This window comes from Frateuria edaphi (assembly GCF_021117405.1).
Lineage (GTDB): Bacteria > Pseudomonadota > Gammaproteobacteria > Xanthomonadales > Rhodanobacteraceae > Frateuria_A > Frateuria_A edaphi.
Map to the genome: position 1 here is coordinate 1,921,210 of NZ_CP088251.1, position 225,426 is coordinate 2,146,635.

The window sequence follows — 225,426 nt, forward strand, 5'->3', positions numbered from 1 at the left end:
GCCAGGAAGCGTTCGCTGCGATCGGTGATCTCATCCTCGCCAAACACGGGCGGGCGCACCGGCAGGCGTTTGAGGATCGCGCCCTCCAGTTCCTTCAGGCCCTTCTGCTTGAGGGCGCTGACGTAATGGATGTCCTCGAACTGGTGTCGGGCGGTCAGTTCGGCGACGAAGGGCAGCAGCGCGCCCTTGTCCTTGGCCAGGTCGACCTTGTTGATGGCGAGCACGCGCGGCACGTTCTGCTCGACCAGCGCGGCGTACAGCGCCTCGTCCTCGTCGGTCCAGCGACCGGCCTCTATCAACTGCACGGCCAGGTCGACCTCGGCCATCGCGGTGCGCGCGGCGCGGTTGAGGCTGCGGTTCATCGCGCGCTTGGCGCCGCGGTGCAGGCCGGGCGTGTCCACGTACATCACCTGCCCCGCCTCACTGGTAGCGATGCCCAGGATGCGGTGGCGGGTGGTCTGGGGGCGCGGGCTGACGATGGACAGGCGAAAGCCGATCAGGGCATTGAGCAGGGTCGACTTGCCTACGTTGGGGCGGCCGACCAGTGCTACCGCGCCGCAGCGATAGTTCTCGTGCGGCAGATCGCCGGCGGATTCGGTTTCGTCGTTCATGGCAGAAGGTTTTCCGGCGGGCAGAGGGCAAAGCATGGCGCCGCCGCGCCAACGGCGCCAGCGGCAAGGGATGAAGGATTCAGGCGGGCGGCAGCGGTGGGGTCAGCTGGCCGAGCACGGTCTCGGCCGCGTCCTGCTCGGCGGCCCGGCGGCTGGGCCCGCTTGCCGCGGCGCTCAGCGGCACCGGCTCGACGATGCTGCAGTTGACTTCGAATACCTTGGCGTGGTCTTCGCCGTGGCTGCCGGCCAGTTCGTAGGTCGGCAGCGGCAGGCCTCGCGCCTGCAACCATTCCTGCAAACGGGTCTTGGCGTCCTTGGACGATTTGGGCAGGTCGGCCACGCGCTGGGCAAACAACCCACGCACGACATCCCGGCAGGCATCGAATCCCCCATCGAGATAGACCGCCGCGACCAGCGCCTCGAATGCATCGGCGAGGATCGAATCGCGACGGAATCCGCCGCTTTTCAGTTCACCCGAACCCAGCTTGAGCCCATCGCCCAGGTCCAGTTCGCGCGCGACCACCGCAAGGGCCTGGCCGTTGACCAGCTGCGCGCGCAACCGCGAAAGCTCACCCTCGCTGGCGCGAGGGTGGGCATCGTAGAGCATTTCACCGACCACCGCGCCGAGCAGCGCATCACCCAGGAATTCCATCCGCTCGTTGTTCGGCCGGCCCACGCTGCGGTGGGTCAATGCCAGCTCGGCCAGCGCGGGGTCGCGGAAACGGTAATCCAACTTCACTGGGATCAGAGCGAGGACACGTTGCCCTGCAACGGCACGCTCTTCTCGAAATGCACGAGGAAATCGATGTTGTAAATGAACGGGATCTGCTTGTCGTAGGCCACGTGCAGCTGGTTTCCGTTGCTGCGGTCGATGGTGATGTCCTGTGGCTCGATGGTGGCGTCATCCACGTACTGGAAGTCCATCTTGAACAGCAGGTTGCGACGGATTTCGTCCAGCGACTTGCCTTCCACGCCCTCGGTCGAGACCTGCGTCATCGCCTTGGCGACGCCCATGTACTCGGTGTAGGCCGGCACCAGCTTCATCGCCATGTAGCCGAAGAAAGCCACGACGACCAGGACGACCAGGAACCCGATCATCGTGATACCTGCTTGCTTGCTTTTCATAGTCCCCTCGCTATGCCGCTGCGGCGGCTACCTCGTCTGTATTCTGCGCGCCGCCCTGGCCTTGGGTCACGGGTGCCACAGGTGGCGCCCGTCACGTCCTGCGTCAGTGGATGATCTTGCCAATCCGGCCGAAATCGATCCAGCCATCCTGCGTGCCCTTCCAGCTCAGCCAGATCAGGAACGCCTTGCCTGCCAGGTTCTTCTCCGGCAGGCAGCCCCACCAGCGGCTGTCGGTGCTGTTGTAGCGGTTGTCGCCCATCACGATATAGCAGCCGGGCGGCACCTTGGCGGGCACCTTGTCGTTGGGGATCGAAAGCGGGACCGAGTAGGCCGGCATGCGCGCGATCATGTGGTCGATATTGCCCTTGCCGTCAGAACGCGGCAGATGCTCGGTCCACATCGCGGCGCCGTAGTCGCGCATCAGCCGCGACTCGTCGCCGTTCGGGCGGCCCTGGAATGGCCCGATCAGGTCGGCCGGCACCGGCGTGCCGTTGATCACCAGCTGGTCGCCGTGCGATTCGATGGTGTCGCCGGGCAGTCCGATCACGCGTTTGATCCAGTTCTGGTTCGGCACCGGCGCATGCGGGTCGGAGCAGCTGATGTCGCCGCTGCGTACCCACTTGCCGGCCTCGTCCTGGCACAGATAGCCGGGAAACCGGAACACCACCACGTCGCCGCGCCTGGGCTCGCCCAGGTCCAGGAACTTGTTGTTGAAGGCCGGCATGCGCAGGCCGTAGGCGAACTTGTTGACCAGGATGAAATCGCCCACGTCCAGCGTGGGCATCATCGAGCCGGAAGGAATACGAAACGGCTCGGCCACGAACGAGCGCAGCACCAGCACCACCAGCACCACCGGGAACAGCGAGCGCGCCCAGTCCACCGGCACCGGGTCGTGGTACTCCTCGCCGGCCGCATCCAGGCGTGCCTTGCGCTTGTTGTACAGAAACAGCCGGTCCAGGCCCCACACCACGCCGAAAAGCACGGTGAGGGCGAGGAGGATGGCGGAGAAATCGAATTCCATGGTGGCTCCCTTTGGACGCGGCATCGGCTCCGGATCCAGGGATCGAAGCACAGGGCGCGCCTCGAATCCGGATCCCGATCCCGGCCCGACTATTTATCCACTTTCAGGACGGCAAGGAAGGCCTCTTGCGGGATTTCCACGCGGCCCACCTGCTTCATGCGCTTCTTGCCTTCCTTCTGCTTCTCCAGAAGCTTCTTCTTGCGGCTCACGTCACCGCCATAGCACTTGGCCAGCACGTTCTTGCGCAGCGCCTTCACCGTGGAACGGGCGATGACCTGCGCGCCGATGGCCGCCTGGATCGCCACGTCGAACTGCTGGCGCGGGATCAGGTCCTTCATGCGCTCGACCAGGTCGCGACCGCGACGGTCGGCGTGGCTGCGGTGCACGATCAGGCTGAGCGCGTCGACGCGATCGCCGTTGATCAGCACGTCCACGCGCACGAACGGACCGGCCTCGAAGCGCTCATGGTGGTAATCCATCGAGGCGTAGCCGCGCGAGACGGATTTCAGACGATCGAAGAAGTCGAGCACGACTTCGGCCAGCGGCATCTCGTAGCTGATCTGCACCTGCGTGGCCATGTACTGGATGGAGCGCTGCACACCGCGCTTTTCCTCGCACAGGGTGATGATGTTGCCGATGTAGTCGGGCGGCGTAAGGATGTTCGCGACGATGATGGGCTCGCGGATCTCCTGGATCTGCGGCACGGGCGGCAGTTTCGCGGGATTGTCCAGATCCATCACGGTGCCGTCGGTCTTGAGCACCTCGTACACCACGGTCGGCGCGGTGGTGATGAGGTCGAGGTCGTACTCGCGCTCAAGTCGCTCCTGCACGATTTCCATGTGCAGCATGCCAAGGAAACCGCAGCGGAAGCCGAAACCCATGGCCTCGGAGGACTCGGGCTCGAAGAACAGTGCGGCGTCGTTCAGGCGCAGCTTGTCCAGCGCCTCGCGCATCGCCGGATAGTCGTCCGCCGACACTGGAAACAGGCCCGCGAACACGCGCGGCTGCATGGTCTGGAAGCCCGGCAGCGGTTTGTCCGCCGGCTTGGCGGCCAGGGTCAGCGTGTCGCCCACCGGTGCGCCATGCACGTCCTTGATCGAAGCGTTGATCCAGCCCACCTCACCGGCGCCGAGCTTCTCCAGCTTTTTGCGCTTGGGCGTGAACACGCCGACGTCGTCGACCTCGTGCACGCGACCGGTGGACATCACCAGCAGCTTGTCACCGGGCTTGATCTCGCCCTGCATCACGCGCACCAGCGAGATCACACCCAGGTAGTTGTCGAACCAGGAGTCGATGATCAACGCCTGCAGCCTGTCGGTATCACGCGGCTTGGGCGGCGGGATGCGCGCGACGATGGCTTCCAGCACCTCGGCGACGTTCTGCCCGGTCTTGGCACTGATCGCCACGGCATCGTCGGCATGGATGCCGATCACGGCCTCGATCTCGCCCTTGACCTTTTCGGGGTCGGCGGTGGGCAGGTCGATCTTGTTGAGCACCGGCACGACTTCCAGCCCCTGCTCCACCGCGGTGTAGCAGTTTGCGACCGATTGCGCCTCCACGCCCTGGGCGGCGTCGACGACCAGCAGCGCACCCTCGCAGGCGGCAAGCGAACGCGACACCTCATAGGAGAAGTCGACGTGGCCTGGCGTGTCGATGAAATTGAGCTGGTAGGTCTTGCCGTCGCGCGCCGTGTACGGCAGGGATACGGATTGGGCCTTGATGGTGATGCCGCGCTCGCGCTCGATCGGGTTGTTGTCGAGCACCTGGGCTTCCATCTCGCGTTCGCTCAGGCCGCCGCAGATCTGGATGATCCGGTCGGCAAGCGTCGACTTGCCATGGTCGATGTGGGCAATGATGGAGAAGTTGCGGATCAGTTCCATGGAATACGCTGGTCGGGCTTCGCGGCCCGCAAAGGCCGCCCATCGCCGGGATGGCGATACGAACCCGGTATTGTCGCATGGAATCGGACGCCAGCCCTGCCTGGGCAGGAGCCCACGTGCGGGCGACGCGTTTCTCTCATCGAGGAAGAGCGTCGTCCCCAGGTGGGCTCCCTGCCGGGCAGGCGGGCGCCTACTTGTCCGAAGGCACCGTCAGCGCGATGAAGCGGGTGTCGTCACCCCGGCGCACCAGCAACAGTACGGTGTCGCCAGGCTTGACGCCCCGGGTCGCCGCACGGAAAGCCGACACGCTGCCGACGTTCTGCTGGCCCACGCGCAGTACTACGTCCCCCGGCTGCAGGCCGGCGCGCGCGGCCACCGGTCCGGTGATGTCCGCGACCAGCACGCCCTCGCCCTTCTTCAGGTCCATCTGCTGGCGGGCGTCCTCGTCCAGTTCGCGCACGCTCAGGCCGAGCGCCGCGGAACCGGACTGCACCGGCGACTGGTCGCTGCCGGTGGCACCGGCCTTGTCATGGGGCGCCTCGCCCACCGTCACCTGGACGGTCTGCTTCTTGCCGTTGCGCAGGATCTCTACCGGCACTTTGGTGCCCGGCTTGGTCATGCCCACCACGGGCGGCAGATCGCCGGCATCCATGATCGGCTGGCCGTTGTACCCGGTGATGATGTCGCCAACCTGGATGCCCGCCTTGTCGGCCGCGCTACCGTCCTGCACCACGCCGACGATGGCGCCGCGCGGGTTGTCCATGTTGAGCGCCTTGGCGATCTGGCTGTCCACGCCGCGCACCTGCACGCCGAGCTGGCCGCGGGTGACGTAGCCGTGCTCCTTGATTTGCTGCACGGCGTTCATCGCCACGTCGATCGGGATGGAGAACGACACGCCCAGGTAGCCGCCGGTGTTGGAATAGATCTGCGAATTGATGCCGACCACCTGCCCCTGCAGATTGAACAGCGGTCCACCGGAGTTGCCGCGGTTGATTGGCACGTCGGTCTGGATGAAGGAGGTGTAGGGCTGGTCGCCGCTGCCCAGGTTGCGGCCCACGGCGCTGACGATGCCCTGGGTGACGGTGTAGTCCAGGCCGAACGGCGAGCCGATCGCGAGCACCCATTGGCCCGGCTCGAGCGAGCGCGATTCGCCGATCGACACGGCGGGAAGGCCGTCCTGGTCCACCTTGAGCAGTGCGATGTCGTAACTCGGGTCGGTGCCGACCACCTTCGCGATGAGGGTTCGCCGGTCCTGCAGCCGCACGGTCACCGCGTCGGCGCCATCGACCACGTGGTTGTTGGTCAGGATGTAGCCGTCACTGGAAATGATGAAGCCCGAGCCCAGCGAGGTGTGCTCCTGCTCTTCCGGTGAAGGCATCATCGGCATGCCGAAGAAGCGACGGAACAGTTCCATCTGCGGATCGTCAGGCATGCCCGCCTGCGCGCGCGGCTCGCGGCGCTGACCGTTGTACTTGGCCTCCACGTGCACCACCGCCGGCGCATTCTTCTTCACGATCTGGGTGAAGTCCGGCAAGCTGGCCATCGCCGGCGCGGAAGCGCTTCTGGCCGTCGGCGCGTTCGCCTGTGCTGCCGGTGGTTCGGCCTGGGCGCAGCCGGCCGTCACAAGCCCCATCAGCACGCAGCAGGCCAGGGTGCGCAAGGGAATTCGATTCATGGACTCTCCTCCTTCAGGCAAAAACTAGGGACGCGACCGTGCAAGGCCCGCAAGGCGGGCCGGCCGATGGCTAGGGGGAAGACGACCGCGGCAAGGACACGCGGACGCTGATCACTGGGCGCCGGCAGCCGCCTGGCGCGGATAACGGGCGTTGGCCGCCCGCTGCGGGTCGATCAGCAGGTAGTAACCAGGTTGGTCGCTGGGAGCGCGCACCGGCTGCACGCGATAGGGCGACAGATTGCGCGCATAGGGCATCAACGCTTCGCCGTAGCTCTCCCCGAGGGTGGCGGCAGCCTGCTGGCTGTAGCGCGAAGCGGTATCGCCGCTCAGCCACGGCGGCACCGCGGCCGGGGCAGCCGGTCCCGTCGGTAGCGTGACTTCGGCGGTCGGCGCGCTCTGCGCCAGCCCGGTCGATGCGCGATCGTCGTCCGTCACCGGCCGGGCGATCATCAACGCCGCCACGGCGACGCTGGCCGCAATCGCGCCACCGGCCGACCAACGCAGCCAGTGCGGTGCGCGGCGCCCGGCTTTGGCCTCCGACTCCTGCGCGATCGCCTGTGCCACGCGTGCCGCGAACCCGGCCGATGCCACGGCCGGCAATTGCCGGCGCAGGCCGTCACGCGCCAGGTGGTAGCGCGTCCAGGCCTGTCCGAGTTCGGCATCGTGCTCGAACCGGCGGAGCAGGAAACGCAGCTCCTCGCGGGCGAGTTCGCCGTCGATGCCGGCCGAAAGGTGTTCACGTTGGTCTTGGGTCATGTCGGTTGATCCTCGCGGTCCGAGAGCAGTGGCCGCAGTTGCTGATCGATCGCTTCGCGCGCACGGAAGATTCGCGAACGCACGGTGCCGATGGGACAACCCATCGCCTCGGCGATTTCCTCGTAGCTCAGGCCATCCACCTCGCGCAGCGTGATGGCGGTCCGCAACTCCTCTGGCAGCGCTTGGACAGTGGCGAAGACGGTTTGTTCAATTTCCTGGCGAAGGAGTTCACGTTCGGGCGTGGCGCCCTCCTGCATCCGCTCGGCGCCGGTCAGGAAAACTGCGTCCTCGGCCGCGATGTCGTCCATCGGCGGGCGTCGCCCCATCGCCACCAGGTGGTTCTTGGCCGTGTTGACGGCGATCTTGTACATCCAGGTATAGAACTGGCTGTCGCCGCGGAACGAGCCGATCGCCCGCCAGGCGCGCACGAAGGCCTCCTGCGCCACGTCCTCGCACTCGGCGTAGTTGTTGACGTAGCGGGAGATCAGGCCGATCACCTTGTGCTGGTATTTGCGCACCAGCAGGTCGAAAGCGCGCCGGTCGCCGTTTTGAACACGCTCGACCAGCGCGCTATCCAGTTCGTTTTCGCCCATCCGGGCCGTCTCCTTCGATAACCGCTTTCGGTGGCGCCAGCCGGATGGTAACGCGCCGCCCTCAGACAAGCGGCAGGAGCGCAAGTTCACGCGGGTGTCACGATAGCCAGCCGGTCCAAAAAAAGCCGTCGACGGGCGACGGCACGTGTCCGAGATGCGGTTGGGATGGTGGGGATCAAGGGTGCCCCATGGGGGGGGTCAGCCCACCATGCCCGACGGCGCGAGAGCGGCGGGCCGACGCCCGCCCTGCACTCAAGCCACGTTCGCCTGCGGCTCGACCAGCAGCCGCTGGCGCTCGGCCAGCAGGCGATCGAAGCTGGCATGCGGCAGCGGGCGGCAGAACAGGTAGCCCTGCAACTCGTCGCAATGATTGGCGCGCAGGAACTTCAGGTGCTGCTCGATCTCCACACCCTCGGCGACCACGCCGCGCTTCAGGCGATGCGCCATTTCGATGGTCGCGCGCACGATCGCCTCGTCGTCCGGGTCGATGCCGATGTTGCGCACGAAGCTCTGGTCGATCTTGATGCGGTCGGCCGGCAACTTGCGCAGGTAGTCCAGCGACGCGGCACCGGTGCCGAAGTCGTCGATGGCGATGCGGCAGCCGAGCCGATGCAGGCCGTGCAGGTTTTCCACCAGGTTGGGCACCGCCTTGATGCTGATGCTCTCGGTGACTTCCAGTTCCAGCAAGCGCGGATCCAGCCCGGTTTCGGCCAGCGCGGCGGTCACGGTGTCCAGCAGGTCAGGCTCCATCAGCTGCACGGCCGAGAGGTTGACGCCCAGGCGCAGGCGCAGGCCGTACTTTTCCTCCCACTCGTGCGCCTGTCGGCAGGCGGTGCGCAGCACCCAGGCGCCGAGCGAAACGATCAGGCCTGTCTCCTCCGCCAGCGGGATGAACACGCCGGGACTGATCGGGCCCAGTTCCGGGTGTTCCCAGCGCACCAGCGCCTCCATGCCGACGATGTCCTCGCTCTCGGCATCTACCTGCGGCTGGTAGAACACGCGCAGTTCGCCGTTGCCTTCGGCATGGCGCAGGCGGGTCTTGAGCAGCACGTCGTGCTGCTGCGCCTGTTCCGGACTGATCTCGTAGAACTGGAAGTTGTTGCGGCCCTGGCGCTTGGCCGCATACATCGCCTCGTCGGCGTGCTTGAGCAGGGTTTCGGCATCGAGCGCATCGTCTGGGTAGAAGCTCACGCCGATCGAGGCGGTGACCTTCAGCGGCGCTTCCTCGCCGGCGATCCTCAGTGGCGCCTCCATCACCTGGACGATCTTCTCCGCAACGCGCAGCACGTCGTCGTTCTTGATGATGTGGCGAAGCACCACCACGAATTCGTCGCCGGCGTAGCGCGCCACCGTGTCGGACGCACGCACGCTCGAGCACAGGCGGTGGGTGACCGTCTTCAGCACATGGTCGCCGGCGGCGTGACCGAGCGTGTCGTTGATGTCCTTGAAGCGGTCCAGGTCGACGAACAGCACGGCGAAGGTCTCGCGGGTGCGGTGCGCCTCGCGGATGATGGTGTCCAGGCGGTCGTTGAACAGCAGGCGGTTGGGCAGGCCGGTGAGCGAGTCGATCAAGCCTTCCGCGCGGCCCTGTTCACGGGTCAGGCGCAATTCCTGCGCATGCGCGAAGCGCGCCGCCGCGCAACGCAGCACCGGCTCGACCAGGCCCATGTCACCGAACGGCGTGCGGCTGCCGACCAGCAGGGCGCCCAGGACCGAGCGCCGCTCGTCGAACAGCGGCAGGCCCGCGAAACCGGAGACGCCCAGCATCTCGATCAGCGGGTCGTTTGCGCCGAGCTTGCGCGCGTCGACCGGATGCAGGATCGCCTTGCCGTCGAGCACCTGGCGCAGCACGCCCTGCTGGGCGGGCGCGGGCCAGGGCTGGTCCTCGCCGCGCCACAGCTGGATCAACAGACCGGGGCCGGAAGCGCCCTCCGCCGGCCGGGACGACCACAGGGCCAGATAGTCCAGGCCCAATTCGTCCACTAGCAGACGGGCAGCCACTTTCTGCGTGTCGATGCCGCTGGCCGAGGCGAACATGCGTGAGAGCAGGCTGAGCGCCGCCTCGGCGCGGATGTCGGCCCGGTCGCTACGGAACAGCAGCGCGATCGCGTCCTGTCCGCCATGGCGGACCCGCCGCGCGCTGGCCTGGCCGGTGTCCGCGCCCCGGCTGGAGCGCCGCTGGCAGGCATACCAGCGCCGGTCGGCCTGCTGCAGCACGTGCTCGATCGCGATGCCCTCGAACGCCAGCAGCTCCCTCAGGCCGCGACCGACCAGTTGCTCGACCTCGAGGTGACTGTGCCGGACAACGGCCGAACTGGTTTCCAGAACGCGCTCGGTCTGCGGGTCGACGATCAACCATTCGCTCGCGTCCTCTTCGAATGCGAAGCGGTACTGGTCCGGCCCGGCCTGCATCGGCAGGGACGCCTGCGGACGGGTCCGGCGCCAGCGAGCAACCAGTTCCAGCTCCACCTGCGATGCGTACAACCAGTCAGAGACGCCAGGCGGAAGCTGACCGGGCTTGACCGTGGCGCCATCGGCCAGCACCGCGATCATGGGGGCCTCGGCACAGGCGGGAATGCGCCGCAGCTGCTCGCAGGCCGTTTGCGCATCGATTTCGTCGCCGTCGAAGGCCACCACTACCAGCGCCAGCGGGGGGCGACCGTCCAGCAGCAATTCGGCGTGCGGCACCCCGCGGGCGGTATGAATGGTCGGGTGGCCGGCGCCGTCCAGGGCGTCGAACACGTTCCGGCGCAAATCGCGCTGGGCAGCGACCACCAGGATGCCGGCGCTCACGTGGTCCTCAGGCAACCAGCCAGCGGCCGTCGCGCAGGCGCGGGCGCAGTGGCGCATCGGGCTGGCCTTTCATGCGCATGGCCATGTCGCCCAGGTGGTCGATGAGTGCGGGCGAGGCATCCAGCAATACGACCCGGCGCACGTGCCCGGTCGGGGGCTTGGCCAACTGGCGCAGCAAGGTGCTGTCCATCGCCGACAGCGGTGGCTCCAGGCCCATCAGAAGGTAGACGCCGAAATGCATGCTCTGCTGCATGTAGCGCAGGGCCGCCCCCAGCCGCTGGCTGCCCGGCACGCGTGCATGGGCGTCGATCAGATTGCCCAGGCCCAGGTCCGGCTGCCACAGGTACACCGTCTGCCCGCTCCGGCGCACGACCGCGCGGAACTGCTCGATCAACGCCTGGCTGTCGCAGCCCTCGAGCAGGATCAGTCCGGCCGGCGCGGCCAGGATGCGCTCGAAGATCTCGATGCCGGGAGGTGGCGGGGCGGAGGCCAGCAAGGGGTTCATCGAGCGTAAGTTACGGACTTGCGGGCGAAGCGCAATAGCGCCAGGTCACCGTTCCGGAAGATCGGCCCCGATCGCGACCGGCCCCTCAACTCGCATTCATCCGCACGCAGCGGTATGGTTCAGGGCTCCCCGGCCACCCCTCCCAACGCCATGTTCGAAGGATTGCGCTTCAATCACTGGAAGACGAGCGTGGACGAGGGCGGCATCGTCACCCTGACGCTCGATCGTGCCGACAGCAGCGTCAACGCCATTTCCCGCGAAGTGCTGGACGAACTGGCGCAGATCGTCGAGCGGCTGGCGATCGAGAAGCCGGCCGGCGTGATCGTCCATTCGGCCAAGGCTTCGGGCTTCGCCGTGGGTGCGGACATCAAGGAATTCGTGCGCTACGCCGAGCAGGACACCGTGCTGGAAAATATCCGGCACGGCCAGCAGGTGTTCGAATCGCTGGCCCGCCTGCCCTGCCCGACCGTGGCCGCGGTGCACGGCGCCTGCATGGGCGGCGGGACGGAACTGATCCTGGCGTGCCGCCAGCGCATCGCCGCCGACGACGACAAGACCAAGATCGGCCTGCCAGAGGTGATGCTGGGCATCCATCCCGGCTGGGGCGGCACCGCCCGCCTGCCGCGCCTGATAGGCGCCACCGAGGCGCTGCCGATCATGCTTACCGGCAGGCCGCTCTCGGCCCGGCGCGCGCTGGCGCTGGGCGTGGTCGACCGGGTGGCGCCACCGGCCGAACTGCTGGCCGAGGCACGCGCCCTGCTGCGCCGCCCGCATGCGCGGCCGTTCGCGCAGCGTGCCAAGGCCTGGGCGACCAACTGGTGGCCCGTACGCCAGATCCTGGCGCCGATGGTGGTCAAGCAGACTGCGGCCAAGGTGCGTAAGGAACACTACCCGGCGCCGTTCGCGCTGATCGACGTCTGGCAGAACGGCGGCGCCAGCATCCAGCAGCGGCTGAAGCTCGAAGCCCGCTCGGTGGCGAAGCTGGCGCAGACGCCCACGGCGCACAACCTGATCCGCGTGTTCCTGCTGCAGGAGCGACTGAAAGGGGCCGGCGGCGGGGTCGACCCGGGCGTCCGCCGCGTGCACGTGGTCGGTGCCGGCGTGATGGGCGGCGACATTGCCGCCTGGGCGGCCTACAAGGGCTTCGACGTGACCCTGCAGGACCGCGAGATGAAGTTCGTCCAGCCCGCGCTGGATCGCGCCCGCGGGTTCTACGAGAAGAAGCTCAAGACGCCGGAAAAGGTGGAAGCCGCGATGGGCCGTCTGCGGGCGGACGTCGAAGGCGCGGGCGTGGCGACGGCCGACCTCGCGATCGAGGCGATCTACGAGAACCCCGAGGCCAAGCGCGAGCTGTACGCGAAGATCGAGCCACAGTTCAAGACGCAGGAAATCCTCGCCACCAACACCTCCAGCATCCCGCTGGACGAACTGCGCCCGGGACTGGCCGCCCCGCAGCGGTTCCTGGGCCTGCACTTCTTCAATCCGGTGGCACAGATGCCGCTGATCGAGGTGGTGCGCCATGACCAGCTGGACCCGACCGTCGAAAAGCGCGCGCTGGCTTTCTGCAAGGCGTTGGGCAAGGTGCCCGTGGCCGTCAAGGGCACGCCTGGGTTCCTGGTCAACCGCATCCTGATGCCCTACCTGCTCGAAGCCCTGCGCCTTTACAGCGAAGGCGTCCCCGGACCGGTGCTCGACCGCGAGGCGAAGAAGTTCGGCATGCCGATGGGGCCGATCGAGCTGGCCGACACGGTCGGTCTGGACGTGTGCGCCTCGGTCGGCAAGGAACTGGCGCCGTTCCTGGGGCTGGAACTGCCGCCGGGCATCGAGGACAAGCTCGAAGCCGGCAAGCGCGGCAAGAAGGATGGCCAGGGCCTGTACGTGTGGCAGGACGGCAAGCCGGTCAAGCCGGAAGTCGACCCCGACTACACGCCGCCGCCGGACGTCCAGGACCGCATGATCCTGCCGATGGTCAACGAAGCGGTCGCCTGCCTGGCCGATGGCGTGGTGGATGATGCCGACCTCCTGGACGCCGGCGTGATCTTCGGCACGGGCTTCGCCCCGTTCCGCGGCGGCCCGATCCAGTACATCCGCAGCGAGGGTGCCGCCAATGTCCGCGGCCGTCTGGAGCAACTGGCGCATCGGCATGGCGAACGCTTCCTGCCCAAGCAGGGTTGGGACTCGCCGGCGCTCAGCCAGCCCATGACGCCGTAGCTCTCGCAGGGTTGGGCGTGGCCCACCCTGCTCACCACATCAGGTCGTCGGGCACGCCGTCATCGTCGGTCGCCGCCTGCGGATCGACCAATAGCGCCAGCTGGTGGGGGTCGATCCCGCGCACCTGCTCGGCGACCGCCTGGCTGACCAGCAGATAGCGGCCGTTCTGCTGCACGACGCCAAGCCGCCCGTCGTTGATCGCCGCCAGCTGGTCCGCGTCCACGTGTACGCGCCGGATCTTGCCGCCGTATTCGAAGTGACGCACCTGGTCGGCCTCGGCCTTGTTCAGCGCCTGGCCTTCCAGCAGTTTCTGGATCTTTGCCTTGCGCTCGCGCTTGATGCGCGCCTGCTCGGCGGCCTCCTGCTCGGCGCGCTTGCGCTCGGCAGCCTCCGTTTGCGCGCGGATGGCGTAAGCCTTGGCCAGGTCCACCTCGCCGTCATCGCGCCGCGGCTTCGGCACGTGCGCCTTGCCCTTGCCCTGCGGCGGACGTCCGCCCCGGGGTGCCGGGGACGGCGACTTCGCGCGCTGTTCCTCGCGCACCTGCTTGACGATGCCGCTCTTGAGCAGCTGATCACGAAGAGAGTCGGCCATGATCCGGCTCCAGTGTTGCGTTGGTCTTCCGGAAAACGCCACGCGCGTCCGGTGCTTGTCAATAGTGGGGCGGCGGTGGCTCGCTGTGCGGATCGCTGCCCTGGGAGGTGCGCATCGAGGCGAGTTCCGCACGCAGATCGTGCAGCACGCGCTCCAGCGCCACCAGTCGCATGGCCTGCTCGGCGTCGGCGGTGGCCAGCGCGGCCACCGTGTCATCGAGGAAGGTGAGGCGCACCTCGAGTTCTTCCAGGCGGCGCTCGATGTCAGACATTCGCCGGCCTCAGCGAACGCCCGCGCCCGATGCCGTAATAGGCCAGCCCCGCCTCCTCCACTTGCGCCGGGTCGTACAGGTTGCGTCCGTCGAAGATCGCCGGGTCCTTCAATGCGCCGCGGATGCGCGCGAAGTCCGGCGCGCGGAACGCCTTCCACTCGGTCACGATCGCCAGCACGTCGGCACCGTCCAGCGCCTCGTACGCGTCCTCGCACAGCGTGAGGTCCGCCCGCTCGCCGTAGATGCGCGTGGTCTCCGCGCGCGCCTCCGGATCGAACGCGCGCACCCTGGCGCCGGCCGCCCACAGCTGTTCCATCAGCCGCCGGCTGGACGCCTCGCGCATGTCGTCCGTGTTGGGCTTGAACGCCAGGCCCCACAACGCCACGGTCCGGCCCTTCAGCTGGCCGCCGCAGTGGCGCTCGATCAGCTCGAACAGCTTGCCCTTCTGCGCGTGGTTGACCGCCTCCACCGCACCCAGCAGCTTCGCCTCGTAGTCCACGGTGCGTGCGATGCGCTCCAGCGCCTGCACGTCCTTGGGAAAGCACGAGCCGCCGTAGCCGGCGCCCGGGTAGATGAAGTGGTAGCCGATGCGCGGGTCCGAACCGATGCCGCGGCGCACCTGCTCGATGTCCGCGCCGACGCGCTCGGCGATGTTGGCGATCTCGTTCATGAAACTGATCTTGGTCGCCAGCATCGCGTTGGCCGCGTACTTGGTCAGCTCGGCCGAACGCTCGTCCATCACCACCGTGCGGTCGTGGTTGCGGTTGAACGGCGCGTACAGCTTGCGCAGCACGCCGACGGCGCGCTCGCTGGAGCTGCCGATCACGATGCGGTCCGGCCGCAGGCAGTCCTCCACCGCGTCGCCTTCCTTGAGGAACTCGGGGTTGGAGACCACGTCGAACGGAATCACCGCGCCACGCTCGGCCAGCGCCTGGGCGATGGTCGCGCGCACCCTGTCGGCGGTGCCCACCGGCACGGTCGACTTGTTGACCACCACCGCGTAGCGGTTCAGGTGCTTGCCGATGCTGCGCGCCACTTCCAGCACGTAGCGCAGGTCCGCGCTGCCGTCCTCGTCCGGCGGCGTCCCCACGGCGATGAAGATCACGTCGCCGTGGTGCACCGCCGGCTCCGCCTCGGTGGTGAAGTCCAGCCGACCACCCTCGTGGTTGCGCTTGACCATCGGCGCGAGGCCCGGCTCGTAGATCGGCACCTCGCCGTTCTTCAGCCGCGCGACCTTGGCCGCGTCCACGTCCACGCACAGGACGTGGTTGCCCATTTCCGCCAGGCAGGTCCCGGTGACCAGGCCGACGTAGCCCGTGCCGAACAGGGTGACATTCATCATCCGGGTGATCGCTCCAACAAAACGATCGCGGATTCTAACAGGCGCCACCCGTGACGACCGCAAAAAGAAAGGGCGCGGATCGCTCCGCGCCCTTGGATTTGCCGATGCGGGAGGGCTTACTTGCCCGCCGCGTCCTGGCCGCCGCCGGCCGGGGTCGGGCCGGTCTTCACCAGGGTCACGTCGAAGATGATCGTGGCGTTCGGCGGAAAGCCGTTCTGCGGCTGCGCGCCGTAGGCCAGGTTCGACGGGATGTAGAGCATGTAGTGCGCGCCGGTCTTCATCAGCTCCAGGCCTTCGCGGAAGCCCGGGATCACGCCCTGCAGCGGGATCGAAGCCGGACCCTTCTCGTGATCGGCCGAGGCATCGAACTTCTCGCCGCTGACGAAGGTACCCACGTAGTTCACCTGCACGGTGTCGTTCGGGCCCGGGCGGGCGCCGGTGCCTTCGGTGACGACCTTGTACTGCAGGCCCGAGGCGGTGGTCTTCACGCCCGGCTGGCTCTTGTTCTTGGCAAGGAAGGCTTCGCCCTTGGACTTGTTCTCCGAGGCGACCTTCTCGTACTGGGCCTTGGCCTTGGCCTGGAGCTTGGCGACAAAGGCGTCGCGCACGGTCTTGGCTTCGGCCTCGCTCATCGTCGGCTTCTGGCCCGACAGCGCCGACTGCACGGCGCGGGCGACCGTCGCCGGATCGACTTCCTCGCGCACCAGCGGCGGCAGCTGGCTGGCCAGGTCCCAACCGACCACATAGCTGGCCTTGGTCTTGTCGACCGTGCCAGCGGCGCCCGACTTGGCGGACTGGGCGTGGACCCCCGCGGTCATGCCCAGCGCAACGGCCAGGGTGGCCGCCGTCAGCGTGGGACGCAGAAAATGCTTCATCGAAGAAACTCCCTCGTGTATGGATTTGCCGGCAATGCGGCCGGGCCTCCCCGATGGAGGCAGGCGGAGCATTGTGAGGCGCGTCGAGCGGTCTTGGCAACGACACCGGCTGTCGACCGTCATGGTTTGGAAAGGTTCCCCTCAGTCGTCGGCCGACGGCCGCTCCAGCGTGTCGCGCAGGGCCGCCTGCAACCTGGCGTGCATCTTCACCAGCGCACGCCACAGCACGGCCGACAGCAACACGCCCGCCACCAGCAGCAAAATCGCCACGCCTCGCGGCGGCAGGATCGCCGAACCGAGCACGCTTACCAGCAAACCGAGTGCCAGCAGCGTGCCCAACGGGATGAGCCGCGCCAGCAGGCTGCGGATGGCGTGTGTGTAGCCGCCGGCAAATTGCTCGCGGATGCCCAGTTCCGCCAACAGCATGCCCAGCGCCTCGGCCTTGCGGTAGATGGCGATCAGCATCGGCAGCGACAGGAACAGTGCCGCGGCGAAGATCAGCGAATGCCGCGTCTCGCGCCCGGCGCCCAAGGTGGAGAACCATGCCCAGTTGTGCGCATTGACGTACGCACCGATGACGAACAGCGTAATGACGAGCACCACGTTGACGCCGATGTGCCAGAGCAATCGGCGCAGCATGGCGGCGATCATCGCGTTCTGCTCCACCGGCCGAAGGCTTCCCAGCCAGCCCGCATAGCTGGTCAGCAACAGCCGCAGGGGGCCGGGAGTGACGCGCCGCATGCCATCGACGATGCCGTCGGCATGTCCAACCAGATAGGGCGACGCGGCCATGCACACCACGGATACCGCGACCGCGGTGGGATAGACGAAATCGCTGACCACGCCGAGCGAGGCACCCAGCGTGGCGATCACGAACGAGAACTCGCCGATCTGCGCCATGCTCAGGCCCGTGCGGATCGAGGAGCGGACCTCCTGCCCGACCGCGACCATGCCCATGCCGACCGTCAGCGTCTTGCCGACGATCACCACCACGGCGACGCCCAGCGCGGGCAGTGCGTACTGCCACAACAGGGCGGGATCGATCTTCAGGCCGATCGCCACGAAGAACAGCGCCGCGAACATGTCGCGCAGGGGTTCCACCAGCCGCATGACACGATGCGCATTGCGCGCCTCGGCGATGACCGCGCCCGCGAGGAATGCACCCAACGCCACGCTGAAGCCCAGCGATGCCGCGAACAGGCTCGCGCCGAAGCACACGCCCAACGCACACACCAGCAGTGTTTCGTCGCGGCCGAAACCGGCCACGTAGTCGATGAGTCTGGGCAACAGCAACAGGCCCAGGATCATGCCGGCCACGACGAACAGTCCCACCTGCCCCACTACCGTCAACGCGGTACCCGCCTCCATGGCGCCGCCGATGGCCACTGCGCTGAGCACCGTGAGGATCACGATCGCCAGAACGTCCTCGGCCACCAGGATGCCGACCACCCGTTGCGCGAACGGCAGGTGCCGCAGGCCACCTTCGGCCAGCGTGCGCGTGGCGACCATGGTCGAGGACAGCGAGATGAGCGCGCCGAGGAACAACGCATCCATCCGGTTCCAGCCGAGCGCCTCGCCCAGGCCCGTGCCAATCCACAGCATCAGGCCCACCTCGATCACCGCGACCATCAGCACGCCCATGCCGACCTCACGCAGCTTGCGCACGCTGAACTCCAGGCCCAGCGTGAACATCAGCAGCACGACGCCGAGATTGGAGATGTCGTCGATGGCGCGCGGGTCGCCCACCAACACGCCCGGCGTGTGAGGGCCGATCAAAATACCGGCGAGGATGTAGCCGAGCAGCACGGGCTGGCGAAGGCGCTGGAAGAGCACCGTAGTAGCGCCCGCGACGATCATCACCATGGCGAGGTCGCGGATGAAACCGATCTCGTGCATGCATGCTCCGGCGAGTGTGGCCGTCCAGCTTACGTCACAACGCGAGTGTGTCGATGCGGAGCAAACACGCGTGACGACAGGCGCAAAATTCTCCAAAAAAAGCTTGACGGATTCGCGAACCCTGCCTATTCTTCCGGGCTTCCAGCGGCGGGGCCATAGCTCAGCTGGGAGAGCGCCTGCATGGCATGCAGGAGGTCGGCGGTTCGATCCCGCCTGGCTCCACCAACCTAATACGTCCCCATCGTCTAGAGGCCTAGGACATCACCCTTTCACGGTGGCGACCGGGGTTCGAATCCCCGTGGGGACGCCAAGGTTGGCCTCGCACTTTGTGTAGCTGGAAGACAACGCGGAGCGGTAGTTCAGTCGGTTAGAATGCTGGCCTGTCACGCCGGAGGTCGCGGGTTCGAGTCCCGTCCGCTCCGCCACTAATGAGAAACCCGCCTTGTGCGGGTTTTTTGTTGTTTCGATTTCGCCATTCGCGAAGCGTCACTGCTTTCGACCGTGGCCGGAAACATCGGGTGGGCTTGGGCCCACCGCACGTTCGCCAAGGGCATGGTGGGCTGAGGCCCACCCTACGGAAATGCCGCTTCCTCGATCCGCTCGAGCGTTCCGGGCGAATGCCCCTGCTCGGCCAGGTACTCCAACCAGCGCGACAGGAACCCGTTCATGCGCAGCCGATGCTGCAGCACCGTGTGCGCTTCCGGGAACGGTCCCAGCACCTGCCACAGGTGCCGGCCTGGGTGGCAATGCAGCGCCTCGGCTACGTGCGCATCGGTGTACATCCGAAGCTGCGCCGACGGAGTCGGATGCCCCGTGTTCGCGTCGACGAACCCGTAGGTCAACTCCAGCTCCAGCGTGTAGGGATGCCGCTCCTGCACATGCATGTGCACGTCCAGGCCATCGTCCACGCTGGAACGATAGCGCCCCGGCGCAAGCGTCTGCGGCGCGAACAGGTGCGCCAGGCGGTGGTAGTTCTCCGCGTACAACCCCATCAGGAATTCGAAGCGTCCCGGGAGTAAGGCGGAGCGGTTGTCCAGTACGGCACTCATTGAGCCTGCATATACCTCAAAACATGGTTCGCTCGATACCGAAGCGCTCGAAGATCTTGCTGGCGATCTCTTCGATCGAGACGTGGGTGGTGTTGAGCGAGGATATCCCCGCCTGGCGCATGAGCCGGTCAGCTTGTTCCAGTTCCCAGCGACACTGCTGCACTGTGGCATAGCGACTGTCGGGCCGGCGTTGTTCACGGATCTGCGCCAGCCGCTGCGGGTCGATGGTGAGGCCGAACAGGCGATCCTTGTACGGCTTGAGCCGCTTGGGGAGTTCCAGCTTGTCCAGGTCGTCGTCGGTCAGGGGGTAGTTGGCGGCTTTGACGCCGTAATGCAAGGCCATGTAGAGGCAGGTGGGCGTCTTGCCCGAGCGCGACACGCCTATGAGGATCAGGTCGGCCTGCTCGTAATCCACGTCCACGCCATCGTCGTGCGCCAGCGCGTAGTTGGTGGCGTTGATGCGCGCCTCGTACTTGTCGAAGTCGACCAGGCCGTGCGAGCGGTTGACCATGCCCGAGCGCTTGGCGCCCAGCTCTTCCTCCAGCGGCCCGATGAACGGCGCGAACACGTCCAGCATTAGCGCACCGCTCGCCGCCACGACCTCGCACAGGCCCCGATCGGCCATCGTGTTGACGACAATCGGCCGCTCGCCGGTTTGCGCGTAACGGGTCTTGATGCGGAGCGCAGCAGCCTCGGCCTTATGCGCGTCGTCCACGAACGGCAGGCGATGCTTGTCGAACTGGATGCCCTCGAACTGCGCAAGGATGGAGTTGCCGATCGTCTCCGCCGTAATACCAGTGGAGTCGGAGATGAAGAAAACCGTACGTTGCATGCCTGTCTTCCATTTGTCCGCGGGGCTTGGCCAGGCACCTTAGCGCAAGCGCCAAAGCCTGTCCCTGCTTGACTCCGCGCTGACTGGTATGCAGTTGGCGCGGCATCGTGAACAAATGGTCTTCTTGTGCCATGCACCATCGAAAGCGGACAATACCAGTCCTTTGCGGCCCGGTTTCGGCGCGGCGCAGCGTATTACCCAAGCTTTACTAAGGAGATTCCCTTGAACGACCTGGTGCTTTGGCTGGACAACCTGCGCATGACCGACCTGGGCAAAGTCGGCGGCAAGAATGCCTCGCTCGGCGAGATGATCGGCAACCTCGCCAAGCTCGGCGTCTCGGTGCCCGGCGGCTTCGCCACCACGGCTGACGCGTTCCAGCAGTACCTGGACAAGAGCGGCGTGGCCAAGCGCATCCGGGCGCGGCTTGATGGTCTGGACGTGGAAGACGTCGAGGCGCTGACCACCGCCGGCAAGGAGATCCGCAGCTGGGTCACCGAAACGCCGCTGCCGCAGGAACTGGACCAGGCGATCCGCGACGCCTACATCAAGCTGTGCAAGGACGCCGGCGCTGACAACATCGCCGTCGCCGTGCGCTCTTCGGCCACCGCTGAAGACCTGCCGGATGCATCCTTCGCCGGCCAGCAGGAAACTTTCCTGAACGTGGTCGGCATCGACGACGTGCTGCACAAGGTCAAGGAAGTCTTCGCTTCGCTCTATAACGACCGTGCGATCGCCTACCGCGTGCACCAGGGTTTCAAGCACGAAGACGTGTTCCTTTCCGCAGGCGTGCAGCTGATGGTGCGCTCGGACATCGGCGCCTCCGGCGTGCTGTTCACCCTGGACACCGAGTCGGGCTTCCGCGACGTGGTGTTCGTCACCGGCTCTTACGGCCTAGGCGAGATGGTCGTGCAGGGCGCGGTCAACCCGGACGAGTTCTATGTCTTCAAGCCCACGCTCAAGGCAGGCAAGCCCGCCCTGCTCCGCCGCAGCCTCGGCGCCAAGCAGCAGCGCATGGTCTATTCGGACAAGCCCGGCGAACGCGTGCGCATCGAGGAAACCCCGGCCGAGCTGCGCAACCGGTTCTGCCTCTCCGACGAGGACGTGCAGGAACTGGCCAAGCAGGCCCTGGTGATCGAGCAGCACTACGGCCGCCCGATGGACATCGAGTGGGCGAAGGACGGCAACACCGGCAAGCTCTACATCGTCCAGGCGCGTCCGGAGACGGTGAAGTCGCGCGCCCACGCCACGCAGCTCGAACGCTTCCAGCTCAACGAGAAGGGCAAGGTGCTCGCCGAGGGCCGCGCCATCGGCCAGAAGATCGGCTCGGGCAAGGCACGCGTGGTCAAGTCGATCAGCCAGATGCATGAGTTCCAGAACGGCGATGTGCTGGTCGCCGACATGACCGACCCCGACTGGGAGCCGATCATGAAGCGCGCCGCCGCGATCGTGACCAACCGCGGCGGCCGCACCTGCCACGCCGCGATCATCGCGCGCGAACTGGGCGTGCCTGCGGTGGTCGGGACCGGCAATGCGCTGCAGCTGATTCCGGATGGCGCGGAAGTGACCGTGTCCTGCGCCGAGGGCGACACCGGCACGATCTACGAGGGCAAGCTCGCCTTCGACCGCATCACCGCCGACCTCGGCGCAATGCCCGAGGCGCCGCTCAAGATCATGATGAACGTCGCCAACCCCGAGCGCGCGTTCGACTTCGGCATGCTGCCCAACGCCGGCATCGGCCTGGCGCGCCTGGAAATGATCATCGCCAGCCACATCGGCGTGCACCCGAAGGCGTTGCTCGAATACAACCGCCAGGACGCCGAGACCAAGGCGAAGATCGACGAGCGCATGGCCGGGTATGCCGACCCTGTGAGCTTCTACGTCGACCGCCTCGCCGAAGGCATCGCCACCATCGCCGCCTCGGTGTACCCGAAGCCGGTGATCGTGCGCCTGTCCGACTTCAAGTCGAACGAATACGCCGGCCTGATCGGCGGCTCGCGCTACGAGCCGCACGAGGAGAACCCGATGATCGGCTACCGCGGCGCCAGCCGTTACGTCGATGCGGGCTTCGCCGAGTCCTTCGCGCTGGAATGCAAGGCGGTCAAGAAGGTCCGCGAGACCATGGGCCTCACCAACGTGTGGGTGATGATCCCGTTCGTGCGCACCCTTGGCGAAGGTCGCAAGGTGATCGAGGTACTGGAGAAGAACGGCGTCAAGAAGGGCGAGGGCGACCTCAAGGTCATCATGATGTGCGAGGTGCCATCCAACGCCCTGCTCGCCGACGAGTTCCTGGAGATCTTCGACGGCTTCTCCATCGGCTCCAACGACCTCACCCAGCTGACGCTCGGCCTGGACCGCGACTCGGGCATCGTCGCCAGCCTGTTCGACGAGCGCGACCCGGCGGTCAAGAAGCTGCTCGCCATGGCGATCAGGACCGCCCGCGAAAAGGGCAAGTACGTCGGCATCTGCGGCCAGGGCCCGAGCGACCATCCGGACCTGGCCGAATGGCTGATGGACCAGGGCATCGAATCGGTCTCGCTCAACCCCGACACGGTGGTCGACACCTGGCTGCGGCTGGCCAAGAAGAAGGCCGGTTGAGGTCGGAGCCCGGCGTGCCGGGAGCGCTTGTCAGGACTCTCGGCTCCACGTAAAATCGCCGGCTCGCGTCGACCCGCGAACCTTTTCGGAGAGGTGGCAGAGTGGTCGAATGTACCTGACTCGAAATCAGGCGTACGTGTAAGCGTACCGTGGGTTCGAATCCCACCCTCTCCGCCAGTAAAGACAAACGCCCCCTCGTGGGGCGTTTTGTTTTTCCGCCTTTCTTTTGCGAAGCCCGGCGCCATGGCATGCTGCGTGGCGCTCGCACCTTCAGGCACCCCATGATCGAGTTCGGACACGGTACCCACGTCGGCCTGCGCCGCGCGCGCAACGAGGACACCTATTACGCCGATCCGGCGCTGGGCCTGTTCCTCGTCGCCGATGGCATGGGCGGGCACCAGCATGGGGAAGTGGCCTCGGCGCTGGTGCGCGATGCGATCGTCGAGCAGGTCGCGCGCGGGCGCGGACTGGTGGAGGCAGTGCGCAGCGCGGGCGAGCGGCTGTTCCGGCATTCCAGCGCCGCGGCGGACCGGTTGCCGATGGGCACCACGGTCGCTGCGCTGAAGCTGGCCGGCGACCGCTACGAGGTGGCCTGGGTCGGCGACAGCCGCATCTATCTTTGGCAGGGCGGCGCGCTGCGCCAGGTAAGCCACGACCACTCACTGGTACAGGAACTGGTCGCCGCCGGCCAGCTCGACCCGGCGCTGGCCGATCGCCATCCGCAGCGCAACGTGCTGACGCAGGCGCTGGGCGTGACCTCGATCGATCAGTTGCATATCGGCATGGCGCGCGGACGCGCCGAACCGGGCAGCCGCTTCGTGTTGTGCAGCGACGGCCTGACCGAGGGCCTGTCCGACGCCGCGATCGCGCGGATCGTCGGGCGTACGGACCTGGCCGCGCAGGAATGCGTTGATCACCTGCTGCTGGCCGCACTCGACGGCAGCGCGGACGACAACATCACGGTGATCCTGGCGCGCGTGATTTAGCGCTCAACGAACCCCGACGCTCGCACCTGTAGGGGCGCCTCGGGCGACCGCCATGCCCCGCAGTCGCGCCCAATAATCTCTCTGCAAAAAACAATCCCATCTGGCGTCGCGCGTCGCTTCGCCAGCCTTCCCGGCAAACCGTAGCGTCCGTTGCGCCGCCGATGCCTAGGCTTCGGCCAACGCCGCTTCAGGCTGCTCCAGCCGACGCCACACACTAACTCCTTGGGAGGCCTTGTCCAGCGCATCCAGACGGCTTTCGTGCGCAGCGATTTCATTGGCATCCGCCCGCAGCACGCGCGGGCGGCGCAGCAGCGTGACCGGCGCCAGCACGGCCGCGCCGGCTTCGTCGGTGGCGCCTTCGAACGCCAGGTCCAGCGCGACCTGGCCGGAGGTCATGTACAGGTAGACGTCGGCCAGCAGCTGGGCGTCGATCAGGCCGCCGTGCAGGTCGCGCGCGGAGTTATCCACGCCCAGGCGCTTGCACAGCGCATCCAGGCTGTTGCGCTGGCCGGGATAGCGCTCGCGCGCCATCGCCAGGGTGTCGATCACGCGGCAGCGGTCGGCGATGCAGCCCATGTGCGCGCCCACGCGCGCCAGCTCCGCGTCGAGGAAGCCGACGTCGAAACTTGCGTTGTGGATGATCAGCTCGGCATCGCCGATGAACTCGAGGAACTCCGCGACGACCTCGGCGAAACGCGGCTTGTCGAGCAGAAATTCGTCCTCGATGCCGGTGACCTGCCGCGCGCCTTCGTCGATCGCACGCTCGGGGTTGAGATAGGTCTGCCAGTGCCGGCCGCTGGGACGTCGCTCGATAAGTTCCACGCAGGCGATTTCGATCAACCGGTGACCCTGGCGCACTTCCAGACCCGTGGTCTCGGTATCCAGAACGATCTGCCTCATGCCCTGCCCCTGTAACGCTCGGCCTGCTCGCGCGCGGCGGTATCGACGCGCTCGTTTTCCACGTGGCCCGTGTGGCCGCGCACCCACGCCCAGCGTACCTGATGCGGCGCCTTGGCCGCTGCCAACCGCTCCCACAGGTCCTGGTTCTTGACCGGCTTCTTGTCGGACGTGCGCCAGCCGTTGGCGACCCACTTCGGCAGCCATTGCTCGATGCCCTGCATGACGTAGCGCGAGTCGGTGGTCAGCACGACCTTGCACGGGCGCGTCAGTGCCTCCAGCGCACCGATGGCGGCCATCAGTTCCATGCGGTTGTTGGTGGTGTCTGGCTCTCCGCCGGAGAACACGCGCTCGACGCCCTTGGCGCGCAGCAATGCAGCCCAGCCACCGGGCCCGGGATTGCCCAGGCACGCGCCGTCGGTAAACGCTTCGACTTCGATCATCGTTCCTCGCGAAAAATCAGGCGGCGGCGCTGCGGCGCGCGCCGGGCGCCAAGCCGGCGACCGGCGCCGCGGCGATCGCACGCGGGCGCAGCCGAACCGGAGCGGCCGCTTGGCGGCGCTTGCGCGCAATCAGCAGGTAACCGCCGCCGAGCGGACCGCCATGGTGCGGCACCGCGGCCGAGCTCGGCCACATGGGGCCGACCCGTTGCACGCGCTCGACATTGAGTTCGGCACTGCGTAGCCAATGGCCGATGCGCAGCGGGGATTCCAGGTTCACGCCACGGCGGCCGCGCCAGAGCAGCCAAGGCAACCAGCCGCTGGCCGGATGCATGCCGGTGAGCGCAAGCATCCCACCCGGCATCAGGACGCGGGCGGCCTCACGCAGCAAGAATTGCGGATCGGGCGCCACTTCCAGCGCATGGCTCAGCAGCACCAGGCCGAAGGCATCGTCCAGGAACGGCAGCGGCTCGTCCATGCACGTGTGCAGGTCGCCCGCGCCATGGTTGCCATCCAGATGCAGGTGAACCCAGCGATCGAGCATCGGCAGGGCCGGCGGCAAGGCCCGCGCGACAGCGGACACCTGCAATGCATACGCGCCGACGCAGCGCTGCAGCTCCGGAGCAAGCGCCTGCGCCTCTGCGGCGAGCAGGCCGCGCATCGGCTTGCTGGCATAGATGTCTTGATCGCGCTCGGCCATGTCGCGCCCGTTATGCCGCAAAAGCGAAGTGTAGCCGTTGGCGGTCGCAAGCGCGTCACAGGTCGCGGAACCGGCCGCCTGCCTGAACAAAAATCACACGTTTAACGGCTCACTAACGAGCCTCCCGGATACGCCACTTATAGTCGGGCGGTTCGCGCAAGCCGGATGCCTGCGCCAGTCGATACGAAGACTGCGGAGACCGTTCTTGCACGTCGTACCGTTACCGGCGCTCGCCGACAATTACATCTGGCTGCTGCACGACGACGCCGGCCAGGCGATCGTGGTCGATCCCGGCGACGCCGCGCCCGTCGAGGCCGCCCTTGCCGGGCGTGCGCTGCAGTTGCGGGCGATCCTGTTGACCCATCACCACGGCGACCATGTCGCCGGGGCGAAGGTGCTGCGTGAGCGCCACGGCGCCACCGTTTATGCCCCGCGCGACGAGCGCATCGGCAGCGTCGACCACCGTGTGGGCGATGGCGAGGTCGTCATGCTGGACCGGCCGCAATCGCGCTTCGAAGTGATCGAAGTCCCCGGCCACACCCGCAGCCACATCGCATATGCCGGCGAAGGTCTGCTGTTTTGCGGCGACACGCTGTTCAGCCTCGGCTGCGGACGCCTGTTCGAAGGCACGCCAGCGCAGATGCTGGCGTCACTCGAACGGCTGGCCGCGCTGCCAGGGGACCTCGAGGTCTGCTGCGGCCACGAGTACACCCAGTCCAACGGCCGCTTCGCGCGTGAAGTCGACCCGTCCAATCCTTCGCTGGCGGCTCGCTGCGCCGAGGTCGCCGAGGCACGTGCGCTGGGCCGCCCCACCCTTCCCGTGCCGCTGGCCAGCGAGCTGGCCTGCAATCCCTTCCTGCGCATCGACAGCGAATCGCTGACCGAATGGGCGAGCCGGCACCACGTCTCCGGCAGCCGGGTCGAACGCTTCGCCGCGCTGCGCGCCGCCAAGGATGTCTTCCAAGGATGAAACACGTACTGCGCCCCTTGCCGCTTGTCCTGTCGCTGCTGGTCGCCGCCTGCGCCATTGCGCCCGTTCCGCGGTCCACGACACCACGCGCGGAGGCGCCGCAGGCCGAGGTACCCGATGTGACCGCCGCGCCCGCGATCCCGCAGGTGCCAGTGACCACCACCAACGTATGGGAGCGCCTGCGCGACAGCTTCGCGATGACCGATTGCGCGGCCGATCCGGCGATCGAAACCTGGGCCCGCCGCTACACGCGTTCCCCCAAGCGCTTCGAGGCGCAGATGCAGCGCATCCTGCCTCGGCTGGTCTACGTCGAGGAAAGCGCCGCGCGCCACGGGGTACCGGGCGAGTTCGCGCTGCTGCCGTGGGTGGAGAGTCACTTCAACCCGGTCGCGCCGAACCGGAACCGCGCCGCGGGCATGTGGCAGATCATGCCGAACACGGCGCGCCACATGGGCCTGAGCGTCGGGCCGAGCTACGACGGCCGCCTCGATCTGACCGAGTCGACCGACAAGGTGATGGCGCTGCTGAGCCACTATCACGACTACTTCCAGGACTGGCGCCTGGCTGACTACGCCTACAACGCTGGCCGCTACGGCATCGACCGCCTGGTCAATCGCGAAGGCGCGCCGCCAGCCGAACCGGCGGTGCCGACGTTGCCGGTGCGCGCGGGCACCCGCGCACACCTGGTCAAGCTGATGGCGCTCGCCTGCGTGGTGCGCGAGCCGGAGCGCTACCACGTCACCCTGCCGACGCTGGACGAAGACCAGCAACTGGTTGCGCTGGACGTGAACCGGCGCCTTCCCCTCAAACAAGTGGCCCGCCAGGCGGGCCTGCCGCTGGAGACCCTGAGCGTCATCAACGCCGGCTACCGCAACGGCGTCATCGACACCCGGCACGGTGGCCGGCTGCTGCTTCCGCGCCGGAATGCCGACCAGTTGCGCACGGCGCTACTGGCCCAGGCGGTCGCCGATCCAAACGAACGGGTCGCCGGCGTGGGCGCGAATCCCGCGCTGCCGGGCCTGGACGGCGACGATGCACCGGCCACCAGCACGGCCGAGCACATCCCGGGCGCGCCCGACGCCGAGGCCGCGGCCACGCCGGTCGTGCACGTGGTCCGCCGCGGCGACACGCTGTTCGACCTCGCCCGTCGGTACCACGTGCAGGTCGCGCAGCTGAAACGCTGGAACCACCTGGGCGGAAGCGACATCCGCATCGGGCAGAAACTCACCGTCAGCAAGTCCGACTGACGGCGCCGGCCAGGATTACCGACGCAGCGCGGCGCGGCTCTGCCGCCAGTAGTCCTGCCAGGCCTGGAACATCAACACGTTCCAGAGGTGTGTGTGCCATTTGCGCTCGCCCCCACCGAATCGCTGCCATACCTGCGCGATCGCCGCCGCGTCGAACACCCCTTCGGCGGCCAGGCGCCCGGGCGAAAGCAGGTCGCCCGCCCAGGGCTTCAGATCGCCGCGCAACCACTCCGTCACCGGCGCGCCGAAGCCGCGCTTGCCGCGATACACCATCGACGCCGGCAGGTAGCGCAGCAGCACCTTCTTGAGCAGGAACTTGCTCACGCCATCGCGCAGCTTCATGTCCAGCGGCAGCGACCAGGCGAACTCCGCCACGCGCCAGTCCAGCAGCGGCGCGCGCGCCTCCAGGCTCACGGCCATGCTGGTGCGGTCGACCTTGCACAGCAGGTCGTCCGGCAGGTAGGTAACGAAGTCGGCCAGCATCATTGCGTCGGCCGGCGTGCCGACGCCATCGAGCGGATCGGCCCGGTGATAGAACGAGTCGAGCGCCCGCGCACCCGGCACCACCGCGGCCGGGTCGCGCCAGCGCGCCACGCGGTTGCGGTAAACGTCACCGATACCACGTGCGCCCATCTCCGCCAGCAGCGCGGCCATGCCGCCGCTGCGCGAGGCTTCGCCCTGCCCTTGTGCGATGCGCGCCAGCGGGCGGCGCAGCGCCGAAGGTATGCGCGAGAGCATCCGCCAGTTGCGCAACGCACGCTGGTAGCGGCTGTAGCCGAAGAACAGCTCGTCGCCGCCGTCACCCGACAGCGCCACGGTGACGCCACCGCGCGCGAGCTTGGCGACCAGCGCGGTCGGCACCTGCGAGGCATCGGCGAATGGCTCGTCGAACATTGCCGGCAACTGCGGCACCACGGCCAACGCGTCGGCGCCGCTGACGTAGAGCTCGGTGTGGTCGGTACGCAGGTGTCCGGCCACCTCGCGCGCCAGCGGCGCCTCGTCGTGGTGCGAGCCCTCGAAGCCGATGCTAAAGGTGTGCACCGGGCGCGCGCTCTGCGCCTGCATCATCGAGGTGACGATCGACGAATCGGTGCCGCCTGAAAGGAACACGCCGACCGGCACGTCGGCGACCATGCGAAGCCCGACTGCGTCGCGCAGCAGCGTGTCCAGCCGCTCCTCGGCCTCGGCGGCGGTGCCGACGAAAGGGGTCGCCAGCGCGGCGCGCATTTGCTCGCGGGCATCCCAGAACGGGCGTTGCGCCACGTCCGGCCGGTGCGCGCCGGCGCCGGCGGCGACGGCTGCAGCGTCCAGGCGCAGCAGGCGGCCCGGCATCAACTTGAACGCGCGCTCGTGGATGCAGTGCGGCGCGGGGATGTAGTCCAGCCGCAGCAGCAGCGTCAGCGCGTCGCGGTCGACGCCATTGTCGAAATCCGGATGGCGCCAGAGCGCCTTCAGCTCCGAGCCGAACACCAAGGTGTCGCCGGCCCAGCCGTAGTAAAGCGGCTTCTTGCCCACGCGGTCGCGCGCCAGCCACAGGCAGCGCTCGCTGCGGTCCCACAGCGCCAGCGCGAACATGCCGTTGCAGCGGCGCAGGCTTTCCTCCACGCCCCAGGCGACGAACGCCGCCAGCAGCACCTCGGTGTCGGAGTGACCACGAAAGTGCGCTCCGCGCGACTCCAGTTCGCTGCGCAGCTCGCCGAAGTTATAGATCTCGCCGTTGTAGGCCAGCACATAGCGGCCATCGGCCGACGCCATCGGCTGGTGTCCCAGCGGCGACAGGTCGATGATGCTCAACCGCTGGTGCGCCAGCGCGATGCCGGCCGGCGCGTCCACCCAGGTGCCGCTGTCGTCCGGTCCGCGGTGCTGGAGTGCACCGCCCATCGCCCCGGCCAGCGCCGCGAGGTCTTGTTCCTGCCACGCCGGCGAAGGCAGCAGCAGGCCCGCCAATCCACACATGATTCCCGCTTCCCGACCGCAAACGGGTCTTATACCGCATCCATCCATCGGCCCTGTAGCCGGCGATGCCCAACATTCGAAAAACCGCCGGCTCTTCCGCAGGATCGCCCTCGGGCTCGACCGGATCGCAGTCGCGCCCAAGCGCGCTCCTGCAACTCCGGGCAGTTCGAGGTGCCCTGCGAAGGCAGGCGGGTCGGTGATACAAAAGACGACCAGGCCCCACCGGAAGGAACTCGCCCATGCCATTGCCGCGTCTTCACCGCGCCCTCGCCGCGCTGCTCGGCGGTCTGCTGCTCGCCGGCGCCGCCGGCGCCGCGACGCCCAAGCCCGCCGATCACCCCTGGCTGCTCAAGGCCGACCGTGTGTTCGATGCCCGCAGCGAGCAGGCGCACGCGGGCTGGGTGGTGTTGGTGCAAGGCGACAGGATCGCGGCGGTCGGCCCGGCCTCGCAGGTGAAGCTGCCGCCTGGCACGCAGACCATCGACCTGCCCGGCACCACCCTGCTGCCCGGGTTGATCGACGCGCACTCGCACATCTTCCTGCATCCGTACAACGAGACCCTGTGGAACGACCAGGTGCTCAAGGAATCCCTGCCCTACCGCACGATCGAAGCCGTGCAGCATGCGCACGACACGCTGATGGCCGGCTTCACCGTTCTGCGCGACCTGGGCACCGAGGGCGCCGGCTACGCGGACGTGGACGTCCAGCACGCCATCGACCAGGGACTTATCCCCGGCCCGCACCTGTTCGTCGCCACGCGCGCGACCATCGCCAGCCACTGCTACGGCCCCGGCCCGATGGGATTCCGCGGCGACCTGGACCTGCCGCAGGGCGGCATCCCGGTCAGTGGCGTCCCGCAGATGATCGACGCGGTGCGCGACCAGGCCGGCCACGGCGCCGACTGGATCAAGATCTACGCCGACTACCACTGCGGCAAGAGCCACGGCTCGGTACCCACCTTCAGCGAAGAGGAACTCAAGGCCGGCGTCGAGACCGCCCACTCGCTCGGCCTGCCGGTCTCGGTGCATTCGACCACGCCCGAGGGCATGCGCCGCGCGGTGCTTGCCGGCGTCGATACCATCGAACACGGCTATGGCGGCACCCGCGAGGTGTTCGAACTGATGAAGCAGCACGGCGTCGCCTACCTGCCCACGCTGGAAGCCGAAGCGGCCTACGCCCAGTACTTCCGCGGCTGGAAACCCGGCCAGCCGCTGGACGCCGACATGCAGCAATCGGCACGCGCCTTCAAGCTCGCGCTGGAGGCCGGCGTCACCATCGGCAACGGCAGCGACGTGGGCGTGTTCACCCACGGCGACAACTACAAGGAACTGGAGTGGATGGTCCGCGACGGCATGCGCCCGGCGCAGGCCCTGCTCGCCGCCACCGCCGTGGACGCGAAGATCCTGCGCCAGCAGGACGCGTTCGGTCAGCTCAAGGCGGGCCTCCACGCTGACATCATTGCGGTGCGCGGTGACCCGACAGCAGACATCGGCGCCCTGGCGCACGTGCCGTTCGTGATGAAAGACGGGGTTCTCTACAAGCGACCGGATTGACGCGCCACGCAGCGCCACGAAAAAAAGCCCCGGACATGCCGGGGCTTTTGGCTTTCTGCATCAGCGAACGGCTAGAACTCCTGGCTGAACCTCACGCCGATCGTCCTCGGCTGGTTGGTGACGGTGTACACCTGCCCGTTCGGATACTGCGGCACGACGTCGTGGGCGGCGCAGGTCGCCTCCGCGCACTCGGCGTACTTGTAGATCTGCGCGCGCTTGTCGAACAGGTTGTTGACGTAGACGTCGAACGTCCAGCTGTTCTTGTGGAAGCCGGCGGAGAGGTCGGCCGTGGTGTAGGCGGCAAGGTTGCCAAGCAGCCCGCCCTCGAACTGGCGCAGGTCCGCACGGCGCTCGCCCACGTGAACGATGGCGGCCTGCAGGAAGGCTTCGTTCTCGCCCACGTCGAAGGTATATCGGGCCTGCAGGTTGCCCTTGAAGCGCGGCGTGACGGGCAGGCGCGAGCCCTCCGGAGCCTGCGGTCCATCCACCGCCTCGCCGGTGAGCGGGTTGATGGTGCCGGCGGGACAGTCGGAGATCGGATTGCCGGCCAGGTCGGTGAAGCCGCAGTAGTTCGCGGTGAGCTTGGCGTTGTAGAGCGCAAAGCCGGCGCTCAGCTCCAGGTTGTAGGTAGCCGCCCAGTTGAGCTCCGATTCCAGGCCGGTGATGCGCGCCTGGTTGGCGTTCTTGATCTCGGTGAGACCGTTGGCGCCCAGGATGCTGAACTGGAAATCCTTCCAGTCCTGCCGGAACACCGAGCCGTTGAAGGACAGCCGGTTGTCGAACCAGGTGCTCTTCCAGCCGATCTCGTAGTTGGTGAGGTAGTCGGACATGTACGGCGGCAGGGTGCCGCGCCGGTTGATGCCGCCCGGCCGGAAGCCTTCGGACTTGGTCACGTAAACCATCTTGGTCGGCGTGATGTTCCAGGTCAGGTTGAACTTGAACAGCGAGCCGGTCTCCTTCACCCGCTTGTCGAAGTCCAGGCACGGCGCGCCGTGGTAGGGCTCGGGCGAGATGCAGCCGGCCTGGCCGTAACTCGAACCGGGGAAAAAGCCCGAGCTGAAGCCGAAGTAGCCGCCCAGGCTGTTGTTGGTGCGGAAGTAGCGCCCGCCGACCGTGCCGGTGAGGGTGTCGGGTATGAAGTCGTAGGAGAGCTCGCCGAACACCGCCTCGTCCTGGTCGACGCGGGTCTGCTTGGTCAGCCACAGCGTGTCGGGCCAGCCGGGGGTGTCCAGTGTGTCGGACAGGTTGTCGATCTTGTACTGCTGCTGGATGTCGTGATGCTGCTGCTCCCAGAACAGGCCCGCGACGAGCCGCAGGCGATCGTCCGACGGCGAGGCGATGCGCAGTTCGTGGCTGTCGCGGTTGTAGCGGTCGCGGGCGAAGATGTACTGCGACGGATTGATCAACGCGCCGCTGTTGTCGTAGATGTACGCGCCGTAGCCGGCCAGCGTGTCGTACCAGAACGAGTAATCGCTGTAGTCGCTTTCCTCCTCCTGGCTGCGCTTGAGGTGCGCGTAGGAGTAGGTCAGGTCGAAGTTGCCGATCTTGCCCTGCACCGTGAGGGCGGCTTGCCACCAGCGGTCGTCCGTGCGTTCGGGATACCAATGGCTGACCGCCAGGTCGCCGATCGCCGGATCGTAGGCGAAGTTGCCGTGGGCGATGGTCTGCTGGCCCATGACGGTGGGGCTGATCGACCAGTCATCGTCCAGGTCGACCTTGAGCGCCGCGCGGGCGCCGTTGGTGGTCGCATCGTTATAGGCGTTTTCGGCGCGGTAGGTGCAGTCGAGCGTCGGCGAGGGCGTGCAGTCCTTCGCGTTGCTGACGCTGATGCCTGAAACCGGATAGGTCCGCGTGCCCATCCTGTTGTCGATGTAGCCGGCATCGTGCTCATGCCAGCCGACCAGGCGGATGGCCGCGTTCTTCGCCAGCGGGATGTTGGCCATGCCTTCGCCGGTGTAACCGACGCCGCCGTTCTTCACCGTGCTCGTGCCCAGCGCGTAGCTGGCCGCGAAACCGCTGGGGTCGGGCTTGTTGGTGATGATGCGCAGGGCGCCCGCCTCGGCGCTGGCACCGTAGAGCGTGCCCTGTGGCCCGGCCAGCACCTCCACGCGCGCGATGTCGTACATGTGGATGTCGAGCGGGCCCTGGATGGTGGTGACCGGCTCCTCGTCCAGGTAGACGCCCACGCTGGGCAGCGAGCCGGAGTGGTTGCCGTCGCCGCCGCTGGCCACGCCTCGCATGTACACGTGCGCGAAGCCCGGCCCGAAGCTTTCGTACGAGACACTGGGCAGGTATTTGACGTAGTCGTCGAAGTCGCGCACGTGCAGTTGCTGCAGCTTTTCCTCGCCCAGCACCTGGATGCTGACGGGCACCTTCTGCAGGTCTTCGGTGCGCTTCTCGGCGGTGACGGTCACCTGCTTGAGCGTGGTGACCTTCCTGCTTTTCTGCGTGGCCGCGGGCGGCGAAGCCGGCTGCCCCGTGTCCTGGGCAAACGCCGGCACGGCGATGGCCAGGCAGATGGCCGCGGCCAGCGGCAGGCGTGCGGACGATGGAACTCCGGGCGATCTTCCCGGCTTCTTGCGGTTTGTTTGGCGGTACATCGACTCCCCTCCCTTGAAGATGACGATCAGGACAACAGCGTGTTTTCCCCCTGCAAACTTTCAGGTACGGCCGGATAGCTTTCGAGCACCGGCCCCAGCGCCTGCTCCAGCGGCCCCAGCCACCGTGCGTAATGGCGCCACTGGTCCATGCCCTCGCGATAGATGGGTCGGCGCACCTGTTCCGAGCTGGCCGTGCGGACGGGACGCGCGTTCTCGAAGAAGCGCAGGCAGCCCTCCTCGAACGGCAGGCCGCAGTGCGCGAGCAGCCGGCGCACCTCGCCTTCGGTGTCCTCGACCATGCGCTCGTAGACGACGCGGTGCACGCGCCCCGGCAGCACCGCATCGAAGTGCGCCATCAGCGCGACGTAGTCGCGGTAATACGCGCCCAGGTCCTCCAGGCTGTAGCTGAAACTCTGCCCCCGCGCGAAGTGCTGCTTGAAACCGGAGAAGCAGCAGGCCAGCGGATGCCGCCGCGCATCGATGACGATGGCATTGGGCAGGATCAGGTGGATCAACCCAAGATGCATGAAGTTGTTCGGCATCTTGTCGATGAACAGCGGCGCGCCGGTCTTGCGATGGATGCGCGTGCCGGCAAGGTACCGTTCGCCCAGTTCGCGCAGGCCCTCGCCGTCGAGCGCGGCCAGCGCGTCGTGGTACGGCATCGCGCTGTCCGCGTCCGCCTGTTCCCGCAGCAGGCGCGTGAGCGAGGTGATTTCCGGCAGCTCCATCGTGCCTTCGACCTGGCTGTGGCTGGACAGGATCTGCTCGATCAGCGTGGAACCGGAGCGCGGCAGTCCCACGATGAAAATCGGATCGCGCGCCGGGCAGCCGCCGCCCCGGCGCGCCTCGAAGAAGTCGCGGGTGTAGCGCCCACGGATGTGCGCCACACGGGCGCGGGTGTCCTCCGCCCGATAGTGCAGTTGCGCGCGACGGATCGCATTGCCGCGGGCGTAGTGTTCGAACGAGGCTGCGTAATCCGCTTCGTCCTCCAGCGCCTTGCCGAGCGCGAACTCCAGGTGCAGGCGGTCCTCTTCGGCGAGGTCGGCACGCGCCAGTTGTGTGCGCATGGTTGCCACGTCCGCCGGCCCGAAGCGGAAAGTCTTGAGGTTGGCCAGGCTCCACCAGACTTCGCCGAAGGACGGCTCGATGGCCAGGCTGCGCCGGTAGGCGTCGATCGCGCGCTCCAGCTGTCCTGCGGTCTTGAGCGCGTGGCCGTAGCTCATCCACACCCTTGCCTGGTCGGGATAACGCGCCAGCAGCTCGGCGTAGATCGCGATGGCCGGTGCGTAGTCGCCCACGCGGCACAGCACCACGGCCTTGAGGTTGCGGTAGCCCGGATGATCCGGATCGGTGGCGAGCAGTTGCTCGATCTCCGCCAGCGCCCGTTCGGGCTGGTTGCTGCGGTGGAGCACCAGCGCATAGTTGTGGCGCGCGGCGTGGAAGCCGGGCGCGAGCTCGAGGCACCGGGAAAGCAGGTTCAGCGCATCCTCGTTGCGGCCCAGGCGGGCGGCGACCTCGGCGAACATGCGGATTGCGGCGACGTCGGTCGGGACGGCCTTCAGGTGTGCACGCAGCAAGGCCTCGGCATCCGGCAGCCGGTCTTCGGCCAGGGCCGCGGCGGCGCCGAGCAGGCGCGGGTCGCTGGTGGCGTGGCGAACGTGCTGTGCATAGGCGGCATCGGCCGCTTCGGTGTCGCCCACGGCCGCCAGGTGATCGCCCAGCGCCCGCCAGGCCTGTGGCAGGTCGGGCTTGAGCGCGACCGCTCGCTGCAGCGCGGCGATCGCCTCCTGTCCGCGACCGGCACGCCACAGCGCCAGGCCCAGATCCAGCTGCACGATGGCCCAGTTCGGCTGGCCATCGGCAAGCGGCGCGAGGATGGCGAGCGCGGCCGCCTCCTCACCCAGTGCCCCGTGCGCGACCGCCAGCAACCGCAGCGCGCCGGGATGGCCGGGAACGGCCTTGAGGATTTCCCCCAGCTGCTCCCTGGCCAGCGTGGCATCGTGCTCCAGCAACCGTTGGGCGTGCGCCAGCGCCTGCTCCAGGGTGCCCGCGGCAGCTTCGCTCATGCCGCCACGTCCCGGGGCGCGCCGACGGGGCGGGCTGCGGGCAAGGGCCGGGACGCCGGCGGCAAGGTGCAGTACATGCGACAGCGCTCCACACGGGGTGTGCGCAGCCTACCGGCGAATCCAAGCGCCCGGTAGTGGATCGCCGCACAGGCCGCTCACTTGATGCCGATCACCATCGAATCGGGGCCGACCAGGTGCTCGGTGCGGGTCTGGCGGAAGCCCGCATCCTTCATCCATCCCGCGCAGTCGGCACCGGTGTAGTCGAACCCGCCGGGCGTCTCGATCAGCATGTTGAGGCTCATCAGCAGGCCGAAGGCGTTTTCCTTGCGCTCGTCGTCGATGATCGACTCGTACACCACCAGCGCGCCGCCCTCGGGCAGCGCGTCAAAGGCTTTGCCGATCAGCATGCGTTTGGTGGGTAGGTCCCAGTCGTGCAGGATGTGGCCCATCAGTACCACGTCGGCCTTGGGCAGCTCCTGTTCGAAGAAGCTGCCCGCCGCGAAATCCACGCGGTCGTTCACGCCGACCGCGCGCATGTAGTCCTCAAAGATCGGGCGCACCTGCGGCAGGTCGAAGCCGATGCCATGCAGGTGCGGGTTGGCGAGCGCGATCTGCGCGGCAAGGTCGCCCTGCGCGGTGCCGACGTCGACGAAGCTGCGGTAGTCCTTCCAGGGGAATTGCCGTGCGATCGCCAGGTTGGCGCCGCGGCTGATGCCGGTCATCGCCGCCAGGAACTGTGCGAGGCGCGCCGGATCGGCGTAGAGCGTGTCGAACAGGTCCGGCCCGCCGTGCGCGACCTCGTTCTGCGGCAGGCCGGTGCGCAGCGCCAGGGTCAGGCCGCGCCAGAACGGGTAGAGCCGCGCGTTGGCCATCTCCAGGATGCCGCCGACGTAGGACGGTTTGGCACGGTCGAGGAACAGGTCGGTTTCGGCGGTGTTCGCGTAGACGCCATCGGTACGCGCGAGGAAGCCCAGCGCGACCAGCGCGTCGAAGAAGTCGCGGGCCGAGCGCGCATGCAGGCCAAGCGCGTCGCGCAGAGCCGGCAACTCGGCCGGGCCGCGGGCGAGGCGGGTGAACACGCCGAGCTCGATCGCGCTCAGCAGCGTCTTGGAGGCCCAGAACGCAAGGCCGGTCTGCAGGATCGCATCGGGAGAAGGTTGCGCTTGCATGGGCTCGCTCCGTCCGTAACCGCGCTGGCGGTGGTGGGTGCGTCGGCCCGGGGCATGCGTAACCGGAAACGGGGGGCCGGCGAAGCACGTGTGTCCCCCGGGCGCGCGCCCGGGGCGGCACATCATGCCACCCGTTCCGTTGACTGGCCTTCACATGCGCCTCTGGCCGATCGCCCCATGGAGCGGCCGTGACCGGACAGCGCTTGGAACGCTTACGCGAGGCCTTATGTCGTTGTGACGCCCGGATCGTGGGTTTCCGCCCGCGGTTCGGCACGGAGGCGCCCATCGCCAGCCAGCCGGCGAAATACTGCACCCACACGAGGTAGCCAATGCCGACCTACAGCAAGACGCCCGAGGCGCTCGCCCGCCTTACACCCGAACAATTCCGCGTGACCCAGCAGAGCGGCACCGAGCGTCCGTTCGAGAACGCCTTCAACGATCACCGGGAGCCGGGTTTGTACGTGGACGTGGTGTCCGGCGAGCCGCTGTTCACCTCGCTGGACAAGTTCGACGGCCACTGCGGCTGGCCGAGCTTCAGCCGGCCGGTCGAGCCCGCCCATGTGGTCGAGAAGCGCGACGTGAGCCACGGCATGATCCGCACCGAGGTGCGCTCCAGCCACGGCGACAGCCACTTGGGCCACGTCTTCCCGGACGGCCCGCGCGAAACCGGTGGCCTGCGCTACTGCATCAACTCGGCCTCGCTGCGCTTCATTCCCCTCGACGCGCTCGAACGCGAGGGCTACGGCGAGTACCGCAAGCTGTTCGACACCACGAAGGAGGCCCAACGATGAGCACCGAACGCGCCGTTCTTGCCGGCGGCTGCTTCTGGGGCATGCAGGAACTGCTGCGCCACCAGCCGGGCGTGATCTCCACCCGCGTGGGCTACGCCGGCGGCGACGTGGCCAACGCCACCTACCGCAACCACGGCACCCATGCCGAGGCGGTCGAGATCATCTTCGACCCGCAGAAGATCAGCTACCGCCGCCTGCTGGAGTTCTTCTTCCAGATCCACGACCCGAGCACGCCCAACCGTCAGGGCAACGACCGCGGCAGCAGCTACCGCTCGGCGATCTACTACACCACCGGCGAACAGGAACGCGTGGCCGAGGAGACCATCGCCGACGTCGACGCCTCGGGTCTGTGGCCCGGCAAGGCGGTCACCGAGATCGAGCCTGCCGGCGACTTCTGGGAGGCCGAGCCGGAGCACCAGGACTACCTGCAGCACTACCCCACCGGCTACACCTGCCACTTCGTGCGGCCGGGATGGAAGCTGCCCCGGCGTGCCGAGGCTGGCTAGCGGACCGGACGTGGCGGTCGCGCACAGGCGCTCTCCGACAGGCGACCCCGTGCGCGATTGCCCCGCCGCCATCGCCTTGGCGCACAGGCCTGGCTCTCTGTAGGAGCGCGCAGCGCGCGACTGCGGCCTGCACCGCGAACTTTCACAACTCCTTGAGCTCGCGCCCGGTATGACGCGCAGGCCCTTCCCGCACGCAAGGGCAGCCAAGAATCCCGGAAGCGACCGGGCCCAGCCAGACGATCGAGGAAGCATCCACGCCGCGGACTGGCGCGTCACCAGCAAGCATCTGCCGCCTGCCCCCGTGCGCTCGGGCCGGCCAGGCCCACGACCCTTTCCGGCCCGCTGCAGCCCCGCTGCAGCGCCTTTAGTTGTTTTCCCCGCAGAGGAATCGAACGTCGATGTCCCTGTCCGCCAAGTCACTGAAGAAGACCAGCCTGGCTGCCGCCAAGCGCCTCTACACCGGGTTGCAGCAGACGCAGCGCCAGGCGCACTACAACCAGCAGGCGCAGGCCGTGCTGCACGCGGTGGAAAGCCAGCGCGGACCGACCGATCGCACGGCGGTCCGGCAAGCGGACGAGTACGCCCGCGAGGTGCTTGGCAGCGTCCGCTACGCGCCCTGGCTGCACGTCTACGCCGCGGTGAGCGGTGGCTTCCGCGAGGGCTGGATCCCCGACAACTACTATGGTTTGGTGGTCGACCCGCACAAGAGCGGCGAGGTGGCCAAGGTCGCGCTGATCAAGTCCTTCACCAACCGCATCCTCAACACCGAGGCGCTGCCGGACCTGGCCTACGTCATCGATGGCCTCTACTACTCGCGCGACTACCGCCCCGTGTCCCAGCGCGAACTGGTCGAGATCCTCTTCGCGCGCGAAGACCGCGCCGTGTTCAAGGCCGACAACTCCTACCAGGGCCGCAGCGTGACCTTCATGACGCGCGGGCACTTCCCGGCGGACGGCCGCCTGCCGTTGCCCGACGGCGTCTTCCAGGCGCCGATCCGCCAGCACGGTTTCTTTGCCGAACTGAGCCCCAGCGCCACCGCCACGCTGCGCATCACCACCGCGCGCGAGCTCGACGGCAGCATCGCGGTGAAGGCCGCCTACCTGCGCCTGGGCCGTGTCGACGACGACATCGTGCGCAGCCGCAGCCACGTGCGCGTGGCCGTCGACCCGGCCAACGGCGCGCTGGACGAGACCGGTTTCCTGCACGACTGGCGCACCATCGACGCGCACCCGGATACCGGCCTGGGCTTCGGCGGACGTGTCATCCCGCACTTCGCCGCGGCCACCCAGCTGTGCCGCTCGCTGCACCAGGGCTGCCCGCACATGCCGTGCCTGGGCTGGGACCTGTGCATCGACGAGGACGACCAGCCGCGGCTGATGGAGTGGAACGCGCGCTACAACGACATCAAGTTCTCCGAGGCTACCCGCGGCCCCTGCTTCCGCGGCCTGGGCTGGGAAGACCTGTGGCGGCAGGCAGCCGCCTGACCAACTCGCGCCGCCGGCCCGCAGCGGATGCGCATCGTCTCGTGGAATGTCGAGAACCTGGCGCACTGGCTGGAGAACGATGCCACCGGCCTGCCCGTCCTGCATGCGCGGCTGGGCTCGCCCGAGGTGCTGTGCCTGCAGGAAGTGCGCATCCGGCCCCAGGACCAGGCGCTGGTTGCGCGCATGCACACCGCCCTGCCCGGCTTCAGTTGCCACGCCTCGCTTAACCATGATCCGCACAATGGCCGCTTCCGCGGCGGTCGCGCGTACGGCGTGGCGACCTGGCTGCGCGCCGACCTCGACGCCACGCCACTGCGCTTCCCGTGGGACACCGAGGGGCGCGTGATCGTCTCGGGCCTGCCCTCGCTGGGCGTGGCCATCGCCAACGTTTATGCGGTCAACGGCACGGGTCGGCCGCACTGGGACGCCGAGCACGGCGGGCCGTACGGCAACCGGCACCAGTTCAAGCAGCGTTTCATCGAGCGGCTGGGTGACGAGGGGCGGGCGCTGCAGGCCGGCGGCCTCGACCTGGTGCTGATCGGCGACTGGAACGTTTCGCGCACGTACCTGGACACGACGCCGCGCCTGCGCACGGAAGAGCCGCACGCCACCGCGCGGCGCCGCTTCAACGAAGAGTTCGTCGCAGGCCTGGGGCTGACCGACGCCTTTCGCCACCTGTACCCGGATGCACGCGCGTACACCTGGTTCCACCCGCGCAGCCGCCATCGGCTGGACGCGGCGCGGGTGGATTTCGCGCTGGTGGGCGAGAGTCTGCTGCCGCGTGTTGTCGGGGCTGGCATCGAGGACGACCCGGCCATGCGCCCGGGCAGCGACCACGCGCCGCTATGGATCGAGCTCTCGTAGGGGCTTCAGTCCGGCCCCCTCGCCAGGGACGGTGGGCCGAAGCGCTTTGCGTTCGTCTGTCGATTTTCCACGCCCCGGATCGTCGACAAGAGGCAACCCCCGCCAAAGGAGCACATGCCATGTCCTACATCGACGGTTTCGTGATTGCCGTGCCCACGGCCAACCGGGAAAAGTTCATCGAGCACGCCAGCACGTTCGACGTCTACTTCCAGGAGTTCGGCGCCACGCGCGTGGTCGAGTGCTGGAGCGACGACGTGCCCGAAGGCAAGCTCACCGATTTCCGCCGCGCCGTGCAGGCCACGCCTGACGAAGCGGTGGTGTTCTCCTGGATCGAATGGCCCGACAAGGCCACGCGCGATGCCGGCATGGAAAAGATGATGAAGGACCCGCGCCTGAGCCCCGAGAAGACGCCCATGCCGTTCGACGGCAAACGGATGATCTTCGGCGGGTTCGCGCCGGTGGTGGAATTGGGCCGGTAAGTCGGGGCGCCCGCTCCGGGCGCCCATCCGCCTGGCATCATCCACGCCGAGCGGGGAAAGGACCACGCGCCGCTATCCCGATCCTTGCCCGTTCAGGGCCAACGCGACGTGCCCCGGACGTTCACCCCGCCCGGTAGTAATCCCGCTCCCGATACCGCCGCGCATACAGGCCAAACGCCAGTGCCGCCAGCAGCGCGAACGCGGCGAAGAAGAACATCTGGAACGCGATCGTGCCGAGCCCGGTGCGGGCGATCGAATCGGTCACCGCATCGTTGCGCACTGCCGCGTTCGCCAGCAGCACCCACAGGTTGCCGATCGTGGTGGTGAGGTTCCAGAAGCTCATCACCACGCCCTTCATCGACGCCGGCGCCTGGCTGTAGGCGAACTCCAGGCCGGTGGCCGAGACCAGTACTTCGCCGAAGGTCAGCAAGGCGTACGGCAGCACCTGCCACACGATCGAGAGCGCATCCCCGCCGTCGATCGCCAGCTGCAACGCACCCACGGCGATCCAGGCCAGGCCGCTGAAGGCGATGCCCGCGGTCATGCGGCGCAACGCGGTGGGCGCGTAGCCCAACCGCCGCATCAACGGGTAGAGGACCAGGTTGTTGAACGGGATCAGCAGCATGACCAGCAGCGGATTCAATGCCTGCATCTGCGCCGGATGGAACCAGTCCGGCATGCTCATGTGCCCGCCCTGCACCACCCAGGTCGACGCCTTCTGGTCGAACAGCGAGAAGAACGGCGTGGTCAGCGCGAAGATCACCAGCACGCGCAACACGTTGCGCGCACCGTCCACCGCTGCGTCCGGATGCACGCCGCGGGCACGGTCCATCTGCATCCAGGCGCCGCCGCCGATGCCGGCAATCACCGCCACCACGGCCAGGCAGGCGGCGATCACGAAACCGAGGCTGGGGATCAACGCCGCCGATGCGAGTCCCACCACGATGCCGGCCACGGCCACCCACAGGCCCGGCCGCGCCCGTCCCGGCCGGCGGCTGAGCAACGCCGTGCGCACCACCCGAGAGAACGCGTCGCGGTCCGGCGGCGCCGGCGGCACCATCACGTACTGGCGCCGCCCCAACCAGAACACCACCGTGGCGACGAACATCAGCGCGCCCGGAATGCCGAACGCCACCGCGGCACCGAACTGGCGCAGGAAAAGCGGCATCAGCAGCGAGGCGAAGAACGAGCCGAAGTTGATGATCCAGTAGAAGGCGTCGAACACCACCTTGGCCAGGTGCTTGTTGGACTGGTCGAACTGGTCGCCCACGAACGAAGCCACCAGCGGCTTGATGCCGCCGGCGCCCAGCGCGATCAGCCCCAGCCCGGCGAAGAAGCCCAGGCGGTGGTCCTCGAACAGCGCCAGGCACGCGTGGCCCAGGCAATAGACCAGGCTCATCCACAGCACCGTGTGGTACTTGCCGAAGAAGCGGTCGGCAATCCAGCCACCCAGCAGCGGGAAGAAGTACACGCCGATGACAAAGCTGTGGAACACGTCCTTGGCCGCGAGCGTGCGCTCGGCCTCGGGCATGTAGGCCAGCAGGCTGCTGATCAGGAAGGGCGTGAGGATGTTGCGCATCCCGTAGAAGGAAAAGCGCTCGCAACCCTCGTTGCCGATGATGTAACCGATCTGCCGCGGCAGGCGGCCGCCCTCGTGGGTGGTGGTGCTCATCCGGACTCCCGTGCATCGGGAGAACCAGAGGCGCCTCCCCAGCGCCCGACTGTAGCAAGAAGCCCCGGGTGGGGCGCCGTCTGTCGGGCGCACGGGCTGCCAACGCGTGCTTGCTTGCCGTGCCCATCACTACGAGATGTTGTCGTTGTCGGGTCGCGCGCGCGAGCCTTGCGCTACCCGTCCTGGTCGCTCCCGACGAGGCCCTCGATCCGTCGGTCGGGCACCAGCCACATCACGGCCACCGCCGCGTACAGCGCCTGTGCAATCCAGGCCGCCCACACGGTAGACGCAATGCCCAGCGCGTACAGCACCGGGGAAAGCTTGCCCTTCCAGTCGCTGCCGAGCGCCCGCATGAGCACCGAGTCATCGCCCTGCAGGCGCACGAGCGTCCGCTGCAGCAGCCAGTACGCGACCGCCGCCATCAGCAGCACCACGCCGTAGGCGGCCGTGGGCGCGGCCGCGAAGTGGTTCTCCCCCATCCACGCAGTGGCGAAGGGAAACAACGACAGCCAGAACAGCAAGTGCAGGTTCGCCCAGAGCACGCCGCCGGAAACGCGCCGGCACACTGCAAGCATGTGGTGGTGGTTGTTCCAGTAGATGCCCACGTACACGAAGCTGAGCACATAGCTGAGCAGCACCGGCAACAGCGGCGCCAGCGCGGCTGGCGAACTGCCGTGCGGCACCTTCAGCTCCAGCACCATGATCGTGATGATGATGGCGACCACGCCATCGCTGAAGGCCTCCAGCCGGCCCTTGCCCATGCCGGGCCGACGACCCTGGCGTTTACTCGCGTCCATCCGTTCCCTCCGTCCGGCGAGGCGACCGCAAGCGCGGCGCCCGGTGCGGGTGGACTCTATCAAGTTCGCCTTGCGGCCGATGGGCCGGGTGTTCCTCGCGCCACGTCATCCGCCACACACCGGACGCGCCGCCCCGCGGGCAATACACGGCACACGCCTGCCTGCCCTGCGCCTGCTTTCCCGCGGCGCGCGCCTTCATCCGCCGTGACGCAAGATGCAACCCTTTTAGACGGGCCTGTCATCGCGCTTGTTCCATGCTGCGCTTCCGTCGTGGCGCATGACGGAATAGACGGCCAAACCGCGGCGGCGCCACGCCCCGCCACCGGCCTGGCGGCGGAGACCGCCGCAGACAAACCCATGGACACCACCGACACCGCGAATTCGGCAGGGACGCAAGGCGGATTCGCGCGCGGGCGCCGCCCGTCCATACCGAGGACTCGCAGATGAATACACCCCAGGACAGCAGCTACCGCCCGTCCGCCGGCGGGAAGGTTACCGACCCTGGCGTCGCCGGAGGCGCCGAGGACATGGCAGAGAAGGTGCGCGCCGAAGGCCAGGAGCAGGTGCAGCACTACCGCAACGTCGCGGCCGACAAGGTCGACACGCTCGCCGACAGCGTCAAGGCCGCCGCGGCCGAAATGCGCGACGACGACGTGGCGCATCTGTCCCGGCACGTCTCGGACATGGCCAGCGGCCTGGGCCGCATGGCCGACGGGCTGCGCGAGAAAAGCGCCGACGAGATCCTGCATGACGTTCGCCGGATCGCGCGCGAGAACCCCACGTTGTTCATCGCCGGCAGCATCGCGATCGGCTTCGGCCTGACCCGCTTCGCGCGCGCCTCGGCCAGCAACGGCGCGGATCGCGGGCGATCGTCGAACCTCGCCACCAGCGAACGCACGAGTCGCGCCCGCTGGACCGATGCCGACGCGGCCGTCCCCGGGACCGCCGCCCACCCGGCGACCGGCAACGACACCATCGACACCACCGCGCCCGGCGGCCTGACCGGCTCCATTCCCGCGGTGCCGGGCCCCTCGGCTTCCACGGCCGATGCCATCTCGGCCCGCGCCGGCGCGGCCGCGAGCGACACGACGGACGACGGTCGAGACAGCCTGTCATCCACGGACACCCTGCGCGGGAGGAACCAACCATGAGCAAGTCTTTCGAACAGTCCCAATCCTTCGATACACCACCCGCGTTGCGCGCCGTACCCTCGCGCGAGGAAGACGTCTCCATCGGTGGCCTGCTCAAGCAGCTGGCGCGCGAAATCCCGATGCTGTTCACCAAGGAGCTGGCGCTGACCAAGGCCGAGATGCGCGAGAACCTGCGCGCGACCAAGGCGGGCGTGGCGGCGGTGGCCACCGGCGGCGCCGTGATGCTGGCGGGGCTGGTCATCCTGCTGATGGCCGGCGTGTACGGCCTGAGCACCGTGCTCGCGCCATGGTTGTCCGCACTGATCGTGGGCGCGGCCGCCTTGCTCGTCGGCTGGGTCATGATCAGCGCCGGCAAGAAGCAGTTCGAGCCCGGCTCGCTCAAGCCCGACCACACCATCCACTCGCTGCAGAAGGATGCCGATGCCATCCGCGGGAGGACGCCATGAGCACTGCCGAACGGATCGAAGCCGAATCGCACAAGGATCCGGCGCGCCTGGAGCAGGAGATCGACCAGCAGCGCGCGGACATCAACCACATCGTCGACGCGCTGGAGAACAAGCTTTCGCCGGGCCAGCTGTTCGACCGCATGGTGAACTTCGGCAAGGGCAACGGCCGCGAGTTCGCGCAGAACATCGGCAACGCGGTGAAGGCCAACCCGGTGCCCGCCCTGTTGACCTCCATCGGCCTGTTATGGCTTTACGCCAGCCGCGATGAGCCGGCACCGATGCGCAGCAGCTTTGCCGATACCGGCACCGAAGACGGTAGCGGCATGATGGATCGGGCGCGTGAGATGGGCAGCGAGGTTTCCGACACCGTTTCCAGCACCTGGAACCAGGCCAGGTCGCGCGTCGCCGACACCACCTCGCGCATGGCCGACACGGCCCAGGGCGCGCGTGAGTCCCTGCTGCACCAGAAGGACCGGGCCGTGCAGGGCTACAACAACCTGTTGCGCGACAACCCGTTGGCGCTTGGCGCCATCGGCATCGCCGTCGGTGCCCTGCTCGGTGCCGCGCTGCCCACCACCGAACCGGAAAACCGGTTGATGGGCGAGGCCAGCGACGATCTCGCCGACAAGGCGAAGGAAGCGGTCCGCACCGGCGCCGACAAGGCACGCGACGTCATGCACGACATGGGTGAGCCGCGGGACACCGTGCGCCATTGATGCGGCGGCGCACCCGCTCCGTCTGAAGCCCCGCCCGCCTGTCGGCCCTCTCTCCCGGAAGGGATGGGCGGCGGTTCAAGGGAGGCGCTTCGACGTCGGCACTGCGCGCCTACGCTCATTGCGAACGGTTTCCGGACACCGTTCACCTTGGGCGTAGGCGCAGGGTCGTAGGGCCGGCTGGCCCTCGTCCAAGGCGTGCCTCGAATCTTCTCCCGCGGAAGTGCACCGAGAGGCGCTTCGCCTTCGCCGCGTGCACTCAGCGCAAAGGTGGCTGGGCGGGCTTGTCGCGGGGCGGTTCCTGCTCCCGGTTCGAGGGCGCATCCTGCAGCCCCCGCCAGATCGCATCGACCAGTTCGCCCTCGGGATCGTGCTTCTGTTCCCAATACATCAGGCCGCCAAGCCTGTGTGCTTTCACGTAGACGGCCTTCGCGGCGATCGACCGCGGGTCGTCGTAGGTGATGAAGGCGTGCGTGCGCCGATTCCACAACCAGGCAGCCCTGGCCTGCGGATCCCAGTAGCGCACGAAGCCGTTGCGGCCGATGTAGTTCTTCTTCAGCTCCGGCCAGGGATGCTCTCCCTGGTAATCGCCATAGGATTGGTAAAGGCCATCGTGCTCGGGCTTCACCTGCGCGAACTCGCGGCCGTAGAAGGCCACGCCAAGCAGCAGTTTCTCCGACGGCGCCCCGGCGGCGAGAAACTGACGCACCGCGCCGTCGCCGGTGCGTGCATCGGCCGCAGCCAGGCGCGAGCGATACAGTCCCGTGTGATGCCCGGTGGTTGGCGTCATGCGATTGACGAAGTCGTAGGTCATCAAGTTGAACCAGTCGACCAGCGGCGCAACCGCCGCGATATCGACGCCATCGACGAACGGCCCATCCGCGACCGCAATGCTGAGCACGTAATGTCGGCCCTTGCCCTGCTGGTCGAGCGCCTGGCGAAGCGCCTCCAGCAGCAGCGTGAAGTGGGTCCGGTCGGCCGGGCTGGAAGCGATGCCCGATTCGCCATGGCCCGGATATTCCCAGTCCACGTCCAGCCCATCGGCGCCCTGCGCCGCGACGAGACTCGCCGCGCTCTGCGCGAAGACCCGCCGGCCTTCGGCCGTCGCGGCCGCCTCGGAGAAACCGCCGGCGCCCCAACCGCCCACCGCGATCGTCACCCTGAGCGAAGGCTTCGTGCGCTTGAGCGCCAGCAGCCGTCGCAGGCGGGCAGCCGCGTCGCCATCCAGCACCACGCGGCCCCGCTCGACGTGGACGAAGGCGAAGATCAACGTATCGATGCGCTCGAGCGTGTGCGCCCGCGTGGCATTCCAGTCGGTGGCATAGCCCACTACGCGATAACGAGTCGCTTGAGCCATGCCAGCGACCACGGCCAGCGCGCCGGCAATCAGGATGAGAACAAGCCTCTGCGGGCGTAGCGGCATGACCCGAATTCCTCTGCGGCAGGCCATCGAGCATGCCACGGCGGCGGCCCGACCGAAGCTCCGGAGGCATCCCGTGGCGGAACGCTTCCGGAAACTGTCAGCCCTGCGTGTTCTTGCGTCTTTGCCAAAATCCCAAGATCGCGGCTCACGCGGGAAGAAAGTGCGCGATCGCGAATCCGGTAGCAGACGGCGGTTTCTGCGCCTTGCCTTGCGCGAAGGTGCATCGGTGCGAATGCCGGCTCAGCTGGAATGATCCAGGATGATCTTCCAGCCTTGCGCCGTCTTCTCCCACAACAGCGAATAGACGCCGTCATCCTGGGCGGCTTCGCCATGTTCGCTGCGATCCAGGTGGAAGCGCCCGGTGACCACTGCGTAACGCACCGCACCCTGCGCGCAAGGCAGCATCCGCACGTCGACATCCGAGAACGTCAGCCGACCCATCTGCGCGTTGTTCGCATAGTGCTTGCGGTAGCTCGCCAGGATTGCCTGATAGCCCTTGCGCACCGAACTGCCGACGAAGGTGGTATCCGGCGCGTCCTTGTAGCCGTGCATGAAGGTTTCCACGTCGCCGCGGTTCCAGGCGGCCTGCTGGTCGGCCAGCACCTGGCGGATGGCGGCTGCATCGTCGGTCGCGGCCGCGGCAGGCAGGGCTGCGACCAGCGCCAGCAGCCCCATGAACACCCAGCGTGACAGTTTCATCGCGTACTCCTCGGTTGGGCCAACGGCGGCCGGTCGAGCTTAATCGCTTCCCTGCCCCACGCACCGGAACACGGCCACCCGGTCCGCCGTCGTCGGCCCATCCGTATGCAGCCAGGCCTCGTCGCCGACGATGCGGGTGCATGGACCGAAGGTGCACACCCTGATCGGCCGCCGCATCCCTTCGAGCCGCAGCGCGTCCAGCACCTCTCGCAGCACCGTCCCCAGGAATGGGGTGTAGAGGAAGAACACGGTGCCGCGTGACAGGTCCGCGTCGCGCGCGTCCTGCGCCAGGAACCCGACGCGCTCCAGCTTGAGTCGGCGGGCCGCGCGCCGCGCGGCCTCGACGTGGGACGGCTGCCATTCCACGCCGATGGCGCGCGCGCCAGTACAGATCGAGGCAAGCATCGGCACGTGCCCGAGTCCGGAGCCAAGATCGACGAGCACGTCGCGCGGACCCACGCGGCTGCGCACGAGCATGTCCAGCGCGTGGCGCGCCGGCGTCGGCTGGTAGAACACCATCTCCGGTTCCAGTGGTCGTGAGCCGGGACCCGGGTCCGCCAGTTGCAGCACGCCGGCGAGCAGTTCGTCGAGCGCGTCGTAGCCTTCGCCGTCGATGAGGCCCGTCTCCTGTTGCCAGCGCTGGAACACTGTCGGCCCGTACCCGGCCCGGACCACCGCGCGCAAGCGCCGGTGCAGCATGTCGTCGGCCCGTTCCAGCCGATGGCGCAGCGCTTGCGCGCGGACGGTGGCATCGGGCGCCTCATGCGCGAGGACATGCCACACGCGGTCGATCCAGTCCAACGCTTCGGCACGCGCGTGCCAGCGCTCCGCCGCCTCGAGCGTTGCATCGCGGGCCAGGCGATCAAGCCTGTCGAGCATGCGGTCGGCAGTCATCGGCCAAGCATGGCAGCGGACGCGACGGTCCGGAGGTGCGCGCGGGGCTCAGTCGGGGATCTCCGCCTCGACCAGCCTTGCCAGGAGCACCAGCGATTCCTGCCAGCCGAGGTAACAGGCCTCGGTCGGGATCGCGTCGGGGATGCCTTCCTGCACCACGGTCAGCTCGGTGCCGCAGGAAACCCGCGCGAGCGAAACGGTGGTGACCATCTCGCCCGCGAGATCCGGATCGTCGAAGCGGTCGGTGTAGCGCAGCCGCTCGCCCGGCTGCAGTTCGAGGTACGTGCCGCCGAACGTGTGGCTGCTGCCCGTCGAGAAGTTGGTGAACGACATGCGGTAGCTGCCCCCGACCCGGGCGTCCATGTGGTGGACCTTGCCGGTGAAACCGTTGGGCGGCAGCCACTTGGCCATGGCGTCGGGATCGACGAACGCGCGGTAGAGGCGCTCGGGTGTGGTGCGAAGGACACGGTGCAGTCGGACGGTACCCATGGTTGGCCTCCTGACATAAGGGCGCTCACTATCACGACGCGCACGGGCGCCCCGTTTCGACAGGCCGGCAGGTTACGTGGGGGCTTGCTTCCGCGCTAGTTCGCCAGCCGGACGAGCAGCACCCACCCTTCGCCCGCCAGGTACAGGCCCAGGCCGAACACCAGGTGGGTGACCAGGCTGCGCCGTCGCGCCACGCCGGGGCGCGGCGTCCGCGAGGCGGCCAGGCCTGCCCCGAGCGCCGGCTGCAGAACCAGGAACGGTGCGGCCACGCTGGCCAGTCCCACCGCCAGCGCGGGACAGGGCGACGGTGCGTGTGCCCACCCGACGCCGGTGGCGCCGAGCAGCGTGGCGGCGATGCCGATGCCGATCGCGTAATGCGCCATCCAGCCGATCGCGCGTTCCCCGGCCACCCGCGGTGCGTTCTTGATCGCTGCATGACGCAGGCGCCCATGCACCAGATGACCAAGCCAACGGCCGACCATCGCATAGTCGAGCACCGGCACGCCCAAGACGTGCTTCTGGCACAGCCACCAGGCATCCATGACGAGCGTGGCGCCGATACCGACCACGGCGGCGTGGAAAAGAAAGTGCGCAAGCTCAGCCATGGCCATGCTCCCGTGGTTGCTGTTTTGTCATCATCGGCTTGTCTCCCGATCGCGTTTGGGAGAGCCTACGAATTCAAGTCCACTTGAGGTCAAGCATGAAATTGCTCGATATCGCCGAAGTGGCCAGCCGCTCCGGCCTCCCGCCTTCCACGCTACGCTTCTACGAGGAAAAGGGACTGATCGCCTCGGTCGGTCGGCATGGCCTGCGGCGCCTGTTCGGGCCACAGGTGCTCGAGCGCCTGGCGCTGATCACGCTGGGACGCATCGCCGGTTTCGCGCTGGACGACCTGGCGGCGCTGTTCAAGACCGGCGACAAGCCGCGCATCGACCGCCGCCAGCTGGCGGCCAAGGCCGACGAGCTGGACCGGACCATCCGTCAGCTCGCCGCGGTGCGCGACGGCCTGCGCCATGCGGCCAGCTGTCCTGCCCCAAGCCATCTGGAGTGCCCGAAGTTCCAGCGCCTGCTGCGGGCCGCGACCGCCAGCCAGGCACGCCCCGCCGGCAAGCGGCCGCCACGTCGCAGGGCGCTGGCATGAAGACGACGGGCCGGCGTTGCTGACGCGCGCTTGATCGGCCGGTAACACGCGCGGGCACAGGATGCCGCCGGGAAACCCGGGCTGGCCTCGCTGTCCTGCGGGAGGCCTCTCATGCCTGCCTCGATCGCTCCCCTTGTCCTCGCCACCGCGCTGCTCGCCATGCCCGTGGCGCATGCCGACAATCCCAAACAGCCTTCCGATGCCCAGCTCATCGCCAGCGCCATGCGTGCGGCGCCCGCCGGCGTGGGTCGCCACGCCACCATCATGACGATGCAGCCGGACGGCACCATGCGCACGCTGCGCCAGGGCAGCAACGGCTTCACCTGCATCCCCGACGCCCCCGCCACGCCGGGACCGGATCCGATGTGCGCGGACAAGGCCGCGATGGGCTGGGTACACGCCTGGCTGACCCACGCCACGCCGCCGGCCGGCAAGGTCGGCCTGATGTACATGCTCGAAGGCGGGACCGACGCCAGCAACACCGATCCCTACGCGAGCAAGCCGCAGGGCCACCATTGGGTCAAGACCGGACCGCACGTGATGGTGGTCGGCGCCGATGCGGCGTTCTACGACCAGTACCCGAAGACGGCCGATCCGGTCACCGATGCGCCGTACGTGATGTGGGCGGACACGCCCTACCGGCACCTGATGGCGCCGATCCGCTGAGTGCGCGGATCCTGCGGGGTGGGCTTGGGCCCGCCATGGCGTGCGGGCACGGAGCCTGCGGGCGCGATTACAACTGGGAAGCGAATTCGGCCCAGAAGCGGTCGGTGACCTGCTGCGTCCATGGCCGGGCGCGCAGCCGGGCCATCGTGACCGGCTGCGACACGGCCAGGTCCCGGTCGAACACATCGGTCATGCGCCCCGCGAAGGGGCCGTCGTAGATCGCGATATTGGCCTCGTCGTTCAGGTGCAACGAGCGACTGTCGAAGTTTGCCGAGCCGGCAAGCGTCAGGTAGCCATCGACCACCATCAACTTGCTGTGGAAAAGCGACGGCGTGTAGCGGGCGATCTGCGCACCCGCGTCGAGGAATTGGGCCCAGTAGGTGCGCGAGGCGTCGCCGACCATGTGGCCATCGACGTGATCGCCTTCGACGATGATGCGCACCCGGACGCCGCGCGCCAGCGCGTCCAGCAGGGCTTGCCGCACAGGCTCGTCCGGCACGAAGTAGGAGGCTTCCAGGTCGATCGAGCGCCGCGCGCCGGCGATGGCCAGCAGGAACATGCGCTGGGAGTTGTACTCGCCCACGCGGTCGGTGCTGGCGATCACCTGCACGGGCAACCGGCCCGCCGGCGAACAGGTCGCCACGTCGGCTGGCGGCAGCGGTTTGCCACCGGTGGCCAGCCAGTGTTCCTCGAATACGCCGCGCATCTGCGCCACGGCGGGGCCCCGCATGCGGAACATCATGTCGCGCTTCTGCCTGCCGTTGCTGGCATTGCCCAGCCAGGCATCGTCGATGCCCATGCCGCCGGTCCAGGCCACGTGATCGTCCACCACCATCAATTTGCGGTGGGTGCGCTTGTTGAGGTTCGCCAGCTGGTCCAGCCGCACCGGCCGGTAGAAATGGAAATCGACGCCCGCCGCCCGCAGTCGCTCGGCGTCGGCCACGTTGCCGCGCGAACCCATCCAGTCGACCACCACGCGCACCTTCACGCCGGCGCGCGCGCGCTCGGACAGCGCGGCGACGAAGACATCGGCGACGTGCCCGCGCCGCAGGATGTAGCTCTCCAGCTCGATGCTTTTCCGCGCCGAGCGGATGTCGGCGAGCATGGCCGGGATATAGGCATCGCCGTTCTGCAGGTCGACCACAGCGTCGCCCTGGGTGACCGGACTTCCGAGCAGGGCTTCGGCCTGCTGCCGGAACGCCGGGCTATCGACCGGCGCCACGTTGGCCGGCGCCTGCGACAGCCCCGGGCCCGCAGGCAAGACGTTCGCCGCGGTCAGTCCGGCCAGGCCGACGGAGCACGCACCGGCAAGCACGAGGCCAACCGTACGCCAGATCTTGCGCAAACCCGCGCCGACCCGCCGCACTGCCGAGCGGCCGGACAGGTTGCCGGTCGGGTCGAGTACGCCGGGATGGCCGAAGCCATGACACGTGCGCGACTTGCGCACGTCGGAGGTTGCACCCACGGTGGACCGGCTTGCGGCTTCCGGCGTGCGAAGGAATGGCTGCATGGGCTCTATCTGGTCAAACTGTTATCGAATCATGGGGTTGCGCCACTGAACCCCAAGCAAGCACGACGATGGCATCGCCGTCCCGTGCGGCCTGTCGGAGAGAAGACATGTATGGCATTCCCACGCGCTGTTCGCTCGTCTCGGTAATTCCCGTCCGCGGCCAGGGCGAGGACGCCCGTACGCTGCTCCTGCACCGCGCCAAGGCCCACCTCCATGGCCTGTGGACCTACGCGGCCGGGCACCTCGAGCCCGGCGAAACGGCCTGGCAGGCGGCCGTGCGCGAACTGGCCGAAGCGACGGGCCTGCGGCCGACGGCGCTCTATTCGTCCGACCAATGCGAGACCTACTACGACGTGCGCGGGGAGTGCATCGCAGTGGTGCCGGCGTTCGTCGCCTTCGTGGCGCCCGATGCCGAGGTGCACCTTGACGCCGAACACGACGATCACGCCTGGCTGTCCTTCCCCGACGCGATCGCGCGGTTGCCGTTCGGTGGCCAGCGCACACTCTACGCGCACGTCCAGCGCGAGTTCGTCCTGCGTCCGCCGGCGCCGGCGCTGCGGATGCCGGCCTAGCGCCGGCGGGGCACGTCAGACCACGCCGCGAATGGCCGATCCTATGGGTCGTCCTCGGGGAAGGTGCGCTCCTGGGCAACGCCGTCGCGCCCCTCACTGCAGGCTAGTGCCGGCTCTCCCTCGCGGGCGGCAGCTGCGCCGCATCCAGGCGGTTGTCCACGCGCGCCACGCCCAGCATGTCCGAGACTGCCGCGACCAGTTCGTCCACTTCCGCGAGCCGTGCCGAACCGCTCAATGTCACCAGACCGTCCTCCACGTGGACCTCGACCTTGCCCGGCTGTGCCACCAGGTGCCCGAGCTTGGAGCGGATGCGGTCGTGCAGCTGCCGGTCGTCCGAGGGCGCCTGCGCGTGCAGGTGGGCCGATGCGCCGTGCAGGCGGTCGGCCGCGTGCCTGGCCGTGTCCTGGGCGAAATCCTGGATGTCCTGTCCCGCCGCAAGCACCTTGTCCCGCGCCATGGTTCGCCGGCGGCGTCCGGCCACCGGGTCGAGCAGATACATCGCCGCCGCGCCCGCCGCAAACGCGGCGGCAAGCTTCGCTAACTGTCCCACGGTCGCCTCCTGTGGTTGCCGATCCGAGGCGACCGATGCTGCGCGACGCTGCGGCAACGGCGCGCGAAAGTGTCGTTGCCGCGGCGAGTGCGCGGGCCGGTATTCAGCCCCCCGCGCCCGCTCCCGCCGGCTTGTCCGCGCCGAAAGGCCCGCGCATGAGCAGCGTGCCGTAGATCCCTGTCATCACCGCGAACAGGACGGTCAGGAAACCCATCGCGCGCGGTGCGCCGCCGGCCAGGACCGGGTGGCCAAGGCTGCACGCGCTGACGAGATAGAGCATGAGATTGGCAAGCGTCGTCGGGCGCCCATAGATGCCGCCGACGATCATCCGGCGCTGGTTCCAGTTGAGCCAGGCCAGCGCCAGCCATCCGGCCGAAATCAGCTGACCGAGCACCGTGGCACCGGCCGGCATCCCCGGCATCAGTCGCGGCAACAGCTCGTCGGACCCGAACAGCAGGGCCACCCCGCCGATACCGAGGACGGCGGCATTGAAGGTCGTGATGAAGGATGAGGTGCGCGCAGCGTTCATTCCGTGACTCCACTTCGCCGGTTGGGTGATCAGGTCCGCAGCTGCCCGATGGCGCGGGCCAGGTTGGCCCCGGTCTGTCCCTCGCGCAGCGCGAATGGAAGGTTGGCATAGATTCGCGCGCGCGCCAGGACCCGGTCCAGCAGGCGCCGATGCACGAAACGGTGCACGCAGCCCGCGGCGGCGCGATGATCGCCCGGCCGCGGGCGATCCGTCCGCACGTCCAGAGGAGTAGGCCCATGAACCGTACGCTCCTGTCCCTCGCGCTCGGCCTCGCCGCCGCCCCGGCCATCACGCATGCCGCCGACGCAAGCTGCACGGTATGGCAGCGCGAGCTCTCGTTCGCCCGTTCCGTGGAACAGCACGACGCGGCCGCCTTCGCCAGCCATATCGAAGCCGACGCCGTGTTCGCCGCCAACACGCTCCGACCCCAGCGCGGGAAGGAAGCCGTCCTGGCCCACTGGCGTGGGCTGATCGACGGCAAGGACATGCGCCTGGCCTGGTATCCCACGCAGGTCGTGACCGGCGGCATCGAGGATGTGGCCTACTCCAGCGGCCGCTGGTTGATGGAGGCGGTCGACCCCACCGCCAAGCCGCATTACATCGCCGGCCACTTCGCTACCGTCTGGCACCGCGGCAAGGATGGCGTCTGGCGCGTGCTGTTCGATGGCGGCGACGAAGGCACAGCCACCGACGACGCCGGCGCGTCCGCCTTCCGAAAAGCCCGGCAAGCCACGTGCCCTGCAGGGAGCTGAGCCCCGCAAGCACGGTTCGCGCGAGGTCGGCGTGGTGCGCGTGCGCCTGACGCAACCGGACCGGCGCCGCACGTATCTCTGCCAGGCAACAGTTGCCCGCGGAGCCATGCTCATGAAACCACTCGCGCCCCTCCTCGTGGCTATCGCCGTGGCGCTCGCCCATCCGGCGCGCGCCGACAGTCCCCCGGTCGACTTCGGTCCACTGGCGAAGCTCGTGGCGACGACCAACACGGCGATCGGCCACCCGACCGGCATGGCGATCGCGGTAGTGCACGATGGCAAGGTCGTCTACCAGGATTACGTCGGGCTGGCCGATATCGCTCGCCGTACGCCAGTCACCGCGCGCACCGACTTCTATATCGCCTCGGCCACCAAGCCGTTCACTGCACTGGAGGTGTTGCTCAAAGTGCAGCAGGGACAGGCGGACCTGGCGATGCCGGTGCAGGCGATGTTTCCCGGGCTGCATTTCGCTGGCATCGACGCGGGCGCCGTCACCCTGCGCGACCTGCTCGTCCACACATCCGGCATCGACAACGAGCCGCTGGTCTGGGCCACGGCGTTCAGCGGATTGCACGATCCGGACACGCTGCGCGCGCTGGTGGCGCGCTCAGGCACCAGCGCCGAGGACGCGCACGGCACGTTCGAGTACACGAACGTGGGCTACAACATCGCCAGCGTCTGGCTGGATGCGCGGTTCAAGCGTCCCTGGCAGGCACAGTTGCAGCAGGACGTCTTCGAGCCGCTGGACATGCGCCAGACCTCCGCCTACATCAGCCAGGCCCAGGCGCGGGGCTGGGCGATGGCCCTGCCCTATTCGCTGGCTTCCGATGACCCGCAGGCGCCGCTATATCTCACCAAGTCCGACGACACCATGCAGGCAGCCGGCGGCATGGTGTCCACCGCGCCGGACCTGGCGCGGTTTCTGATCGCGCAACTGGAGCCACCCGCCGGTAACCATCCCTCGCTGGCCGGCGCCATCGAGCGATCGCACGCGACCCAGGTAGACCTGAAAGCCCGGTACCTCGACTTCGAGCGCACCGGCTATGCATTGGGCTGGTACACGGGCGAGTACAAGGGTCATCGCCTGCTCCATCACTTCGGCGGCTTCGCCGGCTTCCACGCGCACCTGTCGCTCATGCCGGACGAGAACGCGGGTCTGGTGGTCCTGTGCAACGAAGACATGCTCTGTCCGCGCATGACCAATCTGGTCGCCGATTATGTGTATGGCGCGTTGCTCAGACAGACCGGCAACGAAGCGGCGGTGGCAAAGCGCTTCGCCGCGCTACCGGGCGAAGCTACCGGGTTGCGTCAGCAAGTGCGCAGGCAGCGTGCCGCGATCCGCGCCCGTCCCTGGCACCTCACGCTGCCGCGCGAGGCTTACGCCGGCACCTACGCGAACCCACTGCTCGGCACGATGCGGATCCACGTCGATCGGCACGGCGCGATGGCCATCCATTGGGGCCGCCTGCACGCCGTCGCCACCGGTTATCCCAAGGACGACCAGGTCCGTGTGGAACTGGTGCCCAACAGCGGCAACGTGATGGCGTTCCAGGTGGACCACGGCAAGGTGGTAGCGGTCCGGCTCGAGGACATGGTTTTCGCAAAACCGGCCGACAACACGGATCGACACTGATCAGCGGGCGTTGCGACCCATCGCATCCGGCGTGGCCGGTCCATCGGCAGCGACGCCGCGGTGATGGAGCACGCACCCACTGAAGGACTAGAAGTCCGACAAGCCGAAACGCGCAACGCCCTTGTTGCGTCCCGGCGGATCGAGCGTGTCCAGGTCCAGCGCCAACGGCGTGCCGATCCATTCGGCCAGTCGCGTGTGATCGGCGAGGTCGTCGTCGGTCAGCGGGTGGATCAGCGCGGTGAGCCCGGACGCCCGGATGATCTCGCGCACCACCGCCAGTCCGTCGGCGGTGAAGTGGATCTCGAACTGCGGCAAGGGATGCGGTCCGGCCTTGCCATCCCTCAGGCTGCCGACGAAGCGCAACGGCGCAAGTTCGCCAGCGGTCATTCGCTCGCTGAGCACGCAGCGCATGGTCTCGGCCAGCGGCCGGCTGGCCGCTTCGTAGTAGATGTGCGCGTGGTACGGCGCGTGCGCCTCGTTCATGGTTTTTGTCCTGCCCGAAAGGCCCATCGGCACGCCGGGACGCATCCGCGGCACGTCAATCGATGTCTCCCTTATATCCGCATCGATGCTGCTCCACCTCATGCCATGGCACCGGCGGGCCGGCCGGGCGGCAGGATCGGCTGCCGAACGTCACGCACCGGCCGGTTGCGCGGCTCTGCCGGCGTCGCTGGTAGCCGGACGCTTTCGGCGGGGCGGGCCTTGCCGCCACCGGGCTTTTCGCCGCGCACGGGGCGCGCGATCCAATCGATGCTGGGTATGTCCAGATGAAGGCTCGGCACGGCGACGCTCCTCGCTGCGGAAGGTATGCGCGGCATGTTGAGGCCACACCAGGGCGTAATAAACGTGCCAGACTTTGCTTCATAACCAACCCCATGGTTTTGAATCATGAATAAGCTGGCTGGCATGGAAATGTTCGTGCGCGTGGTGGACTGCGGCAGCTTCGCGGGCGCTGCCGAAGCGAGCGGCGTATCCGCGACCATGGTCGCCAAGCACGTCGCGGCGATCGAGCAACGGCTGGGCGCCCGACTGCTCCACCGCACCACGCGCAAACAGCAGCTCTCCGATGTGGGGCGGCTTTACTACGAGCGGTGCAAGCAGGCCCTGGCCGAAGTCGCGCTCGCCGAGGCGAGCGCGCTGGAACTGCAAGCCGCCCCCAGGGGACGGCTGCGGCTGGTGGCGCCGGTGGGCTTCGGCAGCCACATGGTGCCCGCGCTGGCCGAGTACATGGCGAGTCATCCCGAGGTCAGCGTCGAACTTACGCTGGACAACCGTCCACCGAATCTTGCCGATGGCGGCTTCGAGCTCGGCGTCCTGGTCGGCGACGTCACCGAACCGGGCGTGGTCGCGCGGCCGTTGCGCCACTACCGGCGCATCCTGGCCGCCTCGCCCGGGTACCTGGCCCGCCACGGTCATCCCATGCGACCGGACGACCTGGCCCGACACGAGTGCCTGGGCATGTCGTACTGGCGGCGATCGGACGTGTGGCGACTGGTCGGGCCGGACGGCACCACGTGCGTCGTCACCGTGGGTGGGCGTTTCACCGCCAACCAGGGCGATGCGCTTCGCATTGCAGCGCTCAGCGGCATCGGCATTGCGCTGCAACCGGAGCCGTTGTTGTCCGACGACCTGGCCGCGGGCCGGCTGCTGCGCGTCCTGCCTGACTGGTCGCTCACGCTTTCGCCGATGCATCTGATCTACGCGCAGGACCGCCACCCCACGGCCAAGCTGCGCAGCGCGATCGACTTCCTGCTCGCGCGCTACGGGCAAAATCCTGCGACCGAATCGCGGGACACCATCGTTCCGTCCGCGTCGAACGCAAGAACCACCCGCTGACGTTCGTCGCGAACTCCGATTGCCTGAACTGCTTGCAACGGGCGTCTTAACCGGCGCTGTCGTTTGGCGTGGGTTAGCCATAATCAGCCGCTCCGGAACGGCGTTTTGACGGCTGCTGGACCGGCTTGCAGGACTAATCACCCACTGTCTGAAAGTTCACGGGACACACCATGCTGGATAGCGCGGAACAACTCGGCCAGGCCCTGGGCGATTGGTCGAGTCACCCCAACAAGGCATACGTCGGGAAGATCGACAGGGTGCAGGCCTCCTCCACGCAAGCGTGGACGCCCGAGTACTACATCGATCACTACCTGCAATCGCACAACCGGCCGGTCACCCACTGGAATCGGGACGTCGTGTCTGCGGCCCTCGGCAAGTTCAAGGGACGGGCGCCGTTCAAGCGATGGGAGCTGGACGAGTTTCTCGACGGCACCTGGCGTTTCGCGCCGGATTGAACCTGCGGCCCGCGAACACGACACGGTGCGGCGTCACCCCCCGCTCCACGCCCGTGTCGCGCGCTTCTACCCGCTGTCATCCGAACTTCCCCTATAGAAGGCAGGCCCAGGGCCTTCGCCGATTGTCAGTCGACGGCGCAGGACTTTTCTCGACCCGCGTGTCGATCCGGCACCCCTTCAACCGTCGACAGACTAGGGCGGCCTCACCGCCCCAACCTGGAGAAGGGAAATGACCAGCAAGAACACCATCTGCCTCTGGTACGACGGCACCGCCCTGGACGCCGCGAAGTTCTACGCCCAGACCTTCCCCGACAGCGCCGTGGGAGCCGTCCACCGCGCGCCCGGCGACTATCCCTCCGGCAAGCAGGGCGACGTCCTGACGGTGGAGTTCACGGTCATGGGCATCCCCTGCCTGGGCTTGAACGGTGGACCGGCTTTCCCCCAGACCGAGGCCTTCTCGTTCCAGGTCGCGACCGACGACCAGGCCGAGACCGATCGCCTGTGGAACGCGATCATCGACAACGGCGGTAGCCCGAGCGCCTGCGGATGGTGCAAGGACAAGTGGGGATTGTCCTGGCAGATCACCCCGCGCGTGCTGACAGCTGCGGTCACCGACCCGGATCCTGCGGTGGCCAAGCGCGCATTCGACGCCATGATGACGATGACGAAGATCGACATTGCCGCGATCGAGGCAGCCCGCCGCGCGATGGCCTGAGCGGCGCGCGCGTCAGCGGCAAATCGCACGATGAGCTGATCAAGCGCAACGTCCCGCAGTACAACAGCGCGCATTACATGACCCGACCCGCACGGGCGGCGGCGGGCAGCGCGACCGGCAGATCGGCCGCCAGGCCACCCGCGTCACCCTGCAGAACAACAAGCTCTCCTGATCGCACGAAGGGCAAGGATGCCCTTGTCCGCCTGTCATGCTGCGGATGCCGGCATCTGCGCCGACCAGACCGCCCTTTTCCGGCCGGCTCCTTTTCGCCGGTCCGCGGCAAGTCGGGTTGTTGTGCCCGCTTTCCGGCGACGTCCCGTTCAGTCGTTCGGGCCACAGGGCCCGCCGCCAAACGGGCCAGGTGGCATCCGCGCGGACGTGGCGCCGGAGCACGCCTCGGGTGGGCCGATGCGCGCGGCGGCGACGATCGGGAACCGACTTCGCCGGCGGCTGTTGAACCTGTGTTCACAAAAACATTTGCTTCGGGACGCAACAGACACTACTGTGCCCGGGCTGGGTTTCAAGGGTCACGCGAACTGTGGCCCGATGCTGTAGAGAGCAGTTCCACTACACCGTTGCACCCGTTTCCTCCTTGTAACCAGCTACCCCGCCGCACTTCGCGGCTTTTTCATCCGTTCCAAGGAGATACAACGATGTCGCAGACCGAAACCGGTACCGTCAAGTGGTTCAACGATGCCAAGGGCTTTGGCTTCATCAGCCGCGCCAGCGGCGATGACGTGTTCGTGCACTTCCGCTCGATCACGTCCTCGGGCTTCAAGAGCCTGCAGGAAGGCCAGAAGGTGTCCTTCGTCGTGACCCAGGGCCCGAAGGGCCTGCAGGCCGACCAGGTGCAGCCGCTCTAAGGCTTTCGCCCGTTCCAGAAAAAGCCCGGCCTTGCGCCGGGCTTTTTTTTGCGTCTCTGTGGCGCTTTCAGGCGGCACCGCTCACTTCGGGGAAACGTTGTCCGACCGGTCGTCGGGCTTGTCACCCTCGCGTACGGGACGCTTCTTGGACTGCTTGGCGTCCTGCTGCTTCTTTTTGGCGAGTTCGCGCTGACGCTTTTCGAACGCATAGTTGATCTTGGCCAATCGGGGAGTCCTCTCGGGGCTGGGATGGAAATGACCGCCACCGTCGCGACGCGTGTGTCGCGGGCGATGTGCGCCGGGCGCTGAGCCGGCGCAAAAAGCGGAATCGTCGTTGCGGATGAGTAGGCTGGTACTTCTGCCAATTCCGCAGCCGTGGGGCGACGGAAGGAAACGCGGCGGAGGGCCGCCGGGCGGCCAGGACGAGCGTACACGGGTGCAGAGGGCGAACGGCCATCCTACACCCTCACGCCTGCCGCGATGTCTGGGCGGCCCGGCCCTGTCCCGTCCGCATCGCCGATTGATGCGATCATGGCGAATGACCGACTTCACCACGCTCCCCCTCAAGCCCGCCCTGCTCGCCAGCCTGGAAACGCACGGCTACGCCGAGATGACTCCCGTGCAGGCGCAGAGCCTTCCCCCGATCCTCGCCGGACGCGACGTGATCGCCCAGGCGCGCACTGGCAGTGGCAAGACCGCTGCGTTCGGCCTGGGGCTTTTGCAGGCGTTGGATGTGGACACCATCCGGCTGCAGGCACTGGTGCTATGCCCCACCCGCGAACTCGCCGACCAGGTAAGCAAGGCGATCCGCCGGCTCGCCGCCAGTCTCCCCAACGTCAAGCTGCTGACCCTGTGCGGCGGCATGCCGCTCGGGCCCCAGCTGGCCTCGCTCACCCACGATCCGCACATCGTGGTGGGCACGCCCGGCCGCGTGCAGGAACACCTCAAGCGCGGCAGCCTGCACGGTGGCGGCATCAAGACACTGGTGCTGGACGAGGCCGACCGCATGCTCGACATGGGTTTCGGGGAAGCCATCGACGACATCGTCGGCCGCATCGCGAAACATCACCAGACGCTGCTGTTCTCGGCCACGTATCCGGAAGCGATCCGCACCACCAGTCGGCGGCTGCAGAAGGAACCGGTGGAAGTCACCGTGGAGACGCCGGCCGAGGCCGCGCCGGCCATCGAGCAGCAGTTCGTGGAAGTCGAGCCCGCGCAGAAGCCCGACGCGCTCGCCCAACTGCTCGGCCGCGACCGCGACCAGCATGCGCTGGTCTTCTGCAACATGCGCCGCGACGTCGACACCGTGGCGCAGGAGCTGGACCGTCGCGGCTTCTCCGCACTGGCCCTGCACGGCGACATGGAGCAGCGCGACCGCGATGAAGTGCTCGTGCGCTTCGCCAACCGCAGTTGCAGCGTGCTGGTGGCCACGGACGTCGCAGCGCGCGGCCTGGACATCGTCGCGCTGCCGCTGGTGGTCAGTTACGACATCGCGCACGACCCGGACACACACACGCACCGTATCGGGCGCACCGGACGCGCGGGCCAGTCGGGCGTCGCGATCACCCTGTGCACGCCGCGCGAGCGACCCAAGGCCGAGAACATCGAACAGGCATTGGGCGAGTCCCTGCCCTGGCGAGCGCTCAAGCTGGCCCCGCCACGCGGCAAGACCTTGCACCTTGCGCCAATGAAGACCCTGGTCATCGATGCCGGTCGCCAGGACAAGCTGCGTCCCGGCGACATCCTTGGCGCGCTCACCGGCGACGCCGGCCTCAAGGCCGACGACATCGGCAAGATCGACGTCTTCGCCACCCGCGCGTACGTCGCCATCACCCGCGCGCTGGCCAACAAGGCGCTCGAGCACCTGCGCGCCGGCAAGATCAAGGGGCGCAACTTCCGCGTGCGCCCGCTGGGGTGAAAAACCTGGCAGCGCCAGCACGGCCGGTTCGAGGGTCGACCGCGGTCGCGGGCCTGCGCGGCGATGGTTCACGGCCACGCGCAGCGACGCAGCTCGCAGTCATGCCCGACCGTTCATAATGGACAGTTCCCACTGACCGCCCGCCCCTACGCATGAAAACTCCCACCGGCTTGCAGGAGCTGATCGACGACGGCGTCATCGACGAAGTCCTGCGCCCGCTCAAGAGCGGCAAGGAAGCTTCCGTCTATGTCGTGCGCTCGGGCGACCAGGTGCGTTGCGCCAAGGTCTACAAGGACATGGCCCAGCGCAGCTTCCAGCAGCGCGTGCAATACCAGGAAGGTCGCAAGGTGCGCGGCAGCCGGCAGGCGCGCGCGATCGGCAAGGCCAGCAAGTTCGGCCGCAAGGAAGCCGAAGCCGCCTGGAAGAATGCCGAAGTGGACGCGCTCTACCTGCTGGCCGACGCCGGCGTGCGCGTGCCGCAACCCTACGGTTACTTCAACGGCGTGCTGGTGATGGAGCTGGTCACCGACGCCGATGGCCAGTCGGCCCCGCGACTGGGCGAGGTTGAGCTCTCCGCCGACACCGCCCGCGACTACCACCGCATCCTTATCCGCCAGGTAGTGCGCATGCTTTGCGTCGGCCTGATCCACGGCGATCTTTCTCCGTACAACGTGCTGGTGGCGCCCGACGGCCCGGTGATCATCGACCTGCCCCAGGTGGTCAGCGCATCCGGCAACAACGCCGCGCGCACGATGCTGCGGCGGGACGTGAGCAACCTCACCATCAATCTGTCGCGCTTCGCACCCGACCTGCTCGACACGTACTACGCCGAGGAAATGTGGGCGCTGTTCGAACAGGGCGAACTGCAGCCCGAAAGCGAGCTGACCGGCCGCTTCGCGTTCGATGAGAGCGCGGTCGACGTGGACAGCGTGATGCAGTCCATCATCGACGCGCGCGAGGAAGCACTCATCCGCCAGCAAGGGCGAGAAGCTGCGATGGCCGAAGACTGATTTGGCTGGCAGCAGGCATCGCGAACATCGCTTGACCGGCTCCTCACCGCAACGTAAGGCCCGTTGAGGGATGGTGGCCCAGCACGGTGAACAGCCGTGCTGTCCCATCTATCCCGGAGATCGGAAATGCCCAATAGCAATGACAACCGTGGTGGTTCGCACGAGCAGCACGTCAAGGCAGGCGAACAGAGCCACAAGAACGACGACAGGTCGAAGTCGGCCAGCAGCAGCTCGTCCGGCGGCAATCGCGGCAACCAGAGCGGAAGCCAGAGCGGAAGCCAGGGCGGCAGCCACGAGCAGCATGTGAAAGCGGGCGAGCAGAGCCACAAGAACAGCTGACCCAACACTCCAGCAACGATGCATGGAGGGGCGCTACGGCGCCCCTCGGCATATCCGCGTTGCAACGGAGCGACCCAGCGCTCCTCTCCTTCCACTCGTGCCGTACTTCAGAAGTCGACCGTGCGACAAGCCGCGAGCGCTTTCATGGCGCCTTGTACGCGCACCTGCATAATGCTCATCGCAGTGAAGCCCCCTCCCGCGCGGCTGTCGCATAGGCCACGCGCCGTTAAGGCTAAGCTCGCGATTCCCACGAGCGGAGATGGCCCATGCGGATCCTCATCACCGGCGGAACCGGCCTGGTCGGTCAAGGCGTGCTTCGCGAGTGCCTGCGTGCCCCGGACGTGACGCAGGTGGTCGCGCTGGGCCGACACCCCACCGGCATCCACAATGCCCGGCTGGAGGAACTGTCCTGCCCGGATTTCGCGCAGGTGGAATCGCTCGGCGATCGGCTGGCAGGGTTCGACGCGTGCCTCTACTGCGCCGGCGCACCTCTGGTGGGGATCACCGCGGAGGCCTATCGCCATGTCACGCTGACGCTGACCTCGAAGGTGGCCGAGGCCTTCGCCAGGTACAACCCCCGTGGCCGCTTCCTGTACATCTCCGGGGCCTACTCGGACCCCGGTAGTCGCATGATGGTGGCAAGGGCCAAGGGCGAAACCGAGCGCGCCCTTGCCGCCTTGCCGATCACTACCGTGATGCTCCGGCCGGGTGGCATCCGCCCGGTGGAAGGCATCCGTTCCCCGCACAAGCAGCTGGACCTGTTGTACCGGCTCGGATCGCCTGCGCTGGCCCTGGCCGTGCGCCTGCTGCCTGGCCAGATGACCACGACCGCCCGCGTGGGCCGGGCCATGCTCGCCCTGGCGCGTGATCCGTCGCCGCCCCCGATAGTGGAGAACGACGCGATCAATCGCCTCGGGCGCGAGCCTTCGCCAACGGGAACGGCGCCCAAGCCCGTTCCCTGAAAAGCAACCCCGGTTCCATCACCAGATCCGCACGCGATCCTGCGGGGCACGCCACATGGGCTGGCCGGGCTTCACGTCGAACGCCTGGTAGAACGCGGGAATGTTCGACATCGGGCCGAGCACGCGCCACTTTGCCGGGGCATGCACATCCGACAGCAGGCGCTGGCGCAGTCGCTGCTCGCGCTGCTGGCTCATCCAGCCCAGCGCATAGCCGAGGAAATAGCGCTGGGTCGGCGTCAGGCCGCCGATCTTCCCGCTCTTCTTGAACTGCGCCGTCTTCTCGAAAGCTTCCAGCCCGAGCAGTACGCCGCCGTAGTCGGCGATGTTCTCGCCCAGGCTGGCCTTGCCGTTGATGTGCAGGCCGGGCAGCGGTTCGTAGGCATTGAACTGCTTGACCATCACTTCCGCCGCGGCGTTGAAGCGCGCCGCATCCTGCGCCGTCCACCAGCCGGACAGGTTGCCCTGTGCGTCGTACTGGCGGCCCTGGTCGTCGAACCCGTGGGTGATCTCGTGGCCGATGGTGCTGGCGGCGACATAGCCGTAGGCGACCGCATCGTCCACCTGGTCATCGGGCACGCCCGGCACCATGAAGATCGCCGCCGGCAGCACGATCTCGTTGTTCGACGGGTTGTAGTAGGCGTTGTAGGTCTGCGGGGTCATGTCCCATTCGGTGCGGTCGACCGGCTTGCCGAACTTCGCCAGGTTGTCCTGGAACTGCCAGCGCCGCGCCGCCATGACGTTCGCCGCATAGGAATCGCGTCCCACGACCAGCGCCGAATAGTCCTTCCACTTGTCCGGATAGCCGACCTTGGGCGTGACCGCGGCGAGCTTGGCCAGCGCCTTGGCCCGGGTTTGGGGACTCATCCAGTCGAGCCGTTCGATGCGGTCATGGAAGGTGCTGCGGATCGCCTCGACCATCGCCGTGTAGCGCTGCTTCGACGCCACCGGGAAATACTGCCTGACGAAGATGCGCCCGAGCACCATGCCCATGGCGTCGTTTTCTTCGTCCAGCGCCCGCTTCCAGCGCGGGCGCTGCTCCTGCTGGCCAGACATCGCACGGCCGTGGAAGTCGAAGTGCGCTTCATCCAATGCGGTGGACAGGAACGGCGCGTAGCCGTCGACCAGGTGGTAGCGCAGGTAATCCTTGATTACCGGCAGCGGCGTCTCGCGCAGCAGGCGGTCCTCGGCGGCGAAGAACTCCGGCTGGCCGACGATCACGTAGGTCGGGTGGATGCCCCAGGCCGCGAGCCGCTCGCTCCAGTCGATGGACGGCGTGACCTTGGCGGTGAAATCCGCCGGCGCCATCTTGTGGTAGTTCTTCTCCGGGTCGCGCAGGTCCTCGAGCTTGCGCGAGGCCTTGGCCAGCGCCGTCTCGAACGCCATCACCTGCGTCGCCGCCGCCCTGGCCGCGACCGGGTTGCGACCGAGCAACGTGAACGTGCGCGCGAGGTGCTCGACGTAGGCGGCGCGGATCTTCGCCACGCCCGCTTCGGGGTTGAAGTAGAAGTCGCGGTTGGGCAGGCCCAGCCCGCCCTGGTGGATCTGCACCGCCATCGTCGCGCTGTCCTTGTCGTCCTGCGCGATGCCGATGCGGAACAGCGCGCCGGCGCCGACCGGCTTGGACGCGAACACCGCATCGAGCACGCCAGCGGGCGAGGAAATCGCGTCGATGCGCGCCAGCTCGGCATCCAGCGGATGCAGGCCCAGGCGATCGGCCTTCGCCACGTCCATGGCGGTGGCCCAGAAATCACCGATCTTCTGCGTGTCGCTGCCGGGTTCGGCCGGCTGCTTCGCTGCCGATTCGCTGATGCCGCGCAGGCGCGCATACAGCTCGTCATCCACCTCGTTGCCGATGCCCCACGTCGCCTCGGAGGCCGGGATCGGATGCGCCTTCAGCCAGGCTCCGTTCGCGTACTGGAAGAAATCCACGCCCGGATCGACCGACGTGTCGATGTGCGCGGCGAGAAAATCCTGGTGGGGCGTGGCGTCGGCGGCCAAGGCGCCCGTGGAGGCGAAGGCCAGCGCTGCCGACAGCATCGTAGTGCGAAGGGAAATTGCCAGGCGGGTCATCGGACGTTTCCGAAAAGAGGTCGCGCGACTTTGCACGCAGCGGGGTCTTTTTGGAACCGCCGGAGGTCATATCGGGCCTCGCCGGTCGAGCGCAGGCGCACCCAGAGCCGCGTGCGCGTCCGTCAGGACCGGAACAGCGCCGGGCCGGCTTCGCGCATGAAGATGCCGACGGTCACCGGGCCGACTCCCTTGAACTCCCCCAATCGACGCTCGAAGTCTTCGCGGCTTCCGGCGGCTTCGAAGATGCCGAGCACGCGGCCCTGGTATTGCTCCAGCAGCATCCGGCACAGCAACGACAGGCGTGCGGCGGTGGATTCGTCGTAGCGCGCGTAGCCGCCTTCGCCGAGCATCCGGACCAGTTGAGCGTGCGTGCAACCGCACAGCTTTCGTGGCGTATCCAGGCCATGGACCTCCACCAGCACCCGCCAGGTGGCGGCGGCCACCTTCTGGCCGATCCGCTTGCCGAACAGAAAGCTTGCCAACAGCCACTTGAAGAGGCTTTGCTCGTCATCCGCCGTTACGCGGATACCCAGGTCAGCGGCGGAGATGTACGAGCTCATGGATATTCTCGAACGACATGGGGCCAGGTCAGCCCGTACCGGTCATTGGAGCGGGTCCCGTATCCGGTTGCCGTCAAAGCTGGCCCTGGCCTTCGAGGCGGGAAAAAAGAGGCCGGCATTGCCGACCCTTTTTTCCATCACCCGATCAATGGAGCTCTTTCAGGCGCCTGTTCAGCGCATCGCGCACTTCAGGATCCTTCTCGGTCGCCAGGAAGCCGGCCAGCAGGCGACGCTGCGCGACGGCGAGCGCGTCGTCCGAAGGTACAGCCAGGTCCGGAACGACACCGGTGCCTTCCCAGTCGGTATGGGTGACCGGACTGATGGAGCGACCGAACGGGATGAATACCGCGAAATGCCGGTCGAGCATGTGCGGCATGCCCGGATGCGCCCCGCCTCCGGTGGTCTCGCCAACCAGCGTTGCGCGCTTGAGATTCTTCAACGCGTAGCTGAAGTCCTCGCCGGCTGAAAACGTCTTGCCGCTGGTCAGCACGTAGACCTCGCGCGCAGCGCCATAGCGGGGCCCATCCAGCCGGGTGCGGGTCCACATCTCATGGTTGCGGTTGTCGGTGCGCGTGTAGATGTCGTTGAGATGGGTACGCCTGTCGAACAGGTAACTGGCAAGCAGTCCCACGGCGTCGGGATCGCCGCCGTCGTTCTTGCGCAGGTCGATGATCAGGGCGCGGGTATCGCCAAGCAGGGTCATCATGGCGGCATACCGGCTGCTCACCTGATCGGGCGGCATGAAGGCATGCAGGTCGACGTAGCCGATGTTGAAAGGCAGCCGGCCCACCGTCTCGATGCCGAAGTTGAGCCTGCGGCCGATGCCCAGGAGCTCGGCGTTTTCCTGCGCCGAAGGTTCGGTGTTCGCGCTTTCCGGCGGAAGCGGTTCCGCGCTGTACTGGACCTCCAGATGGCGGTCATGGCTGACGGCCTGCAGATCCCCGGTCAGCCGCCGGGCGAAGCCTTCCGCGCTCGACACTGCATCGTAGGCGCCTTGTTGCTGTTTGGCGTTCAGCATCGCGGCGTATTGCTTCGCCTTGTCGGGAAACACGTAATAGCGCTCCAGGTCGGCGACGAGCGTGTCGACCACCTGCTGGCGCGTGGCGGCGTCGATGACCATGTCCGGCTGCGGGGGTGGTCCGGGGGGCGATTGTGCGTTTACGACCGACGAAGCGCCGCACAGGGACGCGGCGCATGCCGCCAATGACAGGAACCTTTTCATCCGATGCTCCTCATGACTACTAATTGATTAGTACTTGTGCGCGAAAAAAAAAAAACGGGAGCCCTCAGTCGCGTCGCGCCACATCGACCGCATCACCGCGCTCCGGGAGCACTTCGAGTCGCGAGTACCGCCATTGCCCGGCACGGCGCTCGCCGTTCGCCTGCAACCTCGCGATGCCCTGCGGGCCACTGAGCATGATCGAGCAGTCGAACGCATCGCCGTTGAGCGCACACGGACCGGTGACCGCGCCGATCGGCGTTCCCAAGATGGCACTCACGCGTGCATCCCGTTGCACCATGGCAATGGCGGTCGTGTAGGCCTGCGTGGTCTCGATCCGGGGCGGAAGCGGCGGCGCCGGGGGCGCGGGCGGAGGCGGTGCCACGGGAGGCGGCGGAGGTGCTGGCGGCACCGGGGGTGCCGGCGGCTTCATCGCGACCGCCAGCCACTCGCGCACCTTGGCGTCGATGCGCGAGGGACGATCGTCGACGGTATAGGACTCGTGCGGGCGACCGTCCATATCGCTCCACTGGCGGTACTCGCGCAGATGCCCGTCGACCGTTGCGACGATGTGGACCGAATGGCCGACGGTGTTCCACCAGTGCGGAACCTCCTGCGCGGCAACGTCGCCCGCGGTGGTCGAATGGTTCGCCTGTGCGGCATACAACGCGCCGGAACATGCGACGGCGAGCAGGGCCAGGGGAACACCCAGGCGCAGCCGGTGCGGCGGTGAATCGGGGAACAACAGACGCTTGATGCGTTGCATAAGCACTCCTCCTTTGGCTGACAAGGCGAACATCGGGGCGGCGACACGCAAGCGCTCGAGGTTGTTGAGCGCTTCGGCAAGCACGATGGCGTCGCCACAGGCCGCCACCGCAAGATCGTCACAGGCGTTCTCGCGCTCCTGCCGGATGCGGCGGCTCAGCCACCACATGCCCGGGTGGTAGAACAGCAACGCTTCGGCCAGGCACTGCAGGCTGTTCCAGATCCAGTCCAGGCGGCGGATATGCGCCAGTTCGTGCGCGATCAGCGCCTCGATCTGATCGGGCGACAGCCGCGTCAGCATCGAAAGCGGCAACCAGATCACTGGCCGCCACGCATAAGCCGAACACGGCAATCCCGTGTCGCGCAGCAGCCGGATGGCGACCTGGCGCCGAATGTCCAGCGACTGGCGCAACGCCTCGGCACGCGCGTGCCAGTGCGCGGGCAACCGATCGCAGGCTTTCCGATCCAGCCTGCGGACCATCCACCAGCCGCCACACAGGCGCAGCAGCATCGTCGCCACGCCAAACGTCCAGACCCACGGCAACCACAGCGGTGCCAGGTTGGCGGGCGCATAGGCGATCGACGCGACCACGACCGGAACGCGCGCCAGTGGCCCCTGGACGACCGTCATGGCGTCGGCGACTTTGGCGTGGGTGGCGAGCAGGTTCACCAGCGTCAGCATCGGCAGCAGGACCATTGCCAGCAGGAACGCCATGCCCGTCGCATGCCGCGCCTTCGCGCTCGCCGTGGACTGGATCGCCAGGACCAAACCTGCGAGCAGCGCGAGCGCCGCGACCTGCCACACCGAATGCAGCAGGGTCAGCGCGAGCGCCGCCTTGAGCGCGTCTGGAAGGATGTGCATGGCGGCGGCGTCAGCGGTCGCGTTGCTTGCGGGCGCGAGCGATCAGCTGCGCGATGTCGTCGAGTTCCTCGCGGCTGGCGCCCTCCACGTCCAGCGCACGCTGCACGAGTTGCAGTGCCGAACCTGAAAACGCCCGCTGTACCAGGTCCTTCACCAGCGCCGACTGCACATTGGCCTGCGGATGGGCAGCGACGTAGCGGTGGCTACGCTCGGATTCGTCGCGGCGGACCAGGCCCTTCTCGGCCATGATCGTCATCATCTTCAGGACCGTCGTATAGGCGGTGTCCTTGTGGCGCGAGAGTGCCTCGTGGACCTCTCGAACGGTGCACGGCTCACGGCGGTCCCACAGGACCTGCAGGATGGCCAGCTCACCTTCGGTGGGGCGTACGTTCGTCATGCGGCCCTCCTTACTAAACATATAGTACTATTTTATTAGTAGATGTCAACGGCGCAACGAACGCGCCCTGCGCTAACCGCTGCACCCTCGGAAAAGTGACTGCAGGAATCGGGTCGCGGCCCGAGCCGGAACGCCGCGAGCGGGCCGGATGGCACGGGACGATGCGTAACCAGCGTGGGCAGACGCGTCCTCCGGAACCGTGCTGGCCAAGGTCAGCAAACTCGGCCGCCGAAGCACACAATCCGTCTACATGCCGTGGAGCAACTTCCGCCGCGAGTAAGGGGTGTTCGAGGCCATAGCGTTCGTTTCTCGATCCATCGGAAATCGAGCCAAGGAGACAGCCATGTCTTCTGTCCCGTCCAAAACGCGAGCCGTTCCCGGATCCGCAGCGATCGCGCTTCCTCCGGCGCTGCCTGGTGGATGCACCCCCGCCCGGCATGGCAGCCGTGTTTGCAGATGGACGACCGACCGGTCCGGCAAATACCGGTAAGGAGTTCGAGATGGCATCGATAGGCGCCCTGCTTGCCATCGCAGCGCTGCTGCTGATTCCCCTGGTTCCGGCCGCGGTGCTCTACAAGGCCCTTACCCCCAAGCGCCCGGCGGATGCGACCGGCAAAGCCACGCCCGAGGAAGGTGAAGCCCAAGGGGGCTGGAGCGCGGACGGCCGCATGTTCGGAAAGGCGAATCTCACGTTCAAGGTCGTCGGTTCCACCGCCACTTACGTCGTGCTGCTGGCGGTCTCGATATTCACCTATCTGTTCCTGATGAACGAAGCGGACAAGGACGCCCAGCGGATCGCCGATTCGCTGAAGGACAACCAGGCATGGACGGTACGGGTACCCATCCGGCTTCGCGACGCGAGCGGCAACGTATTGCCCGTCGATGGCGGAACGTTGCCCCAGGTTCGCGTCGAAACCCAGCCCGCGCTGATCCAGGCATCCGCCAGCGACGTCACCTTCCGCGTTATCCTCTCGGACGGCAAATTTCCCACGGCGCGCTTCCAGCTCCCCGCGCTGGATCCGGTCGTGCTGGATCTCAACGATTCGGAAAAGGTCCGGTTCGACTATCCGTCGCGCCAGATCATCGGGACCCAGCCGGTATGGATCGTGTTGAGGAACGCCTATGGCGCCACCAACGGGAGCCAGCTGGCGACCTATCCGGATCCGGCGGATGAGGCGCGTCCGCCATCCCCGACGACCTCGCCGGTGTCCCAGGGGAACGCCCAATGAAAAAGTGGCTTGTGTTGTTGCTGGCCTTCGTTTGCACGGATGCAGCCGCGGTCACGGTCGTTCGCGGTCGCGTCGACATCACGCTCCAGTACGGGGTCGTGCCGATGGCCGGCGCGAACGTCCGCCTGTGTGACAGCGGTGGCGGCTGCATGGACTACGTGACCGGATCCGACGGCATGTATTACTTCAATGCCGTGCCGGGTAACCAGGTCATCCTGATCAATGGCGTCCAGCGCCTGCAACTGGTCGTCCCCGACCAGCAGTACCTCGACGTTGCGCCCATCAAGGCCAACTGACATGCACCCGCTCCCCGCGCTTGCCGTGCTCCTGTCGTACGCCCTATCCGCCGCAGCCACGGGCTCGCCGGCGGGTAAAGCGGAAAGGACATGCAAGGTCCAGTTCCGTGGAGACGCATTCCTTGCGGCAGCGTCCCAGCGAGGACTCGAGCCGGAACGCAAGACGGCGTGCGACAGGGTGTCGATCTCGGACAACGCGTTCTACGCAATGCCGCTGTCGGCATGCGACATCGTCTTCAAGAACGCCACCTGGCTCATCAAGAGCGCAAGCTTCCAGAACCTGCGGGGCAACGGTGGCTTTACCGCACACGCCACCAGGGACGGGCTGGAAGTCCGGATAAAGCCGGCCGGCGGGTTCTACCTCAACCAGGTGACGGTGACCGTCACCGGCGCCTTCGCGTCGTGCAAGGAGGTGACGGTCGAGGACGTGCTCGGTGACGGATAGTGGTGCTGGCAAACGCCCGCCATGCGCGGGCTGACCGTATCCCTGGTAACGCGGCGATCGCATGGGGCCCCTCAAATGGGAAGGGAGCCCGACCGAGCGGGCGCGTCAACTCGGAAAATCGAGAGAAGCAAAAACACCAGCAGTAAAGCGACCAGCACGGACGCGCGAATCATCGTGGATCGCCAGTCGCTCAACCGGCCTTTCCATAGATCCGCTCCTTTGTCAGGGGCGACATGTGCAGGGCAGCGCGTCGCCGGTTCACGTGCTCCGGATCCGCGATAGGGCAATACCAATAACTCTTGGGATCTCTGCTGCCTTGCGTGCCGAACTGCTGAGGACGATGGTCCAGGACGCAATCAACCCTATCGGACAGCAATGCGTAGTCGATGCCGGGCAGCTGGCCTCTATTCGTTAGCTGTTTGGTTTGAGCGACTGCGCCGCGCATGAGTGCCGGATCGTTGATCGCATGCTGTATGAGAAGAAACGCGGCATGCGTGCCTGACCGGCCCACCTGCATCGGCGAGGGAATTCCATACTGGTCGAAGATCGCCCTGACTCTAGGCAACGTATACGCGTCGGTATCCGACATGCGCTTTATGAACGCCTTCTCGTCGCCGCCCTTGAAGCCGCCTGCCGGCTCGCGCCGCGCCTCCTGGTCCATGCTTCCCAGGCGCATGAGTTCCGCGCGCAAAGCCGGAAGCGTCGGATGCGAAGGCTTTGCCATGGCCAGCGTGGCTTTGCCACGGATAGGCGCTACGGCCGTACGTGGGTCCAGGCCGATCATGTCGCGCGCAGCGGCATAGATGCGCTGAGCGTCGGCGACGGGGTAGTCGCCCTTACCGCGCGCCAGCGTACCGAACTGCTGAGGCTCGCCTTGCTTGCGGGCGATCCGGTCTTCGAGGTTGGCGAAGCCCAGCGGATCCACGTCGATACCGACGCGCGACCAAAGCCCGTAGAACCCGTCCAAATACTCCGACTTCCGTTCGTCACCATTCGTACGCGCGATGATGTCACCGATGGCGTCGATGGTTCGCGGGCTCAGCTCGCTCCTTTGAAGGATGCGCGACTCAGCCAAAGTGTCGAAGAAGTTTTTGCTCTGGACTTCGTTCAACTCGCCGGACACCGCCTGAAAGTTGGCCAGCGCGGGTATTCCATCAGGCGTATCGGCAAAAGCGGTACCAGCGAGCGCCAACCCAACGGCTGCGATCAACAAGCCATAACGCAGATGCATTTTCCCCTCCCCTTGCGGTGTATACGGCTTCTTCCTCGCGGGGCCATGCAGCCACAACTGCCCTGGAGCAGTTTCGGAAGTCGGCCCTGAAAACCCATGTCGCCGCCCGCGTCGGCCGCCGGCAAGTTCGAAACACCACCAAACCTGGCATCGGCAAACAAGACGTCGCAGCGCAACGTCACTCTACGCAGCTGTCGATCTGCGTTCCACCAACGTGCTGGCGGCGGCCGGAGTGAAAGGGACGGATCGGGGAAGGAGTCGGGGATCCGGCTGAGGCAGGCGACCAGTTCAAACTGATCCGCCGGCCTGTTTCACCCCTCGACCTGACCGGGATCAAGACGACGTGCGCGCCGATCGGAAAGCATGTGATGCAGCAAAACGACATGCCTGTAACGAGGCCGCACGATGGAATTCCATATCGCACTCACCGATGCCAGCCCTCGACCCGAGGTGGTCCAGGACGCCATGTTCGATATCGACCCGAGCGCGCTGGTCGATCTCGATATGAGCGGTCTGGTCATGCGGATATCGTCCTGGGTGCCCGTGAAGGACCTGATCGGCGTCCTGCGGCAAACCGGCTGGACAGTGGAGCCAGAGCAGGTGGTGCAGTTGCCCAGCATATGTTGTGGCGGCTGCTCCGGCTGAAGGCGCCCAGGCTCGACGCTTTCACCGAACGCCATCGATCACCACCAGTTCGGAAGATTGCGGCGTCGGCAACCTTACCGCCAGGCCGGCATCCATCAGTTCCCTCCCGTCGACCACGCGATCGGGCGACGTGTGGTCGCGGAAGTGCACGCGGTACCGATGACCGGCGCGGAGTCCGCGTAGCCTGAAACGGAACACGCCGGGCGCCGGATCGCTGCCGTGGAACGCGAAAACCACGCCCTGGTCGCGTACGCCATCGAAATACTCGGTGCCATCCCAGCCCTTGCCGTCCGGGCGCGGACCCACGTGGTAGAGATCGGCGGCCCGGATGAGCGGTCGCAGGGTCGACTGGTAGAAGGCGATCTCGCTGCCCGCCGCCGCGTGTTGCGCGGGCGTCCAGCCGTTCGTGTCGATCATGACGGTGAACCAGCCCATCATGCCGCTGCGAAGCATGTAGCGAAAATTCTCGATCCGGGGCGTGGGCCACGCCTTGACGTAGGTTTCGAGCATGGCCGGCGGCAGCACGTGGCTGGCGTCGTAGAACGCCTGCCGGTTGGACAGCGGGTCGTAGGAATCGACGATGGAGAAGTAGTCGCCGTGGGCGGCGCTGCCGAAATCGACCATGCGCCCGCCGTCGTTGCAGACCTCGAGCAGCAGGCCGGGATGCCGGCGTTTGAGCGCGTGCTGGATGGCGTAGTACGCGCGCGTGGCGTGCAGGCTGACGTCGGTCGCATTGCTCCCGTCGACCCACAGAAAGTCGTCGTCGCGGTAACGCCGGATGCGGGTCGGGTCGGCCGGTGCGTGGGGATGATCGTCGCGGTCGCAACCCTGTGCGACGACGTAGCCATCGTGTTCGAGCATGTCGAGGTGGTACTCGCGCACGAGGCGATCGGTCTCGCCAACCGCCCAGGCCTGCGCCGCCGGCACGCCCAGGTCGATCGTCATGCCCTTGAACTCGGTGGGCTTCCAGCCGGGCGGCGGGTCGGTGGTCAGCCAGTCGCGCACCTCCGGATCGGCAACGTCCAGTGCACCTTTTCCTTTGCTGGTGCCCGCCTGGGCCCAGTCCGCCCAGAGCCCGAACTTCAGGCCACGGCGGTGCGCGTAATCCGACAACGCCGCCACGCCGCGGGGGAACTTCTTCCGATCCGCGTGCCAGTCGCCGACGGCGCGGAACCAGCCTGCGTCCAGGTGGAACATCTCGAAGCCCAGCCGCTTCGCATCATCGATCATGCGCCGCGCCTGTGCCTCGTCGATTGCCATCGCACTGCCCCAGCTGTTGTTCGTCACCAACGGATAGGCCGCGTCGGCCAGCGTCGACGGATCACCCAGCACCTCGCGCACCCAGCGCCGCAGCGCGTTGCCGGTGTCGTCGATATCGCCGTCGCTGGCGCCGACGAAGACCGTCGGGGTGGTGAAGGTTTCGCCGGGTGCGAGGCGGGTGCGGAATGGACCGGGCTCGGGATCGAGCCCGACCGTGCTTTCCAGCCTCGCGCCCTTCCGCTTCAGGGTCATTGCGACACGACCACTGAATTCCACGCCGACGTACCAGCCGCCGACGCCTGCGTCCTCGCTGCGGATGAGGAACCAGGGAATGATCTCGCGCGTCTCGCCCGGGCGCGGGTGCGCGAACGTGCTGGAGGTGCCGCGCCAATCGCGGCCATCGGCGATCGGCACCTGGTGCGTCCCCACCGGCGGCGGCTCGCCGGCGCCCTTGTCGATCCACACCTGCTGCAGCGGCTGGCCTGCCGCGATTTTCCACGCGACCTGCAGGCTGGGCTGCAGTGGAAGCCAGACAGGGTGCCCGCTGCGGTTCTCGATGCGGATCGCATGTTCGAGCGGACCGTGCGAAGCCCGCGCGCGCCATTCCCAACGCAACCGCAGTCCGACGGCGCGATCTTCGTAGACCAGGCTTGCGGCGTCCGTCCCGTGACGGCTGGCGTCGGGATCGAAGCGCCAGTGCAGCGGTACCTCCCTGCCCGCGACATCGGCGTGCCCGATCAGGGCCGCGGCCGCGGCGCCCTGCCAGGCGACGCCACCAGGGCGCGCCAGTTGCAGCAGCTCCGGCGCCGAATCCCCGGCCTGCACGGCAATCCGGTTGTCGAGGTTGCCGATCCGGATCGGCGACTGTGCCCAGGTCGCCAGCGGCCACGCCGCCAGGAAGCCAAGCACGAGGCAGGCCCATGCAGGACGAAGGGTCATGAGCGTTCCGGATAACGCGATCGCGATTGGCCGGATGGTCGCTCTTGTCGAGAGCCGATGCCAGCGCATGGCCGGCCGGAAGGGTCGCGCTCGCCCGGCGCCCGCAACGAGTGGAACGCCTACTGTCGTCCCCGGAAATTGCGGTCGAACCGCCACTCGGTGCGGCCAAGGTCGACAACAGCCGGTAGCCTTCGGCGGAGCGGCCGGCAAGGGATTGCTTCTCCGTCGGCTGCGCCAGGACCGCTCCCGCAGGGCCGAACTGGTTACTAGAAAAAACACCGCGACCGGATATTTACCCATGCTGCCGCCCTGACGAATCATCGTGCCGCGGCTGGCTGGACGCCGAGCGTGCGCTCCGCCGCCGTGACCGCCCGATTCGGGTAGACAGGGAGAACCGCCATTGATCATTCCAGACGACACCGGGGCGACGTCCCCGGCGACCCGGTGCGCTCGCTTTCGCCCCGTCCACGGCCTTGGGGGCCGATGCCTCGGCAGATCCCATGCGTCCGGCATGTCACTACTGAAGAAGGAGGCATCAGGATGAATTTCCCTGCACTGTCCGCGCGCAAGCTCGTCGTGTTGATCGGCCTGGTGTTCTCGGGGCTGGCCAGCGCCCACGGTGTCGACGATCACAGCGGCGATCCGGCGTACGCCAGGTATTACCAGCAATCGGTGAACTGGGGCCGCTGCCCGCCATCGCTGTTCACCGATGGCAGCACCATCCAGTGTGCGCTGGTCACGGTGCCGGTCGACTGGGCCGACCCGAGCCAGGGCGACATCGCCATCGGCATTTCCCGGCCGCTCGATCCGCCGCCCCACACGCGCCTGCTGCTGGTGAACGCGGGTGGCCCGGACAACTCGAGCGCCTCCATGGCCGAGATGCTCGAGCAGTGGCAACCGCAGGTCCAGGTCGATCACCTGGTGGTGGGCGTCGACCTGCGCGGCATCACCGACGGCCTGGGCACGCAGGTGAGCTGCGAATATGCGCAGCGCAGCGGTGCCGAGAATTTCATGGACGGTGACAGCCGCAATCCGACGCCCCGTAGCGTGCAGGCGCAGCAGGATTGGTGGAACCGGTCGATCAGCGCCTGCCTGCAGCAGCACGCCACGTTCCTCAAAGGCATCAATACGCCCAACCACGCGCGTGACCTGAACCTGGTGCGCGCCGTGCTGGGGTTCCAGCACGCCGACCTGTTGGGCGTATCGAGCGGCACCAGCCTCATGGCCTATGCCGACCGCCTGTTTCCCGACCGGTTCGAGCGCGTGGCGCTCGACAGCAGCATGAACTGGTCGCACCTGGACTGGCAGCGGCAGGCATTGCATCGGGCGTCGATGGATCAGCTCAACCTGCAGCAGGCGTTCATCCCGTTCATGGCCCGGCATGACGAGCAGTTCCACATGGGCACGACGCCGCACCAGGTGATGACGACGTTCCAGCGGATCTATCAGGCCACCTCGGAACACCGCATGGGCAGCGTGACGCCGGACCAGGCGCTGGGTTCGCTGGAAGGCACCGGCATGTGGATTTTCTGGGACCTGCTGGTGTCGCCATCGCTGAGCGCGATGTCCACGGCACTGGATGGCGATCCAGCCCACATCGCCTACGCCGAACAGATGGCGGCGATGACTTTCGCCGATTTGCGCAACCTACCCAGCTTCAACCCCATGGCCGATGCTCTTCAGTGCAACGATTCGGGCTCGACCGATCTGCGCAGCATCGCGCAGAAGATCAGGGATGTCCGCACCGATTGGGCCGTCGGCGCATCCACGCTGGTGGACAAGTGCCAGCAATGGCCGTGGCGGCCGGCGCTCGATCGCAGGCTGGAGTCGAACACCCGGGTACATGCCCTGATGGTGCAGCACGAGTTCGATCCGTCCACGCCCTACGCCGGGGCGCTCAAGGACCGGCGCGAGAACGGCCATGCCGCGCCGATGGTGCTGGTCAACAACGCCACCACGCACGGCGCCATGTTCGACGACAACGCCTGCACCGCCGATGCCGAGTTCGGCTATCTGAACTCCGGCGTCATGCCCGCCAGGGACCTGGTCTGCCAGGCGGGCCCGATGCACTCGTTCGCCATGCGAGACGACGCCACCTATGAGTACGGCCACCCTGCCGCGGGTTGGCGGCTACCGCCTCCGCCGAACGTGCATCAGGTGAGCTGGCTGCTGGTGCCCTGAAGCTGTTGCTTCCAGGTGGTATCGAGGGAACGGAGGCTCGTGCCTCCGTTCCCTTTTTCTGGCGTCTGGACTATCTGATCGACGCGACATGCGCGACCAGTTGATCGAGCGCGATGTCGGTGCCCTCTTTCCAACCAGACTCCTGGTTCGCCGCAACGTCAGCCTCGTTCCGGTGCAGCGCCGTGAAAACGTAGCGCGTGCCCGTCCCCGCCGGCTCCAGCGTCATGATGGCCGTGATCGGGATATCGTCGAAGACGGCCGGGCGATAGCCGGGGAACAACATGGACGTCCAGACCAGCCGCTCCCTCGGCACGGCCTCGAGGATGCAGCCGAGGTTGGGGACCTCCTGGCCGTCGCCCACCACGATGTCGATACCGAAGACACCGCCCGGACGCGGGTCCATCTCGCAGCGCGACACGCGTCCCCAGGCCTTGGGCATGTACCACTCCTTGATGTGCTCCGGCTTCGTCAAGGCTTCCCACACCAGTTGCGGTGGCGCGTCCACAAACCGTTCGAAAACAATGTCGAGCCTGGGATCGAACGTGGGTTTCTTGCTCATGCCTGCGATTCCTTTTCCTTGAGTCGTTGGACGTATGCATCGAACCGGTCTAGCCGGGCCTCCCACAGCTGGCGCCGCTCGGCGAGCCAGTCTTCGGCCGCCTTGAACCTTTCCGGTGCGATCTCGTAGGTACGCACCCTTCCCTGTTTCGTGGACTTCACCAGACGACTTTGTTCGAGCACCGACAGGTGCTGCACGAACGAAGGGAGTTTCATGTCGAACGGCGCGGCCAGCTCGCTGACGGTGGCTGGCCCGCTGAACAACTGCTCCAGGACTTTTCGTCGGGTCGTGTTGGACAGGGCGTAAAAGACCTCGTCGACGACGGCGGATGGGCTCATCTCGATGCCGGTTTCCCGATGGATGGACTGAAGTCCGACGGCGGCAGTCTGGCAGTTCAACTTACTTAGGTCAATACCTAAGTTTGATTGCCGTCTCCAGGCTCGAGGCCTCTCGCGAGCCATCCGCAAACCAGGCTGGGCCGTTATTCCGAATCGGCAACAAACAGCCGCACGTCGCGCTCCGACCCGGGAGCGCGAACCACGCCATTGCCCTGGAAGCCGAGCTTTTCCAACAGCCGGATGGACGAGGCGTTGTCCTCGTCCACGATCGCCAGCACGCGCGGTGCATCGAGCACGCCGCGCGCGTGGGCCATCACCGCGGAGGCCGCCTCCAGCGCGTATCCCATCCCGGCGTATTCGGGCAGGAAGGCATAGCCGATATCCATGTCGTCCAGGTAGTCGCGCCGGATCAGGCCCGCCATGCCGATGGCCGTGTCTTCGCCGCGCAGACCGACGCACCACAGTCCAAAGCCGTGGCGCTCGTAGCTGGCCATCGGCCCGGCCTGCAGGTAACCGCGGGCGGCATCCAGATCGCGCACACCCTTGTCGCCGATGTACCGGACAAAGCCCGGATCGTTGAGCAGCCGCAGGATGAACGCGGCATCGTCCAGCGTGAACCGCCGCAACTGCAGCCGTTCGGTTTCCAGCACGACCATGGGGATTTCCCTTGAAGACGTTTCGGTGCCCGGACGCCTTTCGCACGGGCTGCCTGTCGGGGGTTCGGTGCCACGGAAACGGCACGTGTCCATCGAATGTCCGCGAAGCCGGCCCCCCCAACGGATTAAGCTGCGTTCCGCACCACGACAGCCATAGTCCGGAGGTCATCCCATGCCCCACGGAAAGATCTGCTACCTCGAAATCCCCGCGAACCGCGAGGAGGACTCCGCCGCGTTCTATGCCAGCATTTTCGGCTGGAAGACACGGCAGCGCGGCGACGGCAACCTGGCCTTCGACGACGCGGACGGCGTGAGCGGAACGTGGGTCAAGGCAGCCGACCGCACGCCGGACGAGCGGACCCGCGTCTACATCATGGTGGACGACATCGTGCATGCGCTCCGGCAGATCGAAGCAGCGGGCGGCAGCGTATTGACGCCGCGCACGGAGATCGGGGCCGGCATGGGCGCCTTTGCGGCGTTCGCAGATCCGGTCGGCAACGAGTTCGGCCTGTACGAAGAGCCGTCAGGCTGATTCCAGGAATCGGCTCGGAGCCGACCCGGGTTTTGTTGCGCTCTTCTCTTCCAGATGCGAGCCAGCTCGCGCTTGGGACGTACGACCTCCGCAACCCGGGAATGACCAGAACGTTCCAGCCGGGCGTCCACTTGCAGGGCCGGTTCCGGCAGATACCGACATCCATCGACAGCGCCAACGCCGCAAGCCTGCCTCGTCGAGAAGATGCGTCGCTTCACGCTTGCAACCGCCCAGGGAGCTGCCGCTGACCCTCTGACACGTCCCGTCGATGGCTCCTCCAAGGTGTCCGTCGAGGGCTGCCTCAACTGGGTCCCGCGTCGCCGGTCCGCGCAACGCGTGGCCACATCGCGCCAAAAGTCTCTCCGGCCTTTGTGTGATGCGGTTCTCAGCCGCCCCGGCGGACTTTCGGGGCGCCCGGGCCCTTTTTGCCAACGTGGTCATAAATCTGCCATTCAGGTTGGTCTGTCGAGCTTGCTCAGGCTTGTGAAGGCTGTGCATTTTTGTCGTGAGCTTCGCGTGACGAAGTTTGACCCGACAAAGACCTGAGACCTGCCTAAAAATGAACGTTTCCGTTAAAAACCAGAAGCTTGCGACCGTTTCTCGTACGTCCGTCACTGCGAAGCGCTTTGTGAAGAAGCCGTTGATGCTCGCATTCACCGCGCTGGCCCTTTCGGCCGTCGCTGCGCCCTCGTTTGCGGCCAACTGGTGGAACCCCAAGCCGCATACCGTCATCGGCAGCGCCTATGTGGATGTGCACAAGTTCGGTGCCCTGGGCAACGGCGTGCATGACGACACTGCCGCCATCCAGGCCGCCGTCGACTCGCTGCCGACCAGCGGCGGCACCGTCTTCGTGCCGGCCGGCCACTACATGGTCAACGCCACCAAGCCGATCAAGCTGCGCTCGCACACCCGCCTGAAGATGGATCCGACCGCCACCCTGGAAGTGATCCCGACCAGCGCCGGCCGCTACATGGTGATCCAGGTCTACAACGCGACCGACGTGCGCGTGGTCGGCGGCAACCTGATCGGCGACCGCGCCAAGCACAAGGGCACCTCGGGCGAGTGGGGCTACGGCGTCAACGTCACGGCGTCGACCAACGTCGTGCTGAAGAACATCAAGATCTCCAACTTCTGGGGCGACGGCATCTGGATCGGCGCCAAGGACGTCAAGCGCGTGCACGTGCGTTCGGACTACGTGACCGTCAACGGCGTCGTGTCCAGCAACAACCGCCGCCAGGGCCTGTCGATCGGCCCGGCCCAGCACGTGTACATCGTCAACAGCACCTTCCAGAACACCAACGGCACGCTGCCGGAGGCGGGCATCGACATCGAGCCGATGACCGAAGGCCAGACCAACACCATCCGCCTGGAGAACAACACCTTCGCCGGCAACAACGGCAACGGCATCGAAATGCACGCCCACATCTCCGACATCGCGATCGTCGGCAACACGATGAAGGGCAACCGCGGCTTCGGCGTGCTGGGTGTGTCCGCCCCGGGCGTCACCGTCACCGGCAACACCATGACCGAGAACGGCCTGGCGGGCGTGCGCCCCAGTGGCAAGTCGCACGACTGGTCGATCACCGGCAACACGCTCAAGTACAACAGCACCCGCTACATGTCCGCGACCAAGGACGGCGGCTCGCTGAGCCGTGACATCCAGTTCGGCGCGAACGTGTACAACATCAAGGTGTCGAACAACATCTTCTCCAACGCCAAGTACAACACCTATACCCGCTAAGCAGCACCTGCCGGGAACGCAACGGGGCAGCCTTTTGGCTGCCCCTTTTTTTTGTCTTCGCTTTCCTTCGCGAGACCTATGGCGCCAATCCGGCCAGCCAGGCAAGCACCGTCTTCGACAGTTCGGTACGCATGTCCGAATAGGCGTGATCGGTGGCCAGGTGCGTGGTGGTTACATGGCCGTCGCCCGCCTTGCGCAGCCCGTCGACGAAAGCATCGTTGTAGTTGGCCAGGCCGTCGTCGGAGGTGACTACAAGCACGTTGCGGTCCTTCAGTGCGGGCGCCTTGGCGGTGAACACCCAATCGGCGGCGTGCGCGGCCACCTGCTGCGCGAGACCATCGGGCGTGCAGCCGTGCAGCGGGGCCATGCCCTCGTCGGCCAAGGCGGCGGCCATTTTTCCGGTCGCGCCCGCGCTGGCGTTGTCGCGGCGCAAATGCTGGTACTCCCCACCGAGATCGCCGCCGGAAATCACACCGATGGCCCTGACGCGGGGATCGGCCGCGGCTGCCTGGATCGCCATGAAGCCGCCCATGCTATGGCCAATCAGCACGATGCGCGCGGGGTCCAGCCGCAGCTTCCTCGCCACGGCCGGTTGCCGCAGGTAAGCCAATGCCGATGCGACATCCTCGATGCCGTGGCTGAAGGAGAAATCGCCGGGTGTACCCCATGACCCGCGGTAGTTGAAATAGAGCACGTCCCAGCCGGCGCGACGGATGTCCTGCGCAAGGTCCAGGTTGCGTTCGTTGCCAGGGAAGCCGTGGAGCAGGATCACCGCCGGGTGCGGGCCGGTACCTGCGGCGACGTACACCAGCGCATTCATCCGTTGGCCGTGGCTGGGGATTCCCATCGTCTCCATCGACGCGCGTTTTCCAGCCGCCGATGGACCGTGTCCGGCGGCGGGCGCCGGATGTGTCTGCGGACTGGCGATGCAGGTCAGGCTGAGAAGGAAACAGACGGCCAGAAGGCCTTGTCGCGCGTGCTTGTTCATGCGTCCTCCCGTGCGGAGCGGGCTGTCCGAGCGGCGCGTTAGCCGCGCCGACCTGCGTTCGGGCGAAAGACTACAGGTTTCGACCCGAGCGGATACCGGCACGATGCGCGATCGAAGCCGGCTCTGACGTCACGCCGCCCGGACGCTGGCGCCAGTCTCCGGAGCGCGCGTCACTTCACTCCCGACGACACCAGGGACGCCGACCCGTGGCTGCTCAATTGATGATCTCTCCCATGCCGCCTTCGACCCGACGCCTCAGTTCCCGGATGAACTCCGCGTCGTATGGCTCCCAGCGTTCAAGCTCGCCCACGATCCTCAGCGGCGACGCGCTCCGGTACGACCGTGTCGGGTTGCCGCGGAACTTCTTGTCCGTGACGTTCGGGTCGTCTTCGAATGTTCCGGTCGGCACGATGACATAGACCCGCGGCCTGCCTTCGCCCCGCGCCATCTCCGCGGCCAGACCGGCGCCCTTCGGCACGGCAGTGAAGTACACATGGTTCATCACGATCCGCTCGTCGTAATTGGAGACGAACCCGGCAGTCAGCAGGTCGCCGACCGAAAGGTCCGCCCGGGTCCCGTGATAGAACGGCCCTTCCACCCGGCAGCAGTTGTCGTGCGAAACCGGAACCCACTCGTCGTCATGCATCGTCCGGCGCACCCACGCTTCCTGCCCGATCGGCAGGGCGGCGATCCTAGGTCACGCGGCGAGCCTTGCCGCAAGCCCCGCTGGCTGATATAAATTTTTGGTGGGAGGCGTAGGTGCGCCTCCTTTTTTTTTGCGCGTCGGCGCCGCTATGCGACTCGTGAGCTCGAACGAAAGCTGCGACTGTGCATCGACCTTTCGAAAGGGGCCCAAGCTACACGGGCCTTCTCCCCTCGTCCGCTCGAATGGCAGTCAGTCCCGCTGGAACATGACGCGCTCGGGCTGATGCAGCGAAAAGCCCTGGGCCATGTCGACGCCAAGATCGCGCAACGACGCCATGACCGCCTCGTCCGTCACCCACTCGGCGACCACCACCAGGCCCAACCGGTGTGCGATGTCGCTTACCGCCCGCACCATCGCATGGCTGATCGGATCACTGAGCATGTCGCGGATGAAGCTGCCATCGATCTTGAGGATGTCCACCGGCAGGTGCTTGAGATAGGAGAACGAAGACATGCCCACGCCGAAGTCGTCCAGGGCGACGCGGCAACCGGCATCGCGCAGCCGGGTCACGAAGCGGATGACGTCGGCCAACTTGCGTACCGCCACCGTTTCGGTGATCTCGAAACACACGCGCTCGGGCGCCACGTGATGCAAGCGCAGCAGCTCGACGATCCGCTCGGCCAGCGTTTCATCGTCGATGCTGGCGCCGGAAAGGTTGATCGCCACCATGCGCAGCGCCGCCCCCGCCGGATGCAATCGGTTGACGTTCGCCAGCGCGGTCTCGATCACCCAGCGATCGATCAGCGGCATCAGGCCATAACGCTCTGCCGCGGGAATGAACGCCCCGGGGGACACCAAGTCGCCGTGTTCGTCGCGAAAGCGAAGCAGGAGCTCGACGTGGATCCCCGCCGGTTCGGCGCCTAGCGCACGAACCTCCTGGTAGGTCAGCACGAAACGCTGCTCCTGCACCGCCCAGCGCAGACGATTGGCCCACTCCATCTCGCCGCGCCGCAGCGCGCTCTGCTCGTCCCGTTCGGAGTAGAAGTGCACGCGGTTGCGCCCCTGCTCCTTGGCCATGTAGCAGGCGGTGTCGGCGGCGGCGAGCAACTCCGCCAACGGCGTGCCGGGACGATCGATCATGACGGCGCCCACGCTGATGCTCGCCATGTAGCTCTTGGTCTCCCAGACGAAGACGAAGCCGTCCAGGCCCCGGCGCAGGTGTTCGGCCAGCTCCGCGGCGTGCGCGGGCGTATCCAGTCCCGCCAGGATCACGCCGAATTCGTCGCCTCCCAGCCGCGCGAGAACGTGTTCTTCGCCCAGCCGCGCGCGCATCACCGTCGCCAGTTGCAGCAAAAGCTGGTCACCTGCCACGTGCCCGGAGGTGTCGTTGACCAGCTTGAACTGGTCCAGGTCGATGAAAAGCACCGCGGCATACGGTGGTGATTCGCGAACGTCCTGGGTCACCCGCTGCAGGCGACGTTCGAATTCGCGCCGGTTGATCAGTCCGGTGAGTTCGTCGTGCGTCGCCTGGTAACCGAGCAGTTCGGTCAGCGCGCGCTGCTCGGTCACGTCGCTGGCGACCATCGCCCATTGCGGACGTCCATCGAGCATCAACCAGGACATCGACACGCTGGCCCAGAAGCGTCCGCCGGATGCGTCGTGAAGGGCCAGCTCGACCGCGCCGGTCTCGGGACTGGCCAGGCGCCGTTCCACCTCGACCTCGTCCACCTCCAGCACCGAGGCCAATGGACTCCCCGCGAGGCTCTCCCCAAGGCGCCCTCGCGCGGCCTGGTTGGCGTAGACGATGCGCCCGTCCGCGGCATCGGCCAGCACCACGAGCGCGGGAAGCAGTTCGTTGAGGGTGCGAAAGCGCTCCTCGCTTTCCTGGTAGCGCTCACCCAGGCGCCGCCCCAGTTCCACGGCGCGACGCCGCGTGTCGGTCAGCGACCAGACCAGCAGGCCGAGCAACACGCTGGCAAGTATCCCGGCGGGCGCCACCGATTGCGGCCAGGGCGGACTGCCGGCCGCCTCCGTCGGAAAGACCGCCAGTTCCCAGATGCGTCCCCCGAATGGCAGGCGGTGGACGATCGAGGGCGCCGCTCCTGGCGCGCCGCCATGGGAGTCGAAAAGCGGGACGTGCGGCCGCCGGGTGATGTCCGTCACCGAGATGCGCGCCGCATTCAGCAGCGGTGCCGGCAGGCCCGTCCGGATCAGGTCGGCGATCCGGAAGGAGATCGCGATGGAACCGCGCAGCCGTTGCCGGCGCACCGCTGGCGAATCGAGCGAATCGCCGGGCCCGAAGTCGGGCAACCGCAACGTGATGCCCTGCCTGCGCCCGCTGGTGCCCAGGTCCTGTACCAGCGGAAAGGGCTCCGACACGGCCAGCCGGTCCGTGTCGCGCGATTGGAGCAAGGCCTGCATGTTGGCCGGCTGGTCGACGACGTCCAGCCCCAGCAGGTTGCGATTGCCATCCAGCGGCGCGACCAGCGTGGTCGGGAAATGGTCGCCGTCGGATCGCGGCTCGCGGACGACGTACGCCACGGCGAGCAGGCTGGGAAAGTCCCGGCGCGGATCCAGGTTGTCATACACGCGCGCGAACTGACCCGCATCCATCTTCCCCGAGACCAGGAACATCGTCTGCAGGGATCGCAGCAGCAGTTCGGCCGAGCGTAGCTTCGCCCGCAGCTGGACCACGCCCTTTTCCGCTTCGGCCACCACGGCATCGCGCTGCGCCGCCTGCCACTGCCGCGCCTGGATCCGGTACAGCCACAACGTCAGTAGAAGGCCGCAGCCGACCGCGATCAGTCCCCAGAGCACGCCGGGCACCCGGCTGGCCAGTGGCAGGGCATCCTGTTCGACGACTTGCGGCGCAAGGAGACGTCGGTCGGTCGATTTCGGTGGCACGAATTCCCCTCGGCAAGCCCCGGTCCGCCAAGCTACGGCGGGCTCCGCGATCATATCCCGGGAAAGTGAGGGTTCCGGGAACACGGCCACGGAAAGAAAGCGCCGCGCGAAACCTTCCACGGTTGCAAGCGCCACGACAGGTTTCGAGCCGCCGAAAACGCGCACGCTGTCCGTCCGTTTTTCCTTCTCCGCCCCAGGGTTCTCGGGGTGTCCTTCGGCACGTGCCCGGCTTCCCCATCGATCGATAGCCTGCGTCGCCGACCGCGGGTTGGCGTGCCGGCGACCTTGCGCCCGGGACGGCGCACGGATACAAGTCTCGAACCCTGGGAGTTCACGATGGCCACTCCAGCGAATGGAACATCGCCACAGGTCTATGCGCGGATCGCCGGCCTGCTTTACATCGTCCTCATCATCGCCGGCGCGCTCGGGGAGATCTTCATCCGGAGCAGGCTGGTGGTACCCGGTGATGCAGCCGCCACTGCCGGCAACATCCTGGGCTCGCCATCGCTGTGGCGCCTGGGCATCGCCGGCGACCTGGTCATGCACGTGTGTGACGTGTTCGTCATGTGGGCGCTTTACCTGCTGCTCCGGCCGGTCAGCCGCAACCTCGCCCTGCTGAACTTGCTGCTCAATCTCATCCAGACGGCCGTGCTGGTGGCCAACAAGATCATCTTGCTGGTGCCGCTGTTCCTGCTGGGAGATGCGGCCTACCCCAAGGCCTTCGACCAGGCCCAGCTGCAGGCCTGGTCGTACCTGGCGATCAAGCTGCACGATTACGGCTTCGGTATCGGGCTCATCTTCTTCGGATGTGTTTGTCTGCTCGAGGGCTATCTGATCCGCACTTCGCGCTATCTGCCGAAGCTGATCGGCGTGCTCATGCAGATTGCGGGCGCCTGTTACCTGATCAACAGCTTTGCCCTGCTGCTCGCGCCCCACCTGGAGGCGCGTCTGTTCCCCGCGATCATGGTGCCGTGCCTCCTCGCCGAGCTATCGCTGGCGTTGTGGCTGCTGATCAGGGGCGTGGACGAGGCCGAGTGGCGGAAGCGGGCAGGCATGGGCTCGCCAGCTTCGGCCGTTGGTGTCTGATTCTGCCGCGGCTGAGGTCCAGGCCGCTGCGGCCCTGGGCGATCGCCCGAAAAGGGCTTGCCGCTTTGCCCTGTTTCGCCAGCCACTGGTTCGCGCGCGGCAAGGCCGAGGCTGCCTTCATCGAAGTGCAGCGCGTGACTCACACGATCCCAACCGTGGGTTGCGCAGTCTTGGCATACACGCGACGCGCGAGAGGCGGGGCCCGATGGAAATGCGAACGAACCGGAATAGAGACCGCCCTGCACTTCCCGTCAGCGCCGTGGTCACCGGTGCCGTAGCGAGCCTCGCTTCGGTGGCCGCCCTGGCGCTGCTGGCCAGAGCCGAAGGCAAAGGCCCCTTGCAACCCATCAATGCGACGAGCCACTGGCTGCATGGCGAGAAAGCGGCCGGGCGTGACGAGCTCGATGCCAGCCACACGTTGCTCGGCTTCGCGACCCACTACGCATCGGCCGTCTTCTGGGCGCTGCCTTTCGAGTTCTGGCGCGCCAGGCATCGGCCATCGACCGCGGGCACGCTCTTGCGCGGCGCCTGCATGACATCCGCGGTCGCCGCAGCGATCGACTACGGCGTCACCCCGAAAAGGTTCACGCCCGGATGGGAACTCGTGCTCAGCAAGCGCTCGATGGTGGTGACCTACGCCGCGCTGGCGCTTGGCCTGGCCGCTGGTGCGAAGCTTGCGCAGGCCGTGGTTGGCCGTCGTTGAGCAACGGTGGCAGTGGGCATTCGCGCAGTCCACGCGACACCACCCCAATCCGAACCGAAAACCAACCGGCAAGCTAGCCGGCTGGTCTGGTTGACCACGTTCCCTGATCGGCTTTCCCGGATGCGAAAACTGGCCACGAGATCGGGATACGACACGGTCTCGCGAGCGGGCTTGTGCGTGGACGTCCGCAGCGCCGACGCTGCGATCACTCCAGCTGCGGCCGCCCGGTCACGCGCCTTTATTCCACCCTTGTTCCCCACAACCGAGGGACGGCTCTCCTGCCGTCGGGTGTCCCGCGTGGGGACCACGCACGCGTTCGAGGTGTACCTGGCCCCATACCCTTGCCTGCTCGACCAGCGGTAACACCGACTCGCCGTAACTGCTCAGGCGGTACCGGACCGGCGCTGGCACCGGCCCGATCACGTGGCGCTCGATCAGGCCGTCGGCTTCCAGTTCGCGCAGTTGTTCGGTCAATACCTTGTGCGAGATGGGAGCCACGCGGCGCAGGAGTCCGGAAAAGTGGTTGGGTTCGCGCGCCAGCCAGTACAGGATCGTCAGCTTCCATTTGCCGCCGACCGCAACGAACGCGGCGTGCAGCGGGCAATCGGCGAGCGGGTGTGATTTCGCCAGGAGATACGCACCTCGAGGTGCCGTCTTGTCGCTGTACATGGCTGCCTCTAGCGTTCAGTCACCGACCGCGTTGGAGCATGCCATGCCGAGCCCTTCCCGTGCTTTCCTGCCGTGGCTGGCCGCCTTCGGGCTGCTTTGCCTGCCGGCCCTGCCCCTGTGCGCGCGAGCGGAGACCCAAGCCACCAGCACGCGGGCGCAGACACCCCGCGACGGCCAGCGCGATTTCGATTTCGAGATCGGCACATGGAAGACCCACCTCAAACGCCTGGTGCATCCCTTGTCGGGGTCGCACGAATGGGTGGAATACGAGGGCGTGACCACCGTGCGCAAGGTCTGGAACGGCCAAGCGAACCTGGTCGAGCTGACCGCCGATGGTCCGGCCGGCCACTTCGAGGGGTTGAACCTGCGCCTCTACAATCCCCAGTCGCGCCAGTGGAGCCTCAACTTCGCCAGCAGTCGCAGCGGAACACTGGGCCAGCCGACGATCGGCGGATTCGCCAACGGCCGTGGCGAGTTCTATGACCAGGAGGACTTCGACGGGCGCGCTGTCTTCGTCCGTTTCGTGATCACGCCGATCGACGCGGACACGATCCGCTTCGAGCAGTCGTTCTCCGACGACGGTGGCAAGACCTGGGAGCTCAACTGGCTGGCGACGGATACACGGCTGAAGTAGCAAAGACGAGTAAGAGCCGAGTTCAAGAGTGCCCTGCCCTGTTTTCGGTTTGCCAGGGCCAAGCGACGATCCCTCGATTCCCTTCGCTCATCCATCGGTCCGGAGCGCCCCGCCCGGAAGCATGTCTATCGTCGTGAACGGGCAGCGCGCAGGACCCATCCCCTCGACCGCCCCGAAGATGGGCTCGGAGTCGCGCTTCGGGCTTACTACCCCCCGGTGGCATCCATCGTCGTCGCCGATGCTGTTGCCGCTTCGCAAGCTTCGTTAATCCGCGCGCTATGGTCGCCTTGCAGCAGCGACCATTGCGCGCGCAGGCAGCGGGCCTTCACACGCATCGGAATCGGTCCGGGATCCTCGCGCGCCAGTCCCTTGTCGAGGACGCCGAACAATTCATTGGCGGCGTCCCGGTCGCCCAGCGTGATCGCGACGCGGATCCAGCGCAAAGTGCGCTCGGCGATGCGGTCGCCCGGGCGGTCGAACACGACTGCCCGGTTGCGCAACGCCGCGTCCAGCCGGGTGTGCGCCTGTTCGCGCATGCCGTCCCCGGCCTCGGCCCAGGCCAGGTTCGCCTCGGCCAGCAGGCGTAGCGGATGATTGGGCCTGAGCGTGTCGCGCCAGGCGTCGAGGAGCGCCTGCTGCATTTCCCTGGCCTCATGCCAATGGCCCTGGCGCAGGCGGATTTCGGCACGCCAGATATTGGGCATCTGTGCCTCCACCCCGCCCTCGCCCTGGGTATGGACGAAGGCGTCGCGTGCGGCGAGCAGGGTCGTCTCCGCGCGTGCGTAGTCACCTGTTTCCACCATCACGCTGCCGAGCGAGTTGTAGGCCCATCCCATCCACGTGCTTTGCGGCCCGGCCTTCCGGTACAGCGCCAGCAGCGCCTCGAAGTGCTGGCGCGCCTCGTCGAATCGCCCGCTGTTGCGCGCGCCGAGCCCGAGCGCCCAGCGCAGTTCGCCAAGGTACTTGCTGTTGCCGGCGAAGGCCGATTGCGCCAGCAGCGGCTGCAGCAGCGCGTGCGCATCAGCGTAATGGCCCTGCTCGGTGCGCAACTGCCCCAGCTTGAGCGACGCAAGCGCCACGTCCGACCCGGTCCGACGGGCGCGGTTCCACGCCGCCATGCACGCCTCTTCGGCACGCGCGAAATCGCTGGCGATGCGGTGGACGTCGCACAGCGCCGTCTCCACGCGGACCAGTGCTTCCTCGTCGTTGCCGGCGCCGCGATAGAGCGCCCGCGCGCGTTCCAGTTCGTCGATGGCCGCGGCATGCCGGTCGCGCGCGAACAACACTGTCCCGACCATCGCGTGGACCGCCGCGGCTGATGCCGGGTCGTCGCCCAGGCGCTGGTCGACATGGCTCGCCGCACGCTGCACGGCCGCCAGCAGCGTGATGTCGGGCGCGGCATCCTCGCCGCCATAGGCATCGCCCTGCCCAAGGATGTCGTGGTTCACGAAGGCGAGCACCGCCTGGTGCTGGCGAGCCTGGGTCTCCGCTTCACGCAGCGCGTTTTCGGCCCGGAAGTACATCGCGAGCGCGCCCACCAGGCCGATGCCGGACGCGATCGCCGCGGTCAGCCAGAGGCGCCGCCGGCTGCGTTCGTGCTGCAGCGCCTGCTCGCGGCGTTGTGCCATCGCACGGGCATGGGCTTCGCGCCCCCGCGGTTCGCACCGCGATTCCAGCGTGCGCAGGCGCTCAGCCAGCGCGCGTGCATCGAGCTGCCGCCGCTCCGGATTCGACGCGGCGGCCAACGCGATGTCTTCATGCAGCAGAGGATTCTCGACGTCGCTCTCCCACCCGGGCGCCAGCGGCCGCCGCAGATTTCCCACGACCATCTGGTACAGCAGCACGCCCAGCGCGAACACATCGCTGCGCACCGTGGGTTCCTCTCCCGCGATGACTTCGGGCGCGAGGTACATGAGGCTGCCCGCGCGCGCCTCGCCGCTACCCAGGAGAGTCAGGGTCAGTCCAAGCTCGGCCAGGCGCGGCGATAGTGCCGCCTCGCCCGCGCCAAGGTCGGACAACACCATGCGATGGCGGCCATCCGCGTCGGGGCACGGATAGAGATTCTCCGGCTTCAGGTCCTTGTGGATCACGCCGATCTCGTGCAGTCCGGCCACCGTTTCGCAGAGGCTGGCGCACAGCTCCAGGCGCATCGCCATATCCAGCTGGGCCAGGCCGCCATGCGCGGCGGCCCAGTCGGCCAGGTTCCCGTGGGGAAAGTACGGCAGCTCGACGAAGAACGGCGGCTGGCGGAGGTTCCAGTCCACCACCAGCGCGACGTCGGGCAGGTCCGCCTTGACCGCGCGGATGTAGCGGGTCAGCGTGATCTCGCGCTTGATGCCGTGCACGCCGGCTTCGCCCTTGGCGAACTTGAAAGCGTGCGCGTCGCCTGACGGCGAGCGGGCAAGAAACGTCACGCCCGAACTTCCCATACCCAGTCGGCGCTCGATCCGCCAGCCGGAACGGTGCGGGATCGGTCGCCCTCGCGCAGCCGCATCGCCTCGTCGGGAGGCGCGACGAGCGGCGCGCTCGAGGGTTGCAATCGCACCGTCGCCGCCAGGCGATAACCGTAGCCGTGGACGACGCGGATCGCCTCGCCATCGCCGGCCAGCGCCTGGCGCAGCCGGCTGACCGCCTTGGCCAGCGAGTTTTCCGAGACCACGCGTCCGGGCCAGCCGGCATCCAGAAGTTCGTCCTTGGTGACGATTTCGCCGGCGTGGCGCAGCAAGGCCAGCAGCACGTCATAGCTGCTGCGGTCCAGTTGGACCGGATCACCGGCGACATGCAGTTGCGCCGTCGCCTCGTCGAGCACGACCCGGCCGAACCGCCAGGTGCCGGTCCGCACTCGCCCGTCCGGCGCACCCGCCGCCTCTTCCATCCCCGCATCCCCGATGCCCCTGATCGGCCGCCAGCTTCAGGCAGTACCGGCCGACCGGCAAGCGGTTTTCAGAAGGTTTCAGAACTTTTCCCCGCCGGGGAAAGACCCGCAGCGGACGGGAATGGCCCACTTCGGCCCACGTGGCGGGCCCGTGCCCCGCGGCGAACTGCGCGACGTGAGGGGGGCGCTGGTGTTCCAGGAGATCGACGGCCAAGGCAACAACGCACCGCCGCGTTTGCCGGAACTGCTCCGGCGGGCGCAACGGGACCAGTCCGAGCGCATGGAGCAGGCCGCCGCGAGAGCCGGGTTCGGGCGCCAGGCCTATCGGGACTGGCTGGCCCTGGAGGCCGATCTCGACAGCCTTTGCGCGGAAGCGATGGATGCGCTGGCCGGCTGGCACGCCAGCGAACCTGGCCTCCTCGCCACCGCGCAGGCATGGGCGGTCGAGTTGCGCGGGATGGCCTGGCTGGCTGCCGTGGACCTGCGCGCGATAGGTGAAGCGCCCTCGCCGCCGCCGCCGCTGCTGGAGAAATGGCGCCGCTTCCTCGCCGTCGCCAGCGGATCGCAGCGCGCAGGAGAAGCCCTCGGCGCCATCGCCCTGCACTCGCGCGTGTTCCCGGGAGTGACGGACACGGCGCTGGCGGCCTGGCTCGCCCTGCCATCTGCACGACCCGCTTCGCACTACCTCACGCGTCGCCGGCAGCCCGAGGCCGCCGCCGTGCAAGCCGCCCGCGACCGCCTGCTCGACGCCTACGCCAGCGCCGCTCTGGCCGCCGGCGCGCAACGCGCGGCGGTCTGGGCGCTCGACGCATTCGCCGCCACCCGATCACAACCCCGCGGCTGAGCCGCCGCGGCGTTCTTCAAGCAATACCAACCACAGGGGAAGCACATGAAACACTCGAACCGAAACCGCGATCGCAACCGGATGCTGTCGCCGCTGGCGCTGGCCCTGCTCGCCGCGATATCGGCGCCCGCCTGGGCTGCCGATCCCTCCTGCGTGGACGCCAGCGGCAACGTGATCTCACCCGCGCCGTCCACCAACCAGGGCGTGGAGGAAAACGAAACCGCCTCCGGCGGCGTCCTGGGACAGAACGCGACCTGCAATCCGCAGGCGTCCGCCTACGGAATGTTCAACAACGCCAGCGCCGCCTACAGCAGCGCATTCGGTTACGGCAACGTGGCGAGGAACAGCTACGGCAGCGCGTTCGGCTACGGGAACACGTCCGCCGGCCAGTACAGCAGCGCGTTCGGGTTCAACAACAACGCCCTGGGCATGTTCAGCAGCGCGCACGGCAACAACAGCCTCGCCAGCGCCGACTACAGCAGTGCGTTCGGCTTCAACAATACCGCCGGCGGCCAGCACGCCAACGCGTTCGGGGAAAACAACAACGCCGCCGGCGGGAACAGCGTCGCCTTCGGCCGCAACAACACCGCGACCAACGGCAGCGACACGGCATTCGGCTTCAACAACACCGCCACCGGGTCGTCGAGCGGCGCGTTCGGCCTGGGCAACACCGCCAGCGGCCTGAACGGCACGGCTTTCGGCGGCGGCAACACGGCCAGCGGCGCGCAAGCCAGCGCGTTCGGTTACGCGAACACCGCCAGTGGCGCCAGCAGCGCCAGCGCGTTCGGTTATGCAAACACCGCCGGCGGCCTGCAAAGCAGCGCCTTCGGCTTCAACAACACGTCGAGCGCGGAGGGCGCCCAGACGTTCGGTTGGCGCAACACCGCCTCGGCGGTCGGCAGCGTCGCCGTCGGCGTGCGCGCGGTCGCTTCGGGCCAGAACAGCCAGGCGATCGGCAACTGGGTCGACGCGGACGGCAACGGCGGGGTCACCATCGATCTGGACCTCGATGGAGACGGCACGAACGAGAGCAGCTCCGAGGTCACGACCGCCTCCGCCAGCTTCGCCACTGCGCTCGGCGTCGCGTCGCGCGCCTCGGGCCTGGGGTCCCTCGCGGTGGGCTACGCGAATGTCGCAAGCGGAGGGCAGGCGACCGCAGTCGGCTTGCTCAACACCGCTTCTGGCGACTACAGCAGCGTCTTCGGCAACAGCAATACCGCGTCGACGACCAACTCCGCGGCGATGGGCACGGGCAACGTCGCCAGCGGCACCGAGTCGTTCGCGATCGGCGGCTTCAACGAGGCGTCCAATGCCGGCGCTACTGCCGTGGGCAGCATCAACGTCGCCAGCGGCAGCCGCAGCGTGTCGATCGGCCGCCTGAATATCGCCACCGGCGCGCGCAGCGTCGCACTGGGAGAACTGGGCCTGGCCGGCGGTGACGGCGCGGTGGTGGTCGGCGGCTGGTACGACCGCGACGGCGACGGCGCGGTGACACTGGACCTCGACCTGGACGGCGACGGCACGAACGAAGCCAGCAGCGAGGCCAGCGGCGCGACCGGCAAGTATTCGGTCGTCGTCGGCGGCGGCAACCTGGCCGCGGGCGAGAGCAGCACGGTGATCGGCGTCGACAGCCGTGCGTTCAACATCGGCAGCACCGCGATCGGGTTCGGTGCGGTGGCCGACCGCGACTATGCGGTCTCCGTTGGCCAGGCCGGCGCGGAGCACCAGATTATCCACCTTGCCGCGGGCACCGCGGATACCGATGCGGTGAACCTGTCGCAGTTGCTGCCGATGATGTCCGCACTGGGCGGCGGCGCCAGCTACGCGGGCGGGACATACACCCCGCCGGCATACGCCATCCAGGGGACGAACTACAACAGCGTCGGGGCGGCGTTCGCGGCGGTGGACTCATGGATGACCACGTCGGGCGTCGGCATCGCCGGCGACAGCGCCTACCAGGTCGCCGTCAACAATGGCTTCGTCGGTACCGAAACCGAATGGCTGGCCTCGCTGGTCGGGCCGCAGGGACCGGCGGGCCCGACGGGTGCCACCGGCGCCACCGGCGCCACGGGCCCACAAGGCTCCGCTGGCGATACAGGTGCTACGGGGGCGACCGGTGCGACTGGAACCGCGGGCCCGCAGGGACCGGCCGGTGCCAGCGCCTACCAGGTGGCGGTGGCCGCGGGCTACACCGGTACCGAAGAGGAATGGCTGGCCAGCCTCGGTGGCAGCGGCGGATGCGGGACCCAGGCGATCGCCTGCGGCGACGGCGCGCAGGCATCGGCCGAGGGCGGCGTGGCGGTGGGCCGCAACGCACAGGCGCAGAGCGAAGGCAGCGTCGCGATCGGCGACGGCGCGATCGCGGCGTCCTCGGTGGCGGTCGGTGCAGGCGCGCAGGCGCTGGGCACCAACACCACGGCGGTGGGCGACGACGCACTGGCGTCCGGCGACTATTCGGCGGCCTACGGCAACAACGCGCAGGCCACTGCCGACAACAGCGTCGCGCTGGGCAATGGCTCGGTTGCGGACCAAGCGAACACGGTGTCCGTCGGCGCGTCCGGCAGCGAGCGTCGCGTCACCCACGTGGCTGCCGGTACCGCGACCACCGATGCGGCGAATGTGGGCCAGGTGCAGGCTGGCGACGCGGCCACGCTGAGCGCCTCCAAGGCCTATACCGACACCCGCTTCGCCGCGTGGACCGATGGCCTCGCGCAATTCGAGCAGCAGATCCAGCGGCGCTTCGCGCAGACCGATGCGCGCATCGACCGCGTGGGTGCGATGAACGGCGCCATGGCCGCCGCGGCGATGAACACCGCCGGCCTGCCCGGGCGCAACCGCGTTGGCGTCGGCATCGGCTCGCAGGGCGGCAGGCCCGCACTCGCAGTGGGCTACCAGCATCTGGTTGCGCCGAATGCCAGCGTGTCGCTTGGCGGCGCTTTCTCCGGCAGCGAGCGCAGCGTCTCCGCGGGCGCGGGCTTCAGCTGGTAGCCCGGCTGGCCGCCCGCCTTCGGGCGGGCGGCCACACCGCCGCGGCGGTCTTCACTCATCGGCGGTTCTGCCTATCCGGCAACTGCCGCGCGGCGCGCGCCATGGCCAAATGGCGAAAAGGCTCAGCCGCCGAACTGCTTCGGGATCGGCAAATCCGGGCGCTCGCCCTGCCAGTAGATGGTCACGATCCACCAGCGATGGCCATCGAACAGGAGATGCTGTTGATGCCGCGCTGGAAAGGCTTGTCGGCCGCCGCATGGCGCGTTTCGTAGGTGCTGAACACCTGGGCGATGTTGCCGAATCGCTGCACCGTGCGGTGCACCTCGTCTTCGAAAAAGCCGATCTCCTTGAGCTTCGGGTCGCCCAGGCGGATGTACTCGTCGACGCTCAGCACCCGCGTCGTGGTGACGCCGTCCTCGCCGGTGCGCGTGGGAATCATCCGCGCTCCTGGCGCGAACAACGAGCGCAGGCGATCCCAGTCGCGCTGGTGGCCCTTGGGCCCCGAAATCGTGTCGTAGGCCGCTTTCAGTATCGCGTCGATGGATGCCACGTCCACCGGTCGCGCGGCCGGCATGGCCTGTGTCCCTGCAGTGGCGGTGCCGGATACCGGGACGCTCGATGCGGCGGAGCTCTGCGCGGCGGCCCCCAGGGGAAACGACGCTGCGAGCGTCAGTGCGCACGTCAGAAGCAGCTTGCGGGACGAGACCAGGTTCATGCGCGTACTCCGTTGGGTGTCGGGGTGGGTGGATTTCAAGGTTCCGGCAGTGCGCGACGTCTTCGCGGGCAGCAGAAAATCGAACGTCGCCGTCGGCTTCCCATGCCGGCTACGACTTCGATTACCCGCCCCCCTGAAACAGCCGGCAGCGTGGTTTCGCCTCGGAACGGGCTCTACGGTAAATGGCGCGGCGCTGGCTGACACGCCCTGCCTGGGTGCTCTCCGGCCCGTGTGTGATGCGGTTCCCAACCGCCAGGGGGCGCCTGCAGGGCCATTCGGCACTTTCTGCCAACGGCGTCAAGGATTCGTCACAGCGGCCTTCTGTCGAGCTTGCTCAGGCATGTGACGATCGCGCATTTTTGCCGTGAGCTTCGCGTGACGAAGTCTTTTCCCGACAAAGACCCGAGACCTGCCTAAAAATGAACGTTTCCCTTAAGAACCAAACGCTTGCGGCGGCCGCTCGCACCTCCGTCACCACGAAGCGCCTCGTGAAGAAGCCGTTGATGCTTGCGTTCGCCGCGCTGGCCCTTTCCGCCGTCGCCGCGCCCTCGTTCGCCGCCGACTGGTGGACTGCCATGCCCAAGCCGGTCATCGGCCAGACCGCGACCATCGACGTGCGTACCACCGGCGCCCTGGGCAACGGCGTGCATGACGACACCGCCGCCATCCAGGCCGCGATCAACGCGCTGCCGACCACCGGCGGCACGGTCACCATCCCGGCCGGCCATTACATGGTCAACGCCACCAAGCCCATCAAGCTGCGCTCGCACACCAGCGTCGTGATGGATCCGCTGGCCACCGTGGAAGTGATCCCGACCAGCGCCAGCCGCTACATGGTGTTCCAGATCTACAACGTGACCGACGTGAGCATCTCGGGCGGCAACCTGATCGGTGACCGCACCAAGCACCTCGGCGACACCGGCGAGTGGGGCTACGGCATCAACATCACGGCCGCGACCAACGTGCTCGTGCAGAAGGTCAACCTCTCCAACTTCTGGGGCGACGGCGTGTGGATCGGCGCCAAGGACGTCAACAAGGTGCACGTGCGCTCCAATTACGTGACCGTCGACGGTGTCGTGTCGAGCAACAACCGCCGCCAGGGCCTGTCGATCGGTCCGTCGCAGCACGTCTACATCGTCAACAGCACGTTCCAGGGCACCAACGGCACGCTGCCGGAAGCCGGCATCGACATCGAGCCGATGACCGAAGGCCAGACCAACGCCGTCCGCCTCGAGAACAACACCTTCGCCGACAACCACGGCAACGGCATCGAGCTGCACACCAACATTTCCGACATCGCGATCGTCGGCAACACGCTGAAGGGCAACTACGGTTTCGGCGCGATGGGCATCGGCGCCGGCTACGTGACGTTCACCGGCAACTTCGCGACCCAGAACGGCCTGGCGGGCGTGCGCCCGAGCGGCAAGTCGCACGACTGGCTGATTACCGGCAACACGCTCAAGTACAACAGCACCCGCTACATGTCCGCCACCAAGGAAGGCGGTTCGCTGAGCCGCGACATCCAGTTCAGCAAGGGCTGCTACAACATTTCCGTGTACAGCAACCTCTACTCGAACACGAAGTACGACACCTACACCCGTTAAGCATCACCCGCTGTGTACTCCCAGGGGCAGCCTTACGGCTGCCCCTCTTTTTTGCTCGGGGATACAGCGTCGCTGTCGATGAAAAGAGGAGGCGTTTTTCCCGACTCCCCAATGCCATCGCAGACATCGAAAGCGCCGGCAAACGCACACCTGATCGCTGGGAAAGACGGAATGCGTCCGAACGGCGCGTCAATTGAGGTTCACCCTGTCGTGCGCCGTGGAAACCCGGATCCGCTACGCATGCGCTTACGAGGTCATGCAACCGCAGCCTTACATCGGAGGCATCGCCGCAGGCGTCCCATCAGACCAGGTGGCGACGCCGACCAGCAGAACCGACAGCGGCGGCAACCTGGCGGCATCGACTTGATGAGCCGGCGTGTAATACCAGTAGTTCCCGCCAAAAACAGGCGAACCGGACGCGTTGGCGCCCCAGTCATCGCCATCCTTCAATGGCACGTAGAACATGACGTGGGCCATGTCATGGCCGCTCTCGTCGGAAAGATAGGATGACTTCGACATCATGTAGCACGTGGCGCCTGTGCCCAGCGGCGGGATTTGCCCGGTGCGAAGGCCAACCTTGATGCGGTCGGCGATGTCGGCGTCGGAGTGGCCTGCGAGGGTCATCGCCGTGCGGAGCTTGGCGATCGGCGTCATGCTGCGCGCGGCCTGCGGGTTGTCGCACCCGGCGGCGCGGATTTTCGTATTCCATCGCTCAGGCCAGTCCGGAGCACCGCTGAAACCCCGGGCTACCCCAGACGAATCCGTTGGTGCCGGTGACCGCCGTTTCATAGCCGGTGGGTGTCAGCACCAGGACCGTCGCATCCCTGGAAATGGAAGCGGGTGCGGCGCTCCGGGCCAAAGCGATTTCCTCGCCGCGCTCCATCAGGTAGGCCTTGACGGGGCCCATGCGGGGATAGGATCCGGTCGCCTGTGCAACGGCACCGAGCAGGGCGAAGGCGACCAGCGCGACGCGAGCGATCCGCCTGGCGGCAAGCCCTCCCGTGGAGCCCCTTCTCTCCAGCCTCCGAACGGCCAGGCGGGAGCCGCATTCCTCGCTTCCGGACGTCCTTGCGATAGTGATGAACATGCGTTGCTCTCCAGGTGGCGCCGTCTTCTCGGCTCGATTCGTGGTCTTGGGTGCGCGGCATCTCGACCACGCATGGGAACGACGAAAGTGGATCGTCCGAAATCGACATCAACCGGATTTTCATTCGATGGCACGGGCCGAAGCGGCTGCGACCCGATGCCTCGGGTTCTCCGGTGCGCCATCGGTCTTGACAGGCGCCCCGCCCCCTATCCGATGTGACCTCCAGATTCACCTGCTTCGGTCGATAACCCCAGCGAAAAGGTGGAAAGGATGCGCGTCCAGGAGGCGCCATGACTTCATGAGCGCGCATTCCAGAGTGCTCGATGTTCTGGGCGGCCGGGACCCGCGACGGCGACTGCGGCTCGTCCAGTGGCTGATCGCCAGCGCAGTCTATGTCGGGGCCGCCACGCTGCTGATCACCGGCGTGGGCCAGGGCTGGATGAACACGTCCGCGCTCATGCTCTGGCTCGGCTTCGTTCTCGCAGTACTGGTTGTCGGTTACGCGGCCTTGCGCAGCGGCTGGACCGAACGTTTCCGCGACCCCTCGGTAACGGTCTGGCAGCTTTCGATGGGCGTGATCGCCGTGAACTGGGGCTACCTGATCTGCGGTCCGATGCGCACATCGGCGCTGTTTCCGATCATGGTGATCTTCGCCTTCGGCGCGTTCACGCTGCGGTGGCGCGAGATCGCCTGGGTGACCGTGCTGGCGGTATCCAGCCTGGTCGCGGCGGTGGCGGCGCGCGCGCTCTACCCCCAGTGGGTGCCGGCACAGGGCGAGGTGGCACCGCTGCGCGTGGACATCAACAACGTTCTGATGCTGATCGTGGTGTTACCGGCGCTGGCGGTGATCGCCGCGCGCCTTTCAAACCTGCGGCAGAAGCTGCGGGACCAGCGCGAGGCCCTGTCGCGCGCGCTGGCCGAAGTGGAGCGATTGGCCGTCAGCGACGAGCTCACCGGCATCGCCAACCGCCGGTCCATGCGCAGCCTGCTCGAACACCATGTCGCACTGTCGGCCCGCCACGTCATGCCGTTCTGCGTTGCCATTCTCGACATCGATCACTTCAAGACCGTCAACGACGAGCTGGGGCACGCGGCCGGCGACGAGGTGTTGAAAGCGTTCGCGCGGCGCGCGTCCGAAACACTGCGCAGCTCCGACGTGCTCGGGCGCTGGGGAGGCGAGGAGTTTGTGCTGGTGATGCCCTGCGACCTCGAGGCGGCTCGCCGCGTACTCGAGCGCACCCACCGCGCGGTCTTCAGCAGCTGCTACCCGTCGCGGCCGATCACCTTTTCCGCTGGCGTCGCTCAACATCATCCCGAAGAGAGCGCCGACCACTTGCTGTCACGCGCAGACCTGGCCCTGTACCGGGCCAAGCGCTCCGGCCGGAATCGTTACGTTGAAGCGGGCTGAGTCAGCGGGTCACGGCAGCACAACCGACCGTGAAGCGCGCACTGCTTCCGCTGTCCCATCGGGTCCATCACGCGACCCACGGCAGCCTGACACTGAGAAAAGCGGCCTGTCAGCGTACCGCGGCGGGAGTCAGTCCCCCGAAAACAAGCCAGAGTCCCATCGTCAGCTCGAACAGGAAGATGGGGCCGCCGAATATCGCCACGCCGACGAACCGCTCGAGTTCGGGAAATACGATGAACGCGAACGCGCATGCGCCCATCAAGAAGGACGCAGCCACGCCCCAGGCAGCCAGCATTCGCGGGATAAAACGGGATTGGAACCACAGCCAGCAGAAGGCGGCACTTCGAAGCCGGCCAGCACCAGGCCAACGCCGTACGCGTCGCCATGGGCACCGGCGGACAGGCGCGCCAACGCCTGCAACTGACCGGCGTCGAACGCATGCAGGTAGTCGCCGCAACCCAAGATTCCCAGAACGCCGAAGTCACTGAGCGTGACCGCCATCAGGACCGAGGTCTCCACCAGGCCCCAGCCCGCAGCCACCAGGGCGATGCCGCGATGGATCGGCTTCAGGACAATGTACAGGGCGGCGATGAGGACGACATCCACCGAGAAAACCGTGAGGTTGCTGGCGATCCCCAAGCGAAAGAGGCGTTCGTGCGCCACGATGTTTTTAGCCGTCTCCGCGGCGTTCCCCAGAACCACGAGCTGGCCGCGGGAAAAGAACTCCGCAAAAATCGCCGGCGGCAGGGCAAGCAGGTATGCGAGCCCCACCACTTTCGCGGCTTTGCGCTGCGATTCGTCGATGGTGCCGATCATCATTGCTTCCCCTCAAGGCAGCGCCGTACCGCTCCGGCTCGGCAGCTCCATCACCCTGTACGCTGCCATCGATTCGCAGCCTCGACCTTGGCGGTCGCGCGGGACCGGAACCATGCGAGGCTGAAGGGACGGCGGCAATTGCCGGAATTCAATCGCCTCCGTCCCCTCGTCCGTCCTCTTCAGGCACGAACGAGCCAGATGCCGATGAGCGCCGCGAGTGATACCAGGACGAGGAAACCGTTGACGCTTACCAGAAGCGAAGGCGGTAGCCGGCGGATATCGGGACGAGGTGGCGGTGCCCCGGGGTCAAGCTCGCGCCACACGCCTGCAAGGAAGCAGAAGGCGCTGAACAGGATCAGCACCGAACCCGTCGCGCTGGCCAGCCACGGATCCACCACGTCCTTCAGTAGTGCCTTCGCGCCAACACCCGCAGCCAGGGCCGAGAGACCGGTACGGACCCACGCCGCATAGGTCCGCTCGGCAGCAAATATCGTGCGGTCGGCTGCAAGCTCGGTTCGACGGTCCGCGCTGTCGGTCTGCTGCACCGCGCTGTCTTTCAACTTGCTCGCGCTCGCGACAAGTTTGGCATTGCCTGCTCGTCGGCTATCTGTCATGTCGCGTTGCTCGCCGTGATTCGATCGACCGAGAGCCACCTTCGTGAACCAGGAACCGTAGTCAGGAAGTGAACCTCACGCGCCCGTGTGGCAGTGGGATCATGCGCACCTTGCAAAAGGACTGCGTAGCTCGGGGTCTCCGACACATGTCCCCTTCTCCGACACGGGGAAAAATGAAGCCGACCGCTCTATCGCTTCTTCTCCATCGCCCACTCTGAGCCCTGTTTCCGATCGTCCCGTCACACCATCACCGCAGCCCGACACTAAGATGTTCCCGGTCGTTCGAAGAAGGAAACGGGCAGATGATGAAGCTGGCAACCGGGGGCATTCTTGCGGCCCTGCTGACGTGCGCCGTCCATGCGCAGACCAACGCGGGGGAACAGGAAACCGATCCCGGCCTGCCCTTCACCATGACGAAGGTGGCGAGCTTCGATCTACCCTGGCGCATCGCGTTCCTGCCCGATGGCCGCATGCTGGTGACCGAGAAGGTCGGCCGCGTCGACCTGGTTACCCCGCAAGGCGCCAAGACCGAGATCGCAGGCGTCCCGCCCTCCTATGTGGAAGGTCAGAACGGCATGCTGGGCGTCTTCCTCTCGCCCCATTACGCCACCGACCACAATGTCTACCTCACCTATGTCGCCCCGGGCGAGTATGGCGGCGGCCTGACGCTGGGCCGCGGGCAGCTCGTGCTCGATGGCAAGCAGCCTCGCCTCGACGGCTTCAAGGTGCTGTGGCGACAGATGCCGACCGGCAAGGGCGGCCAGGCCGGCGCCCAGATCGCCTTCTCGCCGGATGGCAAATATCTCTTCCTCACCGTGGGCGACCGCCAGCGCTTCACACCCGCGCAGGATCCCGACCAGCCGGCAGGCAAGATCCTGCGACTGACGCTGGACGGCAAGCCCGCGCCCGGCAACCCGTGGGCAGGCAAGGTCGGTGCGCGCACCATTCCGTTGATTGACCCTGCCGAGGACACGGAGAAGGCCAAGACCGCGCCGGTGGTCAGCACCTATACCTTCCCCGGGCCCAACCTGACGCCGGCCGAAACCTGGGCCACCGGTGTCCGCACACCGTATGGCCTCGCCTTCGCACCCGACGGCCGGTTGTGGGAAGTCGAGCATGGCCCGCGCGGCGGCGACGAACTCAACCTGATCCAGCGTGGCAAGAACTACGGCTGGCCGCTGGTCTCCTATGGCGTCAACTACAACGGCGTGCCCATCCCCAACCCTGACACGCGCCCCGACCTCGCCAAGCCGGTGATCTACTGGGTGCCGGTGATCGCACCGGGCAACCTGATGTTCTACAAGGGCAACGTTTTCCCGCACTGGAAAGGTAGCGCCTTGATCAGCGGACTTGCCGCCGAGACCATCGTTCGCGTCACGTTCGACGGCAAGGGCGGAGCCACCGCCGTCCAGCGCTGGAACATCGGCAAACGCGTCCGCGATATCGAAGAAGCGCCGGACGGCACGCTCTGGATGCTGGAAGATGCCGCACCGGGTGGGCTGTACCACCTCACGCCGAAATAAATCGGCAGCTCAGATCAAACAAGGGGCCAGGTCCATTTACCGATACGGGAAAATGGACCTGACCCTTTTTTTGCATAGCTACCTCCGCCCCCTTGGTTCCCCGCCACCGGATGCCTCCGCCCGCTCGCGTACCAGGTCAATCAGTGCGCGCAGGCCGGCCGGCACGTGGCGATGGCCCGGGTAATAAAGACGCAGGCCGGGGAACGGCGGGCACCAGTCCTGCAGTACCGGGATGAGTTCGCCGCGCGCCAGCTCGTCGCGGATGTGCCACTCGGACAGGAACGCCAGGCCCATGCCGGCGCGCGCGGCCTGGCGCATCAGCAGCGGATCGTCCAGCAGGACGCGGCCCGGCACGTCCACCGTGACCGACTCGCCGCGACGCTCCAGCTCCCAGTGATGCAGCCCGCCGTGCGACAGCCGCATGCGCACCGCCTGATGGCCGGCCAGGTCCGCAGGCGACTGCGGTACGCCGTGCGCGGCCAGGTACGCGGGCGAGCCCACCACCACCATGCGCAGGTCCGGGCTCAGCGGCACGGCCACCATGTCCTGCGGCACGCTCTCGGCCAGCCGGATGCCGGCGTCGAAACCCAGCGCCACGATATCCACCAGCTTCGCCTCGCTCACGATGTCCACCTTCATCTGCGGATGGCGCTGCAGGAATTCGACGATCAACGTGTCGAAGATCATCTGCGCCGCGCCCGCCGAGGTGTTCAGCCGCAACGTCCCCGAAGGCATGGAAGGATCGCCATGGATCTCCTCCGACGCTCGGCGGATCTCCGTGACCGCCGGCTCGATGCGCGCCACGTAGCGCTGCCCCGCCTCGGTCAGCGCAACGCTGCGCGTGGTGCGGTTGAACAGCCGCGACGCCAGGCGCGCCTCCAGCCCGGCGACTGCATTGCTCACCGCGGAGGTGGACATGCCCAGCTCCTTCGCCGCCGCGCGGAAGCTGCCGCGGCGGGCCACCGCCAGCACGGCGTCGAGTTCGGTCAGGCCGGAGCGGTGCATGCGGATTGTCCCGATAATGAGGATGCCCCTTGCACCATACACCGGCTTATCGCAACGGTGCCGCGCGCCCACACTGCTCCTCGACCCGCCCCCCCTGCCCTTCGAGGACACTCCCATGCAACGCATCGAGCACATCTACATCAACGGCGCCTTCGTCACCCCGCACGGCAGCGAATGGTTCGACCTGTTTAACCCTGCCACCGAAGAGGTCATCGGCCAGGTGCGCCTGGGCGACGCCGACGATGCGCGACTTGCCATCGCCGCGGCCAAGGCCGCCTTCCCCGCGTTCTCGCGCACCAGCCGCGAGCAGCGCATGGCCATGCTGCAGCGGATGGAGGCGGCGATGGCCGCGCGCGAGGACGAGCTGTTCGAAGCCATCGTCACCGAATACGGCGCGCCGGTTTCGCGCGCGCGCTGGATGGCGGCCTACAGCCACCAGGTGATCGGCGAGGCCGCGGCGACCCTGGCCGAGTACCCGTTCGAGCGCCCGGCCGGCAGCGCCCTCGTGGTGATGAAACCGCTCGGCGTGGCCGGGCTCATCACGCCATGGAACAGCAACGCCAGCTTCATCTGCGGCAAGCTCGCCGCCGCGATGGCGGCCGGCTGCATCGCGGTGATCAAGCCCAGCGAGATGAGCGCGCTGCAAACACAGATCGTGATGGAGGCCCTGCACGAAGCCGGCCTGCCCCCCGGCGTGGCGAACATCGTCAACGGACGCGGCGACGTGGTCGGCGCGCAGATCAGCGCACATCCGGACGTGGCCAAGATCTCCTTCACCGGGTCCGGCGCCGTCGGACGCGCCATCATGCGCAGCAGTGCGGATACGCTCAAGCGCGTCACCCTGGAGCTGGGCGGCAAATCGCCCACCATCGTGCTGGACGACGCCGACCTCGCCACCGCCGTGCCCCTGGCTGTGAGCGCCGGCTTCATGAACAGCGGGCAGGCCTGCATTGCAGGCACGCGCATCCTGGTACCCGCCTCGCGGCTGGCCGAATGCGAGGCCGCCATCGTCGAGCAGGTACGCGCCACCCCCGCCGGCGATCCGCGCGACCCCGCGACCGCCATCGGCCCGATGGTCAGCGCCAGGCAGTGGCAGCGCGTGCAGGGCTACATCCGTCGCGGCATCGAGGAAGGTGCCCGCGTGCTGATCGGCGGCGAAGGTCGCCCCGATGGCATGACCCGCGGCTGGCTGGTCAAGCCCACCGTGTTTACCGACGCGCGCAACGACATGACGATCGCCCGCGAGGAGATCTTCGGTCCGGTGCTTACCCTCATCCCCTACCGGGACGAAGCCGAAGCCATCGCCATCGCCAACGACACGCCCTATGGCCTGCACGGCTACGTGCTCACCGGCGACAGCGCCCGTGGCGCCCGCGTGGCCTCGCAAATCCAGGCCGGCCGCGTGCTGGTCAACACCCTCACTCACGAACCGAAGGCGCCGTTCGGCGGGTTCAAGCAGTCGGGCATCGGGCGGGAGAACAGCCACTACGGGCTGGAGGCATATCTGGAGCCACAGGCCATCGTGGTGGGTTGAATGTCAGGGCGGCCCGCTGCTGCTGGTCACGAGCGCCGCCGGAGCACAGCGGCTACCAGCTGCCTTGCCTCACGGGTCAGGTTCATTGACCCCCACGGGAAAATGAACCTGGCCCGGTGGGCTAGATCGCTTTTGCGGACCCGGTCAGCTCTAGAAGTGCCAGGCAAGTGAACGTGGCCTCATGGTGGCTTGGCCGTCAGACCTGCGCCTGGCCTCCATCGACGAACAGCTCCACACCGGTGATGTAGCTGGCCTCGTCCGAAGCGAGGAAGGACACGGCACTGGCCACCTCCTCCGGCTTTCCACTTCGCCCCAGTGGCGTGACCGCCGCCGTATGCACTTCGAACTGCGCGATCTGTTCGTCGCTCATGCCCAGCTCGCTCTTGTAGCCCGGCGTGACCACGACGCCGGGCGCCACGATGTTCACGCGGATGCCGCTGCCCTTGAGGTCCGAGGCCCAGGTTCGGGTGAATGAACGCAGGGCCGCCTTGGTCGCGGCGTAGACGCCAAACGCTGGTACGCCCTGCTTCGACACCATCGAGCCGGTGATGACGATCGCCGCGCCGGGCTTCATCAGCGGCAGCGCCTTCTGCACGGTGAACAGCGTGCCTTTGACATTGATGTTGAAGTACTTGTCGAACTGCGCCTCGGTGATCGCGCCCAGCGGGGCGAACTCGCCGCCGCCGGCGTTGGCGAACAGGATGTCCAGGCGGCCGTGCCTCTCGCTGATGGTGGCGAAGATGCGGTCCAGGTCCGCGGCCACGGCGATGTCACCGCGGATCGGCACGACCTTCGCGCCGATCCGCGCCGCCGCGGCATCCAGTTCGGCCTGGCGGCGGCCGGTGATGTACACGGCCTCGGCGCCTTCCTGCACCAGCCGCTCCGCGGTGGCCAGGCCCAGGCCCGAGCTTCCGCCGGTGACCAGGGCGATCTTGCCGGCGTGGCGCGTGCTGTGGATGGAGGTCGGGGTATTCATGGACTCTCTCCTGGGCGACCGAATGTCGCCCTCGGGAGCAGACTATTCCTCAACGAAAAGCGGATAAATCCGGATTTCGTGGTTTCTTTATTTCCACAGGTGGATAATTACCGTCCTTCCCGTGGGACGCCGTCGATGGACCATCTGCAAGCCATCCGTGCCTTCGCTCGCGTCGTGGAAACCGGCAGCTTCGTGCGGGCGGCGCAGACGTTGCAGATGCCGACCGCCACGGTCAGCAAGGCAATCCAGTCACTCGAGCGGCATCTCAAGGTCAAACTGCTGGAGCGCACGACCCGGCGTGTGAGCGTGACCGAGGATGGCGCCGCCTACTACGAGCGCATGCAACTGGTGCTGGAAGAACTGGCCGACGTGGAGGCGACGCTTGGCCGCGCCCGCAGCAATCCGCGCGGACGCCTTCGGGTGGACACCGGCGGCTCGGTGGCCAGCGGCATCCTGATCCCGGCCCTGCCAGGCTTCCGCGCCGCCTACCCCGATATCGAACTGCACCTGGGCGTCACCGATCGCACTGTCGATCTCATCGGCGAGAACATCGATTGCGCCATCCGCAACAGCGCCACCGACCCCGCGCTGATCGCCCGACGCATCGGCGCGCTGGCCTGGACGACCTGCGCCAGCGCCGCCTACCTCGCTCGCCATGGCACCCCCGAGCGTCCCGAGCAGTTGCTGGACGGCGGCCACGTCGTTGCCGGCTATTTCTCCGCACGCACCGGCCGCAATCAGCCCCTGCATTTCCTGGACGAGGGCAAGCCGTTGCAGATCGAGCCGCCGACCCCGATCAGCGTCAACGAGAGCAACGCGCACGTCGCCGTCGCCCTGGCCGGGCTGGGCCTGATCCATACGCTGGACTTCATGGTCCGCCCGGCGATCGAGCGCGGCATCCTCATCCCGGTTCTCGAACGGTGGCGGCCGGCGCCGCAGGAGGTCTACATCGTCTATCCGCCCAGCCGCCAGCTCAGCACCAAGGTACGGGTGTTCGTCGAGTGGACGATGGAACTGTTCGCCGCGCTCGATCGGAGCGCGACAGTTGCAACGGGCAAGGTTCGTTTATCACGCACGGGAGAAGGAACCTGAGCCCTTCGGTCCCCAAGGGGCATCAATTCTTTGTTTCGCGATCTTCCAGCGTAACGCCGGGGGGATTGCCGTTACCTAGAGCCTCCACACTCATTCCAGGCGGTTTCTAGACTCAGAAGACACTTACTGGGCAAGTGCTGCGATCGGCAGTTCCATTTGAAGGACCAGGCCCGACGGTCGCCAGTCGTGCCGAAGCGAGCCGCCCAGTTGCCGGGTCACCGAGTTCAACACCAAAGTTGCGCCGAATCCCGACCGCTCAGGGCTGCCCTCGATCCGCGGTCCTCCGTTCTCGGTCCAACGCAGGAACAGGCGTTCGCCCTCTTCGCGCCAGTCGATGGCGACACGGCCGACCTCGGTGGAGAGCGCGCCGTACTTGGCGGCGTTGGTCGCCAACTCGTGGAAGATGAGCGCGAGAGCCGTCGCGCTGCGCGGGCCGCAAACGAGCGGCGTGCCGGAGAGGGCGCAACGCGCGGGTCCAGACTTTGCTTCGTGCGGCTCCATGATGTCGCGGATCAGGTCCTCGAGATCCGATCCGCTCGGGGCCGCCTGCGACGAGGCAAAGCCGCTGCGCACCCGCCCGTGGGCGCGCTGCAGCGCACCCAGCCGCCCGAGCAGCGTGTCGGCCAGTTCGCTTGCGCTGCCTGCATGGCGCGCACTCATGCGGACCAGGCTGTGCGTCATCGCGAACAGGTTCTGGATCCGGTGGTTCATCTCCCGGGTGAGCATTTCCTGCTCGTCGAGGGTCTGGCGCAGGTGTTGTTCGCTGCGCACCATGCGCAACGGGATGTCCACGAACGATGCGAACTCGGTCAGGACGCGGGCATGCTCCCCATCGAAGTACCCGTTGCTATCGGCGACCACCCACAGCGTGCCCAGCGGCGAATCGCTGCCGACGTAGAGCGGCACGAGCAGAACCTCCGGCAGCGACAGCCCCGCTTCAACCAGCCAGTCGTAAACCTTTTCCGGGTTCTGCGCGAGTACCGGGGCGCGCTGGTCGAGCGTGATGCCGCAAGGGCTGTAGTCGCGGGGCGCAAGTCCGCCGTCAAACGGCTCCAGCAAGCCGCGGAGAAAACGCCAGCGGAATGCGCCGGGCGTCGATGCCTCGTCGTAGAGGCTCAATCCACCGGTGACCGCTCCCGTTGTTTCCAGCGCGAGATCCACCAGCCGGGGAAGCAGCTCGTCGGGACAACCGGCCATGCGCGCCGCCAGATCCTGGAGCGCGGCCTTCTCGCGCCGGTAGTCGACCTTGCGGGGAACCCGGGCATACAACTCGGAGGTGATGAAGACCTCCGTGTTGGCAGCTTGCTCGGCAGGCGACGGGTACATGCCTTCTCCCTTGTCGGTCATGGCAGAACGGTGAGCACGACAGGCGATCTATGGACAATTCGGACTGTCCCGCCGATGCATGCGTTGCCGAGAAGGGAGCGCTGGCATGACGGTAGGATCGATGGAACCGTGCAAGGCGACCATCATCGGCACTCGGGGCGCAGACCACAAGGAAATCCGCTGGGCACCGAGACGGCAAGGCGCCGTCCGCCGCCGCGAAGGTCAGGTCCGTTTGCCGGCCCCCAAAAAAAAATGAACCTGCCCCTTTTTCGACACGGCATTAACCACCACAGCGGTTTTTCCACAAGAGCGTGTTCCGCTCCTTTGACTGCAGGCCGGTCGGTGACTCCGGACGCACGGAGATTCCATACGCGAGGTACTGGCAGAGTGTCTGGCGGCTCAACGGCCGCTGCCGGACCGCCGTCGGCCCGGCGCTGGAACTCGGTGCGTAGGTAGCCGGGCATGGCTTCGTCTGCACCCAAAGCTTGCGCTCTGTAGAGCAGAGAAACCCGGGTACAGGGTTGTTTGGATCGGTAACATCAATGCCGCCCGGCCTCGAGGGCTGCGGGGGACTCTCGTTGCCCGGAACATGTAGAGGAGCAAGTCGAACCTGCGCTCCAGGCCGTGCCGCAGATTGCGGCCATGGGGCACTTCCGGGAGCATGGCCGACCGGTAAGATCAACATGCACACTGCCGGTACGATAAGCCTCGATCGCGCCATTCCCCTACCTCGTAGCACTTTGAAGGCGCCCCCTGTCACCAGGCCCTCCCAAAAACGAGACGGAGGCTATTATCGCGAAAAGGCAGAGCCATTACGTAGTTTAATTGGCTCCGCCCCTTATCGTCGGCCCCCTATCTCTTCTCGGCCTTTTTTGCAGCCTTCTCAGCCCTCTTCTCCTTCGGCGTCTTCAGCGGCTTCTTTTTGTCGCTCTTCTTCTGATCCATGCCTTTCATAAGTGCGCTCTCGATCGGTTTGTTGAGTGGGTTGAATGTTTACGAAGCAGCCGACAAAGGGAACCCGCGCCCACTTCCTCGGGGCTGTGATCTGAAGCTGATCAAAGATCTGGTCAGAATCAACTTTAAAAGTGCACTCTGACCCCAGCCTCAGTCATGCCCGCTCTTAATAAAAAGGGATCTGACCCCGTTAGTTCCTGTTGATCTCACCAGCGCAGGGCCACCCCCTCTGACGCCCCATGCCTGGTCTGCGCATCGAGCCGAATACCAGCAGCGTCAGCACGCTGCATGATCACCCTCCCCTTCGCCTGCAAGAAGGCGTTGAGGTGGTCGCAGGAGACGTCGGTAGGGTGTTCACGCATCAACGCCACCAACGCCTCGGCCGCGGTGCGGGCTATCTCTGCGTGCTCACCCTCGTGATGGCGCATCGCTCGCTCGAGGTCATGCCACTTGGCCACCACAGTGTCGGACGTGCCAGGTGGCGGCGTCCACGACGGCAGGGTCGTGGTGATGATCAGCGACACCTTGGGGTGGACAAGCATGCAGCGACCGCCCACGTCTTTCACATCGAAATTCCAGGTCAGCTGCGGCGCGGTGTATGCCCAATAGCGGTTACCCCCGCTTGCGTAGCCTTTCGCATTCATCTGTGCGACCAGCGCCGGCTCGTTCCGACCTTCGATGGCGTAGTAGCGGACATCCTCCTGAATGACCGGCACCGGAATGGCTGGTGGCGGTAGCGGCGGCGTGGCGAACATGCAGCGTGCGCTCCGTTATCGTTGCAGCAGGTCAGACGCTGTTTACGTGGAGCACGTTGCCATCCGGATCCTTGAACCAGATGGCAGCGAAGCCGTCGGCTGTGTGGACGCCACGGTCGATTCGCATCCCCAACGCAGGATATTCCTCGAGCGTCACGCCCTTGGCGCGCAACGCCTCGGCGATGGTTTCCACGTCTTCGCCGCCATTCCAGGCAACTGCATTGCCCGAGCCTGGCCGCACATTTTCGGATCGGTAGACCACGAGGTAGCTGTCGCCCGTGCGGTACCTCAGCACACCCTCCATGGCCTCCTCGGCCAGTTCCAGGCGGAGGATGTCAGTGTAGAACGCGCGAGCGCGTTCGAGGTCGCTGACCGCGACGATGGCGTTCGACGTCTTGCCCTGGAGCATGGTGTTCTCCTCCCCAACGGCGGGAACCCCGCGGCGCTCCCATAAGGTTGCGCGCGTGCCGTTACAGGGGCGTCACAGCCGGACGGCGCAGGCTCGAAACAGGGTCGGAGTCGACTTTGCACAAAGCGCCTGTCACGAACGTGCACTCTGATCCCAACTCGCGATTGAAAGACCCAAAGCGCTGAGCGTGCGGGGCCATAATTGCCTCCGTCCCCGTAAGTGTTACTTCAGTTCTGCAGCTGCGGGCACGGAGGCTGGCTTCGCGGGCTGCATGTCCCCCGAAGCATACTGTCCGACCTGCAGGGTAAACCGTGCTTTTTGTCCGGACGGAATCGCCGCTGGATCGACGTACACCTGAATCTCGTAATTCGTCGCTCCCGCAACCGATTCGGACCAGGTGTTCGCTCCGGTCGTGCTCGTGTCGACCAGCTTTTTGTCATGGGTCTGGTCGGTCACTCTGAAGTGCAATTCGGGATTGCCCGAGACGAGATTGACCTTGACTGTCATGCCGGCCGCGATGGCAACGGTGAAGTTGTAGACAGGAGCCCCGGAATCCAGCACCCCATCCCGCTGCGCCCATGGCTTGCCAGCTTCGAACGTCACTGCGGTCGCCGGCGATTGCATGTCTTCGGCTCCGTATTGCCCGATCTGCAGCGCGAATTTCGCGCTTTCGCCGGATTTGATCGCGGCAGAATCGATATAGACCCGGATCGCATACGTGGTGGCCGTCGGGTTCGGTGTTGACCAGGTGGACTCGCCTGTCTTGCCGGTATCCAGCACCACCTTGTCCTGGCTCTGATCCTTCACCTTGAAAAACACGTTGGGATTACGGCTCAGGAGGTTGAGCTGCAACGTCTTGCCCGCCGCGACCGCAACCGTGTAATCAAGCGAGTCGTCGGAATGGGTGAGGTTGCCAACTTCCTGCGCCCAGACGCTGTTTGCCGGGAAGGTGACTGCGGTGGGCATATCGGCGAGTGCAGGCAGCGACATGCAGGCAGCGGCCAGGCCGACACTCACGAATAGAGCGCGGCGGAGAAGGTAGAAACGTGGCATGTAAAATTCCCCGTGGTTTGTATTTCGCTTTTGAACGTTCCGACGATCGCCGCCCGACATCGGCGCAGTTGCACCGGCGCAACCTTACTTGCCCATGACCATCCTCATCCCTGACCGGCGCCGTGCGCGACACCATACGCCTACTTCGTTCAACTCGCCATATCCATCAAAGACAAAATAAGGGGCTGCGACCCGATATTTTTAGACAAAAGGGTCAGGTTCGATTGCCGCCGCGGGAAAATGAACCTGACCCCTTTTTTCTTTTTGAAGACACCGCTTTCTCCCTGCCCCCTTCCTTTCGAATGGCCTGTATCTTTAAGAGCTGAGCCTCGCCCACGGTAGAAAGCTTCCAATAGGTCTTGCGATCAGAAACCGCTCTACGCTTTGTCCCTGGCACCATATAGCCCAGTGCGCGAAACTGGACCTTAATCGCATCGACGATAACGTGCGGCAGGATAACGGAGCCGAGATCTACCTTGTCTTCCTTATCTTCTTTCTGGAGCCGAGCTTCGGCAGCATGCGCAAAGCAAAGATGCAACTTTTCCACGAACTCTTCGTCAGAACATTCTGGAAGCAACGTTGGGCCGACATATTTTAATATTTGATCCCAACAGAAGTTGACTCTGTGCCACTTCTTGGCCTGCTTGGACGTTTTAAAGTAAACGTCAGTCTCAAATTCATCCAAACCGGAGGATAAATCGGCGACTGACATGTTGCTTTCTTCTAGCTTCCGGTTCAGCTGCGCCTCAAGCTCAGCGACCCTTGCTCTCAACATGGCCACTTCCACGCGGGAGTTCTCATCGGTGGCGTACGCACCAGGCACCCAGCCATCTGACGGATGAGTCTTTCGCAATGCCACGATAGAGCGAGATACTTTCCCGCCCAATTCATCAGGGGTGCACCAATATTTACAGTGATGAGCGGCCTCCACACGGGACCTAAAGGCCGCCAGGCGTTCTCTTCCTGCCTCTGATTGCTCAGACCTTTCTAAAGAGATAGCCCCGGGATTTCCATGTAAAAAGGCAACAATCGGCTTCCCGATCGATACAGCGTAATCATATTCTTTTTCGGTGTAGCTTAACCCGCTCATCTCGGTTGAACCATAACGACCGCCAACTACCAACAAGTAGTAATCTGAATCATCAATTACACCCTTAATCAAATCCCATGCACCTTCGCTGGTTGCTGGAAAGATCTCCATCCCAGCTGGAAAGCAATCCAGCTCGAGCAAAGCTTGCACAACCTCTGCCCTCTCCTGCTTAAGATCGGAGAACGTGGACGATATGAAAACTTGATGTCGACGATCCATGGTTCCCACTCAACGAAAACGTTTATAAGAAAACCCGACACCAGAAAAGCTGGAGTAGTCAAGAACGACGGGAACGGGATCAGGTCCAGCTCTCGATTTCTAATAAGTGCGATAGGTGAACCCGCCTCTGCTCTGGCGTTAAAAAAAAGCTCTGACCCGGGTTATCCGACTCCGGTTAACCCAATCAAAAAAAATTACGCCCACCCTGAAGGCGCCGGAGGCAATTATCCCACCTTAATTGCGTCCCTCTTTGTTGCGTTTCCCCCCATCCCTTGTTGCCAGTCTGATCGAGAAAGAGGTTAGTCAATCTTCCTGCCCTACATTACCCTCGGCGGCAAAAATGTAGGATGTGATCGAGCCCAAGGTACCCTCAAGAAATGCGAACCGTTGGCGGAACGAAGCTTCTGGCAAATTCGCAAGAAAACGTGCCATTGGCCGTTTGCCGTGCTGCGCAAACTCCTTCTTTACATATATGGACCAAGCGGGATTAAGGTGGTCGTCGAGCGCGGTCTGTCCGTCGATGATTCTGTTAGTAAGCGCCACAGGGACAACACTCGTCTTATCTCTATCAACCAAGTGTCCACTCCGCTCAGCCCATTCCCAAGCGGGCTTATCGTATAGGGTTTCCAGTACAACGGGTATTCGGAAGCCAGCGTTTATAGCTGGCAAAATATGCGGCGGCGTTGGAAGCTTAAAACATTTTGCAGATTTTATGTTGTCCGGAACCTTGTTCCACTCTGTCGCCGCCACCCGTGCGTCCTCGTCCAAATCGAGCAATCCAGCCGCCTTGGGAATTTCAGGATCATGCTTTGCCTTGCTTCGCCAAGATCGGAGCATGTCGATCACATAGTTGATGCCAGCACTTTCCCTGGTTTCAACGTCAACTTGTGCAGCATAGTCAGGAGCGAATACCTGAAGCGCCTTTTCAATGAGAATTTTGTCGGATGGGCCTTCCACAAATATTTTCCGCCTGCGAGCGGCAGCAAGCCTTTCGACTGAGGCCTTCGCCTTTTCTTGCCTGCGAACTCTGTCCTCTAAATCTGCGACCAGAGGGGAAAAGAGCGTCATAGTGCCCATCCGCTCATCTAGATCGCTCAGTTCTGCTGCCTCCTTGGTCCCTTCTTCACCAACATCGCGGAACATGTGATGGATGTTGATCCAGTCATCATCCTCCTCCTGCTTGCGGTGTAGGTTGTAGAAAACCGGTGAGTGCGTGGTAAGAAAAACCTGCGAGATCCCCTCATCCAGAAAATCCAAGAACTGGTCAGCAAGTTCGACACAGCTCGCGAGTTCCAAGCTGTTTTCCGGCTCTTCGTATCCCCATATGAAGGTATGAGGTTGAGCGCCACGCCCTTGCAAACCACGTTTTTTGTCTGCCATGAATTTTAGGATGAGAGGTATGTGTCGCGCCTTAACGCCGTCACCTCGTGCATCGAGAGAGATGCTGTCTGACTCACTCAAAAAATCAAGGCTTTCAAAAATATGACTTAGATCCTTAGGTAACGCTAGGCGGGACTGAAATCCTAGCGATCTTGCGATCTGGTTAGTTAGGTCTTGCAGCTGAGTGGAAATCGAGCGCTCAAAGTCACGACTGGAGTTTCTGAACTGTCGGTCTGCAACTTCGGAAATTACGTTGTAAATGCTGGCCCGCAGCTCCGAAAAATATTCAGGATCTTTGATAGCAGGCACGTACACGTAATTTATATTTCGCAAGAGGCCGTGTACGTTAGACCGGTCAGGAATTTCGATTTCTTCGAACCCCACCCCTCCTCGGGGACCAGCGACATCTCTCCTGCCCATATAGCTGCTATGAAATAGCCCATCCGAGCGCCAGCGCTTTTCCCAAACAACGTAATCACCATTCACGCGTCTGTAGCTTCCCGGCAAGTCGATCTCGAGCTTAATCGAAACCTCTCTAGCCCGACGGTTAGGCTTGTTATAGATATTGTGATCGGTGTCGAAGTTGAAACTGTCGAGCGCTCCGATTCTCCCATTAAAAAACAAGTTGAGGGCGCGAAGTACATTCGACTTACCCGAATCGTTTTTACCTACTAAAACTGAAAGCGAGTTCGGCTTTAGTACGAGATTTCTTACTGATCGAAAATTTCGGATCTCGATGTTTCGTATGTACAAGGACATGCTCAACTCCCTGAGAGCAAACGCGGGGACTACCTTGCGTCAAATTTAGACGAACTGCCAATCAGATCATCGGCAGCTTCAACCCTTGCTCCCTCGCGCACTCGACCGCAATCTCATACCCCGCATCCGCATGCCGCATCACCCCGGTGCCCGGATCATTCCAAAGCACTCGCGCAATCCGCTTGTCAGCCGCCTCGCTGCCGTCGCAAACGATCACGACACCGCTGTGTTGCGAGTACCCCATCCCCACGCCACCACCGTGATGCAGCGACACCCAAGTCGCGCCACCCGCGGTATTGAGCATCGCATTGAGCAACGGCCAATCCGACACCGCATCGCTCCCATCCTTCATCGCCTCGGTCTCCCGATTCGGACTCGCCACCGACCCCGAATCCAGGTGATCGCGTCCAATGACGACAGGCGCCTTCAACTCCCCCTTCCGCACCATCTCATTGAACGCCAGCCCCAGCTTGTGCCGCTGCCCCAGCCCCACCCAGCAGATCCGCGCCGGCAACCCCTGGAAGCTGATCCGCTCCCTGGCCATGTCCAGCCAGTTGTGCAGGTGCTTGTCGTCCGGAATCAGCTCCTTGACCTTCTGATCGGTCTTGTAGATGTCCTCCGGGTCACCCGAGAGCGCCACCCAGCGGAACGGGCCGATGCCGCGGCAGAATAGCGGGCGCACGAAGGCGGGCACGAAGCCGGGGAAGGCGAAGGCGTTCTCGCAGCCTTCGTCCTTGGCCATCTGGCGGATGTTGTTGCCGTAGTCGAAGGTGGGGATGCCCTTGGCGTGGAAGGCGAGCATGGCTTCCACGTGCTGCTTCATCGAGCGCTTGGCGGCGTCGCGGGTGCCGTTGGGGTCGCTCTTGCGGCGCTCGAACCACTGCTCCACCGTCCAGCCGAGCGGCAGGTAGCCGTTGACCGGGTCGTGCGCGCTGGTCTGGTCGGTGACGGCGTCGGGGCGGACGCCGCGGCGCACCAGCTCGGGCAGCACGTCGGCCGCGTTGCCCAGCAACGCGATGGATTTGGCTTCGCCCGCCTTGGTGTACTTCTCGATGCGCGCCAGCGCGTCGTCCAGGTCGGTGGCCTGCTCGTCGACGTAGCGGGTCTTCAGGCGGAAGTCGATGCGGCTCTGCTGGCATTCGATGGTCAGCGAGCATGCGCCGGCGAGGCTCGCGGCCAGCGGCTGCGCGCCGCCCATGCCGCCTAAGCCCGCGGTGAGGATCCACTTGCCCTTGAGGCTGCCGTTGTAGTGCTGGCGGCCCATCTCCACGAAGGTCTCGTAGGTGCCCTGCACGATGCCCTGCGAGCCGATGTAGATCCAGCTGCCGGCCGTCATCTGGCCGTACATCATCAGGCCCTTCTTATCGAGCTCGTTGAAGTGCTCCCAGTTGGCCCAGGCCGGCACCAGGTTGGAATTGGCAATGAGCACACGCGGGGCGTCGGCGTGGGTCGGGAACACGCCGACCGGCTTGCCGGACTGCACCAGCAGGGTTTCGTCGTCGTTGAGCTCGCGCAGGGAGCGCAGGATGGCGTCGAAGCATTCCCAGTTGCGCGCGGCGCGGCCGATGCCGCCGTAGACGACCAGCTCCGCCGGGTTCTCCGCCACCTCGGGGTCGAGGTTGTTCTGGATCATCCGGAACGGCGCCTCGGTGAGCCAGCTCTTGCAGGTCAGCTCGGTGCCGCGCGGGGCGCGGATGGTGCGGGTGGTGTCGATGCGGGTGGGGGCGTTCATGGCCGGTCTCCTTGAGGCAGATGGCCGAGTATAGCCAGCGTGCCCGGGGCGGCTTTCCCGGCCGCGCGGGGTGACCGCCGGCACGTGTGCGAGGCGGGCGCGGCGATAGACTCGGCGGGCAAGCTGTCGATCGTTCCTGCCCGGGAGACACGCATGTTGCTTCGGTCCGCTTTGCCCTGCTTCGTGCTGATGGCCCTGGCACCCGCCGCGATGGGTGCCGATGCGCGGGCCATCGATCCCGCCCTCGCCGGCCGCTATTTCAAGGAAGCTGCGCAGCTTTGCCACGCCGACGGTGGCCGCCTGTGGGGCAAGTCGCTGTGCGGCCCGACCCTGCTGGTGGACCCGGTCACGCGCCAGGTGGTGGCCAACCAGGCGGATGCCGAGGGTCGGCTGCGCGCCGAAGGCGGCGTGTACGTGGGTCAGTTGCCGCCGGACCAGGCCATCGCCAACACCGCGGTGGCGTGGGCCGGGGTGCGCTGGACGGAAATGCTTTGGCCGCTGAAGGAAGACGCCGCGCTACGGCACACGGTGATGGCGCACGAAGCCTTCCACCGTATCCAGGACAGCCTGGGCCTGCCCCTGGCTGGTCGCGACAGCCCCCACATGGACACGCTGGAAGGCCGCTACACGGTGCAACTGGAGTGGCGCGCGCTGGATGCCGCACTGGCGGCGAAGACCGATGCGGAACGCCGCGCGCGAGCCGCCGATGCGCTGGCGTTTCGCGCCGCGCGCTACCAGAAGTTTCCCGAGGCCGAGCAGGCCGAGACCGCGCTGGAGCGCAACGAAGGCCTGGCCGAATACACCGGCGTGATGGTCGGCAACCGCACGCCGGCCGAGCAGGTGGCGATGGCGCACTGGGACCTCACCTGGCATCCGAATAACGATTCGACGTTCGCGCGATCGTTCGCCTACCCGAGCGGACCGGCGTACGGGATCCTGCTCGATCGCTACCGGCCGGGGTGGCGCAAGGCGATCGTCAAGGGCGGATCGCCCGCGCGAATGCTGGCCGAGGCGTTGCACGTCGACATGCGCGCCACGCCGGATGTCGGGAAGCTGGCCGCGCGCTATGGCGGCCCTGCCCTCCTCGCCAGCGAACACGCGCGTGCCGAGGCCCGAGCGCGGCAAGCGGCGAAGTACACCGCGCAACTGGTGACCGGGCCGGTGCTGAAGCTGCCGCTCAAGCACATGAAGGTGCAGTTCAACCCGAGCAATTTGATGCCGCTGGGTGATGCCGGGACGGTGTATCCGACCATGCAGGTGATCGACGACTGGGGGTCGATCACTGTCGATGGCGGCGCACTGATGGCTCCCGACTGGACGCTGTTGACCGTGGCCGCGCCCGCGGGCGACGCCACGAGCGGCACGCTGCGCGGCCAAGGCTGGACGATGAAACCCGCACCGGGCTGGCACGTGGTGCCGGCCGGGCGCACGGGTGACCGTACGATCGCCAAGGGTGACGACCGCTAGGCCCGCGGCGGCCTGATCGCCGGTTCTGCCATGGCGATCGCTGTCATCGAACCCTTCCATTGAAGGTGGCCCTCAGCCACGCGTGATGTGCCGGCCGACCGGCGCGTATTCCTTGTGCACCAATACTTGCTCGCAGGGGCGCGGAACCACGCCTCCGCCCGCCAGGCAGCCGCTCGGCCGAAAACTGCCTAGACAGCGAGCTGAACATGAACGTACGCAAAACGCTCACGAAAACTGAAGCATTATTCCGCGCCGCCAGAACACCCGTGGCGATCGAGCCCGACAGGGAGCCCGCGTTTCCAGCGGGCGGGACCAGACCGCACCGAGCCGAACCAGGGGGACTTCCGTCAGGAGCATCACCCATGAAAAACCATAAGCTTGCCGGCTCCATCTGTGCCCTTCTGCTCACCGCCCTGGGCGTGTCGACCGCCGCCGCCGCACAGACCGCCACCGCCTCGATCCTCGTCACCCGACCCATCTACCGTTTCGACGGCGCCCACGGCAGCCAGCTCTACCGTGTCCAACCGTCCGGCCAGAACCTGACGACGCTGGTGCCGGTCACTTACGGCGTCGACATCCAGAACCCCGGTTGGTCGCCCGGTGGCAGTTCTGTAGTGTTCGAGGCGCTCGCGCGGGAAGCGAACGATTCCTACAGCGGCTGGCAACTGTATGTGGTCAATCGGCAAGGCGGCTCGCCGCGCCAGCTCACCACAGGGAACGGCGAGCACTCCCACCCCTTGTGGGGACCCAACGGCATCATCGCCTTCGTCAACGGGGGCTGCCTGGGCGCCGTCCGGGCCGACGGCACGCAACAGCACATCGTCTTCTGCCCTCCGCATGAATCCGGACAGCGCACCAGCTATCCGCTCCACTTGTTCCAATGGACCGCCAGCGGCAACGGTGTCCTGATCGAGGCCAGCGGCGACGAGGGCGGACTGGAACCGGAGTTGCTTTTTTCGACCGTCTACCGGGTCAACGTTTCCACTGGCTTTGCCACCAAGCTCGCCGCGCAGGTGTTCGAAAGCGGCGGAGGCGACTTGACCATCGCGCCCGATGGCCAACACGGGGTGTACGGCGGGAGCCCCATGCTGGCCCTCGACTTCGCGAGCAACAGCGTCACTCCATTGCCGGCCGGCGGCGCGAACCCGACGTATTCTCCGGACGGCTCGAAGATCGCTTTTCTCCACTCCAACGATCCAAGCAACCCCGACGAAAACCTGCGCATCTACATCATGCGTGCCGATGGAAGCAACGTTCATCCGGCGCCTGCCCAGACGACGAATCCCGATGTCTACATCCCTTCCATCTCCACCTGGTCGGCTGATGGAACGCGCCTGTTGTTCAACCAGGTAGGCAACAACCAGTGGGTGCGGATGATCGACTTGCGCACCAAGACGTCCAGGAACGTCACCAACGGCGTCGCGGCCAAGCGCGCCTGGTTCCATCCGTAAGCCGCTTGCCGGGGGCGGCGGCCCAGCCGCCCCCACCGAGCTTTCGCCAGAACACCCGTGACGATCCCGCCCGACAGGGGAGCCCGCATTCGCGGGCCCGGACCCGACCGCACGACCCGAATCAGGGGGACTACCGTCTGGGAGCACTACCCATGAAAACCAACAAGCTTGCAGGCTCCATCTGTGCCCTTCTGCTCACTGCCCTGGGCGCTTCTTCCGCGTTTGCGCAAAGCTCCACCGCCTCGATCCTGTTCACCCGGACCCTCTACCGGGCAGTCGACGGCACGCATGGGAGCCAGCTCTACCGTGTCAGGCCCTCCGGGTCGGACCTGGCGCTCCTGATGCCGGTCACGTACGGAACGGACATCACCGCCAGCAGTTGGTCGCCCACGGGTGCCTCCGCCGTCTTCGAAGTCAGGAACAGTGACGGCACGCAGCTCTACGTGGTCGACCGCCAGGGCAGCTCTCCGCGCCAGATCACCAGCGGCGCGAGCAGGCCCGAACAGCCCTTGTGGGCGCCCAACAGCGGGACCATCGCGTACGTCGCCACCAACCGGCGGATCCAGTGCCTTGGCACAGTGCGCGCCAACGGCATGAACCAGCACATCGTCTTTTGCCCACCGACTCAGCCTGGGACGGCACTGAACCTCTCGCTCTCGATTGCCCGGTGGACAACCGACGGCAATAGCGTCCTGGTCGCGGTCGGCGCCGAGCAGGGCGGGCTGGAACCGGAGAAGTGGTACTCGAATGTCTACCGGGTCAACGTCTCCACCGGCGCGGCCGTGGAGCTGGCCAATCAGGTGTTCGACAGCGACCAGATTCGGAAGCTGGCCATCTCGCCCGATGGCACGCACGGGGTGTACGACGGCGACCCGCTGTACTCGATCGACTTCGCCAGCAACACCGTCACAGCGTTGCCGGTGGGCGGCTACGACCCGGTCTACGCGCCGGACGGCAGGAAGGTGGCCTTCCTCAGGAACGAGACGAACGGTTCCCCGTATTACTCGAACGTCTACCTGATCCACCCCGACGGGAGCCATCTGCGCCAGCTGACGTCGGACGCGAACCCGCTTCTCACCTACACCGCGGTCGCAGACTGGTCGTGGGACAGCACACGCGTGCTGGTGGACCAGGTGGGCGACGACCGCTGGCTGCACATGATCGACCTGCGCGACAACAGCGCGCGGAACGTCACCAAGGGTACTGCTGCCGAATATGCATGGTTCCATCCGTAAGCGACTGACCGGGGGGCCGCGCGGCCGCCCCACCCGCTCGCCAGAACATCCGTGCCGATCGCGTCCGCGGGCCGGACCTCGTCTACTCGGATCCCGAATCAGGGGGACTACCGTCAGGGAGCATCACCCATGAAAACCAACAAGCTTGCCGGCTCCATCTGTGCGCTTCTGCTCACTGCCCTGGGCGCGTCATCCGCGGTCGCACAGACCTCCACCGCGTCGATTCTGTTCACGCGGACGATGTTCCGCTTCGATTCCGCGCACGGGAGCGAGCTCTACCGCGTACAGCCCTCGGGCCAGAACGTGGTGACACTGGCCCCGGTGACCTACGGATTCGACATTCATGGCGCCGACTGGTCACCCGGCGGCGCCTCGGTCGTTTACGAGAAAGTCCAGCAGGCGAGCGGCGATTCCGCCTACAACTCGCAGCTTTACGTGGTCAATCGTCAAGGCGGTTCGCTGCATCAGGTCACGACCGGCGATGGCCGGCATTCACAGCCCTCGTGGGGGCCAAATGGGGTCATCGCCTTTGTCCAGGGTGGTTGCCTCGCCACGGTGCGCCCCGATGGCACGCAACAGCACGTGGTCTTCTGCCCTCCGCACGAGTCCGGGCAGCACGGCGGAATCGTGCTCACTTTGTTCCACTGGACCCCGAGCGGCAATGGCGTCCTGATCGAGGCTGCTGGCGACGAGGGCGGGCTCGAGCCGGAGATCTGGTACTCGACCGTCTACCGGGTGAACGTTACGACCGGCTCGGCCGTCAAGCTCACCAGTCAGGTCTTCAACAACTCCCACGAGCGGTACCTGGCGATCGCTCCCGACAATCAGCATGGCGTGTATACGGGCAACCCCATGGAGGCAGTGGATTTCGCATCCAACACCCGCACCACGATCCAGTCCCAGGGCATGGACCCGGTGTACTCGCCCGATGGCTCGAAGGTCGCCTTCCGCGACACTCTGACCGACTACCCCCACGCGCGCATCAAGATCATGCGCGCCGATGGAAGCAACATCCATCTGGCACCCACACAGGTCAACCCGGACGTCACCATCACCTCCATTTCGGACTGGTCCTGGGACGGCACGCGCCTGTTGGTGGACCAGGTGGGCAACAACCAGTGGGTGCGAATGATCGACCTGCGCAACAAGACCGCGAGGAACGTCACCAACGGCGTGGCGGACAAGCACGCCTGGTTCCACCCGTAGGCGTTGAACGGGGCGGCCATTGAGCCGCCCCCACTTCCCAGCCGGTAACAAGCCGTGCCGTGCAGAAGATCACTCGCCGTGGATGCCACCGCGCGTCAGTGCCGTGGGATCGAGCAGCTTCTTCAACTCGTCCTTCGACAGCCCCGTGGTCTCCAGCGCCACGTCCATGATCGGGCGCTTCTCCTTGTAGGCCTGCTTGGCGGTGGCGGCGCCGTTCTCGTAGCCGATCACCGGGTTGAGCGCGGTGACCAGGATCGGGTTCATCGCCAGCGCCTGGTTGACGCGCTCGCGGTTGACCTTGAAGCCGGCGATGGCCTTGTCGGCGAGCAGGCGGCTGACGTTGCCCAGGATGTCGATCGACTGCAGCAGGTTGTAGGCGATCATCGGCAGCATCACGTTGAGCTGGAAGTTGCCGGACTGGCCACCGACGGTGATTGCCGCATCGTTGCCTATCACTTGCGCGGCGACCATGGCGGTGGCTTCCGGGATCACCGGATTGACCTTGCCGGGCATGATCGAGGAGCCCGGCTGCAGCGCGGGAAGTTCGATCTCGGCAAGGCCGGCCAGGGGACCGGAGTTCATCCAGCGCAGGTCGTTGGCGATCTTCATCAGCGCGACGGCCAGCGTCTTGAGCGCGCCGGAGAGTTCGACCGCCGCGTCCTGCGAGGCCATGCCTTCGAAGAAGTTCTCGGCAGACTCGAAGCGCACGCCAGTGAGCGTCTTCAGTTCGCGCGCCACCGCCGGGCCGAACGTCGGATCGGCATTGATGCCGGTGCCGACCGCGGTGCCGCCCTGGGGCAGACGGCGCATGCGCTTGAGCGCATCCTCGATCCGCTCGATGGCCGAACCGATCTGCGCGGACCAGCCGGAGAGCTCCTGGCCGAAGGTCACCGGCATCGCGTCCATCAGGTGGGTACGGCCGGTCTTTGGCACGTTCTTCAGCTCGCGGGCGCGCTTGTCGATGGTCTTCTTCAGGTGCCTGAGCGCCGGCACCAGGCGTTCGCTGGTGGCCAGCGTGGCGCTCACGTGGATGGCCGTCGGGATGACGTCGTTGGAGCTCTGGCCGTAATTGACGTGGTCATTGGGGTGCACCTTCGCGCCGCCCTGCGCGGCGAGGTGGGCGATCACCTCGTTGGCGTTCATGTTGGTGCTGGTGCCCGAGCCGGTCTGGAACACGTCGATCGGGAATTGGGCGTCGTACCGCCCTTCGGCTACCGCCAGCGCGGCCTTGCGGATCGCCGCGGCCTGTCCCTTTTTCAGGTGGCCGAGCGCCAGGTTGGCGGCCGCCGCGGCCGCCTTGATCAAGCCCAGCGCGCGGATGAACTCGCGCGGCAGCGCGAGGCCGGAGATCGGGAAGTTGTCGATCGCGCGCTGGGTCTGCGCGCCGTAGAGCCCGTCGGCGGGGACCTTGAGTTCGCCCATGCTGTCGTGTTCGGTGCGGTAGTCGGCCATGGCGGGTTCCTGTGCGTAGTCCAAAGGACTATAGATGCGCCCCTGTCGGCCCGATGGCAATGACATGGAGCAAGACGTCGCGCTTGCCGGTGCGGCGTGGTGTTCGGCGGGATGTAAAATGCCGCGTTTTCCCCTTGCCGGAACCTGCCCCGATGTCCACCCACGCCCTTACCGCCCTGTCGCCGCTGGATGGCCGTTATGCCGGCAAGGTCGAGACGCTGCGCCCGATCTTCAGCGAATTCGGCCTGATGCACCGGCGCGTGCAGGTGGAAATCGAATGGTTGCTGGCGCTGGCCGCCGAGGGCGCCATCGTCGAACTGCCGCCCTTCTCCGGCGCCCAGGTCGACCAGCTGCGCGCCATCGCCAATGACTTCAGCGTGGCCGACGGCGAACGCGTGAAGGCGATCGAGGCGACCACCAATCACGACGTCAAGGCGATCGAGTACTTCATCAAGGAGCGCATCGGCGCTGATCCTGCGCTGGCGCAGGCCAAGGAGTTCGTGCACTTCGCCTGCACCAGCGAGGACATCAACAACCTGTCCTACGCGCTGATGCTGCGCGATGCGCGCGAGGGCGTGCTGCTGCCGATGTTCGACCGGATCATCGCCCGCCTGCGCGAGATGGCGCACGCCAACGCCGGCCTGCCGATGCTCTCGCGCACGCACGGCCAGACCGCCTCGCCGAGCACGCTGGGCAAGGAGCTGGCCAACGTGGTGGCGCGCCTGCAGCGCCAGCGCGCGCAGCTGGCGGGCCTGGAGATCCCCGGCAAGATCAACGGCGCGGTGGGCAACTACAACGCCCATGCGATCACCTACCCCGAGCTGGACTGGCGCGCGTTCTCGCGGCGCTTCGTGGAAAGCCTGGGGCTCGACTACAACGCCTATACCACGCAGATCGAACCGCATGACGGCGTGGCCGAGTACTGCGACGCGGTGCGGCGGGCCAACATCATCCTGATAGACCTGGCGCGCGACATCTGGGGCTACATCTCGCTGGGTTACTTCAAGCAGTCATTGAAGGCGGGCGAGGTCGGCTCCTCGACCATGCCGCACAAGGTCAACCCGATCGACTTCGAGAATGCCGAGGGCAACTTCGGCCTCGCCAACGCGTTGCTGGGGCATTTCGCCGAGAAGCTGCCGATCAGCCGGTGGCAGCGAGACCTCACCGATTCGACCGTGCTGCGCGCGCTGGGCACCGCGTTCGGGCACACGCTGGTGGCGCTGGAATCGCTGCAGAAGGGCCTGGGCAAGCTGACCGTGAACGCCGAGCGGCTCGCCGCCGATCTCGACGCGAGCTGGGAAGTGCTGGCCGAGGCGGTGCAGACGGTGATGCGCCGGTACGGATTGCCAGAGCCGTACGAGCAGTTGAAGGCGCTGACGCGCGGCCAGGGCATCACGCGGGAGTCGATGCGCACCTTCATCGAAGGGCTGGCGCTGCCGGCCGAAGCCAGGCAACGCCTGCTCGACCTGACGCCGGGCGGTTACGTCGGACTGGCCGAGCCGCTGGCGCGGGAGATCTGAAACCCGTGGCAGGTTGCGCCGGCGCCATGGCGCCGGCTTCGCGCTGTCGCCGGTGGTCAGGCCGCCCTGCAGCGCGGATGCAGCAGATCCTCCAGGCCGATACGCCGCAGCAGCTCGGCACGCACGCGGTCGGCCATGCCGTTGACGATCTCGGCGCCGTCCTGCGACGGATCGACGTGCACACGGAACGGCCGCCGGCCGAACGGTGCATCGACCACCCGGGCGATCGCCTCGGCCACTTCGCCCGCGTCGGCATCCGCGGGCTCCAGTGAAGCGAGCCCCTGCAGCGCCTGCTCAGGCAGACCGGCATAGGGACCGCCGTCGTACTCCGCGGCGCGCGCCGCATCCGCCGGCTTGCCGGCATGGAGGAAATGGTTGGTCCCCTGGGTGAACGCCCCCGGCACGATGATCGAGGTCTCGATGCCCCAGCGCGCCAGTTCACCGGCATAGCTCACCGCAAGCGCGTCCATGGCCGCCTTGGCGGCGAAGTACGGCGCCAGGTACGGCGGCGTGCCGCCGCGCGCGCTGCTGCTGGATACCCACACCAGCAGTCCCCGCCCCTGCCGCCGCAGCGCCGGCAGCGCCGCGCGGTTCACGCGCTGGGCGCCGAGCACGTTGGTGTCGTAGAGCTGCGCGAACTGCTCCGGCGTGAACGCCTCGGCCGGTCCGAACGCCATGTGCCCAGCGTTGTGCACGATCACGTCCAGCCGTCCCTGCGCGGCGACGATCTGCTCCACTGCGGCCTCGCAGGAGGCCTCCGAGGCGATGTCAAGTTCGATGGTGCGAAGGTCCACGCCGTGTTCTTCGGCGTGGCGGCGTGCCGACTCTACCTGCGGCGCATTGCGGCCGGCGGTCTCGCGCATGCTGGCGTAGACGGTGTGGCCGGCGCGCGCCAGGGCCCGGGCAGCCAGTGCGCCGAAGCCGCTGGATGCGCCGGTGATGAGGATGACCTGTTTCATGTTGGTACTCCCGCTATGAATTTCAGACGATGCCGCCGTTGGCGCGAAGCGTCTGGCCGTTGATCCAGCCACCATCGGGACCGGCCAGGAACGCGACCACGGCGGCGATGTCCTCCGGCTGGCCCAGGCGTTCCAGCGGCGCGAGCTTGGCAAGGTGGTCGACGAGTTCGGGCGACTTGCCGTCGAGGAACAGCCGCGTAGCGGTCGGGCCGGGCGCCACCGCGTTGACCGTGATGCCGCGCCCGCGCAGTTCCTTCGCCAGCACGCCTGTCATGGCCTCCACCGCGGCCTTGGTCGCGGCGTAGACCCCGTAGCTGGGCATCAGCAGGCCGACCGTGCTGGAGGACAGGTTGATGATGCGGCCGCCCTCATGCATGCGCCGGGCCGCCTCGCGCAGGGTGTTGAAGGTGCCACGCAGGTTGACCGCGATGTGGCGGTCGAAGCTGGCGTCGTCTGTCTCGGCGATCGGGGCGAGGTTCATGATGCCGGCGTTGTTGACCAGCACGTCCACGCCGCCGAACGCGGCCTCGGCGGCGTCGAAGAGGCGGCGCACCGCGGTGGCATCGCCGACGTCCGCCTGGGCAGCCACCGCCTTGCCGCCGGCCTGCTCGATGCTGCGCACCAATGCCTCCGCCGGCGCGGCGTCGCCGGCGTAGTTGACCACCACCCTGAAACCGTCTCGTGCGAGGCGCTCGGCGATCGCGGCGCCGATGCCGCGGGATGCGCCCGTGACCAGGGCGACCTTCTGTTGCTGTGTGCTCATGGGATGTCTCCAGGGCCGGCACCGCGCCGGCGTGGGGAAAGCATCCTCTTTCGCCACATGGAAATAATCCATGTTATTTTTGCAACACTTTTCGTCTCACACGAACAATGGTGGTGCATGGACCGGCTGGACGTGATGCGCCTTTTCACCCGCATCGTGGAGCGGCGCAGCTTCACGCTGGCGGCGCAGGACCTGGGGCTGCTGCGCTCCACCGCGACCCAGGCGATCAAGCAACTGGAGGCACGGCTGGGCGTGCGGCTGCTCCAGCGCACCACTCGTCAGGTGCGTCCCACGCTCGACGGCGAGGCGTACTACCGCCGCTGCATCGCGATCCTGGACGAGGTGGAGGATGCCGAGGCGGCCTTCAGCGGCGCCAAGCCGCGCGGCCAGTTGCGGGTCGACGTACAGGGCACGCTGGCGCGCCACTTCGTGCTGCCCGCGCTGCCGCAGTTTCTCGCCGACCATCCGCAACTGCAGTTGCACATCGGCGAGGGCGACCGGTTGGTTGATCTGGTGCGCGAGGGCGTGGACTGCGTGCTGCGCGTGGGCGACCTGCACGACAGCGCAATGGTCGGCCGGCGCCTGGCCCTGCTGGAGGAAGTCACCTGCGCCAGTCCGGACTACCTGGCGCGGCACGGTACGCCCGACGGCATCGAGGGGTTGGACGGGCACCGTGCGGTCGGCTTCGTCTCCTCCGCCATCGGTGCGGTGCTGCCGCTGGAATTCGTCGTGGCCGGCAGCGTCCGCCACGTACACCTGCCGGCGACGCTCACGGTCGCCGGTGCGGACACCTACATTGCTGCCGCTCGGCTGGGCCTGGGACTGGTCCAGGTGCCGCGCTATCACGTGGAAGAGGATCTGGCCGCGGGGCGCCTGGTCAACGTACTGCCCGACTTCCCGCCGACACCGACGCCCGTCTCGTTGCTCTACCCGCACAACCGGCAACTGTCGCCGCGGGTGCGGGTATTCATCGACTGGCTGGTACGCGAGTTCGGCAAGCGGCTACCGGCAGCCGGTAGCCGCTTGTGACGCGCCCCGGCAACGGGCCGCAGCGCGGGCGTGGCTCACGCGGCCGCAGCGCGGCGGGCGAGGCCTTCGGCATCCATCACCTCCTGCACCGCCGGTCGCTCCAGCATGCGGTGCTGGAACGCCTGGATGGCCGGGAAGTCGGACAGGTCCAGGTCCACGTGCTTTGCCCAGTTGGTCACCGTGAACAGGTAGGCGTCGGCCGCGGTGAAGCGGTCGCCGAGCAGCCACGGATGGGTCGCCAGGGCGCTTTCGATCAGGGCATAGCGCTTGCGCAGGTAGTCCTTGCGCTCCTGCCGCGTCGCCTCGGGGGTCTCCGGCTTGAACAGCGGGCTGTAGGACTTGTGGATCTCGGAGTTGATGTAGCCGAGCACTTCCTGCAGGCGGTAGCGCGCCAGCGTGCCGTTGGCGGGCGCCAGGCCCGAGGCGGGCTTGAGGTCGGCCAGGTACTGCACGATCGCCGGGCCTTCGGTCAGCAGCTGGCCGTCGTCCAGCTCCAGCGCGGGCACGTAGCCCTTGGGGTTGATCGCCAGGAAGTCGTCGCCGTTTTCCGTGCGCTTGGTCTTGCCGTCGACCTTCACCAGCTGAAGGTCGATGCCGGCCTCGCGCGCGACGATGTGCGGGGAAAGCGAGCAGGCGCCGGGCATGTAGTAGAGCTTCATGGGTGACTCTCCTTCGTGGGGGTGGGACGTCCTTGGACGTGCCGCGCATCCTAGCCGCACGAAGTTACTGTTGGATACCACCTAACCAGGGATTAGTGCCAGAATGTGGTATCCCCACGGTTACCGAGGACACTCTCATGGGCCTGCCCGTACGCAAGAGCAAAGTCGCCGCGCCGCCGCCGGCGTGCCCGCTGACCGAGAGCCTGACGCTGCTGCGCGGGGCCTGGGCACCCAACGTGATCTGGTACCTGAGCGCCGAACCGCGGCGCTTCGGCGAGTTGCGCCACGACATCCCGCGCATCTCCGCGCGCGTCCTCAGCGCCAGGCTGCGCGAACTGGAGTCCCGTGGGCTGGTGACCAGGCGCGTGCTCGATACCTCGCCGCCGTCGGCCGAATACGCGCTCACGCCACTGGGGCGCGAACTGCTGCCGGCGATCGAAGCGCTGGCCCACGTGGGGCGCAAGCTGATCGACCAGTGGGAGCTTGGGGCGCACAGCGTCAAGGCACGCGGACGCCGCGCGGCCTGAAATACCAGCAATCACGCGAAGCAACACGTTCCTGCAAACCTGCTCCCTCACCCCTCAAGGGAGAGGGTTGGGGTGAGCGGCGGTTCTTGCGGAGTAGGCCGCTCCCCTGTGGAGCTTTGCGCCGCTGCTTTTCGCATGCCCGATCAGTCGGACGAGCCCCGGCCCCTCACCCTGCCCTCTCCCGGACGGGAGAGGGTTCAAGCCCTGGCGCGCACAGGGGCGACGCGACTCAGGCCGCAGTGGCCTTGGCGGCCAGCGACGACCCCGCCGCCTCCACTTCATCGGAGCCCTCGTTGACGCCCTCGAACAGAAACGTCGACAGGTAACGCTCGCCGGTGTCCGGCAGCATCGCCAGCAGCACCGAGCCTTCCGGCGCGCCCTTGGCCGCCTGCAGCGCCGCCGCCAGCGTGGCGCCGGAGGAGAGGCCCACGAAGATGCCTTCCTGCTCCGCCAGCTTGCGCGAGGTGTCTCGGGCGACCGTGTCGTCCACCGGCAGGATCTCATCGACCACTTCGCGATTGAGCACGCCCGGGACGAAGTCGGGCGTCCAGCCCTGGATCTTGTGCGGCTGCCATTCCTTGCCCGACAGCAAGGCCGCTCCAGCCGGCTCGCTGGCGATGATCTTCACTTCCGGCCGCGCGACCTTGAGCACTTCGCCGACGCCGGTCAGCGTGCCGCCGGTGCCCCATCCGGTCACGAAGTAATCGAGCCGGCGGCCGGCGAAGTCGCGCAGGATCTCGGCCGCGGTCGTGCTGCGGTGGTAGGCCGGGTTGGCCGGGTTCTCGAACTGGCTGGCAAGGAACCAGCCGTACTTCTTCGCGAGCTCGGCGGCCTTTTCGACCATGCCGGTGCCACGGGCCGCCGCGGGCGTCAGCACGACCTTGCCGCCGTAGGCGCGGATCAGCTTGCGACGCTCGATCGAAAAGGTTTCGGTCATCACCGCCACGAACGGATAGCCGCGCGCCGCGCACACCGCCGCCAGCGCCACGCCGGTGTTGCCGGAGGTCGCTTCGATGACGGTCTGGCCGGGCTTGAGCGTGCCGCGCTGCTCGGCATCCAGGATGATCGCCAGCGCCAGGCGATCCTTCACCGAACCGGCCGGATTGAAGGCCTCCACCTTCACGTAGAGCTCGACGTTCTTCGGCGCGAGCCGGTGCAGCTTGACGATCGGCGTGTTGCCGATGGTGTCCAGGATGCTGTTGTAGATCATGGGTACTGACTCCGTAGGAAGTACCGGCGGATGCGCCGGCGAGGGTTCATGCCTGGTGGAGCGCGGCGAGTACGCCGTCCTGGCGCACCGGTTGGCGAACGCGGGCCGCCATGCCCGCTTCGCCGAAGTCGTCGATGCCCGCGCCCAGCGGAGGCGCGCCGAACCACGCCAGCGAGCCCGCCAGCGTGGCGACCTCGCCGAGTATCAGCAGCGCAGGTGAACGGACCGCATGGGCCGCGGCGCGCCCGGCGAGCTGGGCCAGCGTGCCGGTCACGACGCGCTGGTCGGCGCGCGAACCGTTCTCCACCAGGGCGAACGGCGTGGCCGGCGCGCGCCCGTGCCCGAGCAGCCGCGACTGCAGGGTGGCGAGCTCGCCCACGCCCATGTAGACGGCCAGCGTCTGGTTCTCCTGCGCCAGTGCGGCCCAGTCCAGTGTGTCGTGCGAAACCTGGCAGTGGGCGGTGAGCAGGCGCACCGACTGGGCGTGGTCGCGGTGGGTCAGCGGCACGCCGGCGTAGGCGGCGCAGGCGAGCGCCGCGGTGATGCCTGGGACCACCTCGTAAGGGATGCCGTGGGCGCGGAGGAATTCGAGCTCTTCGCCGCCGCGCCCGAACACGAACGGGTCGCCGCCCTTGAGTCGCACGACGCGGCGGCCCGCGCGGGCGTGTTCGAGCATCAACGCGTGGATCTGTTGCTGGGTGACGTAGTGGCGGCCTGCCTGCTTGCCGACCTCGATGCGCTCGGCATCGCGCCGCGCCAGCGCCAGGACGTCAGCGCTGACCAGACGGTCATGCAGGATCACGTCCGCCCCGTTGAGCGCGCGCAGGCCGCGCAGGGTGAGCAGCCCCGGATCGCCGGGGCCTGCGCCGACCAGCACCACCGAACCCGCAGCCGTGTTCTCCTCGTCGGCCAGTGCGCTCTCCGCCGCGCGGCGCGCCTCGGCCTCGCGCCCTTGTCGCAGCAGGGTCGCCACCGGCCCGGAGAAGAGCGTTTCGTAGAAGCGCCGTCGCGCGGCCGCTTGCGTGAAGCGCAGGCGGATGCGCGGACGCAGCCGCGCCGCTAGCGTGGCCAGCGCGCCCAGCGAATGATCCAGCAGGCTCTCCAGCCGCTCGCGCAGCAGGCGCGCCAGCATCGGCGCCTGGCCGCCGCTGGAAATCGCGATGGTCAGCGGTGCGCGGTCGATCACCGCGGGCACGTGGAAGCTGGACAGTTGCGCATCGTCCACCACGTTGACGAACAACCGCCGCAGCCCCGCCAGCTCCGCGATCAGGGCGTTGGTCGCCCGATCGGACGTCGCCGCGACGACCAGCCAGACGCGATCGAGCCAGGCCTCCCGGAAGGGCTCCGGATGATGGGCGAGAGCGCCCTGCTCCACCCATCCTCGCAGCAGCGGCGTCAGCTCGGGCGCATTCACCGTCACCTGCGCGCCGGCCTCCAGCAAGGCCGCCACCTTGCGCTCGGCCACGGCGCCGCCACCGACCACCAGGACGGCGCGATGGGAGAGGTCAACGAACAGCGGGTAGAGCTTCAAGGAGACGGCCTGCGTGGGAAGTCCGATCACGCTAGGCGGGCGCTCCGGGGGCGACAAATGAATTGTCGCCGGCGGCATATGCCTTCACGGCATGTGGACCGGGGCGCCGGCTACATTTCCTTGACACAGCACAACAGTGGACGTATAGACGTCCAAATATGTCAAGCGAACGGCAGCCACCACGCAATCACTACGGCCCACCCCGAGGTGCGCCTGGGCGATGTACCCGTGATTCGTCCGCGTCCACCCCTCCTGCCGAACGAACACGGATTCCCCGCCATGACCCTGGTCCAACTCCGCTGCCTGGTGGCTATCGCCGACGCCGGGCTCAACATCACCCTGGCCGCCGAACGCGTGCATGCGACCCAGCCGGGCCTCAGCAAGCAGCTCAAGCAGCTTGAGGATGAACTTGGCTTCAAGCTTTTCGTGCGCAAGGGCAAAAGCCTTGATGCGGTCACCCACGCCGGCCGCCAGGTGCTCGAACGCGCGCGGGTGATCCTGGCCGAGGCGGCCAACATCCGCTCGATCGCCGCGAACCTTCGCAACGAGGCGCATGGCGAACTGCGCATCGGCACGACCCACACCCAGGCGCGCTTTGCCCTGCCCGCCTCGATCGCGGCGCTCAACCAGTCCTACCCTCAGGTGAGCGTGCACCTGCAGCCGGGCCAGGATGCCGACGTGCTGGCCCAGCTCGAAAGCGGTCGGGTGGACATGGCCGTGATCAGCACGGCCGGTGCGCCGCCATCCATCGGCATCGCCCTGCCCGCCTACCGCTGGCATCGCGTGGTGGTCGCGCCGACGGGCCACGCCCTGGCGCGGCGCGCCCTGCCGCCCACGCTGGCCGAACTCGCCGCCGAGCCGCTGATCAGCTACGACTCCTCGGTCAAGCCGGAGTCTTCGCTGCGGCGGGTGTTCGAGACCGCGGGGCTGGTGCCGCAGATCGCGATGACCGCCGGCGACGCCGACCTGATCAAGACCTACGTCCGCGCGGGCCTGGGCATCGGCGTGCTGGCGGAGATGGCGATGCTGGCCGCCGACGGGGACCTGCGCGTGCTGCCGGCCGACCACCTGTTCCCGCAATGCACGACGTGGATCGTGTTGCGCCGGGAAGCGGTGGTACGCGAGTTCGTGCTGGAGTTCATCGGGCGGTTCGCACCGCATCTTGACCGCCGGGACGTGGCGCGCGTGCTGGCCGGCGACGAGCTGCCGGACGCATGGCCGCAGGCGCCGCACTGGCGCGAGCGGGCCGTGGCGCTTCCGGACGCTGCCTGAGGCGGCGGTTGGCCTTCGCCCTTGCGTCCGCCTCTCCGAAAGAGGAGTGCTCAATCGGGGCTTCCTGCGCCCCTCCATCCGTCTGCCCAAAAGGGGAGAAGAGCCGCCTTACGGGGAGGGAGGTGGATGCCGTTCGCGCAGGATCTTCACCACGTCGGGGAAGGAGAACCAGTCGGGGATCTCGCTGCCTTCGCGCAGGCGCCGACGCAGTTCGGTACCGGAGATGTCGCGCACCTCGTCCGCGGGCTGCACTTCGGTAGCCGGGATGTAGGCATCGCGGTTGACCGCGTAGACCATGGCCGGGAATGGCACGATCCGGATGCCGAGCTCCGCCTGGTGTTGCTCCAGGAGCTGCTGCGCCTCGTATGGGCCATAGAACGGCTTGCCGCTGGCGTCCTTGCCCGGACCGGCGTGGTCGCGCCCCACGATGAAATGGCTGGCGCCATAGTTCTTGCGGATGATCGCGTGCCACATCGCCTCGCGCGGCCCGCCCATGCGCATGGCCAGCGGCAGCAACGACAACCTGGCCTGGCCCTCCGGGTAGTGCGAGAGCAGCGCGCGGTAGCAGCGCACGCGGGTGGAGTAGTCGACGTCATCGGGCTTGGTGCGCCCGACCGAGGGCTGGATCAGCAGCCTGGCGCCGACCTGCTCGGCCGCGCGCAGCGTCAGTTCGCGGTGCGCGCGGTGCATGGGGTTGCGCGTCTGGAAGGCGACGATGCGGCTCCAACCATTGGCTTCGAACCAGGCGCGCAGCGCGCGCGGCGTATCGCGCAACTCTGCGAAATCCGGGTGCGCGGGCGGCTGCAGGCCACGCACGCGGCCACCCAGATACACCGGTCCGGTCCGATCGAACAGTTCGGCCACGCCAGGGTGCGTGCGGTCGCTGGTGCCGAACACGCGCAGCGCCTCGTGGAGCCGGTCTGGCCAGTAAATGTCCTGAACCTCGAGAACCGCCAGCGGCATGCCCTCCTCGTCGCGCAGCACCACCTCGCTACCGATGGACAATTTGGCCGAGAAGGCCTCGTCCACGTCCAGCGTGATCGGCATCGGCCATAGCGTGCCGTCGCCCAGGCGCATGTCCTGCACCACGCCGTTGTAGTCGTTGCGGCCGAGAAAACCCTCCAGCGGCGAGAACGCGCCCGAAAGCAGCAGTTCCAGGTCGCACAGCTGGCGCGTGTTGAGCACCAGCGACGGCCAGTCGCCAATGCGCGCGCCGAGCGCCTCGGCTTCCGCCGACGGCAGGTACAGGTCTTTGAGCACGCCGCCGTGCGGGGCGATCAAGCGGTCGGTGGCGGCCGTATCGGCAGCGAGCGCAGTCACGTTCATGTGGCTCTCCTCCAGTCGCTGGTGATTAGGCTAGTCCAAGGCTCAAAGGATGTTGTGCAGGCCGCATTCACGCTTGAGCCCGAAGAAGCGCGTGTCCTCCGGGTCCATGCCCGGCTCCCAGCGGTGACTGGTGTGCACGTCGCCGATCGAGGTGTAGCCCTGTTCCCACAGCGGGTGGTAGGGAAGATCGTGGCGCTTGAGGTAGAGGCCGACGTCGCGGTCGGTCCAGTCGGCCAGCGGGTGGAATTTCCAGCGGCCGTTGCGGTGTTCGGCGAACTCCACGCCGGCGCGCGTGCTCGCCTGGCTGCGGCGCAGGCCGGCGAACCAGCCGGCCGCGCCCAGTTCCGCCAGCGCGCGCTGCATCGGTTCGACCTTGCGCATCTGGTTGTAGCGATCGATGCCGGCCACGCCCTGCTCCCACAGTCGGCCATGGCGGGCCTCCATCCAGGCCGGGCTCAGCGTGGCGCGGTAGACCCTGAGGTCGAGCTCGAGCCGCCCGGTGAGTTCGTCGACGAAGCGGTAGGTTTCGGGAAACAGATAGCCGGTATCGATCAGGACCACCGGGATCCATGGCCGTTGCCGCGTGACCATGTGCAGCGACACCGCCGCCTGCGCGCCGAAGCTGGAGGACAACACGTGCTCGCCTGACACATGTTCCAGCGCCCAGGCCACGCGCGCCTCGGCATCGAGCCCGGCCAGATGGGCGTTGATGTCGGCCAGCGCCTGCGGCTCGCCAACGGCCTGGCGAAGCATCGCCGCGTTCATCCGATCACCTCTGCCGGAATGCGGCGCGCAGGTCCCGGCGGCGCGAGGACACCGCTGCGCAGCAGGAAATCGCCGAAACCTTCGTCGGGCGCCCGCTCGACCGCATAGCGGGCGAACAGACGGTCGAGGACCTCCAGAATCGCCGTCTCGTCCACGTTCTCGCGGTAGAGGGAATTCAGCCGCTGGCCGGCGAAGTCGGCACCCAGGCGCAGGTCGTAGCGGCCGGGCGCGCGGCCGACCAGCGCGATTTCGCCCAGGTACGGCCGGGAGCAGCCGTTCGGGCAACCGGAGACGCGCAGCAGGATCGGTGCGTCCAGCAGACCGTGGCGCGCCAGTCGCGCCTCGAGCTTGTCCAGGATCGTCGGCAGGTAGCGCTCGCTCTCGGCCATGGCCAGGCCGCAGGTCGGCAGCGCCACGCAGGCGATCGCGTGGCGCCGGATCGCGCTCTGCCGGCGGTAGCCGTCCAGGCCATGGGCGGCAACGATGGCGTCGATGCGTTCGCGATCGGCCGCTTGGACATTCGCGACGATCACGTTCTGGTTGCAGGTGAGGCGGAAGTCGCCGGTGTGCGCCGCCGCCAGTTCGCGCATGCCGCTGAGCAACCGGCGCTCAGCGCGGTCGAGCAGGCGGCCGGATTCGACATGCAGGGTGAGATGCCAGCGACCATCGCTGCCCTGCAACCAGCCGTAGCGGTCGCCGTTGTGCTCGAAGCGGTACGGGCGCGCGGCCTGCAGGTCGAAGCCCAGGCGCCGCTCCAGTTCGGCCTTGAACGCATCGGTGCCGCGCCGGTCCAGCGTGTACTTCAGCCGCGCGTACTTGCGCTCGCCGCGGTCGCCCCAGTCGCGCTGGATGGCGATAATCTGTTCGGCCGCGTCGCGCAACTGCACCGGCTCGACGAAGCCGATCACCTCGGCCAGGCGCGGATAGGTGCCGGGATCGCCGTGGGTGGCGCCCATGCCGCCGCCGATGGCGAGGTTGAAGCCGGCGAGGCGGCCGTCCTCGGCAATGGCGATCAGCCCCAGGTCCTGCGCGAACACGTCGATATCGTTGAGCGGCGGGATCGCCAGACCGATCTTGAACTTGCGCGGCAGGTACGTGCGGCCGTAGAGCGGCTCGGGCTCGGGCTCGCCGACCAGCTTTTCGCCATCGAGCCAGAGCTCGTGGTAGGCGGTCGTCTTCGGCGCGAGCTCCTCGGACAGCTTCGCTGCCCAGGCGTAGGCCTCGGCATGAGCGTCCGACTGCACCGGCAACGGGGTACTCACCACGTTGCGCAGCACGTCGCCGCAGGCGGCGATGGTGCTGGCCATGGCGTCGTTGATCGCCGCGATCGTGGGCTTGAGGTCGCGTTTGAGGATGCCGTGCCACTGGAACGTCTGGCGCGTGGTGATACGCAGGCCGCTGCTGGCGTAGTCGCGGGCGAGCCGGTCGAACACCAGCCATTGCGCCGGCGTGACCACGCCACCGGGCAGGCGCGCGCGCAGCATGAAGCTGTAGAGCGGCTCCAGTTTCTGGCGGCGTCGTTCCTCGCGCAGGTCGCGATCGTCCTGCTGGTAGCTGCCGTGGAACTTGAGCAACTTCGTGTCGGCCTCGCCGATGGCGCCGGTGACCGGATCGGCCAGGCCGTCGGCGATGGAGCCGCGCAACTGCCGGCTTTGATCCTTGATGTATTCGAGTTCGGAAAGCGCTGGCATGGTCAGTACACGTCGCGGGCGTAGCGGCCCTGGGTGAGGAGGTCGGTAAGCCATTCCCTGGCCGTGTCGGGGGAATGCCCGCCGTGGGCGATGGCGATGTCGAGCAGCGTCGCGTGCACGTCCTTCGCCATGTGCGTCGCGTCGCCGCACACGTACAGGTGCGCGCCGCCTTCAAGCCAGGCGTACAGCTCCCTTCCCTGTTCGCGCAGGCGGTCCTGCACGTAGACCTTTCGCGCGCCGTCACGGGAGAAAGCCAGGTCGAGACGGTGCAGTGCCCCCGCTTTCAACGCTTCCTGCCACTCGACCTGATAGAGGAAATCGCGGGTGAAATGACGGTTGCCGAACAGCAGCCAGTTGCGGCCGCGCGCCCCGGTTTCGTGACGGTCCTGCACGAAGGCTCGAAACGGCGCCACGCCCGTGCCCGGGCCGATCATGATGATGTCGCGGCGGTCGTCGGCGGGCAGGCGAAACCGGTCGTTGGTTTCGATGAACACCGGCACCACGGCCGCGTCCTCCGTCGCCGACAGAAAGGCCGAGGCCGCGCCCCAGTGCGGCATGCCGAACGCCTCGTATTCCACCCGCGCGACCGTGAGGTGGACTTCCTCCTCGCCCACGGCACGCGGGCTGGAAGCGATGGAATACAGGCGCGGCGTGAGCGGACGGAGCGCGGCGACAAGTTCTTCCGCCCGCCACACCGCGCGGTAGCGGTGCAGCAGGTCGATCGGCTGGTGGCTGGCGAGCAGCTCGGCGAACGACGCCGCATTTTCCTTGCGCAGTACGCGCATCAGGTCCGCGTGACCGCTGGCGGCCGCGTGGGCGGCGACGAAGGCGCGGGTAAGCCGGGTCAGTTCGCGCTCGCGACCCAGCCATCGCGCGAGCGGCAGGGTGCGGCCGTCGTGCGTCACCTCGTCCGCGCCGTCCAGGCGCAACGCGTGCAGGAATTGTTCGACCAGCGCTGGTGGATTGACCGGCCAGATGCCGATGGCGTCGCCGGGCGCATAGCGCAGACCCGAGCCTTTTAGCGACAGTTCCAGGTGATGCACGGCGCGTTCGCTCTCGCGCGAGACGATGCGCTGGTTACCCAGCACGGTGGCGGCGAAAGGATGCTCGCGCGAGTGCGTGCTGCGCGCGGGCAAGGTGTGGACCGTGGCGTTCCGAGTGACGGACCGGGTCCTGCCCAGCGCCTCGCGCGCCTGTCCCAGCGCCTTGGCCGACCATGGGATGGCAACCTGGTCGATGTCGACGTCGGCCTCGCCCAGTGGCGCGAGGCGGCTGGCGCCCAGCTCGGCCAGGCGCGCGTCGAGCTGGCGCCCGATCGCGCAGAACTGCGGGTAGCTCGAATCGCCCAGCCCCAGTACCGCGTAGTGAAGCCCGGGCATCCGGGGTGCGCGCTTGCCCACGACGAATTCGACGAAACCACGGGCATCGTCCGGTGGCTCGCCTTCGCCCTGGGTGCTGATCACGATCAGCAGATGGGTTTCCCTGGCCAGTTCGCGCAGCCCATAGGCATCCGCGCGCACCAGCCGCGCCGGCAGGCCGTCCGACTCGCTGCGCGCGGCCAACTGCTCGGCCAGCCGCCGGGCATTGCCGGTCTGGCTACCGTAAAGGATGGTCAGTCGTGGTGCTTGCGCGGTGCCCGCGGGCGCATCGATCCGGCCTGTGCTGCGCTCTGTCTGGCCGGCACGGGCGGCGCTCCAGGCCGCCACCCAGTATAATTGCTCGGGCGCGAGGCCATCCGCCAGTCTTGCGAGCAAGGCCGCTTTTTCCGGATCGAGAGTGATGGACAAGGGGTCCGCTGCAACCAGGGCATTCACGCTATCTTGTCCTTTTGGACGTCCAAATGTGGGGCCCGGACAATCTAGGCGCGGTGGTCGCGCCAGGGAAAGGACAGCTCGGCATGTGGATATACCAGGCCCTTATTTCCGCGCATGGGCAGCGCCTTGGATACTCCAGCCACCTCTACGCCCGCGCGCATCGATGATGATTCCCGCCGAGTTCCTTACCTTTGCCGCCGTCGGCGTACTGGCCCAGCTGGTCGATGGCGCGTTGGGCATGGCCTATGGCGTGACTTCGGCGGCGATGCTGCTGGGGCTTGGCGTGCCGCCGGTCAACGCGACCGCGAGCGTGCACCAGGCCGAGGCGTTCACCTGCGGCGCGTCGGGCCTCAGCCACTGGCTTGCCGGCAACGTGCGCTGGCCGCTGTTCTGGATGCTGGCGATTCCGGGCGTGATCGGCGCCGTGATCGGCGCCGCGGTCGTGGTGCATGTTCCGGCGCAGTGGATGCGGTTGGCGCTGACGCCTTACCTGCTGGGCATGGGTGTGTTCCTGCTGATGCGTGGCGCGTTGGGACGCCCGCCCGGGCCGGACGTCCCCCGCGGCACGCCCGTGCTCGGGCTCGGCGCGGGCTTCGCCGACGCGGTGGCCGGCGGCGGCTGGAGCGCGCTCACCGTGACCACGCTGGTCGCCCGTGGCGCCACGCCGCGGATGGTGATCGGCACGGTGCACCTGGCCAAATGCGTGGTCAGCATCGCCGCCAGCATCAGCTTCCTGCTGATGATCGGCCTCAGCCATGGCACGGCCGTGCTCGGGTTGATCGCAGGCGGCGTCGCCGCCGCGCCGGTGGGAGCGATCTTTGCCCGGCGCATGCCCGCGCGGGTGGCGACGGTGCTGGCGGCGCTCGCCGTACTGGGCCTGGGCGTGAACAACGTGGTCAAGGCGTTCGGTTAGGCAACGCGCCATGCAGGGCCGCGCCGCGCAAACGCCATGCATTCGCGGCCGCGTGCGGGCACTTCCACGGGATTTCCCGGCACGCAGCCAGCTACCCGCACCTTACAATGCGCGGATGAACGAGCAAATCCCGATCGAAGTCCGAGGTTCGGCGAAACAACCGCTGGGCATGCCGCCCGCGCAATTCCTGCGTGACTACTGGCAAAAACGCCCGCTGCTGATCCGCAGCGCCTTCCCCGATTTCCAGCCGCCGCTGCGGCCGGATGACCTGGGCGGCCTAGCCTGCGAGGACGGTGCGCTGTCGCGGCTGATCGTCCACGACGAAGCGCGCGAGCGCTGGTCGGTGAAGACCGGGCCGCTCGACGAAGCCGATTTTTCGCGCACGCCCGACCGCAACTGGACGCTGTTGGTGCAGGACGTGGACAAGTGGGACGCCGACGTGGCGCGGCTGCTGGAGCATTTCCGCTTTCTGCCGAGCTGGCGGATCGACGACGTGATGGTGTCCTACGCCGAACCGGGTGGCGGCGTGGGCGCGCACGTGGACCAGTACGACGTGTTCCTGCTGCAGGGCCTGGGCTCGCGGCACTGGGCGATCAGCACCGACCCGGCGGCGCCGAAGGATTTCCGTCCCGACATCGAACTGAAGCAATTGGCGCATTTCGAGCCGACCCACGAGTGGCTGGTCGAGCCGGGCGACATGCTTTACCTGCCGCCGGGTGTGCCGCACGACGGCGTCGCTTTCGGCGGCCCGTGCATGACCTTCTCGGTCGGCATGCGCGCGCCCTCGCAGGCGGAACTCACCGGCGACCTGGCCGATTACCTCGCCGAGCGGCTGGACGAATCGCAGCGCTACACCGACCCCGACCTCGCCCCCGCACGTTCGACGGGCGAGATCGACGCCGCTGCACTGGAGCGCCTGCGCATCGCCCTGCCCTTCGCCAGCGCGCTCGACGAGGAAAGCCTGCGCGACTGGTTCGGGCGATTCATCACCCGCTACCGCAACGCCCAGACGCCGGCGACGCCGGCCAGGCCGATGACCCTGGCTGCCCTGCGCAAACGCCTGGACGGCGGCGCGACGCTGTTGCGCCATCCATGGTCACGGCTGGCGTGGAGCCGCGGTCGGCGCGCGGCGGTGCTGTTCGCCAATGGCCACGCGTATGCCGCTCCGACCGACCTGGCCCGGCGCCTGTGCGCCGAACGCTCGCTCGCCTTCGACGACGCGCCCGGCGACGAGGCCATGGCGCTGCTGCTGACGCTGGTGAACGATGGCCACCTCGTGCCGCACAAAGGGCGCCGGTGACAAGCCATCCCGGCCCGGACGAATCCCTGCCGGTCGGTAGCCCGGCCGAACTGGCGTCTGCCCGGCAAGCCCTGCTGGTCGCGACGCGCCGACAGGTGGACATCCGCCTCCCGCGCCTGGACGACTCGCTTTACGCCAGCGCGGAAGAGATGGCCGAGCTGCGCCGCATCGCGACCGCCGGCCGTGGCGCGCAGATCCGCCTGTTGCTCAACGACCCGGCGACTGCCCTGCGCGATGGGCACCGCCTGATCCTGCTGATGCAGCGGCTTCCGAGCGTTATCCAGGTACGCGTGCCGGTCGAGGAGATCAACCTGGGCAATCCGTCGGCATGCCTGCTGACCGATGGTGGCGGCTATCTGTTCCAGCCCGACGCCGAACGCGCGCAGGGACGTGCCGTACTGGCCGATCGCCCTGGCTGGGCACCGCTTCGGCAACAGTTCGACGAGATGTGGGAGCGCGCCGAGCGCGCGCGCACGTTGCAGCCGCTGGATCTGTAGGACGGGCGTAGGTTGGGTTACGGCCCAGTTCCCGTCACGCACGGAAAAAAGCGGTGGACTGGAGCCGGCCCTACAGGACCTTCCGGTTCTTGCGGCCGATCGCCACGATGATGATCGCGAACGCCGCCAGGCGGACCAGATAGGCCGCGCTCCGGTCCTCGAAATACACGTTCGTCATCGCGATCACTATCTGGGCCACGCCCAGCAAGCCGAACGCCAGCGAAAAGGCGAGGAACAGCTTGTCGCCGGTGCGCCGCCAGAAACGCAGGAAGAACAGACCCCCGACGAAGAAGCCGAGCGTGACGGCACCGGAAAGGAAATAGATCAACAGCGTCATTCGCCTTCTCCGTTCCAGATGAAGCCGAACAACAGCGTTGCCACCGCCGCCAGCGACAACAGGGCGCGCGGGACGGCCAGGTCGACCGAACCGGGAAAGACGATCAGGTCAAGCACCAGCAGCAGGTTTTGCATCGCCAGCAGCAGGAAACACAGGGCGCTCCAGAACAGCAGCCCGGCGCGGGTCCGGTGGAAGCTGCGGCCAAGCATCACCGCACAGACCGTGCTGGCCAGGAAACACAACAGGTAAACCGCCGGTGCGAAGTATTGGGACACGCGCTAGTCCTTACGGAATCGAAAGGCGTCGGCGAACGCGACGAGGTTGTCGGATCGCGACCGCATGATCAGCCGCAGCACGGCGTCGGGCGAGCGCACGTACAGGGCCTGGGAGGCTTCGACGAGTTCGTGGAGATCTTCGGAGGCCGGGCCGTAGCGGACCAGATCGTCGCTCTCGCGCACGATCAGGCCAGCGGCGTGGAGAGATTCCACCGCCTGGCTCACGACCAGTTCGCTGGCTCGCAGCGCATCGACCAGTTCCGGAGAGGACCAGCAGCGCGCGGGATCGCGCAGCAGCAGGAACAATAGTTCCATCGACCAGATGGACCGGAATGTCGACCGCAGAAAACCGGCTACATCCTTCTCCAATGGCATGCCGAAGTTCGCCCCCTTGTCTGGCGGATCACGCGGGCCCCCTCAAACCCCCAAAAGCCGATCCCGAAGCGGAGCGACCTGCTGTAGCAGCCGCCCGCATTCTATGGACTCTTTCCCACGAAGCCAACCCGGCCCCATGCTATGGTTCGGCGGCGCCGGAAGGCCGGACGCGGCACCAGGAGGGGGCGTCGGTGGAGAAGCGTTGACCTGGGAACCATGGCGCGGGCCGCGCCATGGCACGTTCGTGCCCGGGTCGCCACCTGTCCACCGCGTTGGCCGGTTGAAGCATGGGTTCAGCGTGGGACGTGCACCCTCGGCGGCTTGCCCCTCGAATGCCGGGTGCCAGCCACGTATCCATGACTCGACCCTGGACAGGACGTGCTGTCACCACAGGAGACTCATGTGAGCGCCGAAATTCGCCTGGAATCGCTGGACCGTGCCCAGCTCATCGCTGCCCTGCGCAGTCTTCGCAGCGGCGACTTCAGCGTGCGCCTGCCCGAGAGCGGCCCCGGCGCCGACGTCGAAGTGGCGCGGCTCTTCAATGAAGTCGTCGGTTTCAACCGGCAGCTCACCGACGAACTGGAACGCCTGTCGATCGTGGTCGGCAAGGAAGGCCGCATCAACCAGCGCGGCCGCGTCAAGGCGGCCACCGGCGGCTGGGAAAGCGCGATCCGCTCGGTCAACGACCTGATCGAGGACATGGTCCAGCCCACTGCCGAAGTGGCGCGCGTGATCGGCGCGGTGGCCAAGGGCGACCTGTCCCAGACCATGACGGTGGAGATCGATGGACGCCCGCTGCGCGGCGAGTTCCTGCGCATCGGCAAGGTGGTGAACACGATGGTGGCGCAGCTCGCCTCGTTCGCCTCCGAGGTGACCCGCGTGGCCCGCGAAGTGGGTACCGAGGGCAAGCTGGGTGGCCAGGCGACCGTGAAGGGCGTGGCCGGCACCTGGAAGGACCTGACCGACAACGTCAACGCCATGGCCACCAACCTGACCGGCCAGGTGCGCAACATCGCGGAGGTGACCACGGCCGTGGCCTCCGGCGACCTCTCCAAGAAGATCACGGTGGAGGTCAAGGGCGAGATCCTCGAGCTCAAGAACACCATCAATACGATGGTGGACCAGCTCAACTCCTTCGCTTCGGAAGTGACCCGCGTGGCGCGCGAGGTGGGTACCGAAGGCAAGCTTGGCGGCCAGGCCCAGGTGCCTGGCGTCGCGGGTACGTGGAAGGACCTGACCGACAACGTGAACCTCATGGCCGACAACCTCACCGGCCAGGTGCGAAACATCGCCGAGGTGACCACGGCGGTGGCTTCGGGCGATCTTTCCAAGAAGATCACGGTGGAGGTCAAGGGCGAGATCCTGGAGCTCAAGAACACCATCAACGTGATGGTGGACCAGCTGAACGCCTTCGCCTCGGAAGTGACCCGCGTGGCCCGCGAAGTGGGTACCGAAGGCAAGCTTGGCGGCCAGGCGCAGGTGCCGGGCGTCGCCGGCACCTGGAAGGACCTGACCGACAACGTGAACCTGATGGGTGACAACCTCACCGGCCAGGTGCGAAACATCGCCGAGGTGACCACCGCGGTGGCCCGTGGCGACCTTTCCAAGAAGATCACGGTGGAGGTCAAGGGCGAGATCCTGGAGCTCAAGAACACCATCAACGTGATGGTGGACCAGCTGAACGCGTTCGCTTCGGAAGTGACGCGCGTGGCGCGCGAAGTGGGTACCGAAGGCAAGCTTGGCGGCCAGGCCACGGTGCCCGGCGTGGCCGGTACCTGGGCGGACCTGACCGACAACGTGAACCTCATGGCCGACAACCTCACCGGCCAGGTGCGAAACATCGCCGAGGTCACGGTGGCGGTGGCGCGCGGCGATCTTTCCAAGAAGATCACGGTGGACGTCAAGGGCGAGATCCTCACCCTCAAGGACACCATCAACGTGATGGTGGACCAGTTGAACTCCTTCGCCTCGGAAGTGACCCGCGTGGCGCGCGAGGTGGGTTCGGAAGGCAAGCTCGGCGGCCAGGCGCAGGTGCCCGGCGTCGCCGGCACCTGGAAGGACCTCACCGACAACGTGAACCTGATGGCCGGCAACCTCACCGGCCAGGTGCGAAACATTGCCGAGGTAACCACCGCGGTGGCCCGCGGTGACCTTTCCAAGAAGATCACGGTGGACGTCAAGGGCGAGATCCTGGAGCTCAAGAACACCATCAACGTGATGGTGGACCAGCTCAACTCCTTCGCCTCGGAAGTGACCCGCGTGGCGCGCGAGGTGGGTTCGGAAGGCAAGCTCGGCGGCCAGGCGCAGGTGCCCGGCGTGGGCGGTACCTGGAAGGACCTCACCGACAACGTGAACGCGATGGCCGCCAACCTGACCGGCCAGGTGCGAAACATCGCCGAGGTGACGACCGCGGTGGCGCTGGGCGATCTTTCCAAGAAGATCACCGTGGACGTCAAGGGCGAGATTCTCGAACTCAAGAACACCATCAACACGATGGTGGACCAGCTCAACTCCTTCGCCTCGGAAGTGACCCGCGTGGCGCGCGAGGTGGGTACCGAAGGCAAGCTCGGTGGCCAGGCGCAGGTGCGCGGCGTGGCGGGCACCTGGAAGGACCTCACCGACAACGTGAACCTGATGGCCGACAACCTCACCGGCCAGGTGCGAAACATCGCCGACGTGACGACCGCGGTGGCGCGCGGCGACCTTTCCAAGAAGATCACGGTGGACGTCAAGGGCGAGATCCTCGCGCTCAAGGACACCATCAACGTGATGGTGGACCAGTTGAACGGCTTCGCCTCCGAGGTGACCCGCGTGGCGCGCGAGGTGGGTACCGAAGGCAAGCTCGGTGGCCAGGCGCAGGTGCCCGGCGTGGGCGGCACCTGGAAGGACCTCACCGACAACGTGAACCTGATGGCCACCAACCTGACCAACCAGGTGCGCGGCATCGCCGACGTCGTGACCGCGGTGGCGCAAGGCAACCTCAAGCGCAAGCTGCAGGTGGACGCCAAGGGCGAGATCGCGGCGCTGGCCGACACCATCAACGGCATGATCGAGACGCTCGCCACCTTCGCCGACCAGGTGACCAACATGGCGCGCGAGGTGGGTATCGAGGGCAAGCTCGGCGGCCAGGCGCGCGTGCCCGGCGCCGCGGGTTTGTGGCGCGACCTCACCGACAACGTGAACCAGCTGGCCGCGAACCTCACCAACCAGGTGCGCTCGATCGCCGACGTGGCGACCGCGGTGACCAAGGGCGACCTCTCGCGTTCGATCGCGGTGGCGGCCTCCGGCGAGATGGCCGCGCTGAAGGACAACATCAACGAGATGATCCGCAACCTCAAGGACCAGACCTTGAAGAATGCGGAACAGGACTGGCTCAAGACCAACCTCGCCCGCTTCTCGCGCATGCTGCAGGGCGTGCGCGACCTGGCGACGGTATCGAACCTGATCATGTCCGAGCTCGCGCCGCTGGTGAACGCGCAGTACGGCGTGTTCTACGTGGCCCGCCGCGAGGACAACGAAACGGTGCTGGACCTGGTCGCCAGCTACGGCGCCGAGAGCCGCGACCAGTTGAAGCCCACCTTCAAGCTGCGCGAGGGCCTGGTTGGCCAATGCGCGGCCGACAAGCGGGCGATGCTGATGACCGACATCCCGGAGAACTTCATCCGCATCGGTTCGGGTCTGGGCCACGCGCCGCCGGCCAACGTGGCGATCCTGCCGGCGTTGTTCGAGGACGACGTCAAGGCGGTCATCGAGCTGGCTTCGTTCAACCGTTTCAACGAGACCCACCAGAACTTCCTCGACCAGCTGATGGAATCGGTCGGCATCGTGCTCAACACGATCGCCGCGACGATGCGCACCGAAGGCCTGCTCAAGCAGTCCCAGCTTCTCACCCAGGAGCTGCAGGCGCGCCAGACCGAGCTCACCACGAAGCAGGAAGAGCTGCACGCCACCAACGAGGAGCTGCAGGAGAAGGCCCAGCTGCTGGAGAACGAAAAGAAGCAGGTGGAGGCCAAGAACTTCGAGATCGACATGGCCCGCCGCGCGGTGGAGGAAAAGGCCGAGCAGCTGGCCCTCACCTCCAAGTACAAGTCCGAGTTCCTGGCCAACATGAGCCACGAGCTGCGCACGCCGCTCAATTCGCTGCTGATCCTCTCGCGCCTGCTGGCGGACAATCCGCAGGGCAACCTGAGCGAGAAGCAGACCGAGTTCGCCCGCACCATCCATTCGGCCGGCTCGGACCTCCTGAGCCTGATCAACGACATCCTGGACCTTTCCAAGATCGAGTCCGGCACGGTGTCCATCGAGATCGGCGACATGCCCTTGAGCGGGCTCAAGCAGCACATGGAGCGCACCTTCCGGCAGCTGGCCAGCGACAAGAACCTGGATTTCAAGGTGGAGTTCGACCCGGCCCTGCCCGCCTCCATCCGCACCGACGAGAAGCGCCTGCAGCAGGTGGTTCTCAACCTGCTCTCCAACGCCTTCAAGTTCACCGGCGAGGGCAGCGTCACGCTGGCCGTGCGGCCGGTGTCCGGCGGCTGGAGTACCAACCACCCGGTGTTGCGCTATGCCGAACACGCTATCGAGATCGCCGTCACCGACACCGGCATCGGCATTCCCAAGGAAAAACAGAAACTCATCTTCGAAGCGTTCCAGCAGGCCGACGGCACCACCAGCCGCAAGTACGGCGGCACCGGCCTGGGCCTCTCGATCAGCCGCGAGATCGCGCGCCTGATCGGCGGTGAACTGCAGGTGCGCTCGACCCCCGGCGTGGGCTCGACCTTCACCCTGTTCGTACCGCTGGAGGCACTCTCCCCCGTATCCGTGCCGCTGGGGACCAGCAACGCCCGCTACGACAACAGCGGCGCCACGGTGCCGGGCGCCCTGCCCGCGCCGATGGAGGTCACCGACGATCGCGATGCATTGGGCGACTCGCCGTTCGTGCTGATCGTGGAGGACGACCCGACCTTCGCCTCGATCCTGCTGGACATCGCCCGCGACGCCGGCCTCAAGGGCGTGGTTTCCACCGCCGGCGCCGGCACGCTGACGCTCGCGCGCAAGCTGCAGCCGCATGCGATCACGCTGGACCTTGGCCTGTCCGACATCGACGGCTTCGTGCTGCTGGACCTGCTCAAGCACGATCCGCAGACCATGCACATGCCGATCCAGGTGATCTCCGGCGCGGACAAGCTTGGTTCGGCGCTCAGCCTGGGCGCGTTCGGCGTCACCGAAAAGCCGGCCGCGCCCGAGCAACTGGCCGACGTGTTCAAGCGCCTGGCCGGCCACATCCGCCAGACGCCCGCGCCGCAGGCGATGCCGGAAGCCACCAGTGGCATGCGTCCCGTGCCTGAGCTGGGTGGCGCGCGCATCCTCATCGTGGACGACGACATCCGCAACATCTATTCGCTGACCAGCGTGCTGGAAAGCCACGGCGTGGAAGTCATGCATGCCGAGGGCGGCCGCGAGGGCATCGCGATTCTGGAACAGACGCCCGGGATCGACATCGCCCTGATCGACATCATGATGCCGGAGATGGACGGCTACGAAACCATGCAGCAGATCCGCGCGCAGCCGGCGCTGGCCGAGGTGCCCCTGATCGCGGTCACCGCCAAGGCGATGAAGGGCGACCGTCAGAAGTGCCTGGACGCGGGCGCTTCGGACTACATCGCCAAGCCGGTCGACATCGAACTGCTGCTGGCGCTGCTTCGCGTGTGGCTTGCCCGCTCGCGCGAGCGGTCGCCCGCCATCGCGCTGTAGCGCGGAGCCCAGGAACCCATGAACGTACCTGTTTCCCGCCCATCCCCGTCCGCCACGCGCCGCGGCCGCCCGTCCGAACCACCGGAGCGGGCGCGCATCCTCATCGTCGACGACGACGAGCGCAACCTGCTGGCCATCCGCACCGTGCTGGAAGACATTGCCGACGTGGTGCTCGCCCGTTCCGGCGAGGACGCGCTCAGGCAACTGCTCAAGGGCGAGTTCGCGGTGATCCTGCTGGACGTCTACATGCCCGGCATGGACGGCTACGAGACCGCGCAGATCATCCGCGCGCGCGAGCAAACCAAGCGCATCCCGATCATCTTCCTGTCGGCGGTCAACAAGGAGACCGAACACCTGATCCGCGGCTATTCCATGGGCGCGGTCGACTATGTGTTCAAGCCGGTCGAGCCGGTGGTGCTGCGCTCCAAGGCGGCGGTGTTCGTCGACCTGTACATGATGACCCGCGAGGTGCGCCGCAAGGCCAGGCAGGAGCAGGAACTGCTGGACGCCAACCTGCGCGCCAACGCCGAGCGCCTGCGTGCCGAACAGGAGCTGCGCCTGGCCGAACAGCGCCAGGCGGCGATCATCCATTCGCTGCCGCTGGTGCTTTACCTGGAGGACCAGGATGCGACGCCGCGCATGCCCAAGTTCGTCAGCGGCAATTTCACCGCCGTCACGGGATTCAGCTACGACGACGTGGTCGCCACACCGACGCTGTGGCTGGACCGGCTGCACCCGGAGGACCGCAATCGCGTCGCCGATGCCCTGAGTGCGCGACGCCAGGGCCGTGCCTACGCGGTCGAGTACCGCTGGCAATGCGCCGATGGCACCTACAAGCATTTCCTCGACCAGGCCGTGCTGCTCCGGGACGCCGACGGTCGCCCGCTGGAGTACGCCGGCACCCTGCTCGACGTCACCGACCGCAAGAACCTCGAAACGCAGCTGCTGCACGTGCGCAAGATGGACGCGCTGGGCCAGCTGACCGGCGGCATCGCGCACGACTTCAACAACCTGCTGGCCGCCGTGCTCGGCGGCCTGGGCCTGATCGAACGGCGCGTCACGCTCGCCGATGACCAGCGCAAGGTGCTGGACATGACCCGGCACGCCGCGCAGCAGGGCGCCGAACTGGTCTCCCGGCTGCTGGCTTTTGCCCGCAAGCAGAAGCTCGAGCCCGCGCACATCGACATGGCCGAGCTGTCCAGCAGCGTCACCCAGTTGCTGGGGTACACGCTGGGCGGGCTTGTCGCGCTGGAATGGGAGCTGCAGGACGACCTCTGGTCGCCCTACGCCGATGAGACCCAACTCGAACTGGCGCTGATGAACCTGGCGATCAATGCCCGCGACGCCATGCCCGAGGGCGGCAAGATCCGCATCGCGTGCCGCAACGTGAGCATCGGCACCGGCAACGAGGCGGCCGCAGGCGACTATGTGGTGCTGGCGGTCTCCGACACCGGCTGCGGCATCCCCCCCGACATGCTCGAGCGCGTCACCGAGCCTTTCTTCACCACCAAGGCCGTCGGCAAGGGCACCGGCCTGGGCCTGTCCATGGTCTACGGATTCGCCCAGCAATCCGGCGGCACCATGCGCATCGAAAGCCATGTGGACCAGGGCACGGTCGTCGAACTGTGGTTGCCGCGCGCGCCCGAGGCCGCGCGCCGCCCGGCGGCCCCTGCGATCGACAGCACGTCCGCGGGGAACCGCGGCCGCCACATCCTGCTCGTCGACGACCACGAAGGCGTGCGCGCCACCACCGCGGCGATGCTGGAGGACCTGGGCCACATGGTCGTCACGGCCGCCGATGGCGAGCACGTAAGCCAGCTGATCCAGGCCGACCATCTCCAGGCGATCGACTTCATCATCAGCGACTACGCCATGCCGCTGGTCTCGGGTTCGGAAGTGATCCGCAAGCTGCGCGCGGTCAAGCCGGGGCTGCCGGGCATCATCATCAGCGGTTACGCCGACAAGGAAGCGATTTCCGGCGCGCCCGAAGGGGTGATCGTGGTGTCCAAACCTTTCACACCGACGCAGTTGCAGGACGCGATCGTTGCCGCGGCACACGTCAGCCGTAATTGAATCGGCCCTTTTTGCGTGCCCTCGCCGGAGCGCGCTCGTGGGCTCCCCCGACGTGGTCGCCACGCTCGGGCAAACCTGGAGTTCTCCCGCAAGCGCGGGCAACTGAACGGTGGCTGGACCGCCGCCCCCTTTGGCGCCAGGGGCCTCGACCGCTCCAAGGCACCGTGCGATGCCAATCCGCGCCGCGCGACCTTGAAATCCGCTTCCCCACCGCGACCTCCGAAGCGTTGTCCGGCTTGCCGCGGCGCAGCAGGCCCGGCGTATAATCGTTAAGATTGCATACGGCCGTCCGCCCTTCCCCAGTCGGACGGCCGCAAGCCTCCCTTCCCTGCCGGTGGTGACGTGAGCACGAACCTGATTCGCGAGTTTTCCGAGTCCTCCCAACTCGCTGGCGGCAACGCCGATTACGTCGAACAGTTGTACGAGTCCTGGCTGGCCGACCCTGCGTCGGTCACCGCCGATTGGGCCGGTTACTTCGAATCGTTCAAGGGTCGTGGCAGCGACATCCCGCACTCGTCCGTCATCGCCCGCATCGAGGCGGCGCAGAAACAGCGCCGCGCTGCCGGCGCCCCGGTCGACGATGCCCACGCCCGCAAGCAGGCCGGGGTGCTGCGCCTGCTGACCGCCTACCGTTCGCGCGGCCACCTGGCGGCCAACCTGGACCCGCTGGGCCTGGCCAACAAGATGGAGGCGCCAGACCTGGGGCTGGCCTTCCACGGCCTGTCCGACGCGGACCTGGACACCGAATTCGACTGCGGCACGTTCGCCGGCGGCGGCCAGCGCATGAAGCTGCGCGAGCTGCTTGCCCGCCTGAAGAAGATCTACGCCAGCACGATCGGCGCGGAGTTCATGTACATCTCCGACCACGCGCAGCGCGCATGGATCTACTCCCGGCTGGAGCAGGCCAACGGCAGCGCCGGCCTGGACGCGGCCGGCAAGAAGCGCGTGCTGGCGGGCCTGACCGCGGCGGAGGGCCTGGAGCGCTACCTGCACACCAAGTACGTCGGCCAGAAGCGCTTCTCGCTGGAAGGCGGCGACAGCCTGATCCCGATGGTCGACGACGTCGTCAGCGCCGCCGGCGACAATGGCGTGAAGGATGTCGTCATCGGCATGGCCCATCGCGGCCGCCTGAACGTGCTGGTCAACATCCTGGGCAAGCCGCCCAAGACTTTGTTCGACGAGTTCGAGGGCAAATTCGAACACCCGGATGACCCGGCCCACTCGGGCGACGTGAAGTACCACATGGGCTTCTCCGCCGACGTCAGGACGCCCAAGGGCAACGGCGTGCACGTGGCGCTGGCGTTCAATCCCTCGCACCTGGAAATCGTCAACCCGGTGGTCGCCGGCTCCGTGCATGCGCGGCAGATCCGCCGGCACGACGGCGAGCACACCCAGTCAATGGCGGTGCTGATCCATGGTGACGCGGCCTTCGCCGGCCAGGGCGTCAACATGGAGCTGTTCCAGATGTCGCAGGCGCGCGGCTTCAAGATCGGCGGCAGCCTGCACATCGTGATCAACAACCAGGTGGGTTTCACCACCTCCAACCCGCAGGACGCGCGCTCCACGCTGTACTGCACCGACCTGGCCAAGATGGTCAACGCGCCGGTGCTGCACGTGAACGGCGACGACCCCGAAGCGGTGATTGAAGTCACCCGCCTGGCTTACGACTTCCGCAAGCAGTTCCGCAAGGACGTCGTGATCGACCTGGTGTGCTACCGCCGCCACGGCCACAACGAGGCGGACGAGCCCGCGGCGACGCAGCCGGTGATGTACCAGATCATCCGCAAGCGTCCGACCACCCGCGATCTCTACCAGCAGCAGTTGGTGAAGGAGGGCGTGCTGGCCGAAGGCGACGCGCAGAAGGAACTCGACGCCTACCGCGACCGCCTGGAAGCCGGCGGGTCGATGACCGCGCTCGATCCGGCCCCGCAACGCGACGTGCACGTGGACTGGAGCCGCTTCATCGGCGGCAAGCTTTCCACCAGGACCGATACCGGCGTGCCGAAGCAGAAGTTGCTGGAGCTGGCCAACCGCATCCTGGAGCTGCCTTCCGACGTCACGCTGCAGCCGCGCGTGGCCAAGATCTACGACGACCGCCGCAAGATGGCCGCGGGCGAGCATCCGGCCGACTGGGGCTTCGCCGAGAACCTGGCCTACGCCACGCTGATCGACCAGGACTACAACCTGCGCCTGGTCGGCCAGGACTCCGGCCGCGGCACCTTCTTCCATCGCCACGCGGTGCTGCACGACCAGAAGGACGGCCACACCTACATGCCGCTGGCCACCGTGCGCGCGGGCGCCGACGTCGAGATCATCGACTCGCTGCTCTCCGAGGAAGCGGTGATGGCGTTCGAGTACGGCCATGCCACGACCGACCCGCAGACGCTGGACATCTGGGAAGGGCAGTTCGGCGACTTCGCCAACGGCGCGCAGGTGGTCATCGACCAGTTCATCAGTTCCGGCGAAGCCAAGTGGAACCGCCTGTGCGGCCTGGCGCTGTTCCTGCCGCACGGCTACGAAGGCCAGGGCCCGGAGCATTCCTCCGCCCGCCTGGAGCGCTTCCTGCAGCTGTGCGCGATGGACAACATGCAGGTGTGCGTGCCGACCACCCCCGCGCAGGCCTTCCACATGATCCGCCGCCAGATGGTGCGCCCGGTGCGCAAGCCGCTGATCGTGATGACGCCCAAGTCGCTGCTGCGCCACAAGCTCGCGGTCTCCTCGCTGGACGAACTGGCCAGTGGCGAGTTCCAGCTGGTGATCGGCGAGCACCGCGACCTGGCGGCCAAGAAGGTCAAGCGCGTGGTGCTCTGCTCGGGCAAGGTCTATTACGACCTGCTCGAGGACGCGGAGAAGCGCGAGCTCACGGACGTCGCCATCGTGCGCGTCGAGCAGCTCTATCCGTTCCCGCGCCCGCGCGTGGTCGAGGAACTGGCCAGGTATCCCTCCGCCAAGGAAGTGGTGTGGTGCCAGGAAGAGCCGATGAACCAGGGCGCCTGGTTCCAGATCCGCCATCATCTGCAGGCCTGCGTGGGCACCAAGCACAGCCTTTCCTATGCCGGCCGTGGCCGCTCCCCGGCGCCGGCCGCCGGCCACCTCAACACCCACGTCGCCGAACAGACGGCGCTCGTCGAGCAGGCGCTGGTCGCGCCGGTCGGCGACGACCAGGCGGCGGAGTAAGCTTTTTCGGATCAATGCGGCCAGGATGGCCGCTACGTGCCGCGCCAGGAGAGGCGCTCACCTTTAAGGACCCGTCATGTCCATCGAAGTCAAAGTCCCCGTCCTGCCCGAGTCGGTCTCCGACGCCACCATCGCCAGCTGGCACAAGAAGGTCGGCGAGGCGGTCAAGCGCGACGAGAACCTGGTCGACCTTGAAACCGACAAGGTGGTGCTGGAAGTGCCCTCGCCGGTCGACGGCGTGCTCAAGGAGATCAGGCACCAGGCCGGCGACACGGTGAACAGCCAGCAGGTGATCGCCATCCTGGAGGAAGGCGCCGCCGCGCCGGCCCCCGCGCCCGCTGCGAAGGAAGAACCCAAAGCCGCGGCGCCCGCCAAGGCCGAGGCGCCGCAGACCGGCAAGGGTGTGGACGAACTGTCCCCGGCCGGCCGTCGCGTCGCCAGCGAGGAAAACATCGACCCGTCCAAGGTCGCCGGCACCGGTCGCGACGGCCGCGTGACCAAGGAAGACCTCGTCAACTACGGCAAGGGCGGCGCTGCCCCGGCTCCTGCCGCCCCGGCCGCCCGGCCGACCCCGGGCGCCCGCCCGGAAGAGCGCGTGCCGATGACCCGCATGCGCGCCAAGATCGCCGAGCGCCTGATGCAGTCGAAGAACTCGATCGCGATGCTCACCTCGTTCAACGAGGTGAACCTCGCCGAGGTCGTGAAGATGCGCAAGTCGCTGGGCGAGCAGTTCCAGAAGACCCACGGCATCAAGCTTGGCTTCATGAGCTTCTTCGTCAAGGCGGCCGCCGAGGCGCTCAAGCGCCACCCGATCGTCAACGCGTCGGTCGACGGCAACGACATCATCTACCACGGCTACCAGGACATCTCGATCGCCGTGTCCACCGACAAGGGCCTGGTGACGCCGGTGCTGCGCGACGTGCAGGACATGGGCTTCGCCGACATCGAAAAGGGCATCGCCGACTACGCCAAGAAGGCGCGTGACGGCAAGCTCTCGCTGGACGACCTGCAGGGCGGCACGTTCACCATCACCAACGGCGGCACTTTCGGCTCGCTGCTCTCCACGCCGATCGTCAACCCGCCGCAGAGCGCGATCCTGGGCATGCACACGATCAAGGAGCGCGCGATCGTCGAGAACGGCCAGGTCATCGCCGCGCCGATGATGTACATCGCCATCTCCTACGACCACCGCATCATCGACGGCAAGGACGCGGTGCTGTTCCTGGTCGACATCAAGGACCAGCTGGAGAACCCGCAGCGGATGCTGCTGGGTCTCTGATCGCCGCCCCGGCGATCGGAAAATAGGTAACGAAGCTCTGGTGCCCGGACTCGACTGGAACCACGTCAGGTCGGTTGTTTCCGGCGCACCAGCGCCCATCTTCCGCTTCACCAGCGAGCAGGGCTCGCCAGCAAGGAACCTCGCATGAGTGACCAACAATTCGACGTCATCGTCATCGGCGCCGGCCCGGCCGGCTATGTGGCCGCGATCCGCGCCGCGCAGCTGGGCCTGAAGACCGCCTGTGTCGACGACTTCACCGGCAAGGACGGCAAGCAGGCGCTGGGCGGCACCTGCCTCAACGTGGGCTGCATCCCGTCCAAGGCGCTGCTCGACTCCTCGCGCCAGTTCTGGAACATCTCGCACAACTTCCCGGTCCACGGCATCAGCGTGGAAGGCGCCAAGGTGGACCTCGGCACCTTCATCGGCCGCAAGGACAAGATCGTCAAGCAGTTCACCGGCGGCATCGGCCAGTTGTTCAAGGCCAACAAGGTCACCGCGTTCTACGGCAAGGGCAAGCTGCTCAAGGGCAATTCGGTCGAGATCACCGGCAAGGACGGCGCCAAGCAGACGATCAGCGCCACCAACGTGATCCTGGCCTCCGGCTCGGTGCCGATCGAGCTGCCGTTCGCCAAGTTTGACGGCAAGGCGATCGTCGACAATGCGGGTGCTCTGGACTTCACCGAGGTGCCCAAGCGCCTGGGCGTGATCGGCGCCGGCGTGATCGGCCTGGAACTCGGCAGCGTGTGGAAGCGCATGGGTTCTGACGTGACCGTGCTCGAAGCGCTCCCCGACTTCCTGGGCGCCGCCGATGCGGACGTCGCCAAGATCGCGCTGAAGGAATTCACCAAGCAGGGGCTGGCCATCAAGCTCGGCGCCAAGGTTTCCAAGGCCGAGGTGAAGAAGGACGGTGTGCACCTGACGTACACCGACAAGGACGGCGAGCAAAAGCTGGTCGTCGACAAGCTGCTGGTTGCCGTGGGCCGCCGTGCATACACCGATGGCCTGCTGGCCGGCGACACCGGCGTCAAGCTCGACGAGCGCGGCCGCATCGTGGTCGACGAGCACAACCACACCGGCGTGGACGGCGTGTGGGCCATCGGTGACGCCGTGCGCGGCCCGATGCTGGCGCACAAGGGCTCCGAGGAAGGCGTGGCGGTGGCCGAGTGGATCGCCGGCAAGGCCGGCCACATCAACCTCGATACCGTGCCCTGGGTGATCTACACCGAACCGGAAATCGCCTGGGCCGGCAAGACCGAAAAGCAGCTCAAGGACGAAGGCGTGCCCTACAAGGTCGGCACCTTCCCGTTCGCCGCCATCGGCCGTGCCGTGGCGATGAACGAGGCGATCGGCCAGGTGAAGATGCTCGCCCACGCCGAGACCGACCGCATCCTGGGCGTGCACATGGTCGGCCCGGGTGTGTCCGAGTTGATCGCCGAGTGCGTCGTGGCGATGGAGTTCAAGGGTTCGTCCGAGGACCTCGCGCGCATCGTCCACGCCCACCCGACCCTGTCCGAGGCCGTGCACGAGGCCGCGCTGTCGGTCGACAAGCGCGCCATCCACAAGGGCAACTGAGCTTCCACCGAACGGCCAAACGGCCCGCTCGTGGCGACATGGGCGGGCCGTTTCGTTCATATCCCATCCCTGCAGAGGCCACTTGTGGGGGTCACTGTTCCCACGGCCGGCGACGAGCGTTGCCAGCCGGTGGACTCCCACACAGAACCACACTTACACCGGATACGCATGCCCCAACCCACCGCCATCTGCGTCTACTGCGGTTCCAGCAGCGGCAGCCATCCCGACTACGTCGAACAGGCCCGCGCCTTCGGCACCGAGATGGCCCGGCGCGGTATCGCCCTGGTCTATGGCGGCGGCAAGGTCGGGCTGATGGGCACCGTGGCCGACGCGGTGCTGGCCGCCGGCGGCAAGGCAATCGGCGTGATCCCGCGCCAACTGGTCGACCTGGAGGTCGCCCATCCGGAGCTGACCGAGCTGGTGGTGGTCGAGACCATGCACCAGCGCAAGACACGCATGTATGAGCTCTCCGACGCCTTCGTCGCCCTGCCCGGCGGTTTCGGCACCATGGACGAGATGTTCGAAATGCTCACCTGGGCCCAGCTGGGCCTGCACCGCTACCCCTGTGGCTTCCTCGACGTACGCGGCTACTACACGCAGCTGAGCGCGATGATGGACCACATGGTCGCCGAGCGCTTCGTGCGGCCGGAGCAGCGCGAGGACGTCTGGTTCGGCCAGGATATGGGCGCGCTGTTCGACTGGATGGCAAGCTACGAGGGTCGCTACCTGCCCAAATGGGTGGACGACCGCAGCATCGACGCCTGAGTGCAGGAGGCAAGATGAGCCCGACCAACGCGTTCCGAGCCGTGCGCATCCAAAACGACCCGGCCGGCTACCGCAGCGGCATCGAGACCATGGGCGCGGATGCACTCACGCCGGGCGAAGTGCTGGTACAGGTCGCGTGGTCGTCGGTCAACTACAAGGACGCGCTGGCCGGCACCGGCAAGGGCAAGATCCTGCGTCGGTACCCGCTCAACGGCGGCATCGACGTGGCCGGCCATGTGGTCGCCTCGACCGATCCGGCATTCAGGGAAGGCGACGCCGTGCTGTGCACCGGCAGCGGCCTGTCCGAGACGCGCGACGGCGGTTATGCCGAGTACGCCCGGCTGGATGCACGCTGGACCATCCCGCTGCCCGCCGGCCTTTCCCTGCGCGAGAGCATGATCCTGGGTACCGCCGGCTTCACCGCGGCGCTGGCCCTGCTGCGCATGCAGGACAACCGGCAGACGCCGGAGCTCGGCCCGATTGCCGTCACCGGCGCCAGCGGCGGCGTCGGTCAGCTTGCGATCGACATCTTCAGCCGCGCCGGGTATGAGGTTCACGCGATCAGCGGCAAGAGCGACCATTTCGACTTCCTGCAGGACCTCGGCGCCAGCCAGTGCATCGACCGCCACCAGCTCGCCTTCGGCGGCAAGCCGATGGATTCGGCCCGCTTCGGCGGCGCGCTGGACAATGTCGGGGGTCCGATGCTGGCCGGCCTGCTGCCGCTCATCGCGCCCTACGGCAACGTGGCGATCTGCGGCAACGCCGGCGGCATCGCCTTCGACAGCACCGTCATGCCCTTCATCATCCGCGGCGTGAGCCTGCTCGGCATCGCCTCGGCCGGTACCGCCCGCGACCTGCGCGAATCCATCTGGCAGCACCTGGCCGACGACTGGAAGCCCCGACACCTCGACCGCATCGCCACCGACGAGGTCACGCTGGAGCAACTGCCGGCCGTGTTCGAGCGCATGCTGACTGGCCAGTCCTTCGGCCGCACCCTCGTGCGCGTCGGCGGCGGGTGAAGCCCGCGCTTGGAAGCACCCCGCTCGCGGCATAGAATCCACGACAACTACTAGGAACCCCCACCTCATGGCACGAATCCTGATCGTCGACGACTCCCCGTCGCAGCTGCTGGGCCTCAAGCGCATCGTCGAGAAGCTCGGCCATGAGTCGCTGACCGCCGAAGACGGCGCTGCGGGCGTCGAAGCGGCCAAGCGGGAACGTCCCGACCTGATCCTGATGGACGTGGTCATGCCCAACCTCAATGGTTTCCAGGCCACCCGCATCATCAGCAAGGACCCGGACACCGCACACATCCCGGTCGTGCTGGTGACCACCAAGGACCAGGAAACCGACCGCGTGTGGGGCATGCGCCAGGGCGCCAAGGCCTACGTGACCAAGCCGATCAAGGAAGACGAGCTGGTCGCCACCATCAAGCCGCTGCTGCCGGTCTGACACTTCCTTTGACCCTTCGCCTTTTCGCGAAGGGTTGCCAGTACCGCCCGTCCACACGCGACCGGCTTCCCCAGGCTGGAAAGCAGCTTTCCCGCAAGATCGGCCTCTCCCCCAAGCCACCCTGGGAGTAAAACGGAGCAGCCCTGACGCGAAACCCGTCGGAGGTGCTGTTGGGCCATCGGCCCTCCCCGGAAGAGGGTTGAGCGGCGTCACTCGCGACCATTTTTCACCGAGGCGCGTGGCGGTTCGACGTTCAGGAGCGCGATCGGCAGCTCCCCCCGCGAGATCGCCGCTCACCGAGCCCTCCTGCCAAAGGAGAGAGGGCGCGAAAGCGTCAGGCGCGCGGATCGTAGCCCTCGAACTGCTTGTGCAGGGCCTCGTAGGCCTCGCGCTGGGCGTCGCTTTCGGCGGCGGGCGTGCGGATGGACAACTCCACAAGCTGATCCCCCGCCGGGTTGCCCGGTAGGCCACGGCCTTTCAGGCGCAACTTGCGACCCGATTGCGAACCCGCCGGAATCCGCAGGTCCACGGCGCCCGCCAGCGTCGGCACCGGCACCGTGGCCCCCAGCGCCGCTTCCCATGGCGCCAGGGGCAACACGTGCGATACGTTCCGCCCCTCCAGCTTGAACCGCGGGTCATCGCGGATCATCACTTCGAGCATCAGGTCACCGCTGGGGCCGCCGGCGGCACCCGGCTGGCCCTGGCCACTCAGGCGTATCACCTGGCCGGGCAGGATGCCGGCCGGGATCTTCACCTCCAGCACCCGCTCGTTGCCGCCGTCATGAAGCGCCAGGCGTGTGCGTCCGCCATCGAAGGCGGTCTGCAGGTCGATCTGCACCTGCGCCTGCACGTCACGGCCGCGGCGCGGCCTTGCCTGACCACGCGCCCCGCCCCCGGCACGGCCGAACAGGCTCTCGAAGAAATCGCTGAAATCGCCGTCGCCGGCCCCGCCAAACTCGAAGCCGCCGCCCTGCCCCCAACCCGGCGGCGGGCGGAACTGCTCGCCACCACGGTAGCCGCCGGCGCGCAGCTGATCGTACGTGCGGCGCTTTTCCGGATCGCGCAACGCCTCGTTGGCCTCGTTGATCGCCTTGAACCGCTCCTCCGCGCCCGGTTCCTTGTTCTTGTCCGGGTGGTACTGCCGCGCCAGCTTGCGGTAAGCCGACTTGATCTCGGCCTCGCTGGCGTCGGGCTTTACCCCGAGAATGTCGTAATAGTCTTTGAATTCCACTGGCCTTCCTCGGCAAAACTGCGCAGGCAGGCGGCCCGCCGCGGATCTACTCCGCGAGGGGCCGCCCGGATCACGCTACGGTAGCCGCTCAGTGGTTGCCGCTGCTGGAGCTGCCCGCCGAGCCGCCAGCGGTGCCGCTGCCGTGCTCGGTGGAAATCGAGATCCTCCGCGGCGTGGTTTCCGCGCGCTTGGGTATCAGGATTTCCAGCACGCCGTGGCGGCCGACCGCGGTGATGCCCTCCGGATCGGCGCTGTCCGGCAGCGCGAAACGGCGATGGAAAGTCCCATGTGCGCGCTCGATCCGGGTAAATCGACCGGTCTGCTCCTGGTTCTGCACGGTGCGCTCGCCCTTGATGGTCAGGATTCCCTTTTCCATGCTGACCTCGATGTTCGCCGGATCCACGCCGGGGACGTCGACGAAAATCACGAAGCGCCTGTCTTCCTCCTTGATGTCCACGCGCGGCGCCCACTGGCTGGTCACCACGTTGGACGGGTCGGCCTCGTCCTGTTCGAAGAAGCGGTCGAAGGCGTGGCGGATCTCCTCGGGAAACGCATTGGCGGCGTTCCACATCGGATTGCGGTTCGAACTCATGGGCTTGGTCCTCCAGAAAGGGTCACGGCAGCCGCCGCTTGCCCCAAAAGTAGGTGCGGGCGCCGCCGATTCAAGGCGACAGGCGTCGCCGGCCGGGTTTACGATGCCGGCCCAACCCACGGGAAAACCCCATGACTATCCAGATCGGCCAGGCCCTGCCGGACCTCGAGGTGGCCGTGATCGAGGAGGGCGCTCCGGTGCGGCGCCTGTCCATCGCCAGCCTGTTCAAGCAAGGTCGGGTGGTGTTGTTCGCCGTACCCGGCGCCTTCACGCCAACCTGCTCGGACCACCACCTGCCCGGCTATGTACAGCACTACCAGGCGTTTCGGGAACGCGGCGTCGACGTGATCGGAATGGCAGTCAATGACGCCTATGTGATGCAGGCCTGGGCGGCGGTACAGCAGGTGCCACCGGGCCTGAAACTGGTGGCTGACGGCAACGGAAGCTTCACGCGCGCACTGGGATTGGAGTTCGACGGTACCGCGTACGGCATGGGGCTGCGCGCCCGCCGCTTCGCGCTGTATGCCGAAGACGGTGTGGTGCGGCAGCTGCACGTGGAGGCGCCTGGCGAATTCCGCGTGTCGACCGCCGAAGCGATGCTGCAGGCGATCACGACATCCGAGGCCAGGACGGCCGGCTGACGCGGGTGGATCGGCGACCGCCGCGAGTACGGCGCGCGATGGGAGGTGAGCAGGAGCTACGATCCGCCCGCAGTACGCAACATCAGCAAGTCCAGGCCATATTCATCCGATCGCCAAAGGAGCGCTGCCATGCGGTACGTACTGTTCGACAAGGTCAGTAACGAAGTGATCCTGCTCGCCCGGATCCTTCTGGTAGTCCTGTTCGTGCTGTTCGGCTGGAGCAAGCTGACCGACTTCCCGGGGACGGTCGGCTACATGGCGAGCCAGGGCTTGCCGGTGCCGACGCTGGCGGCGGCCGTGGTCGTCCTCATGGAGTTCTTCGTGGGCCTGGCAATCGTGCTCGGCTTCTGCACGCGGCCGCTCGCCCTGCTGCTGGCCCTGTACACGCTCGGCACCGCGTTGATAGGGCACCACTACTGGACGATGGAAGGTGCCGATCGCATGGCCAACATGATCAACTTCTACAAGAACATCTCGATCATTGGTGGCCTGCTGCTGTTGTGCGTCACCGGCCCTGGAAAGTACTCGATCGACCGGCGCTAGCCTCCGGTTCCTGCGCACCAGAAAAGAAAGCCCCGGCGAACCGGGGCTTTCTTCATTCCATCAGGCCTCCGACCCGTCCTGGTCGGGCACCGGCCCCTCCGGCGGGGCGCCCTCGGCAGGCTCGGCGTCCTCGCCGTTGGTTTCCTCGGCATCCAGCCGCACCACGCTGACCAGGTTCTCATCCGCAGGCAGACGGATCAGGGTGACGCCCTGCGTATTGCGCCCCAGTTGCGAAATTTCCCCGACGCGGGTGCGCACCAGCGTGCCCTGGTTGGAGATCAACATGAGCTCGTGGCCTTCGGTGACCTGCACCGCGGCGACCAGCGCGCCATTTCGCTCCGAGCACTGGATGCCGATCACGCCCTGGGTGCCTCGGCCCTTCTTGGTGAACTCCTCCAGCGGCGTGCGCTTGCCATAGCCACGCTCGGTGGCCGTGAGGATGTCGCCTTCGGCCGCCACGATCAGCGACACCACATCGGCGCCCTCGGCCAGGCGCATGCCACGCACGCCGGTGGCGGTGCGTCCCATCGAACGCACGGTGTTCTCGTCGAAGCGATTCACCTTGCCGTTGGAGGCGAACAACAGGATGTCGCTGTTGCCGTTGGTGATGGCCACGTCGACCAGCGCGTCGCCTTCGTCCAGGTTGATCGCGATCTTGCCGCGTTGCAGCTGGAAAGCAAACTCGGTAAGCGGGGTCTTCTTCACCGTGCCGCTGCGGGTGGCGAAGAACACGTAGCAGTCAGGGCTGTACTCGCGGATCGGCAGCACCGCCTGCACCTTCTCGCCTTCGGTCAACGGCAGCAGGTTGACGATCGGCTTGCCGCGCGCACCCGGGCCCGCCTCCGGCATCTGGTAGACCTTGAGCCAGTAGACGCGGCCGGTGCTGGTGAAGGTGAGCAGCGTGTCATGGGTGTTGACCACCCACAGCTGCTCGACGACATCTTCATCCTTGAGCGCCGAGGCCGAGCGGCCCTTGCCACCGCGCTTTTGCGCACGGTACGTGCTGGCCGGCTGGCGCTTGACGTAACCGGTGTGCGACAGCGTGACGACCATGTCCTCCGGCGCGATCAGGTCGAGGACGTTGAGATCCTCCTGCGAGTGCTGGATCTCGGTGCGGCGCGCGTCGCCGTACTCGGCCTTGATGACTTCCAGTTCATCGCGGATCACCTTGAGCAGGACCTCGGGATTCTCGAGGATCTCGATCAGGCCGCGGATGGTTTCCAGGATCTGCCGGTATTCGTCGGAAAGTTTCTCCTGCTCCAACCCGGTCAGGCGGTGCAGGCGCATGGCCAGGATTTCCTGCGCCTGCACCTCGGACAGCTGGTAGCCATCGCCCTTGAGGCCGTCGCGCGGGTCCATCTCTTCCGGCCGCGACGCCTCGGCACCTGCGGCGGCCAGCAGCGTGCTGACCATGCCCGGCTGCCACTTGCGCGCCAGCATGCGCTCGCGTGCCTCGGCCGGCGAGGCGGAGCTGCGGATCAGCTCGATCATCTCCTCGATGTTGGCCAGCGCGACGGTCAGACCTTCGAGGATGTGCGCGCGGGCGCGCGCCTTGCGCAGCTCGAAGATGGTGCGGCGGGTCACCACCTCGCGGCGGTGGCGGATGAACGCCTCGAGGATCTCCTTGAGGTTGAGCAGGCGCGGCTGGCCGTCCAGCAGCGCCACCATGTTGATGCCGAAGGTCACCTGCAACTGCGTCTGCAAAAACAGGTTGTTGAGCACCACGTCGCCCATGGCGTCGCGGCGCACCTCGATCACGATACGCATGCCGTCCTTGTCGGACTCGTCGCGCAGCTCGCTGATGCCCTCGATCTTCTTTTCCTTGACCAGCTCGGCGATCTTCTCGATCAGCCGCGCCTTGTTCACCTGGTAAGGCAACTCGTGGACAAGGATCGTCTCGCGGCCGTTGGCCTCGGTCTCGATCTCGGTGCGCGCGCGCACCAGGATGCGACCTCGGCCAGTGCGGTAGGCCTCGACGATGCCGGCGGCGCCATTGATGATGCCGGCGGTCGGGAAATCCGGACCCGGGATGTACTGCATCAGTTCGTCGACCGAGAGCGAAGGCTCGTCGATCAGCGCGATGGTGCCGGCGATCACCTCGTTGAGGTTGTGCGGCGGCACATTGGTGGCCATGCCGACCGCGATGCCGGCCGAACCGTTGATGAGCAGGTTCGGCACGCGGGTGGGCAACACCAGCGGCTCGCTTTCGCTCTCGTCGTAGTTCGGCCCGAAGTCGACCGTGTCCTTGTCGATGTCGGCCAGTAGTTCGTGCGTGAGGCGCGACATGCGCACTTCGGTGTATCGCATGGCCGCCGCGTTGTCGCCGTCGACCGAACCGAAGTTGCCCTGGCCGTCGACCAGCATGTAGCGCAGCGAGAACGGCTGGGCCATGCGCACGATGGCGTCGTACACCGACGCGTCGCCGTGCGGGTGGTACTTACCGATCACGTCACCGACCACGCGGGCCGATTTCTTGTAGGGCTTGTTCCAGACGTTGCCCAGCTCGTTCATCGCAAAGAGGACGCGGCGATGCACGGGCTTGAGGCCGTCGCGTACATCCGGAAGGGCGCGTCCCACGATCACGCTCATGGCGTAATCGAGGTAGCTCTGGCGCATCTCGTCTTCGATGTTGACGCGGATGACTTCTTTGGCGAGTTCTGCCATCAATCGGCTTCCCAGTGGCTTCCGTGGAACCAAAAAAGGCCGCGCAACGGACGCTGCATGCGCGCGGTTGCGCGGCCCTCAAGCAATCGCGAAATTGTATCACGAATGCGTTTGGAAGTCCCTTATTTTTGCCTTTGAAATCAGCGAGTTAGCCAGCCTGTTTTGACCGCCGGAAAAGCACGCCCCGCGCCGAACAAAAATTGACCAGCGCAGCCACCGCCGACCCGGCCGCCGCGGCCAGCGCCGGCCATCGCCCGAGCGTTTCGAAGGACAGCAGCAGGGCCACGTAAACGGCGTAGTTCACGCACGCGCCCAGGCCCATCAGGCCCATCCAGTGCAGCCATTCGGACAGCGGCGAGCGACCGCTCGCGCGATGGGCGAACGTGTGGCGCCGGTTCCAGGACCACGTCACCGTGGCCGCCAGCAGGAACGACAACACGCGGGCCAGGTACGGGTTCCACCTGCCCCAGCCGACCAGCGCCTGCACGGTGGCGGCGTCCGCCAGCAGGCCGAGCACGCCGCCGATCGCAAACAGCCCTACCTCGCGACGCAACCTCACCGGCCGAACATCGCCTGCATGGCTACCGCATTGGGCCGCTCGATCACTCCACGCTCGGTGACGATCGCATCGATCAACTCCGCCGGCGTGACATCGAACACCGGGTTCCAGGCCTGCGCTCCCTCGACTACCGTGCGGCGTCCGCCGGTGGCGAGCAATTCGTCGGCATGGCGCAGTTCGATCTCGATCGCCTCGCCGTCGGACGTGGCCATGTCGACCGTCGAGGACGGTGCGACCACCATGAACCTGACGCCGTGGTGGCGCGCGGCGATGGCCAGCTGATAGGTGCCGATCTTGTTGGCGGTGTCGCCGTTGGCGGCGATTCGGTCGGCGCCGACGATCACCCATTGCACTTTGCCCGAACGCATCAGGTGGGCGGCGGCCGAGTCGGCGATCAGGTGCGCGGGGATCCGGTCGCGCACCAGTTCGTACATGGTCAGGCGCGCGCCCTGTTGCCACGGACGCGTCTCGCCGGCGAACACCTCGTCGATGCGCCCGCTTGCGACCCCCGCGCGGATCACCCCCAGGGCGGTGCCATAGCCGGCGGTCGCGAGCGAACCGGTGTTGCAATGAGTCAGCACGCCCGAGCCGGGCGCGATGAGCGCCGCACCCAACTCGCCCATATGGCGGTTGGCGGCCAGGTCCTCGTCCTGGATTGCCTGTGCTTCGCGCTCGAGCGCGGCGGCATCCGCGCCGGCGGCGATCCGCGTTTTCATGCGGTCCAGCGCCCACATCAGGTTCACCGCGGTCGGTCGGGCAGCCCGCAGCGTGGCCAGCACCTCATCCAGCGGCGCACCTTGCTGCGCCGCCAGCACCACGCCCCACGCAGCGGCGATGCCGATCGCCGGGGCGCCACGCACGGCAAGGTCACGAATGGCCTGGGTGACCTGCCCGGCGTCGCGACACTCGATCCAGCGCTCCTCGGACGGCAATAGGCGCTGGTCGAGCAGGCACAGGCAACCGCCACGCCACTGCACAGCGCGGATGGTGTCGTGCTCGCGGAGGGATTCGGTAGAGGTATTCATGGCCGGCGTGTACAGCGAAGGGGACGGAAAAGCCTAGCATGCGCGCCGTCGCCGCCTGCCCTGCAGCAAGCTGCGCCCACACATCATCACAAAAGGCGCGTGGTCAGCCGTCGTGCTCGCGCAGCCAGCGATGGATGGCCGGCGGCACTTCGCGCTGGGCGCGCCCGGAGACGTATATGCCGATGTGGCCGCCCTTGAAGGCGAGCTCCGTGTAGTCGTCGCTGCCCACGTGGAGGCCGAGCGCGCGCGAGGCATCGGGCGGGACGAGGTGGTCCTGCTCGGCATAGATGTTGAGGATGGGCTGGGTGATACGCGCCAGGTCCACTGGCTTGCCACCGATCGCGAGGCCGCCCTTGACGAGCTTGTTGGCCTGGAAGAATTCCTTGACGAATTCACGGAACGCCTCGCCGGCCTGGTCGGGCGAATCGAAGATCCAACGCTCCATGCGCAGGAAGTTCTCCAGTTCCTTCGGGTTGTCCAGGATGTCGACCAAATTCACGTACTTCTGCTGCAGCAGGCGCACCGGCTTGAGCGTGAGGTAGACCCAGTTCATCAGTGCCGCCGGGATGTTGCCAAGCGTGTCCACGAACAGGTCGACGTCGATGTCGCGCGCCCAGTGCGAGAGCATGTTGTCGGGCGTGTGGTAGTCCACCGGCGTGACCATGGTGACCAGGTTGCGCACCTTTTCTGGATACAGCGCCGTGTAGCACAGCGAGAACGCACCACCCTGGCAGATGCCAAGCAGGTCGACGGCGTCTGCGCCCGCCTGCGCGCGCACGGCATCGACGCAGCGATCGAGATAGCCGTCTATGTAATCTTCCAGGGTCAACCAGCGGTCGGCGCCGTCCGGGTAACCCCAGTCGATGAGGTACACGTCTTCGCCCTGCGCGAGCAGGTTGCGCACCAGCGAGCGGTCACTCTGCAGGTCGGTCATCCACACGGTGTTGACCAGGGCGTAGACGATGAGCAGCGGCGTCCTGGACGTCGGCTTGCGCTCACCGCGCATGCGCCAGAGCGTGAGCTTGTCCTCGCGGTAGGCCACCTCACGCGGGGTGTCTGCATAGGCCGGCTCCGCCAGGCCGTGCAGGCTGGCCGCGCCGGCGGCGAGCTTGCGCTGGAAAGCGGTGATTTCGTCGAGGATGCGGGCGGGATCCAGCGGACCTGGCGTATGCATGGAATGTCTCAGCGGGGCTTGCGTGGCGCGCGGCCGGCGGTGGATGCGGGCTTTGCCTTGGCCCGAGTGGTAGCCGCCTTGCGTTTGGGCGTCTTTACGGCCGGCTCAGCGGCAGCTTCGCGACCGGCCGCCTGCATGCGCCTCAGTTCACGACGAAGCTCCTGCAGGCGCTCGCCCAATGTGTCGACCTCGCTGCGCGTCGGCAGGCCGACGTCGCGGCACCACTGTTCGACCTGCTGCTGTTGCAACTGGCGCACGCGCATCTGCGTGTTGCCCTGCGCAGCGTAGGCTTCGCGGAATTCGTCCGATAGCGCGATTTCTGCATGGGCTTCCTCCACGGCATCTACCCATAGGTCGTACATGGCCTTGAGCGAATCGACCTGGAAGCCCGGCTCGGCAAGCTTGCGCTGCATACGCTCGGCGCCCTGGGCTTGGGCGCGAGCGAGCAATTCCTGGTAACGCGCGCTCGCCTGCTGGTGGTCGAGCAACGCGCGCAGGAGCGTCTGCTGCCGGGCCTGCTGCTCACGGGTGTGGCCGAAGGCGGGAGTGTCGAGCAGCCCACGCAGTGCGTCGAGGCCGCTGGGAGCGACGCCCATGCCCGGCATGGTCCAGCCGGCGAATGGCGGTACCGGCGGGGAGACGTGGGCGCCCTGCCCGGTCATGGCCGCGGCGGCCTGCTGCATCCAGTCGAGGTAGCCCTTGAGGCCGTCCATGCCGGGCACACTGGCGGGCGCGGCGGCCGGACCAGGCCATTGGCGGCCCCACGCCTCCCATACCTGGCGGCTCAGGGCTTCAAAATCACTGGCAGGGTTGTGCGCGGTCACGGGCTTGCCTTGCGGGGGATCGCAGGGATCGTACCAAAACGGTATGGCAGTGACTTTGCGATATCTGGCCGCCGGGAGCCGTAAGCGGCGCTCTCTTATTCCGGTCGAAAGAGCATCGCTCTCAATGGGGTACCGCAAGAGCGAGGGCTCGTGGCGAGCACAAAAAAAGCGGGCCGATGGGCCCGCTTCTTCTTTCTGATCGATCGGATGCGCTATCGCGCATCGGGAACTCAGCCGTTGGCGGCTTCGTCCTCAGCCACCGCCTTCATGGACAGGCGGATGCGGCCCTGCTTGTCCACTTCGAGCACCTTGACCTTCACGATATCGCCTTCCTTGAGCTTGTCGGAGACCTTCTCCACGCGCTCGGAGGAAATCTGCGAGACGTGCACCAGGCCGTCCTTGCCCGGCATGATCGTCACGAACGCGCCGAAGTCCATCAGCTTGGCGACCTTGCCCTCGTAGATGCGGCCCGGCTCGACGTCGGAGACGATCTGCTCGATGCGCTTCTTGGCCTCGTCGGCCGCCAGGCGGTTGACCGAGGCGATGATCACCGTGCCGTCGTCGCTGATGTCGATCGTGGTGCCGGTCTCTTCGGTGATCGAGCGGATGGTGGCGCCGCCCTTGCCGATGACCTCGCGGATCTTGTCCGGGTGGATCTTGATGGTGAGCAGGCGCGGGGCGTACTCGCTCATTTCCGAACGCGGCGTGCTGATGACCTTGGCCATCTCGCCCAGGATGTGCAGGCGGCCACGCTTGGCCTGCTCCAGCGCCACCTTCATGATCTCTTCGGTGATGCCGTCGATCTTGATGTCCATCTGCAGCGCGGAGATGCCATCGGCGCTACCGGCCACCTTGAAGTCCATGTCGCCGAGATGGTCCTCGTCGCCCAGGATGTCCGACAGCACGACGAAGTCGCCGCCTTCCTTGACCAGGCCCATGGCGATACCGGCCACCGGCGCCTTCAGCGGCACGCCGGCGTCCATCATGGCCAGCGAGGAACCGCACACCGAGGCCATCGAAGACGAGCCGTTCGACTCGGTGATCTCCGAGACCACGCGCAGCACGTACGGGAACTCTTCGATGCTCGGCTTGACCGCCTGCACGCCGCGCTTGGCGAGGCGACCGTGGCCGATCTCGCGACGCTTCGGCGCGCCGAAACGGCCGGCCTCGCCCACCGAGAACGGCGGGAAGTTGTAATGGAACAGGAACGGATCCTTGGACTCGCCTTCCGGCGCGTCGATGATCTGCGCATCACGAGTCGTGCCCAGCGTGGCCACGACCAGCGCCTGCGTCTCGCCGCGAGTGAACAGCGCCGAGCCGTGGGTACGCGGCAGCACGCCCACGCGCACGCTGATCGGACGGATGTCGTCGAGCTGGCGGCCGTCGATGCGCACCTTGGTCTTGAGCACGCTGTCGCGCATGGTGTGGTACTCGAGCTCGCCGAATTCCTTCGACAGCTCGGCACTTGACCAGGCGTTTGCCTCGGCCTGGCCCTTCAGGGATTCAAGCACGTCGGCCTTGATCGCCGCGATCGCGTCGCGGCGCTGCAGCTTGTCGCGCACCTGGAAGGCTTCTTCGAGCTTGTTGCCGACGGCGCCCTTGAGCGCGGCGACCAGCGACTCGTTGCGCGCCGGCGCCTGCCAGGTCGAGGCGGGCTTGGCCGCTTCAGTGGCGAGCTCGGCGATGGTGTTGATCGCGACCTGCATCTGCTTGTGGCCGAACATCACCGCGCCGAGCATGACCTCCTCGGACAGCAGCTTGGCCTCGGACTCGACCATCAGCACGGCACCGGCCGTACCGGCGACGACGAGATCCAGGTCGGACGTCTTCAGTTCGGTATGCGTCGGATTAAGAACGTACTGGCCGTTGACGTAACCAACGCGGGCGGCGCCGATCGGGCCCTTGAACGGGATGCCGGCCAGCGACAGCGCAGCGGAGGCGCCCAGCATCGCGACGATGTCGCCATCAACCTCGGGGTTGAGCGACACAACCTGGGCGATGACCTGCACTTCGTTCTTGTAGTCGTCCGGGAACAGCGGGCGGACCGGGCGGTCGATCAGCCGCGAGGTCAGCGTTTCCTTCTCGGTCGGACGGCCTTCGCGCTTGAAGAAGCCGCCCGGGATGCGGCCGGCCGAGTAGAACTTCTCGACATAGTCGACGGTGAGCGGGAAGAAATCCTGCCCCTCGCGCGGCTTGGCCGCGGCGACAGCGGTGACCAGCACGACGGTGCCGCCCATGCTGACCATGACCGCACCGGACGCCTGGCGGGCGATTTCGCCCGTCTCCAGTGTGACTTCGTGATTACCGTACTGGAATGACTTGGTTACTTTCGCCACTGTGTTGTGTCCTTGTCCGATTAACGGCGGAGGCCGAGGCGTTCGATCAGGGCCTGGTAGCGGCCAAGGTCACGATCCTTGAGGTAGGCAAGCAGGCTCTTGCGGCGATTCACCAGCTGCAGCAGGCCACGACGCGAGTGGTGGTCCTGCTTGTGTTCCTTGAAATGACCGGTGAGGTGGTCGATGCGGGCCGACAGCAGGGCCACCTGCACCTCCGGCGAACCTGTGTCGTTCGGCACGCGGCCGTAGTCAGCAATGATCTTGCTGGTCTGTTCTGCGGTAAGGGACATGGGTATCTCTTCCTTCAAAATGCGGATGCGGAACTTGTGCAACCTCACCGGGCGGTGAAGTTGCACAAGCTCCGCTGGTTGGATGTAAAGCTCTGGAACAAGCTCGCTATTGTAGCGAGGCGGAGCGGTTGGCAACAAGAGTGCGGAAATGGAGCGGTTTACGGGCCGATCGCTCCCGTGGGAGGTTTATCTGACGCGAGCACCCCACCCGGCAGGTTGAAACCACGGACGATCCGCACCCGGCCCGATGGATCCGGCTCGACCATTGCCAGCAGGCGCCCGTCCGGGGCGAAGGCGGCGCTGCGGCCCTGGTCCGGATCGCCCGGCCAGGGTATCTGCCGGCCCTGGGTGACTGCGAAAGCCTGATCCTCGTCCAGCGCCAGCGCCGGCAGATCGGCCAACCCGGCCGACAGCGGCAACAGCAGCGCATCCAACGCCGCCTCGCCCTGCCCGGCCGCCGCCTCAAGATCGGCCAGCGTGACCATGACCGGTTCGCGGAACGGTTCGACCCATAGCCTGCGCAACGCGGTCAGATGCGCGCCGCAGCCCAGGCGTTCGCCCAGGTCCACGGCCAGGCTGCGGATGTAGGTGCCCGAGCCACACTCCACCAGCAGGCTCAGGCGGTCGCCTTCGTGAGCGAGGCATTCCAGCCGGTGGATCTCCACTTCGCGTGGCGGCACGTCGACGATCTCGCCGCGGCGGGCTTTCACGTAGAGCGGCTCGCCGCCCTGCTTGAGGGCCGAGTACACCGGCGGAACCTGCATGATGCGCCCGCGCAGGGTGGCGAGCGCCTGTTCGATGACGGCGGCCTCCAGCGCTGGCACGGGCCGCTGTTCCACGACCTCGCCTTCGAGGTCGGCCGTGGTGGTGGTCACGCCGAGCCGGCACTCGGCCAGATACGCCTTGCGCGCCCCCAGCAGCATCCCGGCAATCTTCGTGCCCTCGCCAAAGCACAGCGGCAGCAGGCCGGTCGCCAGCGGATCGAGCGCGCCGGTATGGCCGCCTTTGGCCGCGCGCACCAGGCGGCGAGCCGCCTGCAGGGCCTGGTTCGAACTCATCCCCAGCGGCTTGTCGAGCAACAGGATCCCGTGCAGGTCGCGCAGCCGGCGCGCGGGGTCCTGACGGGAAGCCCGGGACCTACGATTCGCTTTCGCCATCGGGATTCGGCTGGATGTCGCCCGAGTCGCGCAGCAGGCGCTCGATCCGCTCGCTCTTGTCGACCGAATCGTCGTACTTGAAACGTAGTTCCGGCACGCGCCGTAGGCGCATGCTGCGCGAGAGCGTACGACGGAATTCGATCGCCAGTTCGTTCAGAGCCTTGACGGCTTCCTTCGCGCGCTCGGCCTGCAGTGCGGTGACCCACACCGTGGCGAAGTCGAGGTCGCGGGTGACTTCCACGTCGGAAACGCTGACCGACGGCAGCGCGTGGTCACGCACGGCGGCGTGGACAAGCAAACCGAGTTCGCGACGGAGCTCGGCGCCTACGCGGTCGGTGCGTTTGAAGTCGCGTGAAGGCATGGTGGCTCCAGTCAAAAGTGCTGCTGCCGCGCAGCGGCAGCCTCATGGTCGCCCCTCCCTCCGGGAAGAGGATGGGCGAGGGGCGGGCCCGCGTCAGTCCAGCAGACGCTGGCGCTGGAGCGGCCCTGACCCGACCCTCTCCCGGACGGGAGAGGGAGCGATGCACCATTACAGCGTGCGGGCAACCTCGATGCGCTCGAAGCACTCGATCTGGTCGCCGACCTTCACGTCGTTGTACTGCTTCACGGCGATACCGCATTCCATGCCGTTGCGCACTTCGTCGACGAGTTCCTTGAAGCGGCGCAGCGATTCCAGTTCGCCCTGGAAGATCACCGTGTTGTCGCGCAGCACCCGGATCGGCTTGTTCCGCTTGACCGTGCCTTCGGTGATCATGCAGCCGGCCACCGCGCCGAACTTGGAGCTGCGGAAGACCTCGCGGACCTGAGCTACGCCGATGATCTCCTCGCGCACTTCCATGCCCAGCAGACCCGAAGCGGCCTGCTTCACCTGGTCGATGACGTCGTAGATGATCGAGAAGTAGCGGACATCCAGGCCGGCGGTATCGATGACCTTGCGCGCCGAGGCATCGGCACGGACGTTGAAGCCGATGACCAGCGCCTTCGAGGCGGCCGCCAGCGTCGCGTCGGACTCGGTAATGCCGCCGACGCCGGCGGCGATCACGTTGACCTTCACGTTCTCGTTGCCGATCTGGCTGAGCGAATCGCGCAACGCCTGCACCGAACCCTGCACGTCGGCCTTGACCAGGATGTTGAGCGTCTGCTGCTCGGCGCCCTGGCCCATCAGCGCCATGATGTCCTCGAGGCGGTTGGCCTTGCTGACCATGCGCGTCTCGCGGCGCTTCTGCTGGCGCTCGGCGGCCACTTCGCGCGCCAGGCGCTCATCGGCGACCACGACGAAGTCGTCACCGGCCTCCGGCACGCCGGACAGGCCAAGCACCTGCACGGGAATGGACGGACCGGCTTCCTGCACGGTCTTGCCGTTCTCGTCGACCAGCGCGCGCATGCGGCCATACTCCACGCCGCAGACGACGAAATCGCCGCGCTTCAACGTACCCTGTTGCACCAGCACGGTGGCGACCGGGCCACGGCCCTTGTCCAGGCTGGACTCGATCACCACGCCGGAAGCGGGGCCGTCGAACACCGCGGTCAGCTCCATCACCTCGGCCTGCACGGAAAGAGCGTCCAGCAGGTCGTCGATGCCCATGCCGGTCTTTGCCGACACCGGGATGAACGGCGTATCGCCGCCCCACTCTTCCGGGATGACCTCGAGGTTGCCCAGGCCCTGCTTGACGTGGTCCGGGTTGGCGTCGGACTTGTCCATCTTGTTGAGCGCCACGATCAGCGGCACCTTGGCGGCGCGCGCGTGCTGCACGGCCTCGGCCGTCTGCGGCATGACGCCGTCATCGGCCGCCACCACCAGCACCACGATATCGGTCGACTGCGCGCCGCGGGCGCGCATCGAGGTGAACGCGGCATGGCCCGGGGTGTCCAGGAACGTGATCACGCCCTTGGGCGTTTCCACGTGGTACGCGCCGATGTGCTGGGTGATGCCGCCGGCCTCGCCCGCCGCCACCTTGGTACGACGGATGTAATCCAGCAGAGAGGTCTTGCCGTGGTCCACGTGGCCCATGATGGTAACTACCGGCGGACGCGCGGACTTCTCGCCTTCCAGTTCGGCGTTCTGCGTGTGCGCGGCCAGTGCGGCCTCGGCGTTGTTCTCGCTTGCTTCGACCGGCGTATGGCCGAGTTCCTCGACTACCAGCGTCGCGGTGTCGCGGTCGATGGTCTGGTTGATGGTGGCCATCACGCCCATCTTGAAGAGCGCCTTGACCACCTCCGAACCCTTGACCGCCATCTTCTGGGCAAGGTCGGCGACCACGTTGGCCTCGCCCACCACCACTTCGCGCACGACCGGTGCGGTCGGGCGGGAGAAGCCGTGGGGACCCGAGGCAGCACCCGTGCCGCCGCGGGTCATCTCGCGCCCGCCCTTGCCCGGCTTGCCGCGCTTGCTGGAACGGCGCGCGCGATCGGCATCGGACAGGTGCAGCTCGCCACCGGCGAAACGCTTGCCGCCAGGGCCTTCGTCGCGATCGCGGCCATAGCGCGCCTTGGCGGCGCCACGGGCATCGGCGGGGGCCGGTGCCGGAGCGGGTGCCGGCGCCGGAGCGGGAGCTGCAACGACCTTCTTTTCCCGCTTACGCGGTTCATGGATGCGCGGCACGATCATGCCGAACGCACTGTGATCGGTACCGGAGGACGGCGCCGGCGCGGGGGCCGCAACGGTCCTGGCGGTGGCCGGCGCCGGCGCCTCGGCGGCGGCTTCCTGAGCGGAGGCCTCCATGGGAACCGGGACCTCGGCAGGCTGCTCGATGGCCGCCTGTTCGCTCTGGCGCTGTGCTTCCTCGGCCCGGTGCTGCTCGTCCAGCGCGCGCTGCTGCGCCTCCTGCTGGCGGCGCTGCTCCGATTCCAGGCGCTCGCGCTCCTCATGCTCGCGCTGCTGCTGCGACTCGGCCAGCTTGCGCACGGCCTCCTCGCGCTCGGGCTCGGCACTCGCCTCTTCGGCGATCACGCTGCGCTTGACGTAGGTGCGCTTGGCGCGCACTTCGACGTTCACCGTCTTGGCGCTGCTCGCCGCACCGCGGCCACCAGGCGTGGCGACCTTCAGTTCGCTGACCTTGCGGCGCTTCAGGGTGATCTGGCGCGGAGCGCTGTCTTCCGCCTCCGGAGCAGCCTCGCCCTTGCCATGCGTGCGGCGCAGGAAGCCCAGCAGCTTCATCCTTTCGGTGGTGCTGATGAACTGCTCGGGGGCAGAGAAGTTCATGCCAGCCTCGGCAAGCTGACCGAGCAGCTTGTCAACCGGCATTTTCACTTGCTCGGCAAGTTGTTTGATCGTGATATCCGACATCGTGTTCTTTCTCCGCCGTTCCCGCGCTTATCGTCCGTGCGGCCCAGGCCTGCACGTCCACCTCCATCCATGGCGGAAGACCCGCAGGTCCTCCTCGGCGCGCCCTTCCAAAGGCGCCACCGTCCGCGGTTAGCCGCCCTTCTCCAGTCGCTCGATCATCGGTGCGCGGGCCGCCATGATCAACGCGGCGGCGCGTTCCTCGTCCATGCCATCGATGTCGATCAGGTCGTCGACCGCGAGGTCGGCCAAGTCGTCCACCGTACTGATTTCACGTGCAGCCAGCGCATAGGCGGTGGCCTCGTCCATGCCGGGCAGGCCGAGCAGTTCCTCGGACGGTTCGGCGATGCCTTCCTCGACAGCCAGCGCCTCGGTGAGCAGCGCGTCGCGGGCGCGGGCGCGAAGCTCCTCGACGATGTCCTCGTCGAAGCCTTCGACCGCCAGCAGCTCGGCGCTCGGCACGTAGGCGATTTCCTCGACGCTGGAGAAACCTTCCTGCACCAGGATGTTGGCGATCTCCTCGTCCACTTCCAGCTTGTCCATGAACAGCTGGCGTGCGGCCTGCTGCTCGGACTCGCTCTTGGCGGTGACCTGGTCCTGGGTCATCACGTTGAGCTGCCAGCCGGTGAGCTTGCTCGCCAGTCGCACGTTCTGGCCGCCGCGGCCGATCGCCTGGGACAGCTTGTCCTCGGCAACCGCGATGTCCATCGAGTGCTTTTCCTCGTCCATGATGATGGACTGCACTTCGGCCGGTGCCATCGCATTGATGACGAACTGCGCCTGGTTGTCGTGCCACAGGATGATGTCGACGCGCTCGCCGTTGAGCTCGTTGGACACTGCCTGCACGCGCGAACCGCGCATGCCGATGCAGGCGCCGATGGGATCGGTGCGGCTGTCGTGCGCGATGACGGCGATCTTGGCGCGATCGCCCGGGTCGCGGGCGCAGCCCTTGATTTCGACCAGGCCCTGGCCGACTTCCGGCACCTCGAGCTTGAACAGTTCGATCATGAATTCCGGCGCGGCGCGCGAGACGAACAGCTGCGGGCCGCGGACTTCCGAGCGGACCTCATACAGGTAGCCGCGCACGCGGTCGCCGACGCGGGCCGACTCGCGCGGAATCGTCTTGTCGCGCGGGATGAAGGCCTCGGCATTGCCGCCCAGGTCCAGGTACACGTTGCCGCGCTCGACGCGCTTGACGATGCCGGTGATCAGCTCGCCGATGCGATCCTTGTAGGCGTCGACCACCTGCTGGCGCTCGGCCTCGCGCACGCGCTGCACGATCACCTGCTTGGCGGCCTGCGCGGCGATGCGGCCGAACTCGGCATTCTCGATCTGCTGCTCGATGAAGTCGCCGACCTCGGAGCCTTCCTTCTCGTCCAGCGCGTCCATCAGGCGCAGCTGGTGATACGGGGATTCCATCTCGCCGTCGTCGGCGATGACTTCCCAGCGTCGGAAGGTCTCGTAATCGCCACTCGTGCGGTCGATCGCGACGCGAATGTCCGGATCCTCTTCCGGGTAGCGCTTCTTGGCGGCGGAAGCCAGCGCGGCTTCCATCGCCTCGAAGATCACTTCGCGCGGCACGCCTTTTTCATTGGCGACCGCGTCGACGACCAGCAACAGTTCTTTGCTCATTGCAGCAACCTCGGTATTTGTGCGCCCATCCATGAACGCGAGGATCAAGAAGCGGCCTTCCATGGACGCACTCTCAAATTTGTTCCGGCTTCGCTGGTGCTTATTCGCCGGTCTTTTTTGCGGATTTCCTGCCGCCCGGCTTGGGCTGCGGCACGTAGCCCAGCGCTGCCCAGTCCGGCACCACGCGCGCGCTTTCCACGTCGGCATGGTCGAATTCGAACGTCTTGCCCTCGGCCTCGAAAGTCAGCTTGTCGCCATCGACCGCGGCGAGCCTGCCACGCAGACGGCGACGACCCTCGATCGGCGCCTTCAGCAGCACCTTCACTTCCTGACCCACCACCCCGGCGAACTGGGCCGCCGTAAACAGCGGACGATCGATGCCTGGCGAAGAAACCTCGAGCACGTAATGGCCCGGAATCGGATCTTCCACGTCCAGCATCGCCGAGAGCTCGCGACTGGCCGCCTCGCAGTCGTCCAGCGTCACCTCACGCCCCTCGGCGCGATCGAGCACGTCCAGATAAACGCGCAGGGTACTCTGCCCTTGCGACGGGGAAAACTCCACACCGAGGCATTCCAGGCCAAGATCGGCCAGGACGTCGGTGAAGCGTTGTGCGAGTGCCTGCGTATCCATAGTCGTCGTTTGCGTGATTCCAGAAACAAAAAAAGGGCACAACGGCCCATTTCCTTACCCCGACGATGTGCCGACTCGTCCAGGCTCTTTCCGGCGGCGCGTCGACCTTGCAACGGTCGATGCATCGCGACGCATCCTTGCGCCCAACAAAAAAGCCTCACGAGGAGGCTTTCTTGTTCTAAGAAAGATCTGGTAGCGGGGGCAGGATTCGAACCTGCGACCTTCGGGTTATGAGCCCGACGAGCTGCCAGACTGCTCCACCCCGCATCAGAGTCCGCAAACTATAGCGGCATGGCCGATTTCTTGCAAGCTTTTCCGTACCGTTTTTCTTCTCAGGGTGGGCTTCAGCCCATCTTCCCGCAGGGTGGCCCAAGCCACCCCTGCGAAAACCATCAGCCCGCGAAGGCCGAGCGGCACCAGCCCAGTAGCGGCCCCCAGTACAAGCCCAGCGCCAGCAGCACCAGCGCATTGAGCGACAGCGCGGTGCGCAGGAATCCATCCGATTGCGGACGCACTTCCAGACCTTCGGCGGGCTTGTCGAAATACATGACCTTGACCACGCGCAAGTAGTAGTACAGGCCAATGATCGCGAACACCGCACCGACGATCGCCAGCCACAGCATGCCGGCATCGATCGCCGCCTGCAGCACCAGCAGCTTGGCAAAGAAGCCGAACATCGGTGGCACGCCGGCAAGCGAGAACATGGCCAGCATCATCAGGAATGCCATCCACGGCGAGCGCTGGTTGAGGCCCTTGAAGTCATCGATTTCCTCGCACTCGAAACCAGCCCGCGCCAGCGCCAGGATCACGCCGAAGGCGGCGGTGCTCATCAGCGCGTAGCAGATGGCGTAGAACATCGCGGCCGCGTAACCCTCGGGACCCGCATTGACCAGGCCAAGCAGCAGGAAGCCCATGTGCGAGATGGTCGAATAGGCCAGCAGGCGCTTGAGGTTGGTCTGCACGATCGCGACCAGGTTGCCGATCGCCAGCGATGCGACCGCCAGCACCGCCAGCATCAACTGCCACTGCCCCGCCAGTCCGCCCATGCCCGATTCGAGCAGACGATAGGCCATGCCGAACGCGGCGATCTTGGAGGTCGATGCGACAAACGTGGTGACTGCCGTGGGAGCACCCTGGTAGACGTCCGGAATCCACATGTGGAACGGCGCCACGCCCAGCTTGAAGCTGATCCCGACGATCATGAAGATCAGCCCGAACACCATCAGGTTGGACATGCCCGCCTGCACCACTGCGCCGTGCAGCTGCGCGAGCGCCAGCGTGCCGGTGGCGCCATAGACCATCGACATGCCGTACAGCAGCATGCCCGAGGAAAGCGCGCCCAGCACGAAGTACTTCATCGCCGCCTCGGACGACAGCGGCGAATCGCGGTTCAGCGCCACCAGCCCGTACGAGCACAGCGTCAGCAGCTCGAGGCCCAGGTACACCATCACCAGGTTGCCGGCCGAGACCAGCAGCATGGCGCCGATGGTGGCGAAGATCATCAGCGTGTAGAACTCGCCCTGGAACAGCTTGCGGTCCACCAGGTACGGGCGAGAGAAGACGAAGATCAGGCCGGTGCACAGCAGTGCGAAGACCTTGAGGATCTCTGCGGCCTGGTCGCGCACGAACATGCCGCCGAAGGCGGTCACCGTCACGTCCGGCTGGCCGGCCACCACGAGGTAGATGCCGACCAGCACCACCAGAATGGACACCCAGTGCAGGATGTTCCTCTGCTCCGGCTTCATCCAGGCGTCCAGCAGCAACAGGAGGCACGCCGCCGACACCAGATAGAACTCCGGCAGCATGATCATGATGTCGTTGAGATTGGGCATTGGCGTGTAATTCCGCTTAGATCTTGTGAACGGCGAGCTGCTGCACCAACTGGGACACCGAGGCGTCCATCAGGTGGATCAGCGGCTGCGGCCAGATGCCCAGCGCCAGTACGGCGAGTGCGAAGGCGGCCAGCACGAACGTTTCGCGTCCGTTGATTTCCTTCATCTCGCGCACGTGCGGGTTGGTGATGTCGCCCCACAGCACACGCTTGACCATCCACAGCGTGTACGCCGCGCCGATGATCAGGGTGAAGGCGGCGAACAGCGCGATCCACGGGTTGGCCGCGAAGCTGGCCAGCACCACCATGAATTCGCCGACGAAACCGCTGGTGCCCGGCAGGCCGGAGTTGGCCATGGCGAAGAACACGTAGAAGAATCCGAACCACGGCATCACGTTGATCACGCCGCCGTAGTCCTTGATCAGTCGCGTATGCATGCGGTCGTACATGACACCGATGCAGGAGAACATCGCGCCGGACACGAACCCGTGCGAAATCATCTGCACCATCGCACCCTGCATGCCGAGCTTGGCCGCGTCCAGGTTGTTGGCATCGCGTACCAGCATGAAGGCGATGAAGATGCCCAGTGTCACGAAGCCCATGTGCGCCACGGACGAATACGCCACCAGCTTCTTCATGTCCTCCTGCACCAGCGCCACGTAGCCGATGTAGACCACCGCGATCAGGCTGAGCACGATGATCAGCCAGGCGAAATGCTCGGACGCGTCCGGCACGATCGGCAGCGAGAAGCGCAGGAAACCGTATCCGCCGATCTTCAGCATCACTGCGGCCAGCACCACCGAACCGCCAGTCGGCGCCTCCACGTGGGCATCCGGCAACCAGGTGTGCACCGGCACCATCGGGACCTTCACCGCGAAGGCGATCAGGAAGGCGAAGAACAGCCAGGTCTGCTCCTTCATCGTCAGGGGCAGCGCGGCCAGCGTGTGCAGATCGAAGGTTCCCGCCTTCAGGTACAGGTAGATCAGCCCGATCAGCATGAAGATCGAGCCGAGGAAGGTATAGATGAAGAACTTCAGTGTGGCGTAGACGCGCCGCGGGCCACCCCAGATGCCGATCAGGATGAACATCGGGATGAGCATCGCCTCGAAGAACACGTAGAACAGCAACGCGTCGGTGGCGCAGAACACGCCGATCATCAGGCCCTCGAGCACCAGCATGGCGGCCATGTACTGGTGCGGCTTGTCCTGGATCACCTCCCAGGCGCCCACGATCACCAGGATCGTGACGAAGCTGGTGAGCAGGATCAGCGCTACCGAGATGCCATCCACGGCCAGGCCATAGTGCACGCCGAGCGAAGCAATCCAGACGTGGCTTTCCACCAGCTGCATGGCGCTATCGGCCGGGGCGTAGCCGGTCAGCAGGAACAGGCTGGCCACGAAGGTCAGCACCGCTACCAGCAGCGAGATCCAGCGGGCCAGGCCCGGGCGGCCGCTGCCGGCCAGCAGCACCGGGATGGCGCCGACGATGGGGAGCCAGATCAGCAGGCTGAGCAAGTGATTGAACATGGAGCGTGCTTCCTTATTGCCCGATCTGCCCGGACCCGAAGACCCAGAACCCGCCCAGCAGCAGGATCAGGCCGAGAATCATCGCGAAGGCGTAGTGGTAGAGGTAGCCGGACTGCAGGCGACGCACGCCGGCGGCGATGCGCTGCACCAGACCGGCCGAGCCGTTGACCATCGCGCCGTCGATCACCGCCGCGTCGCCGGCCTTCCAGAACAGCCGGCCGAGCGCAACGCCGCCGCGCGCGAAGATGGCGAAGTAGACGTCGTCAACCCAGTACTTGCGGTCCAGCACCGTCCACAGCGGCTTGAGCGCGCTCTTGATCCTGCCCGCCATGGCCGGGTTGAACAGGTAGATGTAGGTGGTGATCACGAAGGCCAGTGCCACCAGAGCGAACGGCCAGCTGGCGAACCCATGCAGTGCCATGGCCACGGCGCCGTGGAACTCGTTGCCGAGCTCGCCCAGCACATTGTTGGCCTCCTCCACATGGACCGCCTGCCCGAACCAGTCACCGAACAGCATCGGCCCGATCGTGAAGAAGCCCACCAACAGCGAAGGGATCGCCAGCAGCACCAACGGCAGCGTCACCACCCAGGGCGATTCGTGCGGTGCATGCTCCAGCTCGCCCGGCTTGTGCCCGTGGTGCGGATCGTCCGAAGGTGCGTGGTGTTCGTCCACGTGGGCGTCGTGCCCGTGCGCGTCATGATGGACGGCCTCAGGCGCGTGGCCATGATGGCCCACCACCACGAAACGCTCCTTGCCGTGGAAGGTCAGGTACATCTGCCGGAAGGTGTACAACGCCGTGACGAACGCACCGGCCAGCACGCAAACGTAGGCGTAGCCCGAACCCCAGCGATGCGACTCGCCGACCGCCTCGATGATCGCATCCTTCGAGTAGAAGCCCGAGGTGAACGGGATCGCCACCAGCGCCAGCGAACCGATCCACATCGTGATCCAGGTGATCGGCATGTACTTGCGCAGGCCACCCATGTAGCGCATGTCCTGCTCGTGGTGCATGGCGATGATCACTGAGCCCGCGCCCAGGAACAGCAGCGCCTTGAAGAACGCGTGGGTCATCAGGTGGAACACCGCGCCGGCATAGGCCGACACGCCAAGAGCCACGGTCATGTAGCCCAGCTGCGAGAGCGTCGAGTAGGCGACCACGCGCTTGATGTCGTTCTGCACGATGCCGATCAGGCCGGTGAAGAGCGCACCGGTGGCGCCGATGACCATCACGAAGCTGAGCGCGCCTTCGGACAATTCGAAGAACGGCGACATGCGGGCGACCATGAAGATGCCCGCAGTCACCATCGTCGCCGCGTGGATCAGTGCGGAGATCGGGGTCGGGCCTTCCATCGAGTCGGGCAGCCATACGTGCAGCGGCACCTGGGCGGACTTGCCCATCGCGCCCACGAACAGCAGCACGCAGATGACCGTGGCCGCGTCCCAATGGATGTTGGCAGTCAACGCCAGCGACTTGCCGATCAAGCTGGGCGCACCGGCAAACGCAGTGGCGTAGTCCAGCGTGTTCAAAAAGTACAGCACCGCGGCAATGCCGAGCAGGAAGCCGAAGTCGCCCACGCGGTTGACCAGGAACGCCTTGAGGTTGGCGAAGATCGCGGTCGGGCGCTTGTACCAGAAGCCGATCAGCAGGTAGGACACCAGGCCCACGCCTTCCCAGCCGAAGAACAGCTGCATGAAGTTGTTGCTCATCACGAGCATCAACATCGCGAAGGTGAACAGCGAGATGTAGCTGAAGAAGCGCTGGTAACCCGGGTCGTCGGCCATGTAGCCAATGGTGTAGACGTGCACCAGCAGCGAGACGAAGGTCACCACCACCATCATCATGACGGTAAGGCGGTCGACCAGGAAGCCGACGCTGACGTGCAGGCGGCCGATCTCGAACCAGGTGTAGATGTCCTGGTTGTAGGCCGGCGCGCCACCCGCGGTGAGCTGGTAGAGCACGTAGAACGACAGCGCGCAGGAAACCAGCAGGCCGAGGATGGTCACGCTGTGCGCACCCACGCGGCCGATCTGCTTGCCGAGGAAGCCTGCGAGCAGGCAGCCGATGAGCGGAGCCAGCGCGATGGTCAGCAGGATGGAGGTCGAAAGTTGCATCGGCTCAGCCCTTCATCGAGTCGATTTCGGCGACGTTGACCGTGCTGCGGTTGCGGAACAGCAGCACCAGGATCGCCAGGCCGATCGCGGACTCGGCCGCCGCGACGGTGAGGATGAAGAACACGAACACCTGGCCGGATACGTCGCCCAGGAAGCGCGAGAACGCCACGAAGTTCATGTTCACTGCAAGCAGCATCAGCTCGATCGCCATCAGCAGCACGATGACGTTCTTGCGGTTGATGAAAAGACCTGCGACGGCGATGCAGAACAGCACCGCGCCGAGCACGATGAAATGCGACAGCGTGATCATTGCAGCGGCTCCTGCGAAGCGGTCGGTTCATCCGGGCGCGAAGGCGCCATCTTGACCACGCGGATGCGGTCGCGCGGGTTGACGCGCACCTGCTCGCTGGCCGACTCGTGCCGCTTGTCGCCCCGATGGCGCAGGGTCAGCGCGACCGCCACGACCACGCCCACGGTCAGGATCAGCGCGGCGATCTCGAACGGCAACAGGTAAGTCGTGTACAGCGCCCCGCCCAGCCAGGCGGTATTGGACAGGCCCATGGCCGCGGCCGGATCGGCGCCCATCACGTGCGCGTGCATGGCGCGCACGCCGATCAACGCGAGCATCTCGCCGAGCATGACCAACGCCACGATGATGCCGACCGGCAGGTAGCGGATGAAGCCCTCGCGGACCTGTTCCATCTTGATGTCGAGCATCATTACCACGAACAGGAACAGCACCATCACCGCGCCCACATAGACCACGATCAGCGCGATGGCCAGGAACTCGGCCTCGGCCAGCAGCCAGATGCAGGCGGTGCTGAAGAAGGCCAGGACCAGCGAGAGCACCGCGTGCACCGAGTTCTTCACCGTGATCACCGCCAGGGCGGCGGCCACGGTCACCGCGGCGAATCCGTAGAAGCAGATCAATTGCAGAAGGTTGGTATCGATCATGTCGGTGGCCCTTTAGCGGTACGCCGCGTCTTGCGCGCGGGCCGCGGCGATCTCCGGCTCGAAGCGGTCGCCGATGGCGAGCAGCTGCGCCTTGGTCACCACGTTCTGGCCACGCTGCTCGAAGTGGTATTCCATCACCGAGGTCTCGACGATCGAGTCGACCGGGCAGCTCTCCTCGCAGAAGCCGCAGAAGATGCACTTGAACAGGTCGATGTCGTAGCGCGTGGTGCGGCGCTGGCCATCGCCCTCGCGCGGAGCGGAGTCGATGGTGATCGCCAGCGCCGGGCACACCGCCTCGCACAGCTTGCAGGCGATGCAGCGCTCCTCGCCGTTCGGATACCGGCGCAGCGCATGCAGGCCGCGGAAGCGGTTCGACCGCGGAATGTGCTCCATCGGGAAGCGCACGGTGTACTTGGGCTTGAACATGTAGCGCAAGGTCAGCGCCATGCCCTTGAGCAGCTCGATGAGCAGCAGGCTTTTGAAGTAGTCGGTAATGCGGTTCATGAGTTGCCTTAGGCCCCCGTGCCGGCGATGACCCAGCCGAAATACTTCATGCAGCCGGCCACGAGGACCCATACGATCGTGATGGGAATGAACACCTTCCAGCCCAGCCGCATGATCTGGTCGTAGCGGTAGCGCGGGAACGTCGCGCGGAACCACAGGAACAGGAAGGACATCAGGAAGGCCTTGATCAGCAGCCAGATGATGCTGCCGGTCCAGATCCAGTTGACCCAGGGCGAGACGTCCGCGGTGATCCAGCCCTGCACCGGACTCAGCCAGCCGCCGAGGAAGAAGATCGAGGCGAGGAAACTCACCAGGATCATGTTGGCGTACTCGGCCAGGAAGAAGATCGCGAAGGCCGAGCCGGAATACTCCACGTGGAAACCGGCGACGATTTCCGATTCACCCTCGGCCACGTCGAACGGCGCGCGGTTGGTCTCGGCCACGCCGGAGATGAAGTAGACGATGAACACCGGCAGCAACGGCAGCCAGAACCAGTCGAGGAAGCCCTTCCCGCCAACCTGCGCATGCACGATGTCGGTCAGATTCAGCGAGCCGGCCAGCACCAGCACGCAGACCAGCGACAGGCCCATGGCGAGCTCATAGGAGATCACCTGCGCGGCCGAGCGCATGGCGCCGAGCAGCGCATAGCGCGAGTTCGATGCCCAGCCGGCCAGGATGATGCCGTACACGCCCAGCGAGGTCATCGCCAGCAGGTACAGCAGGCCTGCATTGACGTTGGCCAGCACCATCCTGTCGTCGAACGGCACCACCGCCCACGCCGCGAACGCCGGCACGAGCGCCAGCAGCGGCGCGATGTAGTACAGGAAGCGGTTGGCGCTGGAAGGAAGGATCACTTCCTTGATCAGCAGCTTGACCACGTCCGCAAAAGCCTGCAGGACGCCCCAGGGGCCGATCTTGTTCGGCCCCATGCGTACGTGCATCCAGCCGATGACCTTGCGTTCCCAGTACACGAACATGGCCACCGCCAGGATCAGCGGCACCGCGATGCACAGGATGTAGACGACCGGCCAGACCAGCTCGTTGAGGAGTTGTTCGCCCATGGGTTACGCCTTGCTCAGGGTGATGGCCGCGCCGTACGGCGGCAGCGTGGCGGTCAGGTCGTGCGCGGCCTCGATCCACACGGCGCCATCGGGCACGGCGGCGTCGATCGCCACCGGCAGCAGCACATCGGCGACGCGCACCTGCACGCCGGCGGTGAGGCCCTGGTGCATGGCCTCGTTGGCGTTCATGCGCACGGCGGCCGGGCGGTTGATCGGGTGCGCATTGAGCGCAGTGGCCCGGCGGAGCACGGCGTCGCTGCGATAGATCGGCCAGGTCGCCAGGCGCACAAGGCCGCCTGCCCCACCCTGGCGCGGTGCCAGGGATGTGCCGTGCGACGGCAACGGACGTTCGGCGATGCCCTCGCGCAGGCCAGCCAGGTCGTCGAACTCGAAGCCACCCAACTGCAGCAGGCCGCCCAGGGCGCGCAGCACCTTCCAGCCAGCGCGGGCCTCGCCGGGCGCCTTGGCGCCGGCGATGGCGCTCTGCGCCAGGCCATCCACGTTGACCAGCGTGCCGTCGTTTTCCGGCAGCAGCGCGATCGGCAAGAGCACGTTGGCCACTTCGCGCAGCGCCGGGCTGGCGTAGGCACTGAACGCCACTACCGCCTGCGCGCCGCGCAGCGCCGCCAGCGCCTTGGCGCCATCGGCGAAGTCGTGCGGCGGCTCGACGCCGTAGAGGACGTAACCTTTGCGCGGCTGGGCAAGCATCGCCTGCGCGTCGAGGCCACCGTTGCCCGGCAGCACGCCGCCCTGCCCCAGTCCGAGCGCATTCGCGCCGACCGGCAGTTCGTTGTAGCCGGCACTGGTGGCCTGCGCGATGAATCGCGCGATGGCACGCAGCCAGGACGCCTGCGGATGCGTGGCGGCAGCCTCGCCCAGGATCACCACGGCCTTGCCCCCCTTGAGCACGGCGATCGCATCGCGGTCGCCCTCGTCATGCCGGGCACCGTTGATGGCATCGGCTAGCGCGGCCGGCGCGGCGGCGCCGTCGGCGACCGCGGCCTTGGCCAGCGCAAGCAGCGCGTCGACTAGGGCGGCCGGCGATACGATGGCCTCGCCGGCCAGCGCGTAGTTGAAGCCGAAGCGCGCCGGATTGACCGCATAGACCTTCGCCCCGCGCTTGACCGCCTGGTGCAGGCGATGGTTGAGCAGCGGCATTTCGTAGCGCAGGTCCGAGCCAACCAACAGCGCGCCCTGAACCTGGCTGACCTCGGCGACGGGCACCTCGAAACGGGCCGCGACCGGGCGATCGGACAGGTCCAGCTGGCTCAGGCGATGGTCGACGTGCGCGCTGCCCAGCCCGCGCGCCAGGCGCACCAGCAGGTCGCCTTCCTCGTTGGTGGTGGCAGGCGAGGCAAGGATGCCCATGTCGCTGCCCGGCACCGACTTCAGCGCCTCGGCGGCAACCGAAAGCGCCTCTTCCCAGCTGGCTTGCTGCCACTGGCCATTGCGCTTGATCTGCGGCGCATGCAGGCGGTCGGCGGCGTACAGGCCCTGGTAGCTGAAGCGGTCACGGTCGGACAGCCAGCACTCGTTGATCGCCTCGTTGTCACGCGGCACCGTGCGCAGTACCTCGCCACGGCGCGTGTGCAGCCACAGGTTGGAGCCCAGCGCATCGTGGTAGGCGATCGACGGACGCGCGATCAGCTCCCAGGCGCGCGCCTTGAACTGGAACGGCTTGTTGGTCAGCGCGCCGACCGGGCAGACGTCGATGATGTTGCCCGAGAGCTCGGTCTCGACGGTCTTGCCGATGTACGTACCGATCTGCAGGTTCTCGCCGCGGTTCATGCCGCCGAGCTCGTAGGTGCCCGCGATCTCGCTGGTGAAGCGCACGCAGCGCGTGCACTGGATGCAGCGGGTCATCTCGGTGGCGACCAGCGGCCCGATGTTTTCGTCGGCGATGGTGCGCTTGCGCTCGGTGTAGCGCGACACGCTGCGGCCATAGCCCAGCGCCACGTCCTGCAGCTCGCACTCGCCGCCCTGGTCGCAGATCGGGCAGTCCAGCGGGTGGTTGATCAGAAGGAATTCCATCACGTCCTTCTGGAACTTCAGCGCCTTGTCCGAGCGCGTCATCACCTTCATGCCTTCGGCCACGGGAGTGGCGCAGGCCGGTTGCGGCTTGGGCATCAGCTTGCCGCCCATCTCCACGTCGACCAGGCACATGCGGCAGTTAGCCGCGATCGGGAGCTTGCGGTGATAGCAGAAACGCGGGATCGACACGCCGATCGCATCGGCGGCTTCGATGATCATCGCGCCCTTGCGGATCTGCGTGGGCTTGCCGTCGACCTCGATGTTGATCAGGTCCGGCGCGGTGGTGGTCGGCTGCGCGCTCATCAGGCGGCGACTCCAAGCTTGTCGTCGGTCATCGAGCGACCGTGCTCGACGAAGTATTCGAATTCGTTCCAGAAGTGGTGCAGGAAGCCCTGCACCGGCCAGGCCGCGGCTTCACCGAAGGCGCAGATGGTGTGGCCTTCGATCTGGCCGGCCACCGCCTTCAGGCGATGCAGGTCGTCCTCGGTGCCCTTGCCTGCAACGATGCGGTCGAGCACGCGGTACATCCAGCCGGTGCCTTCGCGGCACGGCGTGCACTGGCCACAGGACTCGGCCATGTAGAAGCGCGCGATGCGGTGGCAGGCGCGCACCATGCAGGTGGTGTCGTCCATCACGATGACCGCGCCCGAACCAAGTCCCGAGCCGGCCTTCTGCAGGCTGTCGTAGTCCATCGTGCACTCGAGCATGGTCGCCGCCGGCAGCACCTTCATCGAGGAGCCGCCCGGAATCACCGCCTTGAGCTGATGGCCATTGCGCACGCCACCGGCCATCGCCAGCAGGTCCTGGAACGGCGTGCCCAGGCGGATCTCGAAGTTGCCCGGGTTGTTCACGTGGCCGGAGACCGAGAAGATCTTCGGGCCGCCGTTGTTCGGCTTGCCGAGGTTCAAGAACCAGTCGGCGCCGTTGCGCAGGATCGCCGGCACCGAGGCGTAGGTCTCGGTGTTGTTGATCGTGGTCGGCTTGCCGTACAGGCCGAAGTTGGCGGGGAACGGCGGCTTGAAGCGCGGCTGGCCCTTCTTGCCTTCCAGCGATTCCATCAGCGCGGTTTCCTCGCCGCAGATATAGGCGCCGGCGCCCAGCGCCGTATAGATGTCCACATCGATGCCCGAGCCGCCGACGTTCTTGCCCAGCAGCCCTGCCGCGTAGGCTTCCTTCAGCGCCGCCTCGAAGTGCTCGTAGGGCTCGTGGTGGAACTCGCCGCGCAGGTAGTTGTAGGCGACGGTCGAGCCGGTGCAGTAGCAGGCGATCGCCAGGCCTTCGATGACCGAATGCGGGTTGTAGCGCAGGATGTCGCGATCCTTGGCGGTGCCAGGCTCGGACTCGTCCGAGTTGCAGAGGATGTACTTCTGCATCGTGCCTTTGGGCATGAACGACCACTTCAGGCCCGTCGGAAAGCCCGCGCCGCCACGGCCGCGCAGGCTGGACTTCTTGACCTCTTCGATCAGGCCGGCGGGATCGGGCTTCTCGGCGAGGATCTTGCGCCACGCCTTGTAGCCGTCGACCTTCTCGTAGCTGTCCATCGACCACGGCGTGTCGAAGTGCAGCGTCGTGTAGACGACCTGGTGGTCTTGCGGTGCGGGTCCGACCGGACCGTTGCTGCTAGCCATGCCCTGCCTCACTCCAGACCGTCGAGAATTTCGTCGAGCTTCTCGGGCGTGAGCCGCTCGTGGTAATGACCGTTGACCGTCATCGCCGGCGCATACACGCAGGCGGCGATGCACTCTTCTTCGCGTTTGAGGTACACGCGGCCGTCCGGCGTGCTTTCGCCGAGCTTCACGCCCAGCTTCTTCTCGCAGTGGCGCACCAGGCCTTCGGCGCCGTTGAGCCAGCACGAGATGTTGGTGCAGATCGCCACGTTGTTACGGCCGACCGGCTTGGTTTCGAGCATCGAGTAGAAGCTCGCCACTTCGTAGCCCCACACGGCGGGCAGGTCGAGGTACTTGGTCACCGCCACGATCAGGTCGTCGGTGAGGAAGCCCTGGTTCTGCTCCTGCGCGGCGAACAGCGCCTGGATCAGCGCCGAGCGCTTGCGGTCGGCCGGGAACTTGGCGACCCATTCGTCGATGTGGTGGCGGGTGTGCTCGCTCAGCACGACGAGCGGATCGACGTGCTTGACCTGCTCGTAATTTCCGGTGGCCTTCATGGGAATCTCCTCGGTGCCGGCTTAGCGGTCGACTTCGCCGAACACGAGATCGTAGGTGCCGATCATCGCCACCACGTCGGCCAGCATGTGGCCGCTGACGGTGGCGTCCATCGACGAGAGGTGGGCGAAGCCCGGCGCGCGCAGGTGCACGCGGAAGGGCTTGTTGGCGCCGTCGGAAACCAGGTAGCAGCCGAACTCGCCCTTGGGCGCCTCGACCGCGCAGTAGGTCTCGCCGGCGGGAACGCCGTAGCCTTCGGTGAACAATTTGAAATGGTGGATGAGCGCTTCCATGCTCTCCTTCATCTCTTCGCGCGAGGGCGGCGCGACCTTGAAGTTCGTCACCATCACCGGGCCGGGATTGGCGCGCAGCCAGTCCACGCACTGCTTGATGATGCGATTGGACTGGCGCATCTCTTCCACGCGCACGAGGTAGCGGTCGTAGCAGTCGCCGTTGACGCCGACCGGAATGTCGAAGTCCATCTGCGCATACCTGGCGTAAGGCTGCTTCTTGCGCAGGTCCCACTCCACGCCCGAACCGCGAAGCATCGCGCCGGTCATGCCCCAGGCTTTGGCCATGTCAGGGCTGATCACGCCGATGCCGACGGTACGCTGCTTCCAGATGCGGTTGGTGGTGAGCAGGTCCTCGTACTCGTCCACACGCGACGGGAAAATGCGGGTGAACTCCTCGATGAAGTCCAGCATCGAGCCTTCGCGCGCGCTGTTGATGCGCTTCAGGTCCGCGCCCTTGTGCCAGGGCGACTCCTTGTACTGCGGCATGCGGTCGGGCAGGTCGCGGTAGACACCGCCCGGACGGTAGTAGGTCGCGTGCATGCGCGCGCCAGACACGGCCTCGTAGACGTCCATCAACTCCTCGCGCTCGCGGAACGCGTAGAGGAAGACCGCCATGGCGCCAAGGTCGAGCGCGTTCGAGCCGATCCACATCAAATGGTTCAGGATGCGGGTGATCTCGTCGAACATCGTGCGGATGTACTGCGCACGCTCCGGCGCCTCGATGCCCAGCAGGGTCTCGATCGCGCGCACGTAGGCGTGCTCGTTGCACATCATCGACACGTAGTCCAGGCGATCCATGTAGCCGATCGACTGGTTGAACGGCTTGGACTCGGCCAGCTTCTCGGTACCGCGATGGAGCAGGCCCACGTGCGGATCGGCGCGCACCACGGTCTCGCCATCCATCTCCAGCACCAGGCGCAGCACGCCGTGCGCGGCCGGATGCTGCGGGCCGAAGTTCATCGTGTAATTGCGGATTTCCTGCATGTCAGTTCTTCCGCCAGTCGTCGGCGGCCTCGGCTCTGGCCTGGACAAGATCGGCATCGTCGCGGATAACGCGCGGCACCAGCACGCGCGGCTCGATGGTCACGGGCTGATAGACCACGCGCTGCTGCTCGGCGTCGTAGCGGACCTCGACGTTGCCGATCAGCGGGAAATCCTTGCGGAACGGATGGCCGACGAAACCATAATCGGTGAGGATGCGGCGCAGATCCGGATGGCCATCGAAGATGATGCCGTACAGGTCGAACGTCTCGCGCTCGAACCAGTTGGCCACCGGCCAGATCCCGGTGAGCGAAGGCACCATCGGCAGCGCGTCGTCTTCGCAGAACACGCGCAGGCGCAGGCGCCGGTTGTGCGTGAGCGAAAGCAGATGCACGACCACGGCAAAGCGGCGCGGCATGTTGGCATCGCGTGGGCGCTCCGCCCAGTTGAAGCGGCCCATGGCCTGGCCTTCGACGCCACGCGAGAAGCCGGTGGCCGTGACCGTTTCGGTGGCCCACTCGTCCTGGCCGTAGCCGAGGTAGTCGACACCGCAGACGTCGATCAGCTGCTCGAAGCGGAAGTCCGGCTCGTCGCGGAGCGCAGTGGCGACGCTCAGCAGATCGGCGGCGGCCAACTCGGCGGTCGTCTCGCCGCCGCGCGCGGGCAGCAGCGACAGGGTGTCGCCGAACCGCGCCGCAAGGCGCGCGGCGAGCGAAGTGTTTTGCGTATCGGTCATGGGCTTCTGGGCCTTAGCCGCGGGCGATGGTGCTGGTGCGGCGGATCTTCTTCTGCAATTGCAGGATGCCGTGGATCAGCGCTTCGGCCGTCGGCGGGCAGCCGGGCACGTAGATGTCCACCGGCACGATGCGATCGCAGCCGCGCACCACCGAGTACGAATAGTGGTAGTAGCCGCCGCCGTTGGCGCAGCTACCCATCGAGATCACCCACTTCGGGTCGGGCATCTGGTCGTAGACGCGGCGCAATGCCGGCGCCATCTTGTTGACCAGCGTGCCGGCGACGATCATCACGTCGGACTGGCGCGGACTCGGGCGGAAGATCACGCCGTAGCGGTCCAGGTCCAGTCGCGCCGCGCCGGCGTGCATCATCTCGACCGCGCAGCAGGCCAGGCCGAAGGTCATCGGCCACATCGAGCCGGTGCGCGCCCAGTTCATCAGCGCGTCGACCGAGGTGGTGGCGAAGCCGCGCTGCACGACCGGGTTGTCCTCGGCCGGGCGCAGGATGTCGTCGACCAGGTTCAGCGGTTCCGGGTTGTGCATCACCCGGTCGATGGAAGACAGCATTCCCATTAGATCAGTCCCATTCCAGTGCGCCCTTCTTCCACACGTACGCGAACCCGACCACCAGCAGCAGCAGGAACAGCGCCATCTCGATCAGCGCGACGATGCCGATCTGCTGGAACACCACCGCCCATGGAAACAGGAAGGCGATTTCCAGGTCAAAGATGATGAAAAGGATCGCCAGCAGGTAATAACGGACGTCGAAGCGCATGCGGGCGTCTTCGAAGGCCTCGAAGCCGCACTCGTACGGTGCGAGCTTGATCGCCTCGGGACGGCGCGGGCCGGCGAGCATGCCGATGATCAGCAGCACCACGCCCAGGCCGGCGGCAACGCCGATGAACAGCAAGATAGGCCAGTATTGAGCAAGCACGATGCAACGTACCTCCGCGCCCTTCGGACGCATCAGTGACCGCCAACGTCGGCGGTCAGGCTGGTTCGATTCGGCAGGCCGCGCACGGCAGGGGCTGTCCAGCCACGATCGCACGCGTGGGGGCCGCGAGCGCCCGATTTCCACGAAATCCATTCGTGTAACCGCGGCATTGTATCAGCGCGCGCGGGGACTACGCCAAGTATTGCGGACGCGACAGTTATTGGTTAATGGCGCCCGTTCTCACAAATCGCAGGCGACGGTGCGAAGAGCGCGCGGAAGGGGCCGGAGCGGCGCGAGATTTGCCGCGGCCGTGCGCTACATGGTGTGGGTCGGGCGCTCTGACGAAAGCACGCCGGCCAGGATGTTCTCGATGCGCTGACGCGCCACCTCGGCATCGCCGGACTCGTTGAAGTGCACGCCGATGCCGGCGGTGCGGTTGCCCTGCGCACCGAGCGGGCTGATCCACGCCACCTTTCCCACCACCGACAATCGTTCGGTTTCGTCCATCAGCGTGATCAGCAGCACGACCTCATCGCCCAGCGCGTAGCGTTGCGCGGTCGGCGCGAACAGGCCGCCGTTCTTCAGGAACGGCATGTACGCGTTGTAGAGCGACGCGGCGTCCTTGATCTTCAGGGAGATGATGCCCTGACGGGCGGCGGTGGGGGTCATGCTTGGGCTCCGGAACGAACGGCCGGTTTCGGCCGGCGCCCGGGCATCGTAGCGAGCGAGATGGGCGGGCGCAAAGCCAGCCGATCGCGTAGGGTGGACTTCAGCCAACCGGGCCACATTGCCGCGAAGGGCGGTGGCTCAAGCCCACGCCACCCCGACCACGGAGGCTACAGCTCGCACCAGCCCCAGCGATCGAAGATCCACGGCGATGGCACGTCCATGTCCAGCCGGGCAAAGCATGGTGCCGTGGGTACCTCGGCCAGGCGCCAGCGGCCCTGCCCGTCGCGCTGCAATGGTGCGTCGGTCCAGGGCCAGTGGCGCACGCCGTCCGGGCTGGCGATGGTCAGGCGCAGTTGCGAGCGCCAGGCCCTGGGATGCCAGGGCAGCGCGCCCGCCTCGCGGTCGGCCGGGGGGCGGGCGACGCGGTCGTAACGCTCGGGGCGATCGGTCAGGCGGCGCATGCGGCCTGCGCTCAACGCCATCTGGCTGCCGTGGGCCGTCAACGCCGCGAGCTTGACCGCGTGGCGTCCGGCTGCGGCAGGCAGGGCGACGTCGGGAGATGCCTCTCCGCGACCGTGCACCAGGTAGCTGAACAGCAGAGGCGGCTCGGCGTCCCAGTCGGCCAGGGCCAGCCGCATCAGTACGTGGGCGCTGCCGTGGTCGGGATGGCGATCGGACAGTGCCGGCAAGGCGACTACGTTTGGCCGGAAATCCACCAGCTCCTCGACCAGCCGCGCGCGTGCCATCGAGGCATCCTCGCGCACCAGCGCGGTGAGGCCCATGTCGGGCCAGCCCATTGCATGAAGGGCATCGAACGGCACGTCGAGCCGGCGCAGGGCCTCGGCAACCTCGCCGCGTCGCCGCCGTCCCCAGCGCGCGCGCTCGGCATCGCCGATACGCAGGCGGCGTTCGATCCAGCGTTGCGGCCAAGGGTTGTCGTCGCCGTCGCTGAGCAGCAGCACGCGCACCTCACCGCCCGCCGCACGCACGAGTTGCAGCAGTTCGCCGGTGCCTATGGTTTCGTCGTCGGGATGCGGCGCCACCACCAGCAGGCGGGTCCGCGCGTCGGGGCTGTACAGCTCCGGGCTCAACGGCATGTCGTGGCGCCTCCCGCGCCAGGGTGTGGGGAACGCCTGGGCTTCGGGCCGCAAGCGATCGTTGCGCGCAGCTTGCGGCAGCGCGTGTTCGCACTACGTGTAGCGTGAGGCAGGCGACTGGACAGACCCGCAGTCATCGGGTCAGTGCCAACCGGCGAGCAACTCTAGCAGCAGCAGGTCGCCGCGCAGCGGACCGCGCAGGGCGTCGCGCGTTCGGCTGGCGGCGGCGAACCAGTCAGCCAGCGCGTCGGCTTCGAGCTGGCTGCCAAGCGGCGCTGCGCCGCCGGTCGCGCGCGCCCGCGCTTCGTCCACGGCCGCCTGCGCGGCAAACCACAGACACTGCTCCGGCTCGGCGTCCAGCCAGCGGCGTGCGACTTCCATCGGTTCGGCGCGACCGGCGGCCAACGCCGCCAGATCTTTGCGCACCGCTTGCCGGCGTGCCAGCGCACCCTGCTCTGCCCAGGCTTGGGCCAGGCCGGGATTGCCCCCGGCCGCCTGCAGCGCGGTAGAGGGATCGGCAACGCCCCGCGCCCTCAACCAGGCCATCGCCTCGTCCGGCGGCGGCAGCTGGAACTCGATCCGCTGGCAACGGCTGCGGATCGTCTGCGGCAGCCGCCAGGGGGCGTCGGCGACCAGCAGCAAGAGGGTCTGCGGCGAGGGCTCCTCGAGCGTCTTGAGCAGGGCGTTGGCGGCGGATGCGTTCATCGCATCGGCCGGGTCGATCACCGCGATCTGCCAGCCGCCGAACTGGCTGGCCATGGCCAGCCGCGCGGACAGTTCGCGGATCTGCTCGACGACGATCTCCTTGCGCTGGACGCCGTCCTTGCGCAGGCCATAGCTGATGGTGACGAAGTCCGGGTGCGTGCCGGCGTCGAGCAACAGGCAGGCGCGACACTGGCCGCAGGCTTCACCCTCGCGCGGGCGATCGCACAGGAGGCCACGCACGAACCGACGCAGGAAGGCGCGCTTGCCCAGGCCTGCGGGACCGCACAGCAGCAGCGCGTGTGGCAAAGCCTCGCGCGCCAGGCGCGATTGCAGCCGTTGCCAGTGCGCCCCGTGCCAGGGCGGCGGTGTACTCATGTCGCGTCCTCCGCGAACAGCGGCGCGAGCGCCGAGAGGGCCGCCTGCAGCACGGCCTCGGGCGATCGACCGGCGTCGATCACGCGGAAGCGGTGGGGCTCTGCCGCGGCACGCGCGCGATAGTTCGCGCGCACGCGCTCGAAGAAAGCATCGGCTTCGGTCTCGATGCGGTCCGCTTCGCCCCGGCCGGCGGCGCGTGCGCGGCCCGTCGCCACCGGCAGATCGAGCAACAGGGTCAGGTCCGGCACGACCCCAGCGCAGGCCCAGCGTTCGAGTTCGGCGATACGTTCTTGCGGTTGGCCGCGGCCGCCGCCCTGATAGGCATAGCTGGCATCGACGTAGCGGTCGCACAGCACCCATTGCCCGGCAGCAAGGGCCGGGGCGATGGTTTCGCGCACGAGCTGGGCGCGGGAGGCGAACATCAGCAGCAGTTCCGTTTCGCCGGCCATTCCGCGCGTTTGCGGGTCGAGTACGATCGCGCGGATCGCTTCCCCCACCGTCGTGCCACCGGGCTCGCGGGTCTGCACCAGCCCGATGCCCTGCCCCGCGATGTATTCACGCAGGGCAGCCAGCAACGTGCTCTTGCCCGCGCCTTCGCCGCCCTCGAGCGAGATGAAGCGTCCGCGCCGGGTATCAGTCATGGCAGCGCTTCAGCTGATAGCAGGCGACGTTGCGGTTGTGCTCGGCCAGCGAGCTGGCGAACACGTGGCTGCCGTCGCCGCGGGCCACGAAGTACAACGCCTTGCCCGGTGCCGGATGCAGCGCGGCCTGGATCGCCGGCTGCCCCGGCAGCGCGATCGGCGTGGGCGGCAGGCCCGCGTGCAGGTAGGTGTTGTAGGGCGTGTCCGCGAGCAGATCGCTGCGGCGGATGTTGCCGGCGTAGGTCGCCCCCATGCCGTAGATCACCGCCGGGTCGGTCTGCAACAACATGTGGTTTTCCAGCCTGCGTACGAATACCCCGGCAATCTTCGACCGCTCGTCGGCGCGTCCGGTTTCCTTCTCCACGATGGAGGCCAGGATCAACGCGTCGTATGGCGTGGCCAGCGGCAGGTCCTTGTCGCGGTTGGGCCAGAGTTCGGCCAGCGCATGCACCATGGCCCGGTGCGCGCGCTTGAGGATGTCCAGGTCGCTGTCGCCTTTGACGTAGGCGTAGGTCTCGGGCAGGAAGCGGCCCTCGGGCATCTCGCCAGCGGCCCCGATGTGTTGCATCAGGCTGGCGTCGTCCAGCGAAGCACCCTCGTGGCGCAGCGTGGGTACGTTCGCCAGGGCATCGCGCAGTTGGCGGAAGGTCCAGCCGTCGACGATGGTGAAGTCGCGCTGCAACACGCGGCCGGTGGCCATGGCATTGAGCAGTTGGCCGGGCGTGACGCCCGGGTCGAGCGCGTACTCGCCGGCATGCAGCCGGTCGGCCACCCGCATGCGTTCGGCCAGCACGCGCCAGTACAGCGAGGGTGCATGGGTAAGGTCGCGCGCACGCAATTGCGCCACGATGCCGCGCAGGCTGGTGCCTCGCGCGACGTCGATCGTCTGGCGCTGCGGGCCGACCGCGAGCGGTGCGCGGCTGAAGCGCTCGAAGTCGTACCAGCCTGCCACCGCGGCGGCCAGCACGCCCAGCAGCAGCACCCAGGTCAGGATGCGCCAGGCGGCTCGCCCCTTTCTCTTCTTGCGCCCCATCGACGACTCCCAAGGATGATCCGATCCATTCTACGCAGGCGTCACCGGCGCGCGAAACAAAACGACGACGCGTTGTGCCACCTGCACAGCATCGATCAGAGCATCCTAAAAACCCAGTTCGCGCCAATGCGACTGCAGCGCGCGCGCGACCGGGCCAACTGCAAAAGCGCTGCCGTCCAGTTCGCGAACCGGCAGGATGCCGCGCACGCTCGAGGATAGAAAGAGCTCGTCGGCGCCGCGAAGTTCGTCAAGCGGAATCCGGCGCACCCGCACCTGCGGCCATGCGGCTAGCACCTGCGCCCTGGCCACCCCGGCCACGCCGCAGCGATCGATTGCCGGCGTGGCAAGCACGCCGGCGAATACCGCAAAAAGATTGGCCGCGGTGGCCGAGATCGCCAATCCGTCGGCGTCGCACAACAACCCTTCGGCGATTGCCGGGTCATCCCATTCGGCGCGGGCCAGCACCTGCTCCAGGCGATTGAGATGCTTGAGGCCGGCGAGCACCGGCTGCGAACCCAGGCGCATGGAGCACAGGCGCACGCGGATGCCCTCGGCCTGCGCGGCCTCGTCGCGTGGCGGAACGTCGAAGGCGGCAACGATGCGGCTGGACTGGGGCTTCGAAGGCGGCTTGTAGCCGCGCGCGCCGATTCCCCGCGTCAGGGTGATGCGCACGACCGATTGCGCCAGTTCCCGCGACACGGCGCGCGCCTCGGCGAGCAGCGTGCCAGTACTTGGCATGAGCAGCCCCAGCCGGCGGCAACCGTCCTCCAGGCGGTGCATGTGGCGCGACCACAACGGCGCGTCCGCGCCGAGGAAGCGGATCGTCTCGAACAGGCCATCGCCATAACCGAGTCCACGGTCCAGGACCGAAACCCGGTCGCCTGCCTGCCCGTCGACCAGCACGCGCGCCATCAACCGGGCGCTCCCAGTGCGCGCAGCAGGCCTCGGGCCTTGGCGCGGGTTTCGTCCAGTTCGCGCTCGGCGATCGAGTCGGTCACGATGCCGGCCCCGGCGCGCAGTGTGACGTCGGAACCGGTCTGGGTGAACGTGCGTATCAGGATGTTGAGGTCGAGCTCGCCGCTCAGGTCGAGGTAACCCAGCGCACCGGTGTAGGCGCCGCGAGGCCCCTCCTCGATCGCGGCGATGATCTCCATGCAGCGCACCTTGGGGCAACCGGTGATGGTGCCGCCCGGAAAGGTCGCGGCGATCACCTGCCCTGGCGTCACGCCCTCGCGCAGGCGCCCGCGCACGTTGGAAACGATGTGGTGCACGTGGGCGTAGCTCTCCACCACCATGAGCTCGTCGACCACGACCGTGCCCGGCACGCAGACACGGCCGAGATCGTTGCGCTCCAGGTCGATCAGCATGACGTGTTCGGCGCGCTCCTTCGGATGCGCGGCGAGTTCGCGGATGCGCGCCGCGTCGTCGTCGCCGGCCACGCGTGGGCGCGTACCCGCGATGGGACGCGTCTGCGCCACGCCGTCGCGCACTTCGACCAGCCGCTCGGGCGAGGAGCTGACCACGGCCCAGCCAGGCTGTTGCAACAGGCCCGCGAACGGCGCCGGGTTGGCCGCACGCAACGCTCCGTACAAGGCAGTCGGCGCGGGCGGCCGCGCATAGTGCGCGCGCCAGGCGCGCGAGAGATTGGCCTGGAAGATGTCGCCGGCATGCAGGTGTTCGTGGACGCGGGCGACGCCACCCAGGAAACGTTCGGGCGAATCCTCTTCGATGGCGATCGGCGGAGCCAGCGCGGGCAACGCAAGGGAGACGGCAAGGTCCGCCTCCATCGCATCGAGCAGGCCGGCGTCTCCTGCCTCGGCCACCAGCAGCGTGCGGTCGCGGGCATGGTCGATGATGATCGCCGCCGGACAACGCAACGCCAGCGCCACAGGCAGGCCCCCGCCGGGCGGCAGGCGGAGGCGCGGCTCGATTTCACCGGCCAGTTCATAGGCCAGCATCAGCACCCAGCCACCGTGGAACGGCAGCCCGTCGTGCTGCAGCGGCACGCGCTCGGCCTGCCAGGCGGCGTCGAGCGCGTCGAGGAATCGGGCACCCGGCTGCTCTTGTAGACGGCCGTCGGCCTGCAATTGAAGTTTTTCGCGCGGAAACGCGAACAGGATGTCGTAGCGCGCCTGCGCGCTGCCGCGCACCACGCTTTCGAGCAGGCAGGGATAGCGGTCCGCAAAAGCAGCGGCCGGCGCGAGCAGGTCGCGCCGGCCGTCAAGAACCCTCAGATGGCCGCCCACGCTTCCGCTCAGTGGCGGCGGAAGACCAGCGTGCCGTTGGTCCCACCAAAGCCGAAGGAGTTGGAGATCGCGACGTCCACGTCGGCCTTGCGGGCCGTGTGCGGCACGAAGTCCAGGTCGCAGCCTTCGCTCGGCTCGTCCAGGTTGATCGTCGGGGGCAGCACCTGATCGCGCAGCGCCAGGATGGTGAAGATCGCCTCGACGCCACCCGCAGCACCCAGCAGGTGGCCGGTGGTCGACTTGGTCGAACTCATTGCCAGCTTGTAGGCGTGCTCGCCGAACACCTTCTTGGCCGCCATCACCTCGCCGAGGTCGCCCAGCGGCGTGGAGGTGCCGTGCGCATTGATGTACTGCACTTCGGTCGGATTGACGCCGGCGTCGTCCAGCGCCGCCTGCATGCAGCGCGCGGCACCCTCGCCGCCCTCGCTCGGCGCGGTGATGTGGTACGCGTCGCCGCTCATGCCGAAGCCGACCAGCTCGGCGTAGATCTTCGCGCCACGTGCCTTCGCGTGTTCGTACTCTTCCAGCATCAGCACGCCTGCGCCGTCGGACAGCACGAAGCCGTCGCGGTCCTTGTCCCACGGGCGACTGGCCTTGGTCGGCTCGTCGTTGCGGGTGGACATGGCCTTGGCCGAGCAGAAACCCGCCATCGCCGTGCCGGTGGTGGCGAACTCGGCGCCGCCGGCGATCATCACGTCCGCATCGCCGTACTGGATCATGCGCATCGCAAGGCCGATGTTGTGCGTGGCCGTGGTGCAGGCGGTGACACAAGCAATGTTCGGGCCCTTGAGGCCGAACATGATCGACAGGTGGCCGGACACCATGTTGATGATCGAGCTGGGCACGAAGAAGGGCGACACGCGACGCGGGCCCTTCTCGTGCAGTTCGATCGAGGTGTCCTCGATGGTGTTCAGACCACCGATGCCGGCGCCGACGGCCACGCCGATACGCGGCGCGTTCGCCTCGGTGATCTCCAGTCCGGAATCGCGCAGCGCCTGCGTGCCGGCTGCAATCCCGTAGTGGATGAACGGATCCATCTTCTTGACGTCCTTCGGCGGCATCCACTGTGCTGGGTCGAAGTCGCGCACCTGCCCGGCAATGCGCGTGGCATAGCCGGTGGCGTCGAAGTGGGTCACCTGGCCGATGCCGCTGTTGCCCTTGAGGATGTTGTCCCAGGCGGTGGCGATGTCATTGCCGACCGGCGAAATGATGCCCATGCCGGTCACTACGACGCGTCGTTTGCTCATGGATTTTAATCCTTACGTGTTCTCTGGGCTCGCTGCTGCGCAACGGCCGGCGTCCAGCCACCATACGGTATCGGACGTTTCAAAACGCAGAAACGAAAACTGCGCCAAGGTGGCGCAGCTTTCAGTATCGCCACGTGAACGGAACCCGCGCCGCCATGGGCGCAGACACCGGCCACGAAACCGATCAGTCCTTGGTGTGGGCCTTGATGTAGTCCACGGCCTGCTGAACGGTGGTGATCTTCTCGGCCTCTTCGTCCGGGATCTCGGTCTCGAACTCTTCCTCGAGAGCCATCACCAGCTCCACCGTGTCCAGCGAATCGGCGCCCAGGTCGTCCACGAACGAAGCGTTCGCCGTGACTTCGTCTTCCTTCACGCCCAGCTGCTCGATGACGATCTTCTTGACGCGCTCTTCGATGGTGCTCATGTTGCCAAACCTCCCAAGGGGTGTGCTTTTTTGTCGGGCCGGCACGGGTCCGGCAAAGGACGGCGAATTGTAGTGGCTAAGCGACCAGGCCGCCATTGGTCCGCCGACAGGTTCAAACGCGCAGGCTTTCCGGCCGGCGCGAAAGGTCAATTGTCGCCTAAAAACGGATTCTTGGCGACAACCGCGCCATACGTCAGGGCATGTACATGCCGCCATTGACGTGCAACGTTTCCCCGGTGATGTAGGCGGCAGCCGGCGAAGCAAGGAAACCCACGGCCTTGGCGATATCGCCCGCCTCGCCCAGGCGGCCCAGCGCGATCTGCCCCAGCAGCGCCTGCTTCGATTCCTCCGGCAGTGCGCGGGTCATGTCGGTATCGATGAAACCGGGCGCGACCACGTTGACAGTGATGCCGCGCGAACCGATCTCGCGCGCCAGCGATTTGGAGAAGGCGATGATGCCGGCCTTGGCCGCCGCGTAGTTGGCCTGCCCCGGATTGCCGGTGAGGCCGATCACCGAGGCGATCGAAATGATGCGACCCTTGCGCGCTTTCATCATGCCCCGCATCACGGCCTTGGAGGTGCGGTAGACCGAGGTCAGGTTGGTATCGATGATCGCCTGCCAGTCCTCGTCCTTCATGCGCATCAGCAGCTGGTCGCGCGTGATGCCGGCGTTGTTGACCAAAATCGAGACGGCGCCGAATTCCTTGCCGATCGCGTCGATCAATGCCTCGACCGCGGCGCCATCGGTCACGTCCAGCACGCGGCCGTGGCCACCGTTCGCCGCCAGGCGCTCGCCGATGGCCGTGGCGCCATTCTCGCTGGTGGCGGTACCGATCACGGTGGCGCCCATCGCCACCAGCTCGTCGGCGATCGCCGCGCCGATGCCGCGGCTGGCGCCGGTGACCAGCGCGATTTCTCCTTCCAGAATCTTGCTCATCGTCATGCCCTTTTGCAGGAATCCTGGGACGGTCGCGAGGCCCGTCCCGTCAGAGGTGGTTTACGCCAGCGCCGCTTCGAGTTCGGCCGGCGCGCCGATGGCGCGCGCATCCAAACCCTTGTCGATGCGCTTGATGAGACCCGAGAGCACCTTGCCCGGCCCGCACTCGAGCACACGGGTGGCGCCGTTGCCGGCAAGGGCCTGTACGCATTCGGTCCAGCGCACCGGGAGGTAAAGCTGGCGCTGCAGCGCGCCGCGGATTTCCTCCACGTTGCCGTAGCTGCGCGCCTCTGCGTTCTGCACCACCGGGATGGTGGGCAGCGACCAATCGATCGCCGCCATGCGTTCGCCAAGCCGATCGGCGGCCTCGCGCATCAGGGCGCAGTGCGAGGGCACCGACACCGCGAGCTTGACCGCCTTCTTCACGCCCAGCTCGGCGAGCTTCACCAGGGCACGGTCGACCGCCTCCGCGTTGCCGGCGATCACCAGTTGCCCGGGCGAGTTGTAGTTGGCCGGGGAGACAACCTGGCCCTGCGCGACCTCCTCGCACACCTGCGCAATCTGCGCATCGTCACCGCCAAGAATCGCCGCCATCGCACCCACGCCCGGTGGCACCGCCGCCTGCATCAGGCGACCGCGTTCCGCCACCAGCGCGGCGGCATCGTGCAGCGACAGGGCGCCGGCGCAGACCAGCGCGCTGTATTCGCCCAGGCTGTGGCCGGACAGCTGCGCAGGCCGCGCGCCACCGAGCATGGCCCACACGCGCCACACCGCCACGCTCGCCGCCAGCAGCGCCGGCTGCGTGTTCTCGGTGCGGTTCAGTTGGTCCTCTGGACCTTGCTGGCTGAGCTGCCACAGGTCGACGCCGGCGCCCTGCGACGCTTCCTCGAAAGTCGCCTGCACTTCCGCGTGCGCGGCGGCGAGGTCGGCCAGCATGCCAACCGATTGCGATCCCTGGCCGGGGAAGACGAAGGCGAGCGAGGCGGAGGTATCGGTCATCGGTGTCGATCCGTCAAAGGCAAAAAGGCGATGATGCCAGCAGCGGCGCGCGTACGCAGCCGTATAGGTTCTGCGCGCGACTGCTGGCGCTCCTCGGACCTTGCTTATCGGCCACGCCGGAAACGACGATGCCGCCCGAAGGCGGCATCGCGGCAGGGCAGTCGGACTCAGTAGCGCAGCAGCGCCGAAGCCCAGGTGAAGCCGCCGCCGAAAGCTTCCAGCAGCAGGTTCTGCCCGCGCTGCACCTTGCCCGAGCGCACCGCGTAGTCCAGTGCCAGCGGCACCGAACCCGACGAGGTATTGGCGTGCTTGTCGACGGTCACGATGACTTGGTCCATCGACATGTTCAGCCGCTTGGCGGTGGCCTCGATGATGCGCAGGTTGGCCTGATGCGGAATCAGCCAGTCGAGCTGCGAAGCCTCCATGCCGGCGGCCTTCAGGGTCTGCTCGACGAGGGAGTCGAGTGTCTTGACCGCGACCTTGAATACCTCGCGACCGGCCATCTTGATGCGCACGCCATGATTGGGCTCGTCGCGGAAGCCGACCGACACGCCGACCGGATTCCACAGCAATTCCTTGTGGCCGCCGTCGGCATGCATGCAGGTGGCGTAGATGCCCGGCTCGTCGCTGGCCTCGAGCACCACCGCACCGGCGCCGTCGCCGAACAGCACGCAGGTCTCACGCTCCTTCCAGTCGATCATGCGCGTCAGCGTCTCGGCGCCGATCACGAGCGCCTTCTTCGTCTGGCCGCTGCGGATGAACTTGTCCGCCACGCCCAGCGCGTAGACAAAACCGGAGCAGGCCGCGTTGACGTCGAATGCGGCGCAGCCGTTGGCGCCCAGGCGGTGCTGTACCAGGCAGGCGGTCGACGGGAAGATCAGGTCCGGCGTGGTGGTGCCCAGCACGATCAGGTCGAGCTCCGAAGCCTTGACGCCAGCGGCGGCGAGCGCGCGCTCGGCGGCGAGGAAGGCCAGGTCGCCGGTGGTCTCGCCCTCGGCGGCGACGTGGCGCTGGCGAATGCCGGTGCGGGACTGGATCCACTCGTCGCTGGTCTCGACGAACTTCTCCAGGTCGAAGTTGCTCAGCACGCGCTCGGGAAGCGCGCTGCCGGTGCCGATGATGCGGGCGTAGGTCGAGGCCATGGACTTTCCATCTGCATGCGGAGGCGAGGAACTGGCGCCGGGGCTGCTGCGCCGATGTCCAGCCACGCCGAAACCGCAACGTTACGTTCGCGGACGCCGAAACGCAAAGCGGCGCGTCGCCGCGCCGCCCTGTTGCGTCCGATGGAAGCCGCTTACTCGGCGTCGACGGCCGCGGCGGTGTCGATCACCTTCTTGCCGCGGTAGTAGCCGTCCTTCGTGATGTGGTGGCGCAGGTGCACCTCGCCGCTGGTCGGGTCGGTCGCCAGCTGCACGGTCTTGAGCTTGTCGTGCGAACGACGCATGCCGCGGGTGGACGGGGTCTTGCGGCTCTTGGCAACGGCCATGGGTGTATCTCCGGCTTCAATCGGTTTTCTTGAGTTCGCGCAGAACCGCGAACGGGTTGTCGTTGGGCTCAGGCACGGATTCCTCCGGCCCGGGGCCAGTCACTTCGGGTGGCAAGCTGCTGTCCGGGTTGACCGGTACCAGCGGCACTGCCAACAGCAATTCGTCCTCGATGACGGCGGCCAGGTCCAGCTTGCCGTCGTCATCAACCAGCAGCGGCTCGCAACCCGGCGGCAGAGCCGCTTCTTCGCGCTCGTTGCGGATCAGGCCAAGCCGGCTGTCCACCGTCAGGGGCAGCACGAACGGTTCGAGCGTACGCTGACAGGTCAGCGTCAGCGGCGCCTCGACATGCACCTGAAGGTAGGCCGTGCCGAAATCGTCGCGACCAAAATCCAGTGCGTACTGGGCCGCCCCTTCGTTGCCGGCCAGCATCCCGCACAGGCGGGACATGGCGGCCACGGGGAGCGCTCCGGCGAACGAACGCCGCGCCGAGACCATGCGCCAAGCGTCCACGGACTCTGGCAGTGTCACGGACATAATCGCGAAATCTTAGGGTCGACGGGGGTCCAAGTCAACCGCGCCACCCGGGCTTTGCCTGCCGTCGGGACTGCGGCAGACTGCCCTTCCAATCGTAACCGGTTCTCCTTGTGCCCGCTTCCCTTGCCTTTGGCCTCGCCGCGATGTGCCTGCTGCTGGTGGGCGCCGGTGCGTTCGTGCTGGTGGGCCGGCGGCGCAGGCTGGAACGGCGGCGCCACAGCATGCACCGGTTGCTGGAGCTGGCCGACCAGCTGGAATCGGACCTGAAAACGTGCCGCAAAGGCCTCAAGCAGGCCCATGCGGTGATGTCCTTCAACCCCGACCAGCCGGCCGCCGGCGAGCAGGAAGCCAAGCAGGCGATCGACGCCGGCCTGCGCTCGCTGCTGCAGCAGCGGCTGTGGATCCGCGACTGTGCCCCCGACGCCAGTCAGCAGGGCCTGGACGAGGCGGCTGCCGACATGAGCCAGACCCGCGCCCGGCTGCGCCCGCTGGTGCGGGCGCTGGAGCGCGCGCACCACGAGCTGGACGACGCCATGCGCGAACACATCCGCCGCGAATCGGACGTATGACGCGGCTGGTCCTGGGTTCCACCTCGCGCTACCGCGCGGAGCTGCTGCGACGGCTGGCGCCGGACTTCGAACAGCGGGCGCCCGGCGCGGACGAAACCCTGGCGCCCGGCGAGTCCCCGGCCGAAGGCGCCCTGCGACTGGCGATTGCCAAGGCAGAAGGCGCCGCACGCGGGCTCGACGGGGCGCTGGTGATCGGCTCGGACCAGATCGCCGAACTCGATGGGCGCGCCCTGGGCAAGCCCGGCAGCGTTGATGGCGCGCGGGCCCAGCTGGCCGATTGCGCCGGCCGCGAGGTGCACTTCCACACGGGGTTATGCCTGCTCGACACTCGCGATGGGCGTCGCCATACGCACCTGGACACCACGCGCGTGCGGTTCCGGCAGCTCACGGAAGCGGAGATCGTCCGCTACGTCGAGCGCGAGATGCCGCTCGATTGCGCTGGCAGCTTCAAATGCGAGGGCCTGGGGATCTCGCTGTTCGACCGTATCGACAGCAGCGACCCGACGGCGCTGGTGGGCCTGCCATTGATCGCGCTGGCGCGGCTGCTACGCGAGGCCGGCCTGGCCATTCCGTAAATCGGCTGCCAGGCTCCAGCCCGGCAGTCGCTTCGGCGAGACGCTTGGTGGGCTGAAACCTACCCTACGGTCGCGGCAAGGCTTGCGCGTTGCGCCAGAACAGGCAGGACGCCGGATCGGCAACCCGTGCCAGTGGCTCCGCCGGCACCCGACCGCGGTAATAAGCAAAGCTCTTGCGCCCGTCGAACAGCACCAACCGCGTGGCCAGCTCCGGCGACCGGATGCTTCCGCAGATCGCGCCAAGTCGCTCCAGCTTCTCGCGCTCGCGCATCACCTCGCTCACCACCAGCAACATCGGTGCGCCCGCATGCGCGGCGCGCAGCCCTGCTTCGTCGCGTCCCCAGATCGCCAACTGCGGCGCGCGGCCATGCTTGACGTTGAGCGTGCTGTCCAGCGAATACACCGGGCGTCCGTCGAGCTGGAACTCGAGCTCCGCGGCGAGCATGAAATTGTCGGCTACCAGCACTGCATCCTTCTGTCCCAGCAGGGTGCGTGCCTGCGCCGCGCTCTGGCGCCAACCCACGAAGTTGGTCGGGAAGGCCTTGCTCGCAGCCAGCACTTCGGCGCCGTGCGGGCTGGCCGCCAGCGCCAGGTAAGCCAGTCCAAGCAATGTTCCCATGCCGCCAAGCACACCGCCGGCCACTGTGGCCACGCGCCAGCCCCGGCCCGTCTCGCGGCACAAGGCCGGCAACGCCGCCAGCAAAGGCAGGTAGCCGGGCAACGGCCAGTGCGCGCGAAAGCGAAGGTCGTCGGCGAACAGCCCGAACACCAGGTACGGCACCAGGAAACCCAGCGAGGTCCACGCCAGCAAGTCCCACGGAGCCCCTTCTTCGCGCTGGCGCCAGCTGCGCCACAACGCCCACAGCAGCAGGACGTAAAGCACCGGCGTGCAAGCGATCGCCTGCTCCAGCGGCTGCACCAGCGCATCGGCATGGAAACTCCACGGGTTGCGATCGACCAGCTGGAACGCAAGCCCCGCACCGTGCTGGCGCCAGTTCGACACGATCAGGGGGACCAGCCCCAGCGTCGCCACGGCAAGCGCCAGCCATAATCCGCCCCGGCGCCACTGCCCGCGACCGCGTGGCGTGAAGACCAGCAGCAACAGCCCGGCCAGCATCGCCATCGCCGCGCGGTAATGGGTCAACCATGCCACCGCCAGCGCAACGCCGAGCAGCAGCCAGGGGAGCAGCCGCTCCTCGTCCATCGCGCGCAGCAGCGCATAGAGCGCCACCGCGACCGCCAGGGTCAGTGGCACGTCCGGCATGGCCATCACGCCGAAGGTGCCGGCCAGCGGCAAGGCCAGGCACAACAGACCGGCCTGCCAACCCGTGCGCGCGTCGAACGCGCGCCGCCCGAACGCCACCATCACCCACGGCAACGCACTGCCCAGCATCAGGAACGGCCAGCGCATGCCGAACAGGCCATGTCCGGCGACCCGTTCGCCCAGCCAGATCAGCCATGCGGTGAGCGGCGGCAAATCGCTGTAGCCCCAGGCCGGGTGCCGGCTTTCCAGCCAGTAGAACGCCTCGTCGCCAAATGGCGACATCGTGGCGGCGACGATGCCCTTGAGAACGAGCAGAGCGGCGAACGCAATGAGGAACCCGCCTCGCCAGCGCGCGAGACCGGCCGCTACACTCGACCGGCCCTCCCCGCGTTCCGCCCGTGCCGACTGCCAGGAACCCATGTCCGCCACCACTCCGCTGTCCGAAGAAACGCTCCATCCGCGCCTGGAAGCGGCGATGGCCCAGGTCAACCGCGTGCTGCTGGGCAAACCGCGCCAGGTGAAGCTGGCTTTTACCTGCCTGGTCGCAGGCGGCCACCTGCTGCTGGAGGATGTGCCCGGCGTGGGCAAGACCACGCTGGCGCACGCGCTGGCTGCGAGCTTCACGCTGGACTTCCAGCGCGTCCAGTTCACCAGCGACCTGTTGCCGTCGGACATTATCGGGGTCAGCGTGTTCGAGCGCGAGACGGGCCAGTTCCGCTTCCATCCGGGTCCGATCTTCACCGGCCTGATGCTCGCCGACGAGATCAACCGCGCGACGCCCAAGACGCAGAGCGCGCTGCTGGAGGCGATGGCCGAGGGCCAGGTCACGGTGGACGGCCAGACGCACACGCTCGCCCAGCCGTTTTTCGTCGTCGCCACCCAGAACCCGCTGGATTTGCACGGCACGTTCCCCCTGCCCGATTCGCAGCTGGACCGCTTCATGCTGCGCATCTCGCTCGACTACCCCGATGCCGCCGCCGAGCGCGCGCTGCTTTGCGGCAGCGATCGTCGCGACCTGCTCGCCCAGCTCACGCCGCAACTGGATGCGCCGAGCCTGGCCGCGCTGCACCTCCAGGCGCAGGGCATCACTGCCAGCAGCGCATTGCTCGATTACCTGCAGGCACTGCTCGCGGCAAGCCGACGTCACGCCGACATCCGTGTGGGACTGTCACCGCGCGCCGGCATCGCCCTGCTCGGCGCGGCGCGCGCCTGGGCCCTGCTGAGTGGCCGTGGCCACGTGCTGCCGGAGGACATCCAGGCGTTGTTCGTACCGCTGGCCGCGCACCGGCTGGTGCCCTCGCGCGGCGCCAGCGGGGATGCGCTGGCCCGCGCGCTGCTGGCCGATACCGCGGTCGACTGACAATGCGCGACGCGCTGCGCCGCCTGCAGCAGCTGGCCGAACGGCGGCTGCCTGCGCTCACCCGCTTCCGCCGCCCGGAGCCGATGCCGATCGAACTGAACCGGCGGCGCATCTACATCGTGCCGACCGGCTTCGGTATCGGCTTCACCGTGTTGCTGCTGGTGATGCTGGTCGGCTCGCTCAATTACTCCAACAACGCCGCCCTGTTGCTCACCTGCATGCTGGGTGCGTCCGGCGCAGCCAGCATGCTGATCGCGTTCCGCGCGCTCGACGGGCTTGCACTGGCCAGCGTTAGCGCGGGGCAGGCGATTGCGGGTCAGCCACTGGCGTTGACGCTCGAATTCGAATCGACCCGGCCACGCAGCGCGATCCGCATCGACCTGGGCGATGCCTGCCAGGCGTTCGCCATCGACGCCTCGGGCAAGGCCGACGTCACCTTGCCGCTGGCCACCCGCCAACGTGGCTGGCAGCCCCTGCCGCGAGTGCGCGTGTGGACGACGTGGCCGCTGGGGTTGTTTCGCGCCTGGAGCTGGATGCATCCGGAACAGTCCGTGCTGGTCTGGCCGCACCCCGAAAGCGGCGGACCACCACCGCTGCTGCCCGCCGACGAGGGCCTGCGCCCCCGACTGCACCGCGGCGAGGACCTGGCCGCCCTGCGCGACTACCGCAGCGGTGACCCGCGCAAGCACATCGCATGGAAGGCCAGCGCACGGCTGGGACACTTGCTCAGTAAGGATTTCGAACAGCCCGAGTCGCGTCCCGAGTGGCGCCTGGACTGGCGCGAACTGGAGGGGATGGACACCGAGGCCCGCATCGCCCGTCTCGCCCGCTGGCTGGGCGAGGCGCACGCCGCGGGCCGCCGTCACAGCCTGTGGCTGCCGGGGCTGCCCATCGAGGTGGGAAGCGGTCCAGGCCATTACGCGCGCTGCATGAGCGCCCTGGCGTCGCTGCCATGATCGGCGTGACACGTCGCCCGACCGGACCCTCGCTGGATAGCCGCGCGTTCGACCTGCTGTGCCTGACCATGGCCTGCGTCCTCGGCGTACACGCATCACACCTGCCCTGGTGGCTGGTGGCCGCATTGGCGCTGGTACTCGCGCTGCGCTGGTGGCAGCGGCGCCGGCATGGCACGCCTCCGCCGATGCTGCTCAAGCTGCCGTTGCTGGCCTTGCTGGCGATCGCCGTCGTCTTCACCTACGGCACGATCTTCGGCCAGGAACCCGGATCCGCACTGGCCGTCGGCCTGCTGGTACTCAAGCTGCTGGAAAGCGAGGCGCCGCGCGATGCCAAGGTCGGCGTGAGCTTTGCCTGTTTCGGGCTGATGGCCGCGCTGCTGTTCGACCAGGGCCTGGTAGCCACTTTCGTGGTGGCGCTGGGCCTGTTGCCCGCCCTGGCCACCCTGCGTGCGTTGGAACCGGCGCAGGCGTCGGCAAGCCTGCCACGTGCCCTGCTGCCGGGTCTCGCCCTGCTCGCCGCCGCCGTGCCGCTGGCCCTGCTTGCCTTCGCCCTGGTGCCGCGGTTGAGTTCGCCGCTGTGGGGAGCACCCAACCGCACCGAAGCGCGCACTGGGCTGAGCGACCAGATGTCGCCCGGCGATTTCGTCGAACTGCTGAACGACGAGCGCCCGGCGATGCGGGTCACCTTTGACGGCCCACCCCCGCCACCCGAGCAGCGCTACTTCCGCGCCTACGTGATGTGGGCGTACGACGGTCGCACCTGGGAGCACGTGCAACTGCGCCTCGCCGACGGCCGCGCGAGGCCACTCGAGCCGTTGGAAGCTCGTGTTACGACGGGCTACCAGGTCGACCTGGAACCGACCGACCGCACCGTCCTACCGGCTCTGGGCATGCCGATGGAGGCACCGGCGGAAGCGCGACTAAGCCCCAACCGCGAGGTGTTCAGCGATAAGCCCGTGCGCGAGCCACTGCATTACGCGCTCCGCTCGGCGCTCTACTACCACCTGCAGCCGAAGCTGCCTGAAGCCGCGCGACGTTTCGCCCTGCGCCTACCGCAGGGGCTCAATCCCCGTACGCACGCACTGGCGGCGCAATGGCGGGCGCGCCGTGCAGGCGACGACCAAGCGATCGTCGATGACGCGCTGGCCTTGTTCCACGATGGCGCCTTCCGCTACACCATGTCGCCGGCGCCGCTGGGCCGCAACGCCGTAGACGACTTCCTGTTCGGCACGCGCGAGGGCTTCTGCGAGCACTACGCCTCGTCCTTCACGGTGCTGATGCGCGCGGCTGGCATCCCCGCGCGAGTGGTCACCGGCTACCAGGGCGGTTACTGGAATCCGCTGGGCAACTACCTGCTGGTACGCCAGTCCGATGCGCACGCCTGGAGCGAAGTGTGGCTGGAAGGTCGCGGCTGGACGCGTGTCGACCCCACCGCCGCCGTGCGGCCGGAGCGCGTAAGCCAGGGCGCGGCGGCGGCGGCCGGCGACCAGCTCGGCTGGGTGCAAACCAGCTGGCTGGCGTCGTTACGCAACCAGTGGGATGTAGTCAACCACTGGTGGACCCAGGGCGTTATCGGTTTCGATGCGCTGCGCCAGCGCGGTCTGCTGACGCCGTTCGGCATCCACGACACCGGCACGGCGATGCTGGGCATCCTGCTGGCGATCGGCACCGCACTGTTTGTTGCCATCGGCGTGGGCTGGGCGTTGTGGCGGCGTGAACGGCCCGAGCCGTTGAGCCAGGCGCTACGCCGGCTAGAGGCCAGGCTCGCGCGCGCCGGCATCACGCGCCGTCGCAGCGAAGGGCCGCAGCATTACCTGCGCCGCGCCGCGCGAGCTCTGCCGGCGCAGCGCGCTGAACTGGAGCGACTGATGAACCGCTACCTTGAACTGCGCTATGCACACGACGAACCGGTGCCTGAACTGCTGCGGGAATTCCAGCGGGCGGTACGGGAATTCCGGCCCCGGCGCGTGGTCAAATGAATATCCATGCGGCTGCCAGGGCAGCCGCTGTCCAGGGAGAACCACCATGTCCTTTCCTTACCGTCCTCTAGGCCTGGCGACCGCCTTCGGCCTGCTGACCGCCTGCGCAACGGTGCCCCAGCCGCTGCAGGGCACCTACTCCGACGTGAGCACGGCAGGCGCCCAGCAGGGCGGTGCCGGCGGTGCGAAAGTGCGTTGGGGCGGCGAGATCATCAGTACCGAACCCGGACCGCAGGAAACCTGCTTCTATCTGCTGTCCCGTCCGCTGGACAAGCAGGCGCGGCCGGAGAGCGACACCAGCGGCGCCACCGAGGGCCGCTTCGTCGCTTGCCACGAAGGCTTTTACGATCCGGAGGTGTTTACCCGTGGCCGCGAGCTCACGGTGACGGGTACGCTGCAGGGCACCGTAACGAAGAAGGTGGGCGATTACGACTATGCCTACCCGCGCGTGGCGGCCGACGTGGTGTACCTGTGGCCCAAGCGTCCGGTAACCGTGCGCTACCCGCCGGGTTACTACGACCCGTTCTGGGGGCCGGGCTGGGGTAGTCCCTACTGGGGTCCGTGGGGCGACCCGTTCTGGAACCGCCCGCGCGTGATCATCGTGCGCCCGCCGCCGGCGCCGGCGCCGAAACCGGCGCACAAGTAAGCGCGGTTCGATCTCAAAAACGCCGGCCCAGGGCCGGCGTTTCTGTTGCCGCTAAATGCATCGCATCGCGGACATTCCAGCAGGAGCGAACACGCTGGGACCGGTGAGCCGGGGCAGGCACAACGCAAGCGCCCATAGAAAAGTCGCTCAGCCCGGCGGCCAGCTCATCCGGCGGCCGGCCAGCAGGTGCACGTGCAGATGGAACACGGTCTGGCCGCCATGTTCGTTGCAGTTGATCACCGTGCGGTAGCCCTGCTCGGCAAGCCCTTCCTGCCTGGCGTAATCGGCCGCGGCGAGCAGCACCTTGCCGAGCAGTTCGGCGTCGGCCGGTTGCGCGTCGTCGAGCGTCGGCAGCGGCTTCTTCGGGATAAAGAGCACATGCACCGGCGCCTGCGGATTGAGGTCGCGGAAGCCGACCACGTCGTCGTTCTCGAAAACGATGTCGGCCGGGATCTCGCGCCGGATGATCTTGCCGAAGATGGTGTCGCCCATGCCCGAGCCCTCGCGTGGATTCACAGGCGCAGCAGCATACCCTGCGAGCGCGGCGCGCTCGCTCATTCCAGCGCCTGGCGGCTGCCGAAGGCATGCGCCAGGGTGCCTCGATCGACGTATTCCAGTTCGCCGCCCAGCGGCACGCCGTGGGCCAGCCGCGTCGGCTTGACCCCGCCGGCGTGCGCCAGCTGTGCCAGGTAGTGCGCGGTGGCCTCGCCTTCGACGGTGGGGTTGGTGGCGATGATCATCTCCTCGATCTCGCCCTCACCCAGGCGCGCGCTCAGTTGCGCCAGGCCGAGTTCCTCCGGACCCAATCCGTCCAGCGGCGACAGACGGCCGAGCAGCACGAAGTACTGTCCGCGATAACCGGTGGCCTGCTCGATGGCGGCAAGGTCGGTCGGCGTTTCCACCACGCACAGCACGTGGCGGTCGCGGCTGGTGCTGGCGCACAGCGCGCACACCGGCTCCTCGCTGAAGTTGCGACAGCGCGTGCAGTTGCCGATGCGCTCCATCGCCTCACGCAGCGCGCCGGCCAGCTTCAGGCCGCGCGTGCGCTCGCGTTCGAGCAGGTGGAAAGCCATCCGCTGCGCGCTCTTGCCACCCACGCCGGGCAGGCAGCGCAGGGCTTCGATGAGATTGGCGAGTAAGGGCGAGCCTGTCATGGTTTCTGGTATCGACAACTGCAGGAAGCGGGCGGAGCTTCTTTTCCGAATGGCCGGAAGAGCATCGCCCGCAAATGGGTTCCTACGAAGGTCGTGGTCAGAACGGCATCTTGAAGCCGGCCGGCAGGTTCATCCCGGCTGTCACGCCGCCGAGCTTGTTGCGGCTGGCCTCGGCCACCTTGTTGACCGCGTCGTTGACGGCGGCCGCGATCAGGTCCTCGGCCATCTCCGGGTCGTCCGCGAACAGCTTGCGGTCGATCTGCACGCGGCGCACCTCGTGCGCGCCGGTCATCAGTACGGTGACCAGGCCGCCGCCGGAGCTGCCGGTGACTTCCATCTTCGCGATCTCCTCCTGCGCACGCTTCATGTCTTCCTGCATGCGCTGGGCCTGCTGCATCAGCTGACCGATCTGGCCTCTCATGATTCTGCTCCGCTCAACTTTCGATGGGTTTGATGGACTGCGGTACCACGCGGGCGCCGAACTCGCGCTTGAGCGACTGCACCAGCGGATCCTCCTCGATCGCCTGCTCGGCGGCGCTTTGCGCGCTTTCGCGGGCCGAGGCGGCGCGGGCGGCAGGCGTCTGGGTGGCGCCCTGACTGTCGGCGACGAAGCGCAGCTTGATGCGCTCACCCAGCACGTCGCCGATGCGGTCGGCCATTTGACCAACCATCGGCTCGACGGCCAGGTGCATGTGCGCCGGCTGCAGCGCCAGCACCAGCGTGTTGCCGTCGCGCTCGCGTAGTGCGGCGTTCTGTGCCAGCTGGCCGAGCGGGCCACGCAGGCCCGCCTGTTCGATCAGTGCGTCCCAGCGCGGCAGACCGCGGGCATCGGTCGGCACCGGCGCACGCGCGACCGGGGCCGCATGCGTGATCGGTGCGGGCGCGGAGGCCACCGGAGCGCGCGGCATGGGCGAGGCACTGAGCATGGGTGGCTCGGCGCGCCCGATGGGCGATGGCGGACGCGCCGCGGGCGCCGGCCGCGGCATGCGTTCGGTCGGCGCGGGTTCGTCCGCTCCGCCCGGGCGAAACGCCAGCATGCGCAGCAGCGCCATCTCGAAACCGGTGCGCGCGTCGGGCGCCAGCGCGAGATCGCGTCGACCGGTGGTGGCAATCTGGTAGTAGAGCTGCACGTCTTCCGGCTGCATGCGCTCGGCGAGCGCAGCGAGGCTTTCCGCATCCTCGCCATCGCTCTGGGCGTGGTAGCCCGGCACCAGCTGCATCAGTTGGGCGCGATGCAGGGTCGCGGCCAAGTCGTCCAGTACGCCGCCGAAGTCGGGCGAGTACGAGGCGATGCGCTCGCACTCGGCCATCAACCGCGAGCCATCGCCATCGGCCAGCGCATCGAGTACACCCAGCACCTGGCCGCGCGCCACACTGCCGAGCATCGCCCGCACGTCGTCGGCGTTGAGCGCACCGCCGCCGTAGGCGATCGCCTGGTCCAGCAGCGAGAGGCCGTCGCGCAGCGAGCCGTCCGCACCGCGCGCCAGTTCGCCGATGGCGGCGTCCTCGTAAACGATCTTTTCCGCTTCCAGGATGTGGCGCATCTGCCCGGAAATCTGCTCGGGCAGCAGGCGCTTCAGGTTGAACTTCAGGCAACGCGACAACACGGTCACCGGCAGCTTCTGCGGGTCGGTCGTCGCCAGCAGGAACTTAACGTGCGGCGGTGGCTCCTCCAGCGTCTTGAGCAAGGCGTTGAAGGCCGGCTTGGAGAGCATGTGCACCTCGTCCACCAGGTACACCTTGAAGCGGCCACGCGCCGGTGCGTACTGGGCGTTCTCGATCACCTCGCGCACGTCGTCCACGCCCGTGTTGCTGGCCGCGTCGATTTCCAGCAGGTCGACGAAGCGGCCGGCATCCACCGCCGTGCAGACGGCGCATTCGCCGCAGGGATCGGCCGATTCGCCCCGCTCGCAGTTGAGCGACTTGGCAAAGATGCGCGCGATGGTGGTCTTGCCCACGCCGCGCGTGCCGGTGAAGAGGTACGCGTGATGCATGCGCCCGGTGTCCAGCGCGTTCGTCAGCGCGCGCACCACGTGTTCCTGCCCGACCAGCTCGACGAACTTGCGCGGGCGCCACTTGCGGGCGAGAACCTGATAGGACATGCGTTGGAGCCTGTTCTGCGGGCTGGGCGGGTAGCCTCGAAGTCAGTAATGACTTGGGGGCGGAGGCCGATTGTGCCAAGTCGACGCCGGCAAGTCAGCCGAGCGCGTCGGAGCCCCGAAATGGCGGCGGCCCCGCCAGCCACACCCCGGCACCCGAATCATCCACTACCGTTGCTTCCTTCCGGACCTGGCGGAGTTTGCGGACTATCGTCGCGGGGGGACCGACGGGGCCACCATGGACGTGGGCTTTTCAGGCCCTACTTGAAACTGGCGGAGAGGGCGGGATTCGAACCCGCGATACGGGTATAAGCCGTATACACACTTTCCAGGCGTGCTCCTTCAACCACTCGGACACCTCTCCGGATCTTCCTTGCCACCCGACGGGCTGGCAAAGAAGCGGAAGGATAGCGATCTCCCCCGACCGACACAACCTGCGCGAATCAACCGGCGTCCGGGTGGGGCGGCAAGGGCGGGGGCAGCACGAGGCCGCCGCCGGGCCGGGCGATCGCATGGCCACGCGTCCGGAGCGCCTCGCCATCGGCGGCGCTGCCATAGTGGTAGAGCACCAGCTGCCGCTGCAATCCCTCGTCGTACTCGCGCTCGATGTCGTCCACGCCGCTGTGCGACGGATTGCCGACCAGCCCGCAGTCGTGCAGGACGCGTTCGCCGCCCGCTGCAAACTGCGCCAGCATCTCCGGTACCGGCCGGGTATCGCCGGTGAACACGAAGCTGCCGTGTAGTGCCAGGCCGAAGGACGTATTCGGTCGATGGTGCCGCGTGGGGAAAACATCGAACCACCATCCGTCCAGCCAGAAGCCGCGGCTGCAGGCCACCAGGCGGAACGCCTCCCAGAAATTGACGCCGCCCTCGGCCAGCACGCCCGGGTAGTCGGCCACGCGCGCCTGCAACCAGGGCACCAGGGCCGCGTGGATGAAAATGCGCACGTTGCCTCGCAGCGCCTCGTCGAACCACAGCCGGGTGAACAGCCGCTCCATGCCGCCGACATGGTCGAGGTGGGTATGGGTGATGTAGATCGCGCGCGGCAACTCACCGTACGCCGCCTGGTAGCGATCCAGTGTGTCCGGGCCGCAATCGATCAGCAGCATGGGTTTGCCGCCGTGTTCGAGCACCGCGGCGGAGGAACCCAGTTCCACCGCATGGGCGGCGCCGACACCGAGGAAACGCAACGACCAGTTCATGCGCCCATTGTCCGTTCGTAGCCGTAGACCAGCGGACCCCAGATGGCCGCCTGGAAATCGGGAATGCGCTCCGCGGCACCGAGCTTGACCAGCGAGCGGCGCAGTCGCGCCAGGTTCGCCAACCGCCAGGCTTCTGCTGGCGTGCGCAGTGCGCCGCGATCGAAGTCGATCAGGTAGAGCGCCTCGGAGGTGACCAGCACGTTGTGCGCGTTCAGGTCGGCGTGCCAGATTCCCTCGCGGTGGAAGCGCGCGACCAGGGCGCCGGTCTCGCGCGCCAGGTCCGCATCCAGCCGGCCGTCTGCAAGACATTGCGCCAACGTGTGCGCACCGTCGATGCGCCGGGTGATCAGGTCGCCGGTGTAGAAAAGCCCGTGACGACACAAGCGTGCGGCCACCGGCTGCGGCGCGGGCAGTTCCAGCGCGGCGATATGCGCCAGCAGGCGAAACTCGGCGAAGCTGCGCGTGTGCGCGGCACCGGTCCAGAGATAGCGATCGCGGTTGAAGCGGGCGACCAGGCCGCCACGGCGGTAATGGCGCAAGACGCACGCGCCGGCGGGCGTGTCGATCATGGCCACGCCGCCGCGTCCGCCACCCTGGACCTCGAGCGCATCGCGGGCACGCCAGTAGCCGGGGTCGAACCAGTCGTTGTCCACGCCGCTCGCCAGCGAGGCATCGAACAGCATCGCGCCGCCGGCTTCCTCGCGGATCTGCTCCTGCATCATCATGTGCGGTCGAAGGAGACGTTCATGCCGGTCGATTCTAGCCCAAGCCCCCTGCCCGCTCCCCCCACGCTGTGCCTTCTGCGCACCTCGGCGATCGGCGATGTCACCCACGTGGTACCGCTGGTGCGCACGCTGCAACGGGCCTGGCCGCAGACGGCGCTGACCTGGGTGGTGGGCAAGCTCGAGCGCAGGCTCGTCGGCGACATCGAGGGGGTGGAGTTCGTCACCTTCGACAAAGGCGCCGGCCTGGCCGGGATGCGCGCGGTCTGGAATGAATTGCGCGGACGGCGCTTCGACGCGTTGCTGCAGATGCAGGTAGCGGCGCGCTCGAACCTGCTGAGCCTGGGCATCCATGCCAATCGGCGTGTCGGCTACGACCGCGCGCGTTCGAAGGACCTGCACAGCCTCGTGATCAACGAGCGCATCCCCGCGCGCACCGGCGAGCACGTACTCGATGCAATCGGCAGCTTCTGCGAGCCGTTGGGGCTGAAGCAGACGCAGGTGCGCTGGGACATCCCGGTCCCCGAGGAAGCGCACGCGTGGGCCGAGCAACAACTATCGGGGGAGACGCCCACCCTGCTGGTCAGTCCCACGTCCAGCCATGCCCTGCGCAACTGGTATCCGGAACGCTACGCGGCCGTGATCGACCACGCGCTGGCCCACGACTGGCGCGTAGTACTGGTAGGTGGCCCGTCCCCCGGCGAGCGCACGATGGCCGATGCGGTGCTGGCGGCCTGCAGGCGTCCGCCGCTGGACCTCACCGGCAAGGACACGCTCAAGCGGATGCTCGCCATGTGTGGTCGAGCGCAACTGTTGCTTACGCCCGATTCCGGGCCGATGCACATGGCCAATACCGTCGGCACCAAGGTGTTGGGGCTTCACGCGGCCAGCAATCCGAACCGCTCCGGACCGTATTCGGATCGCAGCTGGTGCGTGGACAAGTATGACGAGGCCGCGCGCCGTTTCCTGGGCAAGCCGGCAAGCGAGCTGCCCTGGGGAACGAAGATCGAGCGCCCCGGCGTGATGGAGCTGATCGGTGTGGACGATGTGATCGAGCGGTTCGAGGCGTTTGCTTCATCGCGCGGGCTTGGCTGATGCGGCTCCCTCTCCCGAAGGGCAAGGGATCCGGACGCAGGTGTGGAGCAGACGCTTCGACCTCGCCTGGGGGACCACGCTCAGCCTAACGGGTCTCTGAACCCTTCAACCTGAGCGCAGCGCACGGCGGCGGAGCCGACGGGCCGCCTCACGCGCCCGGCGAGCGGTAATCCTGGTAGGACTTTTCCTCGACCAGCTGCGATCCGAGCTTGAGGTTGATCTCGCGCTTGACCGCCGCGCGCACGTCGTTGCGGAAGTACACCGAACGGGCCAGCTCGACGAACTCGGCGTCGAACGCCTGCGCCTTCTCCTTCAGCCGGATGCGGTCTTCGATGTCCCACAGCGCCTCGTTGACCGCGAGCAGCCGCGCGCGCTCGTCACCGATGTCGGTCTGCGAGGCAGCGTCGTTGGCCCAGGTCGCGTTGAGCAGGTCCAGCTCGTTGCGCACATTGGCCAGCTTGGCCGGATCGCTGATCTGGCGCGACTTGATCTCCAGGATGGTGATCTTGTCGATCAGCTCGCCATAGGAAACCGGGACTTGGATGAGGCTCATGGGGACTCCGGGGAATCAGGGGTAATCGACGACGTCGGCGACAAGCCACGGATGGGCCGCCGCTGCAAACGCGCGCCGTTGCTGCAGCGCGCAGACGGTACGAATATCGCCATCCATCGCACGATCGCGGTGCATGAAGGCGATCCGCTCGCGCAGCAGGGCGTGGGCGGTCTGCACGGCGGTGCCGGCGTGGAACTCCTCGCTGCCGGCCAGCGCCGCCATCAGCTGGCGCACTTCCCGCTCGAACTGTGGGTAGTGCGGATGGCCTTCGCGTGGCGCATTGCCGATCTTGGCGGCCAGCGCGAGCCATTCGCCGCGCGCGGCCAGGCGGCGCGCGGCGTTGAGCATTTCACGGCGGTAATCGAGCGCCTGCGCCGCGGTGTACAGCTCCAGCGCCAGCACGTGACCCAGGTCCTCCATCATCTCGAGCACGTGGCGCGCCTCGTTGGCGCCCATCGAGACGTGGTCTTCGGCATTCGCGCTGGTGGGGATCGAATACACACTGGCCGGATGCGCACGGGTGGCCAGGTCGTTGACCAGCGCGGCGGCGGTGTACTGCACGATCATGAAGCCCGAATCGGTGCCGTCCTCGTTTCCGGTGAGGAAGGCCGGAAGGCCGTCGTTGGTGGCCGGGTCGACCAGCTTGTTGAGTCGTCGCTCGGAGATGGAGGCCAGGACCGGGATCGCGGCCTTGACGTAGCTCATCGCCAGCGCCAGCGGCATGCCGTGGAAGTGGCCGGCGGAGATCACCTGCTCCTCGATGAACTGCGCCCCTTCGGCATCGGGGAAGATCAGCGGATTGTCGGTCACCGAGTTGAGCTCGACGTCGATCACGCGGCAGGCCTGCGCCCAGGCATCGCGTACAGCGCCGTGCACCTGTGGCATGCAGCGCAGGCAATAGGCGTCCTGCGGCTGGTGCTTCTTGCCGCCCTTGAACGGCAGGAAGCGGTCGTAGAACGCTTCGCGGCCATGACGCTGGTTGGCCGGCACCCAGTCCCAGCCGATGTCGAAGGACAGTGCCTGGTCCTCCGGCAGCGTCCACGCATCGGCCGACCACGGCTTGAAGCGGGGCACCAGGTGGTAGGGAATGTCGACCAGCGTCGAACCGGCCAGGAGCTGGCGCACGTGCGACGCCGCCTCCACCTGACCGGGGTGCGGACGCAGCGCGTGCACCTCGGGCCGCAGCGCGCCGCTGCGGCCGGCGAAGGCGTCCAGCGTCATGGACGCGGCAAGGTCGGCCACGCCGAGCAGGTATTCAAGCTCGTCCAGCGCCAGCACCGCGGTGGCCAGCATCTGCGCCGTGCCGTTGTTGAGCGCCAGGCCTTCCTTGAACGACAACCGGATAGGCTCCAGGCCCGCACGCTTCAGCGCCTCGTCGCCCGGCAGTCGTTCGCCGTCGAAGAAAGCCTCGCCACCGCCCAGCAGCACGATCGCCAGGTGCGAGAGCGGCGCGAGATCGCCGCTGGCGCCGACCGAACCCTTCTCCGGCACCACCGGCACCACGCCGCGGTTGAGCATCGCGGTGAGCGCCTGGAGCGTGGACACGCGGATACCGGAATGGCCGCGCATGAGCGTGTTGATGCGGATCACCAGCATCGCCCGCACCACTTCCGGCGCGAACGGTTTGCCCACGCAGACGGCGTGGGTGACGATCAGGTTGTGTTGCAGCTCCTCCATGAGGCTCGCGCCGCCCTTGGACGCATCCTGCACCGCCAGCTCGTCGCGCATGCGATGCCCGCCGAGGAGCTTGTCCGCGTTGCTGCCGAAACCGGTGGTCACGCCATAGGTCGGCTCGCCGCAACTGACCTTGTCGGCCAGGAAATCGGCCGCGTGCTGCACGCGCTCGAGCTGCGTCGCGTCCAGCTCCACCGGCACGCTGCGGCGCGCCGCGGCAACCAGCTGCGCGCGGGTGAGGCTGCGGCCATCGAGAATGATCTTGTCCACCGGTGCTCCGTCGTGTTCGTGGGTGAGCCCGTGGCTCACTGCCCCATCGCCGCTGCCTGTTCCAGTTCCACGCGCAACGCCTTGACCAGCTCGCCGCGCGCCACTTCGAATTGATCGCCGCGGCGCAGGTCCTTGACCGTGACCACGCCCTTGGCCAGCTCGTCTTCACCCAGCACCACCGCGAAGCGGATGCCGGCGCGATCGGCGTACTTGAACTGCTTGCCGAGCTTGCCGCTCTCCAGCACCACCTCGGTAGCGATGCCGGCAGTGCGCAGTTCATTGGCGATGGCAAGGTAGGCCGGCAATTGCGCAGGGTCCATCTGCGTCACCAGCACGTCGACGGTGCTGCGCGCGTTGCCCAGCAGGCCGGCGTCGCGCAACTGCCAGAACAGGCGCGTCAGGCCGATCGAGATGCCCACGCCCGGCAGCCTCGACTTGGTGTACTGGCTGGCCAGGTTGTCGTAGCGGCCGCCCGAGCAGATCGAGCCGATCTGCGGGTGGTCGTTGAGCGTGGTCTCGTAGACGGTGCCGGTGTAATAGTCCAGGCCGCGGGCGATCGAGAGGTTCAGGGCGAAATGCGATTCGGGCACCCCGAAGTCGCGGATCAGGCCGAGCACTTCCTTCAGTTCCGCCCTGCCCTGTTCGAGCGCCTCGGAGCCGCTGCCCAGCGCGTCCAGCTTGGCGAAGGCGTCCTGCAGCGAAGTCGAGCGCACCTGCACGAAGTCCAGGATCTTCGCCGCGACGTCGGCCGACAGGCCGAAGGCCTCGCTCGTCAGCGTGTCGCGCACGTAGTCGGGACCGCGCTTGTCGAGTTTGTCCACCTCGCGCAGGACCAGCATCTGCTGTTCGGCGTCGGCCACGCCCAGGCTCTCGAAATAGCCGCGCATGAGCTTGCGGTTGTTGAGCTGGATGGTGAAGGCACCGATGTCCAGCTCGCGGAAGGTGCTGTAGATGACTGCCGGCAGCTCGGCGTCGTAGCGGGTGGTCAGGCTGTCCTTGCCGATCACGTCGATGTCGCACTGGTAGAACTCGCGGAACCGGCCGCGCTGCGCGCGCTCGCCGCGGTACACACGCTGCATCTGGTAGCGGCGGAATGGGAACGACAGGTCGTGCTCGTGCTCGGCGACGTAGCGCGCAAGCGGCACGGTAAGGTCGAAGCGCAACGCCAGTTCCGGCGTGCCTTCCTTGGCCAGCGCGCCGGTGGACTGCACGAAGTACACCTGCCGCTCGGTCTCGCCGCCGCTCTTGGTCAGCAGCACGTCGGAGAACTCGATCACCGGCGTTTCCACCGGCAGAAAACCGAAGCGCTCGAAGTTGCGGCGGATGGTGTCGAGCATGCGCTGGAACGCGATCTGGTCCAGCGGCAGCAACTCGAGCACGCCGGGCATGGTGCGGGCCGGGGTAAGCGCCATGGAATCCTCTGCTTGCGGGTAACGGGAGCGGCGCTGAAGGCCGCGCAACGGCAGCCGCCTAGGTTAGCAGAAGGGCAAGCCCGCCCCGGCGCGCGATGCGCGAAAAAAAGCCGCGGGGATGTTGCCAAGCCCGCGCCGGCTCACTAAGATACGCGGCTCCACGGGGTGTAGCTCAGCCTGGTAGAGCGCTACGTTCGGGACGTAGAAGTCGCATGTTCGAATCATGTCACCCCGACCAAGGTTCGTGGAAAGGCCACCGCTAGCGGTGGCTTTTTCTTTGGCGGGCTCCCGCAGGAGTGCATCCTGGTGCGCGACCGAAGTGCGTGGCGGTCGCGCCGAACGGCGCTCCCCGCAAGGTCAGGTGGTGGCCATGGCAGCCAGCTGATCCATTTCCTCCGCATCGAAACCGGCCGCCAGCCGCGCGGGACGGTTGAAAGGCCCGCGCAGGCTTCCCCCCATGTAATCGCGCAGCAGCTGCACGAACGTTGCGCGCGGTTCCAGCCCGTCGCGCTCGCAGCACCAGCGGAACCATCGCGTGCCTGCCGCCACGTGGGCAACCTCCTCGCGCAGGATGATGTCCAGGATGGCGATGGTGCGCCCGTCGCCGACGCCGCGCAGGCGCTCGATCATGCCGGGCGTCACGTCAAGGCCCCGCGCCTCCAGCACGCGCGGCACCAGCGCCATGCGGGCGAGGTCGCTGTGCGCGGTCTTTGCGGCCATCTCCCACAGGCCGTTGTGGGCATCGAAATCGCCGTAAGCGTGACCGAGCTCG

203 protein-coding genes, 7 tRNA genes, 1 other RNA gene and 1 pseudogene (2 of these 212 cut by a window edge) are annotated in these 225,426 nt (G+C 66.9%); 77 read left to right on the plus strand and 135 right to left on the minus strand.

The genetic code is table 11. The features are described 5' to 3' along the window. The 10 genes from era to LQ772_RS09135 form a co-directional block, all read right to left on the minus strand. A protein-coding gene (gene era / locus LQ772_RS09090; RefSeq protein WP_231320324.1) for a GTPase Era crosses the window boundary here: on the minus strand, positions 1-611 show its 5' portion. 319 nt of this gene lie to the left of the window's left edge; the window shows 611 of its 930 coding nt (coding positions 1-611); the start codon lies at positions 609-611; its stop codon lies off the left edge, out of view. Between the two features lie 79 nt (positions 612-690). After that, positions 691-1,350 carry a ribonuclease III gene (rnc, locus tag LQ772_RS09095; RefSeq protein ID WP_231320325.1) on the minus strand — a complete coding sequence of 220 codons (660 nt, stop codon included), beginning with the start codon at positions 1,348-1,350 and terminating at the stop codon, positions 691-693. A gap of 5 nt (positions 1,351-1,355) precedes the next feature. Next, positions 1,356-1,736 (minus strand): DUF4845 domain-containing protein, encoded by a 381-nt coding sequence (locus tag LQ772_RS09100; protein ID WP_231320326.1) that lies wholly within the window; start codon positions 1,734-1,736, stop codon positions 1,356-1,358. 103 nt (positions 1,737-1,839) lie between these two features. Beyond that, on the minus strand, positions 1,840-2,757 hold the full coding sequence (gene lepB, locus LQ772_RS09105; protein WP_231320327.1) for a signal peptidase I: 918 nt from the start codon (positions 2,755-2,757) through the stop codon (positions 1,840-1,842). 89 nt (positions 2,758-2,846) lie between these two features. Next, positions 2,847-4,637: a translation elongation factor 4 gene (gene lepA, locus LQ772_RS09110; RefSeq protein ID WP_231320328.1), complete on the minus strand. Its 1,791-nt coding sequence runs from the start codon at positions 4,635-4,637 to the stop codon at positions 2,847-2,849. A gap of 190 nt (positions 4,638-4,827) precedes the next feature. After that, complete coding sequence (locus LQ772_RS09115) at positions 4,828-6,312, minus strand: DegQ family serine endoprotease (protein WP_231320329.1); 1,485 nt, start codon at positions 6,310-6,312, stop codon at positions 4,828-4,830. A 111-nt stretch (positions 6,313-6,423) separates the two neighbouring features. Further along, entirely contained in the window at positions 6,424-7,068 is a 645-nt protein-coding gene (locus LQ772_RS09120; protein WP_231320331.1) for a sigma-E factor negative regulatory protein, read from the minus strand. Then, complete coding sequence (gene rpoE / locus LQ772_RS09125; RefSeq protein ID WP_209621599.1) at positions 7,065-7,661, minus strand: RNA polymerase sigma factor RpoE; 597 nt, start codon at positions 7,659-7,661, stop codon at positions 7,065-7,067. Before rpoE ends, LQ772_RS09120 begins: the two co-directional genes overlap by 4 nt. Before the next feature lie 252 nt (positions 7,662-7,913). Then, complete coding sequence (locus LQ772_RS09130) at positions 7,914-10,454, minus strand: putative bifunctional diguanylate cyclase/phosphodiesterase (RefSeq protein WP_231320333.1); 2,541 nt, start codon at positions 10,452-10,454, stop codon at positions 7,914-7,916. 7 nt (positions 10,455-10,461) lie between these two features. Continuing rightward, positions 10,462-10,959, minus strand: coding sequence for a hypothetical protein (locus LQ772_RS09135; RefSeq protein WP_231320334.1), 498 nt, complete (start codon positions 10,957-10,959; stop codon positions 10,462-10,464). Between the two features lie 150 nt (positions 10,960-11,109). Between LQ772_RS09135 and LQ772_RS09140 the strand changes: the two genes are divergently transcribed. Next, complete coding sequence (locus LQ772_RS09140) at positions 11,110-13,170, plus strand: 3-hydroxyacyl-CoA dehydrogenase NAD-binding domain-containing protein (protein WP_231320336.1); 2,061 nt, start codon at positions 11,110-11,112, stop codon at positions 13,168-13,170. A 31-nt stretch (positions 13,171-13,201) separates the two neighbouring features. On the opposite strand, the gene LQ772_RS09145 is transcribed toward LQ772_RS09140, so the two are convergent. The 5 genes from LQ772_RS09145 to LQ772_RS09165 form a co-directional block, all read right to left on the minus strand. Then, on the minus strand, positions 13,202-13,762 hold the full coding sequence (locus tag LQ772_RS09145; protein ID WP_231320338.1) for a DUF2058 domain-containing protein: 561 nt from the start codon (positions 13,760-13,762) through the stop codon (positions 13,202-13,204). Between the two features lie 58 nt (positions 13,763-13,820). Continuing rightward, the gene (locus LQ772_RS09150; protein ID WP_231320340.1) at positions 13,821-14,033 is read right to left on the minus strand and encodes a SlyX family protein; all 213 of its coding nucleotides are present in this window, start codon (positions 14,031-14,033) and stop codon (positions 13,821-13,823) included. Next, positions 14,026-15,372: a UDP-glucose dehydrogenase family protein gene (locus LQ772_RS09155; protein WP_231325994.1), complete on the minus strand. Its 1,347-nt coding sequence runs from the start codon at positions 15,370-15,372 to the stop codon at positions 14,026-14,028. Before LQ772_RS09155 ends, LQ772_RS09150 begins: the two co-directional genes overlap by 8 nt. Positions 15,373-15,491: 119 nt before the next feature. Further along, positions 15,492-16,250 (minus strand): FKBP-type peptidyl-prolyl cis-trans isomerase, encoded by a 759-nt coding sequence (locus tag LQ772_RS09160; protein WP_231320342.1) that lies wholly within the window; start codon positions 16,248-16,250, stop codon positions 15,492-15,494. 141 nt (positions 16,251-16,391) lie between these two features. After that, positions 16,392-18,146 (minus strand): cation:proton antiporter, encoded by a 1,755-nt coding sequence (locus LQ772_RS09165; protein WP_231320344.1) that lies wholly within the window; start codon positions 18,144-18,146, stop codon positions 16,392-16,394. Between the two features lie 149 nt (positions 18,147-18,295). On the opposite strand from LQ772_RS09165, the gene LQ772_RS09170 reads away from it, so the two are divergent. The 3 genes from LQ772_RS09170 (at position 18,296) to LQ772_RS09180 (ending at position 18,571) form a co-directional block, all read left to right on the plus strand. Beyond that, positions 18,296-18,371: transfer RNA gene (locus LQ772_RS09170), tRNA-Ala, on the plus strand. Between the two features lie 9 nt (positions 18,372-18,380). Next, a tRNA-Glu gene (locus LQ772_RS09175) sits at positions 18,381-18,456 on the plus strand. A gap of 38 nt (positions 18,457-18,494) precedes the next feature. Beyond that, positions 18,495-18,571: transfer RNA gene (locus tag LQ772_RS09180), tRNA-Asp, on the plus strand. Between the two features lie 147 nt (positions 18,572-18,718). Here LQ772_RS09180 and LQ772_RS09185 read toward each other — a convergent pair. Together LQ772_RS09185 and ppsR are read right to left on the minus strand one after the other, a co-directional pair. Beyond that, positions 18,719-19,195 (minus strand): DUF1249 domain-containing protein, encoded by a 477-nt coding sequence (locus LQ772_RS09185; RefSeq protein ID WP_231320346.1) that lies wholly within the window; start codon positions 19,193-19,195, stop codon positions 18,719-18,721. A gap of 16 nt (positions 19,196-19,211) precedes the next feature. Beyond that, positions 19,212-20,027, minus strand: a complete 816-nt coding sequence (gene ppsR / locus LQ772_RS09190) for a posphoenolpyruvate synthetase regulatory kinase/phosphorylase PpsR (protein WP_231320348.1) — start codon at positions 20,025-20,027, stop codon at positions 19,212-19,214. A 222-nt stretch (positions 20,028-20,249) separates the two neighbouring features. Here ppsR and ppsA point away from each other — a divergent pair, with 222 nt between their 5' ends. The 3 genes from ppsA to LQ772_RS09205 all read left to right on the plus strand — a co-directional run bounded on the left by ppsA (position 20,250) and on the right by LQ772_RS09205 (position 23,608). Continuing rightward, positions 20,250-22,622 carry a phosphoenolpyruvate synthase gene (gene ppsA, locus LQ772_RS09195; protein WP_231320350.1) on the plus strand — a complete coding sequence of 791 codons (2,373 nt, stop codon included), beginning with the start codon at positions 20,250-20,252 and terminating at the stop codon, positions 22,620-22,622. Between the two features lie 87 nt (positions 22,623-22,709). After that, positions 22,710-22,799: transfer RNA gene (locus tag LQ772_RS09200), tRNA-Ser, on the plus strand. Between the two features lie 104 nt (positions 22,800-22,903). Beyond that, the gene (locus LQ772_RS09205) at positions 22,904-23,608 is read left to right on the plus strand and encodes a PP2C family protein-serine/threonine phosphatase (protein WP_231320352.1); all 705 of its coding nucleotides are present in this window, start codon (positions 22,904-22,906) and stop codon (positions 23,606-23,608) included. A 165-nt stretch (positions 23,609-23,773) separates the two neighbouring features. Here the strand turns inward: LQ772_RS09205 and dnaQ are convergent, their stop codons facing one another. The 3 genes from dnaQ to LQ772_RS09220 are packed head-to-tail and all read right to left on the minus strand — an operon-like array spanning position 23,774 to position 25,645. Further along, positions 23,774-24,508, minus strand: a complete 735-nt coding sequence (dnaQ, locus tag LQ772_RS09210) for a DNA polymerase III subunit epsilon (RefSeq protein ID WP_231320354.1) — start codon at positions 24,506-24,508, stop codon at positions 23,774-23,776. Further along, positions 24,505-24,948, minus strand: a complete 444-nt coding sequence (gene rnhA / locus LQ772_RS09215; protein ID WP_231320356.1) for a ribonuclease HI — start codon at positions 24,946-24,948, stop codon at positions 24,505-24,507. The genes dnaQ and rnhA overlap by 4 nt, the downstream gene beginning before the upstream one ends. Positions 24,949-24,964: 16 nt before the next feature. Beyond that, entirely contained in the window at positions 24,965-25,645 is a 681-nt protein-coding gene (locus tag LQ772_RS09220; RefSeq protein ID WP_231320358.1) for a methyltransferase domain-containing protein, read from the minus strand. Between the two features lie 205 nt (positions 25,646-25,850). Between LQ772_RS09220 and gloB the strand changes: the two genes are divergently transcribed. Together gloB and LQ772_RS09230 are read left to right on the plus strand one after the other, a co-directional pair. Beyond that, entirely contained in the window at positions 25,851-26,615 is a 765-nt protein-coding gene (gene gloB, locus LQ772_RS09225; protein WP_231320360.1) for a hydroxyacylglutathione hydrolase, read from the plus strand. Beyond that, complete coding sequence (locus LQ772_RS09230) at positions 26,612-27,862, plus strand: transglycosylase SLT domain-containing protein (RefSeq protein WP_231320361.1); 1,251 nt, start codon at positions 26,612-26,614, stop codon at positions 27,860-27,862. The genes gloB and LQ772_RS09230 overlap by 4 nt, the downstream gene beginning before the upstream one ends. Positions 27,863-27,877: 15 nt before the next feature. Here the strand turns inward: LQ772_RS09230 and asnB are convergent, their stop codons facing one another. Continuing rightward, positions 27,878-29,818, minus strand: a complete 1,941-nt coding sequence (asnB, locus tag LQ772_RS09235) for an asparagine synthase (glutamine-hydrolyzing) (RefSeq protein ID WP_231320362.1) — start codon at positions 29,816-29,818, stop codon at positions 27,878-27,880. Positions 29,819-30,057: 239 nt separating this feature from the next. On the opposite strand from asnB, the gene LQ772_RS09240 reads away from it, so the two are divergent. Then, entirely contained in the window at positions 30,058-31,371 is a 1,314-nt protein-coding gene (locus LQ772_RS09240) for a metal-dependent hydrolase family protein (RefSeq protein WP_231320363.1), read from the plus strand. 71 nt (positions 31,372-31,442) lie between these two features. Here the strand turns inward: LQ772_RS09240 and LQ772_RS09245 are convergent, their stop codons facing one another. The 3 genes from LQ772_RS09245 to LQ772_RS09255 all read right to left on the minus strand — a co-directional run bounded on the left by LQ772_RS09245 (position 31,443) and on the right by LQ772_RS09255 (position 37,206). After that, positions 31,443-33,971, minus strand: coding sequence for a TonB-dependent receptor (locus LQ772_RS09245; protein ID WP_231320364.1), 2,529 nt, complete (start codon positions 33,969-33,971; stop codon positions 31,443-31,445). Between the two features lie 26 nt (positions 33,972-33,997). Next, positions 33,998-36,037, minus strand: coding sequence for a tetratricopeptide repeat-containing sulfotransferase family protein (locus LQ772_RS09250; protein WP_231320365.1), 2,040 nt, complete (start codon positions 36,035-36,037; stop codon positions 33,998-34,000). A 155-nt stretch (positions 36,038-36,192) separates the two neighbouring features. Next, the gene (locus LQ772_RS09255; RefSeq protein ID WP_231320366.1) at positions 36,193-37,206 is read right to left on the minus strand and encodes an acetylserotonin O-methyltransferase; all 1,014 of its coding nucleotides are present in this window, start codon (positions 37,204-37,206) and stop codon (positions 36,193-36,195) included. Between the two features lie 329 nt (positions 37,207-37,535). On the opposite strand from LQ772_RS09255, the gene msrB reads away from it, so the two are divergent. The 5 genes from msrB to LQ772_RS09280 all read left to right on the plus strand — a co-directional run bounded on the left by msrB (position 37,536) and on the right by LQ772_RS09280 (position 41,330). Next, positions 37,536-37,997 carry a peptide-methionine (R)-S-oxide reductase MsrB gene (gene msrB, locus LQ772_RS09260; protein WP_231320368.1) on the plus strand — a complete coding sequence of 154 codons (462 nt, stop codon included), beginning with the start codon at positions 37,536-37,538 and terminating at the stop codon, positions 37,995-37,997. Further along, entirely contained in the window at positions 37,994-38,503 is a 510-nt protein-coding gene (gene msrA / locus LQ772_RS09265; protein ID WP_231320370.1) for a peptide-methionine (S)-S-oxide reductase MsrA, read from the plus strand. Before msrB ends, msrA begins: the two co-directional genes overlap by 4 nt. 398 nt (positions 38,504-38,901) lie before the next feature. Next, a complete protein-coding gene (locus LQ772_RS09270) occupies positions 38,902-39,987 on the plus strand; it encodes a sugar-transfer associated ATP-grasp domain-containing protein (protein WP_231320372.1) in 1,086 nt (361 codons plus the stop codon). A gap of 27 nt (positions 39,988-40,014) precedes the next feature. After that, positions 40,015-40,851, plus strand: coding sequence for an exodeoxyribonuclease III (locus tag LQ772_RS09275; protein ID WP_231320373.1), 837 nt, complete (start codon positions 40,015-40,017; stop codon positions 40,849-40,851). Between the two features lie 119 nt (positions 40,852-40,970). Then, positions 40,971-41,330 carry a DUF1428 domain-containing protein gene (locus LQ772_RS09280; RefSeq protein ID WP_231320375.1) on the plus strand — a complete coding sequence of 120 codons (360 nt, stop codon included), beginning with the start codon at positions 40,971-40,973 and terminating at the stop codon, positions 41,328-41,330. 121 nt (positions 41,331-41,451) lie between these two features. Here LQ772_RS09280 and LQ772_RS09285 read toward each other — a convergent pair whose 3' ends face one another. Continuing rightward, complete coding sequence (locus tag LQ772_RS09285) at positions 41,452-43,002, minus strand: POT-type proton-dependent oligopeptide transporter (RefSeq protein WP_231320376.1); 1,551 nt, start codon at positions 43,000-43,002, stop codon at positions 41,452-41,454. A 173-nt stretch (positions 43,003-43,175) separates the two neighbouring features. Beyond that, positions 43,176-43,799: a TMEM175 family protein gene (locus tag LQ772_RS09290; protein ID WP_231320377.1), complete on the minus strand. Its 624-nt coding sequence runs from the start codon at positions 43,797-43,799 to the stop codon at positions 43,176-43,178. Between the two features lie 443 nt (positions 43,800-44,242). Between LQ772_RS09290 and LQ772_RS09295 the strand changes: the two genes are divergently transcribed. The 3 genes from LQ772_RS09295 to LQ772_RS09305 are packed head-to-tail and all read left to right on the plus strand — an operon-like array spanning position 44,243 to position 46,112. Beyond that, a complete protein-coding gene (locus LQ772_RS09295) occupies positions 44,243-44,950 on the plus strand; it encodes a hypothetical protein (RefSeq protein WP_231320378.1) in 708 nt (235 codons plus the stop codon). Next, positions 44,947-45,396, plus strand: coding sequence for a phage holin family protein (locus LQ772_RS09300; protein ID WP_231320379.1), 450 nt, complete (start codon positions 44,947-44,949; stop codon positions 45,394-45,396). The genes LQ772_RS09295 and LQ772_RS09300 overlap by 4 nt, the downstream gene beginning before the upstream one ends. After that, positions 45,393-46,112: a DUF3618 domain-containing protein gene (locus tag LQ772_RS09305; protein ID WP_231320380.1), complete on the plus strand. Its 720-nt coding sequence runs from the start codon at positions 45,393-45,395 to the stop codon at positions 46,110-46,112. Before LQ772_RS09300 ends, LQ772_RS09305 begins: the two co-directional genes overlap by 4 nt. Before the next feature lie 256 nt (positions 46,113-46,368). Here LQ772_RS09305 and LQ772_RS09310 read toward each other — a convergent pair whose 3' ends face one another. The 5 genes from LQ772_RS09310 to LQ772_RS09330 form a co-directional block, all read right to left on the minus strand. Continuing rightward, positions 46,369-47,532 carry a glycoside hydrolase family 18 protein gene (locus LQ772_RS09310; RefSeq protein WP_231320381.1) on the minus strand — a complete coding sequence of 388 codons (1,164 nt, stop codon included), beginning with the start codon at positions 47,530-47,532 and terminating at the stop codon, positions 46,369-46,371. 240 nt (positions 47,533-47,772) lie between these two features. Beyond that, complete coding sequence (locus LQ772_RS09315; protein WP_231320383.1) at positions 47,773-48,231, minus strand: YybH family protein; 459 nt, start codon at positions 48,229-48,231, stop codon at positions 47,773-47,775. A 39-nt stretch (positions 48,232-48,270) separates the two neighbouring features. Continuing rightward, the gene (locus LQ772_RS09320) at positions 48,271-49,125 is read right to left on the minus strand and encodes a class I SAM-dependent methyltransferase (protein WP_231320385.1); all 855 of its coding nucleotides are present in this window, start codon (positions 49,123-49,125) and stop codon (positions 48,271-48,273) included. A gap of 48 nt (positions 49,126-49,173) precedes the next feature. Next, a complete protein-coding gene (locus LQ772_RS09325) occupies positions 49,174-49,614 on the minus strand; it encodes an SRPBCC family protein (protein WP_231320387.1) in 441 nt (146 codons plus the stop codon). Between the two features lie 95 nt (positions 49,615-49,709). Continuing rightward, positions 49,710-50,219, minus strand: coding sequence for a DUF2938 domain-containing protein (locus LQ772_RS09330; RefSeq protein WP_231320389.1), 510 nt, complete (start codon positions 50,217-50,219; stop codon positions 49,710-49,712). 95 nt (positions 50,220-50,314) lie between these two features. Here LQ772_RS09330 and LQ772_RS09335 point away from each other — a divergent pair, with 95 nt between their 5' ends. Further along, complete coding sequence (locus LQ772_RS09335; RefSeq protein ID WP_231320391.1) at positions 50,315-50,755, plus strand: helix-turn-helix domain-containing protein; 441 nt, start codon at positions 50,315-50,317, stop codon at positions 50,753-50,755. A gap of 111 nt (positions 50,756-50,866) precedes the next feature. Then, positions 50,867-51,421, plus strand: a complete 555-nt coding sequence (locus LQ772_RS09340; RefSeq protein ID WP_231320393.1) for a hypothetical protein — start codon at positions 50,867-50,869, stop codon at positions 51,419-51,421. Between the two features lie 67 nt (positions 51,422-51,488). Here LQ772_RS09340 and LQ772_RS09345 read toward each other — a convergent pair whose 3' ends face one another. Then, positions 51,489-52,931, minus strand: coding sequence for a phospholipase D-like domain-containing protein (locus LQ772_RS09345; RefSeq protein WP_231320395.1), 1,443 nt, complete (start codon positions 52,929-52,931; stop codon positions 51,489-51,491). A 107-nt stretch (positions 52,932-53,038) separates the two neighbouring features. Here LQ772_RS09345 and LQ772_RS09350 point away from each other — a divergent pair, with 107 nt between their 5' ends. Next, positions 53,039-53,503: an NUDIX hydrolase gene (locus tag LQ772_RS09350; RefSeq protein ID WP_231320397.1), complete on the plus strand. Its 465-nt coding sequence runs from the start codon at positions 53,039-53,041 to the stop codon at positions 53,501-53,503. 103 nt (positions 53,504-53,606) lie between these two features. Here LQ772_RS09350 and LQ772_RS09355 read toward each other — a convergent pair whose 3' ends face one another. Continuing rightward, positions 53,607-54,053 (minus strand): BON domain-containing protein, encoded by a 447-nt coding sequence (locus tag LQ772_RS09355; RefSeq protein WP_231320398.1) that lies wholly within the window; start codon positions 54,051-54,053, stop codon positions 53,607-53,609. Positions 54,054-54,156: 103 nt separating this feature from the next. Further along, positions 54,157-54,582, minus strand: coding sequence for a hypothetical protein (locus LQ772_RS09360; protein ID WP_231320399.1), 426 nt, complete (start codon positions 54,580-54,582; stop codon positions 54,157-54,159). A 236-nt stretch (positions 54,583-54,818) separates the two neighbouring features. On the opposite strand from LQ772_RS09360, the gene LQ772_RS09365 reads away from it, so the two are divergent. Then, positions 54,819-55,334 carry a YybH family protein gene (locus tag LQ772_RS09365; protein WP_231320400.1) on the plus strand — a complete coding sequence of 172 codons (516 nt, stop codon included), beginning with the start codon at positions 54,819-54,821 and terminating at the stop codon, positions 55,332-55,334. A 112-nt stretch (positions 55,335-55,446) separates the two neighbouring features. After that, on the plus strand, positions 55,447-56,967 hold the full coding sequence (locus LQ772_RS09370) for a serine hydrolase domain-containing protein (RefSeq protein WP_231320401.1): 1,521 nt from the start codon (positions 55,447-55,449) through the stop codon (positions 56,965-56,967). Positions 56,968-57,054: 87 nt separating this feature from the next. Here the strand turns inward: LQ772_RS09370 and LQ772_RS09375 are convergent, their stop codons facing one another. Next, positions 57,055-57,450: a DOPA 4,5-dioxygenase family protein gene (locus LQ772_RS09375; protein ID WP_231320402.1), complete on the minus strand. Its 396-nt coding sequence runs from the start codon at positions 57,448-57,450 to the stop codon at positions 57,055-57,057. 405 nt (positions 57,451-57,855) lie between these two features. Here LQ772_RS09375 and LQ772_RS09380 point away from each other — a divergent pair, with 405 nt between their 5' ends. The 4 genes from LQ772_RS09380 (at position 57,856) to LQ772_RS09395 (ending at position 60,836) form a co-directional block, all read left to right on the plus strand. Further along, complete coding sequence (locus LQ772_RS09380) at positions 57,856-58,803, plus strand: LysR family transcriptional regulator (protein WP_231320403.1); 948 nt, start codon at positions 57,856-57,858, stop codon at positions 58,801-58,803. A 170-nt stretch (positions 58,804-58,973) separates the two neighbouring features. Next, a complete protein-coding gene (locus tag LQ772_RS09385; RefSeq protein ID WP_231320404.1) occupies positions 58,974-59,258 on the plus strand; it encodes a hypothetical protein in 285 nt (94 codons plus the stop codon). 229 nt (positions 59,259-59,487) lie between these two features. After that, positions 59,488-59,973: a VOC family protein gene (locus tag LQ772_RS09390; RefSeq protein ID WP_231320405.1), complete on the plus strand. Its 486-nt coding sequence runs from the start codon at positions 59,488-59,490 to the stop codon at positions 59,971-59,973. A gap of 653 nt (positions 59,974-60,626) precedes the next feature. Further along, positions 60,627-60,836: a cold-shock protein gene (locus LQ772_RS09395; RefSeq protein WP_231320407.1), complete on the plus strand. Its 210-nt coding sequence runs from the start codon at positions 60,627-60,629 to the stop codon at positions 60,834-60,836. Positions 60,837-60,917: 81 nt separating this feature from the next. Here LQ772_RS09395 and LQ772_RS09400 read toward each other — a convergent pair whose 3' ends face one another. Beyond that, on the minus strand, positions 60,918-61,061 hold the full coding sequence (locus LQ772_RS09400) for a hypothetical protein (RefSeq protein WP_231320409.1): 144 nt from the start codon (positions 61,059-61,061) through the stop codon (positions 60,918-60,920). A gap of 313 nt (positions 61,062-61,374) precedes the next feature. On the opposite strand from LQ772_RS09400, the gene dbpA reads away from it, so the two are divergent. From dbpA to LQ772_RS09420, 4 genes are all read left to right on the plus strand, one after another. Then, positions 61,375-62,754, plus strand: coding sequence for an ATP-dependent RNA helicase DbpA (gene dbpA / locus LQ772_RS09405; RefSeq protein WP_231320410.1), 1,380 nt, complete (start codon positions 61,375-61,377; stop codon positions 62,752-62,754). Between the two features lie 152 nt (positions 62,755-62,906). Further along, positions 62,907-63,764 (plus strand): PA4780 family RIO1-like protein kinase, encoded by an 858-nt coding sequence (locus tag LQ772_RS09410; protein WP_231320411.1) that lies wholly within the window; start codon positions 62,907-62,909, stop codon positions 63,762-63,764. Positions 63,765-63,890: 126 nt separating this feature from the next. Then, entirely contained in the window at positions 63,891-64,103 is a 213-nt protein-coding gene (locus LQ772_RS09415; protein ID WP_231320412.1) for a hypothetical protein, read from the plus strand. A 266-nt stretch (positions 64,104-64,369) separates the two neighbouring features. After that, positions 64,370-65,065, plus strand: a complete 696-nt coding sequence (locus LQ772_RS09420) for an NAD-dependent epimerase/dehydratase family protein (protein WP_231320413.1) — start codon at positions 64,370-64,372, stop codon at positions 65,063-65,065. 18 nt (positions 65,066-65,083) lie between these two features. On the opposite strand, the gene LQ772_RS09425 is transcribed toward LQ772_RS09420, so the two are convergent. The 5 genes from LQ772_RS09425 to LQ772_RS09445 form a co-directional block, all read right to left on the minus strand. Then, positions 65,084-67,135 (minus strand): M13 family metallopeptidase, encoded by a 2,052-nt coding sequence (locus LQ772_RS09425; RefSeq protein WP_231320414.1) that lies wholly within the window; start codon positions 67,133-67,135, stop codon positions 65,084-65,086. A gap of 122 nt (positions 67,136-67,257) precedes the next feature. Further along, the gene (locus tag LQ772_RS09430) at positions 67,258-67,695 is read right to left on the minus strand and encodes a DNA methylase (RefSeq protein WP_231320415.1); all 438 of its coding nucleotides are present in this window, start codon (positions 67,693-67,695) and stop codon (positions 67,258-67,260) included. 145 nt (positions 67,696-67,840) lie between these two features. Then, positions 67,841-68,815: a S41 family peptidase gene (locus tag LQ772_RS09435; protein ID WP_231320416.1), complete on the minus strand. Its 975-nt coding sequence runs from the start codon at positions 68,813-68,815 to the stop codon at positions 67,841-67,843. A gap of 166 nt (positions 68,816-68,981) precedes the next feature. Next, a complete protein-coding gene (locus tag LQ772_RS09440; RefSeq protein WP_231320417.1) occupies positions 68,982-70,541 on the minus strand; it encodes a M56 family metallopeptidase in 1,560 nt (519 codons plus the stop codon). A 10-nt stretch (positions 70,542-70,551) separates the two neighbouring features. Next, the gene (locus tag LQ772_RS09445; protein WP_231320418.1) at positions 70,552-70,938 is read right to left on the minus strand and encodes a BlaI/MecI/CopY family transcriptional regulator; all 387 of its coding nucleotides are present in this window, start codon (positions 70,936-70,938) and stop codon (positions 70,552-70,554) included. A 437-nt stretch (positions 70,939-71,375) separates the two neighbouring features. Here LQ772_RS09445 and LQ772_RS09450 point away from each other — a divergent pair, with 437 nt between their 5' ends. From LQ772_RS09450 to LQ772_RS09460, 3 genes are read left to right on the plus strand one after another with little or no spacing between them, the layout of a single operon-like run. After that, complete coding sequence (locus LQ772_RS09450; protein WP_231320419.1) at positions 71,376-72,167, plus strand: hypothetical protein; 792 nt, start codon at positions 71,376-71,378, stop codon at positions 72,165-72,167. After that, positions 72,164-72,463 (plus strand): hypothetical protein, encoded by a 300-nt coding sequence (locus LQ772_RS09455; protein ID WP_231320420.1) that lies wholly within the window; start codon positions 72,164-72,166, stop codon positions 72,461-72,463. Before LQ772_RS09450 ends, LQ772_RS09455 begins: the two co-directional genes overlap by 4 nt. Before the next feature lies 1 nt (position 72,464). Then, positions 72,465-72,908 carry a hypothetical protein gene (locus LQ772_RS09460; RefSeq protein ID WP_231320421.1) on the plus strand — a complete coding sequence of 148 codons (444 nt, stop codon included), beginning with the start codon at positions 72,465-72,467 and terminating at the stop codon, positions 72,906-72,908. 190 nt (positions 72,909-73,098) lie between these two features. Here the strand turns inward: LQ772_RS09460 and LQ772_RS09465 are convergent, their stop codons facing one another. Beyond that, positions 73,099-74,139 (minus strand): DUF6624 domain-containing protein, encoded by a 1,041-nt coding sequence (locus LQ772_RS09465; RefSeq protein WP_231320423.1) that lies wholly within the window; start codon positions 74,137-74,139, stop codon positions 73,099-73,101. Positions 74,140-74,544: 405 nt separating this feature from the next. Between LQ772_RS09465 and LQ772_RS09470 the strand changes: the two genes are divergently transcribed. Then, the gene (locus tag LQ772_RS09470; protein WP_231320424.1) at positions 74,545-74,784 is read left to right on the plus strand and encodes a hypothetical protein; all 240 of its coding nucleotides are present in this window, start codon (positions 74,545-74,547) and stop codon (positions 74,782-74,784) included. A gap of 21 nt (positions 74,785-74,805) precedes the next feature. On the opposite strand, the gene LQ772_RS09475 is transcribed toward LQ772_RS09470, so the two are convergent. Continuing rightward, on the minus strand, positions 74,806-76,983 hold the full coding sequence (locus LQ772_RS09475) for an alpha-galactosidase (protein ID WP_231320425.1): 2,178 nt from the start codon (positions 76,981-76,983) through the stop codon (positions 74,806-74,808). Positions 76,984-77,523: 540 nt separating this feature from the next. Here LQ772_RS09475 and LQ772_RS09480 point away from each other — a divergent pair. Then, complete coding sequence (locus LQ772_RS09480; protein WP_231320426.1) at positions 77,524-79,164, plus strand: alpha/beta fold hydrolase; 1,641 nt, start codon at positions 77,524-77,526, stop codon at positions 79,162-79,164. Between the two features lie 70 nt (positions 79,165-79,234). On the opposite strand, the gene LQ772_RS09485 is transcribed toward LQ772_RS09480, so the two are convergent. The 3 genes from LQ772_RS09485 to LQ772_RS09495 all read right to left on the minus strand — a co-directional run bounded on the left by LQ772_RS09485 (position 79,235) and on the right by LQ772_RS09495 (position 80,717). After that, on the minus strand, positions 79,235-79,723 hold the full coding sequence (locus LQ772_RS09485) for an SRPBCC family protein (protein WP_231320427.1): 489 nt from the start codon (positions 79,721-79,723) through the stop codon (positions 79,235-79,237). Continuing rightward, on the minus strand, positions 79,720-80,061 hold the full coding sequence (locus LQ772_RS09490; RefSeq protein ID WP_231320428.1) for an ArsR/SmtB family transcription factor: 342 nt from the start codon (positions 80,059-80,061) through the stop codon (positions 79,720-79,722). Before LQ772_RS09490 ends, LQ772_RS09485 begins: the two co-directional genes overlap by 4 nt. Positions 80,062-80,204: 143 nt before the next feature. After that, positions 80,205-80,717, minus strand: a complete 513-nt coding sequence (locus LQ772_RS09495) for a GNAT family N-acetyltransferase (RefSeq protein ID WP_231320429.1) — start codon at positions 80,715-80,717, stop codon at positions 80,205-80,207. Between the two features lie 172 nt (positions 80,718-80,889). On the opposite strand from LQ772_RS09495, the gene LQ772_RS09500 reads away from it, so the two are divergent. Further along, entirely contained in the window at positions 80,890-81,249 is a 360-nt protein-coding gene (locus tag LQ772_RS09500) for a VOC family protein (RefSeq protein WP_231320431.1), read from the plus strand. 643 nt (positions 81,250-81,892) lie between these two features. Continuing rightward, entirely contained in the window at positions 81,893-82,990 is a 1,098-nt protein-coding gene (locus tag LQ772_RS09505) for a right-handed parallel beta-helix repeat-containing protein (protein ID WP_231320433.1), read from the plus strand. Positions 82,991-83,066: 76 nt separating this feature from the next. Here the strand turns inward: LQ772_RS09505 and LQ772_RS09510 are convergent, their stop codons facing one another. From LQ772_RS09510 to LQ772_RS09520, 3 genes are all read right to left on the minus strand, one after another. Further along, entirely contained in the window at positions 83,067-83,978 is a 912-nt protein-coding gene (locus LQ772_RS09510) for an alpha/beta hydrolase family protein (protein WP_231320435.1), read from the minus strand. A 214-nt stretch (positions 83,979-84,192) separates the two neighbouring features. Further along, positions 84,193-84,624 carry an NAD(+)--rifampin ADP-ribosyltransferase gene (gene arr, locus LQ772_RS09515; protein WP_231320437.1) on the minus strand — a complete coding sequence of 144 codons (432 nt, stop codon included), beginning with the start codon at positions 84,622-84,624 and terminating at the stop codon, positions 84,193-84,195. Between the two features lie 249 nt (positions 84,625-84,873). After that, on the minus strand, positions 84,874-87,528 hold the full coding sequence (locus LQ772_RS09520; protein ID WP_231320439.1) for a bifunctional diguanylate cyclase/phosphodiesterase: 2,655 nt from the start codon (positions 87,526-87,528) through the stop codon (positions 84,874-84,876). 336 nt (positions 87,529-87,864) lie between these two features. Between LQ772_RS09520 and LQ772_RS09525 the strand changes: the two genes are divergently transcribed. Continuing rightward, entirely contained in the window at positions 87,865-88,614 is a 750-nt protein-coding gene (locus LQ772_RS09525) for a DUF4386 domain-containing protein (protein ID WP_231320441.1), read from the plus strand. A gap of 205 nt (positions 88,615-88,819) precedes the next feature. Next, on the plus strand, positions 88,820-89,317 hold the full coding sequence (locus LQ772_RS09530; RefSeq protein WP_231320442.1) for a hypothetical protein: 498 nt from the start codon (positions 88,820-88,822) through the stop codon (positions 89,315-89,317). Between the two features lie 228 nt (positions 89,318-89,545). Here LQ772_RS09530 and LQ772_RS09535 read toward each other — a convergent pair whose 3' ends face one another. Then, on the minus strand, positions 89,546-89,986 hold the full coding sequence (locus LQ772_RS09535) for a winged helix-turn-helix transcriptional regulator (protein WP_231320444.1): 441 nt from the start codon (positions 89,984-89,986) through the stop codon (positions 89,546-89,548). 43 nt (positions 89,987-90,029) lie between these two features. Between LQ772_RS09535 and LQ772_RS09540 the strand changes: the two genes are divergently transcribed. Then, positions 90,030-90,620 carry a DUF1579 domain-containing protein gene (locus LQ772_RS09540; protein WP_231320446.1) on the plus strand — a complete coding sequence of 197 codons (591 nt, stop codon included), beginning with the start codon at positions 90,030-90,032 and terminating at the stop codon, positions 90,618-90,620. 206 nt (positions 90,621-90,826) lie between these two features. Here the strand turns inward: LQ772_RS09540 and LQ772_RS09545 are convergent, their stop codons facing one another. Both LQ772_RS09545 and LQ772_RS09550 read right to left on the minus strand, forming a co-directional pair. Further along, positions 90,827-93,034 (minus strand): tetratricopeptide repeat-containing protein kinase family protein, encoded by a 2,208-nt coding sequence (locus LQ772_RS09545; protein ID WP_231320448.1) that lies wholly within the window; start codon positions 93,032-93,034, stop codon positions 90,827-90,829. Beyond that, a complete protein-coding gene (locus tag LQ772_RS09550) occupies positions 93,031-93,495 on the minus strand; it encodes a winged helix-turn-helix domain-containing protein (protein WP_231320450.1) in 465 nt (154 codons plus the stop codon). The genes LQ772_RS09545 and LQ772_RS09550 overlap by 4 nt, the downstream gene beginning before the upstream one ends. A 13-nt stretch (positions 93,496-93,508) precedes the next feature. On the opposite strand from LQ772_RS09550, the gene LQ772_RS09555 reads away from it, so the two are divergent. Next, positions 93,509-94,339, plus strand: a complete 831-nt coding sequence (locus LQ772_RS09555; RefSeq protein WP_231320451.1) for a hypothetical protein — start codon at positions 93,509-93,511, stop codon at positions 94,337-94,339. Positions 94,340-94,384: 45 nt separating this feature from the next. Further along, complete coding sequence (locus LQ772_RS09560; protein WP_231320453.1) at positions 94,385-97,327, plus strand: hypothetical protein; 2,943 nt, start codon at positions 94,385-94,387, stop codon at positions 97,325-97,327. Positions 97,328-97,508: 181 nt separating this feature from the next. Here LQ772_RS09560 and LQ772_RS09565 read toward each other — a convergent pair whose 3' ends face one another. Next, on the minus strand, positions 97,509-98,042 hold the full coding sequence (locus LQ772_RS09565; RefSeq protein ID WP_231320454.1) for a hypothetical protein: 534 nt from the start codon (positions 98,040-98,042) through the stop codon (positions 97,509-97,511). A 488-nt stretch (positions 98,043-98,530) separates the two neighbouring features. Between LQ772_RS09565 and LQ772_RS09570 the strand changes: the two genes are divergently transcribed. Further along, positions 98,531-99,646 carry a right-handed parallel beta-helix repeat-containing protein gene (locus LQ772_RS09570; protein ID WP_231320455.1) on the plus strand — a complete coding sequence of 372 codons (1,116 nt, stop codon included), beginning with the start codon at positions 98,531-98,533 and terminating at the stop codon, positions 99,644-99,646. Between the two features lie 270 nt (positions 99,647-99,916). On the opposite strand, the gene LQ772_RS09575 is transcribed toward LQ772_RS09570, so the two are convergent. Then, positions 99,917-100,300: a hypothetical protein gene (locus LQ772_RS09575; RefSeq protein WP_231320457.1), complete on the minus strand. Its 384-nt coding sequence runs from the start codon at positions 100,298-100,300 to the stop codon at positions 99,917-99,919. Between the two features lie 58 nt (positions 100,301-100,358). Next, a complete protein-coding gene (locus LQ772_RS09580) occupies positions 100,359-100,733 on the minus strand; it encodes a hypothetical protein (RefSeq protein ID WP_231320459.1) in 375 nt (124 codons plus the stop codon). A 298-nt stretch (positions 100,734-101,031) separates the two neighbouring features. On the opposite strand from LQ772_RS09580, the gene LQ772_RS09585 reads away from it, so the two are divergent. Next, complete coding sequence (locus LQ772_RS09585) at positions 101,032-102,141, plus strand: GGDEF domain-containing protein (RefSeq protein ID WP_231320461.1); 1,110 nt, start codon at positions 101,032-101,034, stop codon at positions 102,139-102,141. 109 nt (positions 102,142-102,250) lie between these two features. Here the strand turns inward: LQ772_RS09585 and LQ772_RS09590 are convergent. Both LQ772_RS09590 and LQ772_RS09595 read right to left on the minus strand, forming a co-directional pair. After that, positions 102,251-102,960, minus strand: a pseudogene (locus tag LQ772_RS09590) (DUF4386 domain-containing protein). Positions 102,961-103,136: 176 nt separating this feature from the next. After that, entirely contained in the window at positions 103,137-103,571 is a 435-nt protein-coding gene (locus tag LQ772_RS09595) for a YidH family protein (protein ID WP_231320463.1), read from the minus strand. A gap of 302 nt (positions 103,572-103,873) precedes the next feature. Here LQ772_RS09595 and LQ772_RS09600 point away from each other — a divergent pair, with 302 nt between their 5' ends. Further along, positions 103,874-105,094: a PQQ-dependent sugar dehydrogenase gene (locus tag LQ772_RS09600; RefSeq protein ID WP_231320464.1), complete on the plus strand. Its 1,221-nt coding sequence runs from the start codon at positions 103,874-103,876 to the stop codon at positions 105,092-105,094. 78 nt (positions 105,095-105,172) lie between these two features. Here the strand turns inward: LQ772_RS09600 and LQ772_RS09605 are convergent, their stop codons facing one another. Next, complete coding sequence (locus tag LQ772_RS09605; protein ID WP_231320465.1) at positions 105,173-106,099, minus strand: LysR family transcriptional regulator; 927 nt, start codon at positions 106,097-106,099, stop codon at positions 105,173-105,175. A gap of 115 nt (positions 106,100-106,214) precedes the next feature. Here LQ772_RS09605 and LQ772_RS09610 point away from each other — a divergent pair, with 115 nt between their 5' ends. Next, positions 106,215-107,633, plus strand: a complete 1,419-nt coding sequence (locus tag LQ772_RS09610) for an aldehyde dehydrogenase family protein (protein WP_231320466.1) — start codon at positions 106,215-106,217, stop codon at positions 107,631-107,633. Between the two features lie 196 nt (positions 107,634-107,829). Here the strand turns inward: LQ772_RS09610 and LQ772_RS09615 are convergent, their stop codons facing one another. Continuing rightward, positions 107,830-108,609, minus strand: coding sequence for an SDR family NAD(P)-dependent oxidoreductase (locus LQ772_RS09615; RefSeq protein WP_231320467.1), 780 nt, complete (start codon positions 108,607-108,609; stop codon positions 107,830-107,832). Between the two features lie 135 nt (positions 108,610-108,744). Here LQ772_RS09615 and LQ772_RS09620 point away from each other — a divergent pair, with 135 nt between their 5' ends. Further along, positions 108,745-109,701: a LysR family transcriptional regulator gene (locus LQ772_RS09620; RefSeq protein ID WP_231320468.1), complete on the plus strand. Its 957-nt coding sequence runs from the start codon at positions 108,745-108,747 to the stop codon at positions 109,699-109,701. A gap of 123 nt (positions 109,702-109,824) precedes the next feature. On the opposite strand, the gene LQ772_RS09625 is transcribed toward LQ772_RS09620, so the two are convergent. From LQ772_RS09625 to hutU, 7 genes are all read right to left on the minus strand, one after another. After that, on the minus strand, positions 109,825-111,048 hold the full coding sequence (locus tag LQ772_RS09625; RefSeq protein WP_231320469.1) for a sensor histidine kinase: 1,224 nt from the start codon (positions 111,046-111,048) through the stop codon (positions 109,825-109,827). A gap of 1,139 nt (positions 111,049-112,187) precedes the next feature. Then, positions 112,188-112,736, minus strand: coding sequence for a DUF922 domain-containing protein (locus LQ772_RS09630; RefSeq protein ID WP_231320471.1), 549 nt, complete (start codon positions 112,734-112,736; stop codon positions 112,188-112,190). A gap of 31 nt (positions 112,737-112,767) precedes the next feature. Continuing rightward, positions 112,768-113,145 (minus strand): VOC family protein, encoded by a 378-nt coding sequence (locus LQ772_RS09635; RefSeq protein WP_231320473.1) that lies wholly within the window; start codon positions 113,143-113,145, stop codon positions 112,768-112,770. A gap of 222 nt (positions 113,146-113,367) precedes the next feature. Beyond that, positions 113,368-114,198 carry a hypothetical protein gene (locus tag LQ772_RS09640; protein ID WP_231320474.1) on the minus strand — a complete coding sequence of 277 codons (831 nt, stop codon included), beginning with the start codon at positions 114,196-114,198 and terminating at the stop codon, positions 113,368-113,370. A gap of 214 nt (positions 114,199-114,412) precedes the next feature. Then, a complete protein-coding gene (locus LQ772_RS09645; protein WP_231320476.1) occupies positions 114,413-115,507 on the minus strand; it encodes a DUF4062 domain-containing protein in 1,095 nt (364 codons plus the stop codon). A gap of 303 nt (positions 115,508-115,810) precedes the next feature. Further along, entirely contained in the window at positions 115,811-117,646 is a 1,836-nt protein-coding gene (locus tag LQ772_RS09650) for an ATP-dependent nuclease (RefSeq protein ID WP_231320478.1), read from the minus strand. Between the two features lie 61 nt (positions 117,647-117,707). Beyond that, positions 117,708-119,378, minus strand: coding sequence for a urocanate hydratase (hutU, locus tag LQ772_RS09655; RefSeq protein ID WP_231320479.1), 1,671 nt, complete (start codon positions 119,376-119,378; stop codon positions 117,708-117,710). A 153-nt stretch (positions 119,379-119,531) separates the two neighbouring features. On the opposite strand from hutU, the gene LQ772_RS09660 reads away from it, so the two are divergent. From LQ772_RS09660 to LQ772_RS09675, 4 genes are all read left to right on the plus strand, one after another. Then, complete coding sequence (locus LQ772_RS09660; RefSeq protein ID WP_231320480.1) at positions 119,532-120,845, plus strand: hypothetical protein; 1,314 nt, start codon at positions 119,532-119,534, stop codon at positions 120,843-120,845. A 362-nt stretch (positions 120,846-121,207) separates the two neighbouring features. Continuing rightward, positions 121,208-122,296, plus strand: a complete 1,089-nt coding sequence (locus tag LQ772_RS09665) for a hypothetical protein (protein ID WP_231320481.1) — start codon at positions 121,208-121,210, stop codon at positions 122,294-122,296. Positions 122,297-122,448: 152 nt separating this feature from the next. Then, positions 122,449-123,531 (plus strand): TolB family protein, encoded by a 1,083-nt coding sequence (locus LQ772_RS09670; protein ID WP_231320482.1) that lies wholly within the window; start codon positions 122,449-122,451, stop codon positions 123,529-123,531. A 129-nt stretch (positions 123,532-123,660) separates the two neighbouring features. Next, entirely contained in the window at positions 123,661-124,737 is a 1,077-nt protein-coding gene (locus LQ772_RS09675; RefSeq protein WP_231320483.1) for a TolB-like translocation protein, read from the plus strand. 69 nt (positions 124,738-124,806) lie between these two features. On the opposite strand, the gene LQ772_RS09680 is transcribed toward LQ772_RS09675, so the two are convergent. Then, positions 124,807-126,189 carry a class II fumarate hydratase gene (locus tag LQ772_RS09680; RefSeq protein ID WP_231320484.1) on the minus strand — a complete coding sequence of 461 codons (1,383 nt, stop codon included), beginning with the start codon at positions 126,187-126,189 and terminating at the stop codon, positions 124,807-124,809. Positions 126,190-126,341: 152 nt separating this feature from the next. Here LQ772_RS09680 and purB point away from each other — a divergent pair, with 152 nt between their 5' ends. Continuing rightward, a complete protein-coding gene (gene purB / locus LQ772_RS09685) occupies positions 126,342-127,709 on the plus strand; it encodes an adenylosuccinate lyase (RefSeq protein WP_231320485.1) in 1,368 nt (455 codons plus the stop codon). Between the two features lie 56 nt (positions 127,710-127,765). On the opposite strand, the gene LQ772_RS09690 is transcribed toward purB, so the two are convergent. Both LQ772_RS09690 and LQ772_RS09695 read right to left on the minus strand, forming a co-directional pair. Next, positions 127,766-128,668, minus strand: a complete 903-nt coding sequence (locus LQ772_RS09690) for an SDR family NAD(P)-dependent oxidoreductase (RefSeq protein WP_231320486.1) — start codon at positions 128,666-128,668, stop codon at positions 127,766-127,768. A gap of 22 nt (positions 128,669-128,690) precedes the next feature. Continuing rightward, positions 128,691-129,431, minus strand: a complete 741-nt coding sequence (locus LQ772_RS09695) for an SDR family oxidoreductase (protein WP_231320487.1) — start codon at positions 129,429-129,431, stop codon at positions 128,691-128,693. 117 nt (positions 129,432-129,548) lie between these two features. Between LQ772_RS09695 and LQ772_RS09700 the strand changes: the two genes are divergently transcribed. Next, complete coding sequence (locus tag LQ772_RS09700; RefSeq protein WP_231320488.1) at positions 129,549-130,460, plus strand: LysR family transcriptional regulator; 912 nt, start codon at positions 129,549-129,551, stop codon at positions 130,458-130,460. Between the two features lie 35 nt (positions 130,461-130,495). On the opposite strand, the gene gstA is transcribed toward LQ772_RS09700, so the two are convergent. Then, positions 130,496-131,119 (minus strand): glutathione transferase GstA, encoded by a 624-nt coding sequence (gstA, locus tag LQ772_RS09705; protein WP_231320489.1) that lies wholly within the window; start codon positions 131,117-131,119, stop codon positions 130,496-130,498. A gap of 137 nt (positions 131,120-131,256) precedes the next feature. Between gstA and LQ772_RS09710 the strand changes: the two genes are divergently transcribed. Beyond that, positions 131,257-131,646, plus strand: a complete 390-nt coding sequence (locus tag LQ772_RS09710; RefSeq protein ID WP_231320490.1) for a winged helix-turn-helix transcriptional regulator — start codon at positions 131,257-131,259, stop codon at positions 131,644-131,646. Positions 131,647-131,875: 229 nt separating this feature from the next. Here the strand turns inward: LQ772_RS09710 and cysK are convergent, their stop codons facing one another. Both cysK and cysG read right to left on the minus strand, forming a co-directional pair. Then, entirely contained in the window at positions 131,876-132,856 is a 981-nt protein-coding gene (gene cysK / locus LQ772_RS09715) for a cysteine synthase A (protein WP_231320491.1), read from the minus strand. 46 nt (positions 132,857-132,902) lie between these two features. After that, positions 132,903-134,387: a siroheme synthase CysG gene (cysG, locus tag LQ772_RS09720; protein ID WP_231325996.1), complete on the minus strand. Its 1,485-nt coding sequence runs from the start codon at positions 134,385-134,387 to the stop codon at positions 132,903-132,905. A 279-nt stretch (positions 134,388-134,666) separates the two neighbouring features. Between cysG and LQ772_RS09725 the strand changes: the two genes are divergently transcribed. After that, complete coding sequence (locus tag LQ772_RS09725; protein ID WP_231320492.1) at positions 134,667-135,659, plus strand: LysR substrate-binding domain-containing protein; 993 nt, start codon at positions 134,667-134,669, stop codon at positions 135,657-135,659. A gap of 108 nt (positions 135,660-135,767) precedes the next feature. Here the strand turns inward: LQ772_RS09725 and sat are convergent, their stop codons facing one another. From sat to LQ772_RS09745, 4 genes are read right to left on the minus strand one after another with little or no spacing between them, the layout of a single operon-like run. Continuing rightward, complete coding sequence (gene sat / locus LQ772_RS09730) at positions 135,768-136,985, minus strand: sulfate adenylyltransferase (protein WP_231320494.1); 1,218 nt, start codon at positions 136,983-136,985, stop codon at positions 135,768-135,770. A 42-nt stretch (positions 136,986-137,027) separates the two neighbouring features. Then, complete coding sequence (locus tag LQ772_RS09735) at positions 137,028-137,750, minus strand: phosphoadenylyl-sulfate reductase (RefSeq protein WP_231320496.1); 723 nt, start codon at positions 137,748-137,750, stop codon at positions 137,028-137,030. Further along, the gene (cysI, locus tag LQ772_RS09740; RefSeq protein ID WP_231320498.1) at positions 137,747-139,441 is read right to left on the minus strand and encodes an assimilatory sulfite reductase (NADPH) hemoprotein subunit; all 1,695 of its coding nucleotides are present in this window, start codon (positions 139,439-139,441) and stop codon (positions 137,747-137,749) included. Before cysI ends, LQ772_RS09735 begins: the two co-directional genes overlap by 4 nt. Before the next feature lie 2 nt (positions 139,442-139,443). Further along, a complete protein-coding gene (locus tag LQ772_RS09745; protein WP_425600843.1) occupies positions 139,444-141,246 on the minus strand; it encodes an assimilatory sulfite reductase (NADPH) flavoprotein subunit in 1,803 nt (600 codons plus the stop codon). Between the two features lie 172 nt (positions 141,247-141,418). Here LQ772_RS09745 and LQ772_RS09750 point away from each other — a divergent pair, with 172 nt between their 5' ends. The 3 genes from LQ772_RS09750 to LQ772_RS09760 all read left to right on the plus strand — a co-directional run bounded on the left by LQ772_RS09750 (position 141,419) and on the right by LQ772_RS09760 (position 143,965). After that, entirely contained in the window at positions 141,419-142,168 is a 750-nt protein-coding gene (locus LQ772_RS09750; RefSeq protein WP_231320502.1) for a sulfite exporter TauE/SafE family protein, read from the plus strand. Between the two features lie 115 nt (positions 142,169-142,283). Next, the gene (locus tag LQ772_RS09755) at positions 142,284-143,468 is read left to right on the plus strand and encodes a ribosomal protein uL16 3-hydroxylase (RefSeq protein ID WP_231320504.1); all 1,185 of its coding nucleotides are present in this window, start codon (positions 142,284-142,286) and stop codon (positions 143,466-143,468) included. After that, positions 143,465-143,965 (plus strand): DUF7931 domain-containing protein, encoded by a 501-nt coding sequence (locus tag LQ772_RS09760; protein WP_231320505.1) that lies wholly within the window; start codon positions 143,465-143,467, stop codon positions 143,963-143,965. Before LQ772_RS09755 ends, LQ772_RS09760 begins: the two co-directional genes overlap by 4 nt. Positions 143,966-144,035: 70 nt before the next feature. Here LQ772_RS09760 and LQ772_RS09765 read toward each other — a convergent pair whose 3' ends face one another. Genes LQ772_RS09765 through LQ772_RS09775 form a run of 3 tightly spaced genes read right to left on the minus strand, consistent with a single transcriptional unit; the run spans position 144,036 to position 144,952 of the window. Further along, positions 144,036-144,302 (minus strand): DUF5985 family protein, encoded by a 267-nt coding sequence (locus tag LQ772_RS09765; RefSeq protein WP_231320507.1) that lies wholly within the window; start codon positions 144,300-144,302, stop codon positions 144,036-144,038. Beyond that, on the minus strand, positions 144,299-144,577 hold the full coding sequence (locus LQ772_RS09770; RefSeq protein ID WP_231320509.1) for a DUF5985 family protein: 279 nt from the start codon (positions 144,575-144,577) through the stop codon (positions 144,299-144,301). The genes LQ772_RS09765 and LQ772_RS09770 overlap by 4 nt, the downstream gene beginning before the upstream one ends. A gap of 3 nt (positions 144,578-144,580) precedes the next feature. Beyond that, positions 144,581-144,952, minus strand: coding sequence for a hypothetical protein (locus LQ772_RS09775; RefSeq protein WP_231320511.1), 372 nt, complete (start codon positions 144,950-144,952; stop codon positions 144,581-144,583). A 402-nt stretch (positions 144,953-145,354) separates the two neighbouring features. Here LQ772_RS09775 and LQ772_RS09780 point away from each other — a divergent pair, with 402 nt between their 5' ends. The 8 genes from LQ772_RS09780 (at position 145,355) to pilH (ending at position 161,024) form a co-directional block, all read left to right on the plus strand. After that, positions 145,355-150,706 carry a HAMP domain-containing protein gene (locus LQ772_RS09780; protein ID WP_231320513.1) on the plus strand — a complete coding sequence of 1,784 codons (5,352 nt, stop codon included), beginning with the start codon at positions 145,355-145,357 and terminating at the stop codon, positions 150,704-150,706. Between the two features lie 18 nt (positions 150,707-150,724). After that, complete coding sequence (locus tag LQ772_RS09785) at positions 150,725-152,779, plus strand: response regulator (RefSeq protein WP_231320515.1); 2,055 nt, start codon at positions 150,725-150,727, stop codon at positions 152,777-152,779. Positions 152,780-153,121: 342 nt separating this feature from the next. Then, positions 153,122-155,956, plus strand: coding sequence for a 2-oxoglutarate dehydrogenase E1 component (locus tag LQ772_RS09790; protein ID WP_231320517.1), 2,835 nt, complete (start codon positions 153,122-153,124; stop codon positions 155,954-155,956). A 76-nt stretch (positions 155,957-156,032) separates the two neighbouring features. Beyond that, entirely contained in the window at positions 156,033-157,235 is a 1,203-nt protein-coding gene (gene odhB, locus LQ772_RS09795) for a 2-oxoglutarate dehydrogenase complex dihydrolipoyllysine-residue succinyltransferase (RefSeq protein WP_231320519.1), read from the plus strand. Positions 157,236-157,379: 144 nt separating this feature from the next. Next, positions 157,380-158,807: a dihydrolipoyl dehydrogenase gene (gene lpdA / locus LQ772_RS09800; RefSeq protein ID WP_231320521.1), complete on the plus strand. Its 1,428-nt coding sequence runs from the start codon at positions 157,380-157,382 to the stop codon at positions 158,805-158,807. Positions 158,808-158,975: 168 nt separating this feature from the next. Continuing rightward, positions 158,976-159,572, plus strand: a complete 597-nt coding sequence (locus tag LQ772_RS09805) for an LOG family protein (protein WP_231320523.1) — start codon at positions 158,976-158,978, stop codon at positions 159,570-159,572. A gap of 14 nt (positions 159,573-159,586) precedes the next feature. Then, a complete protein-coding gene (locus LQ772_RS09810) occupies positions 159,587-160,591 on the plus strand; it encodes a YhdH/YhfP family quinone oxidoreductase (protein WP_231320525.1) in 1,005 nt (334 codons plus the stop codon). Between the two features lie 67 nt (positions 160,592-160,658). Next, positions 160,659-161,024, plus strand: a complete 366-nt coding sequence (gene pilH / locus LQ772_RS09815) for a twitching motility response regulator PilH (protein ID WP_231320527.1) — start codon at positions 160,659-160,661, stop codon at positions 161,022-161,024. A gap of 334 nt (positions 161,025-161,358) precedes the next feature. Here pilH and LQ772_RS09820 read toward each other — a convergent pair whose 3' ends face one another. Both LQ772_RS09820 and LQ772_RS09825 read right to left on the minus strand, forming a co-directional pair. Then, a complete protein-coding gene (locus tag LQ772_RS09820) occupies positions 161,359-162,255 on the minus strand; it encodes a DnaJ C-terminal domain-containing protein (RefSeq protein WP_231320529.1) in 897 nt (298 codons plus the stop codon). Positions 162,256-162,343: 88 nt separating this feature from the next. Then, positions 162,344-162,847, minus strand: coding sequence for an Hsp20/alpha crystallin family protein (locus tag LQ772_RS09825; RefSeq protein WP_231320530.1), 504 nt, complete (start codon positions 162,845-162,847; stop codon positions 162,344-162,346). Between the two features lie 131 nt (positions 162,848-162,978). Here LQ772_RS09825 and LQ772_RS09830 point away from each other — a divergent pair, with 131 nt between their 5' ends. Together LQ772_RS09830 and LQ772_RS09835 are read left to right on the plus strand one after the other, a co-directional pair. After that, positions 162,979-163,488: a peroxiredoxin gene (locus LQ772_RS09830; RefSeq protein WP_231320532.1), complete on the plus strand. Its 510-nt coding sequence runs from the start codon at positions 162,979-162,981 to the stop codon at positions 163,486-163,488. Positions 163,489-163,617: 129 nt separating this feature from the next. Further along, complete coding sequence (locus LQ772_RS09835; RefSeq protein ID WP_231320534.1) at positions 163,618-164,031, plus strand: DoxX family protein; 414 nt, start codon at positions 163,618-163,620, stop codon at positions 164,029-164,031. Between the two features lie 60 nt (positions 164,032-164,091). Here LQ772_RS09835 and gyrA read toward each other — a convergent pair whose 3' ends face one another. The 41 genes from gyrA to LQ772_RS10040 form a co-directional block, all read right to left on the minus strand. Continuing rightward, positions 164,092-166,695, minus strand: a complete 2,604-nt coding sequence (gyrA, locus tag LQ772_RS09840; protein WP_231320536.1) for a DNA gyrase subunit A — start codon at positions 166,693-166,695, stop codon at positions 164,092-164,094. Positions 166,696-166,843: 148 nt separating this feature from the next. After that, entirely contained in the window at positions 166,844-167,254 is a 411-nt protein-coding gene (locus LQ772_RS09845) for a GtrA family protein (RefSeq protein WP_231320538.1), read from the minus strand. Further along, positions 167,251-168,279 carry an S-methyl-5-thioribose-1-phosphate isomerase gene (mtnA, locus tag LQ772_RS09850; RefSeq protein WP_231320540.1) on the minus strand — a complete coding sequence of 343 codons (1,029 nt, stop codon included), beginning with the start codon at positions 168,277-168,279 and terminating at the stop codon, positions 167,251-167,253. The genes LQ772_RS09845 and mtnA overlap by 4 nt, the downstream gene beginning before the upstream one ends. 103 nt (positions 168,280-168,382) lie before the next feature. Next, the gene (phaC, locus tag LQ772_RS09855; protein ID WP_231320542.1) at positions 168,383-169,453 is read right to left on the minus strand and encodes a class III poly(R)-hydroxyalkanoic acid synthase subunit PhaC; all 1,071 of its coding nucleotides are present in this window, start codon (positions 169,451-169,453) and stop codon (positions 168,383-168,385) included. Positions 169,454-169,461: 8 nt separating this feature from the next. Beyond that, entirely contained in the window at positions 169,462-170,166 is a 705-nt protein-coding gene (locus LQ772_RS09860; RefSeq protein WP_231320544.1) for a poly(R)-hydroxyalkanoic acid synthase subunit PhaE, read from the minus strand. A gap of 341 nt (positions 170,167-170,507) precedes the next feature. After that, a complete protein-coding gene (pnp, locus tag LQ772_RS09865) occupies positions 170,508-172,613 on the minus strand; it encodes a polyribonucleotide nucleotidyltransferase (RefSeq protein WP_231320545.1) in 2,106 nt (701 codons plus the stop codon). A gap of 20 nt (positions 172,614-172,633) precedes the next feature. Beyond that, positions 172,634-172,903 (minus strand): 30S ribosomal protein S15, encoded by a 270-nt coding sequence (gene rpsO / locus LQ772_RS09870; protein ID WP_231320547.1) that lies wholly within the window; start codon positions 172,901-172,903, stop codon positions 172,634-172,636. A 158-nt stretch (positions 172,904-173,061) separates the two neighbouring features. Continuing rightward, positions 173,062-174,060, minus strand: a complete 999-nt coding sequence (truB, locus tag LQ772_RS09875; protein ID WP_425600781.1) for a tRNA pseudouridine(55) synthase TruB — start codon at positions 174,058-174,060, stop codon at positions 173,062-173,064. Then, positions 174,041-174,421 carry a 30S ribosome-binding factor RbfA gene (gene rbfA, locus LQ772_RS09880; RefSeq protein WP_231320549.1) on the minus strand — a complete coding sequence of 127 codons (381 nt, stop codon included), beginning with the start codon at positions 174,419-174,421 and terminating at the stop codon, positions 174,041-174,043. Before rbfA ends, truB begins: the two co-directional genes overlap by 20 nt. Positions 174,422-174,589: 168 nt before the next feature. Continuing rightward, on the minus strand, positions 174,590-177,346 hold the full coding sequence (gene infB, locus LQ772_RS09885) for a translation initiation factor IF-2 (RefSeq protein WP_231320551.1): 2,757 nt from the start codon (positions 177,344-177,346) through the stop codon (positions 174,590-174,592). Positions 177,347-177,475: 129 nt separating this feature from the next. Next, positions 177,476-178,975 (minus strand): transcription termination factor NusA, encoded by a 1,500-nt coding sequence (gene nusA / locus LQ772_RS09890; RefSeq protein WP_231320553.1) that lies wholly within the window; start codon positions 178,973-178,975, stop codon positions 177,476-177,478. Between the two features lie 100 nt (positions 178,976-179,075). Then, positions 179,076-179,606: a ribosome maturation factor RimP gene (locus LQ772_RS09895; protein WP_231326000.1), complete on the minus strand. Its 531-nt coding sequence runs from the start codon at positions 179,604-179,606 to the stop codon at positions 179,076-179,078. Positions 179,607-179,796: 190 nt separating this feature from the next. Then, positions 179,797-179,873: transfer RNA gene (locus LQ772_RS09900), tRNA-Met, on the minus strand. Between the two features lie 125 nt (positions 179,874-179,998). After that, the gene (gene nuoN / locus LQ772_RS09905) at positions 179,999-181,438 is read right to left on the minus strand and encodes an NADH-quinone oxidoreductase subunit NuoN (RefSeq protein WP_231320555.1); all 1,440 of its coding nucleotides are present in this window, start codon (positions 181,436-181,438) and stop codon (positions 179,999-180,001) included. 16 nt (positions 181,439-181,454) lie between these two features. Next, positions 181,455-182,963 carry an NADH-quinone oxidoreductase subunit M gene (locus LQ772_RS09910; RefSeq protein WP_231320557.1) on the minus strand — a complete coding sequence of 503 codons (1,509 nt, stop codon included), beginning with the start codon at positions 182,961-182,963 and terminating at the stop codon, positions 181,455-181,457. A gap of 13 nt (positions 182,964-182,976) precedes the next feature. Continuing rightward, complete coding sequence (gene nuoL / locus LQ772_RS09915; RefSeq protein WP_231320559.1) at positions 182,977-185,076, minus strand: NADH-quinone oxidoreductase subunit L; 2,100 nt, start codon at positions 185,074-185,076, stop codon at positions 182,977-182,979. Positions 185,077-185,080: 4 nt separating this feature from the next. Further along, on the minus strand, positions 185,081-185,386 hold the full coding sequence (nuoK, locus tag LQ772_RS09920) for an NADH-quinone oxidoreductase subunit NuoK (RefSeq protein WP_091336603.1): 306 nt from the start codon (positions 185,384-185,386) through the stop codon (positions 185,081-185,083). Next, positions 185,383-186,030 carry an NADH-quinone oxidoreductase subunit J gene (locus tag LQ772_RS09925; protein ID WP_231320561.1) on the minus strand — a complete coding sequence of 216 codons (648 nt, stop codon included), beginning with the start codon at positions 186,028-186,030 and terminating at the stop codon, positions 185,383-185,385. Before LQ772_RS09925 ends, nuoK begins: the two co-directional genes overlap by 4 nt. A gap of 12 nt (positions 186,031-186,042) precedes the next feature. Next, a complete protein-coding gene (gene nuoI / locus LQ772_RS09930; RefSeq protein WP_231320562.1) occupies positions 186,043-186,534 on the minus strand; it encodes an NADH-quinone oxidoreductase subunit NuoI in 492 nt (163 codons plus the stop codon). Positions 186,535-186,542: 8 nt separating this feature from the next. Then, positions 186,543-187,595: an NADH-quinone oxidoreductase subunit NuoH gene (gene nuoH, locus LQ772_RS09935; protein WP_231320563.1), complete on the minus strand. Its 1,053-nt coding sequence runs from the start codon at positions 187,593-187,595 to the stop codon at positions 186,543-186,545. 3 nt (positions 187,596-187,598) lie between these two features. Further along, on the minus strand, positions 187,599-189,929 hold the full coding sequence (gene nuoG, locus LQ772_RS09940) for an NADH-quinone oxidoreductase subunit NuoG (protein ID WP_231320564.1): 2,331 nt from the start codon (positions 189,927-189,929) through the stop codon (positions 187,599-187,601). Beyond that, positions 189,929-191,254: an NADH-quinone oxidoreductase subunit NuoF gene (nuoF, locus tag LQ772_RS09945; protein ID WP_231320565.1), complete on the minus strand. Its 1,326-nt coding sequence runs from the start codon at positions 191,252-191,254 to the stop codon at positions 189,929-189,931. Before nuoF ends, nuoG begins: the two co-directional genes overlap by 1 nt. Positions 191,255-191,262: 8 nt before the next feature. Beyond that, the gene (nuoE, locus tag LQ772_RS09950; protein WP_231320566.1) at positions 191,263-191,790 is read right to left on the minus strand and encodes an NADH-quinone oxidoreductase subunit NuoE; all 528 of its coding nucleotides are present in this window, start codon (positions 191,788-191,790) and stop codon (positions 191,263-191,265) included. Between the two features lie 21 nt (positions 191,791-191,811). After that, positions 191,812-193,065 carry an NADH-quinone oxidoreductase subunit D gene (locus LQ772_RS09955; protein WP_231320567.1) on the minus strand — a complete coding sequence of 418 codons (1,254 nt, stop codon included), beginning with the start codon at positions 193,063-193,065 and terminating at the stop codon, positions 191,812-191,814. A gap of 1 nt (position 193,066) precedes the next feature. Further along, the gene (locus LQ772_RS09960; RefSeq protein ID WP_231320568.1) at positions 193,067-193,798 is read right to left on the minus strand and encodes an NADH-quinone oxidoreductase subunit C; all 732 of its coding nucleotides are present in this window, start codon (positions 193,796-193,798) and stop codon (positions 193,067-193,069) included. Between the two features lie 13 nt (positions 193,799-193,811). Continuing rightward, positions 193,812-194,369, minus strand: coding sequence for a NuoB/complex I 20 kDa subunit family protein (locus LQ772_RS09965; RefSeq protein WP_231320569.1), 558 nt, complete (start codon positions 194,367-194,369; stop codon positions 193,812-193,814). A gap of 4 nt (positions 194,370-194,373) precedes the next feature. Then, on the minus strand, positions 194,374-194,730 hold the full coding sequence (locus LQ772_RS09970; protein WP_231326002.1) for an NADH-quinone oxidoreductase subunit A: 357 nt from the start codon (positions 194,728-194,730) through the stop codon (positions 194,374-194,376). A 315-nt stretch (positions 194,731-195,045) separates the two neighbouring features. Continuing rightward, the gene (locus LQ772_RS09975) at positions 195,046-195,399 is read right to left on the minus strand and encodes a PilZ domain-containing protein (RefSeq protein ID WP_231320571.1); all 354 of its coding nucleotides are present in this window, start codon (positions 195,397-195,399) and stop codon (positions 195,046-195,048) included. Positions 195,400-195,566: 167 nt separating this feature from the next. Further along, complete coding sequence (locus tag LQ772_RS09980; protein ID WP_231320573.1) at positions 195,567-196,496, minus strand: PIG-L deacetylase family protein; 930 nt, start codon at positions 196,494-196,496, stop codon at positions 195,567-195,569. A 141-nt stretch (positions 196,497-196,637) separates the two neighbouring features. Continuing rightward, positions 196,638-197,576, minus strand: coding sequence for a DNA polymerase III subunit delta' (holB, locus tag LQ772_RS09985; protein ID WP_231320575.1), 939 nt, complete (start codon positions 197,574-197,576; stop codon positions 196,638-196,640). Further along, positions 197,573-198,217: a dTMP kinase gene (gene tmk / locus LQ772_RS09990; RefSeq protein ID WP_231320577.1), complete on the minus strand. Its 645-nt coding sequence runs from the start codon at positions 198,215-198,217 to the stop codon at positions 197,573-197,575. The genes holB and tmk overlap by 4 nt, the downstream gene beginning before the upstream one ends. Beyond that, on the minus strand, positions 198,210-199,250 hold the full coding sequence (gene mltG / locus LQ772_RS09995) for an endolytic transglycosylase MltG (protein ID WP_231320579.1): 1,041 nt from the start codon (positions 199,248-199,250) through the stop codon (positions 198,210-198,212). The genes tmk and mltG overlap by 8 nt, the downstream gene beginning before the upstream one ends. Positions 199,251-199,355: 105 nt before the next feature. After that, positions 199,356-200,165: an aminodeoxychorismate lyase gene (gene pabC / locus LQ772_RS10000; RefSeq protein ID WP_231320581.1), complete on the minus strand. Its 810-nt coding sequence runs from the start codon at positions 200,163-200,165 to the stop codon at positions 199,356-199,358. After that, on the minus strand, positions 200,162-201,496 hold the full coding sequence (locus LQ772_RS10005) for an aminodeoxychorismate synthase component I (protein ID WP_425600782.1): 1,335 nt from the start codon (positions 201,494-201,496) through the stop codon (positions 200,162-200,164). The genes pabC and LQ772_RS10005 overlap by 4 nt, the downstream gene beginning before the upstream one ends. Before the next feature lie 8 nt (positions 201,497-201,504). After that, positions 201,505-202,743, minus strand: a complete 1,239-nt coding sequence (fabF, locus tag LQ772_RS10010) for a beta-ketoacyl-ACP synthase II (protein WP_231320582.1) — start codon at positions 202,741-202,743, stop codon at positions 201,505-201,507. A gap of 184 nt (positions 202,744-202,927) precedes the next feature. Further along, positions 202,928-203,167, minus strand: coding sequence for an acyl carrier protein (acpP, locus tag LQ772_RS10015; RefSeq protein ID WP_091336635.1), 240 nt, complete (start codon positions 203,165-203,167; stop codon positions 202,928-202,930). A 193-nt stretch (positions 203,168-203,360) separates the two neighbouring features. After that, positions 203,361-204,104 carry a 3-oxoacyl-ACP reductase FabG gene (fabG, locus tag LQ772_RS10020; RefSeq protein WP_231320583.1) on the minus strand — a complete coding sequence of 248 codons (744 nt, stop codon included), beginning with the start codon at positions 204,102-204,104 and terminating at the stop codon, positions 203,361-203,363. 60 nt (positions 204,105-204,164) lie between these two features. Next, positions 204,165-205,103: an ACP S-malonyltransferase gene (gene fabD / locus LQ772_RS10025; protein ID WP_231320584.1), complete on the minus strand. Its 939-nt coding sequence runs from the start codon at positions 205,101-205,103 to the stop codon at positions 204,165-204,167. A gap of 167 nt (positions 205,104-205,270) precedes the next feature. After that, positions 205,271-206,245 (minus strand): beta-ketoacyl-ACP synthase III, encoded by a 975-nt coding sequence (locus tag LQ772_RS10030; RefSeq protein ID WP_231320585.1) that lies wholly within the window; start codon positions 206,243-206,245, stop codon positions 205,271-205,273. A gap of 152 nt (positions 206,246-206,397) precedes the next feature. Then, positions 206,398-206,589, minus strand: a complete 192-nt coding sequence (gene rpmF / locus LQ772_RS10035; protein ID WP_231320586.1) for a 50S ribosomal protein L32 — start codon at positions 206,587-206,589, stop codon at positions 206,398-206,400. 16 nt (positions 206,590-206,605) lie between these two features. Beyond that, on the minus strand, positions 206,606-207,124 hold the full coding sequence (locus LQ772_RS10040) for a YceD family protein (RefSeq protein WP_425600783.1): 519 nt from the start codon (positions 207,122-207,124) through the stop codon (positions 206,606-206,608). A 110-nt stretch (positions 207,125-207,234) separates the two neighbouring features. Between LQ772_RS10040 and LQ772_RS10045 the strand changes: the two genes are divergently transcribed. Together LQ772_RS10045 and LQ772_RS10050 are read left to right on the plus strand one after the other, a co-directional pair. After that, entirely contained in the window at positions 207,235-207,693 is a 459-nt protein-coding gene (locus LQ772_RS10045; protein WP_338029227.1) for a hypothetical protein, read from the plus strand. Further along, the gene (locus tag LQ772_RS10050; RefSeq protein ID WP_231320587.1) at positions 207,690-208,268 is read left to right on the plus strand and encodes a Maf family protein; all 579 of its coding nucleotides are present in this window, start codon (positions 207,690-207,692) and stop codon (positions 208,266-208,268) included. Before LQ772_RS10045 ends, LQ772_RS10050 begins: the two co-directional genes overlap by 4 nt. A gap of 64 nt (positions 208,269-208,332) precedes the next feature. Here the strand turns inward: LQ772_RS10050 and LQ772_RS10055 are convergent, their stop codons facing one another. Beyond that, positions 208,333-209,814 carry an ArnT family glycosyltransferase gene (locus LQ772_RS10055; RefSeq protein ID WP_231320589.1) on the minus strand — a complete coding sequence of 494 codons (1,482 nt, stop codon included), beginning with the start codon at positions 209,812-209,814 and terminating at the stop codon, positions 208,333-208,335. Positions 209,815-209,950: 136 nt separating this feature from the next. On the opposite strand from LQ772_RS10055, the gene LQ772_RS10060 reads away from it, so the two are divergent. The 4 genes from LQ772_RS10060 to LQ772_RS10075 are packed head-to-tail and all read left to right on the plus strand — an operon-like array spanning position 209,951 to position 214,473. After that, a complete protein-coding gene (locus tag LQ772_RS10060) occupies positions 209,951-210,892 on the plus strand; it encodes an AAA family ATPase (RefSeq protein WP_231320590.1) in 942 nt (313 codons plus the stop codon). A 2-nt stretch (positions 210,893-210,894) separates the two neighbouring features. Then, positions 210,895-211,848 carry a DUF58 domain-containing protein gene (locus LQ772_RS10065; RefSeq protein WP_231320591.1) on the plus strand — a complete coding sequence of 318 codons (954 nt, stop codon included), beginning with the start codon at positions 210,895-210,897 and terminating at the stop codon, positions 211,846-211,848. Next, positions 211,845-213,827, plus strand: a complete 1,983-nt coding sequence (locus LQ772_RS10070; protein ID WP_231320592.1) for a transglutaminase TgpA family protein — start codon at positions 211,845-211,847, stop codon at positions 213,825-213,827. The genes LQ772_RS10065 and LQ772_RS10070 overlap by 4 nt, the downstream gene beginning before the upstream one ends. A 46-nt stretch (positions 213,828-213,873) precedes the next feature. Then, complete coding sequence (locus LQ772_RS10075) at positions 213,874-214,473, plus strand: Slp family lipoprotein (RefSeq protein ID WP_231320593.1); 600 nt, start codon at positions 213,874-213,876, stop codon at positions 214,471-214,473. 147 nt (positions 214,474-214,620) lie between these two features. Here LQ772_RS10075 and LQ772_RS10080 read toward each other — a convergent pair whose 3' ends face one another. The 8 genes from LQ772_RS10080 to LQ772_RS10115 form a co-directional block, all read right to left on the minus strand. After that, positions 214,621-214,965: a histidine triad nucleotide-binding protein gene (locus LQ772_RS10080; protein ID WP_231326009.1), complete on the minus strand. Its 345-nt coding sequence runs from the start codon at positions 214,963-214,965 to the stop codon at positions 214,621-214,623. A gap of 62 nt (positions 214,966-215,027) precedes the next feature. Further along, a complete protein-coding gene (recR, locus tag LQ772_RS10085; RefSeq protein WP_231320594.1) occupies positions 215,028-215,627 on the minus strand; it encodes a recombination mediator RecR in 600 nt (199 codons plus the stop codon). 97 nt (positions 215,628-215,724) lie between these two features. After that, complete coding sequence (locus tag LQ772_RS10090; protein ID WP_231320595.1) at positions 215,725-216,048, minus strand: YbaB/EbfC family nucleoid-associated protein; 324 nt, start codon at positions 216,046-216,048, stop codon at positions 215,725-215,727. A gap of 13 nt (positions 216,049-216,061) precedes the next feature. Beyond that, a complete protein-coding gene (dnaX, locus tag LQ772_RS10095) occupies positions 216,062-217,729 on the minus strand; it encodes a DNA polymerase III subunit gamma/tau (RefSeq protein WP_231320596.1) in 1,668 nt (555 codons plus the stop codon). A gap of 130 nt (positions 217,730-217,859) precedes the next feature. Continuing rightward, positions 217,860-217,956, minus strand: an RNA gene (ffs, locus tag LQ772_RS10100) — signal recognition particle sRNA small type. A gap of 41 nt (positions 217,957-217,997) precedes the next feature. Continuing rightward, a tRNA-Ser gene (locus LQ772_RS10105) sits at positions 217,998-218,090 on the minus strand. Between the two features lie 79 nt (positions 218,091-218,169). Further along, on the minus strand, positions 218,170-218,928 hold the full coding sequence (locus LQ772_RS10110; protein ID WP_231320597.1) for an MBL fold metallo-hydrolase: 759 nt from the start codon (positions 218,926-218,928) through the stop codon (positions 218,170-218,172). Then, positions 218,925-219,653: a 3-deoxy-D-manno-octulosonic acid kinase gene (locus LQ772_RS10115; protein ID WP_231320599.1), complete on the minus strand. Its 729-nt coding sequence runs from the start codon at positions 219,651-219,653 to the stop codon at positions 218,925-218,927. Before LQ772_RS10115 ends, LQ772_RS10110 begins: the two co-directional genes overlap by 4 nt. Positions 219,654-219,674: 21 nt before the next feature. On the opposite strand from LQ772_RS10115, the gene LQ772_RS10120 reads away from it, so the two are divergent. Next, the gene (locus LQ772_RS10120; protein WP_425600784.1) at positions 219,675-220,745 is read left to right on the plus strand and encodes a glycosyltransferase family 9 protein; all 1,071 of its coding nucleotides are present in this window, start codon (positions 219,675-219,677) and stop codon (positions 220,743-220,745) included. Positions 220,746-220,893: 148 nt separating this feature from the next. On the opposite strand, the gene LQ772_RS10125 is transcribed toward LQ772_RS10120, so the two are convergent. Genes LQ772_RS10125 through hisS form a run of 3 tightly spaced genes read right to left on the minus strand, consistent with a single transcriptional unit; the run spans position 220,894 to position 224,654 of the window. Next, entirely contained in the window at positions 220,894-221,298 is a 405-nt protein-coding gene (locus LQ772_RS10125) for a DUF6165 family protein (RefSeq protein WP_231320601.1), read from the minus strand. 15 nt (positions 221,299-221,313) lie between these two features. Then, the gene (locus LQ772_RS10130) at positions 221,314-223,242 is read right to left on the minus strand and encodes an HAL/PAL/TAL family ammonia-lyase (RefSeq protein ID WP_231320602.1); all 1,929 of its coding nucleotides are present in this window, start codon (positions 223,240-223,242) and stop codon (positions 221,314-221,316) included. A 35-nt stretch (positions 223,243-223,277) separates the two neighbouring features. Continuing rightward, positions 223,278-224,654, minus strand: coding sequence for a histidine--tRNA ligase (gene hisS, locus LQ772_RS10135; protein ID WP_231320603.1), 1,377 nt, complete (start codon positions 224,652-224,654; stop codon positions 223,278-223,280). Between the two features lie 161 nt (positions 224,655-224,815). Between hisS and LQ772_RS10140 the strand changes: the two genes are divergently transcribed. Next, positions 224,816-224,892 (plus strand) — tRNA-Pro (locus LQ772_RS10140). Between the two features lie 119 nt (positions 224,893-225,011). Here the strand turns inward: LQ772_RS10140 and LQ772_RS10145 are convergent. Beyond that, positions 225,012-225,426 carry the 3' portion of a ferritin-like domain-containing protein gene (locus LQ772_RS10145; protein WP_231320604.1) on the minus strand. The gene runs 392 nt beyond the window's last position, so 415 of the gene's 807 nt are visible here — the last part of the coding sequence; the start codon falls outside the window, past its right edge; its stop codon occupies positions 225,012-225,014.

What these genes read in the sequence shown, in the direction of transcription:
- LQ772_RS09100 (WP_231320326.1), bottom strand. Translation starts at nt 1,736, where the DNA reads ATGAAAAGCAAGCAAGCAGGTATCACGATGATCGGGTTCCTGGTCGTC.
- lepB (WP_231320327.1), bottom strand. Translation starts at nt 2,757, where the DNA reads ATGGAATTCGATTTCTCCGCCATCCTCCTCGCCCTCACCGTGCTTTTC.
- lepA (WP_231320328.1), bottom strand. Translation starts at nt 4,637, where the DNA reads ATGGAACTGATCCGCAACTTCTCCATCATTGCCCACATCGACCATGGC.
- LQ772_RS09115 (WP_231320329.1), bottom strand. Translation starts at nt 6,312, where the DNA reads ATGAATCGAATTCCCTTGCGCACCCTGGCCTGCTGCGTGCTGATGGGG.
- LQ772_RS09120 (WP_231320331.1), bottom strand. Translation starts at nt 7,068, where the DNA reads ATGACCCAAGACCAACGTGAACACCTTTCGGCCGGCATCGACGGCGAA.
- rpoE (WP_209621599.1), bottom strand. Translation starts at nt 7,661, where the DNA reads ATGGGCGAAAACGAACTGGATAGCGCGCTGGTCGAGCGTGTTCAAAAC.
- LQ772_RS09135 (WP_231320334.1), bottom strand. Translation starts at nt 10,959, where the DNA reads ATGAACCCCTTGCTGGCCTCCGCCCCGCCACCTCCCGGCATCGAGATC.
- LQ772_RS09140 (WP_231320336.1), top strand. Translation starts at nt 11,110, where the DNA reads ATGTTCGAAGGATTGCGCTTCAATCACTGGAAGACGAGCGTGGACGAG.
- LQ772_RS09145 (WP_231320338.1), bottom strand. Translation starts at nt 13,762, where the DNA reads ATGGCCGACTCTCTTCGTGATCAGCTGCTCAAGAGCGGCATCGTCAAG.
- LQ772_RS09150 (WP_231320340.1), bottom strand. Translation starts at nt 14,033, where the DNA reads ATGTCTGACATCGAGCGCCGCCTGGAAGAACTCGAGGTGCGCCTCACC.
- LQ772_RS09155 (WP_231325994.1), bottom strand. Translation starts at nt 15,372, where the DNA reads ATGAATGTCACCCTGTTCGGCACGGGCTACGTCGGCCTGGTCACCGGG.
- LQ772_RS09160 (WP_231320342.1), bottom strand. Translation starts at nt 16,250, where the DNA reads ATGAAGCATTTTCTGCGTCCCACGCTGACGGCGGCCACCCTGGCCGTT.
- LQ772_RS09165 (WP_231320344.1), bottom strand. Translation starts at nt 18,146, where the DNA reads ATGCACGAGATCGGTTTCATCCGCGACCTCGCCATGGTGATGATCGTC.
- LQ772_RS09185 (WP_231320346.1), bottom strand. Translation starts at nt 19,195, where the DNA reads ATGAGTGCCGTACTGGACAACCGCTCCGCCTTACTCCCGGGACGCTTC.
- ppsR (WP_231320348.1), bottom strand. Translation starts at nt 20,027, where the DNA reads ATGCAACGTACGGTTTTCTTCATCTCCGACTCCACTGGTATTACGGCG.
- LQ772_RS09205 (WP_231320352.1), top strand. Translation starts at nt 22,904, where the DNA reads ATGATCGAGTTCGGACACGGTACCCACGTCGGCCTGCGCCGCGCGCGC.
- dnaQ (WP_231320354.1), bottom strand. Translation starts at nt 24,508, where the DNA reads ATGAGGCAGATCGTTCTGGATACCGAGACCACGGGTCTGGAAGTGCGC.
- rnhA (WP_231320356.1), bottom strand. Translation starts at nt 24,948, where the DNA reads ATGATCGAAGTCGAAGCGTTTACCGACGGCGCGTGCCTGGGCAATCCC.
- LQ772_RS09220 (WP_231320358.1), bottom strand. Translation starts at nt 25,645, where the DNA reads ATGGCCGAGCGCGATCAAGACATCTATGCCAGCAAGCCGATGCGCGGC.
- LQ772_RS09230 (WP_231320361.1), top strand. Translation starts at nt 26,612, where the DNA reads ATGAAACACGTACTGCGCCCCTTGCCGCTTGTCCTGTCGCTGCTGGTC.
- asnB (WP_231320362.1), bottom strand. Translation starts at nt 29,818, where the DNA reads ATGTGTGGATTGGCGGGCCTGCTGCTGCCTTCGCCGGCGTGGCAGGAA.
- LQ772_RS09240 (WP_231320363.1), top strand. Translation starts at nt 30,058, where the DNA reads ATGCCATTGCCGCGTCTTCACCGCGCCCTCGCCGCGCTGCTCGGCGGT.
- LQ772_RS09245 (WP_231320364.1), bottom strand. Translation starts at nt 33,971, where the DNA reads ATGTACCGCCAAACAAACCGCAAGAAGCCGGGAAGATCGCCCGGAGTT.
- LQ772_RS09250 (WP_231320365.1), bottom strand. Translation starts at nt 36,037, where the DNA reads ATGAGCGAAGCTGCCGCGGGCACCCTGGAGCAGGCGCTGGCGCACGCC.
- LQ772_RS09255 (WP_231320366.1), bottom strand. Translation starts at nt 37,206, where the DNA reads ATGCAAGCGCAACCTTCTCCCGATGCGATCCTGCAGACCGGCCTTGCG.
- msrB (WP_231320368.1), top strand. Translation starts at nt 37,536, where the DNA reads ATGCCGACCTACAGCAAGACGCCCGAGGCGCTCGCCCGCCTTACACCC.
- msrA (WP_231320370.1), top strand. Translation starts at nt 37,994, where the DNA reads ATGAGCACCGAACGCGCCGTTCTTGCCGGCGGCTGCTTCTGGGGCATG.
- LQ772_RS09270 (WP_231320372.1), top strand. Translation starts at nt 38,902, where the DNA reads ATGTCCCTGTCCGCCAAGTCACTGAAGAAGACCAGCCTGGCTGCCGCC.
- LQ772_RS09275 (WP_231320373.1), top strand. Translation starts at nt 40,015, where the DNA reads ATGCGCATCGTCTCGTGGAATGTCGAGAACCTGGCGCACTGGCTGGAG.
- LQ772_RS09280 (WP_231320375.1), top strand. Translation starts at nt 40,971, where the DNA reads ATGTCCTACATCGACGGTTTCGTGATTGCCGTGCCCACGGCCAACCGG.
- LQ772_RS09285 (WP_231320376.1), bottom strand. Translation starts at nt 43,002, where the DNA reads ATGAGCACCACCACCCACGAGGGCGGCCGCCTGCCGCGGCAGATCGGT.
- LQ772_RS09290 (WP_231320377.1), bottom strand. Translation starts at nt 43,799, where the DNA reads ATGGACGCGAGTAAACGCCAGGGTCGTCGGCCCGGCATGGGCAAGGGC.
- LQ772_RS09295 (WP_231320378.1), top strand. Translation starts at nt 44,243, where the DNA reads ATGAATACACCCCAGGACAGCAGCTACCGCCCGTCCGCCGGCGGGAAG.
- LQ772_RS09300 (WP_231320379.1), top strand. Translation starts at nt 44,947, where the DNA reads ATGAGCAAGTCTTTCGAACAGTCCCAATCCTTCGATACACCACCCGCG.
- LQ772_RS09305 (WP_231320380.1), top strand. Translation starts at nt 45,393, where the DNA reads ATGAGCACTGCCGAACGGATCGAAGCCGAATCGCACAAGGATCCGGCG.
- LQ772_RS09310 (WP_231320381.1), bottom strand. Translation starts at nt 47,532, where the DNA reads ATGCCGCTACGCCCGCAGAGGCTTGTTCTCATCCTGATTGCCGGCGCG.
- LQ772_RS09315 (WP_231320383.1), bottom strand. Translation starts at nt 48,231, where the DNA reads ATGAAACTGTCACGCTGGGTGTTCATGGGGCTGCTGGCGCTGGTCGCA.
- LQ772_RS09320 (WP_231320385.1), bottom strand. Translation starts at nt 49,125, where the DNA reads ATGACTGCCGACCGCATGCTCGACAGGCTTGATCGCCTGGCCCGCGAT.
- LQ772_RS09325 (WP_231320387.1), bottom strand. Translation starts at nt 49,614, where the DNA reads ATGGGTACCGTCCGACTGCACCGTGTCCTTCGCACCACACCCGAGCGC.
- LQ772_RS09330 (WP_231320389.1), bottom strand. Translation starts at nt 50,219, where the DNA reads ATGGCTGAGCTTGCGCACTTTCTTTTCCACGCCGCCGTGGTCGGTATC.
- LQ772_RS09335 (WP_231320391.1), top strand. Translation starts at nt 50,315, where the DNA reads ATGAAATTGCTCGATATCGCCGAAGTGGCCAGCCGCTCCGGCCTCCCG.
- LQ772_RS09340 (WP_231320393.1), top strand. Translation starts at nt 50,867, where the DNA reads ATGCCTGCCTCGATCGCTCCCCTTGTCCTCGCCACCGCGCTGCTCGCC.
- LQ772_RS09345 (WP_231320395.1), bottom strand. Translation starts at nt 52,931, where the DNA reads ATGCAGCCATTCCTTCGCACGCCGGAAGCCGCAAGCCGGTCCACCGTG.
- LQ772_RS09350 (WP_231320397.1), top strand. Translation starts at nt 53,039, where the DNA reads ATGTATGGCATTCCCACGCGCTGTTCGCTCGTCTCGGTAATTCCCGTC.
- LQ772_RS09360 (WP_231320399.1), bottom strand. Translation starts at nt 54,582, where the DNA reads ATGAACGCTGCGCGCACCTCATCCTTCATCACGACCTTCAATGCCGCC.
- LQ772_RS09365 (WP_231320400.1), top strand. Translation starts at nt 54,819, where the DNA reads ATGAACCGTACGCTCCTGTCCCTCGCGCTCGGCCTCGCCGCCGCCCCG.
- LQ772_RS09370 (WP_231320401.1), top strand. Translation starts at nt 55,447, where the DNA reads ATGAAACCACTCGCGCCCCTCCTCGTGGCTATCGCCGTGGCGCTCGCC.
- LQ772_RS09375 (WP_231320402.1), bottom strand. Translation starts at nt 57,450, where the DNA reads ATGAACGAGGCGCACGCGCCGTACCACGCGCACATCTACTACGAAGCG.
- LQ772_RS09380 (WP_231320403.1), top strand. Translation starts at nt 57,856, where the DNA reads ATGAATAAGCTGGCTGGCATGGAAATGTTCGTGCGCGTGGTGGACTGC.
- LQ772_RS09385 (WP_231320404.1), top strand. Translation starts at nt 58,974, where the DNA reads ATGCTGGATAGCGCGGAACAACTCGGCCAGGCCCTGGGCGATTGGTCG.
- LQ772_RS09390 (WP_231320405.1), top strand. Translation starts at nt 59,488, where the DNA reads ATGACCAGCAAGAACACCATCTGCCTCTGGTACGACGGCACCGCCCTG.
- LQ772_RS09395 (WP_231320407.1), top strand. Translation starts at nt 60,627, where the DNA reads ATGTCGCAGACCGAAACCGGTACCGTCAAGTGGTTCAACGATGCCAAG.
- dbpA (WP_231320410.1), top strand. Translation starts at nt 61,375, where the DNA reads ATGACCGACTTCACCACGCTCCCCCTCAAGCCCGCCCTGCTCGCCAGC.
- LQ772_RS09410 (WP_231320411.1), top strand. Translation starts at nt 62,907, where the DNA reads ATGAAAACTCCCACCGGCTTGCAGGAGCTGATCGACGACGGCGTCATC.
- LQ772_RS09415 (WP_231320412.1), top strand. Translation starts at nt 63,891, where the DNA reads ATGCCCAATAGCAATGACAACCGTGGTGGTTCGCACGAGCAGCACGTC.
- LQ772_RS09420 (WP_231320413.1), top strand. Translation starts at nt 64,370, where the DNA reads ATGCGGATCCTCATCACCGGCGGAACCGGCCTGGTCGGTCAAGGCGTG.
- LQ772_RS09425 (WP_231320414.1), bottom strand. Translation starts at nt 67,135, where the DNA reads ATGACCCGCCTGGCAATTTCCCTTCGCACTACGATGCTGTCGGCAGCG.
- LQ772_RS09430 (WP_231320415.1), bottom strand. Translation starts at nt 67,695, where the DNA reads ATGAGCTCGTACATCTCCGCCGCTGACCTGGGTATCCGCGTAACGGCG.
- LQ772_RS09435 (WP_231320416.1), bottom strand. Translation starts at nt 68,815, where the DNA reads ATGGTCATCGACGCCGCCACGCGCCAGCAGGTGGTCGACACGCTCGTC.
- LQ772_RS09440 (WP_231320417.1), bottom strand. Translation starts at nt 70,541, where the DNA reads ATGCACATCCTTCCAGACGCGCTCAAGGCGGCGCTCGCGCTGACCCTG.
- LQ772_RS09445 (WP_231320418.1), bottom strand. Translation starts at nt 70,938, where the DNA reads ATGACGAACGTACGCCCCACCGAAGGTGAGCTGGCCATCCTGCAGGTC.
- LQ772_RS09450 (WP_231320419.1), top strand. Translation starts at nt 71,376, where the DNA reads ATGGCAGCCGTGTTTGCAGATGGACGACCGACCGGTCCGGCAAATACC.
- LQ772_RS09455 (WP_231320420.1), top strand. Translation starts at nt 72,164, where the DNA reads ATGAAAAAGTGGCTTGTGTTGTTGCTGGCCTTCGTTTGCACGGATGCA.
- LQ772_RS09460 (WP_231320421.1), top strand. Translation starts at nt 72,465, where the DNA reads ATGCACCCGCTCCCCGCGCTTGCCGTGCTCCTGTCGTACGCCCTATCC.
- LQ772_RS09465 (WP_231320423.1), bottom strand. Translation starts at nt 74,139, where the DNA reads ATGCATCTGCGTTATGGCTTGTTGATCGCAGCCGTTGGGTTGGCGCTC.
- LQ772_RS09470 (WP_231320424.1), top strand. Translation starts at nt 74,545, where the DNA reads ATGGAATTCCATATCGCACTCACCGATGCCAGCCCTCGACCCGAGGTG.
- LQ772_RS09475 (WP_231320425.1), bottom strand. Translation starts at nt 76,983, where the DNA reads ATGACCCTTCGTCCTGCATGGGCCTGCCTCGTGCTTGGCTTCCTGGCG.
- LQ772_RS09480 (WP_231320426.1), top strand. Translation starts at nt 77,524, where the DNA reads ATGAATTTCCCTGCACTGTCCGCGCGCAAGCTCGTCGTGTTGATCGGC.
- LQ772_RS09485 (WP_231320427.1), bottom strand. Translation starts at nt 79,723, where the DNA reads ATGAGCAAGAAACCCACGTTCGATCCCAGGCTCGACATTGTTTTCGAA.
- LQ772_RS09490 (WP_231320428.1), bottom strand. Translation starts at nt 80,061, where the DNA reads ATGAGCCCATCCGCCGTCGTCGACGAGGTCTTTTACGCCCTGTCCAAC.
- LQ772_RS09495 (WP_231320429.1), bottom strand. Translation starts at nt 80,717, where the DNA reads ATGGTCGTGCTGGAAACCGAACGGCTGCAGTTGCGGCGGTTCACGCTG.
- LQ772_RS09500 (WP_231320431.1), top strand. Translation starts at nt 80,890, where the DNA reads ATGCCCCACGGAAAGATCTGCTACCTCGAAATCCCCGCGAACCGCGAG.
- LQ772_RS09505 (WP_231320433.1), top strand. Translation starts at nt 81,893, where the DNA reads ATGCTCGCATTCACCGCGCTGGCCCTTTCGGCCGTCGCTGCGCCCTCG.
- LQ772_RS09510 (WP_231320435.1), bottom strand. Translation starts at nt 83,978, where the DNA reads ATGAACAAGCACGCGCGACAAGGCCTTCTGGCCGTCTGTTTCCTTCTC.
- arr (WP_231320437.1), bottom strand. Translation starts at nt 84,624, where the DNA reads ATGCATGACGACGAGTGGGTTCCGGTTTCGCACGACAACTGCTGCCGG.
- LQ772_RS09525 (WP_231320441.1), top strand. Translation starts at nt 87,865, where the DNA reads ATGGCCACTCCAGCGAATGGAACATCGCCACAGGTCTATGCGCGGATC.
- LQ772_RS09530 (WP_231320442.1), top strand. Translation starts at nt 88,820, where the DNA reads ATGGAAATGCGAACGAACCGGAATAGAGACCGCCCTGCACTTCCCGTC.
- LQ772_RS09535 (WP_231320444.1), bottom strand. Translation starts at nt 89,986, where the DNA reads ATGTACAGCGACAAGACGGCACCTCGAGGTGCGTATCTCCTGGCGAAA.
- LQ772_RS09540 (WP_231320446.1), top strand. Translation starts at nt 90,030, where the DNA reads ATGCCGAGCCCTTCCCGTGCTTTCCTGCCGTGGCTGGCCGCCTTCGGG.
- LQ772_RS09550 (WP_231320450.1), bottom strand. Translation starts at nt 93,495, where the DNA reads ATGGAAGAGGCGGCGGGTGCGCCGGACGGGCGAGTGCGGACCGGCACC.
- LQ772_RS09555 (WP_231320451.1), top strand. Translation starts at nt 93,509, where the DNA reads ATGCCCCTGATCGGCCGCCAGCTTCAGGCAGTACCGGCCGACCGGCAA.
- LQ772_RS09560 (WP_231320453.1), top strand. Translation starts at nt 94,385, where the DNA reads ATGAAACACTCGAACCGAAACCGCGATCGCAACCGGATGCTGTCGCCG.
- LQ772_RS09565 (WP_231320454.1), bottom strand. Translation starts at nt 98,042, where the DNA reads ATGAACCTGGTCTCGTCCCGCAAGCTGCTTCTGACGTGCGCACTGACG.
- LQ772_RS09575 (WP_231320457.1), bottom strand. Translation starts at nt 100,300, where the DNA reads ATGACGCCGATCGCCAAGCTCCGCACGGCGATGACCCTCGCAGGCCAC.
- LQ772_RS09580 (WP_231320459.1), bottom strand. Translation starts at nt 100,733, where the DNA reads ATGTTCATCACTATCGCAAGGACGTCCGGAAGCGAGGAATGCGGCTCC.
- LQ772_RS09585 (WP_231320461.1), top strand. Translation starts at nt 101,032, where the DNA reads ATGAGCGCGCATTCCAGAGTGCTCGATGTTCTGGGCGGCCGGGACCCG.
- LQ772_RS09595 (WP_231320463.1), bottom strand. Translation starts at nt 103,571, where the DNA reads ATGACAGATAGCCGACGAGCAGGCAATGCCAAACTTGTCGCGAGCGCG.
- LQ772_RS09600 (WP_231320464.1), top strand. Translation starts at nt 103,874, where the DNA reads ATGATGAAGCTGGCAACCGGGGGCATTCTTGCGGCCCTGCTGACGTGC.
- LQ772_RS09605 (WP_231320465.1), bottom strand. Translation starts at nt 106,099, where the DNA reads ATGCACCGCTCCGGCCTGACCGAACTCGACGCCGTGCTGGCGGTGGCC.
- LQ772_RS09610 (WP_231320466.1), top strand. Translation starts at nt 106,215, where the DNA reads ATGCAACGCATCGAGCACATCTACATCAACGGCGCCTTCGTCACCCCG.
- LQ772_RS09615 (WP_231320467.1), bottom strand. Translation starts at nt 108,609, where the DNA reads ATGAATACCCCGACCTCCATCCACAGCACGCGCCACGCCGGCAAGATC.
- LQ772_RS09620 (WP_231320468.1), top strand. Translation starts at nt 108,745, where the DNA reads ATGGACCATCTGCAAGCCATCCGTGCCTTCGCTCGCGTCGTGGAAACC.
- LQ772_RS09625 (WP_231320469.1), bottom strand. Translation starts at nt 111,048, where the DNA reads ATGACCGACAAGGGAGAAGGCATGTACCCGTCGCCTGCCGAGCAAGCT.
- LQ772_RS09630 (WP_231320471.1), bottom strand. Translation starts at nt 112,736, where the DNA reads ATGTTCGCCACGCCGCCGCTACCGCCACCAGCCATTCCGGTGCCGGTC.
- LQ772_RS09635 (WP_231320473.1), bottom strand. Translation starts at nt 113,145, where the DNA reads ATGCTCCAGGGCAAGACGTCGAACGCCATCGTCGCGGTCAGCGACCTC.
- LQ772_RS09640 (WP_231320474.1), bottom strand. Translation starts at nt 114,198, where the DNA reads ATGCCACGTTTCTACCTTCTCCGCCGCGCTCTATTCGTGAGTGTCGGC.
- LQ772_RS09645 (WP_231320476.1), bottom strand. Translation starts at nt 115,507, where the DNA reads ATGGATCGTCGACATCAAGTTTTCATATCGTCCACGTTCTCCGATCTT.
- LQ772_RS09650 (WP_231320478.1), bottom strand. Translation starts at nt 117,646, where the DNA reads ATGTCCTTGTACATACGAAACATCGAGATCCGAAATTTTCGATCAGTA.
- hutU (WP_231320479.1), bottom strand. Translation starts at nt 119,378, where the DNA reads ATGAACGCCCCCACCCGCATCGACACCACCCGCACCATCCGCGCCCCG.
- LQ772_RS09660 (WP_231320480.1), top strand. Translation starts at nt 119,532, where the DNA reads ATGTTGCTTCGGTCCGCTTTGCCCTGCTTCGTGCTGATGGCCCTGGCA.
- LQ772_RS09665 (WP_231320481.1), top strand. Translation starts at nt 121,208, where the DNA reads ATGAAAAACCATAAGCTTGCCGGCTCCATCTGTGCCCTTCTGCTCACC.
- LQ772_RS09670 (WP_231320482.1), top strand. Translation starts at nt 122,449, where the DNA reads ATGAAAACCAACAAGCTTGCAGGCTCCATCTGTGCCCTTCTGCTCACT.
- LQ772_RS09675 (WP_231320483.1), top strand. Translation starts at nt 123,661, where the DNA reads ATGAAAACCAACAAGCTTGCCGGCTCCATCTGTGCGCTTCTGCTCACT.
- LQ772_RS09680 (WP_231320484.1), bottom strand. Translation starts at nt 126,189, where the DNA reads ATGGCCGACTACCGCACCGAACACGACAGCATGGGCGAACTCAAGGTC.
- purB (WP_231320485.1), top strand. Translation starts at nt 126,342, where the DNA reads ATGTCCACCCACGCCCTTACCGCCCTGTCGCCGCTGGATGGCCGTTAT.
- LQ772_RS09690 (WP_231320486.1), bottom strand. Translation starts at nt 128,668, where the DNA reads ATGAAACAGGTCATCCTCATCACCGGCGCATCCAGCGGCTTCGGCGCA.
- LQ772_RS09695 (WP_231320487.1), bottom strand. Translation starts at nt 129,431, where the DNA reads ATGAGCACACAGCAACAGAAGGTCGCCCTGGTCACGGGCGCATCCCGC.
- LQ772_RS09700 (WP_231320488.1), top strand. Translation starts at nt 129,549, where the DNA reads ATGGACCGGCTGGACGTGATGCGCCTTTTCACCCGCATCGTGGAGCGG.
- gstA (WP_231320489.1), bottom strand. Translation starts at nt 131,119, where the DNA reads ATGAAGCTCTACTACATGCCCGGCGCCTGCTCGCTTTCCCCGCACATC.
- LQ772_RS09710 (WP_231320490.1), top strand. Translation starts at nt 131,257, where the DNA reads ATGGGCCTGCCCGTACGCAAGAGCAAAGTCGCCGCGCCGCCGCCGGCG.
- cysK (WP_231320491.1), bottom strand. Translation starts at nt 132,856, where the DNA reads ATGATCTACAACAGCATCCTGGACACCATCGGCAACACGCCGATCGTC.
- LQ772_RS09725 (WP_231320492.1), top strand. Translation starts at nt 134,667, where the DNA reads ATGACCCTGGTCCAACTCCGCTGCCTGGTGGCTATCGCCGACGCCGGG.
- sat (WP_231320494.1), bottom strand. Translation starts at nt 136,985, where the DNA reads ATGAACGTGACTGCGCTCGCTGCCGATACGGCCGCCACCGACCGCTTG.
- LQ772_RS09735 (WP_231320496.1), bottom strand. Translation starts at nt 137,750, where the DNA reads ATGAACGCGGCGATGCTTCGCCAGGCCGTTGGCGAGCCGCAGGCGCTG.
- cysI (WP_231320498.1), bottom strand. Translation starts at nt 139,441, where the DNA reads ATGCCAGCGCTTTCCGAACTCGAATACATCAAGGATCAAAGCCGGCAG.
- LQ772_RS09750 (WP_231320502.1), top strand. Translation starts at nt 141,419, where the DNA reads ATGATGATTCCCGCCGAGTTCCTTACCTTTGCCGCCGTCGGCGTACTG.
- LQ772_RS09755 (WP_231320504.1), top strand. Translation starts at nt 142,284, where the DNA reads ATGAACGAGCAAATCCCGATCGAAGTCCGAGGTTCGGCGAAACAACCG.
- LQ772_RS09765 (WP_231320507.1), bottom strand. Translation starts at nt 144,302, where the DNA reads ATGACGCTGTTGATCTATTTCCTTTCCGGTGCCGTCACGCTCGGCTTC.
- LQ772_RS09775 (WP_231320511.1), bottom strand. Translation starts at nt 144,952, where the DNA reads ATGCCATTGGAGAAGGATGTAGCCGGTTTTCTGCGGTCGACATTCCGG.
- LQ772_RS09785 (WP_231320515.1), top strand. Translation starts at nt 150,725, where the DNA reads ATGAACGTACCTGTTTCCCGCCCATCCCCGTCCGCCACGCGCCGCGGC.
- odhB (WP_231320519.1), top strand. Translation starts at nt 156,033, where the DNA reads ATGTCCATCGAAGTCAAAGTCCCCGTCCTGCCCGAGTCGGTCTCCGAC.
- lpdA (WP_231320521.1), top strand. Translation starts at nt 157,380, where the DNA reads ATGAGTGACCAACAATTCGACGTCATCGTCATCGGCGCCGGCCCGGCC.
- LQ772_RS09805 (WP_231320523.1), top strand. Translation starts at nt 158,976, where the DNA reads ATGCCCCAACCCACCGCCATCTGCGTCTACTGCGGTTCCAGCAGCGGC.
- LQ772_RS09810 (WP_231320525.1), top strand. Translation starts at nt 159,587, where the DNA reads ATGAGCCCGACCAACGCGTTCCGAGCCGTGCGCATCCAAAACGACCCG.
- pilH (WP_231320527.1), top strand. Translation starts at nt 160,659, where the DNA reads ATGGCACGAATCCTGATCGTCGACGACTCCCCGTCGCAGCTGCTGGGC.
- LQ772_RS09825 (WP_231320530.1), bottom strand. Translation starts at nt 162,847, where the DNA reads ATGAGTTCGAACCGCAATCCGATGTGGAACGCCGCCAATGCGTTTCCC.
- LQ772_RS09830 (WP_231320532.1), top strand. Translation starts at nt 162,979, where the DNA reads ATGACTATCCAGATCGGCCAGGCCCTGCCGGACCTCGAGGTGGCCGTG.
- LQ772_RS09835 (WP_231320534.1), top strand. Translation starts at nt 163,618, where the DNA reads ATGCGGTACGTACTGTTCGACAAGGTCAGTAACGAAGTGATCCTGCTC.
- gyrA (WP_231320536.1), bottom strand. Translation starts at nt 166,695, where the DNA reads ATGGCAGAACTCGCCAAAGAAGTCATCCGCGTCAACATCGAAGACGAG.
- mtnA (WP_231320540.1), bottom strand. Translation starts at nt 168,279, where the DNA reads ATGAATACCTCTACCGAATCCCTCCGCGAGCACGACACCATCCGCGCT.
- phaC (WP_231320542.1), bottom strand. Translation starts at nt 169,453, where the DNA reads ATGCATACGCCAGGTCCGCTGGATCCCGCCCGCATCCTCGACGAAATC.
- LQ772_RS09860 (WP_231320544.1), bottom strand. Translation starts at nt 170,166, where the DNA reads ATGGACGGCCTCAAGGGCTACCTCGACTGGATGCAGCAGGCCGCCGCG.
- rpsO (WP_231320547.1), bottom strand. Translation starts at nt 172,903, where the DNA reads ATGTCCCTTACCGCAGAACAGACCAGCAAGATCATTGCTGACTACGGC.
- truB (WP_425600781.1), bottom strand. Translation starts at nt 174,060, where the DNA reads ATGGCGAAAGCGAATCGTAGGTCCCGGGCTTCCCGTCAGGACCCCGCG.
- rbfA (WP_231320549.1), bottom strand. Translation starts at nt 174,421, where the DNA reads ATGCCTTCACGCGACTTCAAACGCACCGACCGCGTAGGCGCCGAGCTC.
- infB (WP_231320551.1), bottom strand. Translation starts at nt 177,346, where the DNA reads ATGTCGGATATCACGATCAAACAACTTGCCGAGCAAGTGAAAATGCCG.
- nusA (WP_231320553.1), bottom strand. Translation starts at nt 178,975, where the DNA reads ATGAGCAAAGAACTGTTGCTGGTCGTCGACGCGGTCGCCAATGAAAAA.
- LQ772_RS09895 (WP_231326000.1), bottom strand. Translation starts at nt 179,606, where the DNA reads ATGGATACGCAGGCACTCGCACAACGCTTCACCGACGTCCTGGCCGAT.
- nuoN (WP_231320555.1), bottom strand. Translation starts at nt 181,438, where the DNA reads ATGCCCAATCTCAACGACATCATGATCATGCTGCCGGAGTTCTATCTG.
- LQ772_RS09910 (WP_231320557.1), bottom strand. Translation starts at nt 182,963, where the DNA reads ATGTTCAATCACTTGCTCAGCCTGCTGATCTGGCTCCCCATCGTCGGC.
- nuoL (WP_231320559.1), bottom strand. Translation starts at nt 185,076, where the DNA reads ATGCAACTTTCGACCTCCATCCTGCTGACCATCGCGCTGGCTCCGCTC.
- nuoK (WP_091336603.1), bottom strand. Translation starts at nt 185,386, where the DNA reads ATGATCACGCTGTCGCATTTCATCGTGCTCGGCGCGGTGCTGTTCTGC.
- LQ772_RS09925 (WP_231320561.1), bottom strand. Translation starts at nt 186,030, where the DNA reads ATGATCGATACCAACCTTCTGCAATTGATCTGCTTCTACGGATTCGCC.
- nuoI (WP_231320562.1), bottom strand. Translation starts at nt 186,534, where the DNA reads ATGAACCGCATTACCGACTACTTCAAAAGCCTGCTGCTCATCGAGCTG.
- nuoH (WP_231320563.1), bottom strand. Translation starts at nt 187,595, where the DNA reads ATGGGCGAACAACTCCTCAACGAGCTGGTCTGGCCGGTCGTCTACATC.
- nuoG (WP_231320564.1), bottom strand. Translation starts at nt 189,929, where the DNA reads ATGAGCGCGCAGCCGACCACCACCGCGCCGGACCTGATCAACATCGAG.
- nuoF (WP_231320565.1), bottom strand. Translation starts at nt 191,254, where the DNA reads ATGGCTAGCAGCAACGGTCCGGTCGGACCCGCACCGCAAGACCACCAG.
- nuoE (WP_231320566.1), bottom strand. Translation starts at nt 191,790, where the DNA reads ATGAAGGCCACCGGAAATTACGAGCAGGTCAAGCACGTCGATCCGCTC.
- LQ772_RS09955 (WP_231320567.1), bottom strand. Translation starts at nt 193,065, where the DNA reads ATGCAGGAAATCCGCAATTACACGATGAACTTCGGCCCGCAGCATCCG.
- LQ772_RS09960 (WP_231320568.1), bottom strand. Translation starts at nt 193,798, where the DNA reads ATGACCGATACGCAAAACACTTCGCTCGCCGCGCGCCTTGCGGCGCGG.
- LQ772_RS09965 (WP_231320569.1), bottom strand. Translation starts at nt 194,369, where the DNA reads ATGGGAATGCTGTCTTCCATCGACCGGGTGATGCACAACCCGGAACCG.
- LQ772_RS09975 (WP_231320571.1), bottom strand. Translation starts at nt 195,399, where the DNA reads ATGACCCCCACCGCCGCCCGTCAGGGCATCATCTCCCTGAAGATCAAG.
- LQ772_RS09980 (WP_231320573.1), bottom strand. Translation starts at nt 196,496, where the DNA reads ATGCCGTTGAGCCCGGAGCTGTACAGCCCCGACGCGCGGACCCGCCTG.
- holB (WP_231320575.1), bottom strand. Translation starts at nt 197,576, where the DNA reads ATGAGTACACCGCCGCCCTGGCACGGGGCGCACTGGCAACGGCTGCAA.
- tmk (WP_231320577.1), bottom strand. Translation starts at nt 198,217, where the DNA reads ATGACTGATACCCGGCGCGGACGCTTCATCTCGCTCGAGGGCGGCGAA.
- mltG (WP_231320579.1), bottom strand. Translation starts at nt 199,250, where the DNA reads ATGGGGCGCAAGAAGAGAAAGGGGCGAGCCGCCTGGCGCATCCTGACC.
- fabF (WP_231320582.1), bottom strand. Translation starts at nt 202,743, where the DNA reads ATGAGCAAACGACGCGTCGTAGTGACCGGCATGGGCATCATTTCGCCG.
- acpP (WP_091336635.1), bottom strand. Translation starts at nt 203,167, where the DNA reads ATGAGCACCATCGAAGAGCGCGTCAAGAAGATCGTCATCGAGCAGCTG.
- fabG (WP_231320583.1), bottom strand. Translation starts at nt 204,104, where the DNA reads ATGAGCAAGATTCTGGAAGGAGAAATCGCGCTGGTCACCGGCGCCAGC.
- fabD (WP_231320584.1), bottom strand. Translation starts at nt 205,103, where the DNA reads ATGACCGATACCTCCGCCTCGCTCGCCTTCGTCTTCCCCGGCCAGGGA.
- LQ772_RS10030 (WP_231320585.1), bottom strand. Translation starts at nt 206,245, where the DNA reads ATGGCCTCGACCTACGCCCGCATCATCGGCACCGGCAGCGCGCTTCCC.
- rpmF (WP_231320586.1), bottom strand. Translation starts at nt 206,589, where the DNA reads ATGGCCGTTGCCAAGAGCCGCAAGACCCCGTCCACCCGCGGCATGCGT.
- LQ772_RS10040 (WP_425600783.1), bottom strand. Translation starts at nt 207,124, where the DNA reads ATGTCCGTGACACTGCCAGAGTCCGTGGACGCTTGGCGCATGGTCTCG.
- LQ772_RS10050 (WP_231320587.1), top strand. Translation starts at nt 207,690, where the DNA reads ATGACGCGGCTGGTCCTGGGTTCCACCTCGCGCTACCGCGCGGAGCTG.
- LQ772_RS10055 (WP_231320589.1), bottom strand. Translation starts at nt 209,814, where the DNA reads ATGTCGCCATTTGGCGACGAGGCGTTCTACTGGCTGGAAAGCCGGCAC.
- LQ772_RS10060 (WP_231320590.1), top strand. Translation starts at nt 209,951, where the DNA reads ATGTCCGCCACCACTCCGCTGTCCGAAGAAACGCTCCATCCGCGCCTG.
- LQ772_RS10065 (WP_231320591.1), top strand. Translation starts at nt 210,895, where the DNA reads ATGCGCGACGCGCTGCGCCGCCTGCAGCAGCTGGCCGAACGGCGGCTG.
- LQ772_RS10070 (WP_231320592.1), top strand. Translation starts at nt 211,845, where the DNA reads ATGATCGGCGTGACACGTCGCCCGACCGGACCCTCGCTGGATAGCCGC.
- LQ772_RS10075 (WP_231320593.1), top strand. Translation starts at nt 213,874, where the DNA reads ATGTCCTTTCCTTACCGTCCTCTAGGCCTGGCGACCGCCTTCGGCCTG.
- LQ772_RS10080 (WP_231326009.1), bottom strand. Translation starts at nt 214,965, where the DNA reads ATGGGCGACACCATCTTCGGCAAGATCATCCGGCGCGAGATCCCGGCC.
- recR (WP_231320594.1), bottom strand. Translation starts at nt 215,627, where the DNA reads ATGACAGGCTCGCCCTTACTCGCCAATCTCATCGAAGCCCTGCGCTGC.
- LQ772_RS10090 (WP_231320595.1), bottom strand. Translation starts at nt 216,048, where the DNA reads ATGAGAGGCCAGATCGGTCAGCTGATGCAGCAGGCCCAGCGCATGCAG.
- dnaX (WP_231320596.1), bottom strand. Translation starts at nt 217,729, where the DNA reads ATGTCCTATCAGGTTCTCGCCCGCAAGTGGCGCCCGCGCAAGTTCGTC.
- LQ772_RS10110 (WP_231320597.1), bottom strand. Translation starts at nt 218,928, where the DNA reads ATGAACTGGTCGTTGCGTTTCCTCGGTGTCGGCGCCGCCCATGCGGTG.
- LQ772_RS10115 (WP_231320599.1), bottom strand. Translation starts at nt 219,653, where the DNA reads ATGATGATGCAGGAGCAGATCCGCGAGGAAGCCGGCGGCGCGATGCTG.
- LQ772_RS10120 (WP_425600784.1), top strand. Translation starts at nt 219,675, where the DNA reads ATGCCGGTCGATTCTAGCCCAAGCCCCCTGCCCGCTCCCCCCACGCTG.
- LQ772_RS10125 (WP_231320601.1), bottom strand. Translation starts at nt 221,298, where the DNA reads ATGAGCCTCATCCAAGTCCCGGTTTCCTATGGCGAGCTGATCGACAAG.
- hisS (WP_231320603.1), bottom strand. Translation starts at nt 224,654, where the DNA reads ATGGCGCTTACCCCGGCCCGCACCATGCCCGGCGTGCTCGAGTTGCTG.